The 227,184-nt window shown below is 69.8% G+C and carries 211 protein-coding genes, 3 other RNA genes and 7 pseudogenes (1 of these 221 running past the window's edge); 114 read left to right on the top strand and 107 right to left on the bottom strand.

The features are described from left to right. Nucleotides 1-52: 52 nt before the first annotated feature. Nucleotides 53-1,012, top strand: coding sequence for a hydrogen peroxide-inducible genes activator (locus B073_RS0102135; RefSeq protein ID WP_086023746.1), 960 nt, complete (start codon nucleotides 53-55; stop codon nucleotides 1,010-1,012). A 6-nt stretch (nucleotides 1,013-1,018) separates the two neighbouring features. On the opposite strand, the gene B073_RS0102130 is transcribed toward B073_RS0102135, so the two are convergent. The 8 genes from B073_RS0102130 to B073_RS0102095 all read right to left on the bottom strand — a co-directional run bounded on the left by B073_RS0102130 (nucleotide 1,019) and on the right by B073_RS0102095 (nucleotide 10,004). Continuing rightward, nucleotides 1,019-1,642 (bottom strand): Uma2 family endonuclease, encoded by a 624-nt coding sequence (locus B073_RS0102130; RefSeq protein WP_026246967.1) that lies wholly within the window; start codon nucleotides 1,640-1,642, stop codon nucleotides 1,019-1,021. Nucleotides 1,643-1,744: 102 nt separating this feature from the next. Next, nucleotides 1,745-4,165, bottom strand: a complete 2,421-nt coding sequence (locus B073_RS0102125) for an FtsX-like permease family protein (RefSeq protein WP_018536443.1) — start codon at nucleotides 4,163-4,165, stop codon at nucleotides 1,745-1,747. Continuing rightward, nucleotides 4,162-4,848 carry an ABC transporter ATP-binding protein gene (locus tag B073_RS0102120; protein ID WP_018536442.1) on the bottom strand — a complete coding sequence of 229 codons (687 nt, stop codon included), beginning with the start codon at nucleotides 4,846-4,848 and terminating at the stop codon, nucleotides 4,162-4,164. Before B073_RS0102120 ends, B073_RS0102125 begins: the two co-directional genes overlap by 4 nt. Further along, on the bottom strand, nucleotides 4,845-5,369 hold the full coding sequence (locus B073_RS0102115; RefSeq protein ID WP_018536441.1) for a PadR family transcriptional regulator: 525 nt from the start codon (nucleotides 5,367-5,369) through the stop codon (nucleotides 4,845-4,847). Before B073_RS0102115 ends, B073_RS0102120 begins: the two co-directional genes overlap by 4 nt. Before the next feature lie 152 nt (nucleotides 5,370-5,521). Further along, nucleotides 5,522-7,897 (bottom strand): FtsX-like permease family protein, encoded by a 2,376-nt coding sequence (locus B073_RS0102110; protein WP_234024969.1) that lies wholly within the window; start codon nucleotides 7,895-7,897, stop codon nucleotides 5,522-5,524. Continuing rightward, a complete protein-coding gene (locus B073_RS0102105; RefSeq protein ID WP_018536439.1) occupies nucleotides 7,894-8,580 on the bottom strand; it encodes an ABC transporter ATP-binding protein in 687 nt (228 codons plus the stop codon). Before B073_RS0102105 ends, B073_RS0102110 begins: the two co-directional genes overlap by 4 nt. Nucleotides 8,581-8,763: 183 nt before the next feature. Then, a complete protein-coding gene (locus B073_RS0102100; RefSeq protein WP_018536438.1) occupies nucleotides 8,764-9,051 on the bottom strand; it encodes a hypothetical protein in 288 nt (95 codons plus the stop codon). Next, nucleotides 9,048-10,004 carry an SPFH domain-containing protein gene (locus tag B073_RS0102095; RefSeq protein WP_018536437.1) on the bottom strand — a complete coding sequence of 319 codons (957 nt, stop codon included), beginning with the start codon at nucleotides 10,002-10,004 and terminating at the stop codon, nucleotides 9,048-9,050. Before B073_RS0102095 ends, B073_RS0102100 begins: the two co-directional genes overlap by 4 nt. Before the next feature lie 292 nt (nucleotides 10,005-10,296). Between B073_RS0102095 and B073_RS0102090 the strand changes: the two genes are divergently transcribed. Next, nucleotides 10,297-12,636, top strand: a complete 2,340-nt coding sequence (locus B073_RS0102090) for a transglycosylase domain-containing protein (RefSeq protein WP_018536436.1) — start codon at nucleotides 10,297-10,299, stop codon at nucleotides 12,634-12,636. 81 nt (nucleotides 12,637-12,717) lie between these two features. Here B073_RS0102090 and B073_RS0102085 read toward each other — a convergent pair whose 3' ends face one another. The 5 genes from B073_RS0102085 to B073_RS0102065 form a co-directional block, all read right to left on the bottom strand. Continuing rightward, entirely contained in the window at nucleotides 12,718-14,181 is a 1,464-nt protein-coding gene (locus tag B073_RS0102085) for a catalase (RefSeq protein WP_018536435.1), read from the bottom strand. A gap of 229 nt (nucleotides 14,182-14,410) precedes the next feature. Continuing rightward, nucleotides 14,411-16,906 carry a SpoIIE family protein phosphatase gene (locus B073_RS0102080; RefSeq protein WP_018536434.1) on the bottom strand — a complete coding sequence of 832 codons (2,496 nt, stop codon included), beginning with the start codon at nucleotides 16,904-16,906 and terminating at the stop codon, nucleotides 14,411-14,413. 87 nt (nucleotides 16,907-16,993) lie between these two features. After that, complete coding sequence (locus tag B073_RS0102075; protein WP_018536433.1) at nucleotides 16,994-17,677, bottom strand: class I SAM-dependent DNA methyltransferase; 684 nt, start codon at nucleotides 17,675-17,677, stop codon at nucleotides 16,994-16,996. Between the two features lie 243 nt (nucleotides 17,678-17,920). After that, nucleotides 17,921-18,655 (bottom strand): DUF402 domain-containing protein, encoded by a 735-nt coding sequence (locus B073_RS0102070; protein WP_234024968.1) that lies wholly within the window; start codon nucleotides 18,653-18,655, stop codon nucleotides 17,921-17,923. 68 nt (nucleotides 18,656-18,723) lie between these two features. Next, complete coding sequence (locus tag B073_RS0102065; protein ID WP_018536431.1) at nucleotides 18,724-20,118, bottom strand: class II fumarate hydratase; 1,395 nt, start codon at nucleotides 20,116-20,118, stop codon at nucleotides 18,724-18,726. Nucleotides 20,119-20,953: 835 nt separating this feature from the next. On the opposite strand from B073_RS0102065, the gene B073_RS0102060 reads away from it, so the two are divergent. Further along, the gene (locus tag B073_RS0102060; protein ID WP_018536430.1) at nucleotides 20,954-21,157 is read left to right on the top strand and encodes a hypothetical protein; all 204 of its coding nucleotides are present in this window, start codon (nucleotides 20,954-20,956) and stop codon (nucleotides 21,155-21,157) included. Between the two features lie 207 nt (nucleotides 21,158-21,364). Here the strand turns inward: B073_RS0102060 and B073_RS0102055 are convergent, their stop codons facing one another. Continuing rightward, nucleotides 21,365-23,041 (bottom strand): fumarate hydratase, encoded by a 1,677-nt coding sequence (locus B073_RS0102055; RefSeq protein WP_018536429.1) that lies wholly within the window; start codon nucleotides 23,039-23,041, stop codon nucleotides 21,365-21,367. A 165-nt stretch (nucleotides 23,042-23,206) separates the two neighbouring features. Between B073_RS0102055 and B073_RS0102050 the strand changes: the two genes are divergently transcribed. Both B073_RS0102050 and B073_RS0102045 read left to right on the top strand, forming a co-directional pair. Continuing rightward, entirely contained in the window at nucleotides 23,207-24,097 is an 891-nt protein-coding gene (locus B073_RS0102050; protein ID WP_420706410.1) for a DUF1707 SHOCT-like domain-containing protein, read from the top strand. Between the two features lie 206 nt (nucleotides 24,098-24,303). Beyond that, a complete protein-coding gene (locus tag B073_RS0102045) occupies nucleotides 24,304-24,666 on the top strand; it encodes a WhiB family transcriptional regulator (protein WP_026246964.1) in 363 nt (120 codons plus the stop codon). Between the two features lie 147 nt (nucleotides 24,667-24,813). Here the strand turns inward: B073_RS0102045 and glpX are convergent, their stop codons facing one another. Next, the gene (gene glpX, locus B073_RS0102040; protein ID WP_018536426.1) at nucleotides 24,814-25,845 is read right to left on the bottom strand and encodes a class II fructose-bisphosphatase; all 1,032 of its coding nucleotides are present in this window, start codon (nucleotides 25,843-25,845) and stop codon (nucleotides 24,814-24,816) included. Between the two features lie 228 nt (nucleotides 25,846-26,073). Here glpX and B073_RS0102035 point away from each other — a divergent pair, with 228 nt between their 5' ends. Then, nucleotides 26,074-26,610 carry a DUF4245 domain-containing protein gene (locus B073_RS0102035; RefSeq protein WP_026246963.1) on the top strand — a complete coding sequence of 179 codons (537 nt, stop codon included), beginning with the start codon at nucleotides 26,074-26,076 and terminating at the stop codon, nucleotides 26,608-26,610. 93 nt (nucleotides 26,611-26,703) lie between these two features. Here B073_RS0102035 and B073_RS0102030 read toward each other — a convergent pair whose 3' ends face one another. From B073_RS0102030 to B073_RS0102015, 4 genes are all read right to left on the bottom strand, one after another. Then, entirely contained in the window at nucleotides 26,704-27,297 is a 594-nt protein-coding gene (locus B073_RS0102030; RefSeq protein ID WP_018536424.1) for a malonic semialdehyde reductase, read from the bottom strand. 291 nt (nucleotides 27,298-27,588) lie between these two features. Beyond that, nucleotides 27,589-27,858 (bottom strand): exodeoxyribonuclease VII small subunit, encoded by a 270-nt coding sequence (locus B073_RS0102025; RefSeq protein ID WP_018536423.1) that lies wholly within the window; start codon nucleotides 27,856-27,858, stop codon nucleotides 27,589-27,591. A 10-nt stretch (nucleotides 27,859-27,868) separates the two neighbouring features. Beyond that, a complete protein-coding gene (gene xseA, locus B073_RS38905) occupies nucleotides 27,869-29,125 on the bottom strand; it encodes an exodeoxyribonuclease VII large subunit (RefSeq protein WP_051093883.1) in 1,257 nt (418 codons plus the stop codon). Between the two features lie 150 nt (nucleotides 29,126-29,275). Then, on the bottom strand, nucleotides 29,276-30,730 hold the full coding sequence (locus B073_RS0102015) for an APC family permease (RefSeq protein WP_018536421.1): 1,455 nt from the start codon (nucleotides 30,728-30,730) through the stop codon (nucleotides 29,276-29,278). Between the two features lie 81 nt (nucleotides 30,731-30,811). Between B073_RS0102015 and B073_RS0102010 the strand changes: the two genes are divergently transcribed. Then, the gene (locus B073_RS0102010; RefSeq protein ID WP_026246962.1) at nucleotides 30,812-31,804 is read left to right on the top strand and encodes a 4-hydroxy-3-methylbut-2-enyl diphosphate reductase; all 993 of its coding nucleotides are present in this window, start codon (nucleotides 30,812-30,814) and stop codon (nucleotides 31,802-31,804) included. A 106-nt stretch (nucleotides 31,805-31,910) separates the two neighbouring features. Continuing rightward, a pseudogene (gene ppgK / locus B073_RS0102005) lies at nucleotides 31,911-32,654 on the top strand (polyphosphate--glucose phosphotransferase); the annotation flags it as partial. Between the two features lie 40 nt (nucleotides 32,655-32,694). On the opposite strand, the gene B073_RS47485 reads toward ppgK, so the two are convergent. Next, nucleotides 32,695-33,591 carry a DUF6542 domain-containing protein gene (locus B073_RS47485; RefSeq protein ID WP_018536418.1) on the bottom strand — a complete coding sequence of 299 codons (897 nt, stop codon included), beginning with the start codon at nucleotides 33,589-33,591 and terminating at the stop codon, nucleotides 32,695-32,697. Between the two features lie 274 nt (nucleotides 33,592-33,865). Between B073_RS47485 and ychF the strand changes: the two genes are divergently transcribed. From ychF to B073_RS0101985, 3 genes are all read left to right on the top strand, one after another. Continuing rightward, on the top strand, nucleotides 33,866-34,954 hold the full coding sequence (ychF, locus tag B073_RS0101995; RefSeq protein ID WP_018536417.1) for a redox-regulated ATPase YchF: 1,089 nt from the start codon (nucleotides 33,866-33,868) through the stop codon (nucleotides 34,952-34,954). Nucleotides 34,955-35,314: 360 nt separating this feature from the next. After that, nucleotides 35,315-35,716 (top strand): hypothetical protein, encoded by a 402-nt coding sequence (locus tag B073_RS42650; RefSeq protein WP_158690080.1) that lies wholly within the window; start codon nucleotides 35,315-35,317, stop codon nucleotides 35,714-35,716. Nucleotides 35,717-35,762: 46 nt separating this feature from the next. After that, nucleotides 35,763-36,620 carry a hypothetical protein gene (locus tag B073_RS0101985; protein WP_026246961.1) on the top strand — a complete coding sequence of 286 codons (858 nt, stop codon included), beginning with the start codon at nucleotides 35,763-35,765 and terminating at the stop codon, nucleotides 36,618-36,620. On the opposite strand, the gene B073_RS0101980 is transcribed toward B073_RS0101985, so the two are convergent. From B073_RS0101980 to B073_RS0101960, 5 genes are all read right to left on the bottom strand, one after another. Then, complete coding sequence (locus B073_RS0101980) at nucleotides 36,608-37,465, bottom strand: aldo/keto reductase (RefSeq protein ID WP_018536414.1); 858 nt, start codon at nucleotides 37,463-37,465, stop codon at nucleotides 36,608-36,610. The genes B073_RS0101985 and B073_RS0101980 overlap by 13 nt on opposite strands. After that, nucleotides 37,399-38,595 (bottom strand): JmjC domain-containing protein, encoded by a 1,197-nt coding sequence (locus tag B073_RS0101975; RefSeq protein ID WP_018536413.1) that lies wholly within the window; start codon nucleotides 38,593-38,595, stop codon nucleotides 37,399-37,401. The genes B073_RS0101980 and B073_RS0101975 overlap by 67 nt, the downstream gene beginning before the upstream one ends. A gap of 85 nt (nucleotides 38,596-38,680) precedes the next feature. Beyond that, nucleotides 38,681-38,848 (bottom strand): hypothetical protein, encoded by a 168-nt coding sequence (locus B073_RS47030; protein WP_181690231.1) that lies wholly within the window; start codon nucleotides 38,846-38,848, stop codon nucleotides 38,681-38,683. A 114-nt stretch (nucleotides 38,849-38,962) separates the two neighbouring features. Continuing rightward, a complete protein-coding gene (locus tag B073_RS0101965; RefSeq protein WP_037810743.1) occupies nucleotides 38,963-39,325 on the bottom strand; it encodes a hypothetical protein in 363 nt (120 codons plus the stop codon). Further along, a complete protein-coding gene (locus tag B073_RS0101960) occupies nucleotides 39,325-39,816 on the bottom strand; it encodes an ATP-binding protein (RefSeq protein WP_199788083.1) in 492 nt (163 codons plus the stop codon). Before B073_RS0101960 ends, B073_RS0101965 begins: the two co-directional genes overlap by 1 nt. 258 nt (nucleotides 39,817-40,074) lie before the next feature. Here B073_RS0101960 and B073_RS0101955 point away from each other — a divergent pair, with 258 nt between their 5' ends. Beyond that, on the top strand, nucleotides 40,075-41,418 hold the full coding sequence (locus tag B073_RS0101955) for a hypothetical protein (protein ID WP_018536408.1): 1,344 nt from the start codon (nucleotides 40,075-40,077) through the stop codon (nucleotides 41,416-41,418). Between the two features lie 115 nt (nucleotides 41,419-41,533). Here B073_RS0101955 and B073_RS46195 read toward each other — a convergent pair whose 3' ends face one another. The 17 genes from B073_RS46195 to B073_RS0101865 form a co-directional block, all read right to left on the bottom strand. After that, nucleotides 41,534-42,385 carry a hypothetical protein gene (locus B073_RS46195; protein ID WP_026246959.1) on the bottom strand — a complete coding sequence of 284 codons (852 nt, stop codon included), beginning with the start codon at nucleotides 42,383-42,385 and terminating at the stop codon, nucleotides 41,534-41,536. Next, entirely contained in the window at nucleotides 42,385-43,710 is a 1,326-nt protein-coding gene (locus tag B073_RS42640; RefSeq protein WP_158690079.1) for a WXG100 family type VII secretion target, read from the bottom strand. The genes B073_RS46195 and B073_RS42640 overlap by 1 nt, the downstream gene beginning before the upstream one ends. Then, entirely contained in the window at nucleotides 43,707-44,069 is a 363-nt protein-coding gene (locus B073_RS0101940; RefSeq protein WP_018536405.1) for a WXG100 family type VII secretion target, read from the bottom strand. Before B073_RS0101940 ends, B073_RS42640 begins: the two co-directional genes overlap by 4 nt. A 338-nt stretch (nucleotides 44,070-44,407) precedes the next feature. Then, nucleotides 44,408-44,608, bottom strand: a complete 201-nt coding sequence (locus B073_RS0101935; protein ID WP_018536404.1) for a hypothetical protein — start codon at nucleotides 44,606-44,608, stop codon at nucleotides 44,408-44,410. A gap of 1,075 nt (nucleotides 44,609-45,683) precedes the next feature. Beyond that, a complete protein-coding gene (locus B073_RS43485; protein WP_026246957.1) occupies nucleotides 45,684-46,058 on the bottom strand; it encodes a sigma factor-like helix-turn-helix DNA-binding protein in 375 nt (124 codons plus the stop codon). Then, on the bottom strand, nucleotides 46,055-46,402 hold the full coding sequence (locus tag B073_RS0101925) for a hypothetical protein (protein ID WP_018536402.1): 348 nt from the start codon (nucleotides 46,400-46,402) through the stop codon (nucleotides 46,055-46,057). Before B073_RS0101925 ends, B073_RS43485 begins: the two co-directional genes overlap by 4 nt. Continuing rightward, a complete protein-coding gene (locus B073_RS0101920; RefSeq protein WP_018536401.1) occupies nucleotides 46,399-47,595 on the bottom strand; it encodes a hypothetical protein in 1,197 nt (398 codons plus the stop codon). Before B073_RS0101920 ends, B073_RS0101925 begins: the two co-directional genes overlap by 4 nt. Beyond that, the gene (locus B073_RS0101915; protein ID WP_018536400.1) at nucleotides 47,592-47,813 is read right to left on the bottom strand and encodes a hypothetical protein; all 222 of its coding nucleotides are present in this window, start codon (nucleotides 47,811-47,813) and stop codon (nucleotides 47,592-47,594) included. Before B073_RS0101915 ends, B073_RS0101920 begins: the two co-directional genes overlap by 4 nt. Further along, entirely contained in the window at nucleotides 47,810-48,163 is a 354-nt protein-coding gene (locus B073_RS0101910) for a hypothetical protein (RefSeq protein WP_158690078.1), read from the bottom strand. Before B073_RS0101910 ends, B073_RS0101915 begins: the two co-directional genes overlap by 4 nt. After that, nucleotides 48,160-48,774, bottom strand: a complete 615-nt coding sequence (locus B073_RS0101905; protein WP_063740837.1) for a hypothetical protein — start codon at nucleotides 48,772-48,774, stop codon at nucleotides 48,160-48,162. Before B073_RS0101905 ends, B073_RS0101910 begins: the two co-directional genes overlap by 4 nt. Continuing rightward, nucleotides 48,656-48,958 carry a CHC2 zinc finger domain-containing protein gene (locus tag B073_RS43480; protein WP_234024982.1) on the bottom strand — a complete coding sequence of 101 codons (303 nt, stop codon included), beginning with the start codon at nucleotides 48,956-48,958 and terminating at the stop codon, nucleotides 48,656-48,658. The genes B073_RS0101905 and B073_RS43480 overlap by 119 nt, the downstream gene beginning before the upstream one ends. A 104-nt stretch (nucleotides 48,959-49,062) precedes the next feature. Continuing rightward, nucleotides 49,063-49,299, bottom strand: coding sequence for a hypothetical protein (locus tag B073_RS47480; protein WP_234024967.1), 237 nt, complete (start codon nucleotides 49,297-49,299; stop codon nucleotides 49,063-49,065). Between the two features lie 161 nt (nucleotides 49,300-49,460). Next, nucleotides 49,461-50,273: an AAA family ATPase gene (locus B073_RS38875; RefSeq protein WP_267881345.1), complete on the bottom strand. Its 813-nt coding sequence runs from the start codon at nucleotides 50,271-50,273 to the stop codon at nucleotides 49,461-49,463. A 125-nt stretch (nucleotides 50,274-50,398) separates the two neighbouring features. Then, nucleotides 50,399-50,836: a hypothetical protein gene (locus B073_RS0101885; protein WP_018536395.1), complete on the bottom strand. Its 438-nt coding sequence runs from the start codon at nucleotides 50,834-50,836 to the stop codon at nucleotides 50,399-50,401. A gap of 118 nt (nucleotides 50,837-50,954) precedes the next feature. Beyond that, nucleotides 50,955-51,404 (bottom strand): hypothetical protein, encoded by a 450-nt coding sequence (locus tag B073_RS0101880; protein WP_018536394.1) that lies wholly within the window; start codon nucleotides 51,402-51,404, stop codon nucleotides 50,955-50,957. Between the two features lie 51 nt (nucleotides 51,405-51,455). Next, entirely contained in the window at nucleotides 51,456-52,325 is an 870-nt protein-coding gene (locus B073_RS0101875; RefSeq protein WP_018536393.1) for a hypothetical protein, read from the bottom strand. A 626-nt stretch (nucleotides 52,326-52,951) separates the two neighbouring features. Then, nucleotides 52,952-53,473: a hypothetical protein gene (locus B073_RS0101865; protein WP_018536391.1), complete on the bottom strand. Its 522-nt coding sequence runs from the start codon at nucleotides 53,471-53,473 to the stop codon at nucleotides 52,952-52,954. Between the two features lie 38 nt (nucleotides 53,474-53,511). Here B073_RS0101865 and B073_RS0101860 point away from each other — a divergent pair, with 38 nt between their 5' ends. Next, the gene (locus tag B073_RS0101860; protein WP_018536390.1) at nucleotides 53,512-53,889 is read left to right on the top strand and encodes a hypothetical protein; all 378 of its coding nucleotides are present in this window, start codon (nucleotides 53,512-53,514) and stop codon (nucleotides 53,887-53,889) included. Nucleotides 53,890-53,942: 53 nt separating this feature from the next. On the opposite strand, the gene B073_RS0101855 is transcribed toward B073_RS0101860, so the two are convergent. The 3 genes from B073_RS0101855 to B073_RS38865 form a co-directional block, all read right to left on the bottom strand. Continuing rightward, nucleotides 53,943-54,170 carry a DUF7439 family protein gene (locus tag B073_RS0101855; protein ID WP_018536389.1) on the bottom strand — a complete coding sequence of 76 codons (228 nt, stop codon included), beginning with the start codon at nucleotides 54,168-54,170 and terminating at the stop codon, nucleotides 53,943-53,945. Next, nucleotides 54,167-54,952 (bottom strand): CHAP domain-containing protein, encoded by a 786-nt coding sequence (locus tag B073_RS0101850; RefSeq protein ID WP_018536388.1) that lies wholly within the window; start codon nucleotides 54,950-54,952, stop codon nucleotides 54,167-54,169. Before B073_RS0101850 ends, B073_RS0101855 begins: the two co-directional genes overlap by 4 nt. A gap of 70 nt (nucleotides 54,953-55,022) precedes the next feature. Next, on the bottom strand, nucleotides 55,023-55,274 hold the full coding sequence (locus tag B073_RS38865; RefSeq protein ID WP_018536387.1) for a DUF2746 domain-containing protein: 252 nt from the start codon (nucleotides 55,272-55,274) through the stop codon (nucleotides 55,023-55,025). Between the two features lie 188 nt (nucleotides 55,275-55,462). Between B073_RS38865 and B073_RS0101840 the strand changes: the two genes are divergently transcribed. After that, nucleotides 55,463-56,872 (top strand): GDSL-type esterase/lipase family protein, encoded by a 1,410-nt coding sequence (locus tag B073_RS0101840; RefSeq protein WP_078507853.1) that lies wholly within the window; start codon nucleotides 55,463-55,465, stop codon nucleotides 56,870-56,872. Nucleotides 56,873-56,943: 71 nt separating this feature from the next. Here B073_RS0101840 and B073_RS0101835 read toward each other — a convergent pair whose 3' ends face one another. The 14 genes from B073_RS0101835 to B073_RS0101765 all read right to left on the bottom strand — a co-directional run bounded on the left by B073_RS0101835 (nucleotide 56,944) and on the right by B073_RS0101765 (nucleotide 69,924). Further along, nucleotides 56,944-58,053 (bottom strand): tail fiber domain-containing protein, encoded by a 1,110-nt coding sequence (locus tag B073_RS0101835; RefSeq protein ID WP_234024965.1) that lies wholly within the window; start codon nucleotides 58,051-58,053, stop codon nucleotides 56,944-56,946. 157 nt (nucleotides 58,054-58,210) lie between these two features. Beyond that, entirely contained in the window at nucleotides 58,211-58,906 is a 696-nt protein-coding gene (locus tag B073_RS0101830; protein ID WP_018536384.1) for a hypothetical protein, read from the bottom strand. A gap of 203 nt (nucleotides 58,907-59,109) precedes the next feature. Beyond that, the gene (locus B073_RS0101820) at nucleotides 59,110-59,322 is read right to left on the bottom strand and encodes a hypothetical protein (RefSeq protein ID WP_199788082.1); all 213 of its coding nucleotides are present in this window, start codon (nucleotides 59,320-59,322) and stop codon (nucleotides 59,110-59,112) included. A gap of 92 nt (nucleotides 59,323-59,414) precedes the next feature. Continuing rightward, nucleotides 59,415-60,620, bottom strand: a complete 1,206-nt coding sequence (locus B073_RS0101815) for a siphovirus ReqiPepy6 Gp37-like family protein (protein WP_199788081.1) — start codon at nucleotides 60,618-60,620, stop codon at nucleotides 59,415-59,417. A 7-nt stretch (nucleotides 60,621-60,627) separates the two neighbouring features. Next, nucleotides 60,628-61,422: a phage tail domain-containing protein gene (locus tag B073_RS0101810; RefSeq protein WP_018536381.1), complete on the bottom strand. Its 795-nt coding sequence runs from the start codon at nucleotides 61,420-61,422 to the stop codon at nucleotides 60,628-60,630. A 51-nt stretch (nucleotides 61,423-61,473) separates the two neighbouring features. Further along, on the bottom strand, nucleotides 61,474-65,574 hold the full coding sequence (locus tag B073_RS38860; protein ID WP_018536380.1) for a phage tail protein: 4,101 nt from the start codon (nucleotides 65,572-65,574) through the stop codon (nucleotides 61,474-61,476). 3 nt (nucleotides 65,575-65,577) lie between these two features. Then, nucleotides 65,578-65,889, bottom strand: coding sequence for a hypothetical protein (locus B073_RS0101800; RefSeq protein WP_018536379.1), 312 nt, complete (start codon nucleotides 65,887-65,889; stop codon nucleotides 65,578-65,580). Nucleotides 65,890-65,954: 65 nt separating this feature from the next. Next, entirely contained in the window at nucleotides 65,955-66,293 is a 339-nt protein-coding gene (locus tag B073_RS0101795; protein WP_018536378.1) for a phage tail assembly protein, read from the bottom strand. Between the two features lie 52 nt (nucleotides 66,294-66,345). Then, nucleotides 66,346-67,107: a hypothetical protein gene (locus B073_RS0101790; RefSeq protein ID WP_420706409.1), complete on the bottom strand. Its 762-nt coding sequence runs from the start codon at nucleotides 67,105-67,107 to the stop codon at nucleotides 66,346-66,348. 3 nt (nucleotides 67,108-67,110) lie between these two features. Continuing rightward, complete coding sequence (locus B073_RS0101785) at nucleotides 67,111-67,620, bottom strand: hypothetical protein (protein ID WP_018536376.1); 510 nt, start codon at nucleotides 67,618-67,620, stop codon at nucleotides 67,111-67,113. Next, nucleotides 67,621-68,004 carry a DUF5403 family protein gene (locus B073_RS0101780; protein ID WP_018536375.1) on the bottom strand — a complete coding sequence of 128 codons (384 nt, stop codon included), beginning with the start codon at nucleotides 68,002-68,004 and terminating at the stop codon, nucleotides 67,621-67,623. Then, complete coding sequence (locus B073_RS0101775; RefSeq protein ID WP_018536374.1) at nucleotides 68,004-68,339, bottom strand: head-tail adaptor protein; 336 nt, start codon at nucleotides 68,337-68,339, stop codon at nucleotides 68,004-68,006. Before B073_RS0101775 ends, B073_RS0101780 begins: the two co-directional genes overlap by 1 nt. Then, nucleotides 68,336-68,791, bottom strand: a complete 456-nt coding sequence (locus B073_RS0101770; RefSeq protein WP_018536373.1) for a hypothetical protein — start codon at nucleotides 68,789-68,791, stop codon at nucleotides 68,336-68,338. Before B073_RS0101770 ends, B073_RS0101775 begins: the two co-directional genes overlap by 4 nt. A gap of 71 nt (nucleotides 68,792-68,862) precedes the next feature. Then, complete coding sequence (locus tag B073_RS0101765) at nucleotides 68,863-69,924, bottom strand: hypothetical protein (protein WP_026246952.1); 1,062 nt, start codon at nucleotides 69,922-69,924, stop codon at nucleotides 68,863-68,865. Nucleotides 69,925-70,343: 419 nt separating this feature from the next. On the opposite strand from B073_RS0101765, the gene B073_RS43475 reads away from it, so the two are divergent. Then, nucleotides 70,344-70,652: a hypothetical protein gene (locus B073_RS43475; RefSeq protein ID WP_078507851.1), complete on the top strand. Its 309-nt coding sequence runs from the start codon at nucleotides 70,344-70,346 to the stop codon at nucleotides 70,650-70,652. Here B073_RS43475 and B073_RS0101755 read toward each other — a convergent pair whose 3' ends face one another. The 6 genes from B073_RS0101755 to B073_RS0101730 all read right to left on the bottom strand — a co-directional run bounded on the left by B073_RS0101755 (nucleotide 70,653) and on the right by B073_RS0101730 (nucleotide 76,363). Next, nucleotides 70,653-71,150, bottom strand: coding sequence for a hypothetical protein (locus tag B073_RS0101755; RefSeq protein WP_018536370.1), 498 nt, complete (start codon nucleotides 71,148-71,150; stop codon nucleotides 70,653-70,655). A gap of 3 nt (nucleotides 71,151-71,153) precedes the next feature. After that, a complete protein-coding gene (locus tag B073_RS0101750; protein WP_018536369.1) occupies nucleotides 71,154-72,290 on the bottom strand; it encodes a hypothetical protein in 1,137 nt (378 codons plus the stop codon). Then, nucleotides 72,287-73,714 (bottom strand): phage portal protein, encoded by a 1,428-nt coding sequence (locus B073_RS0101745; RefSeq protein ID WP_018536368.1) that lies wholly within the window; start codon nucleotides 73,712-73,714, stop codon nucleotides 72,287-72,289. Before B073_RS0101745 ends, B073_RS0101750 begins: the two co-directional genes overlap by 4 nt. Nucleotides 73,715-73,746: 32 nt before the next feature. Further along, on the bottom strand, nucleotides 73,747-75,390 hold the full coding sequence (locus B073_RS0101740; RefSeq protein WP_018536367.1) for a hypothetical protein: 1,644 nt from the start codon (nucleotides 75,388-75,390) through the stop codon (nucleotides 73,747-73,749). Between the two features lie 280 nt (nucleotides 75,391-75,670). Then, nucleotides 75,671-75,847: a hypothetical protein gene (locus B073_RS46190; protein ID WP_158690077.1), complete on the bottom strand. Its 177-nt coding sequence runs from the start codon at nucleotides 75,845-75,847 to the stop codon at nucleotides 75,671-75,673. Between the two features lie 66 nt (nucleotides 75,848-75,913). After that, entirely contained in the window at nucleotides 75,914-76,363 is a 450-nt protein-coding gene (locus B073_RS0101730; RefSeq protein ID WP_018536365.1) for a hypothetical protein, read from the bottom strand. Nucleotides 76,364-77,127: 764 nt separating this feature from the next. Between B073_RS0101730 and B073_RS0101720 the strand changes: the two genes are divergently transcribed. From B073_RS0101720 to B073_RS0101630, 20 genes are all read left to right on the top strand, one after another. Next, nucleotides 77,128-78,063: a hypothetical protein gene (locus B073_RS0101720; protein ID WP_158690076.1), complete on the top strand. Its 936-nt coding sequence runs from the start codon at nucleotides 77,128-77,130 to the stop codon at nucleotides 78,061-78,063. Nucleotides 78,064-78,093: 30 nt separating this feature from the next. Next, nucleotides 78,094-78,903, top strand: coding sequence for a hypothetical protein (locus B073_RS42635; protein WP_018536363.1), 810 nt, complete (start codon nucleotides 78,094-78,096; stop codon nucleotides 78,901-78,903). 76 nt (nucleotides 78,904-78,979) lie between these two features. Continuing rightward, on the top strand, nucleotides 78,980-79,408 hold the full coding sequence (locus tag B073_RS0101710; protein ID WP_158690075.1) for a hypothetical protein: 429 nt from the start codon (nucleotides 78,980-78,982) through the stop codon (nucleotides 79,406-79,408). A 1,187-nt stretch (nucleotides 79,409-80,595) separates the two neighbouring features. Then, entirely contained in the window at nucleotides 80,596-80,955 is a 360-nt protein-coding gene (locus tag B073_RS0101705; RefSeq protein WP_018536361.1) for a hypothetical protein, read from the top strand. Between the two features lie 142 nt (nucleotides 80,956-81,097). Next, an RNA gene (locus tag B073_RS43210) (hammerhead ribozyme type II) lies at nucleotides 81,098-81,183 on the top strand. A gap of 23 nt (nucleotides 81,184-81,206) precedes the next feature. Then, the gene (locus B073_RS0101700; protein ID WP_018536360.1) at nucleotides 81,207-81,992 is read left to right on the top strand and encodes a hypothetical protein; all 786 of its coding nucleotides are present in this window, start codon (nucleotides 81,207-81,209) and stop codon (nucleotides 81,990-81,992) included. Between the two features lie 14 nt (nucleotides 81,993-82,006). Next, nucleotides 82,007-82,072: hammerhead ribozyme type II (locus B073_RS43205), an RNA gene on the top strand. Nucleotides 82,073-82,092: 20 nt separating this feature from the next. Next, nucleotides 82,093-82,557 (top strand): hypothetical protein, encoded by a 465-nt coding sequence (locus B073_RS42630; protein WP_018536359.1) that lies wholly within the window; start codon nucleotides 82,093-82,095, stop codon nucleotides 82,555-82,557. Nucleotides 82,558-82,723: 166 nt separating this feature from the next. Further along, complete coding sequence (locus B073_RS0101690) at nucleotides 82,724-82,927, top strand: hypothetical protein (protein WP_158690074.1); 204 nt, start codon at nucleotides 82,724-82,726, stop codon at nucleotides 82,925-82,927. Further along, entirely contained in the window at nucleotides 82,924-83,343 is a 420-nt protein-coding gene (locus tag B073_RS0101685) for a hypothetical protein (protein ID WP_018536357.1), read from the top strand. Before B073_RS0101690 ends, B073_RS0101685 begins: the two co-directional genes overlap by 4 nt. Nucleotides 83,344-83,456: 113 nt before the next feature. Continuing rightward, nucleotides 83,457-83,693, top strand: coding sequence for a hypothetical protein (locus tag B073_RS0101675; protein WP_018536355.1), 237 nt, complete (start codon nucleotides 83,457-83,459; stop codon nucleotides 83,691-83,693). Nucleotides 83,694-83,751: 58 nt separating this feature from the next. Beyond that, an RNA gene (locus B073_RS43200) (hammerhead ribozyme type II) lies at nucleotides 83,752-83,819 on the top strand. Between the two features lie 21 nt (nucleotides 83,820-83,840). Continuing rightward, complete coding sequence (locus tag B073_RS0101670; RefSeq protein WP_018536354.1) at nucleotides 83,841-84,209, top strand: hypothetical protein; 369 nt, start codon at nucleotides 83,841-83,843, stop codon at nucleotides 84,207-84,209. Nucleotides 84,210-84,378: 169 nt separating this feature from the next. Next, a complete protein-coding gene (locus B073_RS45115; RefSeq protein ID WP_026246948.1) occupies nucleotides 84,379-86,640 on the top strand; it encodes a DNA cytosine methyltransferase in 2,262 nt (753 codons plus the stop codon). Between the two features lie 243 nt (nucleotides 86,641-86,883). Next, complete coding sequence (locus B073_RS38845) at nucleotides 86,884-87,276, top strand: hypothetical protein (RefSeq protein WP_051093882.1); 393 nt, start codon at nucleotides 86,884-86,886, stop codon at nucleotides 87,274-87,276. A gap of 63 nt (nucleotides 87,277-87,339) precedes the next feature. Further along, complete coding sequence (locus B073_RS0101655) at nucleotides 87,340-87,528, top strand: hypothetical protein (RefSeq protein WP_018536352.1); 189 nt, start codon at nucleotides 87,340-87,342, stop codon at nucleotides 87,526-87,528. Beyond that, nucleotides 87,525-87,953, top strand: a complete 429-nt coding sequence (locus B073_RS0101650) for a hypothetical protein (RefSeq protein ID WP_018536351.1) — start codon at nucleotides 87,525-87,527, stop codon at nucleotides 87,951-87,953. Before B073_RS0101655 ends, B073_RS0101650 begins: the two co-directional genes overlap by 4 nt. Nucleotides 87,954-87,970: 17 nt before the next feature. Beyond that, the gene (locus B073_RS0101645) at nucleotides 87,971-88,207 is read left to right on the top strand and encodes a hypothetical protein (protein ID WP_018536350.1); all 237 of its coding nucleotides are present in this window, start codon (nucleotides 87,971-87,973) and stop codon (nucleotides 88,205-88,207) included. A 280-nt stretch (nucleotides 88,208-88,487) separates the two neighbouring features. Continuing rightward, nucleotides 88,488-88,670 carry a helix-turn-helix domain-containing protein gene (locus tag B073_RS0101635; protein ID WP_026246946.1) on the top strand — a complete coding sequence of 61 codons (183 nt, stop codon included), beginning with the start codon at nucleotides 88,488-88,490 and terminating at the stop codon, nucleotides 88,668-88,670. A gap of 42 nt (nucleotides 88,671-88,712) precedes the next feature. Continuing rightward, complete coding sequence (locus B073_RS0101630) at nucleotides 88,713-89,993, top strand: tyrosine-type recombinase/integrase (RefSeq protein WP_018536347.1); 1,281 nt, start codon at nucleotides 88,713-88,715, stop codon at nucleotides 89,991-89,993. A gap of 386 nt (nucleotides 89,994-90,379) precedes the next feature. Here the strand turns inward: B073_RS0101630 and B073_RS0101625 are convergent, their stop codons facing one another. Next, nucleotides 90,380-90,598, bottom strand: a complete 219-nt coding sequence (locus B073_RS0101625; protein ID WP_018536346.1) for a hypothetical protein — start codon at nucleotides 90,596-90,598, stop codon at nucleotides 90,380-90,382. A 112-nt stretch (nucleotides 90,599-90,710) separates the two neighbouring features. On the opposite strand from B073_RS0101625, the gene B073_RS38840 reads away from it, so the two are divergent. The 3 genes and pseudogenes from B073_RS38840 (at nucleotide 90,711) to B073_RS0101610 (ending at nucleotide 94,723) form a co-directional block, all read left to right on the top strand. After that, on the top strand, nucleotides 90,711-91,721 hold the full coding sequence (locus tag B073_RS38840) for an XRE family transcriptional regulator (RefSeq protein WP_234024964.1): 1,011 nt from the start codon (nucleotides 90,711-90,713) through the stop codon (nucleotides 91,719-91,721). A 656-nt stretch (nucleotides 91,722-92,377) separates the two neighbouring features. Next, nucleotides 92,378-94,144 (top strand): group II intron reverse transcriptase/maturase, encoded by a 1,767-nt coding sequence (gene ltrA / locus B073_RS0101615; protein ID WP_018536345.1) that lies wholly within the window; start codon nucleotides 92,378-92,380, stop codon nucleotides 94,142-94,144. Between the two features lie 58 nt (nucleotides 94,145-94,202). After that, a pseudogene (locus B073_RS0101610) lies at nucleotides 94,203-94,723 on the top strand (NUDIX domain-containing protein). 89 nt (nucleotides 94,724-94,812) lie between these two features. Here B073_RS0101610 and B073_RS46185 read toward each other — a convergent pair. Continuing rightward, entirely contained in the window at nucleotides 94,813-95,046 is a 234-nt protein-coding gene (locus tag B073_RS46185) for a hypothetical protein (RefSeq protein ID WP_158690073.1), read from the bottom strand. Continuing rightward, nucleotides 95,012-95,656, bottom strand: coding sequence for a hypothetical protein (locus B073_RS38835; protein ID WP_018536343.1), 645 nt, complete (start codon nucleotides 95,654-95,656; stop codon nucleotides 95,012-95,014). The genes B073_RS46185 and B073_RS38835 overlap by 35 nt, the downstream gene beginning before the upstream one ends. 417 nt (nucleotides 95,657-96,073) lie before the next feature. Here B073_RS38835 and B073_RS38830 point away from each other — a divergent pair. The 4 genes and pseudogenes from B073_RS38830 to B073_RS47465 all read left to right on the top strand — a co-directional run. Continuing rightward, nucleotides 96,074-96,379: pseudogene (locus B073_RS38830) on the top strand (SAM-dependent methyltransferase); the annotation flags it as partial. 2,196 nt (nucleotides 96,380-98,575) lie between these two features. After that, nucleotides 98,576-98,725: a helix-turn-helix domain-containing protein gene (locus B073_RS0101585; protein WP_018536339.1), complete on the top strand. Its 150-nt coding sequence runs from the start codon at nucleotides 98,576-98,578 to the stop codon at nucleotides 98,723-98,725. Nucleotides 98,726-98,991: 266 nt separating this feature from the next. Beyond that, nucleotides 98,992-99,093: pseudogene (locus B073_RS48980) on the top strand (hypothetical protein); the annotation flags it as partial. Nucleotides 99,094-99,189: 96 nt separating this feature from the next. Next, complete coding sequence (locus B073_RS47465) at nucleotides 99,190-99,948, top strand: tyrosine-type recombinase/integrase (RefSeq protein ID WP_018536338.1); 759 nt, start codon at nucleotides 99,190-99,192, stop codon at nucleotides 99,946-99,948. A gap of 390 nt (nucleotides 99,949-100,338) precedes the next feature. Here B073_RS47465 and B073_RS0101575 read toward each other — a convergent pair whose 3' ends face one another. The 3 genes from B073_RS0101575 to B073_RS0101565 all read right to left on the bottom strand — a co-directional run bounded on the left by B073_RS0101575 (nucleotide 100,339) and on the right by B073_RS0101565 (nucleotide 105,396). Continuing rightward, nucleotides 100,339-102,501 carry an AIPR family protein gene (locus B073_RS0101575; protein WP_018536337.1) on the bottom strand — a complete coding sequence of 721 codons (2,163 nt, stop codon included), beginning with the start codon at nucleotides 102,499-102,501 and terminating at the stop codon, nucleotides 100,339-100,341. 751 nt (nucleotides 102,502-103,252) lie between these two features. After that, the gene (locus B073_RS0101570; protein ID WP_202487480.1) at nucleotides 103,253-103,999 is read right to left on the bottom strand and encodes a hypothetical protein; all 747 of its coding nucleotides are present in this window, start codon (nucleotides 103,997-103,999) and stop codon (nucleotides 103,253-103,255) included. Between the two features lie 44 nt (nucleotides 104,000-104,043). Continuing rightward, the gene (locus tag B073_RS0101565) at nucleotides 104,044-105,396 is read right to left on the bottom strand and encodes an AAA family ATPase (protein ID WP_199788080.1); all 1,353 of its coding nucleotides are present in this window, start codon (nucleotides 105,394-105,396) and stop codon (nucleotides 104,044-104,046) included. Nucleotides 105,397-105,595: 199 nt separating this feature from the next. On the opposite strand from B073_RS0101565, the gene B073_RS0101560 reads away from it, so the two are divergent. The 5 genes from B073_RS0101560 (at nucleotide 105,596) to B073_RS47460 (ending at nucleotide 113,105) form a co-directional block, all read left to right on the top strand. Beyond that, nucleotides 105,596-108,502 carry a DEAD/DEAH box helicase family protein gene (locus tag B073_RS0101560; protein WP_026246944.1) on the top strand — a complete coding sequence of 969 codons (2,907 nt, stop codon included), beginning with the start codon at nucleotides 105,596-105,598 and terminating at the stop codon, nucleotides 108,500-108,502. A 19-nt stretch (nucleotides 108,503-108,521) separates the two neighbouring features. After that, complete coding sequence (locus tag B073_RS0101555; RefSeq protein ID WP_037810646.1) at nucleotides 108,522-109,988, top strand: restriction endonuclease subunit S; 1,467 nt, start codon at nucleotides 108,522-108,524, stop codon at nucleotides 109,986-109,988. Next, a complete protein-coding gene (locus B073_RS0101550) occupies nucleotides 109,985-111,562 on the top strand; it encodes an HsdM family class I SAM-dependent methyltransferase (RefSeq protein ID WP_018536332.1) in 1,578 nt (525 codons plus the stop codon). The genes B073_RS0101555 and B073_RS0101550 overlap by 4 nt, the downstream gene beginning before the upstream one ends. Before the next feature lie 236 nt (nucleotides 111,563-111,798). Continuing rightward, nucleotides 111,799-112,731, top strand: a complete 933-nt coding sequence (locus tag B073_RS0101545) for a TRM11 family SAM-dependent methyltransferase (RefSeq protein ID WP_018536331.1) — start codon at nucleotides 111,799-111,801, stop codon at nucleotides 112,729-112,731. A gap of 170 nt (nucleotides 112,732-112,901) precedes the next feature. Continuing rightward, entirely contained in the window at nucleotides 112,902-113,105 is a 204-nt protein-coding gene (locus B073_RS47460) for a hypothetical protein (RefSeq protein WP_234024963.1), read from the top strand. A gap of 159 nt (nucleotides 113,106-113,264) precedes the next feature. Here the strand turns inward: B073_RS47460 and B073_RS0101535 are convergent, their stop codons facing one another. Continuing rightward, nucleotides 113,265-113,858 (bottom strand): lipoprotein, encoded by a 594-nt coding sequence (locus B073_RS0101535; RefSeq protein WP_234024962.1) that lies wholly within the window; start codon nucleotides 113,856-113,858, stop codon nucleotides 113,265-113,267. A gap of 240 nt (nucleotides 113,859-114,098) precedes the next feature. Here B073_RS0101535 and B073_RS46180 point away from each other — a divergent pair, with 240 nt between their 5' ends. Then, on the top strand, nucleotides 114,099-114,251 hold the full coding sequence (locus tag B073_RS46180; RefSeq protein WP_158690072.1) for a hypothetical protein: 153 nt from the start codon (nucleotides 114,099-114,101) through the stop codon (nucleotides 114,249-114,251). 231 nt (nucleotides 114,252-114,482) lie between these two features. Beyond that, nucleotides 114,483-115,969: pseudogene (locus tag B073_RS38820) on the top strand (UDP-N-acetylmuramoyl-L-alanyl-D-glutamate--2,6-diaminopimelate ligase). Nucleotides 115,970-116,470: 501 nt separating this feature from the next. On the opposite strand, the gene B073_RS0101525 reads toward B073_RS38820, so the two are convergent. Both B073_RS0101525 and B073_RS0101520 read right to left on the bottom strand, forming a co-directional pair. Beyond that, the gene (locus tag B073_RS0101525; protein ID WP_026246943.1) at nucleotides 116,471-118,009 is read right to left on the bottom strand and encodes a DEAD/DEAH box helicase; all 1,539 of its coding nucleotides are present in this window, start codon (nucleotides 118,007-118,009) and stop codon (nucleotides 116,471-116,473) included. 248 nt (nucleotides 118,010-118,257) lie between these two features. Continuing rightward, complete coding sequence (locus B073_RS0101520) at nucleotides 118,258-118,461, bottom strand: cold-shock protein (protein ID WP_018536328.1); 204 nt, start codon at nucleotides 118,459-118,461, stop codon at nucleotides 118,258-118,260. Nucleotides 118,462-119,194: 733 nt separating this feature from the next. Between B073_RS0101520 and B073_RS48975 the strand changes: the two genes are divergently transcribed. The 7 genes and pseudogenes from B073_RS48975 to B073_RS0101495 all read left to right on the top strand — a co-directional run bounded on the left by B073_RS48975 (nucleotide 119,195) and on the right by B073_RS0101495 (nucleotide 124,055). After that, nucleotides 119,195-119,392 carry an RHS repeat domain-containing protein gene (locus B073_RS48975; protein WP_051093879.1) on the top strand — a complete coding sequence of 66 codons (198 nt, stop codon included), beginning with the start codon at nucleotides 119,195-119,197 and terminating at the stop codon, nucleotides 119,390-119,392. Between the two features lie 1,365 nt (nucleotides 119,393-120,757). After that, a pseudogene (locus B073_RS49200) lies at nucleotides 120,758-121,390 on the top strand (RHS repeat-associated core domain-containing protein); the annotation flags it as partial. After that, the gene (locus tag B073_RS49195) at nucleotides 121,315-121,698 is read left to right on the top strand and encodes a hypothetical protein (protein WP_420706415.1); all 384 of its coding nucleotides are present in this window, start codon (nucleotides 121,315-121,317) and stop codon (nucleotides 121,696-121,698) included. The pseudogene B073_RS49200 and the gene B073_RS49195, both read left to right, overlap by 76 nt. Next, nucleotides 121,620-121,925, top strand: coding sequence for a hypothetical protein (locus B073_RS38810; RefSeq protein WP_018536327.1), 306 nt, complete (start codon nucleotides 121,620-121,622; stop codon nucleotides 121,923-121,925). The genes B073_RS49195 and B073_RS38810 overlap by 79 nt, the downstream gene beginning before the upstream one ends. Nucleotides 121,926-122,224: 299 nt before the next feature. Beyond that, complete coding sequence (locus tag B073_RS0101505; protein ID WP_018536326.1) at nucleotides 122,225-122,578, top strand: hypothetical protein; 354 nt, start codon at nucleotides 122,225-122,227, stop codon at nucleotides 122,576-122,578. A gap of 421 nt (nucleotides 122,579-122,999) precedes the next feature. Beyond that, nucleotides 123,000-123,125: pseudogene (locus tag B073_RS47025) on the top strand (IS3 family transposase); the annotation flags it as partial. Between the two features lie 213 nt (nucleotides 123,126-123,338). Further along, entirely contained in the window at nucleotides 123,339-124,055 is a 717-nt protein-coding gene (locus tag B073_RS0101495) for an alpha/beta fold hydrolase (RefSeq protein WP_234024961.1), read from the top strand. Nucleotides 124,056-124,311: 256 nt separating this feature from the next. Here the strand turns inward: B073_RS0101495 and B073_RS0101490 are convergent, their stop codons facing one another. Continuing rightward, nucleotides 124,312-125,319 carry a GlxA family transcriptional regulator gene (locus B073_RS0101490; RefSeq protein WP_018536323.1) on the bottom strand — a complete coding sequence of 336 codons (1,008 nt, stop codon included), beginning with the start codon at nucleotides 125,317-125,319 and terminating at the stop codon, nucleotides 124,312-124,314. Nucleotides 125,320-125,866: 547 nt separating this feature from the next. Here B073_RS0101490 and B073_RS0101485 point away from each other — a divergent pair. From B073_RS0101485 to B073_RS0101445, 9 genes are all read left to right on the top strand, one after another. Beyond that, nucleotides 125,867-127,234 (top strand): ATP-grasp domain-containing protein, encoded by a 1,368-nt coding sequence (locus tag B073_RS0101485; protein WP_026246942.1) that lies wholly within the window; start codon nucleotides 125,867-125,869, stop codon nucleotides 127,232-127,234. Next, nucleotides 127,231-128,535: a diaminopimelate decarboxylase gene (lysA, locus tag B073_RS0101480; RefSeq protein ID WP_018536321.1), complete on the top strand. Its 1,305-nt coding sequence runs from the start codon at nucleotides 127,231-127,233 to the stop codon at nucleotides 128,533-128,535. Before B073_RS0101485 ends, lysA begins: the two co-directional genes overlap by 4 nt. A gap of 92 nt (nucleotides 128,536-128,627) precedes the next feature. After that, nucleotides 128,628-128,912, top strand: a complete 285-nt coding sequence (locus B073_RS0101475; RefSeq protein WP_018536320.1) for a phosphopantetheine-binding protein — start codon at nucleotides 128,628-128,630, stop codon at nucleotides 128,910-128,912. Nucleotides 128,913-128,926: 14 nt separating this feature from the next. Beyond that, the gene (locus B073_RS0101470) at nucleotides 128,927-129,748 is read left to right on the top strand and encodes a hypothetical protein (protein ID WP_018536319.1); all 822 of its coding nucleotides are present in this window, start codon (nucleotides 128,927-128,929) and stop codon (nucleotides 129,746-129,748) included. Then, entirely contained in the window at nucleotides 129,742-130,221 is a 480-nt protein-coding gene (locus B073_RS47455; RefSeq protein ID WP_018536318.1) for a holo-ACP synthase, read from the top strand. The genes B073_RS0101470 and B073_RS47455 overlap by 7 nt, the downstream gene beginning before the upstream one ends. A 44-nt stretch (nucleotides 130,222-130,265) precedes the next feature. Next, nucleotides 130,266-130,676: a hotdog fold domain-containing protein gene (locus B073_RS47450; protein WP_063740833.1), complete on the top strand. Its 411-nt coding sequence runs from the start codon at nucleotides 130,266-130,268 to the stop codon at nucleotides 130,674-130,676. 44 nt (nucleotides 130,677-130,720) lie between these two features. After that, a complete protein-coding gene (locus B073_RS0101455; protein WP_018536316.1) occupies nucleotides 130,721-132,139 on the top strand; it encodes an MFS transporter in 1,419 nt (472 codons plus the stop codon). Next, nucleotides 132,136-133,107: a 3-oxoacyl-[acyl-carrier-protein] synthase III C-terminal domain-containing protein gene (locus B073_RS0101450; protein WP_018536315.1), complete on the top strand. Its 972-nt coding sequence runs from the start codon at nucleotides 132,136-132,138 to the stop codon at nucleotides 133,105-133,107. Before B073_RS0101455 ends, B073_RS0101450 begins: the two co-directional genes overlap by 4 nt. A gap of 578 nt (nucleotides 133,108-133,685) precedes the next feature. Beyond that, complete coding sequence (locus B073_RS0101445; protein WP_026246938.1) at nucleotides 133,686-135,776, top strand: nuclease-related domain-containing DEAD/DEAH box helicase; 2,091 nt, start codon at nucleotides 133,686-133,688, stop codon at nucleotides 135,774-135,776. A gap of 665 nt (nucleotides 135,777-136,441) precedes the next feature. On the opposite strand, the gene B073_RS38795 is transcribed toward B073_RS0101445, so the two are convergent. Then, nucleotides 136,442-137,668: an MFS transporter gene (locus tag B073_RS38795; RefSeq protein WP_267881342.1), complete on the bottom strand. Its 1,227-nt coding sequence runs from the start codon at nucleotides 137,666-137,668 to the stop codon at nucleotides 136,442-136,444. A gap of 56 nt (nucleotides 137,669-137,724) precedes the next feature. Here B073_RS38795 and B073_RS0101435 point away from each other — a divergent pair, with 56 nt between their 5' ends. Next, nucleotides 137,725-138,069, top strand: coding sequence for an ArsR/SmtB family transcription factor (locus tag B073_RS0101435; protein WP_018536311.1), 345 nt, complete (start codon nucleotides 137,725-137,727; stop codon nucleotides 138,067-138,069). 277 nt (nucleotides 138,070-138,346) lie between these two features. Here the strand turns inward: B073_RS0101435 and B073_RS0101430 are convergent, their stop codons facing one another. Continuing rightward, nucleotides 138,347-139,108 carry a PIG-L deacetylase family protein gene (locus B073_RS0101430; RefSeq protein WP_018536310.1) on the bottom strand — a complete coding sequence of 254 codons (762 nt, stop codon included), beginning with the start codon at nucleotides 139,106-139,108 and terminating at the stop codon, nucleotides 138,347-138,349. 348 nt (nucleotides 139,109-139,456) lie between these two features. Between B073_RS0101430 and B073_RS0101425 the strand changes: the two genes are divergently transcribed. From B073_RS0101425 to B073_RS0101395, 6 genes are all read left to right on the top strand, one after another. Beyond that, on the top strand, nucleotides 139,457-140,206 hold the full coding sequence (locus B073_RS0101425) for a GntR family transcriptional regulator (RefSeq protein WP_018536309.1): 750 nt from the start codon (nucleotides 139,457-139,459) through the stop codon (nucleotides 140,204-140,206). Between the two features lie 385 nt (nucleotides 140,207-140,591). Beyond that, nucleotides 140,592-142,304, top strand: coding sequence for an APC family permease (locus tag B073_RS0101415; protein WP_018536307.1), 1,713 nt, complete (start codon nucleotides 140,592-140,594; stop codon nucleotides 142,302-142,304). 253 nt (nucleotides 142,305-142,557) lie between these two features. Beyond that, nucleotides 142,558-142,737 (top strand): SPOR domain-containing protein, encoded by a 180-nt coding sequence (locus tag B073_RS0101410; RefSeq protein ID WP_018536306.1) that lies wholly within the window; start codon nucleotides 142,558-142,560, stop codon nucleotides 142,735-142,737. A gap of 63 nt (nucleotides 142,738-142,800) precedes the next feature. After that, complete coding sequence (locus B073_RS0101405) at nucleotides 142,801-143,229, top strand: (deoxy)nucleoside triphosphate pyrophosphohydrolase (protein ID WP_037810643.1); 429 nt, start codon at nucleotides 142,801-142,803, stop codon at nucleotides 143,227-143,229. A 177-nt stretch (nucleotides 143,230-143,406) separates the two neighbouring features. After that, complete coding sequence (locus B073_RS0101400) at nucleotides 143,407-143,868, top strand: ATP-binding protein (protein ID WP_018536304.1); 462 nt, start codon at nucleotides 143,407-143,409, stop codon at nucleotides 143,866-143,868. A gap of 171 nt (nucleotides 143,869-144,039) precedes the next feature. Further along, nucleotides 144,040-146,700 (top strand): SpoIIE family protein phosphatase, encoded by a 2,661-nt coding sequence (locus tag B073_RS0101395; protein WP_202487537.1) that lies wholly within the window; start codon nucleotides 144,040-144,042, stop codon nucleotides 146,698-146,700. A gap of 150 nt (nucleotides 146,701-146,850) precedes the next feature. Here the strand turns inward: B073_RS0101395 and B073_RS0101390 are convergent, their stop codons facing one another. The 5 genes from B073_RS0101390 to B073_RS0101370 all read right to left on the bottom strand — a co-directional run bounded on the left by B073_RS0101390 (nucleotide 146,851) and on the right by B073_RS0101370 (nucleotide 152,288). Continuing rightward, on the bottom strand, nucleotides 146,851-148,254 hold the full coding sequence (locus B073_RS0101390) for an amidohydrolase family protein (protein WP_026246937.1): 1,404 nt from the start codon (nucleotides 148,252-148,254) through the stop codon (nucleotides 146,851-146,853). Nucleotides 148,255-148,359: 105 nt separating this feature from the next. After that, nucleotides 148,360-149,154: a succinate dehydrogenase/fumarate reductase iron-sulfur subunit gene (locus tag B073_RS0101385; protein WP_018536301.1), complete on the bottom strand. Its 795-nt coding sequence runs from the start codon at nucleotides 149,152-149,154 to the stop codon at nucleotides 148,360-148,362. Continuing rightward, nucleotides 149,151-151,073 carry a fumarate reductase/succinate dehydrogenase flavoprotein subunit gene (locus B073_RS0101380; RefSeq protein ID WP_018536300.1) on the bottom strand — a complete coding sequence of 641 codons (1,923 nt, stop codon included), beginning with the start codon at nucleotides 151,071-151,073 and terminating at the stop codon, nucleotides 149,151-149,153. Before B073_RS0101380 ends, B073_RS0101385 begins: the two co-directional genes overlap by 4 nt. A gap of 69 nt (nucleotides 151,074-151,142) precedes the next feature. Beyond that, a complete protein-coding gene (locus B073_RS0101375) occupies nucleotides 151,143-151,970 on the bottom strand; it encodes a hypothetical protein (RefSeq protein ID WP_018536299.1) in 828 nt (275 codons plus the stop codon). A gap of 15 nt (nucleotides 151,971-151,985) precedes the next feature. Next, nucleotides 151,986-152,288, bottom strand: coding sequence for a hypothetical protein (locus B073_RS0101370; protein WP_018536298.1), 303 nt, complete (start codon nucleotides 152,286-152,288; stop codon nucleotides 151,986-151,988). A 487-nt stretch (nucleotides 152,289-152,775) separates the two neighbouring features. Between B073_RS0101370 and B073_RS0101365 the strand changes: the two genes are divergently transcribed. The 7 genes from B073_RS0101365 (at nucleotide 152,776) to B073_RS0101335 (ending at nucleotide 163,115) form a co-directional block, all read left to right on the top strand. Then, on the top strand, nucleotides 152,776-155,106 hold the full coding sequence (locus tag B073_RS0101365; RefSeq protein ID WP_018536297.1) for an ABC transporter family substrate-binding protein: 2,331 nt from the start codon (nucleotides 152,776-152,778) through the stop codon (nucleotides 155,104-155,106). A gap of 185 nt (nucleotides 155,107-155,291) precedes the next feature. Continuing rightward, a complete protein-coding gene (typA, locus tag B073_RS0101360) occupies nucleotides 155,292-157,199 on the top strand; it encodes a translational GTPase TypA (protein WP_018536296.1) in 1,908 nt (635 codons plus the stop codon). A gap of 249 nt (nucleotides 157,200-157,448) precedes the next feature. Then, nucleotides 157,449-159,071, top strand: a complete 1,623-nt coding sequence (locus B073_RS0101355) for a peptide ABC transporter substrate-binding protein (protein ID WP_018536295.1) — start codon at nucleotides 157,449-157,451, stop codon at nucleotides 159,069-159,071. A gap of 20 nt (nucleotides 159,072-159,091) precedes the next feature. Beyond that, nucleotides 159,092-160,015 carry an ABC transporter permease gene (locus B073_RS0101350; protein ID WP_018536294.1) on the top strand — a complete coding sequence of 308 codons (924 nt, stop codon included), beginning with the start codon at nucleotides 159,092-159,094 and terminating at the stop codon, nucleotides 160,013-160,015. After that, nucleotides 160,008-160,991 (top strand): ABC transporter permease, encoded by a 984-nt coding sequence (locus tag B073_RS0101345; RefSeq protein WP_018536293.1) that lies wholly within the window; start codon nucleotides 160,008-160,010, stop codon nucleotides 160,989-160,991. The genes B073_RS0101350 and B073_RS0101345 overlap by 8 nt, the downstream gene beginning before the upstream one ends. A gap of 11 nt (nucleotides 160,992-161,002) precedes the next feature. After that, entirely contained in the window at nucleotides 161,003-162,031 is a 1,029-nt protein-coding gene (locus tag B073_RS0101340; protein WP_018536292.1) for an ABC transporter ATP-binding protein, read from the top strand. Beyond that, nucleotides 162,018-163,115, top strand: a complete 1,098-nt coding sequence (locus tag B073_RS0101335) for an ABC transporter ATP-binding protein (RefSeq protein WP_018536291.1) — start codon at nucleotides 162,018-162,020, stop codon at nucleotides 163,113-163,115. The genes B073_RS0101340 and B073_RS0101335 overlap by 14 nt, the downstream gene beginning before the upstream one ends. A 78-nt stretch (nucleotides 163,116-163,193) precedes the next feature. Here B073_RS0101335 and B073_RS0101330 read toward each other — a convergent pair whose 3' ends face one another. The 6 genes from B073_RS0101330 to B073_RS0101305 form a co-directional block, all read right to left on the bottom strand. After that, entirely contained in the window at nucleotides 163,194-164,333 is a 1,140-nt protein-coding gene (locus B073_RS0101330) for an ABC transporter ATP-binding protein (RefSeq protein WP_018536290.1), read from the bottom strand. Between the two features lie 12 nt (nucleotides 164,334-164,345). Beyond that, entirely contained in the window at nucleotides 164,346-165,413 is a 1,068-nt protein-coding gene (locus B073_RS0101325; protein WP_018536289.1) for an ABC transporter ATP-binding protein, read from the bottom strand. 11 nt (nucleotides 165,414-165,424) lie between these two features. After that, the gene (locus B073_RS0101320; protein ID WP_018536288.1) at nucleotides 165,425-166,396 is read right to left on the bottom strand and encodes an ABC transporter permease; all 972 of its coding nucleotides are present in this window, start codon (nucleotides 166,394-166,396) and stop codon (nucleotides 165,425-165,427) included. A gap of 118 nt (nucleotides 166,397-166,514) precedes the next feature. Further along, the gene (locus B073_RS0101315) at nucleotides 166,515-168,314 is read right to left on the bottom strand and encodes an ABC transporter substrate-binding protein (RefSeq protein ID WP_026246936.1); all 1,800 of its coding nucleotides are present in this window, start codon (nucleotides 168,312-168,314) and stop codon (nucleotides 166,515-166,517) included. A gap of 107 nt (nucleotides 168,315-168,421) precedes the next feature. After that, nucleotides 168,422-169,456, bottom strand: coding sequence for an ABC transporter permease (locus tag B073_RS0101310; RefSeq protein WP_018536286.1), 1,035 nt, complete (start codon nucleotides 169,454-169,456; stop codon nucleotides 168,422-168,424). Nucleotides 169,457-170,299: 843 nt separating this feature from the next. Then, the gene (locus tag B073_RS0101305; protein WP_018536285.1) at nucleotides 170,300-172,465 is read right to left on the bottom strand and encodes a prolyl oligopeptidase family serine peptidase; all 2,166 of its coding nucleotides are present in this window, start codon (nucleotides 172,463-172,465) and stop codon (nucleotides 170,300-170,302) included. Between the two features lie 233 nt (nucleotides 172,466-172,698). Between B073_RS0101305 and B073_RS0101300 the strand changes: the two genes are divergently transcribed. The 9 genes from B073_RS0101300 (at nucleotide 172,699) to B073_RS0101260 (ending at nucleotide 182,492) form a co-directional block, all read left to right on the top strand. Beyond that, nucleotides 172,699-172,893: a hypothetical protein gene (locus B073_RS0101300; RefSeq protein ID WP_018536284.1), complete on the top strand. Its 195-nt coding sequence runs from the start codon at nucleotides 172,699-172,701 to the stop codon at nucleotides 172,891-172,893. Between the two features lie 135 nt (nucleotides 172,894-173,028). Beyond that, complete coding sequence (gene mshB, locus B073_RS0101295) at nucleotides 173,029-174,030, top strand: N-acetyl-1-D-myo-inositol-2-amino-2-deoxy-alpha-D-glucopyranoside deacetylase (protein WP_018536283.1); 1,002 nt, start codon at nucleotides 173,029-173,031, stop codon at nucleotides 174,028-174,030. Next, nucleotides 174,027-174,554 (top strand): DUF6113 family protein, encoded by a 528-nt coding sequence (locus B073_RS0101290; protein ID WP_018536282.1) that lies wholly within the window; start codon nucleotides 174,027-174,029, stop codon nucleotides 174,552-174,554. The genes mshB and B073_RS0101290 overlap by 4 nt, the downstream gene beginning before the upstream one ends. A gap of 242 nt (nucleotides 174,555-174,796) precedes the next feature. Next, nucleotides 174,797-177,148, top strand: coding sequence for a hypothetical protein (locus B073_RS0101285; protein ID WP_026246935.1), 2,352 nt, complete (start codon nucleotides 174,797-174,799; stop codon nucleotides 177,146-177,148). A 170-nt stretch (nucleotides 177,149-177,318) separates the two neighbouring features. Beyond that, nucleotides 177,319-178,278, top strand: coding sequence for an ABC transporter ATP-binding protein (locus B073_RS0101280; RefSeq protein ID WP_078507846.1), 960 nt, complete (start codon nucleotides 177,319-177,321; stop codon nucleotides 178,276-178,278). After that, complete coding sequence (locus B073_RS0101275; protein WP_018536279.1) at nucleotides 178,275-179,012, top strand: ABC transporter permease; 738 nt, start codon at nucleotides 178,275-178,277, stop codon at nucleotides 179,010-179,012. Before B073_RS0101280 ends, B073_RS0101275 begins: the two co-directional genes overlap by 4 nt. After that, nucleotides 179,009-180,277, top strand: coding sequence for a sensor histidine kinase (locus B073_RS0101270; protein WP_037810640.1), 1,269 nt, complete (start codon nucleotides 179,009-179,011; stop codon nucleotides 180,275-180,277). Before B073_RS0101275 ends, B073_RS0101270 begins: the two co-directional genes overlap by 4 nt. Nucleotides 180,278-180,539: 262 nt before the next feature. Next, on the top strand, nucleotides 180,540-181,145 hold the full coding sequence (locus tag B073_RS0101265; protein WP_018536277.1) for a response regulator transcription factor: 606 nt from the start codon (nucleotides 180,540-180,542) through the stop codon (nucleotides 181,143-181,145). Nucleotides 181,146-181,370: 225 nt separating this feature from the next. Then, entirely contained in the window at nucleotides 181,371-182,492 is a 1,122-nt protein-coding gene (locus tag B073_RS0101260; protein ID WP_018536276.1) for a PP2C family protein-serine/threonine phosphatase, read from the top strand. A gap of 55 nt (nucleotides 182,493-182,547) precedes the next feature. On the opposite strand, the gene B073_RS0101255 is transcribed toward B073_RS0101260, so the two are convergent. Then, nucleotides 182,548-183,477 carry a transglutaminase-like domain-containing protein gene (locus tag B073_RS0101255; protein WP_018536275.1) on the bottom strand — a complete coding sequence of 310 codons (930 nt, stop codon included), beginning with the start codon at nucleotides 183,475-183,477 and terminating at the stop codon, nucleotides 182,548-182,550. 16 nt (nucleotides 183,478-183,493) lie between these two features. Next, nucleotides 183,494-184,606, bottom strand: a complete 1,113-nt coding sequence (locus B073_RS0101250) for a GNAT family N-acetyltransferase (protein WP_026246933.1) — start codon at nucleotides 184,604-184,606, stop codon at nucleotides 183,494-183,496. A gap of 142 nt (nucleotides 184,607-184,748) precedes the next feature. Here B073_RS0101250 and fdxA point away from each other — a divergent pair, with 142 nt between their 5' ends. Continuing rightward, entirely contained in the window at nucleotides 184,749-185,075 is a 327-nt protein-coding gene (fdxA, locus tag B073_RS0101245; protein WP_016573354.1) for a ferredoxin, read from the top strand. A gap of 189 nt (nucleotides 185,076-185,264) precedes the next feature. Next, complete coding sequence (gene dapC / locus B073_RS0101240) at nucleotides 185,265-186,392, top strand: succinyldiaminopimelate transaminase (protein WP_018536273.1); 1,128 nt, start codon at nucleotides 185,265-185,267, stop codon at nucleotides 186,390-186,392. 72 nt (nucleotides 186,393-186,464) lie between these two features. On the opposite strand, the gene B073_RS0101235 is transcribed toward dapC, so the two are convergent. Together B073_RS0101235 and B073_RS0101230 are read right to left on the bottom strand one after the other, a co-directional pair. Further along, nucleotides 186,465-186,923, bottom strand: coding sequence for a hypothetical protein (locus B073_RS0101235; protein ID WP_018536272.1), 459 nt, complete (start codon nucleotides 186,921-186,923; stop codon nucleotides 186,465-186,467). A gap of 309 nt (nucleotides 186,924-187,232) precedes the next feature. Then, entirely contained in the window at nucleotides 187,233-188,168 is a 936-nt protein-coding gene (locus tag B073_RS0101230) for a hypothetical protein (protein WP_018536271.1), read from the bottom strand. 42 nt (nucleotides 188,169-188,210) lie between these two features. On the opposite strand from B073_RS0101230, the gene dapE reads away from it, so the two are divergent. Both dapE and B073_RS0101220 read left to right on the top strand, forming a co-directional pair. Then, complete coding sequence (dapE, locus tag B073_RS0101225) at nucleotides 188,211-189,311, top strand: succinyl-diaminopimelate desuccinylase (RefSeq protein ID WP_018536270.1); 1,101 nt, start codon at nucleotides 188,211-188,213, stop codon at nucleotides 189,309-189,311. A gap of 105 nt (nucleotides 189,312-189,416) precedes the next feature. Beyond that, entirely contained in the window at nucleotides 189,417-190,169 is a 753-nt protein-coding gene (locus tag B073_RS0101220; protein WP_018536269.1) for a TIGR00730 family Rossman fold protein, read from the top strand. A gap of 215 nt (nucleotides 190,170-190,384) precedes the next feature. On the opposite strand, the gene folP is transcribed toward B073_RS0101220, so the two are convergent. Continuing rightward, nucleotides 190,385-191,245: a dihydropteroate synthase gene (gene folP, locus B073_RS0101215; protein ID WP_018536268.1), complete on the bottom strand. Its 861-nt coding sequence runs from the start codon at nucleotides 191,243-191,245 to the stop codon at nucleotides 190,385-190,387. Nucleotides 191,246-191,340: 95 nt separating this feature from the next. Between folP and B073_RS0101210 the strand changes: the two genes are divergently transcribed. After that, a complete protein-coding gene (locus B073_RS0101210) occupies nucleotides 191,341-191,820 on the top strand; it encodes a DivIVA domain-containing protein (RefSeq protein WP_018536267.1) in 480 nt (159 codons plus the stop codon). Further along, nucleotides 191,817-192,422 (top strand): DNA-3-methyladenine glycosylase I, encoded by a 606-nt coding sequence (locus B073_RS0101205; RefSeq protein WP_026246930.1) that lies wholly within the window; start codon nucleotides 191,817-191,819, stop codon nucleotides 192,420-192,422. Before B073_RS0101210 ends, B073_RS0101205 begins: the two co-directional genes overlap by 4 nt. A gap of 27 nt (nucleotides 192,423-192,449) precedes the next feature. On the opposite strand, the gene B073_RS0101200 is transcribed toward B073_RS0101205, so the two are convergent. Next, complete coding sequence (locus B073_RS0101200) at nucleotides 192,450-193,250, bottom strand: enoyl-CoA hydratase/isomerase family protein (RefSeq protein WP_018536265.1); 801 nt, start codon at nucleotides 193,248-193,250, stop codon at nucleotides 192,450-192,452. A 323-nt stretch (nucleotides 193,251-193,573) separates the two neighbouring features. Here B073_RS0101200 and B073_RS43440 point away from each other — a divergent pair, with 323 nt between their 5' ends. Next, nucleotides 193,574-193,741, top strand: a complete 168-nt coding sequence (locus B073_RS43440) for a DUF3117 domain-containing protein (RefSeq protein ID WP_003985072.1) — start codon at nucleotides 193,574-193,576, stop codon at nucleotides 193,739-193,741. Between the two features lie 176 nt (nucleotides 193,742-193,917). On the opposite strand, the gene B073_RS0101190 is transcribed toward B073_RS43440, so the two are convergent. Further along, the gene (locus B073_RS0101190) at nucleotides 193,918-194,601 is read right to left on the bottom strand and encodes an O-methyltransferase (RefSeq protein WP_026246929.1); all 684 of its coding nucleotides are present in this window, start codon (nucleotides 194,599-194,601) and stop codon (nucleotides 193,918-193,920) included. A gap of 299 nt (nucleotides 194,602-194,900) precedes the next feature. Here B073_RS0101190 and sigE point away from each other — a divergent pair, with 299 nt between their 5' ends. From sigE to B073_RS0101165, 5 genes are all read left to right on the top strand, one after another. Further along, entirely contained in the window at nucleotides 194,901-195,605 is a 705-nt protein-coding gene (sigE, locus tag B073_RS0101185; protein WP_018536263.1) for an RNA polymerase sigma factor SigE, read from the top strand. Further along, nucleotides 195,602-196,546, top strand: a complete 945-nt coding sequence (locus B073_RS0101180; RefSeq protein ID WP_018536262.1) for an anti-sigma factor family protein — start codon at nucleotides 195,602-195,604, stop codon at nucleotides 196,544-196,546. The genes sigE and B073_RS0101180 overlap by 4 nt, the downstream gene beginning before the upstream one ends. 152 nt (nucleotides 196,547-196,698) lie before the next feature. Beyond that, nucleotides 196,699-198,978 carry a S1C family serine protease gene (locus B073_RS0101175; RefSeq protein WP_018536261.1) on the top strand — a complete coding sequence of 760 codons (2,280 nt, stop codon included), beginning with the start codon at nucleotides 196,699-196,701 and terminating at the stop codon, nucleotides 198,976-198,978. A gap of 117 nt (nucleotides 198,979-199,095) precedes the next feature. Further along, nucleotides 199,096-199,572: a sec-independent translocase gene (locus B073_RS0101170; RefSeq protein WP_018536260.1), complete on the top strand. Its 477-nt coding sequence runs from the start codon at nucleotides 199,096-199,098 to the stop codon at nucleotides 199,570-199,572. Nucleotides 199,573-199,689: 117 nt separating this feature from the next. Further along, nucleotides 199,690-200,337: a hypothetical protein gene (locus tag B073_RS0101165; RefSeq protein WP_026246928.1), complete on the top strand. Its 648-nt coding sequence runs from the start codon at nucleotides 199,690-199,692 to the stop codon at nucleotides 200,335-200,337. Nucleotides 200,338-200,478: 141 nt separating this feature from the next. Here B073_RS0101165 and B073_RS0101160 read toward each other — a convergent pair whose 3' ends face one another. The 3 genes from B073_RS0101160 to B073_RS0101150 form a co-directional block, all read right to left on the bottom strand. Then, entirely contained in the window at nucleotides 200,479-201,612 is a 1,134-nt protein-coding gene (locus tag B073_RS0101160; RefSeq protein WP_026246927.1) for an Mrp/NBP35 family ATP-binding protein, read from the bottom strand. Between the two features lie 75 nt (nucleotides 201,613-201,687). Next, a complete protein-coding gene (locus B073_RS0101155) occupies nucleotides 201,688-202,302 on the bottom strand; it encodes a DUF1003 domain-containing protein (RefSeq protein ID WP_018536257.1) in 615 nt (204 codons plus the stop codon). After that, the gene (locus B073_RS0101150) at nucleotides 202,292-203,599 is read right to left on the bottom strand and encodes a magnesium transporter MgtE N-terminal domain-containing protein (protein ID WP_018536256.1); all 1,308 of its coding nucleotides are present in this window, start codon (nucleotides 203,597-203,599) and stop codon (nucleotides 202,292-202,294) included. The genes B073_RS0101155 and B073_RS0101150 overlap by 11 nt, the downstream gene beginning before the upstream one ends. Before the next feature lie 216 nt (nucleotides 203,600-203,815). Between B073_RS0101150 and B073_RS0101145 the strand changes: the two genes are divergently transcribed. After that, a complete protein-coding gene (locus B073_RS0101145; protein ID WP_018536255.1) occupies nucleotides 203,816-204,619 on the top strand; it encodes a hypothetical protein in 804 nt (267 codons plus the stop codon). Nucleotides 204,620-204,648: 29 nt separating this feature from the next. On the opposite strand, the gene B073_RS0101140 is transcribed toward B073_RS0101145, so the two are convergent. Together B073_RS0101140 and B073_RS0101135 are read right to left on the bottom strand one after the other, a co-directional pair. Further along, entirely contained in the window at nucleotides 204,649-205,191 is a 543-nt protein-coding gene (locus B073_RS0101140) for a hypothetical protein (RefSeq protein ID WP_018536254.1), read from the bottom strand. A gap of 179 nt (nucleotides 205,192-205,370) precedes the next feature. Then, nucleotides 205,371-206,495 carry a magnesium and cobalt transport protein CorA gene (locus B073_RS0101135; RefSeq protein WP_018536253.1) on the bottom strand — a complete coding sequence of 375 codons (1,125 nt, stop codon included), beginning with the start codon at nucleotides 206,493-206,495 and terminating at the stop codon, nucleotides 205,371-205,373. Between the two features lie 507 nt (nucleotides 206,496-207,002). Here B073_RS0101135 and B073_RS0101130 point away from each other — a divergent pair. The 4 genes from B073_RS0101130 to B073_RS0101115 all read left to right on the top strand — a co-directional run bounded on the left by B073_RS0101130 (nucleotide 207,003) and on the right by B073_RS0101115 (nucleotide 210,505). After that, nucleotides 207,003-207,587: a suppressor of fused domain protein gene (locus tag B073_RS0101130; RefSeq protein WP_018536252.1), complete on the top strand. Its 585-nt coding sequence runs from the start codon at nucleotides 207,003-207,005 to the stop codon at nucleotides 207,585-207,587. A 451-nt stretch (nucleotides 207,588-208,038) separates the two neighbouring features. Next, entirely contained in the window at nucleotides 208,039-208,677 is a 639-nt protein-coding gene (locus tag B073_RS0101125; protein ID WP_026246926.1) for a DUF6758 family protein, read from the top strand. A gap of 181 nt (nucleotides 208,678-208,858) precedes the next feature. Further along, a complete protein-coding gene (locus tag B073_RS0101120; RefSeq protein ID WP_018536250.1) occupies nucleotides 208,859-209,713 on the top strand; it encodes a PHP domain-containing protein in 855 nt (284 codons plus the stop codon). 186 nt (nucleotides 209,714-209,899) lie between these two features. Then, nucleotides 209,900-210,505 carry a MarC family protein gene (locus B073_RS0101115; protein ID WP_018536249.1) on the top strand — a complete coding sequence of 202 codons (606 nt, stop codon included), beginning with the start codon at nucleotides 209,900-209,902 and terminating at the stop codon, nucleotides 210,503-210,505. Nucleotides 210,506-210,619: 114 nt separating this feature from the next. On the opposite strand, the gene B073_RS47020 is transcribed toward B073_RS0101115, so the two are convergent. Then, a complete protein-coding gene (locus B073_RS47020) occupies nucleotides 210,620-210,775 on the bottom strand; it encodes a hypothetical protein (protein WP_018536248.1) in 156 nt (51 codons plus the stop codon). 234 nt (nucleotides 210,776-211,009) lie between these two features. Here B073_RS47020 and B073_RS0101105 point away from each other — a divergent pair, with 234 nt between their 5' ends. Then, the gene (locus tag B073_RS0101105) at nucleotides 211,010-211,936 is read left to right on the top strand and encodes an NYN domain-containing protein (RefSeq protein ID WP_018536247.1); all 927 of its coding nucleotides are present in this window, start codon (nucleotides 211,010-211,012) and stop codon (nucleotides 211,934-211,936) included. Between the two features lie 35 nt (nucleotides 211,937-211,971). Here the strand turns inward: B073_RS0101105 and B073_RS0101100 are convergent, their stop codons facing one another. Both B073_RS0101100 and B073_RS38790 read right to left on the bottom strand, forming a co-directional pair. Then, nucleotides 211,972-212,838: an alpha/beta fold hydrolase gene (locus B073_RS0101100; protein ID WP_018536246.1), complete on the bottom strand. Its 867-nt coding sequence runs from the start codon at nucleotides 212,836-212,838 to the stop codon at nucleotides 211,972-211,974. Nucleotides 212,839-212,977: 139 nt separating this feature from the next. Next, nucleotides 212,978-215,377 (bottom strand): DEAD/DEAH box helicase, encoded by a 2,400-nt coding sequence (locus tag B073_RS38790; RefSeq protein WP_086023745.1) that lies wholly within the window; start codon nucleotides 215,375-215,377, stop codon nucleotides 212,978-212,980. A gap of 316 nt (nucleotides 215,378-215,693) precedes the next feature. Between B073_RS38790 and B073_RS0101090 the strand changes: the two genes are divergently transcribed. After that, nucleotides 215,694-216,431, top strand: coding sequence for a ferritin-like fold-containing protein (locus tag B073_RS0101090; RefSeq protein WP_018536245.1), 738 nt, complete (start codon nucleotides 215,694-215,696; stop codon nucleotides 216,429-216,431). Nucleotides 216,432-216,448: 17 nt separating this feature from the next. On the opposite strand, the gene B073_RS0101085 is transcribed toward B073_RS0101090, so the two are convergent. The 4 genes from B073_RS0101085 to B073_RS0101070 form a co-directional block, all read right to left on the bottom strand. Next, entirely contained in the window at nucleotides 216,449-216,739 is a 291-nt protein-coding gene (locus B073_RS0101085) for a hypothetical protein (protein ID WP_018536244.1), read from the bottom strand. Nucleotides 216,740-216,995: 256 nt separating this feature from the next. Further along, entirely contained in the window at nucleotides 216,996-217,223 is a 228-nt protein-coding gene (locus tag B073_RS0101080; protein WP_018536243.1) for a DUF3107 domain-containing protein, read from the bottom strand. Nucleotides 217,224-217,363: 140 nt separating this feature from the next. Next, complete coding sequence (locus tag B073_RS0101075; protein ID WP_018536242.1) at nucleotides 217,364-218,005, bottom strand: TetR/AcrR family transcriptional regulator; 642 nt, start codon at nucleotides 218,003-218,005, stop codon at nucleotides 217,364-217,366. A 148-nt stretch (nucleotides 218,006-218,153) separates the two neighbouring features. Next, a complete protein-coding gene (locus tag B073_RS0101070; RefSeq protein WP_018536241.1) occupies nucleotides 218,154-218,378 on the bottom strand; it encodes a hypothetical protein in 225 nt (74 codons plus the stop codon). Nucleotides 218,379-218,532: 154 nt separating this feature from the next. Here B073_RS0101070 and B073_RS0101065 point away from each other — a divergent pair, with 154 nt between their 5' ends. The 7 genes from B073_RS0101065 to moeZ all read left to right on the top strand — a co-directional run. Then, on the top strand, nucleotides 218,533-219,543 hold the full coding sequence (locus B073_RS0101065) for an alpha/beta fold hydrolase (protein WP_018536240.1): 1,011 nt from the start codon (nucleotides 218,533-218,535) through the stop codon (nucleotides 219,541-219,543). A gap of 7 nt (nucleotides 219,544-219,550) precedes the next feature. Next, nucleotides 219,551-220,996, top strand: coding sequence for a DUF3152 domain-containing protein (locus B073_RS0101060; RefSeq protein WP_078507845.1), 1,446 nt, complete (start codon nucleotides 219,551-219,553; stop codon nucleotides 220,994-220,996). 342 nt (nucleotides 220,997-221,338) lie between these two features. Continuing rightward, the gene (locus tag B073_RS0101055; RefSeq protein WP_018536238.1) at nucleotides 221,339-223,105 is read left to right on the top strand and encodes a DUF3492 domain-containing protein; all 1,767 of its coding nucleotides are present in this window, start codon (nucleotides 221,339-221,341) and stop codon (nucleotides 223,103-223,105) included. Between the two features lie 17 nt (nucleotides 223,106-223,122). Then, nucleotides 223,123-223,341, top strand: a complete 219-nt coding sequence (locus tag B073_RS46175; RefSeq protein WP_158690069.1) for a hypothetical protein — start codon at nucleotides 223,123-223,125, stop codon at nucleotides 223,339-223,341. Further along, nucleotides 223,338-224,588: a hypothetical protein gene (locus tag B073_RS0101050; protein WP_018536237.1), complete on the top strand. Its 1,251-nt coding sequence runs from the start codon at nucleotides 223,338-223,340 to the stop codon at nucleotides 224,586-224,588. Before B073_RS46175 ends, B073_RS0101050 begins: the two co-directional genes overlap by 4 nt. A 301-nt stretch (nucleotides 224,589-224,889) precedes the next feature. Beyond that, complete coding sequence (locus tag B073_RS0101045; protein ID WP_026246925.1) at nucleotides 224,890-225,849, top strand: NAD-dependent epimerase/dehydratase family protein; 960 nt, start codon at nucleotides 224,890-224,892, stop codon at nucleotides 225,847-225,849. A 312-nt stretch (nucleotides 225,850-226,161) separates the two neighbouring features. Continuing rightward, nucleotides 226,162-227,184 carry the 5' portion of an adenylyltransferase/sulfurtransferase MoeZ gene (moeZ, locus tag B073_RS0101040; protein WP_018536235.1) on the top strand. 156 nt of this gene lie beyond the right edge of the window, so only the first 1,023 of its 1,179 coding nucleotides appear in the window; its start codon is at nucleotides 226,162-226,164; the stop codon falls past the right edge of the window.

The raw sequence follows: 227,184 nt of genomic DNA, 5'->3' as shown, positions 1-227,184 counted from the left end.
ATTGATCAGGGAAATAGTTAGACTTGTGGATGTTGATCGGAGGTGGTTATCAGTGGCTTCTCCCATGACCCCCGGCGGGCGCCCCCGCCAGCCCAGCCTGGCCCAGCTGCGGGCCTTCGCCGCGGTCGCCGAGCATCTGCACTTCCGGGAGGCGGCGGCCGAGATCGGCATGAGCCAGCCCGCGCTCTCCGGCGCCGTCTCCGCACTGGAGGAGACCCTCGGCGTCCAGCTCCTGGAGCGTACGACCCGCAAGGTGCTGCTCTCACCGGCGGGGGAGCGGGTGGCGGCGCGCGCCCGGGCGGTCCTGGACGCGGTCGGCGCGCTGATGGAGGAGGCGGAGGCGGCCCGTGCGCCGTTCACCGGCGTGCTCCGCCTCGGTGTCATCCCGACCGTCGCCCCGTATCTGCTGCCCGCCGTGCTGCGGCTGGTCCACGACACCTACCCGGACCTCGACCTCCAGGTCCACGAGGAGCAGACCACCTCGCTGCTGGACGGCCTGGCGCACGGCCGGCTGGACCTGCTGCTGCTCGCGGTGCCGCTCGGCGTCCCGCAGGTCACCGAAATCCCGCTGTTCGACGAGGACTTCGTGCTGGTCGCGCCCAAGGAACACTGGCTCGGCGGCCGCGGTGACATCCCCCGCGAGGCGCTCAAGGAACTGGACCTGCTGCTGCTGGACGAGGGGCACTGCCTGCGCGACCAGGCCCTGGACATCTGCCGCGAGGCGGGAAGGGAGGAGAACACGCCGGTGACGACGAGTGCGGCCGGGCTGTCCACGCTGGTGCAGTTGGTGGCCGGTGGCCTGGGGGTAACTCTCCTGCCGCGTACGGCCCTTCGCGTCGAAACCGCCCGCAACGACCTGCTGACCACGGGCTACTTCGCGGACCCGGCACCGTCCCGGCGAATCGCCCTGGCCATGCGCAGCGGCTCGGCCCGGCAGCCGGAGTTCGAGGAGTTCGCGGCGGCGTTGCGGGGGGCGATGCGGGGGTTGCCGGTGCGGGTTGTGGAGGGGTGAGGAACGTCAGCGGCGCGGGGGGATGCGCCGGGAATCATCCAGGACCTGTGTGACGTCCAGGGTGACTTCGGCGCCGATCGACTCCGGGAGGGTGACCTTCTCCCCGGGCACATGGATGCGGTGCATGCCGTAGCCGTCCTCGATGGGTTCGGTGAGGACGTGGAGACGCTCGTGCTTGCGGTCGACGATCACATACACGGGCACCTTCGCCGCACCGTAGGCAGCTACCTTGGTGCACAGGTCGTTGGCGTAGTTCCCGGACGTGACCTCCAGGACCATCCGGAACACCGCTGGGTCGCAGCATTCGTACTTGACGACATGGTGACGGACATCGGCGTCCACGACAGAGAGGTCAGGGACGGCGAAGTCGGAAGGGCCGCCCAGCCACAGGCCGAGCCCTTCGAGGATCGCCGTATCGCCGCCGTCCAAGCCTGCCGCGACGAACGGGCGCCTGAGGCAGGACAGCCCGAACGCGTGGCCGGGGTCTGCGGGTGGGGTCACGGTGAGAACGCCTCCGAGAATCTCGACGCGGAAGCCCGGAAGCTGCTCCATGAGCTGGTCGGCCTGCTCAAGGAGCGTCAGCGGCTTTTGGGCAGGCGCATGCGGACGCTCGACAGCTGCTGCGGACATTGCGTGCCTCCCGTGGGCTGGTGTCGAGGCCATCATCGTAGGCAGAGGCGGCCGCTCTCGTCCCGTACGACAATGTTCATTCGTTCGGGGACACGAGGACAGTCACTCCGTGCGCAGGCCGTCCGGCCGCATCATCCGCCACAGCGGCGGCAGGCTCAGGGCGGTGACGAAGAGGATCACGCCGCCGCCGATGCCGAGCATGCCGGCGACCACCGGCCAGTCGACCATCACGTCGCTGCCGATGACGGTGAGCAGCAGGGAGCCCAGAGAGAGTCCGCAGGCCAGCGCCAGGGTCAGGCCGAGGGCGACCGGTAGCGCCGTCTGCCACAGGACGGACCAGCCGAGCGTGGCGCGGCGGGTGCCGTACGCGTCGAGGGTGGAGAGCAGCCGGCGGCGTTCGTAGAGCTGCTCGACGGTGGAGATGATCAGGCCCGCGCCGATCAGCAGCAGGGTGATCACCGCGCCGATGAAGACCGTGGTGCGGATGCCGTCGTACTGCCGGTCGTGCGGGTTGTCGAGGGAGGAGCCCTCCAGCATCGTCGGGTCGATCCTGGCCGCGGTGTTGCGGACGTGCTCGACGGCGTCGGGGGTGCCGCGGTCGAAGCGGACGAGGAGCTGCATGTCGGGCCTGGAGAGCTGGGACGCGTCGAGGACCGAGGGGGTCAGGAGCAGGTCGTAGAAGAGGGGGTGGCCGTCCTCGACGGCGGTGAGGTGGGCGGCGCGGGCAGACGGCGGGACCGTCCAGGGGCGGGGCGCCTTGCTGGGCCCGCCGTAGTTCTCCGCCGGGTTGAGGTCGAGGGTGGCGCCGGGAGTGACGCTGGTCTGGCTCGGCGCGGTGCGGTCGGCGTCGGTGACGAAGGCGTCGCCGTCCCGGCAGGACGGCAGCTCGGCGACCTTGCGCAGCTCGGCGCAGCTGCCGACGGCGATGATGGCGTGGTAGTCGTAGTTCGGATCGCGGCCCGGGGCGGGCAGCTCGCCGGCGTCGGCGGTGACCAGGCCGCGGGCGGAGGTGACCCCGGGGGTGTTGCGCAGCGCGGTCAGCGCCCGTTCGGTGTGCCGCCAGCCGTCCGTGTGGCCCCAGAAGCTGATCTGCGGCACTCGTCCGGACTCGGCGTACGCGGCGGCGTAACCGGCCTGCGAGCCGGTCATCAGCATGTGGATGGCGACGGCGCCGGCCAGCGCGACGGTGATGCCGCTGACCGCACGGGTCGCCGGGCCGCTGCTGAGCTGGAGCCGGCGGACCGCCAGTTGCCACGGGACCGGGCCGCCGCGCAGCCGGCCGACGACCCGGTCGACCAGCCAGGGCAGCAGCGCGGTGACACCGAACAGCAGCAGCGTGGCGCCGGCGGCGAGGCGGGTGGTGGCGAGCGGGTTGTCGATCGGGCCCGGCCGGATCGCCATCGGGACGAGCAGGGCCGCGCCGGCGACCGGCAGCGCGACGCGCCACCACAGCCGGCGGCGGACCGGCGGGCGGTTGCGGACGACGCCGAGCGGTTCGACGGTGACGCCGCGCTGGGCGACCAGGGTGACCAGGACGGCGGCGGTCGGCACCAGGACGGTGATCAGCAGCGCGGCGAGCGGGCCGGGGGTGACGTCCGAGGGGTAGACGTTGATGTCCCACAGGGAGATGGACGGGGCCAGCCGGCGGCCGGCGAGGAACAGCGCGCCGCCGCCCAGCAGCCCGAGCAGCGAGCCGAACAGCGCCTCGCCGGAGGCGATCCGGCGGGTGGTGCGGACGTCGGCGCCGACCAGGCGGAGGGCGGCCAGGCGGCGTTCCCGGCGTTCGTTGCCGAAGCGCACGGAGGTGCCGATGAAGACCATCACCGGCGTCATCAGCGCCACACACGTCATGATCACCAGGACCAGGCCGGGGGTGGTCAGCGGCCGTGGCTCCCAGCTCTTGCCGAAGTGGTCGATGCGGCCGGCGGTGCCCTCGGTGAGGGTGTCGCCGTGTGCGAGGTAGGTGAGTTCCCGCGGGCCCTGGAGGCCCTCGGCGCCGATCACGCCGACGATCCGATAGCTGCTCAGGCGCTCGCGCAGCAGTGCGTTGCCGGGGTCGGCCAGCAGGTCCTTCAGGGCCGGCGAGACCACCATCTCGCCGGGGCCGGGGAGGTGGTGGACGCCGGGCGGCACCGGCGGGTGCGCGCCGTCCGGGCGGACCAGCCGGCCGCGGACGGCGGTGCCGTGGAAGACGGTGTCCGTGTGGGCGTAGAGGAGGGTGCGGTCGCCGGGCGGCGGCGGGTGTGCCTGACCGAGGTTCTCGCGGGCCTTCTCCCGGCCGTGCCAGGCGTTCATGAGATGCGGCGCGGAGGCGCAGAACAGCAGCACCGCCACCCCGAGGGCGACCCCGGCGGCGGTCAGCGTGGTGCGGATCCAGCCCTCCCGCCCGCCGCCGGCCGCGAACCGCATGCCCATGACGAGGTCGCGGGCCCAGGTGGCCGGGCCGGTGCGCGGCGTCGCGGGCGGCAGCGCGGGTACCGCGGAGTCCCGCTCGCCCTGCGGCCGCGAGCGGAGCAGGGTCATATCCGGCCCGCCATGTCCTTCACCCGGCCGTCCCGGACGACGATCTCGCGGTCGGAGTAGGCGGCGACCCGGGCCTCGTGGGTGACCAGCACCACGGCCGCGTTGGTGTCCCGGGCGGCGTCGGTGAGCAGGGTCAGCACCCGTTCGCCGTTGAGGGAGTCCAGGGCGCCGGTGGGTTCGTCGGCGAAGACCACGCGGGGTGTGGTGGCCAGTGCGCGGGCGACCGCGACCCGCTGGCCCTGGCCGCCGGAGATCTCACCGGGCCGCTGTGCGCCGACGCCGTCGACCTCCAGCCGCGCGAGCCACTCGCGGGCCTGCCGCTCGGCCTCCTTGCGCTTGGTGCCGTTCAGCCGCAGCGGCAGGGCGACGTTCTCCAGGCACGTCAACTCCGGTACCAGCTGGCCGAATTGGAAGACGAAGCCGAAGTCGGTGCGGCGCAGTGCGCTGCGCTGGGCGTCGCCGAGGTCGGTGAGGGTGTGCGGGCCGTAGCGGACGGTGCCGGAGTCCGGGCGGACGATGCCGGCGAGGCAGTGCAGCAGCGTCGACTTGCCGGACCCGGAGGGACCCATGACGGCGACGACCTCGCCGGGGTGGATCGAGAAGTCCGCGCCGTCCAGGGCGGGCGTGGGCCCGTACGCCTTGCACAGCCCCTCGGCGGCGAGCAGGGATCCCTCGGGCGTCATGCGCCGACCGCTTCCGCGAGTTTGTCCAGGCGGGCGGCGGTCAGCTCCAGCCAGCGCAGATCGGCTTCCAGGTGGAACAGGGCGTGGTCGCAGATCAGCTGGTCGGCGAGGTCCCCGGTGCGCTTGCGCTCGGTCAGGCCGCGCATCAGCCGGAGGTGCTCGGTGCGCTGGGAGTCGAGCAGCTCGGCGGCGTCCCGGTCGGTCAGCAGGGCCAGTACGACCTTGGTGTAGAGGACCGACTGGAGGTACGGCTCGGGCTTCTCCGGCCGGGCCAGCCACTGGGCGACGTCGGTGATCCCGGCGTCCGTGATGGCGTACCGCTTGCGCTCCGGTCCCGCGCCGGCCTCCACGCCGTCCACCTCGACGAGGCCGTTCTTCAGCAGCCGGGACATCGTGGAGTAGACCTGCCCGTAGTGCAGCGGGCGGTCCTGCCCGAAGTGCTCGTCGAAGGCCCGCTTGAGGTCGTAGCCATGGCGGGGGCCGGACTCCAGGAGGCCCAGCAGCGTATGACCGATTGACATGCCGACCACCTTACTCGGGGGTGTAACGCTGGTGTATACGCGCGTTGTATACGGGGACCGGGGAGGGGCGGGGGCGGGGCGGTTGCCGCGGTCTTCCGCCGGCCGCCGCCCCGCACCACCGCCCGCCTGCCCGTTCACTCCGCTCACTCAGCTCATTCCGTCCGCAGCCCGTCCGGACGCATCATCCGCCACAGCGGCGGCAGGCTGAGCAGCGTCACCATCAGGACCAGGCCGCCCCCGGCGGCGGTCAGCGGCCAGATCACCGACCAGTCGAAGGAGGACTTGCCGGCCAGCTTCAGCAGCGCCAGGCCCAGCCCGGCACCGCCGGCCACCGCCAGGGCCAGCCCCAGGGCGACCGGAACGGCGGTCTGCCACAGCACCGACCAGGCCAGCGTGGCCCGCCGGGTGCCGAAGGCGACCAGGACGGACAGCAGCCGGCGGCGCTCGCGCAGCTGCTCCACCATCGTCACCAGCATGCCGGCCGCGATCAGCGCCAGGGTCGCGGTGGCGGCGACCAGCAGACCGGTCCGCAGGCTGGTGAACTGCTTGTCGCGCGCGACGTTCTGGAGCGTGAAGACCCTGGTCTGCGGGTCGATCCGGGCCGCGGTGTTCCGGACGTGCTCGACGGCGTCCGGTACCCCCGGGTCGATCTTGACCATGGCGCGGGCCACCGGCCCGTCCAGCAGCTTCAGGTCCAGGGCGCCCGGCGTGGCCATCAGGCCGAAGACCGTCCGCCCCGTGGGGTCCGTGCGGGACTCGACCGTGCGGGCCGATCGCGGGACGGTCCACAGCCGCGGAGGGCGCGGCGCAGTGCCGGACCCGTCGTCCATGGCGAAGTCCACGGTGGCGCCGGGCCGCGCCGTCTTGGCGAGGTAGCCGGTGTCGACCGAGCCGGTGCCGTCCTTGACGACGAAGACGTCGCCGTCCTTGCAGGGGCCGGTGTGTGCCAGCTCGCGCAGGCTGGCGCAGTCGCCGACGGTGACCATCGTGCTCGGGCGGAACTCCTCGCCCGCGCGGAGCGGGCCGGGCCGGGAGGCGGAGGCGTCGATGGCCGCGATGACGCCGCGGACGCCCTCGGTCGCACGGAACTCGCTGATCATCTTCCGGATCGTGCCGACGTCGTGGGACGGGAGCATCGTGCGCAGCTGCGCCCGGCTCGCGTCCTGCCCGGTGGCCTTCATGAAGTCGCCCTGGATGGCGGAGAAGAACAGCTGGAGCGCGATCGCCCCGGCGACCGCGACGGTGATACCGCTGACCGCGCGGGCGGCCGCACCTCCACTGAGCTGGAGCCGCCGCACGGCCAGCTGCCAGGGCACCGGTCCGCCCCGGAAGCGCGCCACCGCCGCGTCCACCGCCCACGGCAGCAGCAGCGTCACCCCCAGCAGGAACAGCGCCGCGCCGCCCGCCACCGGATACGGATGATCGAGCCCGGCGTCGTGCCCGACGCCCCTCCCGTAGAAGAGCATCAGCGCCGGCCCGAACACCAGGAACGGCAGCCGCCACCACAGCCGGCGCCGGCGCCCGGCGCCCTCCCGTGCGACGCCCAGCGGCTCGATGCTCACCCGGCGCAGCGCGAAGAGCGTGACCCCGACCGCGGACAGCGGTACGGCGAGCAGGACCAGTGCCGCCAGGCCCGGGACCGGCGTCATGTCGGACGGGAAGACGTTGACGTCCCAGACGGTGACGCCGCCGACGAGCTGCCGGCCCACCAGGAACAGCACGGCTCCCACGGCCAGCCCGCACACCGCCCCGAACAGGGCCTCGCCGGCCGCCGTCCGCCGGGTCATCCGCACGTCGGCGCCGATCAGCCGCAGTGCCGCCAGCCGGCGGTCCCGGCGCTCCCCGCCGAACCGCACGGCCGTGGCGATGAAGAGCGCGACCGGCATCAGCATCACCACACAGCCGACGACCAGCAGCGTCAGCAGCAGCGGGTCCAGCGGGTCGCGCTCCGTCCGGGTGCCGAACCCGGCGATCCGCCGGCCCCCGTCGTCCGCGGTCAGCGTGGCGCTGCCGGCGTAGTAGACCAGCTCGGCGGGGCCGATCAGGCCCGCCTGCCCGATCGTTCCCACGTCCGTGAAGTGCAGCCGCTCGCGCAGCAGTCGGCCCTCCGGCGAGCCGAGGAGCGCGCGCAGCGCGGGGGAGACCACCATCTCGCCCGGCCGTGGCAGCGCGGGCACCCCGGGCGGGGTGGGGGCCCGGTCGCCGTCGGGCCGCAGCAGCATGCCCCGTACGGAATCGCCGCGGAAGTCGGTGTCCGCCTCCGCCGCGACCAGCGTCGCCGCCGAGGGCGGCAGCGACTGCTCGCTCTCCATCGGAAGCCGGGCGTCGCCGCGCTGGGACCGCGCCGCCATCATGGTCGGTATCGACGCGGCCGCGAGCAGCAGCGCCACGCCCAGTCCCACGCCCAGCGCGGTCAGCAGCGTTCGGACCCAGCCCTCGCGGCCGCCGCCGACCGCGAACCGCATCCCGGTCCCGAGATCCCGGCTCCAGCCGCGCAGCCCCGTCATCGTCCTGCTCTCGACGCTCATGCCGCGCCCGCCATCTCCCGGGCGATGCCGTCCCGCACCACGACCTCCCGGTCGGCGTACGCGGCCACCCGCGCCTCGTGGGTCACCAGCACCACGGCCGCGTCGGTGTCCCGGGCGGCGTCGGTCAGCAGTCGCATCACCCGCTCGCCGTTGAGGGAGTCCAGGGCGCCGGTGGGCTCGTCGGCGAAGACCACCCGCGGCGTGGTGGCCAGTGCGCGGGCGACCGCGACCCGCTGGCCCTGGCCGCCGGAGATCTCACCGGGCCGCTTGGCCGCGACGCCGTCCACCTCCAGCCGCACCAGCCACTCGCGGGCCCGCCGCTCGGCCTCCTTGCGCTTGGTGCCGTTCAGCCGCAGCGGCAGGGCGACGTTCTCCAGGCACGTCAACTCCGGTACCAGCTGGCCGAATTGGAAGACGAAGCCGAAGTCGGAGCGGCGCAATGCGCTGCACCGCGCATCGCCGAGCGCGGTCAGGGTGTGCTCCCCGTACCGGACCGCGCCGGAGTCGGGACGGATGATCCCGGCGAGGCAGTGCAGCAGCGTCGACTTGCCGGACCCGGACGGGCCCATGACGGCGACCACCTCGCCGGGACGGACGGCGAAGTCCGCCCCGTCGAGCGCGGGCGTGGGCCCGTACGCCTTGCGCAGCGCACGGGCTTCGAGCAGAAAACCGGCCGGGGTCATGGACGGGCCTCCGGGAGTACGAACGGAACATGCCGACGACCGGCCGCGCGAACGACAGCGGCGGCCGGGGCATGCGCCGCACTCTACACGAGGTGTATACCTACCGTGTATAGGTGCGCTCCCGGCGGGCATTCATCCATATATGGACGGGCCTCGATATGGACGGGTCCCGGCGGTCTCCCGTTATCCGCCGACGCCCTCCGGCGGCTCCTCCGGGCGGGCCTTCGGCGGCCGGCCGCGGCGGGGCGGGGCGCCTACGCCGCGGGGGAGGCGGCCGGCCTCGGTGAGGGCCTTGCGCAGGAGGAACTCGATCTGGGCGTTGGTGCTGCGGAGTTCGTCGTTGGCCCAGCGGTTGAGGGCGTCGTGGAGGAGCGGGTCCAGCCGCAGCAGCACCTGCTTGCGCTGCTGCGGCCGGCGGCCGGCGGGCCGTTCACGGTCGGCGCCCGGCTCCTGAGGGGCGTCCGGACTCACTGGTAGAGCGAGCCCGTGTTCAGGACGGGCTGGGCGGCGCGGTCGCCGCACAGCACCACCATCAGATTGCTGACCATGGCGGCCTTGCGCTCCTCGTCCAGCTCGACGATGCCCTGCTCGTTGATGCGCTCCAGGGCCGACTCGACCATGCCCACCGCGCCCTCGACGATCTGCTTCCGGGCCGCGACGACCGCGCCGGCCTGCTGCCGCTGGAGCATCGCGGAGGCGATCTCCGGGGCGTAGGCGAGGTGGCTGAAGCGGGTCTCGATGATCTGCACACCGGCGGCCTGGACCCGGGCGGTCAGCTCCACGGCCAGCTTCTCGGTGATCTCCTCGGCGTTGCCGCGCAGCGAGAGGCCCTCCTCGTCGTGGGCGTCGTAGGGGTACTCGATGGCGATGTGCCGGACGGCCGCCTCGGTCTGGGTGGCGACGAACTCCAGGAAGTCGTCGACCTCGAAGAGCGCCTGGGCGGTGTCCGCCACCTTCCAGACGACGATCGCGGCCAGCTCGATCGGGTTGCCGTAGGCGTCGTTGACCTTCAGGACCGAGGTCTCGTGGTTGCGGACCCGGGTGGAGATCTTGCGGGCCGAGGTGAGCGGGTTGACCCACCGCAGGCCGTCGGTGCGGATGGTGCCGACGTACCGCCCGAAGAGCTGGATCACCCGGGCCTCGCCGGGCGCGACCATCTTCACGCCGGTCATGCAGAAGAGCGAGCCCACCAGGAGCAGGATGCCGACGAGCACCAGGGGGACCGCGGCGGCGTTGTGGCCGGCGTTGCCCAGGACGCCGCCGACGGCGATCACGGCGATACCGAGGGCGACGCCCAGGACGGTCAGCAGCAGCGCCAGTCCGCCCGGGATGCTGTGCGCGGCCCGCTCGCGGACCTGTGGCGCCGGCATTTCCGGGGTGTCCGCGGAGGCGGCGGGGGCGGCGGAGGGTGTCGGATCGGTCATGGGGTCCCCGTTTCTTCGTTTTCTTCTTCGTGTCTTCGGCGGCGCAGAGTGCGGCGCGTGATGTGTGCCGCAGTGCGTGCTCTCACTGGTCTAGCAAACTGCTATCACTTTAACCCGCTGGCCTGCTGCGGTCCAGCGGGATGCGGTCAGGTGCCCCAACGGTTGCGTGCCGTCCCCGTGCTGTATGTCACGTAGGGAAAAGCCTTGATCGATGAGTATTTGTTGTCAGATGCGGTGTTAGCTTCAACAGCTGAGTTATGCCGGGGGCGGAACGACTGGAGTTGCACGAGCGATGGGCCGAGCGAACGCGAGGCGGGCGCGGCAGGGCAGCGCCCGCCGGAGCGGAAAGAACGAGAAGAAGTCCGGCATACGCCGCCTCTTCACCTGGAAGAAGATCCTCGGGGCCGTCCTCGGCGTCTGCCTGCTGGGGATTCTCGGCTTCATCGGCCTGTACCTGTACGTCGGGGTGCCCGAGGGCAACCAGCAGGCCAAGCTCCAGAGCAACGTCTTCAAGTACGCGGACGGCTCGGTCATGGCGCGCACCGGCCAGGTCAACCGCGAGACCGTCCCGCTGAGCCGGATACCCAAGGACGTCCAGCACACCTTCGTCGCCGCCGAGAACAAGACGTTCTACAACGACTCCGGCGTGGACCTGAAGGGCACCCTCCGCGGCATCCTCAACACGCTGAGCGGCAAGGGCAAGCAGGGCGGCTCGACGATCACCCAGCAGTACGTCAAGAACTACTACCTGAGCCAGGAGCAGACGGTCTCCCGCAAGCTCCAGGAGATCGTCATCTCCCTCAAGGTGGACCAGAAGTTCTCCAAGGACGACATCCTCGCCGGCTACATCAACACCAGCTTCTACGGCCGCGGCGCCTACGGCATCCAGGCGGCCGCGCAGGCGTACTACGGCGTGGACTCCGACAAGCTCACCGTCGCGCAGGGCGCCTACCTCGCCTCGCTGCTCCAGGCGCCCAACCAGTACGACTGGGCCATCGCCTCCGACGCCGGCAAGCAGCGCGTCCAGGAGCGCTGGGCCTACACGCTGAACAACATGGTCGAGATGAAGTGGCTCTCGCCCGAGCAGCGCGCCAAGCTGAAGTTCCCGGTGCCCAAGCCGCCCAAGCCGCTGCCCGGTCTGACCGGCCAGGCCAGCTACATCATCAGCGCGGCGAAGAAGGAACTCTTCGCCCAGGGCGTCGACGAGAACGAGTTCGAAGCCGGCGGGTGGACGGTCACCCTCGGCATCGAGAAGAACCGCCAGAAGGCGCTGGAGGAATCGGTCAAGCGCAAGCTCACCGACGACCTCAAGCCCGACCGGCGCGAGGTCGACAAGGACGTCCAGCTCGGCGCCACCTCGGTGGACCCGAAGACCGGGTACGTCGTGGCGCTCTACGGCGGAGCCGGCTACCCGAACCACTACATCAACAACGCCACCCGCTCCGACTACCAGCCGGCCTCCACCTTCAAGCCGATCATCCTGGCGTCGGCCATGGAGAACCACGCGCAGACCCAGGGCGGCGCCCCGATCACCCCGAACGCGATCTACGACGGCCGCAACCGCCGTCCGGTGGTCGGCGGCACCACGCCCTTCGCGCCGCCGAACGAGGACGAGCACACCTACGGCCGGATCACCGTCCAGACGGCGACCAACAACTCGGTCAACGCGGTCTTCGCGCAGATGGGCGCCGACGTCGGCCTGGACCAGGTCAAGAAGACCGCGGTCGGCCTGGGCATGGACGGCTCCAGGATGGACGTCCAGCCGGCCATGACGCTGGGCACCATGGGCGCCAGCCCGCTCCAGATGGCCGGCGCCTACGCCACCTTCGACAACCACGGCATCAAGGTCACCCCGACCCTCGTCGTCAAGGCCGTCCACGCCAAGGACGGCAACGACAAGGAGGTCCCGCTCAAGGACCCGATCGGCGACCGGGTGCTCTCCCGCACCACCGCCGACACCATCACCTCCGTCCTGACCGGCGTGGTCAACGACGGCACCGCCTCGGACGCCGTGAAGAACACCGCCTACAAGGCGGCGGGCAAGACCGGCACCTCCGACGACAACAAGTCGGCCTGGTTCGTGGGCTACACGCCCAAGCTGGTCACCGCCGTCGGCATGTTCGGCGAGTCGCCCACCGGCGGCAAGCAGGTCACCCTCAAGGGCACCGGAGGCGGCGGCCGGGTCAACGGCGGCGGCTACCCGGCGAAGGTCTGGGCCGACTACACCGAGGCCGCGCTCGGCGACAACACCGGCGCCGACTTCGACCTGGAGACCGACATGGGCGCCGCGGTGCCGCCGCCCAGCACCCCCACGCCGACCCCGTCCGCGCCGGCCACCCCGACGCCGACCCCGACGCACTCCCCGTCGGGCACGCCGACCCCGAGCGGCACTCCGTCGGACGGCCAGTCCGGGCGCCCGACCGGCCGGCCCACGCCGCCGACCGGCGGTACCACCGGCGGCCCGCCGAACGGGGGCACCACCGGCAACGGCGGGACCACCGGTAACGGGGGTACTACGGGCAACGGCGGTACCACCGGCAACGGGGGCACCACCGGCAACGGCGGTACCACTGGGACCCCAGGCGGGACCAACGGCACCGGCGGCAACCTGCCGAACAACCTCGGCGGCTGACCCGCCCGGCCACCCGGCAGCACCACGGCCCGCGCCCCCACGGGGGTGCGGGCCGCCGCGCTTCCCGCGGGCCTGCGAGGATCAGCCGCCGTTGACCTTCTTGGCGATCCGGTCGCCCAGGTTCTTGTCGATGTTCCGCCAGTACTGGAGCGCCCGGTCCAGCACCGGCCGGCTCACCCCGTTCAGCAGGTGCCCGGCGACGTTGCCGACCAGCCGCTCGCGGGCCGCGTCGTCCAGCACCTCGCGGACCATCGTGCCCGGCTGCCCGAAGTCGTCGTCGTCCCGGCGCAGCGTGTACGCCTCGCGCACCATCGCGCCGCTGGATTCCCAGCCCGCCGGCTCCCCGTAGTGCCGGGTGTCGGCCGCCGGACCGCCGTAGGAGTTCGGCGCGTACGGCCGGCCCGTCCGCGCCGGGTCGAACCGCATCGGGCCGTCCTTGGCGTACGAACGGGCCGGCACATGCGGCCGGTTGGGCGGCAGCTGCGCGTAGTTCGGGCCGATCCGGTACCGGTGGGTGTCCGGGTACGAGAACAGCCGGCCGAGCAGCATCTTGTCCGGGGACGGGCCGATGCCCGGCACCATGTTGGACGGTTCGAACGCGGCCTGCTCGATGTGGATGAAGTAGTCCTCCGGGTTCCGGTTGAGCGTCATCCGGCCGACCTCGATCAGCGGGTAGTCGCCGTGCGGCCACACCTTGGTCAGGTCGAACGGGTTGAAGCGGTAGTCCGGGGCGTCGTCGAACGGCATGACCTGCACATAGAGCGTCCAGGACGGGGCGTTGCCGCTCTCGATGGCGTCGTAGAGGTCCCGGCGGTGGTAGTCGGCGTCCTCGCCGGCCAGCCGGTCGGCGTCGGCCTGGGTGAGGAAGTCGATGCCCTGGTCGGTCTTGAAGTGGTACTTGATCCAGAACTTCTCGCCGCCCGCGTTGACCCACATGTAGGTGTGCGAGCCGTAGCCGTTCATGTGCCGGTAGGTCTTGGGGATGCCGCGGTCGCCCATCAGCCAGGTGACCTGGTGGGCCGACTCCGGCGAGAGCGTCCAGAAGTCCCACTGCATGTCGTTGTCGCGCAGCCCGTTGTCGGGACGGCGCTTCTGGGAGCGGATGAAGTCCTGGAACTTGATCGTGTCCCGTACGAAGAAGACCGGCGTGTTGTTGCCCACCAGGTCGTAATTGCCCTGCTCGGTATAGAACTTGAGGGCGAAGCCCCGCGGGTCGCGCCAGGTGTCCGGGGAGCCCTGCTCACCGGCGACGGTCGAGAAGCGGGCCAGCATCTCGGTCTCCTTGCCGGGCTGGAAGAGGTCCGCCTTGGTGAACTGGCTGACGTCGTTGGTGACCCTGAAGGAGCCGTACGCGCCGCTGCCCTTGGCGTGCACCACCCGCTCGGGGACCCGTTCCCGGTTGAACTGGGCCATCTTCTCGATCAGGTAGTGGTCCTGGAGCAGGATCGGGCCGTCCGGGCTCACGGTCAGCGAGTGCTCGTCGCTCTCCACCGGGATGCCGGTGTTGGTCGTCGTGTGCGGGACGTTCTGGGCGGTGCTGGACATCGGAGGAATGCCTTCCGTGCGATGACTGGCGGTGGGCCGGCAAGGGGGCCGTCCGTCCCGTCCGCGGGCCGCCGGTCCCTTGTGTCCCTTTCGTCCCACCCAACCAGCCAACGCCGATGGCGGCATGTCGGCACGGGCTCCCGGGCGATCGGACGAGTCCGGCCCGCACACACGACGGGACCCCGCCCGATCCCGGACGGGGTCCCTCGTGCGTGCGGGCGCTCCGGCCTCAGAGGCGCGCCCCCGGCGGCATCGACAGCTCGAACCAGACGACCTTGCCCATGCTCAGCCGGGTCGCGCCCCAGCGCCGGGCCATCCGGTTGACGAGATACAGCCCGCGGCCGCCCTCGTCCGACGGCCGGGCCTGCCGCAGCCGCGGCAGCTGCGGCACGTCGTCGCCGACCTCGCAGCGCAGCACGTCTGTCCGCAGCAGCCGCAGCGTCACCGGCCGCTCGGCGTACCGCACCGCGTTGGTCACCACCTCGCTCACCAGCAGCTCCAGCTGGTCGGACAGCTCCTCCAGGCCCCAGCGGGCCAGCGCCCGCCGGGCCAGCCGGCGCGCCTGCCCGGCCGTCTGCGCCTTCGGATCGAGGTACCAGTACGCGACGTCACTCGGCGCGATGCCGTCGAACCGGGCGGCCAGCAGCGCGATGTCGTCATCGCGGTCGCCCGGCCCCAGCATGTCCAGCACCTCGTCGCACAGCGGCTCCAGCGGCGGCGGATTGGGGCCGGTCAGCCGGGCCGTCTCGGTCAGCCGCTCGCGCAGCTGCTCGATGCCGGTCCACACGTCCCGTATCCGCGACTCCACCAGACCGTCGGTGTACAGCACCAGCGTCGCGCCCGCCGGGGCGTCCAGCTCCACCGCCTCGAAGTCCACCCCGCCCACGCCGATCGGCGCGCCCGGCGGCACCCGCAGCACCTCCGCGCGCCCGCCGCGGTGCAGCATCACCGGCGGCGGATGCCCGGCGTTGGCGACGATGATCCGGTGCGCCACCGGGTCGTAGACCGCGTACAGGCAGGTCGCCATCCGGTCCGAGCCCAGTCGCTGGGCCTGCTCGTCGAGGTGGTGCAGCACCTCCTGCGGCGGCAGGTCAAGACCCGCCAGGGTCTGTGCGGTGGTCCGCAGCTGCCCCATGATCGCGGCCGAGGTCATCGAGTGCCCCATCACATCGCCGACGACCAGCGCCACCCGGCTGCCCGGCAGCGGGATCGCGTCGTACCAGTCGCCGCCCACCCGGGCGGTCTCCGCGGCCGGCAGATAGCGGCTGGCCAGCCGCACACCGGTGGGCTGCGGCAGCGAGTCCGGCAGCATGGTGCGCTGCAGCGCGTCGGCGATGTACGCCTCGCGGCCGTAGAGCACCGCCTTGTCCACGCCCAGCGCGGTGTGCGTCGCCAGCTGGGCCGCCACCAGCAGATCGTCCGGTTCGAACGCCGGCCGGTCCGGGCGGCGCAGGAACACCGCCGCACCGATCACCCGGCGGCGCCCGCGCAGCGGCGCCAGGATCACCCGGTGCCCGCCCGGCAGCCGGGTGTCCGGCCCCAGCAGCTCCGGCAGTGCGGTCCGGGCCGCCTGCGCCTCGCCGAACAGCGGCCGCACCCCGCGCAGCACCTCCGCCAGCGGCCCGCCCGGGCGCACCTCGGACAGCTCCGCGGCGCTGCCGCCCATCGCCGGCCCGAGATCCGGCTGCGCCGGCAGCACCGGCAGCCGCAGCCCGTTGGTGTCCGGCTCCTCCGGTATCCGGTCGGTACGGCGCAGCCGCAGCACCACCGGGCCGGTCGGCCGCTCGTCGCCCACCGGCAGCGGGTCGCGCAGGTACACCAGGATCGCGTCGGCGAAGGTCGGCACCGTCGCCCGGCACAGCCCCAGCACGATCTCGTCCAGGTCTATGCCGCGGGCGATCCGCCGGGTCGCCGCCCCGATGAACCGCAGCCGGTCGCCGCCGGCCTGCCGGGCCGCGGCCACCTCGCTGCTCTCACCGGGATGCGCCGACCGCGCGGGCGGCACCGAGGGCGGCTGCGACGGCCCCGACGGGGGCGGCAGCTCCGCGTCGGCCGGCCCGCCGCCCCGTACGCCCGGCGGCGGCCCCGGCGGCCGTCCGCCCGCGCCCGGCTGACCGCCGTGCGCCCGGGGCGCCGTATCGCCCTCCCGGGGCCGTCCGACGCCCGCACCGCCGGGTCGCGGCTGCGCATGCCCCGGCTCCTCGTCCGGCTCCGGCGCACCGGTGCGGTCCACCGCGCCCTGCGCCACCGGCCGGCGCGCGCGGACCGCAGCGCGCTCCGCGCCCGGCTCCCCGTCCGGCCCTCCCTCCGCGGCCATGGCCACCTCCCCGTACGTGTCGTACGAGCCCCCGTACGACCCGGCGTATCCGCCGTAGGAACTGTCGCGGGACGCGCGGGCGGCGCCGTACGCCCGCGCGCCGTCGCCGGCCGGGCCGTGATCGGCGGCCGGCTCGGCGTCCCCCTGCCCGGCCGGCGGTCCCGCGGAGGCCGCGGCGGCCCGCTCGCCGGCCGCGTCACCGAGGCCGGCGCCGTCACCGCCGCGCACCGCGAACCCCGTCCCCGGCGCCGGGTCGTGGCCGGTGCCGGCGGGCTGCTGGAGGGCGCTGCGCGGATCGGGGACGCCGCCCGGCGGCGCCGTCCCGGCCGTCCCCGCAACAGGGGAGGCCGAGGACGCGGCGGTCGGGGCCGACTGCCGCGTTTCGTGGGAGGTGGAGTGCTCCGTCACGCGTGGGATTCCATCCGTCCGGGGCTGGCGCCGGCGCGCCGCGTTCGGTGCGCGCCGCCCGAGCGGACGCGCCTGACGCGGTGCGTCTCAAGCGCGTCGCAGGTGCAGAAAGAGCTGGATTTCGGGCGGTACGTCCGTACTCGCCGGGGCATACGCATACGAGTCCTCCCCGACGACGTCGAAACCCACGTCGCGTACGACCCGGCGCAGGTCGTCCCGCAGATATCCGGATACCCGGATCATGCTGCCGAGGAACGGAATGGGGTAGTCGTCGATATCGGCCTCGACCATTGCCAGGGCCAGCAGTCCGCCGGGCCGCAGGAGGTCGTGCAGCATGGCCAGGGCACAGGGGATTTCCGCGCGGGGCATCATCAACAGGGAGAAATAGGCGGCGATTCCGTCGAAGGAACCCCGCCCGCCCAGCCGGCCGGCGCGCAGATCGGCGATGTCCAGCCGGTGGAATTCGGCGCCCGGGACGTTCTCCCGGGCGAGTGCGACCATCCCGGGGGAGAGGTCGATTCCCACGACCCGGTGGCCCGCGTCGCAGAGTTGACGGGCGGTCGGCAGGCCGGTGCCGCACCCGGCGTCGAGGATCCGCGATCCGGCCGGCAGTTCCCCGGCCAGCCACCCACCCGAGGCGATCTGGCCTTCTTTGTGCGGAAAGGCCGTCTCGTACTGGTCACCGATCGCGTCGAAGGCATCGGACTGTCCGGCCCGGTCGAGTGCTAACCGGTTCAGGCCCTCGTACGCGTCGTAGCTTGTCGCGCTCACGACCTCGCCCCTCCTGCGACCGCGGTCAAGTTCGTTTTCCCGTTCTGGAGTTGCGCCTGTGCAGTCTTGCGGAGGACGATCCTACGTTTGAAGGCCCAGGGCGCAGCAAGGGGGCTGGGCACCGCTTCTCGTCCGGCGGGAACGCCCGGGGAACCCGGCGGGAAACAGTTCCGCCCGTAGGCGCACCTTTCCACCGTTCGCCCCCTTCACTCGCTTCGCGTTGGTCTTTTCGCCTTTGCTTCCTCACGGCAGCAAACGGTCCGGCAGGCGCTCCCAGTCCTCCGGAAGCGACGGAACACCCCAGGCCGGGTCGGGCCGCCAGTCCTCCCAGCCGTCGGAGAACGGCCCGCTCCACGCCTCGATCTGTGCGACCGCGGCGCGTCCGGCGGCCTTGACCTCGGCCGCCTGCGCGTCCGTCATCAGCCCGTCCCGCCGTGCCTGTGCGAACTCGTCCTCGTCCCGCCACTCCCAGTGCCGGTCCGGATAGACACAGATGTCGAGGAAATGGTCGAGCGAGTCGATTCCGCCCGACCAGCGGCGGCGCGGCACCTCAAGATTGACGTACCAATTGTTGAAGTGCCAGCCGCTCTCCCAGAAAAGCCAGACCGACCAGGGATCTCCCGGCCGGGCCAGCTTCAGCACACCGTTGCCGAACCACTGGTCGCGCCTGGTCCGCCGGGGTTTGGTGTAACGGGTGGCGAGCGGCTCGCGGTGCACAGGGGTGCCGTCGGCGAGCACCGGCTTGATGCACGGCGTCCCCGGCGCCATCCACACCGCGCGCAGCTCCTCGGTGTCCTGGACAACGGTCACCGGACGACAGATGTGGAACCGGCGGGGGTCGGTGTTGTCGCGATAGCGCCACAGGACGTGGTCCCCGGGCGCCCAACGCCCCGACTCCGCCGCCCGTCCCGCCCCGGCCGCCGGCGCGGGCACACCGGCCGTCTCGCCTTCCGTCGTCTCCACCATGTCCGCTGTCATGAGCAGATCTTAGGGGCGCCGTGTTAAGCGCGTGGTGACGTGCGCCGCACCGCTGGTTACCGAGATGGTTACGGGCGGGTCATCCGCAACACGTCCAGCGCCTCGTCGAGCTGCTTCTCCGTCAGCAGCCCGCGCGCGACATAACCGCCCTCGACGACCACCTCGCGGATGGTCTTCCGTTCGGCCAGCGAGCGCTTGGCGACCTTCGCGGCCTCCTCGTAACCGAGGTACTTGTTCAGCGGAGTCACCACCGAAGGCGACGATTCGGCGTACTCCCGGGCCCGCCCCACATGCGCGGTGATCCCGTCCACCGTCCGATCGGCCAGCAGCCGCGACACATTGGCGAGCAGCCGCACCGATTCCAGCACATTCCGCGCAATGACCGGCAGCATCACATTCAGTTCGAAATTGCCGGCCGCCCCGGCCGTCGCCACCGTCGCGTCATTTCCGGTGACCTGCGCCGCGACCATCAGCACCGCCTCCGGAATCACCGGATTGACCTTCCCAGGCATGATCGACGACCCCGGCTGCAGATCCGGCAGACTGATCTCGGAAAGCCCCGTACGCGGCCCCGACGCCATCCACCGCAGATCATTCGCGATCTTCGTCAGCCCGACGGCGATGGTCCGCAACTGCCCGCTGGTCTCGACGATCCCGTCCCGCGCGCCCTGCGCCTCGAAGTGGTCGCGCGCCTCGGTCAGCGGCAGCCCCGTCGCCCGCGCGACCTCGGCGATCACCGCCGCGGAGAAGCCCGGCGGCGTATTGATCCCCGTCCCCACCGCCGTTCCCCCCAACGGCAGTTCGGCCAGTCGCGGCAACGAGGCCCGCAACCGCTCGACGCCGTACCGCACCTGCGCCGCGTACCCCCCGAACTCCTGCCCCAGCGTCACCGGCGTGGCATCCATCAGATGCGTCCGCCCCGACTTCACCACCTCGGCGAACTCCGCCGCCTTCCGCTCCAGCGCCTCCGCCAGATGCTCCAGCGCCGGAATCAGATCGTTGAGCACCGCCGACGTCGCCGCGATATGGATCGACGACGGGAACACGTCGTTCGACGACTGGCTCGCATTGACATGATCATTGGGGTGCACCTCCCGCCCCAGCCGCTCACTGGCCAGGGTCGCGATCACCTCGTTGGTGTTCATGTTCGACGACGTCCCCGACCCCGTCTGGAACACGTCGACCGGGAAGTCCTCGTCCCACCGCCCCTCGGCCACCTCGGCCGCCGCCTCCGCGATGGCCTCCGCGACGTCCTTGCCCAGTACGCCCAACTCGGCGTTGACCTTGGCGGCCGCCCCCTTGATCCGGGCCAGCGCCTCGATGTGCGCCCGCTCCAGCCGCTGCCCGGAGATCGGGAAGTTCTCCACCGCCCGCTGCGTCTGGGCCCGCCACTTGGCATGCGCGGGAACCCGCACCTCGCCCATCGAGTCGTGCTCGATCCTGAATGCGCTGTTTTCGCTCATGTCGATATCAGTGCCCGGGAGCGGCGATCTGTTCCCGGGCCTGGGCGCATGTCACCTGGGTGCGATCCACCGATCGGGATCACGCCTCGCCTTCGACTTCCCCCGCCCCGCGAACGGGGCGGAACCGGGGTTCGAGCCCGGCTTTCTGCCGGACGTCCTTGCCCGGGGCCTCCACGGTTCCTCGGGCTGACACCCCGGTAGATACCAACCGGGGTGCCGGTGTGAGGCTGGGCGTCGGGCACCTCGGTCTGGCCCCGGAAGACGACGTGCCGGCCGTGGGCGTCCTTCACGACGCGGGCGTCGGCGACCTCGTTCATCTTGTCGGCCCCCTTGCCCACGGGCGGGTCCCGGGTCCTGGGTCCCGCGGAACAGCACGTGTCCTGTCTTCGCTGCCCACATGCGGCCCATCGCCGGTTGAGCCCGACCCGTGGAGGTCGCGGCCCTGCGAGATGTCGATCGCCATGTGCCATGTGAGAGCGGCGAACCACGGGAGTTCCTTGCGGGCCTGCCGTACCGCCTCATCGGCCAAGCCCCACTGCGCGGGAGCGAGGTAAAGCCGGGCCTTGTGGCCGCAATGCTGCTTCAACTTGCCTCCCCCACTTCCCCGTTGGCCCAAGGACTGCCGGCGCAGCCCCGCTTGAGAGTGGGGCACTGGCCAAGTCCATCGGCAGGTTCAGTTCTCACTCTCTTTCCGAGGTTACGCCGTAGAGCAACGGTGGAAACACGGAACGTAACAGTCCGCTGAAGGTTAAGGCGATCCCACGACGAAACCCGGCAGTTGCCCTCGCCCCTAACGGGAAAGCACCAACACCCCCCACCGAACAGGAGCGTCACCATGGCCACGAGCGCCGGCCACACCTCACCGGGCCCGCGGTCCCGGCAATCGCTGATGACCCTGCGCGTCTACACCACGACCCGCGACGGCGGCGTCGTCCAGGAACGCGCCCAGATCCACGTTGTCGCCGGCGACCGCTTCGACCTCTACGGCCTCTCCCAGGCATGGCCACCGTGCGCCTGCCCCCGGCACCAGGGGTGTTAGGGCCGAGACGGCGGGGGCGTGCGGTCGGGCCGAAGGCGCTGTCAGACCGGGGATGACCTCGACGGACGAGCCGCCCGTCGCAAAATGAACGGCCGTCATTCGCGAACTGCGAATGACGGCCGTTGAACCGTACCGTCCGGGACGTTATGTCAGGACGTTGTGCCGGTAGGTGACGCCGAGCCGTTATGGCATCAGGGCGTCAGATCGTCATGCCCCCGGTCGTACCGGGATGTTCGTGAACGTAGGCGTCGTCGGGGCCGGGTCCTGGAAGAAGTCGTTGCCCTTGTCGTCGACGACGATGAAGGCGGGGAAGTCCTCGACCTCGATCTTCCAGACGGCCTCCATGCCCAGTTCCTCGTATTCGAGGACCTCGACCTTCTTGATGCAGTCCTGCGCCAGGCGGGCGGCCGGGCCGCCGATGGAGCCCAGGTAGAAGCCGCCGTGCGCGGCACAGGCGTCGGTGACCTGCTGGGAACGGTTGCCCTTGGCGAGCATGATCTTGGAGCCGCCGGCGGCCTGGAACTGCTCGACGTAGGCGTCCATCCGGCCCGCGGTGGTGGGGCCGAAGGAGCCGGAGGCGTAGCCCTCGGGGGTCTTGGCCGGGCCGGCGTAGTAGACCGGGTGGTCCTTGAGGTACTGCGGCATCTCCTCACCCGCGTCCAGCCGCTCCTTGATCTTGGCGTGCGCGATGTCGCGGGCGACGACCAGGGTTCCGGTGAGGGAGAGCCGGGTCTTGACGGGGTGCTTGGTCAGCTCGGCCAGCACGTCCGCCATCGGCCGGTTGAGATCGATCCTGACGGCGTCCAGGTCCGGGCCCGCGCCCTCGGTCAGCTCCTCGTCCGTCGTCTCCGGCAGGAAGCGGGCCGGGTCGGTCTCCAGCTGCTCCAGGAAGACACCCTCGGCGGTGATCTTGGCGACGGCCTGGCGGTCCGCCGAGCAGGAGACGGCGATGGCGACGGGGCAGGAGGCGCCGTGCCGGGGGAGGCGGACGACGCGGACGTCGTGGCAGAAGTACTTGCCGCCGAACTGGGCGCCGATACCGATCTTCTGGGTCAGCTCGAAGACCTTCTCTTCCAGCTCCTTGTCGCGGAAGCCGTGGCCGGTCGGCGAGCCCTCGGTCGGGAGCTCGTCCAGGTAGTGCGCGGAGGCGTACTTGGCGGTCTTCAGCGCGTACTCGGCCGAGGTGCCGCCGACGACGATCGCCAGGTGGTACGGCGGGCAGGCGGCCGTGCCGAGCGAACGGATCTTCTGCTCCAGGAACTTCATCATGGACGCCTCGTTGAGGACGGCCTTGGTCTCCTGGAAGAGGAAGGACTTGTTGGCCGAGCCGCCGCCCTTGGCCATGAAGAGGAACTTGTAGGCGCCGCCGTCGGTCGCGTACAGCTCGATCTGGGCCGGGAGGTTGGAGCCGGTGTTCTTCTCCTCCCACATGGTCAGCGGCGCCATCTGCGAGTAGCGCAGGTTGAGCTGGGTGTAGGCGTCGTAGATGCCGCGGGAGAGGGCCGCCTCGTCGCCGCCCTCGGTCAGCACGTTCTGGCCGCGCTTGCCCATGACGATCGCGGTGCCGGTGTCCTGGCACATCGGGAGCACGCCGGCGGCGGCGATGTTGGCGTTCTTGAGCAGGTCCAGAGCGACGAAGCGGTCGTTGGCGCTGGCCTCGGGGTCGTCCAGGATCTTGCGCAGCTGGGCGAGGTGGGCCGGGCGCAGGTAGTGCGCAATGTCGTGCATCGCCTCGGCGGCGAGCTTGCGCAGCGCCTCCGGCTCGACCTTGAGGAACGTCCGGCCGTCCGCCTCGAAGGTGCTGACACCCTCCGAAGTCACCAGGCGGTAGGGGGTGTTGTCCTCGCCCGCGGGCAGCAGGTCGGTATAGGCGAATTCCGGCATGGGGGATATGTCCTTACTCGGAGGGGTGGTGGCTGGCTTCTACGGCAGCGCCCGACCAGCGTAGAACCCCCGGCCCGGGGCTCCGCTGTGAGGTAAGGCTCAGTCGGCCCGGACCTGCCCCCGAACCTCTAGTTGCGATCTATCGCGTTTCGGTACGCTGGGGTGGTGGACGCTTCAGGAAACGGGGGACGACCGGGCCCCGAGACCCCGCCCGGGCCGCTTGCGGAGCAGCACGACCAGCAGGTGGTGAAACTGACCAAGGGCGAGGCGGCGTCGCCGGCCAAGCCGGTGGCGGAGGCCGACATGCGGGCCTCGGACGCCGACCGCGACCGGATCGCGGAGATCCTGCGGGAGGCCCTCGCGGAGGGCCGGCTGGACGCCGAGGAGCACGCCGAGCGGATCGACGCGGTCTACCGCGCCAAGACCGTCGGCGAGCTGGAGCCCGTCGTCCGCGACCTGCCCGCCGTCGGCCGCCGTCCGGAGCCGGACGCGGAGTCCTACGCCTACGGTCCGGGCGGCCCGGTGTCCGACCAGAACCTCGTCGCGATCTTCAGCGCGGCCAACCGCAAGGGCCGTTGGCGGGTCCCGCCGCGGATCAACGCGGTCGCGATCTTCGGCAGCGTGGAGATCGACCTCACCGAGGCGGTCTTCCCGCAGCAGCGGGTCCAGATCAACGTCACCTCCGTCTTCGGCAGCGTCGAGGTCCGGGTCCCGGAGAACATCACCCTGCGCAGCAGCGGCTCCGGCATCCTCGGCTCCTTCGAGGTGGAGACGCACGACGCCGAGGACGGCAACGCCCCCGAGGTCGAGGTGAACGGCTTTGCGCTGCTGGGCAGTGTGGAGGCCAAGCCCAAGCGCGGCGCCTGGATCCGTGATCTGCGGGACCGGCTGCGCGGCGAGCGGCGCGAGCGGTTCGACGAGCTGCGGGCCGAGCGGCACGAGCGGATGGACAAGCTCCGGGCCGAACGGCACGAGCGGATGGGTCAGTTGAGGGCGGAGCGGCACGAACGGTGGGAGGAGCGCCGGGAGCGGCGCGACCGCCGCCGGCTCGGCTAGGGCGCCGGAGGGGGCATCGGCGGGTCGCCGAGGGGCTGTCGGTACGCGCCGGCGGTCCTCGATCGACACGGTGTGCATAAGCCCGCGTACAGCGGGTAGGGCTGGTGCATCGTCTCTCGTACGGCTGCGGGGTGCGAAAAGAGGCCGTGCGCAGCGAGACGGGCAAGGGTGATTTCTCTCGCCGAAGCCGTCGTCAGGAGTAGACCGTGCTGCTACCGCATCAGCCCCTGCAGGATGCCGCTGTCGTTCCGTCCCAGCGAGGGCACGCTCGCGACGAGGCCGGTCCCTGGCATGCGGAGGCGGTGTGCCGCCGGGACGAGGCCGGGTTGTTCTTCGCCCCCTCCAAGGAGCCCACCGCCGCACGGCTGGCCAGGGAGGAGGCCGCGAAACGGGTGTGTGCCCGCTGCCCGGTGATGGTGGAGTGCCGGGAGCACGCCCTCCTCCAGCCGGAGCCCTACGGCGTCTGGGGCGGGCTGACCGCCGCCGAGCGCCGCGTGGTGCTGACCCGCCGGCGGCGCCGGGAGAGCGAACTGCAGCGCGCCGCCGCCCCGATGCCCGCGGCCGGCTGACCGCACCGCGGGCCCGTCCGGGCCGCCGCCCCCTTGGCCGGGGGCACCCTCCCAGCCGCAGCTGGGGGAGCATCTCGCCCCCGCCGGAAGTCGCTTCCGACGGGGGCGAGTTGCCTACCTACCCGGACGACTCCGCCCGCGGCCGGGTCAGCTGGGGCGTTCGAAGTCGATCGAGCTGTAGGCACGCAGCTTGGAGAGGCGGTGCTCGGAGTCGATCTGGCGGATGGTGCCGGACTTGGAGCGCATGACCAGGGACTGGGTGTAGGCGGTCTCCGCGCGGTAGCGGACGCCGCGCAGCAGTTCGCCGTCGGTGATGCCGGTGGCGACGAAGAAGACGTTGTCGCCGCTGACCAGGTCCTCGATCTGCAGGACCTTGTCCAGGTCGTGGCCGGCGTCGAGGGCGCGCTGCCGCTCCTCGTCGTCCTTGGGCCACAGCTTCCCCTGGAAGGTGCCGCCCATGCACTTGAGCGCACAGGCCGCGATGATGCCCTCGGGCGTCCCGCCGATGCCCAGCAGCAGGTCGACGCCGGTGCCCTCGCGGGCGGCCATGATCGCGCCGGCCACATCACCGTCGGAGATGAACTTGATCCGCGCGCCGGCCTCCCGGACCTCCTTGACCAGGCCGTCGTGGCGCGGCCGGTCCAGGATGACGACGGTGACGTCCTCGACCGCGGACCTCTTCGCCTTGGCGATCCGCTTGATGTTCACCGCGATCGGCGCGGTGATGTCGACGAAGTCCGCCGCCTCCGGGCCGGTGGCGAGCTTGTCCATGTAGAAGACCGCGGAGGGGTCGAACATCGAGCCGCGCTCGGCGACCGCCATCACGGACACCGCGTTGGCCATGCCCTTGGCGGTCAGGGTGGTGCCGTCCACCGGGTCCACGGCCACGTCGCACTCCGGGCCGGTGCCGTCGCCGACGCGCTCGCCGTTGTAGAGCATCGGGGCGTTGTCCTTCTCGCCCTCCCCGATCACTACGACGCCGTTCATCGACACGGTGTGGATCAGGGCGCGCATGGCCTTGACCGCCGCGCCGTCCGCGCCGTTCTTGTCGCCGCGGCCGACCCAGCGGCCCGATGCCATGGCGCCGGCCTCGGTCACCCGGACCAGCTCCAGGGCGAGGTTGCGGTCCGGAGCCTCCGGGCTGACCTCGAGCGGGGACGGCAGATGATGCTCGGTCATCGAGCGCACCTTTCTGTACGGCGACGGCCGGATTGATGAGGGTGCTCATGACTTTATCGGTAGGTCGCGAAAATGAGCAGGGGGGCCTTCGCATGAGCAAGCGCATGGCCGGGTATCGCCCGCGCCGGACGGGCTCCGCCCGCGGAACCGTTTATGCAGGTGGGTGACGTCCCAGGGGGGCGTGTCCGGTCGGCGGCGGGCATGGGGGACGATAGGGAGGTGGCTGGTATGCGAGGCAGGCAAAGAGTGACGGACATGGTTCTGTCGCTGGCGGTGATCGGGGTCCTGGTCGGGGCGATCTACTTCTTCATCCCGCACGACGACAGCGCGACCGCGGAGAAGAACGCGGTCCAGACCGTCGACACCCGCGTCGAGATCATCACCGCCCGCCGTGCCGCCCCGTACCCGGTCGCCGCGCCCGAGGGCCTGCCCAAGACCTGGCGGGCCACCTCCGTCTCGTACAAGGCCAGCAGCGACGGCAAGGGCGGTGCCTGGCACCTGGGGATGCTCGACCCGGAGCAGCAGTACGCGGCGGTCGAGCAGAGCGACGCGCCCGCCAAGCAGTTCATCCAGGACGTCACGCTCGGCGCGGCCAAGGTCGAGGGCCGGCAGGCCGTCGGCGGCAAGAAGTGGGACCGCTACCAGGGCGACACCTACCAGGCGCTGGTCCACCAGGAGCCCGGGGTGACCACGGTCGTCACCGGGACCGCGCCGTACGGGCGGCTGGCGGAGCTGGCCGGGGCGCTGGTGGCGAAGAAGGGCTGAGGCAGGGCCGAACGCACACGACGAGGCCGCCGCACCGGGATCGGGTGCGGCGGCCTCGTCGTCGTGCGGGGGCCGCGCGGGCCGGGTGGCGGCTCAGACGGTGGTCGCGGCCTCGTCGAAGCCCAGGCGCGGGGAGCGCGGGAAGAAGGCGTCCGGGCCCGGCTTGCCGACGTTGATGACCAGGAAGGACTTCTGCTTGCCGGCGCCGAAGAACTCCTTGTCGATGGCGGTGAAGTCGAAGCCGGTCATAGGGCCGGCGGCCAGGCCGGCAGCGCGGATGCCGAGGATGAAGTAGCCGGCCTGGAGGGTGGCGTTCTGGGTGCCGGCGGCCTCGCGGGCGGACAGTTCGGAGAAGAAGTCGTCCTTGACGTTGGGCAGGGCCGGGAAGAGCTTCGGCAGGTTCTCGTGGAAGTCCAGGTCGACGGAGAGGATCACGGTCAGCGGCGCGGCCAGGGTCTTCGGGCCGTTGGCGCCCATGGCGTGCGCGACCAGGCGCTTGCGGGCGTCCTCGGAGCGGACCAGGGTGATCCGCAGCGGCTGCTGGTTGAAGGCGGTCGGGGCGTACTTCACCAGGTCGTAGATGGCCTGGACCTGCTCGTCCGTCACCGGCTCGTCCGTGAACGTGTTGGCGGTCTGGGCCTCGCGGAAGAGGAGGTCCTGGGCGGCGGCGTCAAGGGCGAGAGTCATGGGGGCACCTCGGGGCTTCGGGTGGTTACGGATCGTCGGAGACTGCGCAGTCCGCGGGGACGCATGCGCGGTCCACGGGGAGGGAAGTGCGGTCCGCTGGGACGGGCCGCACTGTCCACGCAGACGGGCTGCGCTGTCTACCGGACAACTGTAACCCCGATAGATTAAAGTTCAACTAACGCGTGATGCGGTGTGAGCGGTTTCACGGAACGGCAGCGACCTTCCGGAAGTCGGAAGCCGGAAGGCCGCGGGGAGGGCGGGGGAGTGGGTGGCGCCCCGCCGGCGCCGTCGCTACTCCGCGGCCCGCTCCGTCTCCTCCGCCGGGCCCTCGGCCAGCGCCGCGTCCAGCCGCGCCCGGGCGCCGTCCAGCCAGCGGCGGCAGACCTTCGCCAGCTCCTCGCCGCGCTCCCACAGGGCCAGCGACTCCTCCAGCGTCGTACCGCCCGTCTCCAGGCGGCGGACGACCTCGATCAGCTCGTCCCGCGCCTGCTCGTAGCCGAGGGTGGACTCCACCGGGGGCACCCCGGCCGCCACGTCCACCACGTCATCCGTCTTCGCCATGTCTCCCACCCTATGAGTCCGCCCTGCTCGGAACCGTCTCCGCGGAACCGGCGGCCGGGACCGCGGCCACCCGCACCCGGAACTCGCCGTCGGCCACCCTGGCCCGCAACTCCTCGTCCACCGCCACTTCGGACGGCGCGCGCACCGCCGCCCCGTCCGGCTTCTGGAGCACCGCATAGCCGCGCTGGAGCGTCGCCTTCGGGGAGAGCGCCACCACCCGCGCCAGCGTGTGCACCAGCTCCGAATCGGCGCGGTCCAGCAGATGCCCCAGCGTCCGCCGGCCGCGCTCCAGCAGGGCGGTGATCTGCTCCTCGCGCTCCTCGACCATCCGCTGCGGGTGCTGTATCGACGGGCGGTGCAGCGCCGCCGACAGGCCGCGCTCCTCGCGGTCCAGGAAGCCGCCGAGCGCGCGCCGGGCGCGCTCCCGCAGCTGGTGCACCCGGGCCAGCTCCTCGCCGACGTCCGGCACCACCTTCTTCGCGGCGTCCGTCGGCGTCGAGGCGCGCAGATCGGCCACCAGGTCCAGCAGCGGGCTGTCCGGCTCGTGTCCGATCGCGGAGACCACCGGTGTGCGCACCTCGGACACCGTCCGGACCAGCTGTTCGTCGGAGAACGGCAGCAGATCCTCCACGCTGCCGCCGCCGCGCGCCACGATGATCACGTCCACCTCGGGCAGCGCGTCCAGCTCCTGGACCGCCGCGATCACCTGGGGCACCGCGTGCACCCCCTGCACCGGCACATTGCGCACCTCGAAGCGGACCGCCGGCCAGCGGTGCCGGGCGTTCTCCAGCACATCGCGCTCGGCGGCGCTGGCCCGGCCGCAGACCAGCCCGATCAGCTGCGGCAGGAACGGCAGCGGCCGCTTGCGCTCCGCCGCGAACAGCCCCTCCGCCGTCAGCGTCCGCTTCAACTGCTCCAGCCTGGCGAGGAGTTCGCCCACGCCCACCGGCCGGATCTCGGCGGCCCGCAGCGAGAGCTGGCCGCGCGGGGCGTACCACTCCGGCTTGGCGTGCACCACCACCCGGGCGCCCTCGCTCACCACCTCGGCGACCCGGTCGAAGACCTGGCGGTAGCACGTCACGCTCACCGAGATGTCGTGCGACGGGTCGCGCAGCGTCAGGAACACCACACCCGCGCCCGGCCGCCGGGAGAGCTGGGTGATCTGCCCCTCGACCCACACCGCGCCGAGCCGGTCGATCCACCCGCCGATGAGTCGCGACACCTCGCCGACCGGGATCGGCGCTTCCGGAGACGTGGAGACAGCCATGCCAGTGAGAGTAGCGGGAGGCACTGACAGTGGGGGTTGCGCTGCGTGGGAGGTGGCCGTGGCAGTGGGCGGCGTCTTGTGGCCTGTCCCCGCCGCAGCTGCCGGGTGCGGCACCGTCGCGCGGGGCCCTGCCCCCGGGACCCCCGGTCCTCAATCGCCGGACGGGCTGGAACGTTCGGACGGGCTGGAACGTTCGGACGGGCTGGAACGTTCGGACGGGCTGGAATGCCCTGACGAGCCGGCCTTCCGCATCGTCAGCACTCCCAGCACCACCAGTCCCACCAGCAGCCAGGCCCCGCCCACCACTTGCGCGGTCGGCGACGCCTCGACGACCACCGCGCTCACCACCGCCAGCCCGGCCAGCGGCACCCCCACATGCCGCAGCAGGCTCGGCGCCGCGGCCTGCCGGCGGATCCGGAACCACCCGATCACCGAGGCGTGCAGCAGCGCGAACGCGGTCAGTGCGCCGACGTTCACGATCGACGACAGCCGGTCCAGACCGTCGTCCCGGGTCGCCGCCCAGACCGCCGCCACCAGCGTCACCAGCGCCGCCCCCAGCAGCGCCCGGCGCGGCACCCCGCTGCCCGCGTCCACCTTCGCCAGCGCGCGCGGCAGCCGCCGGTCCCGGGCCATCGCGAACAGCAGCCGCCCGGCCGCGGCCTGCCCGGCCAGCGCCGCGAACGCCGCCCCGATCGCCTTGCTCACCGCCACCAGGTCGTGCAGCCAGCCGCCCACCGCGGCGTCCACCGTCGTATAGAAGGCGGCTCCCTGCTCGCCCGGTTTCGCGGCCAGCTCGGCGGCGCTCATCGGGGCCAGCAGCGCGGCCAGATACGTCTGTACGGCGAACAGCGCCCCGGCCACCACCAGGCACGTCACCACCGCCCGCGCCACCCGCCGCGCACCTCCGGAAGCCTCCTCCGCGAACGAGGCGATCGCGTCGAAGCCCAGGTACGACAGCACCGCCACCGACACCGCCGCCAGCACCGCCTCGGGCGAGAAGCCGCCCTCCCCGGTCAGCGGCGCCGCCCAGCCGCGCTGCGGTCCGTGCACGGCCAGCGCCCACACCGCCGCCACCACGAAGACCACCAGTGCCGCGAGCTCCAGCGCCAGCACCGCGAACCCGACCACCGCCGCGGTCCGCACCCCCCGGAGGTTCAGCAGCGTGGTGACCACCACCGCGGCCGCCGTCCACACCCACTGGTGCACCTGCGGCACCAGCGCGTGCAGCGCGATACCGGAGAAGAGGTACGCCACCGCCGGGATCAGCAGGTAGTCCAGCATCGCCATCCACCCGGCGACGAACCCCGCCCCCTCGCCCAGACCGGCCCGCGCGTACGCGTACACCGACCCGGCCCGCGGGACGACCCGCACCATCTGCGCGTAGGAGTACGCCGTGAACGCCATCGCCACCGTGGCGACCACGTAGACGACCGTGATCGCGCCGTGCGACGTGGCCTGGAGGGTGCCGAAGATGCCCACCGGCGCCATCGGCGCGATGAACAGCAGCCCGTAGACGACCAGATCCCGGAACGACAGCGTCCGGCGCAGTTCCCCGGCGCCGCCGCCCACCTCGTCACCCACGGCCGCGCCGACTGTTCCCGGCATCCCGCCTCCTCACGTGCTCCCACCAGTCTGGGCCACCGCCGCGATCACTCCGCGCCGGGGCACGGCCGTACGATGGGACCCATGTCTGCTACTCCCCGTCCGCAGCCCAGCCGCAAGGTCCTCCTCGCCGCCCCGCGCGGCTACTGCGCGGGGGTGGACCGCGCGGTGATCGCCGTCGAGAAAGCCCTGGAACAGTACGGCGCCCCGGTCTACGTGCGCCACGAGATCGTCCACAACAAGTACGTGGTGAAGACCCTGGAGAAGAAGGGCGCGATCTTCGTCGAGGAGACGGCGGAGGTGCCCGAGGGCAACATCGTCATCTTCTCCGCGCACGGCGTCGCCCCCGTCGTCCACGACGAGGCCGAGCGCGGCAAGCTCGCCACCATCGACGCGACCTGCCCCCTGGTCACCAAGGTCCACAAGGAAGCCGTCCGCTTCGCCAAGGAGGACTACGACATCCTCCTGATCGGCCACGAGGGCCACGAGGAGGTCATCGGCACGAGCGGCGAGGCCCCCGAGCACATCCAGCTCGTCGACGGCCCCAAGGACGTCGCCAACGTCGAGGTGCGCGACCCGGACAAGGTCGTCTGGCTCTCCCAGACCACGCTCTCCGTGGACGAGACGATGGAGACCGTCGACGCCCTCCAGGGCCGCTTCCCCAACCTCCTCTCGCCGCCCAGCGACGACATCTGCTACGCCACCCAGAACCGCCAGCAGGCCGTCAAGCAGATGGGCGCCCAGGCCGACCTCGTCATCGTCGTCGGCTCCCGGAACTCCTCGAACTCCAAGCGCCTGGTGGAGGTCGCGCTCGGCGCCGGCGCCAGCGCCTCGTACCTGGTCGACTACGCCGAGGAGATCGACGAGAGCTGGCTGGAGGGCGTGGCCACGGTCGGTGTCACCTCCGGCGCCTCCGTCCCGGAGATCCTGGTCGACGGCGTCCTGGAGTGGCTGGCCGCCCGCGGCTTCGAGGACGTCGAGACGGTCACCGCCGCCGAGGAGTCCATCGCCTTCTCGCTCCCCAAGGAGCTCCGCCGCGACCTGCGCGCCGAGGCCCGGTCCGCCGTCGAGGACTGACCCCCGCGCCGGGACCGACCGGCGCCCGCCCGCCGTCCCCGCCCCACCGCCCGCCGTCTCTCGCATACCGGGAGCGGCGGGCGGGGTTCGTGCCTAGCCTTTTCCCATGAGGGTCTTCGGTGTGGACATCGGCGGATCGGGCATCAAGGGCGGCCCGGTCGATCTGGAGCGCGGCGAGCTGTCCGACGAGCGCTACAAGGTACTGACCCCGCATCCGGCCACCCCCGAGGCGGTCGCCGACCGCGTCAAGGAGGTCGTGGACCACTTCGGGTGGACCGGCCCGGTCGGTGCGACCTTCCCCGGCGTGGTCACCGGCGGGATCACCCGCACGGCGGCCAACGTCGACAAGCGCTGGATCGGCACGGACGCCGCCGCCCTGCTCACCGGCCGGCTCGGCGGCCGCCCGGTCACCCTGCTCAACGACGCGGACGCCGCCGGTCTGGCCGAGATGCGGTTCGGCGCCGGCCGCGGCCGCGCCGGCACGGTCGTCGTCCTCACCTTCGGCACCGGCATCGGCAGCGCCGTCTTCACCGACGGCCGGCTCGTCCCCAACACCGAGCTGGGCCACCTGGAGCTGCACGGCCACGACGCCGAGAAGCGCGCCTCCACCAAGGCCAAGGAGGACGAGGACCTCAACTGGCAGCAGTGGGCGAACCGCGTCCGCAAGTACCTCGCCCACGTCGAGATGCTGCTCTCGCCCGGACTGTTCGTGGTCGGCGGCGGGGTGAGCCGCAAGGCGGAGAAGTTCCTGCCGCTGATCGAGGGCATCCGGGCCGAGATCGTCCCGGCGCGGCTGCAGAACGACGCGGGGATCGTGGGCGCCGCGATGGCCGCCTACGCCTCCGGGGCGGGCACCCCCGGTTCCGCCGGAGCCGTGGAGGCCGGGCCCCCTACAGGCGCGCCACCCGCCGCGGACGGCCCCCGCCCCGGGAGTGCTCCGGGCCCCGCCGCGCGGACCCGCCCGGTCGAGGGGCCCCCGCCCGCGGACCGGGCCCCGGACGCCGTTGTCGACTCACCGGTCGGCTGGCCCGACGCCCGGCGATGAGCAGTGCCTTGCGGACCACCACCAGCAGCCCGCAGAGCAGCGTGCCCCCGTAGAGCCAGCCGGCGTTCAGCGCGAGGACGGTGAAGACGCCGACCAGCAGTCCGGGGAAACCCGTCGGACCGTGCTGCACCGGCAGCGTGCCGACGGCGAACGCGATCGGCAGCGCGACCGGCGCGGCGACCAGGTCGAGCGGCCGCACCCACGCCCCGGCCGCCACGCCGACCAGCAGGAAGAACGCCCCGTACGCGCCCTGCGCCCCGTCCAGCAGCCAGCGGTCCAGGAACCCGAAGGCCAGCAGCGCGGCGGTGGCCAGCAGCCCGCAGCCGAGGCCGGTGAGCTTGGCGGCCGGCATCCGGCGGAGCAGCCCGGCCACCGGGGCGGGCGCCGGGGGGCGCCGCGGGCCGGCGCGGTAGACGGCCGCGACCTCCTCGCCGTCGGCCGGCGGCCCGGCGGCCGGGCGCGGCATCCACTCGCCCGCGGCCATGGCCGGCGGCGCGGCCGCCTGGTACGCCGGTGCCCCGTACTCCGCCGGCCCGGGGGCGTAGCCGCGGGCCGTGACTTCGGTGCCGGAGGGCACGGAGGCATAGCCGGACGCCCGCATCGCGGACAGGAAGGCGTCGTCGGGGTCGGCGGCCATGGCCTCCGCGGGGCGCGGGAGCCGGGTGTCCGTGTCGGGGCCGCCGCTCCGCGGCCGGCCGTGCGGGGACGTGCGCGCTTGGGGTTGCTCGACGTGTTGCTCCACGCGGCCACGGTAGGCCGCTAAGTGGGATTAATTGGTCATGGGACACGCGCATTCACCAACCTCGGGGGCACTGTTAGGCGGCCCGGCGCACGTCAGGGGAGCGCGCGGGGCGCCGGGCGCCCTCCCTCCGGGGCGGCGTCCGGCCCGCCCGGCCCGGCGGGGCCCGCCCAGTAGACTGGTGGATCGGCCCTCCCCGGTCAGCTCCGGCCCCACTCGGCCGGACCGGGAAGCGGCCCGCCCTTTCGCCCACCACCAGCTCCGGGAAGTCGCCACCGTGTCGCTCACGATCGGAATCGTCGGTCTGCCCAATGTCGGCAAGTCGACCCTGTTCAACGCCCTGACCAAGAACGACGTGCTGGCGGCCAACTACCCGTTCGCCACCATCGAGCCGAACGTCGGCGTGGTCGGCGTCCCCGACCCCCGCCTCGCCAAGCTCGCCGAGATCTTCGGCTCCGCGCGGGTGCTGCCCGCCACCGTCGACTTCGTCGACATCGCGGGCATCGTCCGGGGCGCCTCGGAGGGCGAGGGCCTGGGCAACAAGTTCCTCGCCAACATCCGCGAGTCCGACGCGATCTGCCAGGTCATCCGCGCCTTCAAGGACGAGAACGTCGTCCACGTCGACGGCGAGGTCTCGCCCAAGAACGACATCGAGACCATCAACACCGAGCTGATCCTCGCCGACCTCCAGACCGTCGAGAAGGTCCTGCCGCGCCTGCAGAAGGAGTCGCGGATCAAGAAGGACGTGGCGCCCAAGGTCAAGGCCGTCGAGGAGGCCAAGGCCATCCTGGAGGAGGGCCGCACCCTCTTCGCCGCCGGCTACGTCCAGGGCACCGAGAAGACCGAGCTGCTGCACGACCTCCACCTCCTCACCACCAAGCCCTTCCTCTACGTCTTCAACGTCGACGAGGAAGAGCTCACCGACGAGGACTTCAAGAACGAGCAGCGCGCCCTGGTAGCCCCCGCCGAGGCGATCTTCCTCAACGCCAAGCTGGAGGCCGACCTGGCCGAGCTGGACGACGAGGAGGCCCTGGAGCTCCTCCAGTCCGTCGGCCAGGAGGAGCCGGGCCTGGCCACCCTCGCCCACGTCGGCTTCCGCACCCTGGGCCTGCAGACCTACCTGACCGCCGGTCCCAAGGAGACCCGCGCCTGGACGATCAAGCAGGGCGCCACCGCCCCCGAGGCTGCCGGTGTCATCCACACCGACTTCCAGAAGGGCTTCATCAAGGCCGAGGTCATCTCCTTCGCCGACCTCGTCGAATCCGGCTCCGTCGCCGACTCCCGCGCCGCCGGCAAGGCCCGCATGGAAGGCAAGGACTACGTCATGCAGGACGGGGATGTGGTGGAGTTTCGGTTCAACGTGTAGCGGGTGACATACCACCACTTCGCTGATCTGGCAAACATGCAGGTCAGAAGGGGTCCGACTCTTCGGGGTCGGGCCCCTTTTCCGTGCCCGTGCTGACTTGGTGCTGACCTGGAAGCACCTGTCATCACCCCTGGGAACCCCTTCCGTGCTGACTTGGTGCTGGATGGTTAGACCCTTACTCGGTGCGGGTCTGGGGGCGTGTCCGGCACAATGCCCACCATGGGAGCAGGGGGCTTAGCACTTATTTCAGGAGTCGCAGCCGTGATTGGCGCGGCTCTCGGGGCAGCGGGGGCGGTCGTGGCTGCACGTCACACCGGGAAGGCGCAGACGCACTCGCAGCACACTCACTGGAGACGGCAGGTGCGCAGGGATGCGTACGCCAAGCTGTTGCAGGCCATCTCCGAATTCACTGAACGCGGTCGTGAAGTTCAGGTGCTGCTCAAGCAAGGAATGGCCCCCGCACCTCAGGCCCTCGGCGAGTTCCGAGCCCTGCTCAAGGAACTGGAGGAGGCAGTGGCTGCGGTAGAGCTGGAGGGGCCCAAGAAGGTCGCAACGGCCGCCTTCAATGTGATGGCGCACCTGGCTATGTGGCATGCCTGCCTTGTCACCGACATTGTCTATCGCGTGGACCTGTCGATACCTCGCCAGGGGCGGTCGGTGGAGGAGGCCGAAGCTGCCGCCATTGAAGCAGTGGTTGAGTTCAAGACCCTCGCCCGCGGCGCCCTCGATGATCCGAGTGGGGCGCTCGACATCACTCAGTGACGGAGACCTGGTCATCTGTCGCGTGCCACACTGCTACGGTCGCCATATGACCCTCTCGGCATCTACAACCCGTGCCGTCGACCTGCGGGTTGAACCGGTCTCTGACCTCCTTGATCGCGTGGAGCGGGCGCTAGAGGCGCGTTTCGACCGGGACTCTGTGGTGCGTAAGCGCCGTTCCGTCGGAGCACGGACTGACCGCGATACCTGGGTGCGCATCGAGAGACGAGGGCTCGACAAAATCGGCGTCCAAGGGTGGAACGGAACCGAGTGCGCCGCGCGTCTGGACGGCGTCGCCCAGCCGGCGTGGCAGGGCTGCGTGGTCTGGCGGGACGTAGACGAGCCTGTGATGTGGCGGGCTGACGAGACCGAACTCTTGCCCGGAGCGCCCATCGGAACCGCCGTTCTCAGCGAAGACCCGGGGCTGCCAGATGAGTGGTGGCAGGCGTTCAACTCTTCGATGGACGCACTTGCGGCTCACGAGACGCAGCGCGTTGCTACGCCGGACACAGATACCGTCACGCAGGCCCTCGTCACGGAGTCCATCCGCAGTGTCTTCTCCAGCGACTTCGACACGACCGTTGAGCGCTGGGTGCCAGCCCACGCGGATCTGAACTGGGCCAACATGACCGCGCCGACGTTCAGCCTCTTCGACTGGGAGGACTGGGGAAACGCACCGCAGGGGCTCGATGCCGCCTCACTGTGGGGAAGTTCCCTTGCCGTCCCAGCTCTGGCCGATCGGGTGCTGCGAGAACGGCGATCGGATTTCGAGAGCCGGGACGGCAAGCTGATGACGCTGTTCGCGTGCTCCAAGATCCTTGGGCCGTATGCGCACCCGGAGGACCCTCGGCTGGAGCCCGCCCGCCGTATGGCGGATCAGGTTATCGCGGAACTTCAGGCCGGCTGACTGCGCAACCGGTCTCGCAGAAGGGACCGGTACTCGCGGATCGTCCGCCCGTCGACCTCGCCGTCCAGGGCGCCGGTCAACTCGCCCAAGTGGGTGGGGTCATCGGTGCCCACAGCGATGGCGCTGACTCGCGGGAGGTGGAAGGCGACGCGGAAGGCCGCCTGTACGTGGGAAAAGCGGTTACCGCCCTGGATGAAGACTCGGGGATCGGTCTTCGCCCACACGGGAGCCCGGGTGCTGCCTCCAAAGGGACTCATGCCCCACACCTGGCCGTCCCCTAAGTTCCATGCCTTGGTGAGGGTTTCCGCGGCGTCGAGCGTTCTGATCCCGACCAGCAGCCCGGCGCGGACCATGAGGACGGACGGCCTTGGCGTTCCCGTGTCGATCAGGTTCGGCAGCGGTGAAGGGTCCCAGGATGCGACGCCCCAGCCGCCGCATAGCCCTTGCGCCGCGGCGTCATCGAGGGCAGCGCACGCCTGGGCCAGCAGGTCTCGGCTCTGTGGTGCGGTCTCCTGGAGCGAGTGTTCGGGATTGTGCAGGAACACGAGGTCCGGCTCCCGCCCGAGGTCCCGAACCGCCTGCTCCACGGCCGCGCGCAGCCGCGCGGGGCTCAAGGAGTGTTCCGTCCTGTCCGGACCTGGAAAGTAACCCACCTTGGTGGAGAGCGTGAACCTCGGTAGGAGATCGCCTGCTGCCTGTGCCAGGGCCTGATGCGAGCGGAATCCGAGGTAGTTGGTGCTGGTGTCGAGTGCGGTGACGCCGAGGTCGAGCGCGCCGGTCAGGAGACGGCGTTCGTGACGAGACCGGTGTAGCCCGAGGACAACTCGGGGGTGAGTGGCGCGCATATCTCCTCCTTCACCAAGATCTCGGCCACCTCCGCCACTTCGGCCCCGACCATGGCCGCCGCCTGGGCCAGCGGTACCGGCCTGCCGCTGAGTAGCAGGCGCAGTGCGGGCAGTGCCTTGGCCGCGAGGGTGATCTTCTTTCCAGAGGCCACGATGTCGACGGTCTCGCCGTTCTCGCGGATCTTGGGAGCGAAGTGGGTAGTGCACGCCACGGCGTCGAGAGGCGCCAGGATGTCGAGGTACGGCACGTGTCGGGGCAGCGTCGTCTCCTGCTCGTACGAGGCCAGGAAGCCGGCCGGAGGGCGCTCGCCGATCAGACGGACGGCGGCCTCGGTCAGAGCTTCGCTTCCAGCGCCGTGCCAGCGGTCCAGGTCGTGCCGGAATGCCTCGTGCTCGCGGCACCAGTCGGCCAGCCAGGCGAGCCAGCTGGCACCCGTGCGCTTGGTAATCCCGAACGTCACGTGAAGGCTCTTGCCCGAACCGCTACCCATCCGGGTCGCCTGGTGCCAGTGGCCTCGGGGGATGTGCATGACGTCACCGGTCTTCATGGTGCCGGACCAGATGATCTCGTCGCTCGGGGTCTCGTTGGGGTCGGAGTCCCGGTACATGGGGACGTTGCGGGAGGTGCCTCGTACCTCCCAATCCTTTTCGCCGGCAAGCTGGATGATCAGGACATCGTGATCGTCCCAGTGCAGAGGGAAGCCCTCGGCGTCGTTCGTCGTCAGGTAGGCGTTGACCTGCACCCGTTCGTGGGACCACCACTGCAAGGCGCGACACGTGACCTCCATCGTCGGGTCGAAGACGTTGACCTGATCGAGGATGAGCGTCGCGCCCTCTCGCAGCAGCCGCCCCAAGCTGCGCATGTTGACCATGGGGATGCTTTGGCCCCGAGGGCTGACGGTGTCGGTGTAGTAGATGGCCGGGTGGACTTCCTTGCCCTCCTGGAAGCACCGGAACTGAGGGCGGTTCAGGCTCCGGCGCATTGCGATGTCGAGCAGACGGTTCGGGGTCAGGATGCGGGAGGCGAGCGCGGGATCGTCCATGCTCCCCCGCACGAAGCCCTTACCCAGCCCTTCCGGTCCGTCCCATCCGAGCGTCGTTTCGATGGCGCTGATCAACTGGTGTTCCATCGCTGCCTCCTCGTAGGTCCGATCTGGTGGTGCGGACACAGCGGGGGCCCGACCGGCGAACCGCTCGGACCCCCGCCGGTCGGCACTACTCGGTGTCGCTCAGGTTGCCGTCACCGCCGGGCCACGGTGCGTCGCCGGAACTTCCGGCGTTGTCGGACCGGAGGCTGTCGTACCGGTCGTGGACGGCGGTCAGCTCTTCCACCGCCACGAGAAGGCCACTCTGGGCCGGAGGCGGAGTCGTGCTCTGTGTCACCTCGTGCTCCTTCCTCTTCGGTTCTCCCGCCAGGGACCTGGCGGGAAGCAAGGCCGCCCCCACGGCCGTGGGAGATGTGGAATGACGTGGGGGCGGGGTCAGTGGGGGCCGCGGCTAGGACGCGGCTCTGCGGTGGCGGCCGGCCTTGGGAAATCGCGCGGCGCGGTTGGCAGGAAGGGCGCTCGCGTCCTTGCGCATGTTGGCGTCCAGGACTCGTTGGTCGAGCTGGTAGAGGCACGCGCGGCAGGCGTAGAGGGCAGCGTGCATGCCGCTGGACCGGACAGGGCCGATCCACGTCACCTCGATGTCATCGCGCCCGCACCAGAGCCAGCATTCGCCCTGTGGCTGCCACTGGTGGCGATCCCACAAGGAGGAGGTGGCCGGCTCGCCCGTCGCCGGATCGACGTCGCGGCGCGTCGGCCGGAAGACGACATCGGGGTCCGGCAGAGGAGACGCGCGCAGTGTGTGGCGTCCCATCACGCGACCGCCAGCATCAGGTAACCGGGTGTGCCCTTTGTGCCAGGTGCGGGTTTAGCCGCGAGGAACTGGCGCAGAGCTGCGGCACGGATCGCTGGCGCGGGCTTCGGAAGCGCGATCTCGGCCCACACTCGCTTTCCGTATCTCGTGGGCTCCCAGCCGCACCGCGCCGCGAAGCAGCCAACCAATGTGAGGCCGCGCCCACTTTCGTCATCTTCTTCAGCGCAACACTCCTGCGGTCCCTGGTGGTTGCTGTCGAACACCTCGATCAGCAAGCTGCCGGGCCGATGACGAAGGGCCACTGAGATCGGCCCCCGCCCATGGACGACAGCATTGGTAAGGAGCTCGGAGGCGATCAGGCGGATCGCATCAGCCGTTTCATCATCGAGTGAGACGCCCCAGGCCCGAAGCTGCTCAACGACCATGCGTCGAGCTGGAGATACCTCTTCCTTCGTGCCCTCGATGGTGAAACGAGTGACGAGCGCAGGCATAACGGACGCCTCCGAAGAGCTGGAAAGCGGCGTCATCTCCGACGGGGGACACCTGGAGATGACGCCGCCGATCTGGGTAGACCATCCCGAACGGGACGGTCTGCTCTTGCCGTGGACCGGCTGATGCTCAGTCAACGCCTTGTGGGTGCGGTCCGGGAACGTTTCTGGGGGGTTTCTCTTGGCAAGGAAGGGTCCCCCGGCGCGTGTACGCGCAGTAGCCTCGCAGCTACGCCGTGAGGGGATGATGGGAGTGACGACGTGCCTGTTGAGCCGTTAGCAATCCACCCACTGACCTTTGTTCGCCAGTTGCAGGGATGGGGGAAAGCCGAGCTCGCGCGCCTCATGCAAGCGCGCGGCGAGGCGCTCGGCATCCTGCTGGCAACCAACCGCACCACCGTATGGAAATGGGAGCAGGGCCAGGAGCCGGATGCGGACGCTCAGCGCGTATTGGCTGACCTGCTGAATGTCCCGTATGAACGGGCTCTGACCCAGAGGTGGCCGCGCTGGCTACCCGTGTGGGAAGTAACCGGGCTTACCGCTCCTTGGACAGAGGCCGGTACCGTTGAGGCATTGGCTGATCTGGTTGGGAGTGGCCGCATGGATCGTCGGGGATTTCTCACCATCACTGGCGCCGCGCTGACGGGCCTGGCAGCAAGCTGGGCTGAGGCGCCATCCGCATTCGCCTCCGCGCTCGACGGAGACCGTGTCACGGACAAGATGGTCTCGACGCTTGAGCAACGCATCGGCACGCTGCGTACGCTTGATGACCAGCTCGGAGGTGCCCGGCTCTTGGAGCAGGCGCGCAGCGACCTTGCTCTGATCTCAGGTCTCCTCAAAACCGGCCGGTACACGGAGCAGACCGGCAGCCGCTTGTACGCGCTGGCGGCGCGGGTCTCGCACCTGACGGGCTGGATGGCGTACGACGCTGGTCTGCGGTCCGCCGGACAGCAGTATTACGTGGGAGCTCTTCGGAGTGCCCGTACCGCCGGAGACGACGCCTTCGGAGCCTTCGTCCTCGCAGAGATGGGAGTCCACGTCTCCGAGGCCGGGCGGACCGCGGAGCGCGTCGAACTCATCTCGACCGCCATCGACAATGCTCCTCGAACGCTGTCGCCCTACACACAGTCGTTCCTCCACCTGCACCAGGCTGAGGCACTTTCCCGCGACGGTGACCACCGGAAGGCCGGCACCGCACTGAACCGTGCCCTTTCCCTCTGGGACCGACACACGGAAGACGCATCCCCCGACTGGCTCGACTGGTACGGCGAGGCGCAGCTGAAGTCGACCGAAGGCAAGGTCATGCTGCGCTCCGGCCAGGTGGAGCGCGCTACGAGCTCCCTGGAGACCTCCGTCAAGAAGGCCGCGCCGCGTGACAAGGCCGTCAGGTCCAGCCGCCTGGCCGAAGCCCGGCTCGCTGGGAACGACCTGGACGGGGCACTCGATGCCGCGAACTATGGGGCCGAACTGCTTGAGGACAAGGTCAGTTCCGTGCGGGCCGTGGACCGACTGAAGGAGTTCTCTGAGCGGCTCGGTCCGCACCGGTCGGTTCCGGCGGTACGTGAGTTCCGTGAGCGGCTGAGCGCCCTGCCGACCGCCGCCTGAGATCGACGAAGAACGATCACCCCCAGGTGTGGTGCCCTCCATACCGTTCCCCCGCCTCATCACGATGCGCCAATGAGGCGGGGAACCAGATCACGGAATGCGGCCGGTGCAACGGCTACTTGCTGGGGGTGTCCCACGGGGGGTTTTGCGGACGCCGGTACCAGTACCATGCGCGGTCAACAATCGGCACGTCCGCAGCCTTTGCAAGATTCTCCCCACCATCTTCGACGGTGAGTCCGCGATACGCCTGGTCAATCTGCTCAAGGGCCTCTGTAGCAGAGTGCCGTTCGTCCGCAGGCAACCTTCCGATCACATCGGCCGTCTGATCGCGCAGCTCAAGGTCTTCCACATACATGGAGGCCGGGTACCACGCCGATGGAGGCCAGCCTGTTGCCATGCGGACCGTGAGCCGCTCCCAGTTCACGAGCAGGCTGCGCACTTCCCGCCGACCTTCCGAGATCCCCTCGGGCAGGTGCGAATCAGTGACCTTGCTAGGCAGCTGAAGTTCTTTGATGATCTCGCGGAACTTGGTGACGGTAGCGCGAGGAAACTCTGGGATGGCGTCCTCTACAGCGTCAATTGTCAGCCTCTCCGACTCACTTTCAGGCTCGGTCACACGTGCATGTGTAAGCCCACCCTGCGGTGTGGCAATCCGCCAGACGTTGGGGATGGCCACAGTCCCGGGAAAGAGGACAGGCACGCCAAGCGCCTGTGCCACCTTCAGTGCAAGAGCCTCCTCTGACGGGGGCGACTGCACTGCGTCCGTCGCATAGATGCTCACCGACCAGTTCAGGTCACCGCGAACTGCTGAGTATTCGCAGGTTACTTCGGCGTCCCAGTTTCGAGAATCGAAGTCGGATTCCTCCGACACATCAACATCGGCGAGAGAGACGCCGAACACCTCAGCAAGGATCGGTGCAAGCCGTGCCGGGAATTCCTGCCCAGGGGCGATCAGGTTATATGTCATCAGTGGTAGGTCCTGTAGAGTTCCAGAGCCTTTTCTACGGCTTGCGGGTTGTTTTTGAACTTCGGTGCATTGCTGAACAACTTCTCAAGCTTACTGACGTCGCCATCCACGCGTGTGATCTGCTTCAGTGCATCGTATTCGATGCGATCGAGATTGACGATGCCGGGGCCAGAGCCAGGGAAGACGGTTCCACTGTCCTCGACGCCGTAAGTCCGGCCGTTAATCTCGTACCTCTGAGAGACGTGATCCCATTTTGCGTTTCCCGCGGCGATCTCGGCGATGTCGTTGTTCACGACGTGCCTGTACTCCGGCAGGATGAGGCTGTTTTCTGCCTTGACCTCCCCGTTCTTCACGCCTCCCATAGTGTGCCTGGGGTGAGGTGCGCGAAGCGTCTTGCCCTTCGCCGGGCCAGCGATGGTGTCCGAAGCTGGCCACGTGGCACGGCTTCCCCCACCGCCCTGAGCGCTTCGCATCAGCGGCTGGCCGGTTGGGCCGACAGGCCCTTCGCCGGCCATCGCCAGGCGTGGGCCGCCAAGGTTGGGCAACTGCATTTGGAGGTTGGGCAGTGAGATGTTGAGGTTGCCCAAGCTGTCCAACTTCATGTTGCCGAGGACGTTCTTGACGCCGCCGGCCTCGGCTACGGCCTGGGCGCCGCGGGCGGCTCCGCCGAAGGCGCCTCCCAGGAGCATGCCGGACACCCCGGCGTCCTTGATTTCGGCGGCGTTGATGCCATGCTGATCCCCGAGCAGGTTCCGGCCGCCTTGGGCGACGACCACGTCCACCGTGATGGCACTGATGCCGCCGATGGCGGCGGTGGCCAGGACGGTGCCGGCGATCTCGGTGATGGTGGCAGAGACGGCGACGCCTGCCGTGCTGGCCGCTGCGACGATCGCTTCGGTGGCACCCGCGGCGGCGACCTCGCTTATGCCGCCGGTGAAGATGGCCAACGCCGTACCAGCGACCAGGACCGCGCCGGCGATCTCCATCTCGTGGTGGATCTTCTTCTTCGCTTCGGCTATCTGGTCGGCGAACTTATCCAGGGCCTTGGCCATGTCCTCCGCGGCGGAAGCAAGGTCGTCCAGGTACCCCTTGCCCCCGCCGTGGTACTTCTTCCAGAACGCACCGAACGCCTCAATCGACTTGCCCTTGTTGTTGTCGATGACGTCCTGTGCAGACTTGTGTGTCGCCGAGGTGATGTCCTTGACGTCATCAGCAAATGTCCGCCAGGCACGAGCGGCTTCCCGGAGTTCGTCCTCATCACCCTTCGGCCACCACATGCCGGTGAGGTCCTGGACAATTTCCTTGGCCTTGTCTGCGGCACTCAATGCGCACCGCCACCTTGCGATTTGAAGCCCGAGGCGTTGGAGCGATCCGCTTCCTCGTGATTGTCAGCCATGTCCTTCATGGACTTGCCAATGCTTTCCAGGCCCTTCACCAACGCATGGGCAGCACGCTCGATTTGGGTGCGATGCGGGCTGTAGACGCCTTCAAACTTCTTCCCCTGCTCGTCGTCCCCCCAAGGTTCCCCGAGCCCATCGAGTGAGTGCTTCAGCTTCTCGGCCGCCTTCGCCAAAGCGGCTGACTCCCTACCGAACTTCGGCGCTTCGTCCTTCAGTTGGTGTGTGTCGATATCGAAGCCAGAAGCGGCCACGGTTCCCCCCAAACGCTCTACCTTCAGGTTCACTACGAACCTACCGTGTACCACTGACAGTGCACTTGATCGCCTCAGCCGATCAACCGGTTTGTCTACTTCACCCAGCTTGGGTGCGTTGTAGCCTGGCTAGATGTAGCCGATCATGGCTCAAATTCGCGTGATGTACGCGCTGTCGAACGTCTGGAAGGCCCGGCGTCAGCTGCGGCGTGTTCGCGCAACGTTACCTTTTACAATCTCGCCATAGCACAGCAGATCGTCACCATCTATACGGACAACTTCACGGGTGAGAAAGGCTCGGAGGCTGCCACGCGCACGGCTGTGGACTGCCGCTCGCCAGCCGGCCCGTGCTTCACATCGTGCTCGGCGGCTCACCCGAGGGCGTGGAGACTCGTCAGCACCAGAAGGAAGAGCGTCAACGCGGCCCCGGCCGCAGCTGAACCGCCCCTGATGCAGGTCGGCGTGCGGGCACCTTCCCACCGGGCAAGTAAGCCGGCCATCATGCCGATGATGACCGCTGCCAGCACCGCCGCCAGGACCAAGAGCAGCCTGACGTAGAGAGCCAGTCCCACTTCAACCTCCGTTGCGCAACCATGAGATGACGCCCTCAAGCGTCCACAGAGGGCAGCGGGCGGACTAGGATCCTGGACTACCTCAGAACTTCTCAGGACAACGCAGGACTACGGGGTGCGATGTGGGGAGACGACCCAAGCCGTTGGATCCGGAGAACCCTCTGCACGCCTTCGCCAGAGAGCTGAAGGAGCTGCGCCACGAGGCTGGCGCAGCAGGGGGCCCGAAGCCCACCTGCATGGCGGTTGGTATCAGCCGGAGTACCTACTACGCATGGCTAAGCGGTAGGCAGCTTCCCGAGCAGGATTTGCTGGAGCGCGTCGTGAGGCACTGGGGCGGAGATCCGCGGTACTGGACGAGGCGTCGCAGCCGAGTGGCGGAGAGCTTGGTTGTAGAGCTGCCTGAAAACGCGAGCGACGCTTCTATCGAAGCTATCTCTGAGGTGTTGACTCCGCTGTGGAGCGTGCACGTAGAAGACGGATATGAGGCTGAGCTAAACGCTCACCTGATCGAGCAATCCAAAGCGCTAACTAGGTTCTTTTACAACCTTAAGGGTATGTATATCGCAGCAGGGCGACCCCGTCGAGAGGCGGTATCACTTAGGACGTACCTGAGCCCTAATGCTGTAGCTGATGTGTTCATGGGGCACGCCTATAAGTCACCCGAGGAAACCTATCGCGATCGCTGCGAACTGATTTCTGGACTTACTTGTTTTCTCCCTGCGAGCCCTGACCGGCACCTTTCTCAATTAGTCATGGAAACGCGGGCCCTGGCCAAAGAGATCGAGGAGCGCGCTCGTGTCACCGCAGGACTTCAGAGTCGGCGCGAATCTCTAAGGGAGGGCGCATAGAGGTCAAGTTGTACGGCTATGACGGGGGCCTTCTATGCGTCTGCATCAAAATGGTTGACGCTAGGCGGTATCGACTGGGGCTATTTCCTCGGCGTTCTCGTATTGGTGAAGGTCCATTGAAAAGCAACAGCTAAGGCCCCTCAACTGCTGAGGGGCCTTAGTCTGCTCGAAAGCTGCGAACTTATCGCTGGTGTGTGTTATCCGAGTGCCGTCGGTTCTTGCGCTACTTATTCAAGCTCTTCGTAACTGTCAACGTATTCATGGCCATTGAGGTGTGCCGCGAGCTTTCCGACGCCTCGTTCGACTCGATACCGGACAGCTCGGTCAGTTACGCCCTGTACGGCTGCGGCTTCGTCGTCCGGTAGGTCCACGCCATACCGCAGTACGAGGGCCTGACGCTCGCCGAGCGAGAGTGGGGCCGTTTTCCAACCCAGCCGTATGTCGGCGAGGTGGGCGAACAGTGTGCCTGCGGCCTTCGGGTCGGTGGTTGCCTTGGGCATGTCGGCGTCCGGGGACTGCGGGTTACGGATGCCGTACGCGGCTTCCACGTCCCACACGGCCGGGAGAAGGTGCTCGACGAGGCGTCGGTCGTACGCGGTCACAGGCACGTCCGCTCTGCCGAGTGCCGCGCGGCCTCATAGGAGGTGTGGCCGGCACGGTGCTTGGCCTCGGTCAACCAGCGGTCCCGAAGACGCTGAGAGAGCCAGCGATGCAGCAGTCCGGCCCCGGCCTCGTCGAGGAGCTGGCGCACATACGCGGCCCGTTCGGCGGCGATTATGACCGTCTCCTGGTAGGCGTCTTCGTACTCCAGCGTGAGGCCGTAATCGCGGCCGAAGGCCCGTGCGACAGCCTGAGCGACGCTCTCGACCTGAGGGTCAGCGAGGATACTCCAGTCCGCTTCGTTGGTTGCCTGGGCTGCTTCGTAGTCCAGAAGCTGAAGGCTCATCGGACCACCTCCTTGACCGGCACCTGGCCGTCCTTCGTTACGGCGACCACCAGGCCGGGAGCGCCTGTCGTGCCCTTCGCGTGCCGCCACCACGTCGACTCGCTCTCCATGGCCGGCGGCTGGATGAACGTCCTCGGGCCGTCGGTGTCCACGAACTCGTGGTGCAGGTGGCCGGCAAGGAGGAGGTCGGCCTGGTGCATGGCACTGGCCTTGTTGAACGCCTGGCCCTTCCACCACTCGAAGTGCTTGCCCGGACGCCACTGATGGCCGTGGGCATGCGCCACGACGGTGCCCGAGCAGTCGACGACGACCGTCAGCTCGTCCGTGTCCGGCACGAAGCACTCGACATGCGCGAAGCGCTCCGGGTTCAGCTCCAGGGCATCACGCACGGAGATCAGGGCCTCGGTGTCGTGGCTGTCGTCGTACCGCGTCACGCCCTTGCCGTTGATCCGTACGGCCTCACCATGGTTGCCGGGGACGGCCGCCATGGTCAGACGTTCGGCGAGCGGAGCCAGCGTGAGGGCACCGTGCAGCATGACCCGGCGGGTAAGCCGGATCTGCTCGGTGAGGGTCAGGGGTGTACGCCACACGTTCGCCCCACCCTGGGACTGGAACCCTTCGAGATGATCACCGAGCCACGCGATGTGTACGTGGCCGATGTCGAACCGCTCGCGGTACAGCGCGAGGCGGTCGGCAGCGCCGTTGAGGCAGTCGATCGTGCGCTTCAGGGTGCCGGCCGGGCCGTCCCCGTCGATCTTGCCGAACTGCATGTCGCCGAGGGCGATCACGAAGGTGTGGTCCCCGGTGACTCGGGTGTCCGTCGGTCGGCTCGGCTGGTGGGCGTCGATGGCAGCCAGCAGCTCACTGATGTCGGGACGGCCGTACGGAACGGTGCCGTGGGCGCGGGCGAAGGTGAACCGGGTGGAGACGCCGAGGTCGCCGCTGGGCATCGTCCACTCCGAGCTCCGGAAGCCCTTGACCTCCCACTCGCTCTCGTTGAGGCCGTGGGCGCGGAGGACGTCGGCCGCGGTGCCCTTGCTGTCCATCTCGGCCGGCCCGCGCACGGTGACCTCGGCCGCGTCGCCGGTTACTTCGATCTGGCGCGTGAAGTCGCGCTCGGGGTCGGTCTGGCGGCTCGGTATCGCTGGTCCTACGGGCTTCGACAGAAGCTCGTCGAGCAGGGAATCGGTCAAGGGCTGACGCTCTCTTCCTGGCGCAGGCGGCGCCGGTACGTACGGATGGTCGAGGCGGACACGTGGTGTCCGTAGCGGGCGAGAACCCAGACGAGTTGTTCGGCAGCCGTGCCCTGGAGGAGGTGGCGCTCGAAGACCTCACGTTCGTCCGGGTCGAGGGCTGCCCAGATGCCGACGAGGCGGGGGCCGGGATTGCCCGGCAGGTCGCGTGTCGTCATCGAGCCTCCCGGTCGAGCTGCTCGATCGCTGCGACTGCGTAGGCCGCGACGTTCTCCAGGTGGAACTTCGCGGTCTCCGGGTCGTCGGTGCTGGCGAGGGCGTAGTAGAGCTGCTCCAGGAGCTCGGCGTCCCAGCCGGGCATTCCCGCCTTGTCACGGGATACCTTGATGAAGGCCCAGCGGTCGGCTTCCTCCGCGAAGTACCGTTGCGCTTTCACGGGGTTGAGGCCGCCCCCAATCGGCATCTGTTTGTCAGCCACAGTCCGGTGGGTGGACTTCACGTTCGTGAGGATCGTGGTCACGGGGGCGGCCTTGCGTGCTGGCCGCTTCGTCGTCTTAGCCTCGGTCAAGCCGCGGCCTCCTTGGCGTCGTAGAGGGCCTGTGCGCCACCGGCCAAGTAGGTTTCGGTCACGTCGCCAGTTCGGAGACGGACCGGTTTGGCCGAGCGGAGAGAGCGACAGACTGTTGTCGTGAGCTTGCTTCCGGCCTCGTCCGGGTCGCTCCAGACCCAGACGCGCGAGAAGCCCGCGAGCATCCGGCGGTGCCGGGCGAACCACATCTCGACGCCAGGGACGGCGACCGAGTGCCAGCCGATCTTCCGGTGGATCATGCGGTCGAACTCGCCCTCGGTGAGGTGGATCTCGTCGCCGGCCGCGTGGATCGAGTCGACCCCGTACATGCGGGGCGGGTCTCCGGCGATGGTGTTGTACTTGCCGTGGCCGTGCTCGCGGTGGTTGTGGTTCTGGAGGCACCGGAACCGGATCGTCAGCGGCTGCCCCTGGTGCCCGAGGTAGGGGATGCAGAGCATCCCCCGGTAGCGCTCGTGGCCGGGGAGGGGATCGTCAACGACGCCAAGCCGGAACGTAGCCGCCTCTTCGGGACCGATCCCGCGAGCGCGCAGGTACCGCGCGGCGTCCGCCGTAAGCGCTGCCTGATACGCGCTCGTCGCCTCCTCCAACATCTCGCGTTGCGAGGGCGAGAGAGGCCGCAAGGGTTCGCGCTCCGACAAAGTCCGTTTCCTCTTTCTCCATGATCAGCGTGAACGAGTCCCCTCCTCGGCCGCAGGAGTGGCACTTCCACAAGCCGCGGTCGGTGTTGTAGGAGAAGGACGGGGTGTTGTCCTCGTGCAGCGGGCAGTGCGTCATCCCCATGGCCCGCTGCGAGTTGGTGTCGACGCCGTAGTGTCCGAGCACGGCCTCAAGGGCGGGTTTCTCGTGTTCCTGGTGGTCGTCGTTCATGCGACGGAGCCTCACTGCTTGGCCTCCAGCCCGAAGTACGCCTCGACCGTGGTCAGGACGTACGCGCGGCGCCAACTCGCACCCCTGCGGCGCACGATGACCACCGAGTCGACGTCGGAAGGGTCAAGCCCCCGGTGCCGCGCGAAGTTGCCCCGCTCCTTTTCTGCTTCGGCGACAAAGGTCCCTGGTTCGAACCGCGCGTTCTTCGCCTCGACGACCAGGAAGCGGCCGTCGCCCAGGCGAACCATGAGGTCCCCCTCGTCGTCCTTGCCGGTTAGGCGGAGGCGTTCAACATCGAGGCCAGCACCTCGCAGTTCGTTGCGGAGCTCGGTCTCCCAGTCGGCCCCTCGCCTCTTGTTCCTGCGGTTCCTGGCCGCAATGTCTGTCAAGTTCTCGCAATCCTCTCTGGTCAAGCGGCCTTGTTCAGGGCATCAAGGGGTGACCACTGGGGCGTCGTGGTCTGGGTGTGCGGGGCGAGATGCTCCAGCTTCGAGAACCGGGTGACCTCGGGATGGCATCGCAGACTTGCGTACCGACGAGCGGTGGGGTCGCACGGCCCCATGCGCTGCTTGATGACCGAGACCTTGTACTCCAGGCTGTTCGGGTCCAGCGCCACCGAAAGGCTCAGTTCGGGCTTCTCGGAGAGGCCGCCCTTCACCTGGTCACGGCTCGGCGGTGCCCACGGGTCGCTCTTGGCTTCCCAGCTCTTGTCGCTGGCGTGGTGCAGCAGGATGACGGTCGCGCCGGTCGCGCGTGCCAGCTCGGTCGCGCTGCTCATCACGGCCATCTGCTCGGTGTAGTCCGACTCGGCACCCTCGAAGTCCATCAGGTTGTCGAAGACCACGACGGCAGGGAAGTCGTCCCACAGCTCGACCCACGCTTCGAGCTCCTCGTCTACGGCCTGCCAGGTGATGGGGCTGCCGAAGGAGAACGTGATGCGGGAACCGCTGACCGCGTTGAGGTACGCCTCCCTGTAGCGGCCGCCGGCCGCCATGCCCGCTTCGACCATCTCGGTCGTGTCGCCGGTCGCCATCGATGCGAGCCGCGACGAGGCGGTGAAGGCCGACATGTCGGCAGAGAAGTACAGGGTTGGAAGGTTCATCTGAGCCACCCAGAACAGGGCGAGGCCCGACTTCTGTGTGCCGCTCCTGCCCGCAATCATGACGACCTCGCCGTGACGCGGGCGGCAGCCGATGTTGTAGAGGGCCTCGAACGCCTCGATGTGGGGCAGCTCGCGGCCCGACTCGGCATGAAGGGCGAGGGACCGGCCGGGAGTAAGGATGCATGCTCCAATCGCAGAGGGGGAGGGGGCGGCGCGGAGGCCGCCCCCAGCTACCGGCTGACAGCTCAGTCGAAGGACGGGGCGTCCGCGACGGCCGACTGAATGGCCGCGTCGCGCTGCTCGGCGTAGGCGATAACCTGCTTCCGGATGCCCATGTCTGTGACCTGCTTCCACACCCAGGCCGGGTGCGCGCCCGGCTTCGAGGGCGGGACCTGGGTGACGGTGACGAGCACTGCGCCGCCGACGACGGTCTCCAGGTCGCGGGCGAGGACCGTCTGTTCGATCCGCTGTCCCTTGGAGACCTCCGGGGCCTGCTTGGCGAGGGCCTCATGCGTCCTGAAGACCGTCACGTCGGCGAGCACACTGTCCTTCGGCCCGTTGGGGGTGGGCCGCTGCCGGTCGAACTGCTTGACCTCCAGGAGGATCGCAACCGCGTCGGCGTTGTCCTTCGGCTTGAACCAGCCGCCGTTGGCGGTCGGGATGTCCATGAGGTTCAGGGGCACTACTGATCTCCACTCTGTCGGTGAACGGTGTATGGGGTGCGGCGGGCCGGAACTTGAGCCTTGAGGGAGCCAGCCGCTATGGCGACGGCGACCGCGGCGCCGAGGATTCGGCGGGGCATCAGGAGCCCGCCAGGGAACGGCCGCGGGCCTTCCAGGCGTCCATGACGGCCTGGTCCCCGAAGGCAGACTGGTTCTCTGCCCAGAGCCTCTTCAGCTCGTCGGTGGTGCGGCACGCGCTGACCTGTTCCAGGAGGGCCTTCGAGCCGGACTGCGCCTTCGCAGGCTCCTCCGTGGCGGTCCATGGGTCGCCGGCCTGCGGAGCGGGCTGCGACGGAACGATGCGCGCGTCCAGCCCGCGAACGACATGGGTCGCGCTCTGGGCCGCCTGGGTGGCCTCGACGACCAGCTCGCTCGGCGCCAGCCCAGTCAAAGTCTCGCAATTGAATCCAAAGAACGAGGCGATGTCCTCGAAGACGGCCTCCGGAGTGCCGCGAAAGGTGACCCACGAGTCTTCGTGGCCCTTGCCGTACTTGATGGTCACAGTGGTGGACCGGCCGTCATCGGCCACTCAAAACCCCTCTCTCGCGGTGCGGGCCGTGCGCCCGCTTGCTAGTCAAGATTACGCAATCAGGTCCGAAAAGGCAACGTCAGGAGAGAACTTCCGCAGAGCACCCTTGGCTCCCCGCATGGCCCGAACCTCCCCTGCGAGCCGGGCCGCAGCCCAGCCAAGCCGGAGGTCGGCCCAGTACAAGGTGCATGTGGCCTCGCCCGCGGGCAGGTGGATCACGACGCCCCAGTCCTGATTCACGGGTGGCAGTGAGGTGTACGCGGTCGCAGCTTGCTCGGCGGGCACGCTGCTCTTCTTCCAGCGGGCGAAAGCCTTCGTGTCACCCTGGTCGACCGGGAACTTGGTGTGGTCGTAGAGCTCGCCGTGGGCGTACACCGCGAGCTGGGACGCCATCTTCAGGCCCCCGTACTCCACTGAGCCGGTCTTGAGGTCGCCGATGAAGAAGCCCTCGATGTGGTCGCCGTCCGGGCCAGGGCCGGCATAGCGAAGCAAACGGTCGAAGGTGCCACCGACGCCGAGTTCGTCGACCACAACGAACTGCTCCACGGCCACCACGTCGAACGTGATGGTGGCGACCTTGTACGCCGCCATGTCGGCCAGATCTGCGGGGCTCGTGCCGGGTGGCAGTTCCTCGCCCTGGTCAACGCGCTCCGATAGCGCGTGAAGGTGCGTACCTTTCTCCCTCTTGGCATGCGCCCCGGCGAGCTCGACGGCCCGCTCCGCCAGGGCGTTGAGGGTAGCCTTCCCCCGTCGCGACGTAGGGTCAAGATCTCGCGATTGGTCCACAAGAGAAGGCCAAGAAGCGGCGCCGACGAGCACCATGCGCTTGCCCCACGCGGCCAGGGCCGACTTGTCTTCGATCGCGTCAATGAAGGTCGTGGTTCGAGTCAAGGTGCGCGGCTTGCCGCCGTGCTTGGGCACGACAAGGGGGCGCCCCCGTCCGTCGCGAGGGACGTCGGGGGCGTGGGTCGGTAGATCTATGAGGCGTATGGGCACTCTTTGCGGTCTCCGTCAGATCTTGACTGCGGGCATCAGGTGGAGGCGGACCGAACCGTCCTCCAGGAGCTCGGGGTCGCGCTCATCCTCGTCAAGCAGTGTCAACCCCTGACTCCTCGCAAGGGCCAGCACGCGACGCATTTCGTTAGCCCGATATCCGGGGCCGGCCGTGATGTGAAAGTCGAAGGACTCATGGTCGACGTGCAACGCAACAGATGGCGTGCAATCCCGCTCCGCACTCCCGACCGATTTCCCCTCAACTTCGAAGACCACCCCGCGGCCGTGCGTCATGCACTGCCCTCCTCTTTCATGCGCGCAAGGCGGTCCTCACCTTGAACGCGTGCGCCGAACGTATGTTCCGATTTTACCTTTTATTACCCCATGGTCAACTTCGGGCGCGTCGAGCGGAGTGAGGTAGTTCGGGATCTGAAGGAAGGGTGACGCGTCAGCTCCGGAGGTACAGCAAACCCCAGGGGCTGTCATCCCTGGGGTGGCGGTTCTGTGGACATCTGCGCAGCTCGGGAGGTGTGGCCTCTGTGCTGGGTCGAGTGTCAGAGCTTGCGTGTAGCCTGCTTGGGCTGGCGAATGATGTCGGTATCGCCATCTTCACGCGGGACGTAGAAAAAGCCCTCTTCGGTGTCAGCGTCGTAGTACACCACTGCGTTCTCTTCCTCAAGGAATTTCTTCCAAGAAGCGTGACGCTTGGCGTCAACCTCGCGCAGGTCAAATCCCTCGCGCACGCGCGCCTCAATGCGTAGCATCGCCAATGGGTACGCGAACCAGTGCTCTTCTTTTACCGTCCAAGGAATGAGATCGGTGTTCCTTGCGGTACGCCTTTTGAGGCCCCTGCGTGAGCGGAAGGAAGCCCAAAGGGAAGGGCTGGTCTCTATGTTGTACTTCTTCTTGTACTCGTCAACGATCCAGGAGTAGGGTCTGCCCTCTTCGATCCAACAGATTGCTTCCTGCTCGTCCTGGATCTTGCTCTTGGCGGGCATGTTGTCCCTTCGGCGTCTGGCAACCTCCCGGCGCAGGATGCGGTGCCACTGCGCCTGAATACGCTCATAGACTGACACGCGAGACTTTGACTCGTCAAGAAAATCGATTGGGTGCGATGGCTGTGCTGGTTAACGTGCGAGTTTGCGATGTTTGCAAGAGGGTCGGTGTCGAGACTCGTCGCTACACCGTCACCGAGGGCGGGCGTGCAGCCGAAACTGACCGGTGCGCCGATCACGGTAAGGTCCTGGAGCAGGTCCTCGAAGCGGAGTATCCGCAGGTAGATGGCGGTGAATCCGTCACGCGGGACGCCACGCCCGGTGAGTCGCCGGAGAGCCGGAAGACGACCGAACCCTCGCGGAAGTCCGCTGCGAAGAAGCCTGTCGCGCCCGCGACGAGGGCTGTCGCGAAGAAGACAGCAGCCAAGAAGGCGCAATCGGCACGGCGGCCCAAGATCATGACCATCGACGAGATCGAACAGGCCAAGCGCAAGTAGCGCAAAGGAAGAAGGCCCCGCCGACCGTGGCTCGGGTCGGCGGGCCCTCAGGGTCAGTCGACCTGATCGTCCGGCTCGTCCTCGGTGGGCGCGACGACGCCGAGCGCGGTCAGGATCTGTACGATCACTGCCACTTCGGGGCTGTCGGCATAGACGATGGACACGATGCTGACCACGACTCCCAGCACGGCGAAGACCGCTCCGACGCGCGAGCGGTAGCGGACAGGCAGCAGGTTGACGAGGTTGATCGGCTTGAATCCCGGGATTTTCGTCTTGCTCATCGGCGACCTGCCTGCTTCTGGAGCCCTATGAACCCGGCATTGCCGATCGCCGGGTCGTAGGTGGTGCCCCTGCTCATGTACTGCGGATTCTTGAGGTGGAAGCGGTTCACGGCCGCCTGGGTGTTGGCCCCGTAGTAGTCCGTGACCGCGCCCCTGATCGGGCCGTAGCCCGCCGCGATCAGAAGGCGCTGAAGCTCCCGCACCTGGGGATGGCGGACTCCCGGCTTCACCCCGGACGCCAGTGACACGATCGCCGTACTCGGCTTTGCCGCGGTCGGCTTCTTGTCCTTCCAGGCCGGGGCCGCTGAGTCGACGCCCTCCGCGAAGGCCGGGTAGCCGTAGCCGTACACGTACGAGCTGCGGCGCTGGCGTTTCTTCAGGTACACGCCGTCGCCCTCGGCCGAACCGTCCCCGTTGGTGTTGCCTTCGACCGTGTAGACGAAGTCGCCGTCGAAGGCGTACACGAGCCCGGTGTGCGATCCGCCGCCCGGACCGAAAAAGACCTGGGCGCCTACGGCCGGGTACTCCGAGAAGCGGTTGCGCGCCTTGAACCAGGCGACGCCAGTCGCGCACGATGCGGTGCGCGGGTAGAGGCCGGCGAGTCCAGCCTTCATCGCGCACCAGGAGATGAATGTCGCGCACCATGCCTGGTTCTGGCTCCACTCCAGGCCGGGGACGGCCGGACTGTACTTCTGCCAGTTGTTCCAGTGGCCGTTCGAGCGGCCTTCGTGGTAGCCCACTTCAGCCTTTGCTGTGTTGATGATCTTCTGGGCATCGCCCATGTGCTGTGTGCTCCTTTGGGCATGGCGAAGGCCCCCTCTCCGGTGCGGAGAAGGGGCCCTGCTGGGTTGGTCAGTTGTCGTCGGCCAGGTGGTTGTCGAGGCGTTCGGCGACGGCGAGGCGCTCAACTCGTTCGTGCGCGATCTCGCGGCGTAGGAAGGTCAGTTCCTCGGTGTGCTGCTCCTGGCCGTCGAGGACGCGGCCGAGACTTTCGATGACGCGGTCCACGTCGTCGCGGGGGTTCGTCGAATGAGTGTTGGCGACTTGGTAGCGGGCTTTCTTGACGTGGTTGCGCCCTTTGGTGATGGAGGACGACCAGAACACCGACGAAAGCGATCGTCACATCGACGAATTGGGCACATCGATGACGTAATTTTGTCGAGAGTGCGTAGGTGAGGGAAACCAAGGGGCGCACGTGCAGCCGGCGCGCTCCGCATCTACCCCCCTTCACATCAGGAGATATGCGTTTCGTTTGATTGTTCGCAAGCCAAGTTCCATCCCGTGGAGTGCGCATGTCGGCACTACTCAACGGGCCTGTGCGGCAGGCATGGGTACCTTCACTGCTCTCAGAGAGGTTTGCCATGGGCTTGCGTTTCAACAAAGTCGGTATGAGTGCGCGGAGTTGGTGCGTGCTGCTTATCGGCTCGGCTGTCTCCTCCGCCCTTATCGCTTCTCCGGTTCAGGCGGCTGGCAGTAGTGCGCACGTTGAGGACACCGGTAAGGCATTGGCGGTTTCCCTAGGGGACTCGTACATTGCGGGGGAAGGGGCCCGATGGTTCGGTAACTCCCTTGATGAAGACGGTGGTAGCGGCGTGACGAATAGGGAGAACAAGCTCTCCATTCCCGGCTGGATGGAGAAGGACCCTGACCTCTTCAGCGGGAAGTCTCGGGATGACATTTTCCCGGGCGGCACCTTCACCTCGAAGGAGCCAGGTAAGACCCACACACCGGGGTGTCACAGGTCGGACGCGGCAGAGATCCAGGTGGCCGACATCGGCCACGCGGGGCAGACGCGGAACCTCGCGTGTTCCGGTGCTACCACCGACGACATCCTCACCAAGAAGCACAAGGGTGAGGAGCCGCAGATCCAGCAGCTCGATTCGCTGCTGGAGTCGGCTGATGTGGACACGGTGGTGGTGTCGGTCGGAGGTAATGACCTGAAGCTCGCTGGTCTGGTGAAGACGTGCGCCAAGAGGTACTTCTTCTATCCGCTGGCTGGCGGCAACTGCGAATCATCGAATCCCTTGGCGAAGCCTGACGCCAAGGCGTATTCAGACGTTACGGCGAAGGTTGAAAAGGTCCTCGTCAAGGTGAAGGAAACCTTCGAGAGGAAGAAAAAGCCCACGCCGCGGATTATCCTTCAGGGGTATCCGCGTCCGATCGCGAAGAAGGAGGATATTCGCCCGACTTCGGGTACTCCTCCCTATGTCCGTTACAAGAAACTGGGGTACCCCTTCGACGACGACTCTGTGGATCTGCTCCAGCAGGTAAACCAAAACCTGAATGAAGCCCTCAGTAAGGCTGCTGCTAACGCATCAGTCAACTATCTCGATCCGACAGAGGCGTTCCAGGGGCACGAGTTGGGTCACAAGAACGCTAATCTCCAGGTGGATACTCGAAAGGGGACGCGACGACGCGCCGAGGGCGTGTACGGCGCCGATCAGTTGGAGTGGATGCGCTGGGTTGATAACCTCAACCCCCTCAAGACTCACCTGGGTACCACGAATGCTCAGAAGAATCAGGAGTCTCTCCACCCCAACTACCTCGGCACCCAGTCCGAGGCTGCCTGCCTGTCGAGCTTCTTCAAGCAGATGACGGCGTCAGACGCCCGCTACGTAGGCAAGTGCCAGATCGCAAATACCGCCGACACCCGGCGGGCTCGCCCTGACCAGACCACGGCCATCGTGACGGAAGCGCACTGACTTCTCCGGTAGGTTCGGCAAGACCGATCCGGGCCGTGGCGGCCCGGATCGGTCGAGCCCAAGATGCTCGCTCAATCGTCACGCGGAGTGCCCTTCATCCGGGCCTCCAGTTCTTTGATGCGCTGTTCTTGGTCCTGTACGACGGACAGGAGCGCGACGCCAAGGAGGTCGTACCGGAGACCGTCGACCTCGCCGTCCAGGTAGTTCACGACCCACGGGAGGGTTTTCTCGACCTCTTCCGCGATCAGGCCGACCTCGTTCTTCTGGCCGGGCTGACCGTCCTCCGGTTTCCGGTCGTAGACAACCGGACGCAGGGCGAGCACGTCATCGGGGACGATCTCGTAGTCCCGGACGTTCTCCTTGAAGCGGATCGAGGAGGTGTTCCGGCAGAAGCCGCCGTCACCACGAACCCACACGGCGTAGTACGTGCCGGAGCCCGAGACGCCACGACTGTGTGGCTGTTTCGAGCCGTTGGCCCATGCGATCGTGTCCCCGGCTTGCAGGTACGACGAGTGAGAGTGGCCCGACGGCGGAAACGTGCCCGGCTTGCCGGTGATCGACGCCCAGGAGTGGGAGTGCGACGAGGGCGGGTAAGAGCCGGGCTTGCCGGTGACGCTGTTCCAGTCGTGCGCGTGGCCGGCGGGAGGGAACGTGCCCGGCTTTTCGGCTATCTCGTCCCACGCGTGGGAGTGCGGGGCCGGGGCGAACGTCGCTGGCCGTCCTGAGATGTTCGACCACGTGACTGTGGGTGCCAAGTCAGTCCAGTTGGTGCCGTCCCAGTATTCCCACGCCTTCGCGGTGCGGTTGAAGCCGAGCTGGCTCACGCGTGGCGTGGTGGGCCGGGTGTTCGTGGTCCACGTCCCGATGCGTGATCCGCAGTATCGCCGTCCGTCGATCACGGCGTTCGCCGAGATGTTCGTGCTGCCGGGGGAGACGCGTACCAGGCCGAGGGACAGTTCGAAGATGTCGGTGTCGGTCTGGGTTGCTCCGATCGCGTCGCCGCCGGGCACGCCCTTGAGAACGGCGAGGTCGATGCGGTTTGCGGCCGGATCAAGGCGTAGGACGATGCGGTCCCGCCGCTCGGCGCTGTCGGCCGCAGCGATGTTCAGGCTCTCCGCCGCAGTGGAGAAGAACGCGTGGCCGCGGATGATGGCGAAGCCAGGCTGGACGAAGACCTTCATACCGGAGCCGTCCGCGGTGACCTTCAGATCGGGGCCGTCCGCCGAGCCGACGACACCGCTGTCCTGGAGCTCGCGGAAGAGACGGCTGTACTGGGATTCCGTGGTGGCCTGGCTGTCGAACGGGTAGGAGCTTTTTGCCAAAGGAGGGTCCTTGTCGTCACGCGAGGGCGGCCCAGAAGCGATTCGGGCCGCCCCCGAAGGCGTTGAAGTTGAGCGTGCTCGGGAAGCTGGGCACCGATGAGATGACGCCGTAGCGGTGCACGCCATTGAGGCCGAACTTGCCTGGCGGGCTGGGCGCGGCAGAGTCGGCGACGAGCATGGCGGGGCCATCGATGGGGCTCGCGGTGTACTTGAACCACCAGGCCACGTAGTAGATGCCGGGCGTCAAGGAGATGCTTGCGGTGAGCGGTGCGGCGACCGTCTCGCCACCCACGTTGTGCACGCCGGGGACCTTCGTGGTGCCGGTCATGTCGCCAACCTGGGCCAGCCGCGCGCCGGCGGCGTTGAAGATCCCGGCATTTGAGCCCGGGAGGAGACCTCCGGCGTAGCCGAAGAAGTGCCAGACGATCTTGGAGACGATGGTCGTCGCATGGATCGGTACTGCTGTGATGCGCAGAGAGCCGGAAGAGGGGTACTTGAGGTCCGAGGCGCCGATCGCTGGGTCGAAGGACCACGCCTTCAGGCCGAGGTCGGAAGGGAGAAATACGTCCGGGAGCTGGGCGAGGGGGATCTTCCCGGCCGCGTCCAGCGAAGCGACGCCGTTGGGGGCGCCTTGGTACGACGAGGGGATGGCGAATACGTCGGAGGCGTTCAGCGTGATGTCGGGGCCGCTCTTGCCGTTGACCGTGTTCACCGAACCTGGATCACCCTTGGGCCCTTGAGGGCCGTTGGCTCCCGCGTCGCCTTTCGGTCCCTGCGGCCCGGTGGCACCTGCGTCACCCTTCGGTCCCTGCGGCCCTGCCGGGCCTGTGTCGCCCTTCGGTCCCTGCGGGCCAGTTGGCCCGGTGGGGCCGACGATTCCGGAGTCTCTCGGGTCGGGCCAGACGCTGAGTGCCATCAGCTCACCTCCGCGCCACTGATATGCAGGTGTGCAAGGGCTCCTGAGCCGCGCACGTTGATGAGTTCGCCTGCATTGAGGACTTGGCGAACATCGAGGGTGAGAACGCCGGACGGTGGGATGCCCACGCCGGGAAGCAGGACGACGTCGCCGAAGTGCACACTGACGTTGGCGGCGGTCCCCCCTGGGTTGCTGGCGACGATGCTGGTCACAACGGCCAGGCCGGACGCGGGTGCTGTGTAGACGTCCGTCCAGTTCGAGGGGACGGTGCCCCGGTAGAACGCCTTGGGTGTGCTGGGCAGGACTACCACGCTCCCATCAGGGTCATGACGTGACTGGTCGGGTCAGCGCCGCCTTCCGCGGTGCGTTCCAGCGCCGAGATCCGCCGCTCGCTCGTCTGAGTGCGCTGAGCGGAGGCGGCGAGCGGATCGAAGCCGGTGGGGTCGCCCAGCAGGGCCCCAGCTGTGAAGCCCTGGTTGTCGGCCTTGATCACCATCCCGGTTACAGGGGCGGTCAGTTCCTGGCCGCCTGCGATGACAGTCACGCGGTCGCCGAGTCCCCAGTCCTTTCCGAACTCGGCGGCGTCGTCCGCCGCTGGTACAGCCTGTACGGCGGTGCCGGTGAAGCCCTCGTCTGCCAGCACTTCGTTGCCGGCCTGCTTGAGCTCGTCGGGGTTGTTGGTGTTGCGCTGGTCAACGAACCGCTCGATACGGCGGCCCCAGACACCCTCGGCGTCGACCGAAGTCGCGGTGTCGACGGGCACGAAGGTCCGGTCTTCCTGCTCGCCTTGGCCGGCCACGATCACGCGGGTAACCCCGGGCGTGGATACGGTGACACGCTGCCCGGCGAGGTTGCCGGCGAGTACGTCGAGCCGGACCTCCTTGGTGCGGTCCGCGACCTGGTACGTCTCGAACACGAGCTGGTCTTCGCGCTGGACGATGCGAAATCCGAGGTCGGCCACGACCGCGATGGCGTTCAGCAGTTCCCCGAGGGTGGGGAACCGAGCGCTCTTGGAGAGAGTCGGCCCGCGGCCCTGGTCGACTCCCGTTACCAGTTTGGCCCGGCGCCGGGCGGGTGGTGCGAGCGGGCCGCAGTTGGCTGCGACGTACGCGTGCATGAGGGTTTCGGCCGGGCCGGTGCGCTCGTCGTGCCCGACGCGCTGTGTTGTCACATCGGGGTTCGACGGCTCGGGCCAGGCGAGCATGTCGGAGAGGATCACCGAGTCCGAGACGCCTTCGAAGACGATGGAGCCGTGCAGATCTTCGGGAGTTGCCGCGTATTCCGACGACGTGACCGGCCCGGACATCAGCACGTCGCCGGGACCGGTGATGATCAGTCCCGCCCCCGGGAGACGGAGAGTGTCAGCAAGGGGGTGCTCGGTGGGAAGCGTGGCCTTCCAGGTACCGACGTTGTTGAAGGTGTCGGTCAGCTCCAATGCCAGCTCCTCGGGCCGGATCAGGCCCAACCTGGTGAGCTCCCGATCCCGTACTTCGACGGTGAGGTCTTCCAACTTCAGTTCAGATCACCATCCATCGGCGTGGACGCCACCGGCACACGATCTTTGAGGCCGCGGTGGTGTCGAGGAGACTGACGTACGCGGTCGAGATACCGGGTGGCACGGTCCAGAAGCGGGGCGCGGGCGCGAGCAGGGAGTACCGGTTCGCGCCCGTGCCGTCTTTGACTGTTCCGGTGCGGGTGTCCAGGACGAGCTTCTCCGTGGCGCCGAGTGTCCCGGTCCAGCGGAGTGACTCGCCCGTGGGCGACTTCACTGTCAGGTCATGGCCGGGCCCGTAGACCTCCCATACCGGGTAGGCGTCCGCGTCGCCCACGTTGTCGAGCTGGATTTCCCCGATTGCCTGGGACGCCGCCAAAGGCAGGGCCGTCAGCGAGGACAGGAACGGGTTGGCCTCGGCGTCACCGCCGACGACCTGAGTGGCGACGGTGCTTGCGGTGAAGTAGGGGTCGGGTGCACGGAAGGACAGCACCGTTTGCAGGTCGTTGCCCGAGCTGAGTTCGATGTCGCCGCCGCCGGTCCGGTAGACGGAGGTGGACCATCGCACACCTTCGTCGTCGAGCAGGACGAGCGTGCACTCGCCCGCCACTGCCCGCGCGAGCCGGGATATCAGCGTCCGCAGGTGTTCACGGTCCCGGCCCACGATGTCGAGCGGGACATCGAGATCTCGGGAGAGGACCCGCTGTCCTCGGAAACGGCTGCCGTCCCCGGCGCTTTCGAGCCACTGAGCGGAGACGGAGGGCAGGCCGAGCCCGGTCATCCCTGCCGTGGCCTGGAAGCCGGAACCCTGGCGTGCCACCCCGTTCAGGTCGAGCGTGTCTCGTTCGGTTTCAAGGAGAAGTGCGGTTACTTACCATCCCACCATTCGTGCGCGGCGGGCTGCGGCGAACAGCTCCTCTTCGGAGCTGAGTGACGAAGTGCCCGGAGCCGCGTAGTAGTTGAGGATTTTCGTTGCGCCCCCGCCTGAGTTGGCGCCGAGGCCGGCGGCCACCGCGGCAGAGGTGGACCGGGCGGCGCTGGCGTAGTCCGCGGAGCTCGGTCGGGCTGTGATGGCGTCAACGGCCTTGGCTACGCGATCGGACTCGCCTTCGATGCCCTTGGCGAACCCCTGGCCGACGAATCCGCCCAGCTTGGCGAAGACCTTGCTGGGGGAGTGGATGCCGAGGCTCTTCTTGATCGTCGACACCATGGCGTCGGCGATCTTGAGCATCTGCTTCTCGATGGACTTCTGGTTCGCCTCTAGGCCCTTGACGAGACCCTCGGCCATGGCGATGCCGTTGGCGTACATCGCATCCGAGGCCGTCTTCCCGGCCTGGCCCGCGTACTTGGCGAGTTCGACTTGCAGACGGTTGATCTCGGCGATGCCCTCCTTGCCGGCCGCCGCGATCGACTCGGCTGCGGCGAGCCCGGCCTCTGGCCCGGCGCTGGCTATCTGGTCGATGGCCGTCTGGCCCAGGCCCTTGGCCTTGAGGTCGGCCAGCGCCTTCGCGAACCGCTTGGTCTGCTCGACGGCCGTTTGCAGACCCGAGACGATGCCCGCGAACGAGGAGTTCTCAAAGCGGGTCACGTTGCCCGTGTCGATGATCCTGTCCGTGACGCGGGTCGCGTAGTCGGCGGCCTCCTGGCGGAGTCGGTCCAACTTGTCGCGGGCGGCTTCGAGTTGTTTGGCTCCGCCATCCCACTGGGCCGCCAGCTTCAGAAGCTGGGTTCGATCCTTGTTGATCCGGTCCTTCAGGCCCAGGCTGGCGTTCGCTGGGATCTTCGCAGTGAGGTCGGTAAGCGCCGCCTTGACGCTGTCGAACTCAGACTCCAAGCCCTTGACCAGGCCCTTGATGATCAGCCGGCCGGCGTCGTAGAGGAGCACGGCGTCCTTCGGCGCCGGCCCCTTCCAGTCGGTCAGCTTCGACGTCAGCTCGCCGAGCTTGTTCTTGACCGCGCCGAACATCGACTTGATGCCGTCGATGAGGCCGCGGATCAGTGCCTTACCGGCGCCGACGAGCGTCGAACCGAGGTTGCTCAGCGCGTCCTTGGCCTTGCCAGGCAGCTGTCGGACGAATCCGATCGTCTCGGTGATGCCGGTGGAAATGGCGCGGCCGAGCGCGGACATTGCCCTGCCGGCCACGTCCTTGATCGCCGACCATCCGGCCGAGAACAGGTTGCCGAGACGGGACATCATCGAGCGGCCCAGGTTCGCGAGGAACGAGCCGAAAGAGCCGAAGCCCGACTTGATCGCAGTCCATGCGGCCTCGCCGAATCCCTTGACGGCCTGCCAGCCCGACTTGAACGCCGCGCCGATGGCCTTCAGGCCCTTGCCGGCCGCGCCGAGGATGCCGACGCTCAGGAACGTCTTGAAGGCGCCGAGGATCGTGTCCCAGATGCCCTTGACGAAGCTCCAGATGCCGGACCAGAACTGCGACCAGCCCTCCTTGAGGGTGTCGAAGTTGCCGGTGAACAGCCCCTCGATCAGCCCCCAGGCGATCTTGAGGACGCCGACGATGGTGTCCCAGACGCCCTTCACGATCTCGACGAGGCCCTCAAAGACGAGCGCGACGCCGTTGACCGCATCGACCAGGGACTTGGCGAGCAGCTCGACGATGAACTGGATGACCGGAACGAGCACCGGCATCAGCACGTTGACGACCTTCAGCAGGGCGTCAAACACCGGCTGGAGCGCTTCGAGCAGCCGCTGAATCGCATCAGCCAGCGGCGGAAGCACCGACTGGATAACCTCGCTCAGCATCGGCAGGAGCGGCTTGATCACCGCCGTGACGATCTGAAGCGCGACCTCGATGATCGGCTGGAGCGCGGTCAGTACCTGCTGGAGTGCCTCAGAGAGCACCGGCAGGATCGGCGCGAACGCGTCGGCCAGCGCGGAGATCAAGGGCGCGACCGCTGTGAAGATCTGCGCGAAGAGCTGCGCGATGACCGGCAGGATCGGAGCCAGCGCGCTCACCAGCTGCGCGACTACCGGGGCGACGGCCTGAAGGATTTGGCCGAACGCCGTGGCGATGGTCGGCAGGACGCCGCTGAGCGTCTGGAACGCGGAGCCGAGTGCCTGCCCCACGACCGGAACGAGCTGCGCCAGGATCGGCGCGACCGCCTGAAGTGCCTGGGTCAGCGCACCGCCGAGAAGCTGGATGATCGGGATGATCGACGGAGCCAGCGCCGTGAAGGCGTTGGCGAGTGGCACCAGCGCGGCAGCGATGAGCGGGCCGAGCATGGCGGCGAATGCGCCGATGACCTGCATCAGCGCGCCCAGGGCCTGGCCGAGCGGGGCCATCGCCGGGGCGAGGGCGGAGACGGCCGCCTGGAGGCCGGTGAACATGGCCTTGACGCCCTCAGTCACCGCGGGCTGTGCCAGCGCGCTGGCGATGGCCTCCACCGCCGTGCCGATGATCGTGCCGACCTGCGGAAGAATCGTTTCTGCGAGCTGGCCGAACTCGCTGAACAGGTTCTTTACCGCGGGGCCCGAGATGGTGGCGATCCGGTTCATCGCCTCGTGGGCGGCCACGAAGACGCCGGTCAGCCCCTCCTGGAACCCAGGACTGTCCACAGTGGTGTGGATACGTTCCAGGGTGTCGGCCATCATGCCGAGCGAGGAGCCACCAGCCGCCTCAGCAGCCCGCGAGATGCCCGCGAAGATCCCGCCGAGGTTGGACAGCACCCGGCCGAGATCCTTCAGGTTCTCGATGCCCTCGTCGATCCAGCCCTTGAGCCGGCCGTCGGCCTCCGCACCGCTGAGGAAGTCCGAGAAGCGGTTCGAGATGTCGACGAACCACTGGGCGAGCTGCGGGAGATACGAGGTCCCGACCTTGCCCAGGACCGCGATGATGTTCGCGAAGGCCCCGGTGCCCGTCGTCGCGATGGTGATCGACGCCGAGAGGTCGGTGAACATCTGGTTCAGGGCCGGATCGAGTGCGCCCTGAAGGGACTTGGCGAGACCGCCGAAGAAGCCGCCGAGCTGGGTGGCCGTCTTGGCGACACCGGCCGTGAACTCCGGGAGGAGCTCGTCGACCATCTCCCTGACGGGAGCCGCGGCCTTCGCCCAGAAGTTCTCGGAGATGGTGTCCTGAAGCCCCGAGAGCTGGGTCTTGACCTCGGGCAGAACCTTGTTGAAGTCGCGGAAGGCCGCGATGGTGGTGCCGAGTCCGACCGCCATGCCGCCGAGCAGGCCAGGCAGGAGCAGGCTCGCCGCGCCGATCTTCGCGAGGGAGGCGGACAGCGCGGCGAGGTTCGAGGCTGCCGAGAGCCCCCAACCGGCCAGGCCCGCGATGGCCAGGGCCAGCGAGCCGATAACGGGGACGTTCTTGTCCAGGTTCTTCAGCGTGTTGCTGAGCCGCTCGAACATCCGGTTGAGCACTCTGGCCCCGCTGAGCGCGGCGAGCGCGGTGGCGACCTTGGTGACAGCGGTGTTGTCCAGCTTCGGGACGATCGGCACGGTGCGCGGGCGGGTCAGCACCTGAAGCCTGGCCGAGATCCGGGCCCCGGTCCCGTTGGCGAGATCGGGCTCCACCTTGATCTTGAGCGGACTCAGATCGTCCGCCCAGTCCTTGAGCTTGTGCTTGACCCTCTGTGCGGACTCCTGGTCGAGCTCCAGCGCGACCTTGCCGGCCGCCTTCAGGTCGTCGACCTTGAAGTCGATCTTCTGGGAGTCGGCGCGATGCTGGAGCTCGCGGGCCGCGTTCCGCACGGCGGTGGCCATGCCGTCGGTGCTGATCGTGGTGTAGAAGCGGATCTTGCGAGCGTCGAGTCGCCGGTTCCGCTTGTTGATCTTCCGGATTTCCTCGACGAGCTCTCGCGAGAGGCCGGACATGTCGAGCTTCGTGGAGACCCGGATCTTGTCGAGCTGCTGCTCGATGCGATCGAGTTCGCGTTCCGCTCGTTTGCGGAAGTCGTTCGTGTCGGGGAGAACCTTGACGGCTACCCGGCCGATGATCTGCCCCGCTGCCAAGGGCTACCTCCGCTGAAATTGCTTGTAGATCTCGGCGACCGACATCGGCCGCTTCCGCGCCTTCGCCTTGGCCTTGGTCTGAGCCTTCGGCCGGGGGAACTCGGGTATCTTCGGAGCCTTGCCCTTGCCCCACTGGCCGGTGGCCCGCGTGTTGGCGTTCAACGCGTCGTAGATGTCGGCGCACAGGTGCCGGTCCTGGCCCCAGCCGAAGAACTCCCTGCCGCCGGACGCGAGAGCGACGGTCAGGGAGGTGTCGGGCAACCTCTGCACGAGCAGGAGGACGAGCGCGGGCGAGGGCCCGCGGCCTGCGATCACATCGGCGAGATCAACGCCGTAGTAGTAGCACAGGTCCGCGTACAGGCCCTCGCCGTAGTCGTCGATCAGACGGCAGAGGCCGAGGCTTCCCCCGCCTGCGTGCCCTTGCCGTACCGGTCGAAGATCTCAGCGAGAACCGCCAGGTCGCCGTTCACGGCGTCGAGCAGCTTCTCGGCGGCCTTCGGATGCTCGGCGACCAGCCGGATCGCCTCCGACAGAAGCTCCTCCTGATCGGCGCCGTCGGTACCGAGGTGGTCCTGAAGTGCGGACAGCTTGGTGCGGGCGTCCTTGGCCAGGCGCAGCGGGTTGAGCAGGCGGACGGTGTCGCCGCCGATCTCGATGTCGGTGCTGCCGTACTTGGCCTCGGCCGCGTTGCGGATGTCGTCGAGAGAGAAAGAAGCCATGGGGGAGCGGACCTCCGGGAGTTCAAGGGTGGGGTGACTGAAGGGGAAGGAGTCAGGAGTCCGAGCCGGGGGCCTTGCCGGCCGCCCATGCGGCGCCGTTCCAGTAGGCGTCGGAGCTGTCGCCGAGCACGACGTGCTGACCCTTGCTCCAGGTACGCGATGGGGTTGCGATCACGGCGCCGAGGTCGGCGAGGTTCGCGGGCGCCACGGCGCCGACCGGAGTGAAACTGCCGGGAGTACCGGCTGCTGCGCCAGTCGCAACGGTTCCGCCGAGCGGTGTGACCGCGTAGGTCCAGGTGTTGTTGCCGAGGACCATCGGCTTCACGCCGAGTGGGAGGCCGGCCAGCGACTCGGTGTCCGAGATGGACATGTCGTCGTTGCGGTAGATCTCCGATTTGGGTGCGTAGAACGCGAAGTGGTTCTCGCCGTCAATGAAGATGGCCAGGAACGCCGCCTGCGTCGGCACCGGGTCAGCTGGTACACCGACCGAACCATCCGGCAGCGTTGGCGCGTTGGCGCCGAAGTAGAGCTTCAGGGCAGCGGTGTCGAACTGCTGGAGGGTGAAGGTCATCGTCTCCGTACGCGCCGAATACTTGGTGCGCAGGGACTTGTTCTGAAGGCTTCCGATGGTGGTCGCCTCACCGCCTTCGGAGGTGATTCCGAAGACGTCCTCAAGGCTGGTGTGGCCTACGTTCTGCCACGGAGAGGTGGGGACCAGAAGGTCGTCAGGCATGGCGGTACCGACCGGAGCGGTCAGGTAGTTGCCAGAGCCGACAACCAGGGTTGCGTTGTCGTTCAGCGCCAAAGGGCGCACTCCTTACTGGGAAATCTGGGGGAGGGGAAAGGGGCGCGACCGCGGCTTCCGGATCTGGATGTCGTAGATCGACTCGTAGCGCCAGACGCCCGTGGGGAGATCCGCGTACTGGACCGGCCCTGTGGCGGTGGCCCAATCGGAGGCCCGCCGGGGGGCGGAGTTCATGTCGACTCGGGTGATGTGGCCCCGGCCTGGCACGACTCGATGCTTGAGCCAGGCGTCGCGGAGGACGACGCGGACCGCCTCGGAGAGGATCGCGGCATCCTCGTCACCGTTCGGATCTTCGGCGAAGCAGTGGATGACGACCCGGGCGGAGTCCGTGAAGCGGGTGTCAGCCGCCCACTCGCCGAATGATGGATCGCGTCGGACCAGCACCAGAGGGAAGCTCTCGTGGTGGTCGACGAGCGACTTCACGCGGATACCCGGAAGGCTTTTGCGAAGGATCGCGAGCAAAAGGTCTTCGACGGGGGAGAGCTCAGCGAGGGCCTTGATGCGGTCAGGTATGCCAGCCACTTAGTCGAGCTTCACCTTGCCCTTCCGCTTCTTGGGAAGGTTGGAGGCCGTGGCAAGGACGTAGAGGCCATCCATCTCCGGCACGACAGCAAGGAACTTGTTGCCGTGCTTGTCCTCGCGCACCACCACCGTGGACTGGCGGCCGTACTCGATGGACATCGCCGCTTTCTGGCCTCGGTCATCGGAGAGGATGACGTACTTGTCGGTCTTCCCCTCCTCGACGAGGATTTCGGCATGGCCCTCGGCACGGTGCTGTTTGAGGATCTCCTCGGCACGCACCGCAATCTCGAAGGTACGAGCCTCCAACTCCGCCTTAACGCGGTCGTTGAGCGCGATCAGCTTGGTCAGCTTCCGGCCGCCGACGCTTCTGTAGACCGTCGCCATCAGGGCCGCTCCCGAATGTCAATGGACCAGTGCCGGGTCCGGCGGTCTCCGTGGTGGTAGGCCGGCGGGGACACCACGTCCCACTGGCGGCCCGCGTACTCGACGCGCGACCACAGCGAGACGTCCTCAAGGTGAGGATCGACGATCATGCGAGTGACGTTGATCTGCTGCTGGCCGGGGACCTCGGCTTTGGAGGAGCGTTGCGGAATGAAGGCCGCCCGGACCTTGATGGGCCCTTCGGGGTCGGCCACGACGACGGTGTTTCCCCGATTGTCGACGACTTCGACCGTTCGCCACACGCGCGCCTTCTGGCCGCGCCGTCGTTGGATGCTCACCAGGGACTCCCCTCGTCCGCGAACAAGGGGAACGGGTCGCCGCCGTAGTCGACAGGGACAGTGGCTCGGCCGGGCCGGAGCTTCGTTCCCCACGCTGTGATGGGGGCAGAGGTCAGGCCGAGTCGGCGACCGGCAAGCTCCTCCAGGAGCCGGATCTCCTCGCGAGTGAAGTAGACGCTGCCGGCGTCTCGGCCGTGCGCGTCCGACCAGGCGAGCGTCTCGTCCCCGGCCCGGCTCTGTGTGTAGCCGTTCGGATTGCGCATGTAGCGCGCCGCGGACTTCAGCACGAGCGTCTTCACGAGCCGGGGCGCGGTGTCCTCCGGCCAGTCCTGCCCGTACGTGGCCGCCAGGTCTGAGGCGTCCTGCAGAGCGCCTCCCGCGATCCGAACCTCATCCTCGTCCAGCTCCCAGTCAAGGCGGCCCTTCAGCTCGTCGAGCGTCGCGTACGCCATGCGTCAACCTCCTTTCAGGCACGCGGAGAGGGGGCCGGCGCCCGTGTGCGCCGGCCCCAACCAGGCGAGGTTCAGCCGTTGGCGGGGTCGTCCACCGGCTTCGGACGGATCGGAGTCCAGACCTTGGAGTCGGAGACACCTGTGATCTTGGCGAGCTCGGATGCGGCCTCGGGGTAGACGCTCTTGCCGTCGAGCGTGAGCTTGATGCCGCGCACGAAGTGCTCCTGGGAGCTGATGATCTCCTTCTCGGCGGCCTCGTCCCAGCCAACGAGAATGTCCGTGACGCTCCGGAAGCCGTTGTAGACGTTCACGACCGAGCGGTCCTGGAGATACATCGAGTCGTAGTCGCGAATCCACCGGAGCGCGATTCCCTCGAAGCTGGTCGTCGCGCCGTACGGAACCGACTGCGGAACGGACGGGGCGCCGGACAGGAAGATGAAGCCGCTGCTGGCGAACGCGTAGGCCGCGTCGGCGGGAATCGTCTGGTCGACCACGATCCGGAAACCGAATCGCTCTCCAAGGCTTGCGGTGCGAAGCGCGGATTCCGCTTCGGAGTCACCGACGTTCTGCGCGAGGTTGAGCTTGTCGTCGTTGAGGAGGGCTGACTCGAAGTCGCTGCCGACGAGGAGGTATCGACCCTCCTTGGGCGCGTGGAAGGCGTTCAGGACACGCCGGGCCTCAATGAGGGCGGAGCGCAGGTTCTGACCCGCGCCACCGATGGTGACGTTGTACTTCTGGCCGGTGAGGGTCTTCACGGCCCGGCGCTGAAGGCCGCGCGAGACCGCCTTGACCTGCGGCCGGAGCAGCTTCGACCACTGATCGATGTCGAAGTCGTTCTGTTCATCCGTCAGCTTGACCGCGCTGTACGAGTTACCGCCGAACGATACGGCGATCTTGCGCTCGCTGTACTCGTCAAACTGAATCGGCTGGCTACGGTCGTTGCGCCATGCGTAGTCGTGGAAGGGCAGGATGCCTTCCACCTTCATGCTGATGGTGTCGTTGTCGGCACCCTTGAACTGGTCGATGCCGTGCTTCTGAAAAAGAGACGGGACGAGAAGCTCCTGTTCGAGCATCCCGACGGCGGCATTCACGAGCTTCTGTGGCTTAACTACCTGATGCTGAGCGGTGGGCAAAAGGGCTACCTCCGGGCGTGCGTCGGCCCGCGGAGCTGGGTCCGGGGCAACTTGTTCGGGTTTGGGATGGAAAGAAACCAGTTGGCAATTGAAGGATTGGGCTGTCAGCCAGGAGGCACTGCGTTACGCTGCGCGAGTGGACGTTAATGACCTCTGGTTCGTGATAGCGCTAGGGGGCGCTACGAGCTTTGTAACCAGCTTGGTGTCTGTTCTGGTGACCCGGGTATTGCCTTTGTTGAAGGAAGACCGCGCCCAGGAGTTCGTTCGCCGTTACGTCGAACTGCGTCAGGCGCTTGGCAGGAAAGATGGCTGAGGGAAGTCCGACGGTGCGCCGCTCAGTCTCAAATCGAGGACGGCCCCGAACAACGTCGGCGGGCTCAATCAACGCCGGGCTGGGGGGAGTTGGCGGCGGAGCCGGAGTGGTATACATCGCTCAATCCATTGGCCTGGATACACCCACGGGGCGATTGTTGGTTTATGCCGCACCGGTGATCTCTGTGGTCTCTGGTGGGATTCTCCTTGCCCTGAAAGCCCAGGTAGATTGGTATGTCGAACAATGGCAGATTCGGCGTGCCCGCAAGACATTGGAGAAATCTCTCCGATACCCTCACACCTCCGAAGCTCACAAGGAAGAGATCCGAAAGCTTCTTGAGGAGTTGGATGCCACAGTGGCCAGCGTTGAGGTAAGCCGCATCAAGAATTTTGGAGCTGCGACGACACGAAAATGATCAGAAGCGTCGGAATCGTCGCGCCAACTTGCGCGGATCCATCTCGCCGTCGTCATCGTCGGACGGGCTCAGTCCGCCGCCGAGGGACTCTGGGGTCTTGGGCGCGAGAAGGACCGCGAGGGCTCGTGCGTCGGCCTCCAGCTCCTCGACCGTCGAGCCACGCAGGCGCGCGGCCAATTCATCGGGCAGGTTATGCTTCCGCGCCACGCTGCTGGCCGTCAGTGAGTGCTCCAGCTCGGCGTTCTTTGCCTGCAACTCATTGAGCGCGGCTTCGAACTCCTCCGGCGACTTGGCTTCGGAGAGCTTTGCTTCGGCGTCGCGGAGGCGAGTGCGGTAGGAGGCAGCCTCGCCGCGCACCTTGGTCAGCTCCTTGCGAGCCCACTCGGGGAGGTCGCCTTCCGATGCGCCGGCCTGCGGCTCCGAGGAGCGTGATTCGTCCTGGGGCTGCTCGTTCTCGTTGGTCTGCTCATCGGTCGGGGCAGAGGTCTGTTCGGACACGGGTCACGCCTCCTGGGCTGTGGTCGTGGATCGCCGCGCCTCCTGGGCTACGGCCTTGTGTGCTTCGCGCTGCTTCTGGCGGATGAAGCGCCGCCAGGCGCTCACCGCGGCTTTGCCGTTGAGTCCTCGGGTGACCTTGGGCCACAGGGCCTCGTACTCGCGGGACAGGGCGAACAGCTCGGATGAGCCGTACTGCTGCCAGGAGAAGACCGGCATCGCGTAGCAGTGGCAGTTGTCGTGATAGCGGTCGCCGTCCGCGAAGGTGGCGGACTCGCGGCTCTTGTAGACCGGGCCTCGGCTGATCAGCATCGCGCACCAGCCGCACGGCGTCCCCGTGCGCGACAGCCGAACGTACCCGAGTGAGCGGCGATCACGCCGCATGTGGTTCCACGTCGTTGACCGGCCACCGTTCATCGCAACTCGGCTGGCGGCTGCCGCCTGTTGGGCACCCGCCTGGCGGTGAGCCTCGGCGCGCTGGCGATCGGCGTCCTTCGCGGCCTGCTCGTCGTCGACCTGGGACAGCCGCCGGTCGAGGTTCTGTGGGCCGAGCGCATCCAGGACCGTGCGGAGTTCCTCCTCCGCCTCCCGCTCGATGCGCTCCTCTTCCTCGCGGAGTCCGTCGAGCTCCTCGACGAGCACCCTCTCCCAGTCGTCGTCTCTGTCGTCAAGCTCCGGACCGTCGTCGACCTTGGGCGCCGCCGGGGCGTCCTGATCGGAGGGGCTGGACTCGTCATCACGGGCGGACGGGGCTTCCCCGGACTCGCCGGTCGCGGCCCCGCCCGCCTGATCGTTGCCGGGTGAATAGGTGCCGGCCAGCGCGGCGAACTCCCGCCGGAGGTCGCCGAGCGTGACGTGCGTCGGCTCCGGGTGGTACGGGTCGGCGACGGTGCGGCCCGTCTGAAGAGCACGAGCGAGGCGGTAGTACGCCCGTGCCAGATCGCGGGACATGCGCCGCCTCGACATCACCAGCGTGATCGCCTTCCGCAGCCACCCCGACGCCGTTGCCGCGCGCTGCGAGGCCGGGACCTCGTTCCACAGGGACAGTGCCTCGGCCGTCGTCTTCGCGCCGATCTGGCTCAGCGCCGCGTGGAAGGCCGCTGATGCCCGATCGGTCTCCGCTTGCCGTGCCACACCGGTCATGCCGCAGCCCCCGCAGACGCGGCCGGGACGTCAGGCGTGGCGCGGGTCAGCGCGGCGGCCAACTGCCCTACAGAGTCGTCCTCTTCGGCCTTCTGCTCCCAGTCCTCAAGCTCTGTCTGCGTAACGCCGGGAACCCGTCGCCACAGGCCACGGGCCGGGATGCCGAGCTGCTCGCGGAGCTTGCCGAGTGCATCGGCGGCTTGAGCCAGGGAACGCGACTCCATGTCGCGCCAGATGACCTCGCCCTTGAAGTCCGCGGCGGAGTGGCCGGACAGTTCGGCGGCCAGGCGGAACACTCTCTCCCAGCTCTCCCCGAAGGCCGTACGGAACTCCGCGATCTTGCGTGACAGGGCGGTCTCCGCAGCGAGCAGGGCCTCGGCCGACAGATTCGCAATCTGGCCGAGTAGGTGGTGCGGCGGGGTCTGGCTGACTGCGGCCAGGTGCCTGATGGACATGTCCACGCTGTCGATGAACCCGCCGAGCGGGGTCTCGTCGAGGCTGCCGAACTTCACGTCCGGGTCCTCGGCGAAGAGGAACCTGCGTGCGTTGTGGTTGATCGGCAGGGGAATGGGGTTGCCCTGCTCGTCGAGGACCGGCTCACCCGTTTCGGGATCGCGCTGTATGGGCGGTGCCATCCCCGTGGCTGTCCGCACCTTCACCGAGGCGTACGTCTGCGCCACGAGCAGGTCGAAGATGGTCTGATTGATTCGGTTTTGCAGGGCGATCATCGGTTCGATCACGCCGAGCGTGCGTCCCTCAAGGTCGACGAGGGACGCGAACCGGGTCACCGGACATTCTGACGAGCCGTGCCTCCGCAGCCGGATGACCGTGGTGCTCTTCTCGTCGTCCAGACTGCGGAACGTCACGGCGTACTCATGCGCGGCATCCCACATACGCGCCTTGCCCCGCGTATCGCCCGACGGCCAGGCCGTGACCGTCAGCGCTGCGTGTGGAGTGTCGTCGTTCGCCGGGTCTTCGTACAGCGCAGCCGTCCGCTGCGCGGACAGCCCCTTCGTGCGAACCAACCCGTCTTTGTCGTCCCGCTCGGTGGCGGTGAAGGCGTGGCCGTACGCCAGAGCCCCGCGATAGACGGCGGCCTGGCGAGCGTCGAGACGCGACCGCTGCCAGTGCTCCCATTCCGGCGAGGTCGTCTCGACCTCGGCCGGCAGCCCTTCGGCGGTGCTGCCCGGACGGAACCCATCGACGTACAGGGCCTGGGCCGGCGTGCCGACGAGCAGGGGCATCCAGTTCGAGACCGCGCGCCGCGCGAGGAGCCGGTACTCGTCGTCCGCCTGCGGCGGCATGTACGGGTCGTCATGGCGGCCGTGGAGGTAGTCGTCGATCCTCTTCAGGCGGTCGCCGTCCCGGTTCAGGATGGCGAGGAGCTGCCGCGCGAGTGCGGCAGGCGACACGGAGGCAGCCAAGTAACACCACCTTGCTGAGATCTCGCAATCGGTCAAAGGAAAAAGCCCCGGCCGGTCCGCTTGCGGACCTTCCGGCCGCGGGCGCGGAGATCGAACAGGGCCTCGTGCGCGAGCATCAGGGCCGCGTACGCGTCGACCTTCTTGGGGGAGTCGCGGCTTTCCTTGCCGAAGCTCACCCCGTAGTTGTTCGTCCGGCGCCGGGCGTTGAGCACATGCCGGCGCAGCTTGAGGTCGCCGTCGTGTACCAGCTTCCGGTCGAAGATCGTGCGCATGAGGCGCTCGTTCGCCAGGGTCGACGCCTTGAGGCTGGTCCTCATGTCCCAGCCGATCGCGTCCTTGCCGGGCGCCTTCACGGCCAGGCCCTCGCCGTACGCCTCCGACCACTCGGAGATGTACGACTCCCACAGCGCGACGTCGGCGTAGAAGCCCTGCACCTCGAACATGCGGAAGGCGTCGTGCACAGCCGAGTCGACCTGGGCGCGGGGCACCTCCCAGTCCTTGCCGGCCGGGCCGTCCGGCTTCTCCCACAACCCCAGCACGAAGGCGCACATGTCACTGACGCGCAGTGCCATCAGGCAGGTGCTGTCGTCGCGGAGACCGCCGTCGAACCCGAGTGTGATCTCGTCACCGGGCTGGAGCTGCTTGTCGTCGTCGCGCAAGACATCCCACTGGGCCGGCCCGAACAGGGCGTCCTCGGAGGCCACGATCTGGTTCAGCCACATACGCCGGGAGCGGCTGGGCGCGATCGTCGTGTCGAGGATCGACTGAAGGATCGTCTCGATCCTCAACCAAGTTGCGTCACCACGGATCTTCGGCAGGACGATGCGGATTGCCTCTGGTGTCAGGGGAGTTGCCGGGTGCGCCTCGATCGAGTCGTACATGAAGCCGACGTCCGTGGCCCGGCCCTCGCGGATCTTCTCGAAGGCTTCGCGCATGCGCTCGGCCACGGAGTCTTCGCCTGGCAGGTACGCGTTCGTGATCGCCAGATAGCGCGAGTCCTTCTTCGTCGCGTTACCGTCGATCGTCTCGTACATGCGGTCACCGTTGTTGCCGGTCACCCAGTGGTGCGTCTCGTTGAGCACCGTGAACGTGACACGACCACCTTCCAACGCGCGGAAGGAGCTGGTGACCGCCTCAAGTCGTTGCCGGCCGCCATTCGCACGGATCAGCTCGGCGCCCGCCTTGATCCCGTACGTCTCGATCATCTTGTCCGAGAGCAGGGACGGCATCAGAGTCATGGTGTTGCGGGTCTGGTCGCGGGAGACGGCCGCGATCTGTACCCACGCCTGGGGGTGAGGGACGCCCACCGGCTGACCGTCCGATCCCCAGTGTGAGAAGCGGCTCGGGCCGACGAATTCAACGAGCGAGACCACGGCCAAGAGTGGGTCCTTGCCCCAGCCCTTGAGCCTCTGCAACACACCCTTGCGGTAGATGAAGCGGCCGTTCTCGTCGACCGCGTACCACCACAAGACGAAGCGGAGTTGCTCGCGCGTGAAACGCCAAGGTCCGCCGTCCTCGGCGTTGAGGAACTCGGCGGCCCAGCCGGCGATCTGCCAGCCGAGTGTGCGCGCTGGGAGCTTCCACGCGCCATCCTGTTCCCGCAGCCACGTAGGTCCCAGGAAGGTCGGTTCGAGAGCGTCAAGTTCCTCGGGGGTCAGTTCGGCGATGAACCTCACCCCCGAGTCATCAGATCAACTCGTGCAGATGTCAGTGGTGTTGGCTACTATGGATGCGGTTGACGAGACCTTTGGAAGGCATGGTGCATCCGTGAAGATGGCTCACCTCTACGGCGCTGCGGCCGAGTCTCAATAGGCGCGCCTGGCCGGCGCTCTCCTATTGCGACGCCCGCTGGGCGGCGACGCCGTAACTGGCATCGAGCGGTGGGGTAACCCCTGCCCTGGTCCAGGTGACGGCGCTCTAACCGAGTAGGGAGGGCCTTCCTTGTCTGCAACCACCTCAACCTGCGACCACCGCGTCTACCACGTTGTCGTTGTCGCCCTGATTTCCGTGATCGTCGGGCTTGTCACTGGGATCGGCCTCGCCGCTCTCGGACAGGCCCCGTTCACCGCCGTGGCTTCCGGGGCGGGTGCTCTCGCCTTCACCTTTTGCGCTGGTATGAGTGCCGTCACGCATGTAAGCAAGACCCAGTAGCACGGGCCGCACCGGGGGCGGCCTGTTGAGGCCGCCCCGGTCAGCCGCTCAAGAGAGCCCGAGATCCTGCCTGTAGTCGGCGATGGCGAGGACAGCCGCGGACTGTTCCTCAGGCTCGGGCTCGTGCAGTTCGATCCGAACGCGGCGCCTGTCTCCCTCGGCGACGAGGAGTCGCTCGAACGCTGAGTAGATCGTCTGAAGCATCTGACCGCTTCGCTTGCCGCTCTTCTTGTAAAAGCTCAGGTCTTCGCACAGCGAGTAGGCAAAAGCCCAATCGCTGTTTTGGTAGAAGTCGGCTTGCCCGCTGGTCTTCAGGGAAGACCACAGGCGGCGAGCGATCGGATGCCACTCGCGGTCTGCATTCGGGATCTTGACTTCTCGTAGCGTGCCCTTGGTGACGGGCTGGACATCGCTGCCCTTGCGCTCTCGGGGGCGGGCGAGATCCGCCTCCCGGTTTGGTACGGGGCCGGGGATCTCGCCCACCTCCTTCCAGGTCATGGGCCCCCGAGGGAGGGGAGAACCTCGGGGGCCGGCGCGGCTCGACAGGCTTGAAGCCCGGAGCTCTGCGCGCTTACAGCAGGCCGGGATGTGTCTCGGTCCTGCGGAATCTGCGGTTCTGGCGTCGTCGTACGGCAGCCTTGGCCGCTGCTCCCTCTCGGGAGGACTTGACCCGGTGATGCCACCCGCAGAGCGATGTCAGGTTGGCTTCTCGATGGTCGTCACCGGGTCGAATGTGGTCCACGTCGGTGGCATGCTCGGCACACCGCACGCCGTATTGGTCTCTGGCTGTGCACTGATGGCCGTCGCGATAGAGGACGCGGCGTCGGATCTGAGCCCAATTCGCGGGCAGGCGTTCCCTTCGACTCGAAGTAGACCAAGCCAATTGCCCTCCCTATTACTTGACTTCCCTCAAGGAAGAGAGCAGCGGCGAAGGTCTTCTCCGAGGGGCCCCGAAGGGGCCAACAGAGAAAGTCGCAGCGGCGAAGAGGATTCGATCTGTGGGCCCCGGAGGGGCCCCAATGGGCAAGGAAATCAAATTCACTCAAGCCTCTACCTATATATACGGAGCGAGGGCCCAGTTCCGGAAACGAGCAGCGAGTGACGCCCGCCACACCTCATGGCAAGATCTTGGCTCACGAGTCGTCATGCTGGACAGTGAGTCAAAGCATCGCGTAGGTTGCGCAGCGTCGAAAGAAAACGGCCCCGGGTCGCAGGTGCGGGAACACCTCGCCGGGGCCGACACCGAGAGGGGTTGTCTCTCGATGCGAGTGCATCGTAACCGGCACGCGAACGCCTTCGTGGTGGTGCCGAACCGAGCCGCCAGGCACAAGAAGCTGTCCCTGGTCGCCCGCGGGCTCCTGGTCCTGCTCCTGTCGCTCCCCGACCAGACCAAGGTCACCGTGGAGAGCGTCACCAGCGACGTCGAGGAAGGCCGGCAGGCTGTAGCCAAGGCGTTCCGTCAACTCGAAGCCGCTGGCTACCTTCGCCGCGACCGCTACCAGGACCCGGACACCGGCCGCTGGCAGACGGAGACCCACGTCACCGATCTTCCGACTGACCACATCCCGACCGTCGGTGAACCGGGCATCCGGACCGTCGGCGCCTCTCCCAAGAGAGAGAAGAACCAGGAGAAGAACCTCCTCCCCAACCCCTCCGCCGCTGGCCGCGAAGGCAGCGAGCAGGCCGAGGCCCGTCAGGAGGAGGACGAATCCAACTCCAACCACGACCCGGCTGACGCCGAAACCGGCCGCGCCGCCCAGATGCTCGCCAAGCTCTGTGAGGCCGACCGGCGCCTGAAGCTCAGCACGGCCGAGGTGCTCCGCCTGGCCCCGCTCGCCGTTGCCTGGCTCGCCGAGGGTCACAGCACCCTGAAGATCGCCAACGCATTGACCACCCGACTTCCTGAGCAGGTCGACAGCGCCGCCGCGCTCATCTCCTACCGGCTGAAGAACCAGATGCCCGCCCGGCCGCAGCCGAAGCCGAAGCCCGCCCCGGACACCCGCGCCCGCTGCGAGGTCTGCCGCGCACCCTTCCCGCTCGGCCGCCGAGGCACCGTGTGCGGCGCCTGCCGTGACGAGCTCGACCGCGCCGCCGCCTTCCTCGGCGCTGGCACCGACATGCCTGCACCCCAGGTCGACGAGGCCGCCGACACCAACACGCGGGGCCGCGCCCTTGTCCGCGCAGCCCTGGCCGCCTGACCGCCACCGGTAGACCTGAAAGGCAAGTCCATGTCCTCGATGCACATGCCCTGGTACGCCCGCTCCGTCTTCACTGGTGGTCGTCCGCTCGTCCTCGTCGCTGCCCTCGTCATGTCCGTGCCCGGAGAGATCCGCATGGCTCAACTGGCAGGCTGGCAAGGCTGGATTACCTGGCTCATGCCGGTGTCCATCTCGGCTTACGCCGCATGCGCCGCCGTCATCTCCGAAGTGCGCCGTCGCGCCCAGGCCCCAGGCCGCATTACTGCCACCATCGGCGCCGGAGCCGCTCTCGGGCTGGCACTGTCAGCTCAGGTTGTGGCACACCTGATTGACGGGGGCTACATGGCAACTTCGGCCATCCTCGTCGCCGTCGTCTCCGCCGTACCGCCCCTCGTCGTGGCACACATGCTCCACATGGCGGCAACCCCGCCGGCCGCGGTGACAGCCGAGCAGCGCATCGCCGAGCTGGAGGAGACCCTCCTCCTTATGACAGCTGACCTCGCCGAGTCACTCGACCTCGAAGGCCGCGTCCTCGTCTCCAAGGCCCACGGTGTCAAGAACACCCTCAACGAGTTGGCAGAGGAGGCCGAGGGGTTGGCAGCCGAAGCGGATGAGCTGGCAGAGGGGCTCATCGGTGAAGTGGCAGCCGCAGGGGTGGCAAAGCCCAAGCCCCGCCGTAATGGCAATGCCAAGCAGGCTGTCCCCCTGGCAGTCGTGAAGGAGACCGTCGCCGCCATGCTGTCCGAAGGGGCGAAGGTCAACGGCAAGACCCTGGCAGGACGGCTCGGCTGCTCCGAGCGCACCGGGTACCGCTATCTCGGCGCAGTGAAGCCCGCCTGATCGACTGGCTGATAGTCAACGCCTTGACCGGTAAAATCCTTGACTGGTCAAGGCGTTGACTGTCACAGTGGTCTGCATGACGGATGAACCCGTGATCTTCGAGTACGCGATCCTTGTCCCCGACCCGCAGCTCTTGGGCGGAAGGGAAATTGCGAACGGCATCGCCGCCGACTGGACTGGAACGGCCCACGACCTTGGCCGCGACGTCCTACAGCGTTGGCGGGCGGAGCACCCCGAAGTCCACGATGTGGCAGTGGAGGTGAATGGCAGTAACGGCGTCTACGTCGCAGTTGACGACCCGACGCCGGCCAAGCCCTCGGTGCACGCCCTCGAAGTGGCCATCGAGGCGAAGCTAGTCGCCGACCGCATCGCCGAACGAGCCGGTGAGGAACTGGCGGAAGCGATGCGCAACACCAATCGGGACGGTCTGTCGAAGAACAACGTCGCGGACAAGGTCGGCCGAGTGATGTCTCGTCCGACGGCGCTGAAGGCGCTCAGGAGGTGACGTCGTCCCAGGGTGCGGCGGCCCTTGCTGGCGCACTGACAGTCTGACGATTGGCGCGTTCCTTGACATGTGTGCGGGTCCGTTTGCCCAGGTGGCAGGCGGGCCCGCGCCCTTGACCGACCCTGGAACCGTGGCAGTTTTCGAGCGGCTAAGACGTGGCGGTGCGGCGATTTCCGTACCGGGGGTCATACCCCCACCCCGCACGGTCCGGCCGAGGACTCCGCTACCCTCGCGCGCCACACACCGACGCACACCCCCCGCACCCCCCAAGGCAGACAACCGACCCGTGATTGCGAGACTTGCGCTCGTTCGCCGTCGTGTGTCAAGCTCTGACCCGTCGCCAACACCGACCGGCCGCAAGGCGGGCAGGCAAGGCGGCAAGCGGACGGGCCAACGGGCAAGGCGCACAGCGCAGAACCCAGGCCGGACCGCTTCGAGTTCCAGTGAAAGCGAGAACTTGACTCACACGGAAGCCGCCGACTACGGTGGGGACCACGCCGAACCGGGCAACCGAGAACGGGCCGCACGATACGGCGCCGCCAACTGCCAGGCATGGCGGTCAAGTTGCAGCGAATGCGAGAACTTGGCAGGCCGGGGTAGATCCACTAGGGTCGGAACCACCGCAAGGCCGACAGGCCGGACGGAAATGACCATCACGTCAGCATCCGGGCATCGGGTGCCCCACCCCCGAGGGAGCGGGGGGCCGCTCTGCAAAGCGAGCTGTTGCAGGAGTACGGCAAGGTCAGCGCGAGAAGCGAAGACCGTAGTGCCCGAGCGCTCCGAGTGCGTCGAACTCGGGCCTGGCTGGGTGACTGGCCAGGGGCGGCCGGACCGAGGCCACCCCGAGAGGGGTTGGTACAGAAAGGCACCGCCCGATCCTTGAGAACTCCACAGTGAACGCGAATATTCGCAGCCATCGTGCCGTCTGAAATGCCCATGTGGGGCGGGCGGTCGGCGTCCTGGAATGCCCATTGGGGCGGGATGTCTGGCTGTGCTGATCGAAGAGAAGCGACGGCGCGACTGCGCCCGACACATTGCCGAACGTGAATGCACCCGCCGGGCTCCGGTCCGGTGGGGTGCTGCGACTCAAGCGAGAAGGTGTGGCGCTTGAGTGGCAGCACTCCATCAAGAGGTGGGGTGTGCGTCGGGGTCGGCCGAGGGTCGACCCCTATCTGAAATGGGGATACATGTCCGCCACCACGTTCAAGGCTCAGGGTGTCAGCCTCGCGAAGAAGGCCGACGTTCTGACGAACCCGGACCTCTGGGAGCAGAACGCCAACCTCTCGAACCGGCTCTTCGAGGTGGCTCGTGAGCTGGATGCGCTGAAGCGTCAGGTCGCTGAGGCCGAGAAGGGCGAGATCGAGCTGATCCGCATGGTGTTCGCCATGGCTGACCAGCGTGAGCTTGCCGCCCTCGTGGCGACCGCTCGTCAGGTCGTCATCGACGATCTGAAGTGCGAACTGGCGCAGATGACCGCGTACCGAAACCACTACAAGGCTCAGGCCGAGGAGTGGCGGCGCAAGTACGAGGCGCTGCGCGTTTCTTAATGCTCGATTGCGAGAACTTAGCAAAGTGGCAGTCGCTCTCATCGGAAGTGTGAGCGGCTGCCCGCCGAGTTCAGCCGCTGGTGCCCGATGTGCTCGGGCCAGAAGTCCAGGGCCTTTGCGGGCGTCTGGCAACTGGCCAGCTAGGCGAAACGCCTCGTCCCCGCACGCCAGCGGTGGGCGAGGTGTCCGGCCGGGGTGGTGCCCGGCTGCTGATGAAGCCAGCCAGCTTCCGATCCGAACTGCGAGGACACATGAAGCGCCGTACCTTCCGAATCACCCTGGATGAGGTGTTCGGCGGAGACACGCTCGAAGCCCCGAGCTTCTTTGAGCTGTGCGGTGAGGTCGCCCGGCATGAACACGGGAACTGCACCGACAACACGTGCGAGATCCCGAGCCTGATCGAGCACGGCCACTACTTCGCCGCTGTGCATCATCTCGCCGGAGCCTCTGAGTTCCCGGCCGTGGATGCCCTGTACGCGAAGTACAGCAAGTCACTGACGATCCGGCGATGTGACAAGGACTCCCGCGAATGGTGGGAGTTCGTCGAACCGTTCAGCGTGAAGTGCCACGACTGCGGGGCGATCGTGTACGGCAACCCCGTGGACGAGACCTTCCCGGACGACACCTGCGCTAGCTGCTGGAAGCGGGTCGGAGTCGAATCATTCATCGAGACGTTCCGTGACTCGGTAATCGAGTCTCTGCTGTGGGCCACGCTCGTGTGGGACGCGGATGGGGCCGACGTGGGCAACGCCGAGGACTACTTCGACGAGGGTGACATCCCGTCCCAGAAGTACGACGAGATCGACCAGACGTGCCGAGCTTTCGTGGCGCAGAACTGGGAGATCCTCGGCCACTACCAGCACGAGGCGCACAACCTTGGTCACGAGTACCTCGTCATGGCCGCGCACCTGGACTCCGGCTTCTTCCGGTACGTGTCCGCCGAGCACGGCGAGGCCCTCCGCGAGAAGGCCAAGGCCGACTCCCTGCCTGAGCTGCACGCCTACGAAGGCGACGACGGTGAGTTCTACCTCGACTGACGGCACCTATGCGTAGGCGAAACACCCCTCCGGGGTGTCCGGTCGGAGTGGTGTCCGGCTGCTGACGATGCCAGCCCGCATTCATCCCAAGGACTACACAATGAAGCTGCCCTTCATCACTGCTGCACTGGCCCGCCGTCGGGCTCGGGCTGAGCTGCAACTTGCCGTTCGGAACGCCTATTTCGCCGTTCTTGACGAGAACGGCCGCCTGAACGCAGAGCTCGACGAACTCCGCCGACGAGCCGCGGACGTTGCCGAGAAGGGCTTCGCCGTCCTGCACCGCCGCTCCGCGATCGAGGACGCCGTCCACACCTTCGTCGATGTTTTCGACGATGGGATGTTGGCCTCCATGGTCGGTACGGCCTTTACCTGCGCCGAGGTCGACGCGATCGCGGGCGTGCTCCTCGCAGCCGGTCGAGAAGAGGCCGGGGTGACCTGGCTGGAGTGCCACGCCGAAGGCGACGAGTACGGCGACGCCCACAACCAGGGCGACGAACTCGACGAGGACGACCCCCAGCCCACCGCCGTCGACATCCGCGAGTACGCCCACGACCTCGCGGCCTGACCAGAAGACCACCGCGGCCCATGCCGGCCGCAGCCGGGGCAGTGGTGTGCCTCGGTACCTCCTGGGCCGCCCTGTCTGCTGGCGGGGCGGCCCGCTGACGACACCTCCCCGAGCCTGAAAGACCGACATGGACAGCACCAAGGACTCAATCCGAACCGTTCTGAAGATGTGCCGCGAAGTCGCCGTGTGGCGCGAGGACTTCGACCCCGGCACCGCCGAGTGGTACACCCTGGTGGCCCTTGCCCAGGAAACGCACAGGCTCCTGATCAGCCTGCCCGCCGAACTGCTTCCCGAAGAGGAGCAGCCGAGCCCGGCCATGGCCGAGATCCTCGACGCCCTCCAGGAATTCGCCGAGGAGGACGCCAAGTGACCTGGCGATACGACGTGTACGTGTGCCCCGACGCGAATGCCCCGAGCCACGGTCTCTACTGCCACGACCGCATGGAGAAGGTCGAGGGGACCTTCCTCGACTACGGGTACCGCGACGCCTTTCGGCTCGCTCACGACCGAGCCGAGGAAAGCGGGCACGCGGCCGTCTGGACGACGTCCCCGCACACCGGGAACACCGTCCTTTCGTACCAGCACATCCGCGGTGGCGGCCCCTGTGAGACCTGCCCGGCGAAGGTGCGCGGGCGCGGGCCTTGGACGACTCACGTCCTCGGAGATCAGTTCATGTGCGCTGACTGCGCCACCCAGGCCCGGCGCCGCGTCGCAGCAGATCACCTCTGGTCCGAGGACGAATGCCCCTGGTACTGGCCGGTCCTCGACCGCGCGCTGAAGGACTAGTTCATGACCGACCGCAACACCGAACCGTGCTGCGAGTGCGGGCTCGTGCCCGAGCTCCTCGACGAAGACCTGACCTGCACTCCCTGCCGTGCACGCATCCGACTGGAGAAGAAGTGACGACCGTAACCGAGCCCGACACCGTCACCCTGACCATCCGTTTCGAGGTCACCGAGACCACGGTCACCGACGTGGAGTCCACCGTCACGGTCCCCGCCGACATCGCCGATGACGACGAGGCCCTTCAGGACTGGCTCGACGAGAACGTGGACCAGTGGATTGACGACCTCGACACCGACGACGCCCACGACATCACACACGACGTGACCGACGTGTACGGCACCGACGCCTGATCTCACGCAAACCAAGGCGCCCGCCCCCTGCCATCGGAAGTGGCGAGGGACGGGCGCCCGGCGAAACCCGCTGGTGAGGCGGGTCGCGAAGCGGTGGTGCGCTTCGCCTGATGATGCCAGCCGACATCGCCTTCAAGGATACGCACGATGCGCTCTCGCTCTACCCACGGCGCCGTAGCCTTCAACGCTTCGGACGCTCAGTTCTTCGCCAACGACACCTTCCACGTGGTCGTCACCTGGGGTGATGGTCGAGCCGCCGTCCACATTCGGCAGGCGCAACCGACCATTCACTTCTCGCACGAGATGAAGTGGGCCCACAACCCCGAAGACGTCGACCCGAACCGCCTTCTTGACGAGGTGCTCCGGCACGCCCAGCTCGCGGGCCGGGCGGAAGCCACCGATCATCTCGCCGTCCAGGCGATCAGGAACCAGCACGAACCACTCAACTGGGTCGCGCCTGTCGCCATGCCGGCTGGGGACCGGGCCCGGTACGGCCTGATGGGAGCTGCCGCATGAACGGCCGTAGCCATTTGGGCTGCCCTCGATGCCGAATATCCCTGTCGGTCTGCCTCACCGTTCGTGAGTGGGCCGTTTGCGACCTGTGCGGTTATGGGGGCCTCTGGGGCGAGTTCATGTTCTGTGACTGCCCTGGCTATGACTGCCTGTCCGACGGCGAGGGCGAGTGATGCTCGCCTCGCCCATCCGCCTCGACACGGCCGGGGCGCTTGGCACCCCGAAAGAACTCGACCTGGACAACCTGTCGCCGGAGGAGCTGGAGGAGATTGCGGCGCCCTGGCCGGTGCGCTGGCTCTTCCCTCCCGAGCCGGATGATCCCGACCGTGTGGTCAACCTCTTTGCTGGACCGGGCGGTTGGGACGCTGGTGTACGCGACGTGCTCCAACACGATCTCGACATTGTGGGCGTCGAACTCCACAAGGACGCCTCGGCCACCGCCCGAACCGCCGGATTCAGCCGGATCACCGCGGACGTTCGATCCCTTGACCCGAAGCATCCAGCGCTGCGCTGGGTTCGCGGGCTGATCGTCTCCGCTCCCTGCCAGTGCTGGACGCCGGCCGGGAAGCGTGCCGGGTTGGACCCCGCGAACCAGGAGCTGTTGCTCGACGTATTCACGATGGCCTTCGAAGCGACCTTCGGGCACTGGCACGACAGCGGCGAATGTGGACCTTGCGAGGTGGCCGACATCTGCCTGATCTGTAGCGACCCCGACTGGGACGGGTACGCAGGATTCACCGGCCCCCTGCTCACCCTCGACGAGGTACGCGCTCCAATCGCCGGAATGACGGACGAGCGGATCGGGCTGCTCGCCGAGGTGCTGATCTGGTCGCTCACCCTCACCGCCCAATGGGACAACCTCCGCTGGCTCGCCATGGAGCAGAGCTCGGCTCTTCCTGAGCTGATCCTTGACGGGATACGTGAAGAGCTGTGGTCGGCGGACTGGTGCAGCGCCGAGTACCGCGTCCTGGACGCCGTGGACTATGGGCTCGCGTCCCGGCGGAAGAGGGTCTTCCTTATGGCCGCCCGTCACTCCTACGTCGACATGGCCGCCCTCACGCCCAAGGCACCCTTGCCGATCACCACGGCGGCCGAGGCCCTCGGCTGGCCCGCTGGCATCCGCGTCAATACCCGAGGCGTCCGCAAGACGGCGGGCGGCAACTGCTGGAGCGCGGACAAGCCCGCGACCGGCATCACCAGCAAGATCCGCGGTTGGTACTGGGAGCACGACAAGGACAGGAAGTTCTCGCTCGACGAGGCCGCGCTCCTGGTGGGCTTCCAGGCCGGCTACCCCTGGACCGGCTCCCGCTCCTCCTGCACGCAGCAGATCGGCGATGTCGTCGCCCCGCCCATGGGCTGCGTCGTCCTCGGCTCGCTCCTCAAGGAGCCGTGGGAGCACAAGCTCCGCACCCACCTCAGCAAGATCTACGGCCGCCCGGCCGACCATTCATCACCGAAGGAGAGCCACATGGACAGCACAGCCACGACCGAGGTGGACACCGAGTACGGGAAGGTCACCGTCCGCCGCGTCGCGAGGGATGACGTCCCGGAGGAAAAGCGGGCTTGGACCGCTTCCTACGAGGTCACCGGGCCACGCATGAAGGGCCTGGTGCACGTACAGCCCCAGTTCAACAGGGGCGAGGACTTCGAGCTGCTGCCCAGTCAGGTCGAGGTGGTCATGAGCACGAACCGGTACAGCAAGTCGCACGCCGAGTTCACGGTGAACGGTGTGGAACTGGACGACACGCATCTGTTCCACATTAACGGACCCGAGGACGCGAAGCGGTTCTCCTTCTTCAGGAAGACCGACAACTTCCGCCGCTCTGAGCTGTCCGACGCAGGGGAGGCCCGGACCCGTGCCGGCCTCCGGGCCGTCTTGGAGGCGCATTACGCCGACGCCCTGTTCGTGCACGATCAGGCGGTCTCGTTCGCGAGAGCCCGCAGTCAGAGCCGCCACTGCGAGACTCTCCGCGCCTTGGAAGGCAAGATTGCGGAGGCCGAGGAGCTGGAGCAGGTGATCGAGGGCCTGCGACATCGCCTTGGCGTGCTCGGTGACCTGGAGGAACTCGCCGCGGCTCAGCGTCCGACCGCATCCGTGGTGGACGCACCCGAGGAATCCTGCGCGAACGTCGTGGAGCTCAGGCCAGCCTCGGAGAGCGGGGAAGTGGTGATCGAGGGGCTTCGGGCCGGAGACCGTGTTCGGGCCACAGGCAACAACACCCTCGGCCGTACCGTCACCCGAGAAGGCGTGCTCTTGGTCGACCCGAAGATGGCCACCGTTCAGGACTGGGGTAAGCGCGTCAAGAAGTGGCGCCTCTACATCGACGAGCCGGGAGCCGACCCGACCCGCTCCAACTCGGTAACCCTCGGGCCGGACGCGACAGTCGAACGCCTCGGCGCCGAGCGGCAAATCAGCCTGATTGCGGCAGCGTGAGGTGCGCCCACATAGCTGTGCGCGAGCAGATACGTAAGCGCCGCTGAAAGCTGAAAACCAGAAGGGAACCAACACGATGAAGACGTCACTGATCGGCTTTGCGGGTGCCGCCCGCTCCGGCAAGGACACCGCGGCCTCGTTCCTTGTTGAGCGCGGCTGGCAGCGCAAGGCGTTCGCTGACCCCGTGAGGAACATGCTGTACGCGCTGAACCCTGACCTCCGCGCTCCCGGGGGTTCCTCGGCGTGGCCGATCTTGCCGAGCGCGTGGACACCTACGGCTGGGAGAAGGTGAAGCGAGTACACCCCGAAGTGCGCCTCTACCTTCAGCGGCTGGGCACCGAGGCCGGCCGCCAGGTGCTCGGCGAGGACGTGTGGGTGAATGCCTTGTTCCGCGACTACGAGACGTGGACCAACCCCACTGTCATCAGCGACGTACGGTTCCCCAACGAGGCCGGCGCCATCCGGAAGCGTGGGGGACTGGTGGTCGAGATTCGACGGCCCAGTCAGGCGCTGATCGAGAACTCCAACCACGTCAGCGAAAACGCCCTCGCAGGCTGGGACTTCGACGTGACGATCCTGAACACCGGCACTGTGGAGGGGTTCCGGGCGAGCGTCGAGGCCATCACCTCTATCTGATTGCGATACTTGCGCATGCTGGACTGATTGCGTAATCTTGACTGCGGAAGGGAGGGAAGCCTCGTGAGTACCACCATCAACAGCCCGGCCGAACTTGACGAGTTGCCGGACGGCTCCGAGTTCGAGGACGCCGAGGGCGACAGCGGCCTGAAGGCGAGCGGGTTCGTCTATCTCGTCCCAGGGTTCGCACAGCCTGTGCGGTCGGACTTCTTCGCCTATCCCGTCTCGGTGAAGGGGATCGGCGCCGCGTGAGGATCATCCCCCGCAGGGAGGAGATCGACGCGGTGAAGGCACTCCTGGAAGATCCCGGCTTTGACAGTGCCGACCAGATGGCCAAGGCGCTGATCAAGGAGGTCGGGGAGATCCTCCAGATGCGCGACTGGTTCGCTCTCGTCCACACCTGGCACGACGGAAGCCGCGGGCTCAACTTCGCGCCCTTCGGCAACGAAGCAGAGGCCCGCGCCTTCGCCTCGAAGATGGCGTTCGGCGGGGCCGGCCGCCTCGTGAAGCTCCACTCGCCCGGCCTGATGCTCGCCAACCACGACGGCAGGAAGGGCTGGAAGGGCTTCTGCCAGCACCCCGAGTGCGGCCACGCCCCTTTCACCCACTCCGCCGCAACCGCGGCACGGGGCGCCTGCCAGATACCGACCTGCCCATGCAGCAAGTTCCGCAAGTAGACCAAGGAGAGTCAGGCATGACCATCAAGGCCGTCGACTTCCGCACATGCGAGTGCGGCGCCAAACGCGCCTTCGAGGACGAGCGCATTGCCGAGAAGGCCCTCGGCAGGGCGCAGGCGAAGCGCCACCGCGCGGGGGACCGGCGAGGATCTCGACGCGGTCTGTACTGCGAGAACCGCTACTACGAGTGCGAGTTCGGCATGTACCACCTGACCTCGCAGTCCCGCAGCGAGTGCCACGGGGTCGCCGCTTGAAGCACAGCGAGAAGGCTCTCTCGAATGGCTGGGGCTGGGTGCTCGGAGTCTCCGGCCAGAAGTGCCGGGTGTATTCCCGGCCCGGCCGCGCCCCAACGGCAGACCCGAGGGAGCTGCTCGCCCAGGTGGCCGAGCTCCTTGGCGTCTCCGACCCGACACTTGCGCCGGCCTGCATCCGCAGGCTCAAGGCGGACCAGAGAAGGGCGCTGAAGTCGGCCGCCCTTGCATGGGAGACCGTGCACTCCCTCGCCGACACCCAGCGAGACGAGAGGCCCGCCCGTTGAGTCAGGGCGGCAGTAACCGGCTCCTGACGCCGGAAGAGGTGGCCGCCTGGCTCAAGGTCAGCGAGATCACCGTCAAGAACAAGTACCGGACGTGGGGGTTGAAGGCCCAGAAGGTCGGCCGCCTCCTGCGCTTCCGCGAGCGCGACATCGTCGCCTATCTCGAAGATCACTACGGGTAAACGGCGCAACGTTGCCTTGCCCCAGCAACAGAAGGGGGCCATATGGCAACCGTCTTCCAGAAGTGCAAAGAGGACGAGCAGGACCGCTTCTACCCCTGCGAAAAGGCGCGCTGCGGTCACAAGTGGACCGTTCGTTACCGAGAGCCGGGCGGGCGGACCGCGAGACAGAGAGAGAAGAGCTTCGCTAAGAAGACCGGCCCTGACGGCGCCGACGCGTTCGCTATCAAGGTCGAGCACGACAAGGGCATGGGCATCTACCTCGACCCACAGCGGGGAGCGATCACCCTGCGGGCGTGGGCGAAGGACTGGCTCGAACGGCAGATCCTCGCGGAGGGAACCTTCCGGAACTACGACGGCTTCATCAGGAACCACCTCGTTCCCCACCTTGGGCGCAAGACCCTGGCTGGACTGGCGAAGCCCGACTTCGAGCGGTTCATCGCCGCCCTGCACCACAAGGGCGAGGGCATGGCTGCCTCAACGATCAACGACCGCATGAATATCGTGACGGCGATGCTAGACGCCGCGATCATAGAGAAGCGAATATCGGAGAATCCAGCCAAGGGCGTCAAGCTGCCTCGGACGAGCACGATGGCCGTGGACGAAGACGAGATTCCAACCCTGGAAGAAGTCGATCTCCTTGCCCATCACATCTCGCCGCAGTACCGCCTGACGATCTACTTGATGTCGGGTGCCGGCCTTCGTCCCAGCGAGGCCCTGGCCTTCGCTTGCGAGTGCCGACGGACCGAGTTCATCAGGATTCGCTGGCAGGTCAGCGCCAAGGCAAACGCTGGCGACAGCCGGACCACTTTTGTGCCATTGAAGCACCGTGCCGAAGGCGAGTATCGGGATATTCCGATCGCCCCTTTCTTGGAAGAGGAGATTGACGCTCACGAGGAAAAGTGGGTGCCGATCCCCGTTGCCTTCAAAACAAAGTCCGGGAAAGATCGGCAGCTCGAAGTCTTCTTCGCGCCGCGTGACCGGGGCAAGGGCACCATGCCGACTGCCAATACCTTCGGCTACCACTTCAAGAAGGCGTGCATCGCCGCCGGCATCGTGGACGAGAACGGTAAGCCGAAGTACACCCCCCACTCGCTGAGGCACTTCTTCGCCTCGACGGCCCTGGCGAACGGCATCCCGATCCACGAGGTCTCGCGCTGGCTCGGCCACAAGTCGATCAAGATCACGGTGGACACGTACGGGCACCTCGTTCCGGGGGCCTGGCACCGGTGCCGCGAGGTCATGCAGAACGCCATGCGGCCCGTACCGTTGGACGTGGCGGGCACCGCTACCGAGGACACTGGGGACTACGGGACTGCTGCGTGAGTGTGCTGACCTGCGAAGACCGTGCTGATACTGTGCTGACTTGGCCCGTCAGAACTAGCGTTTCCGCAGGTCAGAGCGTTGTGGTGGAAGTTCCGCTTCAACGTGTGACGGGCGCCATAGCGATGATGTAGCGATCTGGCAAATGTGCAGGTCAGGCGGGGTCGACCCTTTTCGGGGTCGGCCCCGTTGTCGTACCCGGTGCTGGATAGACTGACGTCTCGTCACCTGTCGTCATCCCTGGTTATCCGAACCGCCGCTGGATCGGAGCTGGATGTGGCTGATGGTCTGCCGACTGGATCAGGCCGTGCTCGGCTGCGGATCCGTCGCGGACGGGGCTGCGGTGGGGCGCGTTGGTGCCGTTGGCCATGGGCGGCCGATGCGGCCGCTCAAGGCTGGGTCCACTCACCGCGGCGGGCGACCACCGCATACGACACGAGGTCGTCCCGCTCAATGCGCAGCTGCTCCCTGTCGGCAGCGCCGTACCGCGGGCGCAGCAGCCACACCGGTCGGTGGTTCTTCGCGCCCGCGATATCCGTGCATACCCACTGTTTGCCGCTCGCGACCGCGACGACGAGATCGCCGATCTTAGGATGCGTGTCGTTCACAGAGCATCCGCCTTGTTGAGCGTGGGCTCGGTGAGTGCAGCGTCGATCTCTTCGTCGGCTGCCCGGCGCAGCGCGCCGGGCTCGGCTGCTGCGTGCCTGCATCGAGCGGGACATGGGTGCCGTGTTCCGCATGCTCAACAGTCGCGGTGTCAGCACGCGGCGGATCGCCGCATCCGCCGACATCACGCAAGGGCGGCTGTACGACTACATGAACGGCAAGAGCCGGGTAGAGAAGCTCAGCCTGTTCGAGCAGATCGCGGACGCCTTCCGCATCCCTGGCCACCTGCTTGGACTGGCACGCCGGTCGTGGGAACCCGCGCCCGCGGACCCAGACCACCAGCGGGCCGACCGACCGTCACCAGACGGTGACGACCTGGCGGCGATGGCCACGACTCCGGCCACGACGACCGCCCCAACCGCCACTTCGCCCGCGCGCTTCCCTTGGCCCGCGCCTCCCGGTGACCTCCTGCTGGCCGCGAACGTCGCCGCGAGCAGCAGCCATCTGGCCCTCCACGCCGGGGCCGCCGCCTGGGCCCGGACCGGGCTTGACCTCGCCACACGGGGACCGCGCGTTCCCGCGCTGACGGCGCGACTGAACACGATGCAGGCGCGCGCCCTGGCCGTCGCCGCGCAACGCATCCCAGCCGCCTACGCCCTCGACGCCGCCCGGCGTGACCTCGACGGGGCGGCAGATACCGACCACCCGTGGCTGAGCCCGTTCGACGCCGCCGCGCTGGCGAGCGAATCGGCGCTGATCCTTCGCGACTTGGACCAGCTCGACGACGCTCTGACGCATGCCGAACAGGCCGTCGCACTACGGGAGTCGGGCCGGGAGCGGTCGCTGGCGTTGAGCCGGATCGCACTGGTGGACATCCACGTCCGCCGGTGCGACGTGGATACAGCGGTGAGCGTCGGCCATGACCTGCTCAGCACAAGCCCCCCCCTGGGTTCCGTCCGAGTCGTGCAGCAGCTCGACGAGCTTCGCCGGCTGCTGGAGCCGCACAGGGCATACGGGCCGGTGCGGGAGTACCTGGTCCGGTTCGACGATGCGCGCAGGGCCAGAATGCTGCTCCTGGCCGACCTCGTCCCGCCATCACCGGGAGGCACCCCCGGTGCGACGTGAAGTCACATCGCACGCAGAGTCCGCAGGAGAGGAGACGTGTCATGCGGACCTGACCAGTGACCAACGGTCAGTCCCCAGCCTCCGGTGCGCCGGGAGTAATCCCGGGGTGCTGAGCGGAGGTGGTCAAGCCCAAGGGCTCGCGGGCCATTCGCAGGCTACAGGCGAAGGGGAAGTCCGGAAGGGTGAGTGAAAACGAACTCTCGTCGACTCGTCGTCAGACTTACACCGCGCAATGGCCAGTATTCGGCGGTGGAATCCTCTAGGGCTGGGAAGCCCAGCGCGGCAGGCCCCCATCGGGGAGGGGCCTGTGGGTCACCGCGGAGGACGGCGGAAAGAGAGCACCCCACCCGGACGCAACTGCACGATGTGGAACACGGAAACCCCGTACGGGTCCGGCCTCGTCAGCCGGTAAGCCGAAGGTAACGGAGGCAGAACCCCCGTGCGGGAACAGGATGGTCCAAGAAGCGAACGCCACCAGGGCGAAAGCCCAGGGGAAATGGCCGCCGACCAGGAGTCTCCACCTGGCGGCCTATAACCCGGTGGACACCAGCCTGTGGCTGGAGCCGAAAGGCGGCTGACGTGGACCAGGTAGGCCATGAAGAGACGACGGACAGGCACTTGTACCGAGGCGCAAGTTGGACTGAAGGGAGGCCGCGTTGACCGAACTGGTCATCGCCGAAACCCGGATGAACGGACCCGAGGGCGACGCCGAGTTCTGGCACAGCATCGACTGGAGCCAGGAGGAGGCGTCTGTAAAGCGGCTGCGACAGAGGATTTTCAGGGCTGCCCGCGAGGGTGACTTGAAGCAGGTGCGTAACCTGCAAAAGCTGATGCGGCGTTCCAAGGCCAACACGTTGACGAGTGTCAGGCGGGTCTGCCAGGTCAGCACCGGCAAGAAGACGGCGGGAATCGACGGGCAGAAAGCTCTGACTCCGGCGAAACGGGGGAAGATGGCGCGGCAGATACTTGCCGACCCCATGTCCAACCCCAAGCCCGTACGTCGTGTGTACATCCCGAAGGCGAACGGCAAGAGGCGCCCTCTGGGCATCCCGGTGATCCGGGACCGGGTCGACCAGGCCAGGTTCAAGAACGCTCTGGAACCGGAATGGGAAGCCCGGTTCGAGGCCAGGAGCTACGGCTTCAGGCCAGGACGGGGAGCCTGGGACGCCATAGAGATGATCTTCAATGTCGCCGGGCGGAAGACCGCCAAGCGACTATGGGTCCTCGACGCCGACCTGTCGGCCGCCTTCGACCACATCAGTCATCAACACCTCATGGACTCCGTCGGCCTGTTCCCGGGACGACGGCAGGTCCGGGGATGGCTGAGAGCTGGGGTCATGGAGGACGGGCGGTTCGTCTCGACGCCTGAAGGCACCCCGCAAGGTGGCGTCATCAGCCCGTTGCTGATGAACATCGCCCTCCATGGGATGGGAGAGGTCATCGGAGCGAACCGTCCGCGGAACGCCAAGACGACCCCGCCGGCTCTGGTTCGGTACGCGGACGACTTCGTGGTGTTCTGCACCACGGAGAACGAGGCGATCAAGGCCAAGCATGACCTTGCCGAATGGCTCGAACCCCGGGGCCTCTCCTTCAACGAGGAGAAGACCAGGGTGGTGCACCTCTCCAACGGGGTGGACTTCCTCGGGTTCAACGTCGGCAGGTTCCGCGAGAAGCTGATCATCAAGCCGAGCCGGGATGCCCTGCAGAGCGCCCGAAAGAGGATCAGTGTCACGGCCAGGGAGAACAGCGGCTCGCCCACTGAAAGCCTGGTCAGGGCACTGTCACCATTCGTACGTGGCTGGTCCACGTACTACCGGACTGTCTGCTCGAAGGAGACCTTCAACCTACTGGACGCCCACACCTTCGAGGTCCTGAAACGCTGGGCCATGCGACGGCATCGCCGCAAACCCTGGGGATGGATCAAACGGAGGTACTGGGGCACGTTCCAGCCAGGCCGGTCCAGCAAGTGGGTGTTCGGTACTCCCGAGCACTACTTGCAGCAAGCCTCCTGGACGCCGATCCAGCGACATACCCTGGTCAAGGACGATGCCTCGCCCGATGACCCGGAGCTGGAAGAGTACTGGGGGAACCGTCGACGCAAGCGGGTGCAGGCGGTGGGAGAGCCCAAGAAGATCCTCTCCCTCGCCTACCGTCAGCGGGGGCTGTGCCCCAGGTGCGGACTGGATCTGATCGACGGAGCCGGGTTCGACCCGGACGACGTTCAGGACTGGGTCAAGTGGTTCACGGGGAGCCTCCGGGCGATCCACGTGCACCACCTGACCTACCGCAGCAAGGGCGGCAGCGACCACCCGAGCAACCTGGAACTGATCCACACGACCTGTCATCGCCAAGTTCACGCTGACGACCGGAAGCCTGACACCCAGCGGCAGCCACAGGCCAGCTTGAGCCGGATGCGGGGATGACTCGCACGTCCGGTTCTGAGGGGGCCGGGACGCAGCAATGCGTCCCGGCTACCCGACTATGAGGCCCATCGCACCCAATCCCGCTGACGTAGAAGCCTGGAACGCTACCTGGCCGAGGGCAACGCCAAACAAGCCCGCAAACGCGTCGCCGCCGACGTGCTGCTACGCGATCCGGCCGGACGCATGCTCTTGGTGAACCCCACCTACAAGCCCGGCCGGGACCTCCCTGGAGGCATGGCCGAGGCAAACGAACCGCCCGAAGACGCAGTAGGTCGCGAACTCGCCGAAGAACTGGGGCTCACGATCGTGCTCCACGGACTGCTGGTGGTGGACTGGGTCGCCCCGCACGGGCCTTGGGACGATCAAATAGCCTTCATCTTCGACGGCGGAACCCTGACCCAGGACCAAGCCGACGGGCTGCACCCCACCGACCATGAGCTGTCCGAGGCCGCCTTCTTCACAGCCGAGGAAGCCGACAGCCGACTCGGCGACCGCATCCGGCGCCGTTTCGAGTTCTCGCTACTGGCACTCGTCACGGGAAGGCCACAGTACCTCCGGGACGGCACACCCGCCATATGACTGTCCTCTCCAGATGTTCCTGACGAACGGCGCAGTGAGAAGCGCCTCCGGCCCAGCCAATACCGGAGCGGAGGCGCGCCATCACCAACTCAGCTGGCGCTCATTCCACGGTCAGGCCATTCGCTTGCCTGCTCGTACATGGCGTTGATCTTTCGTGACGCCTTGAGAAACAAGTAGTCGATATTGCCGTCGTCTGACTGTGACCTACGTGCACTCTTGTCCATCGTCAGGTGCCGGGTCATCTCGGAAGGGTCTTCGCCGAACGAGTAGACAATGGCGTTGAGATCCTCATTGATCTTCTTGAAATAGACCAGCGCGGCCACTGCTACCACTCACCGTCTCTTCGGCACATGCGGTGACCGCCTTCTGCAGGCCGGTGAAGTCGGTCTCCAGCGGGCTGAGGCGCTGCAGGCTGGACAGCCTGATCGTCTTCTGGCTCGGGCACCGTTCGTCCAGGACTCGGGTGGCGAGGACGTAGAAGGTCCACTGGTCGAGGTCCAGGGGATCGAGGGTCTGCTTGTCCTGGTGGTGCAGTAGGCAGAACACGTACACGTCCGAGCGGCGCAGTACGTCCGTCGACGTCTTGCCGGTCTGGGCATCCCAGCCGGAGGCCGGTGCGATGGAGAAAGATATCTCCGACAGCTGGGACTGTGCCCATGACTGCAGGTATGCCGCCGACTTCACCTCGACGCGGCATTCCTCGGGCGTACGGATGTCGACGGTGTCCCATTCGGCGCGGGTGCCGGTGGCGGCGCCAAGGGCCGTGGCCACGAGGTACTCGGCTAGGACACCGCGCATGGTGTTGTTGGCCAGGTCAGAGCAGGCCCAGCTCCAGAACTCGCCGAGCCTGCCCACCGTTTCACCGCGGGTCCGTATCGGCTCGGTGCCGCTGCGGCGCCCGATGGGTAGCGGGCCAAGACCGGGAGTGCTCATAGTCTCTCCTGACGAGGGTCTGGGGCGAGTGATGCTCATCCTGACAGCAGCCACTGACAACAGAGTTGGACTCTGAGCGGAGCATGGGCTGCGACCGCCGTACCAGCGTGGGCAGGGATCGCTGCTACCCGGAGCTTGCACAACGGGGCGGCGTCGGGACTGCTAAACGAGCTGGCGACCGAGCTGCGCCGCAAGCAGCGGAACCCCTACGTCCGAGACGTTCTCCCCAGCCTTGAGGAGCGCATCTCACAAGATGGTCGTTGTGGTCGGCGGAGGCGCATCCGGGCTCACCACTGGAGTCGTGCTCTTGGAGGCCGGGTTCCGGTGCGACTGGTGGCCGAGGCGCTTCGGTGACGTCGTGGTGTCGACGGTCACGCAATTCCCCAGTTAGGGCGTCACTGTCCCCAGACAGGCGTTCGGGCTCTCACCGCCTTCCGCCAGCATCTGGCCCCCGGGGGAACCCTGGTGGTCGTCGGCCTTTCCCGGGCGCAGACCGCCGGGGACTACCTGCTCGGCGCGGCCGCCAGCCCGTTGAACGCCGTCATCGGCTGGCTCAAGAACAAAGGCCGCAGGGCTCCCCGGCCGGTCTCGATGACCGCCCTGACCCGACCAGCGGACATGAGCTTCTCCGACATCGTCCGTAAGGCCCACGACACCCTGCCCGGCGCACGGCTGCGCCGTCGACTGTTCTGGCGCTACACGCTCGTATGGCATCGCCGTTGAGCGGACCCCAAGATCACCCCGCCCGCTGGACAGAGCTGGGGCGGGTGTCTCACCAATCCAGCCCTCGCAGCTCAACATGCCCGTCGTTGACTAACGTCGTTGAGAAGAGACAGGCCCGATTGGTGGAGTAGCACTTGGTTTCCCATGCTCGGGTCCAACACCCGGGTTGACTTCCAGTCGTCATAGCGCGGCATGGGGTAAAGGCGCAGGTCAGCGCCGCTGCGAGCCACCTGGTCGCGGCCTGAAATGCCGTTTGTCGTTTACCCCGTCGTTTCGGGGGTCGTTTCCCCCCTCCTTTCCGTGTACGTCCTTGGATGCGACGCCCCACCGCCGCCCGTAGCCGCAGGTCATGCGTGCAGCGAGCCACCCGTGGGCGAGGGCGACTGTATTTCTGTGCAGCAAAGCATCCCGATCTACCTGTAACGGCCCCGGGCGCCTGGCGGCTCGCGAGCATGCCGGCACCGGCCTCCGTGCCCAAACTCAATGAGTTTCGCTTCCTGTTGTAGCTGGTGAATTGAACGTTGCTGAATCACCTGGACGCGTGGCGATGCTCAGGCGTAGCCGGAGGTGACGTCGCGCCACGGGATGATGCATCGCGGTCTGAGCCGTATGAACAAGGAGCCGGGCGCATCCCGCATGGTGTGTGGGGTGCGCCCGGCTTGGTTGCGGCGGGTGGTTGCGGTGTGGCGTCCGTCTGGGAGGGCTGGGCGAGCCGGAAGGCGCGCGGCTGGCCTGTTTGGTGTGGGCGGTGGGCGGGGGAGCGGGGTTCGTTCGGTCCGGGTGGGCGGTCGGTGTGGAGGTTTCGGGTTGGCGGTGGATGTGGTTGGGGCGGTTGAATCCAGTGCAGATTGTTCCGGAGTCGTCAGAGGCTTGTGGGGGCGGTGGTAGGCGGTCCGGGCGGTCTGGTCGGGGGCGGCAGGGGGTCGTAGGGCGGTGTCTGCGGCCCGTATCCCGGGTGGTGGGGTTTCGGGGCTGGGGTGCGGGCTGCGGGGCGCGTCGTCGGCCATGTCGGGCGTGGTGGGGCCGGGTTGTGCGTGCGGGGCGATGGGGCTGAACGCGGGTTTCGGGTTGGGCGGGTTGTGCTCTGCGGTGGGGTTGCAGCGGGCGGAGTGGGAGGGGGCCGGACCGCCCCCGCCCGCCCGGCCGCCCCTCCGCCCCTCCGGCCGCCCCCACCGCCCCTCGCCCGCCCGGGCCGGGTTGGTTCAGTTGAGGAGGACGATGATGGCGCGGTCGAGGGCGGAAGTGGTCTCGGCGGGGGAGTCGGATCAGCCGATCCGCTAGTCGTTGGCCGCAGCCTTTCCCAGGCGTTCACGAGGTCCACCAGAGCGGCTGGGAGGAGCGCGAGCGACAGGAACCCGGGCCTTCGTGAGCCTGATCAAAGCGGCCTGGTCTCCGTGCCGCAATGCGGCTGCCGTTACGCCACTTGGTATCGAACAAAGAAAATTCTGCACTGCCTCACATCGGCGAGTGGAGAGGCGGCTCGGCAGTGGCTCGCTGGTGGCTCGGCACTGGCTCGTGTGTGTCTGAACTGGGGAAACGCGCCCACATGCCAGCTTCGCGCCGGCCGGTGGCCGCGTTCTCCCGCCTCGTCGTGTTTCGAACATCCACGATTGGGATGACAATTTCGCTCGTCAGTTTCTCCATTACTTCACGTCAGCACCAGACGGATTCGATCCCGCTTCCCGGGCGCCATCTGCCGATGCCCGCCACTCCGCCCTGCCCCTCGCCGGTCACGCGACCTCGTACTTCCACCCCTCACCGACGACCATCTGACCCCCTGCCTCCGACACGTCGCACCCTGCCCCCTCCGTCCTCGGCCCCGGGCTCGTTCGTCGAACGAGTCCGGACCATGTGGTTGCCCCGATCACCTGCCCGCCCCTCTGCCCAAGCTATTCACCAGCCGACCGAGCCACGCACAGACACCGACCCCGATCTCCGCGACCACGACTGCCGGCGCGGCACCCGTGGGGCGGGCCGAGTGGTGACCGCCCCACTCCTGCGCAATTTCACCCTGCAAGATCGCGGGCTTGACGCCATGGCCGAGATGGAGTGTCCATCGTCCATGCCCGGTGCGGCAGCCGGGCCGCCACCGCGCCATGCACCGCTGCCCGGAGACCCGAAGACGAAAGGAGATCGCCATGGATCCGGACGGGGCGGTGCGCGCATGACGCGAGGTGGAACAACCGGCTGCTGACCGTGGAAGAGGTCGCGGCGTGGCTGCGGGTCAGTGAGGTCACCGTCAGGAACAAGTACCGCACCTGGGGGATCGAACCCCAGAAGGTCGGGCGTCTCCTGCGGTTCCGCGAGCGCGACATAGCCAACTACCTGGAGGAGCCCTACGGGTGAGACCGAGTGCCCGAAGCGAGCGAGCAAGGAGTCAGGCGCGGTGGCCACCGTCTACCAGAGGTGCAAGAGCGACAAACGCAACGTCAACTATCCGTGTACAAAGCCCGGTGCGGACATCCGTGGACGGTCAGCTACCGCGAACCGGGCGGCGCTGAACGGCAGCCGAGCTTCGAGAAGAAGTCCCAAGCTGACGCTTTCGCCGACAGGCTGCAGCGCGACAAGTACGAGAGGGCCTCTACCTCGACCCCAAACGCGGTGAGGTCAGCCTGAGCGCCTACGCCGCGGAGTGGCTGGAGCGCCAGGTCATCAGCGACTCCACCTACCGCAACTACGAGAGCTTCCTGCGGATCCATCTACTCCCTCGCCTGGGTGGCAAGACGATCGCGGGGGTGGAGCAAAAGGACGTCGAGACTTTCGTCGCTGCGCTGGGGAAGGACCTCGCCTCGAGTACGGTGTGCGATCGCATGAAGTTGGTCACCAGCCTCTTCCAGACCGCGATCAAGGAGAAGAGACGGGCGGATGACCCCACTGAGGGCATCAAACTGCCCCGTAGCGCGACGCATGCGGTTGACGAGGACGAGATCCCCACTCTGGACGAGGTCGATCTCATCGCCAAGCAGATCTCACCCCAGTACCGCCTGACCGTGTACCTGCAGGCCGGGGCCGGCCTGCGCATCAGTGAGACCCTGGCGTTCACCACCGACTGTGTCCGCTCCGACTTCCTGCGCGTGCGCCGGCAGGTCAGCGCGAAGGCGCACCGCGACGGCTGCAAGACACGCTTCATCCCGCTCAAGCACCGAGCCGAGGGGGAGTACCGGGACGTTCCCCTGCCCGCCTTCCTCGCCGGGGAGATCGACGCGCACCTGTGGGAGTGGGGAACGGTGACGACGGCGGGGATGGAGGTGCTGTTCGCGCCGCGCGACCGGGGCAAGGGCATCATGCCCACGGCGAACACTTACGCCTACCACTTCAGAAAGGCACTCAAGGCCGCGGGCCTCGTCAAGCCGGACGGGAGCCCGAAGTACACCCCGCACGGTCTGCGCCACTTCTTCGCCTCCACCGCCCTCGCCCACGGCATCCCCCTCCACGAGGTCTCCCGCTGGCTGGGCCACAAATCGATCAAGACCACCGTCGACGTCTACGGCCATCTCATCCCCGCCCCCTGGGACCGCTGCCGAACCGTGATGCAGACCGCACTGCGCCCCGGATTGCCCACGGCCTGATCGGGCAGGGCTGGCGCAACTGTGTGGCTGATACCGGTATGGAACACGGGCTCGATGCAACGCCGCCCGACCGGAGCCGCAAACAAGGGCTGGCCGTGCCACACCCCCTGTGACCTGCGGAGATTCGCTTGTCGTGACGATTTCAGGTTCTGATCCTCGGCGGCGCGATACAGATGAGAAGGGGCGTGAACGGCGGTCTTCCGGGGCTCGGGTCACGATCGAAGCGACGTACGACGCGGGATCAAGATCGCTCACAACCCCTTTCGGGGACCCTAGGACGCCTCTCGGTCGCAGGCTCCCAGAGGTGACGAACGCTGCCCGGCAGGCGAGGCTCTCTGCCGGGCAGCATCGTCCTAGACAACAGTTCACTGTTGCCTGTTGCAGTCGCGGCTACTCGCCACTTTCCCCTTCGAGGCCTCCGAGAAGGCGTTCAGCGAGTTCGGCGAGAGTTTCTCCGTCTTGGGTGACCCAGCGGGCAGTACCTTGGTTGGAGACAGGGCGTCCTTCCCAGTCGGCGAGTTCCCACATGCGCGAGACCAAGCCGCTGGGGGAATAGCGCTGTCGGTCGTACTCCCAGATGAGTGCCTTGCCAGTGTTACCGGTCCATGTGGCACGGGATCGGGTCGGGTCCGCCGAGAGCCATGCCTCCAACGCCTCCTGCTCGGCCGGGACATAGAGGCTGAGACGGAGCGGCGCTCCCTCCGAGAGCGCCCGCTGGTTGACGATCACATGGACTGAGTTGGGGCGGCGCGGCTTACGCGGCCGTTCATCCTTGCGGAGATACTGGGACACATCTCGTGTCTCGCCGCCTGCGGACAGTACAAGCAGAATGTCTGTCACGAGCGCGGCGCACTCAGCGTCGTCGATACACACCCGCTTGAGGTCGGAGCGGGTTCCATGCCGAGCATCCAGAACGCCCAGCAGCACGGGCACCGTGCGTGCCAGCAGTTCCGGGATACGCCTGCTCGCTCTGGTGAACCAGGCGGCATCGGCTTCTGAGGGGTCGGGCTCGCCGATGCCGGCGTCCTCTTCCAACAACTGCCGGAACACGAGGTGCGTGAGGAGGTAGCTGCCGTCGTCGATGACCGCTGCGCCGCGCTTTTCGTACTTGTCGCGCACCGGACGGAGGGCCCTGCGGGTCTCGCGGAGGACGCGGACCGCATTCCAGGTCTCGAAGACGCCGGGGACGGTACGAAACAGCGGGTCGTAAATGCCGCCGCCACCACGTTCCCACAACACGTCGGTAGAGTCTGCCGCGACCAGCCGAGCGGTGAACCGGCTTCCGGAATGTGCGCAGGCCAGCGCGGTCGCCGCCTCGACGACGGAACAGCCCTCGTCTCCTTGTGGCTCCAGGTCGCCCCGACGGACGCTGTACACGAGGTCGAGTTCTGCTCGGAACTCCTCGATGAGGACGGCCTGGATGGGATCGAGGGCGATGCGGTCCCGGTCCTCAATGTGATTCTGCCGGTTGGTGGCCTGGGTGGTGCGCTTGGCGAAGTCGGTATCGCCCCCGGTAACGATGATGCGGACTCCGACCTCGGCCAACTCCGCGTCTTCGTCCTCCTTGGCCGCGTCGATGACAGCGCGCACGGTCTGGGCGCCGTTTACGACGCTCGCGCCGTGAGTGGTCAGTCGGAGCGGGAGACGTTCCGGCTGCTTCTTGGACCCCTTCTCGACCTCCACGGAGTCACACAGGATGGTGATGCCGTTGTTGAAGTACCAGAAGTTGGAGGGCTCTTCGGTGAGGGTCTCCACCAACTCGCTGTTGATGGGCGTCACTCCGAGCGGGTTGCGTATGTTGTGGTCGAAGAGTCGGTTGCCGTACGCGGCCCACTCCACGATCTGCTCGGCCTGTACCACGCCTTGGTACGCCTGCTGGTCCGACGGGGAGCAGGCAAACCACGGGGACAGAGTCACCTCGAGAGTGATCGGCTCGGGCCTCTGGTCGTCCCGGGCTCTCGCGTAGATCTCCGGGGAGTGGATCACACGGTGGAAGACGTGGGTCCCGTCGTGGTTGAAGTCCTTCTCCCCGTTCGCGATGGCCTGGCATACTCCTGGGGAGAGTTCTTTCGTCCCCATGAGGATGATCACCTGGGTCACCTTGGTGAGGTCCGAGCCCAAGAGCTCTTTGGCCTGGTCGGCCAGTACTCGGCCTCGCGGATTGAACTGCCGTGATTCCCCAGCATCTATCAGGGTGAGCCCGGAGAAGAGCTTCAGAACTGCGGTCTCGTCGGCTTTGGCTGATCCTGACTCGCTCCACTTAGCCTGGACGAGGTAGATGTGGGCGTTGTCCTGGTCGACGGCTATCGCGTCGATGCCCTGGTCACCTCCGCCGTCGATGACGCACGCTGCTGACTGGGCAGGCGTCCAGTCGGTCACCATACGCACGGCGTGTGCGGCGAGGGCACGGGAACGCCGAGCGATGACGAGGTCCTCCGGCCTGCGGTTGCCGAAGTCGCTCATGTCGATGAGGTCGCCGTACGCTGAGTCTAGGAAGTTGGCGACTTGCCGGACCTGTGTGGGAACGTCGGGGCGGCGCGGAGGGGTGCTCATGGTTCTCCGGGGCAGGGTGTCGACGGTGTGGGGCGGTGCAGCGTGGTAGCTGAACTACTGGCTGGGACAAGTGAGTCCACGACGGCCACTGCTGCTCGCGCTGTTCCGTTTGACGACGATAGCGGCAGCAACATCGTGCGGGGAGCCGAAGTCCTGGCGGTCTTCGACGACGTCCGGCCCAGAGTTCCAGGTTGATGCTGCGATGGGCGAACAGTTTGGCCACGGGCTACGGCTTGAAGCGAACCGAGGGGTTCGACTTGTACGGTCGGGTCCTGGGCGGAGCGCGATCCAGATGGAGATGGGCGCGAGGCGCGGTTCTCCAGAACCACGGTCGCCGTCGAGGGCGCGTACCGTTGTTCGTAGCTACCCGCAGGTGAATGTCCTCGGCGGGATACGCAACATAGGAACCGGGAACCCTGCTAGGTGGAGGGGGCTCGCCGGGTCTGCCGTGATGCGGCCGATCTTGTTGTTTGGAGCTGGGAACGCCCATGTTCGGGACTGCGCCCCACAGAGTGGCGGTACCGGCGAGGCGGTGCCCCGGACGGACCGCATCGGACTGTGTGACCGGGGCGCCGTGGGCGGTATTGGCCAATCCTACGCGGTCCGTCGGGGTACCCTCGCGCCACCGCGCCTGCCTCAGCCCGCCAGCACCGTCAGAAGGGCATGCGAGCGACAAATCCCCTCGAGAACCCGGATCAGAGGCCACAGTTGACAGGGCATCGCAAGAACTGAGCCTCGCGTAAGGCATCGGTTAGTTCTCCTCGCTCGGCGCCAGTTCCAGGGGGAACTCGATGAGCGTTGCCGCACGCAGTTCCTCGTCCCTCAGCAGGGTGAGGATCTCGGGTGGCTCGTCGCTCATGACCACGGGTGCTCCTGGCAGCACAGCCTGGCGCAACATCGCCTGCCACACGTCGGCGAACGGCTGCCCCTCCAGTACCGCCAGAGCATGGCGCATGGATGTCTCGTCTGCCTGCTGCCGGCCCCGATCCCAGTCCCGCAGCACGGTACGAATGTTCCTGCGCGCCAGCTCCCGGCCCGCCGCCAGCCGCCGCTCGGGCAGATTCAAGCCCAGCACCTCGATGGTCGACCGTCCTTTGCGCGTCAGGCCGCGGTACTCGTAGTCCCTGAAGTCCAGCCAGAGATGTGTGAACGGGTTATCCCGAGTCGGATCGATCAGCAGAGGCTCACCGCTTTCCTCGTCGCACTGCCACCAGTCCCGTTTGTATGTGCTGTTGCAGGGGCCGCATACCAGCAGGTGGTTGGGCCAGACGAAGGTCTTGAGCGCGTCGTGTTCCCGTGGTTCAAAGTGCTCGATATCGGTCGCGGTGTAGCCACCGCAGTACATGCAACAGCCGAGGACTCCCGGAGCCATCCGGAGGAGCACCGCACGCAATGCCGGTTTGACGTCACTCGCGTTGTCCCACAGGTTGTCGGCGTACTTCTTGCGCAAACCTCCCGCTACGTCCCTGAGACTGATCCGTCCGGTCAGCAGGGCCATGCGTGTCTCGACTGCCCCGGGCAAGCTGAGGCGCTGAATCGGAATCACCCGTCGCGCTCCCGGGAGAACCGGTACCGCTCCATCACCTCGTCGACCCGGGCCGCTGGAGAGCTGGAGAGCTGCTCGCGGAGGTGCAGGTATTCCTCGGTCTGCCCGGCATCGGCCCGGCCGAGGAGGACCTCGTACTCCAGCTCGGCCAGTCTGCCGCGCAGGTCACACGCCTTGTCCGAATATGGCGAGTCCAGTCCGAACAGAGCGGAGAGCGCTGCGTCGTCCCCCGTCCCGTACACGATCCGCCCATACAGGTCCTCGCCTACCACCTGCGGCGGCTCCTGCTCCCCGATTCCCGGCAGCCGGATCAGCCCACCCGGGTCCGCGGCCTGGCAGATGTACGGGCTGTGGGTGGTGACGATGAACTGGATCGCCGGGAAGTGGGTGGTGAGCCACCGCCCAATGCGTTGCTGCCAGGACATGTGGAGATGGGCGTCGATCTCGTCGACGAGCACCACACCCGGGTGCGGCAGCACTACTGTGCCGCTGTCCCGTTCCTTGAACGCGAGGACCCCGTATGCCGCGTGCATCTGTCGGACGATGTCCAGGACCAGTGCGACCACGGTCCGCTGCCCGTCGCTCATCCGCCGGAGCTCGATCTGGGCGCCCTCCGGGCCGGTGTCTCCCCGCCGCCGCAGCCACATTCCTTCGGAGTCCACGTCCTCGATGCGGTAGCTGTCCAGCAGTCCGTCGTTGAGCAGCCGGAGTACCCCGGCCTTGAGCTCGCCGATCCCGGGGCGTTCCTCCAGGGAGCGGAGATGGAGCGAAAGCAGCCAATCGAAGGCTTCGGTGAGAGCCGACTGCTCTTCGAAAAGCGTGCGTAGCGAAGCGTCCCGATCGAGCTGCTGCGGTGCGCGCTCGTAGAGACCTGTGCCAGTGAGACGCCGGAAGGGACCGTACGCGGCGCAGAACCAACCGGGCGGTGGGACCGAGGACCACAGGGCTGCGGTCAGCGGCCGGGGAGCCGAGAAGACCACCTCGGTGGGCGGCTCGAAGTTCGCCATGTCCCCGCCGAACAACCCGGTGTCCTGCTCGGGACGCCAGTCGAGGTGAGCCACCAGCGGCCCGCCTCCGTCGGGCGCCATCGTGTCGAAGGCCGGATCGGCAAGGACAGTGGCCTCCACCATCCCGGTGGGTGCTTCGTGCGACAGGTACTCCTCAAGATCCGGCTCCAGCCGGTGCGCCCGACGCCCACCGGTCAGCGCGAGCGCGAGAGCACGCAGCAGGGTGCTCTTCCCCGCCCCGTTCCGTCCGGCGATCACCGTCCAGCCGGCGTACCCGCCGCCGGGCCGGGCGAAGTCGAGGTCGCAGGCGCGTGGTCCGTGGAATCCACGTACCCCGTTCATCCTGAGCCCCGCCACGTACACCGGCCTGTCCTTCCCTCAGCGTCACTGTGTGTATGCCAACTGTGATGTCGCCCACTGTACGGACCACCTGTGACAGCGGCGTTCCCGGGGCTTGATCCTCGCGTATGCTCCCGGGCCGCGTATACCGACTGCTGTAATCGGTGTACGGACAACGGACCGGGCCGAACAGGGGAGGGCCATGAGCAGCGTCGAGCCGGAGTGGGCCAGGACAGTGGAGGCGGCACTGACCGTCTCGGGCTGGCAGGTGTACGGGCCCGGCGAGCGCGAGCTTGGTGTCGCCCATGAGGCGGTGCGCTCCCCAGTTTCCTCTGCCCTGGTGCTGTTCACCCTGTACGTGCACCGCCGGCCGTGCGGGATCGTTGCCGCCGGACCTCCGCAGAGCGACCAGCAGGACTTGTTCGACACCGCGGCTGAACAGGCCGCCCGGATCGCGATCCGGCATGGTGACCCGGCCTGGCGAGGTGCCCTGCCCTTGCCCTTTCACTACGCAGTGCACGGCTCGCGCTGGTTCTTCCGTAATCTGCTCGATGCCGAGCTCTTCGACGGAACCGTGCCCGCTGACGCCCCCGAGGGCGGTGCCCGCAGCCGTCCGATCTTCGCGCCGCATCGGCCCGACACGGTGGCACGTTGGCTCCGGGATGCCGAGCGGTACCCCGGGGCCCCCACACTGCGCGCCCGCATGCGTGCGCTGCCCGACAGACCGCTCGTGCTGCGACGCAGGCGGGGCCTGCCCGGTCTGCGGCCTGCCCAGTACCGTGCTGTCCAGGGGCTGGAGCGGTCCTTCGCGCAGGGGGACCAGAGGGCGCTGATCCAGATGGCTACCGGTGCGGGCAAGACCTACGCGGCGGTGGAGTCCACGTACCGGATGCTGCAGCATGCCGGTGCCCGCCGGGTGCTCTTCCTGGTCGACCGCCACAACCTCGGTGGGCAGGCCCGCGACGAGTACCGCGGCTACACCCCGTTCGGCTCGAGGAAGACGCTCCACGAGCAGCTGCCACTGCGCCACTTCACCAAGGGCGACGTGGCGGAGTCCGACCGGATCGTGATCTCCACGATCCAACGCCTGTGGTGCAAAATTTCCGGCGTCACGATGCCCGACCCCGAGGACGAGGAGTTCGAGACCCGGCGGGCGGCGAAGCTTGCGGGCGAGCTCGCCCGGGTGGGCTACCGCGAGGAATTGCCGCCCGATTTCTTCGACGTGATCATCGTCGATGAGTGCCACCGCTCGATCTACGGCCGCTGGCGGCCGGTCCTGGAGTACTTCGACGCGCACATCGTGGGCCTGACCGCAACACCGGTCCAGGAGACCTTCGGATTCTTCCGCAATCTTGTCGCCCAGTACACTCAGCAGGAAGCGGTCGCGGACGGCGTCAACGTCGACTATGACGTCTACAAGATCACCACTAGGATCACCCTGGATGGTGCGACCATCCCCAAAACCCTCGAAACCAGGCACCCCGACGGTACGTTGGAACGCCTCAACTCCGTCATCAACAAAATCCACAAGGACACGCGGGCCGAGCACTGGCACACCATGGCCGAGGATGACCCCTACGCACCCGCTGAGATCAACCATCGGGTACGGTCCGCCGACCAGATCCGCACCATCGTCAATACCTTCCGGGACAAGCTCTTCACCGAGATTTTCCCGCCGGTAGCAGACCGTGACACCGGTGAGATCCGCCCCCGCGAGATCGTCCCGAAGACCTTGATCTTCGCTCAGAACGAGCTGCATGCTGATGCCATCGTCACGGCCGTGCAGGAGGCATTCGGGGCCGGTGACAAGTTCTGCCGGAAGATCACCAGCAAGGCCGCCCGCCCGAAGAAGGCCCTGAACGACTTCCGCACCAAGCGCAACCCGCGCATCGCGGTCACCGTCGACATGATCGCCACAGGCACGGACGTGCCCGCGCTGGAGTGCCTGGTCTTCATGCGGGATATCCAGAGCTGGTCCTACTTCGAGCAGATGAAGGGCCGAGGCGCCCGCAGCATCGAGGACTGCAAGCTGCGTGCGGTGACCCGGGATGCCGTCCACAAGGACCGCTTCGTGATCGTCGACGCGGTGGGCATCACCGAACATCCCAAGACGGACTCCCGCCCGCTGGTCCGCGACGATGAGGCGCCCGTACCGAGCCTGGAGCGCCTACTGCAGGCATGCGGAGAGCGGCGTGCCCTGCACCGGGACGACGCGGCGACCCTTGCTGGGCGGCTCAGTCGGCTCGGGCAGCGGCTCGACGAGGCCGCCCTGGCGTCGATCGAAGAGCTGCTCGGCGAGGAGATGTCGTACGAGGGGCTGGTCGGTGGTCTTGTCCGGGCCGCGGACACCAACCGTCGGGAAGAGGCGCGTGCACGGGGCGACGCGGTCCCCGACGAGATCGACGACCTTGCCGCGGCGGCACGGCCGCTGGTGGAAAACGAGGCCCTGCGCGCCGCGCTGCTCGAAGCCGCCCGCGACCGCTGGCTGCATGTCGACCACATCAATCAGGATTCGCTGGTCGAGGCGCGCGGTCTGCAGGATGAGGAAGAAGCGCGCCAGGTCGTCACAGACTGGCGCGCTTACATAGCCGAGCATGAGAACGAGATTTTGCCGCTTCGTATCTCCTTCCAGGAGCGGCGGCCTCCAGGCGAGGTACTTGCGGCCCTGCGGGATCTGGTGGCGAGTGTCCGAGCGACGCGTCCCGAATGGACCGAGGCCCGGATCTGGAAGGCGTACGTCGATCTGGGGGTCGCCCGGGGCGGTCGGCGGCGAGGTGCAGGGCTTGTCGAGCTTCTTTCCGTGATGCGATTCGAGCTAGGGCTGGATGGCGACGAGTTTCGGCCGTATCGCAGTACTGTGGAGGACCGTCTGGAAGCGTGGCTGGCCCGCCAGGAGACGGCAGGCGTCACTTTCGACGAACAGCAGCTGATGTGGCTGCGGATGGTCGTGGACGTGGTCGCGGCGAACGCGACGGTGAGTGTGTCGTCGTTGAACGAGGGGCCGCGGCTGCACGCAGGCGGGTTCGGGGCCTTCGTGGATGCCTTCGAGGACAGTCGGTGGACGCCGGGTGAGCTCGTGGACGAACTGGACAGAGAATTGGGTGCGTGAGTTAGTGAGCGGGAGAGCGGTGGCGGCGGCTGAGGAGCGGCTGCCGGAAGGGTGGGCGTGGGCGACGCTGGGGGACGTGGCTGAGGTACGGCTCGGACGTCAGCGCTCCCCTAAGCACGCCCAGGGCGACCAGATGCGTCCGTACATCCGTGCCGCGAACGTGGACTGGGCGGGTCTACGCCTCGACGACGTGAAGAAGATGAACTTCACGGATGACGAAGCCGATGTGTACCGGCTCCACCCTGGTGACATCGTGCTCAACGAGGCGTCGGGTAGCGCGAGCGAGGTAGGCAAGCCCGCGCTGTGGAGCGGCGAGATCGAGGACTGCTGCTTCCAGAACACGCTGCTCCGGGTTCGGCTCGGTGGTGGTGAGCCGCGCTACTTTCTGCGATACCTCTGGCACGTGGCAGCCGACGGCGGCTTTGGCAACGCCACCCGTGGCGTAGGCATCCACCACCTGGGGGCAGCCAAACTGCAGCGCTGGCCAGTGCCGGTGCCTCCGTTTGCCGAGCAGCAGCGTATCGTCGCCGCGCTCGACACTCGGATGGCCCGGCTCGACGCTGTGGAACGATCCCTCGCCCAAGCCCGCAAGGACCTGTCCGCCCTGCGCAAGGCCGTCCTCCTAGACGCCGTCCCGGACCAAACCCAGTGGCCCTCCACCTGGCAGGCAACCACCACTGGCCAGGCAGGCGCTGTCGAGCTCGGCCGAGCCCGTCACCCTGACTGGCACGACGGCCCGAAGTTGCGCCCATATCTCCGCGTCGCCAACGTCTTCGAGGACCGTGTCGACACCACCGATGTGAAGTCCATGGATTTCTCCGGCGTCTTCGGCAAGTACCGCCTGGAGCCGGGCGACATCCTGCTCAACGAGGGGCAGAGCCCGCACCTCGTGGGCCGCCCCGCGATGTACCGGGGTATCCCGGAAGGCGTCGCCTTCACCAACAGCCTGCTCAGGTTCCGGGCACGCCCGGATGTCCTGCCCGGCTGGGCACTCCTCGTCTTCCGCCGTCATCTGCACGCCGGCCGGTTCATGCGCGAAGTCCGCATCACGACGAATCTCGCCCATCTCAGTGGAGCCCGTCTCAAGAACGTCGAGTTCCCCGTTCCTCCTCTCGACGAGCAGCGGAAGCTGATCCACAAGACCAAACATCGGCTCGCCACCCTCGACCACATCGAGCGGAATCTGGACCGTGCCGCCTCCGACAACGCCATCCTCCGCCGCGGCCTCCTCGCCCACGCCTTCGCCGGCCGTCTCGTCCCGCAGGACCCTGCGAACGACGAGCCCGCCGAGGATCTCCTCAAGCGGATCAGGGTCGAGCGCGAAGCCGCCGAAGCCGAGCGCAAGGCCGTCCGCCGTGCGGCCCGCGCAAAGAAGAATGTGAAGAGTAAGCAGTCGGCAGCCAACTCGCCACCTCCCCCGCCCCACCGGGAAACCACCTTCCCGTCCGGTGAACAGACCGCCCTCCCCTTGGAGTTCAGCTCGTGAATCCGGAAGCCCGCCGGCTCGTCGATCGCCTGTGGACCTACTGCAATGTTCTGCGCGACGACGGCGTGTCCAGCCTGGAGTACCTGGAGCAGCTCAGCTTCTTGGTCTTCCTCAAGATGGCCCACGAGGTCGAGGAGCTGAACGCGTACATCAGCGATCCCTCCGAGCATCAGCACATCCTCCCCACCACCCCTGAGTGGCAGCGCCGCGGTTGGCGCGAGCTCGTTGACGTGGATGGCGAGCCGCTGGAGAAGGCGTACACCGCACTCCTCACCGACCTCGGCCACCGCGCTCCTGAGGGTGAGGAAACGACCCTCAGCCTGATTTTCAACCGGGCCCGCAACCGGATTGAGAACGCTGCCAACCTCCGTCGTCTCGTCTCCGACCTGATCAACAAGGAGAAGTGGTACGGCTCCCGCACTGACATCAAGGGCGCCGCTTACGAAGCCCTGATCGCTCGCAGCGCGGAGGACACCAAGGCCGGCGCGGGCCAGTACTTCACCCCTCGTGTGCTGATCGAGTCGATCGTCCGCTGCATGCGGCCCACTCCGTACGACACAATCACCGACCCGGCCTGCGGCACCGGTGGCTTCCTCCTTGCCGCCTACGCGTACATCCTGAGCGAGTACGCCAAGGACGACATCCCCGACGACGTCTACGAGCGTCTCCGCACTGGCGGCATCTGGGGCACCGAGATCGTGCCCTCAACCGCCCGCCTCGCCGCGATGAACATGCTGCTGCACAATCTCGGCGACCCTACGGGCAAGCCCTTGATCAAGGTCGGGGACGCGCTTGCCAAGCCGCCTTCAGATCTCGCCAGCGTCGTCCTCGCGAACCCTCCCTTCGGCCGCAAGTCGTCCCTCGCGATCACGGGCGTGGGCAAGAAGGATAGCGGCGACCGGGAGGACATCGCCTACCATCGCCCTGACTTCTGGTTGGGTGAACAGACCACCACCAACAAGCAGTTCAACTTCTTGCAGCACATCGGCACCCTGCTCACCGACCGTGGCCGGGCTGCCGTAATCCTCCCGGACAACGTCCTCTTCGAGGGCGGCAAGGACAGCGCAGGCGCCCAGATTCGCCGCGAGCTCCTGACCAACTATCGTCTGCACACTATGCTGCGGCTTCCTGCGGGGATCTTCTACGCGGGCGGTGTGAAGGCGAATGTCCTCTTCTTTGACGCGGTTCCCGACCACCGCGAAGAGTCCGATTCGCCGCGCACCGACCGGCTCTGGATCTACGACCTGCGTACCGGGAACCGCTTCACGCTCAAGCAGAATCCGCTCCGGCCGGAGCACTTGGCCGACTTCGAGAAGCGGGCGTTCTCGCCCGAGGACCCGGACCACTCGCACCGCGAGGAATCCGAGCGCTTCCGCGTGTATGAGACGGGTCCTCTCCTCTCCGACCCGGCCGTGAACCTGGACATTGGACTGATCGATCCGGCCACCTCAGATTCCGTCTCGATCCCCGAGCTCACCGCCTCGGTTGCCAGCGACCTCCGCGCGGCCCTGTCCGAGATCGAGGCATTCGCAGAGGAACTCGGCGTCGACCTCACCATGGCACCGGAGGACTGATACGAATCGGCGCACTTCCAGGTCGTCACCGTGAAGACCGGCACCTACGCGCTTGTCATCGTGGCGACCCGGCTGCGCAAGGAGGCGCTAACTCCGGCAAGGGCGCTGCGTCGTTGCTGCGCGAGAAGCTGGCCACGGTGCGATCCAGGGGCGGGTGCCGCAAACAAGGGCTGGTCGTGCCGCACCCTCTTTGACCTGCGGAGATTCGCTCGTCGTGACCATGCGAGGAGTTCCCCGTGCCCCATTACGACTCGGTGTGGAACACCGCCCCCACCTCCGCCCCCGCCCAACGCAAAGGCCGCTACGTCCCCAGCTCGGCGGCCCACCCCGCCAAGATGCACCCCGGCATCGCCGCCCCCCCCGCCATCACCACCTACACCAACCCCGGTGACCTGGTCCTCGACCCCATGTGCGGCATCGGCACCACCCTCGTCGAAGCCCTCCACATCGGCCGCAACGCCCTCGGCATCGAATACGAACCCCAGTGGGCCACCCTCGCCTCCGTCAACGCCCGCACAGCCGCACAAACAAGTGGCACAGGCACCGGCATCGTCTGCTGCGGTGATGCCCGACGCCCCACCGACCTCGCCCCCGCCGATGCCCGCGGCGCAGTAGATCTCGTAGTCACCTCACCCCCATACGGGGCCAGCGTCCACGGACAGGTCCGCTCAAGCAGGGAGTCCGGCGAACCCGGCGTTGCCAAGAAGGACTTCCGCTACAGCCACGACCGCGCCAACCTCGCCCACGTCCCGACCGCCCACCTCCTGGAGGCGTTCACCGAGATCCTCGCCCAGTGCCGCACGATGCTCCGCCCCGGCGGCACGGTCGTCGTCACGACCCGCCCCTGGCGCGAGCACGGCGAACTCATCGACCTGCCCTCCGCCATTCTCGCCGCCGGCAAGACGGCCGGCCTCACCCTGTCCGAACGCTGCGTCGCCCTCCTCGCCGGTATCCGCAACGGACGTCTCGTCACCCGCCCGTCGTTCTTCCAGATGAAGAACGTGCGCGACGCCCGCCGGCAAGGCATCCCCCTTTCAGTGGTGCAGCACGAGGACGTACTTGTCTTCACCCGCTCCCGGACCGCGCCGAGCTGCAAAAACATGGCCTTGACGACGTGCCCGAGTCGGAGCGTCCACGGCCTCCCCCTGCGGGAGAAGCCTCGCCTGTAGTCCGTCCGCTACGCCGTCACCTGGGCGAGGACCACCGGGCGGAGTTCGACGAGGCGTTCCCCGACGAGGTCCCATCGGCCGCCCGCCGTGGAGAGGGCCGAGCCACCTGATGGTCCTGCACGTCGACGTGCCCTGCTCCTGGACGTCCAGGAGAGGCCGCTCCCGAAGGCGTGTCAGCTGCCGACTACTCGGCTCTCGTGGCCGCCGTCGCCCGCCGCAAGACCCGCATCCCCCGCGCCAGCGCCGCCGACCTCGACGCCGCCTGGCGCGCCTCGGCGCTGCTGGACTTTCTGGTGCGGCTGCAACTTCTGCCGTACCGCAACGCGTTGGTCGACCTGCCAGGTCGCCGTCGCATACATGCACGCCTCCGCTGAAGGCGTCGACCCACCTGGCTGCGTAGGTCACAGCCAAGAACGTTTGTAGGTGCGTTCTGACAACGACCGCGGGTCAGACGTCGATCGCGTGTCCACCAGCAGGGAAATCGGAAGTGCACCCCGAAGGACACGGCCATGTCCGTGGACAAGCTGCAGATGTCAGGAGGCAAGCGTTATGGAGGACTTCACCTGGTCGTAGACCTTGTGGGTGCGCTCGTCGGCACCGGGGTTGTCACCGCCCACCCCCAGCACGATCGTGGCGTCAGGCGTCACCACCGCGAACATCCGTCTCCGGAAGGTCGAGACGTTGGGGTCCGGAGGCTGGACCGTGTAGTCCATCTCCGCGGCAGGGTGCCCCGCGATCGTCAACCGGTTCTTGTACTCGTCGTGGTAGTACTCGCCGTAGTTGCCCATGCCCTGGCCGTCGTAGTCGAGCAGCGCCTTAAGAGGATCGGCGCCCTTCTTGCCCGTGTCGTAGACGCGGACCCAGAGGTCCACCGTCGCTTTCCCGGTCCCCAGCACGACGTCGCAGGGGGCGTACCGGGACCGCTCTTCGTCGTCTGTGTCCCTTTCCGACCGCTTGTTCTTCCACGGCGTCGGGATCTTGAACGTGACCGGCAGCTCGCACGCCGAACGGGCGCCGCCTACCGACGCGACGTGGTCGCCCTCGCCCCGCGCACAGTACAGGGCCGCCCCGGCCAGCAGCGCGGTACCCAGCACCCCCGCGCTCCGTCGTCGTATGCGGCTCGACACCCGGGTCCCCCTCCCTCTGGTTCCGCCGAACGGTAGCCGACTTCCCGCAAAACGACTCAACTGACGCGGTAGAGGCCAGGCGACTGGGGACCGCCGCCGGCGGCCCGGGGTCGGTGACTTCGGTCAGCCGCAGGTGCGCGTCGTGGGTGTATGTGTAGCGGGCTCCGTCAGGAGTGACGCGGGCGGCCAGGCGCGCCGGATGCGGATTTCGAGCCGCTCGACCGGACGTACACTCTGCCCATGGGGCGTACACGTGCGGTGCGGGAGTGCCTGCAGCAGGCCCCCTGTGCGCTGCGCCCAACCGTTGCGGGTTCGGCGGCCGTCGGCCCGGCGACCGCAGCCGACGCCGAGGCGCCGGAGATCGGTCGCGGCGCGTTGCACGGCCACGGCTAGCGATTCTCAGCTGCCCTTACTCGGGGGCCATGCCCCCAGCTCACCGCACTTCGACGAACACCGCAGGACTTCGCCCGCCAGGCTGAGCTTTCGGCTTCCGGCTCTCCTCGGACGTGTCCCGCGCCATCTGCTTCACGGCATCACCGCAGCTTCCGGCGCGCCGCCGGCGCTGCCGCTTGGCTACGGCCGAACAACCGGTCCGAGCCATCTTCGAAGGGATCAGGGATCATTGTGAAGCTGAGCGAGCTGCTTGCCGGCCACGACCACCACGTTCTCCATGGGGACCCGGAGACTACGTGGATCACGGCGGGAACGACCTTCGACGCCAGCCGGGTGACGCCGGGTTCGCTGTTCATCGCGGTGCCCCACCACCGTGAAGGCGGTCCCGGCTCCGTCGGGCCGGCCCTCGCACGCGGCGCGGCGGCGGTACTCGTCGACGGCAGGGAACCGGATCTTCCGGCGTCGGTGTGGGCGTCGGCGCCGGGGTGAGTGCCGTGCGGGTGCCGGATACCCGGACGGCGGCCGCGGTCGTCGCCTCCCGCTATTTCGGCGAGCCGGGGCGGCAGATGGACATGGTGGCGATCACCGGCACCAACGGGAAGACGTCGGTGTCGTACATGGTCGAGTCGGTGCTGCGGCTCTCCGAGGGCGCGAAGGTGGGGGTCATCGGGACGGCCGGCAGCCGGATCGGCGACGAGCTGATCCCGATGCCGCCCTCGGTGCTGACCACGCCGGAGTCGCCGGACCTGCAGTACCTGCTGGGGTGCATGCGCGACCGCGGGGCCGGCAGCGTGGTGCTGGAGGCCACGTCGATGGCCCTGCTGACGCATCGGGTGGACCGCTCGTTCATCGACGTCGGGGTCTTCACCAACCTGACGCAGGATCACCTGGACGAGCACGGAACGATGGCGGACTACCGGGACGCCAAGATGCGCCTCTTCCAGGGCCAGTGTCGGCGCGCGGTGGTCAACGCCGACGACCCTGTGGGTGCCGGGATCCAGAGGTTGATGCCCGGCGCGGTGACCACGTATGCCCTTGACGCCGAGGCGGACTACCGGGCCACCGACCTCACCGTGGACGCCTGCGGCACGCGCTTCACCCTGCACCACGACGGCCGCAGGTATCCGGCGGCGATCCCTGTCCCGGGGCGGTTCTCGGTGGCCAACGCGCTGGCAGCCGTGGCGGCCTGCCACATTCTGGGGCACGACGTGGGCGGGCTGATCGCCGCGCTCGACCGGATGCCTCCTGTCCCGGGCCGGTTCGAACGCTTTCAGACCCCGCGCGGCACATCAGTGATCGTGGACTACGCCCACTCACCGGACTCCCTGGAGAAGGTCCTGAACACCATCCGCGGCTTCGCCCGCGGCCAGGTCATCACCGTCTTCGGCTGCGGCGGGGACCGCGACACCACCAAGCGAGCCGACATGGGGAGGATCGCTGGAACCCACTCCGACCTGTGCGTCCTCACCTCCGACAACCCCCGCAACGAAGACCCGCAGGCGATCCTGGACCAGATCGCCCCAGGCATCGCGGCGACCGGCACACCATTCGAACGGTTCGCCGACCGCCGTCGGGCGATCGGCTTCGCCCTGTCCGTGGCGGGCCCGGACGATATCGTCCTGGTCGCCGGCAAAGGCAGCGAGTCGCACCAGATCGTCGGTGAAAAACTGCTGCCCTTCAGCGACATGGCAACAGTGCGGGAACTCGCCGGGGCATAGCGGCCCTTCCCGCCTCAGGCGTGACAGCCCCGCACCGCGGCACGGCCGGGCCGTCCTGGACCTGTTCTCGCGCCGCCTGCTCGGCTACGCGATGGGCGCACACCACGACGCCGCCCTGGTCAGCGCGTCGCTCACGATGGCGGCGGCTACCTGGGGCGGGACCGTGGGCGGTGCGATGGCGGGACTCCACCCCCCGCCGCCGCGGAGTTGTTCAACTCGACGATCAAGGTCGAGTACGTCCACCGGCCCCGCTTCACGCCTCGCGCCGGTGCACGGCTGAAGCTCGCCACCTGGATCGCGGACTTCTCCCCTACGCGTCGCAGGCAGCGCGGCCGGCGGTCTGCCGTCAGTGGAGTTCGAACGGGCCATCAACCAGAAGCGTGCCGAGGCCAGTTCGCAGGCCCAGGCCGGTAGCGGACGCCTTCACGCAACCAGGGATTGACAGAATCCATCTCCCCCGGAATGGCGGCGGCAGAACCTGAGAACCCCGGGGGAGCGAGGTCATGAGGAACGACGGACCCGTGCGGCCTTACGGGCCTCGGCCAGCTGGCGGGCCTCGGCGGCGCGGCGGGACTCACCGCCTGAGCGGCCGGGCCGGCCCGGGGTGGTGCCCCGGCCACGGAACGGGGCGCCGCCGCGCTGGGGGCGCTGCGCAGCCGGCGTGCCGACGCCGACGGGGACACCGGAGGGGGCCTGGGCGCCGGTGATGCGGCTCAGTTCGGCCTCGCCGGAGCGGACCTGGGTGGTATGCGGGGTGATGCGTGCGTCCGCCATGAGGCGCGCCATGTCACGGCGCTGGTTGGGCAGGACCAGGGTGACGACGCGGCCGGACTCGCCGGCGCGGGCGGTGCGACCGCCGCGGTGCAGGTAGTCCTTGTGGTCGCTGGGCGGGTCGACGTTGACCACCAGATCGAGATTGTCGACGTGGATGCCGCGGGCCGCGACGTTGGTGGCCACCAGCGCCGTCACCTCGCCGGTCTTGAACCGGGCCAGGGTGCGGGTGCGCTGGGGCTGCGACTTGCCGCCGTGCAGCGCCGCGGCGCGTACACCGCTGTTCAGCAGGTGCTTGGTGAGCTGGTCGACGGCGTGCTTGGTGTCCAGGAACATGATCACCCGGCCGTCTCGGGCCGCGATCTCGGTCGTGGCGGCGTACTTGTCGGCGCCTTGTATGTGCAGCACGTGGTGCTCCATCGTGGCGACCGCGCCCGCCGACGGGTCGACCGAGTGGACCACGGGGTCGTGGAGATAGCGACGGACAAGGAGATCGACGTTGCGGTCCAGGGTGGCCGAGAACAGCATCCGCTGGCCCTCCACGTGCACCTGGTCGAGCAGTTCGGTCACCTGGGGCATGAACCCCATGTCGGCCATCTGGTCGGCCTCGTCCAGGACGGTGATGGTGACCCGGTCCAGGCGGCAGTCCTTGCGCTCGACCAGGTCCTTCAGGCGGCCCGGGGTCGCGACGACCACCTCGGCACCGGCGCGCAGTGCACTGGCCTGCCGGCCGATCGACATGCCGCCGACCACCGTGGCCAGCCGCAGCTTCAGGGACCGGGCGTACGGCGTGAGCGCGTCCGTGACCTGCTGGGCCAGCTCGCGAGTCGGGACGAGGATCAGGGCCAGCGGTTGCCGGGGCTCGGCTCGCTGTCCGGCGGTGCGCGCCAGCAGCGCCAGGCCGAAGGCGAGCGTCTTGCCCGATCCGGTGCGTCCGCGGCCCAGGACGTCCCGGCCTGCGAGGGAGTTCGGCAGCGTGGCCGCCTGGATCGGGAACGGCTCGCTCACGCCGAGGCCGGTGAGCGTCTTCAGCAGCTCGACGGGCATGTCGAGTTCGCCAAAGCCGGCAGCCGCGGGCAGGGCCGGGGTGATGGTGACGGGCAGCGCGAACTCCCCCTGCGGCGCGGAGCCGCGGCGCCCGTATCCGCCGGAACGACTGCCAGGGCGCCCCTGACCCTGCGGGCGGAATCGGGCACCCCGGTCGGAACCGGCGGAGCCACCCTTACGGGGGTTGGAGTAGCGGTCATTCGTGCGAGCTGAGCGGTTCATGGAGAACCTTCCTCGATATGGCACGTATCGAGGAATTCTCGGCGGAGATAAGCCGAATGAATTGCAAGAACGAGCCGGATAAAATCCTGGAACGACGCCAGCCGCATCATGCGGGACAGCAGTACACCGCCTGGCATCAGGCAAGCAGGCCCCACACCGTCCTGGCGCGTCGGACAAAAAGTCCTGGAAACAGCAACGAGCTGGGGCCCGCACCAGTGCGGGCCCCAGCTACCTGCTACGCGTCAGCGTCAGGCAGGAACAATGTTCTCCGCCTGCGGGCCCTTCTGGCCCTGCGTGACGTCGAAGTTCACCTTCTGGCCTTCCTGAAGCTCACGGAAGCCCTGGGTGGCAATGTTCGAGTAGTGGGCGAAGACGTCGGGGCCGCCACCCTCCTGCTCGATGAAACCGAAACCCTTTTCCGCGTTGAACCACTTCACGGTACCGGTAGCCATGTCAAATCTCCTTCGGGGCAGTGCCTGGGGGGCCCGCACTGCGCGAACCCCGGCGTCGCCGCGATGATTGCCCCGTCCGGAAAACAGCACCGGAAATATAAAAGCGCCCGACGGCATAAAGCCATCTAAGGCGCTATGGGAACCACAACTGCAACTGGGATCAACAGTAGCACGGCGTGAGCGAAAGCGGGAGGGGGTGGAGTGACTGTGCAGAGGGGGGACCCAGCGGCACATCAGCGGGTGGCGCTGGACCGGTTCGCGAACAGCCCGGACGCCGAGGGACTCGTAGTGAGTGGTGTTCCCGGCCTGATCCGTGTAGCTCGTGCAGTTGCCCTCGCCGTCATACGTCCAGTTCTCCCCGGACGCGTCCGGGTGGAGTGGATACGTGCCGTCAGCCGGCAGTCTGCCGTCCATGCCAGCCGCGTGGTGGCGCCCAGGGGGTCGGTGAGGGCGATGACGCGCCCGAAGGAGTCGCGTTGACAGCTTGTCCGAGCGCTGGCCGGACCAACGGTGCTGAGCACCCGGCCCGCTTCGTCGGAGGAAAGGTGAGTGACGTGTCCCAGCGCGTCGGTGACCGAGGTGAGGTGGCCACGGCTGTCGTAGGTGTACCGCGTGGTGGCGCCGGTGGGATCCACGACGGCGGTGCGGTTGCCGCGTGAGTCGCACTCCTGCCGCCACACCGCGCCGTCCGGCGCTGTGACCTCCACGGGTAGGTGCAGGTCGGAGTAGGCAAGTGGTTGGCGCTGCCGAGGGCGGCTCGGACCAGCTCATCCGCTCCTACGGGCATGACGAAAACGGCAACCTCACCACCGTCACCAACTCCACCGGAGCGGTTACCCGGTTCGAGTACGACACCGAACACCGCATGACCGCCTGGGGGGACTCCAACGACTCCCGCTACGAGTACACCTACGACCACCGCCCTCGGTAACATCACGCACTACCGGTGGACCCGGAAGGGAACCTCGCAACCCGCATCAATCCGGACGGTACTCGGGAGTCCTGGACCTACGACGGGGAGGGCAACCGCACTGCACACATCGACGCCCTGGGCCAGGTCACCACCTTCGAATACGGCCATTTCGACCAGCTCACAGCGCGCACCGACGCTGACGGTGCACGCCATGAGTTCCTCCACGACACCGAACTCCAGCTGACGAAGGTCACCAACCCCCACGGGTTGACCTGGCACTACGAGTACGACGCGGCTGGGCGCCTGATATCTGAAACGGACTTTGACGGCCGCTCCCAGAACTATGCGCACGATGCGGCTGGGCGCCTGACCGCTCGCACCACTGCGCTGGGCCATTCCATCCGATTCCAGTACGACGCCCTCGGCCGGGTCCTGGTCAAGGATGTCGACGGCGCCCTCACCACGTTCACCTACGACGCCGCTGGGCGCCCCCTCCAGGTAACCGCTTCAGGCAACGAACTCACCTGGATACGCGATGAGTTCGGGCAGGTCGTTGCCGAGGTGTCGAATGGCCGCAGCACTGCCTTCACCTACGACGTCCTGGGCCGTCGAACATCCCGCACCACTCCCTCCGGCGCGGTGAGCCGATGGACCTACGATGCCGCGGGCCGACGAACTGGACTCGATGCCTCCGGTCATGCTCTGGCCTTCGCGCACAACGCGGTCGGCCAGGAACTCACCCGAAGCGTCGGCGATGTCACCTTCACCCACACCTACGACGTCCTCGGCCGTCTCACCGACCAGCACGTCACCTCGGCTGCCGAAACCATCCAGCGCCGGGCCTACACCTACCGCACGGACGGCAACCTCACCGGCATCGACGATCACCTCAACGGTGCCCGTCGCTTCGCCCTGGATGCCGTGGGCCGGATCACCACCGTCTCCGCCCACAACTGGACCGAGACCTATGCCTACGACACCGCCGGAAACCAGACCCACGCCACCTGGCCCGACCGCCACCCGGCGCCCGAAGCCCGGGGCGAGCGCGCCTACACCGGCACCCGCATCAACCGCGCCGGAGCAGTCCGCTACGAATACGACGCCGCCGGCCGCACCACCCTCCGACAGAAGACCCGCCTCTCCCGCAAACCCGACACCTGGCTCTACGCCTGGGACCCCGAAGACCGCCTCATCGCCTGCACCACCCCCGACGGCACCACCTGGCGCTACACCTATGACCCCCTCGGCCGCCGCACCGCCAAACAACGCCTGACCGACGACGGTGAGCACGTTGCCGAGCAGGTGGTCTTCACCTGGGATGGCGCCACTCTCTGCGAAGAGACCACGATCGTCCACGGATGCGCGACGCAGACCACCCTCACTTGGGACCACCAGGGTCTGCGCCCCCTCGCGCAAACGGAACGCATCTTGGCGGCTGATGCCTCGCAAGGGGAGATCGACTCCCGCTTCTTCGCGATTGTCACCGACCTCGTCGGCACGCCCACGGAACTCCTTTCCGAAAGCGGCGACATAGCCTGGCGCACCCGCAGCACCCTCTGGGGCACCACTGCTTGGTCCCGCGAAGCCACCGCCTACACGCCCCTCCGTTTCCCCGGCCAGTACTTCGACGCGGAAAGCGGGCTCCACTACAACTTCCACCGCTACTACGATCCCGGGACGGGACGCTATCTGAGCCCGGACCCCCTGGGTTTGAGCCCCGCGCCGAACCCGCTCGCCTACGTTGACAACCCACATCACTGGACCGACCCGCTCGGTCTGGCCCCCTACCGCGATCTCTACCACGGGACTACGAAGTCCGGCGCCGAAGCGATCATCAAGAACGGCGTCGGTCCGACCCACAGCAAACGGAACATGGACTTCGGAAAGGGGGCTTCTACACGACGGAGAGCCGCACCCAGGCGGAGGAGTGGGCTCAGAACATCGCGGGACGCACTCCTGGCGCCGAGCCCGCGGTTCTGCACTTCCGGGTCTCTCAGGGGGACCTGGACAAGCTGAACAACAAGACATTCGACGGGTCGAGCAAGGAACTCGACGACTTCCTACGCAATTCCCGGACGGGTGGTCCGATGCACAACTACGACACGGTGGAAGGCCCCATGCTCCGGAACCTGAAAGGGTTCCTCAAGGAGGGGAAGCCGGCCAGGCTCACTGGTCACCAGATCGCCATCTACACCTCCGGAGGCGGCAGCAATCTTCAACAGCGGACTACGAGGGATCCTCTGACATGGCCGGACCCAGATACCTTGTGCACACCGTTCCCGAGACTGAGGAGTATCTCGACGACATCGCCAATGACATGGTGACCAGGTTCCGCATCCCGCTGGCCGAGGCGGTCGCACGTATCAATCGCCACTGGGAGGGGAAGACCTTCGACTCCGAGGACGACCTCATCTTCCACGAGATGCCAGAGTTCTGGGCGGACCTCCTCTACTACGGCGCAGAGGTCCCCTATTGGGATCCCGACGCCGATCGGTCGAAGTGGAACCCCATTCCCGCCCCTCCGGCCGATTCGTCTGCCTGGACGCTCTGAGCGCATCCGTGTCCACAAGGTCACAGGGCAATACACCGAGCCCTCGATGCTGCGCCCTCGGCGCACTGTCCTGGCCCTCGAACTTCGTCACTCGCTTGGGAGTTGACTGGTGTTGTAGGCGCCTTCGCCGTGACTCTGCTGCCGAGGCGGCCTGGCAGGCCGGAACCCGACCCTTCGGGTGTGCAGAGGGTGTAGCTGGACCGCACCCATTCCTTGTGCTCACTGGCCCTGCCAGGAGGCGTTCTGATCTCCTGACACTTGGCCCAGTAGTGGGCCAAGTAGAAGATCTAGGGGGAGAATTGAAGCCAGTCAGCGCAATCGCCGCATCGCTCGCCTTAGCCGCCGTTCCGATGGTGGGCGCCACCACCGCGCACGCGGACCAGGCCGCGCCGCAGAAGGTGACCACCAAGGGCGTCGGCGCACAGAACGTTCTGTCCTGCACCACCGATACCCCGGACGGGCGTGAGGGGTGGGCTCGGTGCAGTAACAACACCGCGCAGGTCGTGGCCTTCCGGGCCGTGGTGGTGTGCGGGATGGCGCCGGATGTTTATGGGGACTGGGTGACTCTCAACCCTGGCCAGTCCGGCGCATCGGGCAGGAGGTGCGGGATCGCCTCCACAGGCGTGGGCAGTGTCTCGTGGGAAGAGGGCTGACCAGCCCGGGCTGATGTGAGCGCGTGGGGGCCGGCCTTTGGTCGGGCCCCACTGCTGCTTGGGGTTTTCCGCAGGGTGGCGAACAATCCTCCCTGTGAGCCCGTTTTCTGCTCTTTGGACTGGATGCGCTGCAGCGTGAAAACCCAGGTGCCCGGACCATGGCCACAGCCTCCTCCTCTGCCGGGACGCAGCAGCCAGTTACCCACTGTCACCTGCATCCGGCAGCCGCCCGGCTGCGGCAGCCTTGCCCGCCGCGTGGGAGCGCTGCTGGCAAGCCCTGGAGCAAGCGCTGGGCCCGGTTCCGGTCGACGCGCCCGTGGCGGCGCGGGTGACCGCCGGACCGTCCCGGCTGCTGGATCCCCGCTGGATCCGGTCGGCGGAATCCGGGTTTGCGCAGGTCACTGCGGAGTCGTCGATGTTCCGCTTCGCGATCGTGACCTGGATCGAACGCCCCTATCATCGGCGTCGCCGCCAGGCACGCCTGGCCCGATTGACCCCCATCGAGTACGAGACCACCATGGCCCCACCCGCAGTCCTGGTCGCATAAACCCCGCTGTCACCCGATCATGCAGCAGTCCCTATGCGTGCAGCACAGCATCCCGATCCGATCTACCTGTAACGGCCCCGGCACAGGACGGCAGGTGCGTACCGTGGCGTGGGCCTGCCCGTTGCTGCTGATCGAAGGAGTCTTGTGCATACCCCCTCCGCCGCGCGGTCTGTTGTTCTCCACCACCTTGAGTACGGTCAGGGGGAGGGAGTGGTGCTGGTCCACGGGGTGGCCGGCTCCATCGCGACCAGCTGGGGGAGTCTGCCGGAGCATCTGGCCGAGCACCATCGCGTCATCGCCATCGACAACCCCGGTTCCGGCCGTAGTCCGCTCCCCGGTGGTCCCCTCCACCTGGACCAGCTCGCCGACGGCATCGCTCTGACAGCAGAGCGCGCCGGTCTCGAGCGCTATACCGTCGTCGGCTACTCGATGGGCAGTGCCATCGCCGTACGGCACGCCACCCGTCACCCCGCCCGCACGGCCGCACTCGTACTGGTCGCCGGCTTCGCCCGGCCGGACCGTCGGCTGCACCTGGCGCTGCGCATCTGGCGGGAGCTGCTGGAAGCGGATCCTCGACTGCTCGGCCGTTACCTCATGCAGCTCTCCTGCGGCCCTGCCGCCCTTGCTCAGCTGGACAGTGCGGACATCGACCGCATCGCGGAGGAGACGGCCACCGGGCTGCCGCCGGGCACACGACAGCACATTGACCTCGCTCTGGGGCTCGATGTCCGCGCTGACCTTCCGCGCATCGATGTGCCCACGCTCGTCGTTGCCGCGTCCGAGGACATCCTCGTCGCCCCCAGCCACTCCGACGAGCTCGCTCACGGCATCAGGGGGAGCCGGCTGGTCCACGTACAGGCCGGCCACGACGCTCCTGCGGAGCAGCCCGCGGCCATCTCCGCCCATATACGCGCCCTTGTCCGGCAATGACCGGATGCCCTGCCCTCGCCGATACGGGACTTGCGAGATGCGGTTCGTCATCTTCTCCAGGCCGTGGGCAGGGAGGGCTGGACGGTCTCGGGGAGCGGTTACGGTGTCCCCCGCCAGGGGCGGGGCACAGCGTGCCAGGCTGCGCCCCGGCTCCGTACAGATCCGAAGTGAGCGCGAGCAGGGACGACACGTCGGCGAGCGCATCGTACGCGCGGAGTGCCGGCCTGCGGCAGGTCGGTCGTTGACTGGTCGGCCGTCAGTTGGCGGGACGCGCCCTGAAGTCGCCCGGATCGTGGCGGAAGGTCCGCCGGTAGGTGCCGGGGGATACCCCTACGGCGGCGCGCAGGCGCTGGCGCAGAGTGGTACCGGAGCCGAAGCCGGCATCGATGGCCACCTGGTCGATGGGGAGGTCGGTGGTTTCCAGCAGGTGGCGGGCGCGGGTGATGCGCTGCTGGAGGATCCACTGGGCCGGGCTCATGCCGGTTTCGTCGCGGAAGCGTCGGGTGAAGGTGCGTACGCTCATGCGTGCGTGCCGGGCGAGGTCCGGTAGCGCGAGGGGCTCGGCGAGGTGGTCCAGGATCCATTGCCGGGTCGGCCCGGTGGTGCTGCCGGTGGTCTCGGGTACGGGGGTTTCGACGAACTGGGCTTGGTTGCCCTCTCGCCAGGGTGGCACCACGCAGCTTCTGCTGGCGCGGTTGGCCACTTCGCTGCCGTGGTCGCGGCGAACGATGTGCAGGCACAGATCGAGTCCGGCGGCGCCGCCGGCGGAGGTCAGGATGGTGCCGTCATCGACGTAGAGGACGTCAGGGAGCAGTTCGACGTCGGGAAAGAGTGAACGGAAGTGCTGGGTGTAGGCCCAGTGGGTGGTGGCCGGGCGGTTGTCGAGGAGACCTGCCGCGGCGAGTACGAAGGATCCTGTGCAGATGGTGACCAGGCGGGTGTCGTCTGCGATAGCGGTCAGGGTGTGGGCCAGGGCCGGTTGGAGGGATCCGTCGTGGATGGCCGGTGAGCCGTTGGGGGTGGGGATGACGACGGTGTCGGCCCAGGTCAGGGAGTCCATGCCGTGCGTGGGGTGGATCCGGTAACCGGCGTTGGTGCTGACCGCTGCGCCGTCCAGTGTGCAGGTGATGACCTCGTACAGGCACTGGCCGGTGCTGTCCTTGGCGGCGGCTAAGACTCGTTCCGCTATGCCCAGGTCGAAGGGGGTTACCCCCTCGAGGGCGAGGACGGCGACGCGGTGGGGTTGGAGAGGCTCTGCTGACATGGCCCAGACCCTTCATTTTTTGGCCCGGCGTTGCTCGCGGGCGTACTGGGAAATGCGGCAGTGTTCTTTGTGAGGCGAACACCGCAGCACATCGATACACAAAGTGGCAGTCGGACAGGTTTTTCATCGAGAGTTCATCGGGTCTTCTTCGGAATGGAGTGAAGCGATCCCGCTCAATGGCGCCCGTGGTGGTCGCCGGGGTGGCGCTCTCGCTTTCCGTGAGGGCCTTGAGGGGGAGGGCTCGACGTTCTTTCGTTCAACGCTGGACGGAGCGTGTGTCCGTTATGCGAAGAGGTGAACGCGCGAACCGCTTCGCGTAGAGCATTGCGCGGCACTCAAGGCTGCGTCGCCAAGCTGCCGCGATCGCGTCAAGTCGTTCACTCCTCGCCTCTTCCCGTCCGATATTCCAGGCGTGGTCATGGCGATGGCGCCTGAATGATCAACGATCCTAGCAATGCAGTGGGTGTCTGAACAGTCTGTTCGAATTCTCCGGCTGATTAATTGGCACCGTGTGCGCAGTTTCGATACAAGGGAGAATGATCACTACATGTCCAGTTATCTCCGAATGATGAAAAAGGCGGTCACCGGTGACCCGGATACCGTGTTCGTCTTTCTCTGCAATTTCGAGGTGGAGCGGGACTGGGCGGAGAATTACATTGGTTTGCCTGGGCCTCAGGTGTCCGGCACGGATGAGACCGTGCAGCGCATGGAGGAGCTTGGCGCACTTCTCGGAGCGGAGAGTGATTTTCTGCTGGTTCAGAATCCGCTCGATTCTTCATTCCGCGATTACGCCGCAGCCCTCGGATTGACGCCGCCGACCGAGCTGGTGCCTGAAAAACGCCCCGAAGGTGCAGGGACGGCCGCCGCGGTTCTCTCCTCGCCGCAACTCCTCGCCCGGTTGCGGGAATTGGGGGAGGGCGGGGCGTACCTCATTCCGATGGGCACCTCGCCGGAGGTGCAGAAAATAGCCGAAGAAACCGGGCTGCGCCTGGCGGGCGCCGGGGCGGATATCGCCGAAAAGGTCAACAGCAAGATCTACAGTCGCCGGGTCACCGAGGAACTGGGGCTGCGCAGCATCGCAGGCCGGTGCTGCGAGAACATCGGGGAACTGGCTGATGCCTTGGACTGGGGGCTCGCTGATTCACCTGCCGTCATCGTCAAGGAGGCATACGGCGTCTCCGGGCGCGGCCTCATCGTCATCGACAGCCCCAAGAAGGCGGATCGGCTGCTGCGGATGGTGCGGCGCCGCGCCGCACAGTCGGGCTCGGACCGCATCGACGTCGTCGTCGAACGCTTCCTGGCCAAGAAGGCCGATCTGAACTACCAGTTCGTCATCGGCCGCGACGGCTCGGTGCACTTCGACTTCGTGAAGCAGGCCCTCACGGAGAACGGTGTGCACAAGGGGCACCTGATGCCCGCTGGACTGACCCCGCAGCACAGCGCGGAGATCGAGCAGGCCGCTCACACCATCGGCGCCCGCCTGTTCGCCGACGGGTTTTTCGGCGTCGTCGGCGTGGACGCCATCCTGGGCGCCGACGACCTCATCTACCCCGTACTGGAGATCAACGCTCGTCTGAATATGTCCAGTTACCAGGGCAGCGTCATCGAACTTCTCGCACCCAGCGGCAGCGCCGTGCTGGCCAAGCACTACCCGCTCCGGCTGGACCGGCCCCTGGCGTTCGAGGACATCCGCACCGCGCTCGGTCCATATGACGGCCTTGACGAGGACGCCACCGGTCTCGTCATCAACTGCTTCGGCACCGTCAACGCCCAGGCTCATGTCTCTCCGGCCGGTTTCGACGGCCGTCTCTACACCCTGCTGTTCGCCCCCGACAAGGAGCGACTGCTGCAGCTCGACACGGCAGCCACCGAACGGCTGGCCTGCCTCAGCACCAAGGAAGGCGCCTCACGATGACCGAGACACACACCTCACACGCCAACGCAGCCTCGGGCCAGGAACGCCACTTTCAGGGCGTGCCGGTCTCCGAGATCGCTGAGACCTTCGGCACCCCGACCTACGTCTACGACAGCAGCACTCTGCGCGACAGCTACCAGCACTTGCGGGACCTCCTCCCGTCCTCGGTCGACATCTTCTACTCGCTGAAGGCCAACCCGAACATCAGCATCTGCGGCTACCTGCACTCGCTGGGCGCCGGGGCAGAGCTGTCCTCCCGCGCCGAGCTGGAGACCGCCCTGCGAGCCGGTGTCGCGCCGCGCGACATCATCTTTCTCGGTCCTGGCAAGACCACCGAGGACCTCCAGGCTTGCCTGGATGCCGGCATCCACGCCGTCGTCTGCGAATCCCTTGAGGAGCTGCACCTGCTGGATCGGCTCGCGGTCGAGCAGCAGCTGACCGGTGTGCGAGCCATGCTGCGGGTCAACCCCGACTTCCACACCAAGGGTTCGGGCCTGGCGATGGGCGGTAAGCCCCGGCAGTTCGGCATTGACGCCGACATCCTGCGCTCCGCCGCCCCCGAGATCGCCCGGCTCCGCGCCGTAAGGGTCAGCGGCCTGCATGCCTACATGGGAACCCGCTTCCTCGACCACAGCGACGTCGTGCACAACACCGAGCAGATCCTCACAACTGCGGAACGACTCAGCGAGGGCCTCGGCATCACCTTGGAGACGCTCGACTTCGGTGGCGGCCTGGGCATCGCGTACTTCGACAACGAGAAGGACCTGGACCTCGAGGCGCTGACGGCCGGACTGGGTGAGGTCCTCACTCCCTTCACCGCGCGCCACCCGCGGTGCCGCCTGATCATGGAGCTCGGCCGCTACCTCACCGCCCCGGCCGGCACCTACGTCACCCGCGCGCTGTATGTGAAGGAATCCCTCGGCGAGGAGTTCGTCGTGGCCGACGGCGGCACCAACCACCACATGGCTGCTGTCGGTATCGGAAGCTTCGTCAAGCGGAACTTCCCGATCACCTCGCTCACGCACTACAAGGCCCCGGCCACCCGGCGATACACCCTGGCCGGCCCGCTGTGCACCCCCAACGACGTCATCGGCAAGCGCGTCGCCCTGCCACCGGTCCAGGCCGGCGACCTCATCGGCGTCGAGCGCTCCGGAGCGTACGGCCCCAGCGCCTCACCGGTGAACTTCCTCAGCCACGGTCACCCGGCCGAGGTCCTGGTGCACAACGGCGCCGCCCGCCTCATCCGCCGCCGCGCCACCCTCGAGGACCTGCTCGAACCGCAGTACCTGATCAACCTCTGAAAGCGCCCCGTGCCAGGTCGCCGCACCACGCGACCGACATCCCCGCTTCCCACTCCGGACGACACCGTCCGTCTCATGAAGGAGCAGCCATCATGCAGCGCACCGATGCCATCACGGCCATCGAGACCGCTCTCACCGAGGTCCTGGACCGCGAGGTGACCGGTACCCAGCAGAGCACTCGCCTTTTCGAGGACCTGCACCTGGACTCCACCTCTGTTCTGGAACTGCTGATGTCCCTGGAGGACTCGGCCGGAATCGAGGTCGACCCGGAGGAGATCGACGCCGACGACTTCCAGACCATCGGTACGCTCACCGACTTCGTACTCGCCGCGACCGGTGCCCCGGCCGGTGACCCGGTCGCGGCCGCTGCCCACTGAAGCGGGAGACCGCCATGGCAACCCTGACCGCCACCCGGCACGTACTGGCCCCGGCCCGACGCCCTGCCCCCGACATCCCCGGCCTGGCCGACTACCACACCGACCTGGTCCGGCCCTATGGCGTGAGCTTCGACGAGGAACGGTGGGCAGCCGGGCCCCAGATCGGATTCCCCGACCTGGCGGACGAACTCCTCGACACGGACGAGGACGACACCGCCCCGGCCCCCGACCTGATCGTTGTGGCCTACGCCCTTCCCGACCTCCACCCCTTCATCACCACAGCCTCCTACCTGAACCACCGCTTCGGCGACCGGGCCAAGAGCTTTGCCGTCTCCGAACAAGGACTGCTCGCCCCCTTCACGGCCCTGCAGATCGTCTCGGCCTATCAGCGCAGAGGTCGCTGCCGGCACGCCGTCATCGCGGTGCTGGAGCAGACCACGCTGCCCACGTACGACCCGCTCGTGCACGACACCGGACTGATCGACACCGGTGTGCTCCTGAGCCTCGCCGCCGACGGCGACGGTGACCCGCACGTCCTGCGCGCCGGCACCGAAGGCCAGACCCTCGGCGCACTGCACACGCTGCTGGACGACCCCGAGCACGGAGCCACTCTGCTCGTCACCAGTGAACGGACCCAGCCCCCCACGACCACCAGGGCGGACATCCACCGCACACGCTCCGACACCTACTGCACCGGAGTATGGCTCGAACTGAGCCAGCGGCTGCCGCAGTGGCGTCAGCAGTACGAAACGCTCGTCCTGCACGACGCCGACCCACGCTCAGGGGCTCGCGCCTCGGCCGTCATCGATCTCACAGGGCGGCGCACCTCATGGTGACCGCACCGGCCGCCCGGCCGACCCCCGCTGAGGCCCACCACGCGGCTTCCGCGGGGGCGGCCGGCGGCCCGGCTGCCGCCATGCCCAGCGTCGGCATCGACCTGCTGTACCTCGACGAACTGGACGGACTGCTGCGGCGACCCTGGTTCCTCAGCTACACCTACGCCGAGGCCGAATTGAGGATGGCCGACACCCTGGGCGATGAACGCAGACGCGAGTTCCTCGCCGGCCGCTTTGCCGCCAAGGAAGCCGTCCTGAAGGTCCTCGACTGCGGCTTGTTCGGCGAGGTCCTGCCCCGCCACATCGAGGTGCACCGCGCCGCCTCCGGTCGCCCCGACCTGCGGCTTACCGGCAGCGCCCGCCGCCGCAGCACCGCCCTGGGCTTGGCCGGCATCACCCTCACCCTCACCCACAAAAGAGACGTGGCCGTGGCTCTCGCACTCGGCCACCCGAAAAGGAGCCTCACATCGTGACCGCCTCCAGCACCGCCCCGGACACTGCCCCCGCCACCGGGACACTGCCGCCGGACTGCCTGAGCGTCACCCTGCGGGTGCGCATCAGCGCAGGCGACGTGCACTACGGCGGAGATCTCGTGCCCGGGGCCCGCATCCTGGAACTGTTCGGCGACGCCGCCACCGAGCTGACCATCCGCACCGACGGCGACGAGGGACTGCTGACGGGCTACACCGACGTCGCCTTCACCGCCCCTGTGCACGCCGGCGACTTCCTGGAAGTATCCGGCACCCTCCAGCGCCACACACGCCTGCGCCGCACCATCGCATTCGAAGCCCGCAAGGTGATCGCCGCCCGGTACCAGGACGGTGCCAGCAGCGCGGCCGTCCTGAAAGAGCCCCAAGTGGTCTGCCGGGCCACCGGCACCAGCGTCGTCCCCATGGCCAAGGCACAGGCTGCACGCCGCGTCGGGTGACGACGGCCCGGCCACGCCCAGAACCGACCGACCAGGAAACGCTGATGAGCGAGCTTGATAGCGCCACGCAACCCCCCACCGTCGACGCTCCCCGAGAGCACGCCCAGGCCGACGCCAACCGCACTGCCGGCCTCAACAAGATCTCCCGCCTGCCCTGGGTCTGGATCGTGACCGTCGTGTCCTTCCTGGCCCTGACCGGCTCTTCAGGATTCCGCGCGGTCCCCGGCGTGATGATGGATCCGCTGCACATGGAATTCGGCTGGAGCCATGCCTCCATCGCCACCGCGGCGTCGGTCAACATGGTCCTCTACGGAGCGGTCTCCCCCTTTGCCGCCTCCTGGATGGAGAAGTACGGCATCCGGCCCGTGGTCACCACTGCCCTTCTCCTGATCGCCGCCGGCAGCGCGCTGCCCACCTTCATGACTGCCCCCTGGCAGCTCACGCTGTACTGGGGTGTCCTGGTGGGAGTCGGCAGTGGTGCTATCGCCCTCGCCTTCGTCGGTACGGTCACCAACCGATGGTTCACTCGCCGCCGCGGCCTGATAACGGGCATTCTGACCGCCGGAAGCACCGCAGGACAGCTACTCTTCCTGCCCCTTCTGGCCTGGCTGGTGGACAACACCAGTTGGCGCATCGCCTCCTTCACCGTGGCGGGCGCCGCCCTGGCGGTCGTTCCACTGATCATGTTCTTCATCCGAGAACATCCCAAGGACGTGGGCCAGCGCCCCTTCGGCGAGGACCCCGTGACCTCGACGAAGGACGACACCATCGAGGTACCGGAAGCGCGTCAGGCCACCTCGGAACCTGAGTACAACCCCCTGGGCGTCACCGGTGCGTTCCGCGTGCTGTTGGCGGCCGGCCGCACCCGGCCCTTCTGGATGCTTTTCTCGGGCTTCGCGATCTGCGGCGCGACCACCACCGGACTGGTACAGACTCACTTCATCCCGGCCGCCGGCGACCACATGATGCCGCAGACCACGGCGGCAAGCCTGTTGGCCATGGCCGGCCTCTTCGACCTGGTGGGCACCGTCGCCTCCGGCTGGCTCACCGACCGCTTCAACGCCCGCGTCCTGCTCTTCGCCTACTACGGCCTGCGCGGTGTGTCTCTGCTCGTGCTGCCCTCCCTGTTCGCCAAGACCGCCACCCCCAGCATGCTGCTCTTCGCGATCTTCTACGGCCTCGACTGGGTGGCCACCGTCCCGCCCACCATGGCGCTCTGCCAGGAGCGTTACGGCTCCGCCTCTGCCGTTGTCTTCGGCTGGCTGTGGACCGCGCACCAGGTAGGTGCGGGCGCCGCGGCAATCCTGGCCGGCACAGTCCGCGACCAGCTGGGCGATTACGCCATGGCCTGGTACGGCGCAGGAGCGCTGTGCGTCCTGGCCGCCTTCCTGGCCCTCGCCATCGGCCGCAACACCACACCCACGCCCCGTGCCGCCCCGTCGCGCCCCAAGGAAGCCGTATGAACCGCATCGCCACCATCGAAGCCGTCGAGTCCTTCCTGCCCGACCGCTCCCACACCATCGAGGAACTGGCCGGCTCCCTGGGCCTCAAGCGTGCCCAGGTCCGCCTGCTGCAAAAGGTGCACGGCCTGCACCGCATTCGCCAGGACCCCGACGCCGGCCTCCTCGACCTGGTCCTGCCTGCGGCCCGGCGCGTGTTGCAGCGCGTCTCCGATCCCACCGACATCCGATACGTGCTCTACGTGCACTCCACACAGGAAGTCACGCCTTCACACCTCGACGCTGCTGCCTTGATACGCGACGCTCTCGACCTCCAGCACGCGGCTTCCTTCGCAGTTACTCAGCAAAACTGCGCCACCGCCCTGGCCGCGATCGAACTGGCAGGCACTTTGCTGGAAGACGAAGGCGACCCCTACGCTCGCGTGCTGATCATCACAGGCGACAAGGCGTTCACCCCCGGCAACCAGCTGCTCTACAACACCGGAGCCCTCATGGGAGAAGCCGGCGCCGCCCTGCTGGTCGCCTCCCCGGACGCAGCCGGCGACCGCGTCCTGTCCTACGCCACCAAGACCATGGGCCAGTACTCCGGGGGAGTCCTGCTGTCGCCCGAGGAATCCAAACAGTACGGTCGCGACAGTGCCCGCGCCCTGGCCGACGTGATGCGGGAAGCAGTCCAGCGGGCAAAGCTGACCTGGGAGGACATCCACTGGGTCATCCCCCACAACGCGCCCCTGACCGAAACCGTCACGCTCCTGGGCATCGACCCGAAGCACGTCTACCTGGAAAAGCTGGCCGAATACAGCCACTGCTTCGCCTCTGACGTGTTCATCAACTACACGGAACTGCGCGCCTCCCACCGGCTTCAGCCAGGTCGCCATTACGTCTATGTCGCCTCCGGACTGGGAGCCACCTACTCCTCCATGGTCTTCCAGCACCAGGCTCCCGCCCCGGCCCCCCTCACCGCGGTCTGATACCTCCATCGGCCGCCCAGGACCCACGAGATTCGCTTCCTGTTTGTAGCCGGCGAACCGAACGGTGCTGAAGCACTTGGGGGCGTGGCGGTGACCAGGCGTAGACGGAGGCGACGTCGTGCCACCGGAAGACGAATCGCGTTCTGAGCCGGAGCAACAAGGAGCCGGGCGCATCCCGCATGGTGTGCGGGGCGCGCCCGGCCTGGTTGCGGCGGGTGGCTACGGTGTGGTGTCCGTCTGGGAGCTGGGCGAGCCGGAAGGTGCGCGGCCGGCGGTGTCCTGCTCGGCGACTCCGTCCATGCGGCCCCGGTGCGTCCAGCACGTCGCCCGGTGGGCGCGATCCGCCTCGCGGCATCGGCGCCGACGTTGTCGCACTCGCTTTCCTCAACAGCGCACAGTTGCTTGCCTTGATCACTCCGTCGAGGCGGAGAGCGCATCTCCGAGCATGCCGCCCCAGAGAGCCTGTGGCGTGCCCGGTGAGTGTGCGGCAGGCATTTGTGGGGCTGGTATGCGCTCTGTCGCTCCCGCCGCTGACCGTCCTACGATCGTCACTTCGCGTACGAGGGCGGGGGCTGGACATGGCGGCAGGGGGATCGGCGTCGCGACGGGCGCAGGAGGCGCGGCGACAGGAGCGGCTGCTGCGAGAGCAGTGGCAGGCGGCCCGCCGGCAGGCCCGCCAATGGGAAGCGGCAAGTGAGGGCGAGCGACGCGTTGCCGCCCAGCTGCTCGTGCTGACCGCGCGCGGATGGCGACTGCTCGTGGACCGGCGCTGGCCGCGAACGCGCACATCGAACGCGGACATGGTGCTGGTGGGACCCGGCGGTGTCTTCGTCGTCGACGTAAAGAACTGGCACTCTGCCCCAGAGGCCGCGGACGGAAAACTGTGCGCCGGAGGCGAGCCGCGGGACGACCAGGCAGCCAGGCTGCTCGCTGTCACGAAGGCTGTCGAGGGCGCGGTGGCATCCCTTGGTATGTCCCCAGTGGCAGTCCAGCCCCTGATGGTGTTCGCAGGACAGCGCATCGATGCCGGCCTTGGCCGGATACGACTCCTGGGGGAGCAGGAAACCGGTCCCGCGCTGCTGTCACAGCGGCTCAGGCTACGGCCGGAGTCGGTCCGCGCCATCGCCGATCATCTGGAGCGGGTCTTCCCGGACTACGAAGGGGCGGCGGTCACCCAGCAGGCGCTGCCGGCGTCAGAGCGGCCGCAACACGACGCCCCTGATGGACTGTTCGACCTGCAAGGGCTGCGCGACGCCGTCTTGGAGGAGGGGATGCGGGCGCCGATCGAGCAGTGGATGACCTTCCTGCACCCCGACCAGGTCGCGCTGGTGCGCCGCAACTGGTCGGGTCCGGCGCGTGTCAGCGGCCCGGCGGGTACCGGCAAGACGGTGGTTGCCCTGCATCGTGCCGCTTACCTGGCCAGGCGCACGACCGGTCGCATCCTGTACGTCACCTTCGCCAACAACCTGCCCCGCGTGCAGAGTACGTTTCTCACGACCATGGCTCCGGCCGTCGCTGACCGGGTGAACTTTCGCAGCCTGCACTCCTGGGCACAGGAGTTCTTGCAGGAGCGCGGCGTCCCGGTGAGGCTGCACGGTGACAAGGCGGAGACCGCCTTCAGCCTCGCCTGGAAGCATGTCGGGCGCGAGAGCCGGCTGGTCGAGATCGATCCGGCCCCGACCTACTGGCGTGAGGAGATCGACTACGTCATCAAGGGGCGTGGCCTCACCACGTTCGAGGAGTACGCAACCGTCCCCAGGCGGAGGAGGAAGGCGAGCCTGCGCCGAGCCCATCGGCAATCCGTGTGGGAGCTGTACGAGGCATACGAATCGCTGCGCGGCGAGCGCGGTGTGCACGACTTCAACGACGTCCTCTCGCTCGCCCTCACCGAAGCAGCACGCCACCGTGACCGGCCTTTGTACGAGGCCGTCATCGTGGATGAGGTTCAGGACCTCACCCTTGTCGGAGTACGCCTGCTGCACGCGCTCGTTGGCGACGTGCCCAACGGCCTGCTGCTCGTCGGCGACGGCCAGCAGGCCGTATACCCAGGTGGCTTCCGACTCTCCGACGCGGGCATCGACATCCGCGGCGATCGCGGGCAGGTGTTGCGCACCAACTACCGCAACAGCAAGCAGATCCTGGACACCGCTCTCACCGTCGTGGCCGACGACGCGTTCGAGGACCTTGACGGCCTGACCACGCCAGGCCGTCGTGACGTCGACCTCACTTACCACGATGGGCACGTGGTCCGGGTCACCAGGCCCACGGTGGACGCTCACGACCAGGAACTCCTGGACGCCTTGCGGGCCCTGCCCGATGGTGCGCGCGCCGACACCGCGCTCCTGTGCCCCTCTATGCGGGCCATCGGGCACTACCAGCGCCTGCTCACCCAGGCGGCCATCCCCGTGTGCCTGTTGGAGCACTACGACGGCCACCCCGTCGACGCGGTCAAGCTAGGCACCTACCGCAGGGCCAAGGGCCTGGAGTTCAAGAACGTCTTCCTGCCTCAGCACGACACGACGCTCCCACGCGAGACGCCGGCTGACATCGCCGACGGCACAAAGACGCCAGAGACGGCTCAGGAACGCGAGCAACTGCTGCGCAGCCAGCTCTTCGTGGCCATGACCCGGGCTCGCGACCTGCTCTGGCTCGGCAGCATCGGCAGGTAGCGGCCAGGGCGCCAGCGCAGCACTCACCCAGTCCCCCTTTCTGTTGGAGTACGAGCCGCAGCAGAGGGCGACTTCGAAGGAGCGCTGGGCCTGCTCGGCATCAAGTCGCGCCTGGCCCGCACCAAGTGATTGCGTCCAACAGGGCGGGCGCCTTCATCGCCTGAGCGACGGAGTAGTCGCAGGTGTTGACGCGAACGGAGTGATCCCGGTGTTGTCGCGGCGCGGCCCATCTCCACAACACGTCAAAAGACCTCTGAGTCGGAGGACCGTTCTGGCTGGTAGCCCTGTCGCCGCAGAAACGGCAATCGCAGACGCCAAGGTCCATCGACCCCGCACCGCTGCTCCGCGTAGCGGGTCACCTCTTCTGCACCCGCCGTACGTAGCCATACCGGCGCCTACCGCGATGTGCCATTGCCCGCCTTCCTGGAGCGGGAGATCGAGGCGCATCTGCGGCGTTGGGGCGTCACCCCGGTGGGTGGCCGGGACGTGCTCTTTGCCCGGCGCGGAGCGGCGGTGGGCACCATGCCGACGGCGACCACCTACGGCCCCGGCTTCCGGCGGGCGGTGCGGGCGGCCGGCCTCCTCGGTCGGGACCGGGCTCCCCGGTACACCCCGCACACCCTGCGTCGCTTTGTCTCCGCTTGGTTTCCGTGTGGCGATTGACTTCAACTGAGTCGTTGTCCGGCGTTGAGCTCGGCTTGTTCGGTCTTGGCGGGCGTCTCCTCGGCCCTGCGCTCAGGCGCGGTGAGCAGCGCGAAGCCCGCCACCAGGGCGGCGAGAACGGCGGAGGCCGGCGCCAGCCAGAGCACGCCGGCGACGGAGAGCACCGCGCCGCCGATGCCGGCGCCGAGCGCGGTGCCGACGTAGTTCATCGACCCGTTGAGACTCAGTGCGACGGTGGCCACGTCGCCACCGGCGACGAACACCCGGCTCTGCTGGGGGATGAACAGCGCGGATCCCATCAGACCGAGGATGAACAGGGCCACCAGGGTGGGCATGAACCAGTGTTGGACCACGGCCAGCAGGGCCGATCCGAGGGTGACGATGCCCAGTCCGGTGGTGAGCACGGTCAGCGAGGAGAACCGGTCCGCGAACTTACCGACCAGCCGGTTGCCCAGGAAGAAGCCCGCACCGTAGATCAGCAGCGCCTCCAGGATCGCGTTGCTGCTGCCCGAGGTGCTCACTCCGACGATGGCCGCGGAGTAGGAGGAGATCAGGAACGTCGGCGCGAGCACCAGGGCGCTCACCGCGAGCAGGATGAGGATGCGCGGGTTCACCAGCACCGCGAGCCTCTCCCGCATCGTCGTCGCGGGCAGGGTCATCGATGGCATCGCGATGCCCGCGGCCACCGCAGCCAGGGCGGCCAGCGCGACGATCGTCCAAAGGGTGCCGCGCCAGCCCCACATCTGGCCGATCAGCAGCCCGAAGGGTACGCCGAGCACCGCAGCCAGGCTCGGTCCGGCACCGATCACCGCGAAGGCCCGGGCCCGCTGCTCGGGCGGGGCCAACACCCCGGCCACCGCGAAGGCGTTGGCCTGGAACGCCGCTGCGCCTAGCGCCGCGACGATCCGGCCCACCAGCACGAGCCCGTAGGTCGGTCCCGCGGCCTGAAGCACCATCCCGACGAGGAAGACGATCATGCCCGCACCGATGACGACGCGCCGATCCATCCGACCCGTCAGGGTCGCGATGACGGGCGAGCCGATCGCGTAGGCGACGGCGAAGGCGGTGGTGAGCTGACCTGCGGTGGACGTACTCACCGCCAGGTCCTTGGAGATGTCGGGGAGCAGTCCCGGCAACACGAATCCATCGACACCGAGCACGAAGGTGCCGATGGCCAGGATGACTAACCGCCAGGTCGACGCTGAATTCGATGAGTTTAAAATCGTCACATCGGCGACGCTAGCCTATGCTTCGATGACGGTCAAACAATGGAGGGGGGTCACGGATGCCACGCACACTGCCCGAGCCGTCCGTCGACTCGTTCGATCTCACGGTCATCCTGAGCGCGCTCGCCGATCCGGGCAGGCGCACGCTGATGCGGGCGCTCTACGAGTCCGTCGACCCGATCGACTGCGCGATCCTGGTGGCGCGGGTGGACCTGGGCCTGAGCAACCCGACCATCTCCCACCACTACCGGGTCCTGCGCGAGGCGGGCCTGACCAGGACGGTCGCCGACGGTCGCAAGCGGGTGGTCCGCGTCCGCCGCGAGGACATGGAGCGCCGCTTTCCCGGCCTCCTGCAGGCGATCCTCGGGGCCGACGAACGATCCGAACCGCCCTCCGTCGGGTGAGCGCCCCACTCAAGCTCAAGCAATAGGCGCCCGTTGCCCGCAGGCCACCCCTCACCCCTGCCACCGTGCCGTCTGGGGCGAACGCACCGAACGCACCGCGACCCCGGCGCCGGGACGAACTCAGTGCAACGCCTGACGCCCGTCGTCGCGGCGACCTGGTGATCTGGCGAACGTGCGGGCCACAAGGGGAAGTTGCCGTGGCCGCAGCGACGAGTGGCGTTCTGGAATGCCGCTTACCGGGCCGCTGGCCGGGCTCCGCCCGTCCTCTGAGCCCGCCTCAGTGCGCGAACACCTCGAACAGGACCGCCGGGCGGCCGTGGTGGCGGGCGGCGGCGGTGGTGAAGGCGCGGTCGAGGAAGTCGTGGGCGTAGGTGTGCGGGTCCTGGTCGGGGGTGGTGAGGGCCTTGATGTAGGTGGTGTGGGCGGCCAGGGAGTCGACGGCGCGGGGGATGCCGGGGCCCACTTCGGCGGCGTGGGTGGGGCGGGGGGAGCCGGCGACGGCGGTCCAGCGGACGCCGGGCCAGGGGTCGAGGCCCTCGGTGTCGGCGAGTTCGGGGAAGATCCAGCGGTTGCCGGCGTCGGCCGCGGCGTCCAGGACGGCGCGGCCCACCACCCGGTGGTCGGGGGTGTTCCAGTGGGTGCCGAACCAGGTGTCGCGGTGGTTGAGGGTGATCAGCAGCTCGGGGCGGTGCCGGCGGACCGCGGCGGCCAGGTCGCGGCGGAGCGCCATGGAGGGCTCGATCACGCCGTCCCGGTGGCCGTCGAGGAACTCCACGGTGCGGACGCCGACGTGCGCCGCGGCGGCGCGCTGTTCGGCCTCGCGGACCGCAGCGCACTCCGGGGGCGCCAGGCCGTCGATACCGGCCTCGCCGCGGGTGACCAGGAGATAGCGGACGTCCCGGCCGGCGTCGGCCCATTCGGCGATGGCGGCCGCGGCGCCGTATTCGAGGTCGTCGGGGTGGGCCACGACGGCCAGCGCCCGCCGCCAGTCGTCGGGCATCGGGCGGAGAGAGCTGACGGCGGCGTTCTCGATCGGCATCACGGCCCCTATCTGCTCGGTGGCGATCTACGTGGCGCTCTCGGCGGCGATCTCGTTGGCGATGGTGACACGGCCGGCCGCGACCCCACAGGGACGGACACGGACGGATACGGACGGATACGGACGGACAGCGGGCGCGGTGCGACGACGGCCGGGATGACGACGGCCGGCGCGACGGGGTGGAAGGGGGGAAGGGGGTGGAACGGGTGTTTTGGGGGTGTGGTGGGGTGCGGAAGCGGCCGAACTGAGCTGCGGCGATCGCCATCCGTAAATGTCTGGCTCAAGCTTGCGGTCGGCGACGCGGGGTTGTCACGCTGTCGCTGACTGTCAAGCTGTTGGGAGGGGCATGTGCCTTTCGGTGAGCAGCCCGCGTACCTCCGCGTCGCCGGTGACCTGCGCCAGAAGATCGTCGACGGGGTGCTGGCCCCGCACACCCGGCTCCCCTCCCAGGCGCGTATCCGCGAGGAGTACGGCGTCTCCGACACCGTCGCACTGGAGGCACGCAAGGTCCTGATGGCCGAGGGCCTGGTGGAGGGCCGGTCCGGGTCGGGGACGTATGTGCGGGAGCAGCCGGTGCCGCGCCGGATCGCCCGCGGCGGCTACCACAGCCGGGGCTGCACACCGTTCCGCCAGGAGCAGACGGACGAGCGGGTGCGCGGCACCTGGGAGTCCAACAGTGAGCAGGAGGCGGCCGGTTCGGCGGTGGCGGCCCGGCTGCGGATCCCGGTGGGCGCCAGGGTGATGCGGACGCGCTATGTGTTCCGCGCGGAGGGGGAGCCGTCGATGCTCTCCACCTCCTGGGAGCCGCTGGAGATCACCGGGCGGACGCCGGTGATGCTGCCGGAGGAGGGCCCGCTGGCCGGGCGCGGGGTGGTCGAGCGGATGGCCGCGATCGACGTGGTGGTGGACAACGTCGTCGAGGAGGTCGGGGCGCGCCCGGGGCTGGCGGAGGAGGCGATGGCGCTGGGCGGGGTGCCGGGCCATGCGGTGCTGGTCGTCTCGCGTACGTACTTCGCGGGCGGTCGGCCGGTCGAGACGGCGGATGTGATCGCGCTCGCGGCGCGGCATCGGGTGGCGTACCACCTGCCGGTGAAGTAGCGGCGGGGGCGGCGCGAGGGCCGCCGTACGGGGTGTTGTGCCGGGTTTCGCTGAGTATCGGGGGCGACCTTGTATTCAGGGGCGGCCTTGAGCGCCCCGCGGCCCCCCCGCGGACTCTCTGCGGACTCCCCGTGGTCGTCAAGTCGACGTCGTGTGTGGGGATCCTGCGCAAATCGAAGGGTCTACCGACCGCGATTTCCGGCCGACTTGAGTGTCCGGTTTGTTTGGGTTTGATGGCGAATGCCGTCCGGATATCGGTGTTGGAAACCTCACAGAGGCTCAACTCGGCGGGATTTTTTGTCCGGTGCGGGAACCGGATCTTCGGATTCGCTCATACGATGGCGAAGTTTGTGCACGGCACGGGGGAAGACCAGGAGACCAGCACGTGACCACGACGAAGACAACGAGTGCGGAGCAGGGCTCGCACTCGTCGAATTACCGTCGGTCCCTCGGGACCATCGCCCTGACCGCCACTGGTCTCGGGTCCATCATCGGTTCCGGCTGGCTGTTCGGGGCCGAGCGCGCCGCCGCCATCGCCGGTCCGGCCGCGATCCTCGCCTGGGTCATCGGCGCGGTCGTCGCCCTGACGATCGCGCTGACCTACACCGAGCTCGGCTCGATGTTCCCCAAGGCGGGCGGCATGGTCCGCTACGGCCAGTACTCGCACGGTTCCCTCGCGGGCTACCTGGCGGCCTGGGCCAACTGGATCGCCATCGTGTCCGTGATCCCGGGCGAGGCGACCGCCTCGGTGCAGTACATGAGCTCGTGGGAGTTCGGCTGGGCCAAGGCGATGTACGACGGGACGGAGCTGACCGGCTCCGGCGTCGCGGTGGCCAGCGTGCTGCTGATCTTCTACTTCTTCATGAACTGGTTCGCGGTGTCGCTGTTCGCCAAGACGAACACCGCGATCACGGTCTTCAAGGTCGTCGTGCCGATCCTCACCGCGGGCGCCCTGATCCTGTCGCACTTCGACACCGGCAACATCGACCGCGCCGGCGGCTTCGCCCCCAACGGCTGGAGCGCGGTCTTCAGCTGTGTGGCGCTCTCCGGCATCGTCTGGGCCTACAACGGCTTCCAGTCGCCGCTGAACCTCGCCGGTGAGGCGCGCAACCCGGGCCGCTCGCTGCCCAAGGCCGTCGCCTTCTCGATCATCATCGCGCTGGTCATCTACCTCGCGCTGCAGGTCGCCTTCCTCTTCGCGGTGCCCGCCGCCGACCTGAGCAAGGGCTGGGGCGGGCTGTCCTACCACTCCCCGCTCGCCGAGCTGGGCCTCGCCTGGGGCCTGAACTGGCTGGCGCTGCTGCTGTACGCGGACGCGTTCGTCTCGCCGTCCGGTACCGGCATGATCTACGCCGCGACCACCTCGCGCATGATCCAGGGCGTCCAGGAGAACGGTCACCTGCCGGGCGTCTTCGGCAAGGTGGACCCCAAGACCGGTATCCCGCGCCCGGCGCTGGTGCTGAACCTCGTCGTCGCGTTCATGTTCCTCGCGGTCTTCCGGGGCTGGGGCTCGCTCGCCGAGATCGTCTCGGTCGCGACCGTCATCTCGTACATCACCGGGCCGGTCGCGGTGATGGGCCTGCGGCGGCTGGCGCCGCAGATGAAGCGGCCGGTGCAGCTGCGTGCCATGCCGGTCATCGCGCCGGTCGCGATGATCTTCGGTTCGCTGGTCCTGTACTGGGGCAAGTGGCCGCTCACCGGCAAGGTCATCTTCATCATGGCCATCGGGCTGCCGGTCTGGGCCTGGTACGAGATCGTCCGGCCGTGGAAGCAGGGCCGCAGCCCGCTGCGCGAGCTGATGCCGCACCTGAAGGCGGGCGCCTGGATGGTGATCTACCTCGTGGTGATGGCGGCCGTCTCCTACCTGGGCGGCAAGGAGTTCGGCGGCCAGGGCTACCTCCCGCCGGGCGTCGACCTGGCGGTGGTCGCGGTGATCGCGCTCGCCTTCTACTACTGGGGCGTGCGCAGCGCCTGGCGCAACCCGTCGCTGGTCCAGGTCGAGGCGGAGCTGGCCGCGGCCGAGAAGGCTGAGAAGGCCGGCGAGGCCGGCGAGGCCGACGGTGGGACGAGCGGCGAAAAGGCCCCGACGACCGCCTGAGGCGCCCGTACACCGTGGGCTTCCCCCGGCCCACCCCGCACCACCGCCCGAGTGCTCGGGCGCCCCGGCCGCTCGCGGGCCGCACCTGGTGATCCAGGGCCCGCGGGTGGCCGGTTCGGTCTCTCTTTGTGTAATTCCATAACCGGTGCGTGAAGGTCGGGCGTAGGCTCGGGCATATGCGGATTGCGATTTCGGCATCAGCAGAGGAGGGGCGCGCCGCCGCGGCGCGCTGCGCGGCGGACGGAGGGGCGCAATGACCGAGGACGAGACCGTGCTGCCCTGGCTCGTCATCCGCCAGGACGAAGGCGGCAACCGCTATCGCGTCGGCCGCTATGCCACCCGAGCGGAGGCGGAGCGGGTCGCCGACCGCCTCGACACCCGTGGCAATCAACGGCTTTACGTGGTCGAGCGGGTCGGGCAGGGAGCCGCCTGAGGAGCGGCGCGAGGGGAGACGGGCGGGGAGCGGAAGACCGGCGGGGGACGTAGGCTGCCGCGCATGACGACGGTGCGCGTAGTGGTGGGCGGTGCGGTGTGCGAGCGGGGGCGGCTGCTGGCCGCCCGGCGGAGCGCGCCACCCGCGTTGGCCGGCCGGTGGGAGCTGCCCGGCGGCAAGGTGGAGGACGGTGAGACGCCGGAGCAGGCGCTCGTCCGCGAGCTGCACGAGGAGCTGGGCGTGGACGCCGCCCCCGTGGAGCGGATCCCGGGCGAGTGGGTGCTGCGGCCCGGCTACGTCCTCCAGGTGTGGACCGCCCGGCTGGTCTCCGGCCGTCCGGAGCCGCTCCAGGACCATGACGAGCTGCGCTGGCTGCGGCCCGGTGAGGAGCGCGAGGTCGACTGGCTGGACCAGGACCGTCCGGCGGTCGCCGAGGTGATGCGCCGGCTGGGGTCCCGGCCCGCGGTGGGGATCCCGGGCGCGCGGTTGTAGCCGCATCGAGCCCCCGCCGCATCGTGGCCTCGCCCTGCCCCATGCTTTAACGGGAAATATGCGCCATTTGTGCCACTGTGTGCAATTGAGGGCGGTACTCGCCGTTCAATATCGGGTATGTCCTGATTGGCCCCCTCGGTGTGGGCCAGGTACGGCGGGGAACCCTCGGCCTGGGAAGTGATCGGCGTGAGCGACAGCGCAGCGGCAGAGGTCCCGGATCCCGGCGCCACCGATGTCCGCAGGCGCGGCAGGGCCTCCGGCGCACCGAGCGCCGAGTGGAGCTTCCCCGCCGACCCCGGTGCGGTCCGCACCGCCCGCACCATGGTCCGTCAGGTGCTCGACGACTGGGGGCTGAACGGCGCCGCCGATGTCGCGGTCCTGTTGGTCAGCGAGCTGGTCACCAACTCCCTGCGGTACACCAGCGGGCCGATCGGCGTGCGCATGGTGCTGCTCGGCGCCGGGGCGCTGCTCATCGAGGTCTCCGATCCGCTGCCCGACCCGCCGCGGACCCGTGCCGCCGCCCCCGACGACGAGGGGGGACGCGGACTCCAGCTGGTCGCGCACAGTTCGCGGCGCTGGGGCACCCGGCAGGGAAAGAGCGGCAAGACAGTGTGGTTCGAGCTGTCGGTGGCTGGTTAGGAGTCAGGAGGAGTCCTGATCGTTGCCATTTCATCGACATTTCGTAGAGGGCCTGCGATCGAGACTGTGCTGTGATCGTGAAGACCGTGTTCCGGATAGCCGAGGTGCTGGAATACTCGGCAGGTCCGGTCCGGGCACGATGAGCTGGAGGGGACGGGGCTCGTGAGCGAGATGTCATCCGGCGGGGTGGTACCCGCGCAGAACGGCGGTCGGGGCGGTGCGGACGGCCGGGTGGACCCTGGCGAACGCCGCCGTGCCCGCGAGCCGCAGGGTGCGCCCGTATGGCAGAGCAGCCGGCCCGGATCGATCTACGACTACATCAAGGCCGCCTCGTTCTCCCTCGGTCCCGACGGGCGCATCGACCAGTGGAGCGAGCGGGCCGCGCAGATGCTCGGCATCCCCGCCCGCCACGCCCTCGGCAAGGACCCCGTCGAGGCGTTCGTGCCCGGCGAGTTCCGCGCGACCGGGCGCCGCAAGGTGTCCGAGATCCTCGACGGCCGGGAGTGGACCGGCCTGGTGCCCTACCGCAGGGAGGAGGGCCGGGCGCCCGAGGGTCTCGCCGAGATCTATGTGATGCCGGCCGAGAACGAGAACGGCGAACGCGGCGCGGTCTGCCTGGTCGTCGACGTCCGGGCGCTCCGCGGCATCGAGACCGACCTCGCCGCCGCGCAGGCCGTTTTCGGTCAATCCCCCATGGGCTTTACCCTGTTCGGCACCGACCTGCGGCTGCTGCGGGTCAACGAGCGGTTCGCCACCGTCTTCGGCGGCCCGGCGAGCAGGTACCGCGGCGGCACCCCGCACGACTTCCTGCCGCGCCCCGAGGCCGAGCGGATGACCGCCGCGCTGCGCCGGGTCCTGGAGACCGGCGAACCGGTCAGCGAGCTGCAGCTGGTGGGCCAGGTGCCCGGCGAGGACGACCGCCGCCGCTGGTCGGTCTCGCTCTACCGGCTGCACGGCGCCAGCGGCCGCCCCATCGGCGTCGCCGCGCTCGCCTCCGACGTCACCGGCCGCCGCCGTGCCGAACGCGAGGCCGCCAACGCCCGCCGCAACCTCGCGCTGCTCAACGAGGCCGGCGCCCGGATAGGCAACTCCCTCGACCTGGAGACCACCGCCCGCACCCTGCTCGACGTCGCGGTACCGCAGTTCTGCGACCTGGCGTCGGTCGACCTCTACCAGGGGCTGCTGGCCGGCGACGAGGAGCAGCCCGGGATGAGCGACGGCAGCGCGGAGCTGCGCCGGGTGGCCTTCGCCAGCGCGGTCTCCGACGTCCCGCTTCCCGGCGGGGCGCCCGAGGAGACGCCGGTCGCGGTCGGCGCCGTCCACCGCTATCCGTTCAACTCCCCGTGCGCGGCCGCCCTGCGCACCGCCCAGGCACAGATCATCCCCGGCCGGGAGAGCGACGACGGGCCGGAGCTGGGCGCGGTGGTGCACTCCACCCTCGCGGTGCCGATGGTCGCCCGGGACACCGTCGTCGGCCTGGTGCAGTTCTCCCGTACGAAGGGCAGCGAGCCGTTCGGCGAGCGGGACACCGCGCTGGCCGTCGAACTGGCGGCCAGGGCCGCGGTCTGCATCGACAACGCCCGCCTCTACCGCCGCGAGCACGAGCGCGCCCTGATACTGCAGCGCAGCCTGCTGCCGCCCGGCGACCCGGAGGCGGCCGGGCTGGACATCGCCTGCCGCTATCTGCCCGGCACCACCGCCACCGAGGTCGGCGGCGACTGGTTCGACGTCATCGAACTCCCCGGCCACCGCACCGCGTTGGTGGTCGGCGACGTGATGGGCCGCGGCCTGCGTGCCGCCGTCGCCATGGGCGAACTCCGTACCGCGGTCCGCACGTTGGCGCTGCTGGACCTGGAGCCGGCGGAGGTGCTGGGGGCGCTGGACGAGATCGCGCAGGGTCTGGGCGGCAGCGGCGACCGGGGGGCCATGGCGCGGACCGCACGCAGCCGCTCCGGGGCGGCGTTGGGCGGGCCCGCCCAGGACCGCTCGGCCCGCACCGCCGACCTCTCCGAGGTCTACCTCGCCACCTGCGTCTACGCCGTCTACGACCCGATCACCCGCCGCTGCACCTTCGCCAACGCCGGACATCTGCCGCCGGTGCTGGTCGAGGAGGGCGAGGAGGCGCTGCTGCTGGACGTGCCGCCGGGGATGCCGCTGGGCGTCGGCGGGGAGCCGTTCGAGGAGATCGAGGTCGAGGTGCCGGACGGCGCGCTGCTCGCGCTGTACACCGACGGGCTGGTCGAGTCCCGGCACCATCCACTGGACGAAGGGCTACAAGCCTTCCGACGCGCGCTCTCGGACTCCGGCCGGCCGCTGGAGGACGTCTGCGACCACGTCCTGTCCGCCCTGGACACCTCGCACGGCGAGGACGACATCGCGCTGCTGATGGCCCGGGTGCACGGGCTGCCCAAGGACGCGGTGGGCGACTGGAGCCTGGCGCCGGAGCCGCGGTCGGTGTCCCGGGCCCGGGAGCTGGCCCGCGACCAGCTCACCGACTGGGGGCTGCAGGCCCTGGTCGACACCACCGAGCTGCTGGTCAGCGAGCTGGTGACGAACGCCCTGCGGCACGGGCAGGGCGAGATCCGGCTGCGGCTGCTGCTGGACCGGACGCTGGTCTGCGAGGTCTGGGACGCCGATCTGGCCCAGCCGCGGCGCCGGCGGGCCCGGGACACGGACGAGGGCGGCCGCGGTCTGCAACTCGTCGGCCTGCTGAGCGAGCGCTGGGGCAGCCGGCGCACCCCGCGCGGCAAGACCGTCTGGTTCGAACTCGCCCTGCCGGACGGCGACACGACGCCGGTGGACCCGGCGGAGGCGCTGCTGAGCCTGTTCTGAGGGGCGTGCACGGCGGTGGCCGTGCGCGGTGGTCGTGCACGGTGGCCGTCCACAGGGGCGGCGGCGCGGGCGGTGCACCGCCTACCCTGGGTGAAAGGGGGGCCATCGGCCCCGTAGGGGGACCCCGTACGGGCCGCCGGCCGTGTCGTGTCACGCCTCCCGGATGTGCCGGGCAGCCAACTCCGCCTCGTGTACGACGCGTTCGGTGTCGACGTGGACGAGCGCGCTGTGCGCCTTGCGCAGATGGCCGTCGACGAAGACGTCACTCACGTTCGGCGGCTGGCCGTTGAGGACGATCTGGCTGGTCCAGTCGAAGCGTGGCGCGAAGTTGAGCGTGCCGGGGTCGAGGACGACGACGTCGGCGCGCTTGCCGGGCGTCAGCGAGCCGACCCGGTCCGCCATTCCGATGGCCTCCGCGCCGCCCAGGGTCGCCATCCGCAGCACCGCCGGGATGGTCGGGTGGATCCCGGCGTCCTCGTGCAGGGCCCGCTGGAGGCCGACCGCCGCCTTCATGACGTTGAACATGTCCGAGGTGTCGTCGGTCCCGCCGTCGTGCCCGAGCCCGGCCCGGACACCGTGCCGGTGGAACGCCGGCAGCGGGCAGATGCCGGACGCCAGCCGCATGTTGCTCAGCGGGCAGTGCGCGATCCGCACGTCGTGCTCGCCGGTCAGCGCGATCTCCCCGTCGGTGAGGTGGATGGCGTGGTTCATCAGCAGATCCGGGCCGAACGCGCCGATCTCGCGCAGCGAGCGGATCGGGTCGTCCTTGCGGTCGCGCCTGCTCTCCAGCACGTGCGAGTTGAACATCACGCCCAGGTCGCGGGCGACCTCGTGCAGCGCGCGCAGGTCCTTGCGCCGGCTCATCCCGGCCTGCGCCGCGACCTGGGCGGAGGCCAGCGGCAGCGGGTCCAGGAAGTCCTTCTTGACCCTGGGAACGAGGTGGGCGTCGGCGGCGCTCTGCGTGGCCGCGTAGACGAAGCGCAGTCCGGCGTCGTCCAGCGCCCGGATGTAGTGCTCGCTGGTGGCGTAGGGGAGGGGGTGGACCCAGTCGACGACGGTGGTGACGCCCGCCTGGAGGGCGTCGAGCGCGGCGAGGTGGACGAAGCGGTACATGTCCCGGGGGCCGATCCTGGGCAGCACGGCGCGTTCACAGCCGCCCAGCCAGCCGTAGAGGTCCTCGTCCGCACAGCCGCCGCGGATGCTGGACTGCCACAGGTGGTTGTGCAGGTCGACGAAGCCCGGCAGCACGATCCGGCCGCGGGTGTCCAGGACGCGGGCGCCGTCCGGGGCGGCGAGGCCGCGGCCGACGGCGGCGACGGTGCCGTCCCGCAGCAGCACGTCCACGCCGTCCGCCAGCTGCCCGAGCGGGCCGTGGCCCACCCGGGGGTCCATGGTCAGGACCAGGTCCGCGCCGCGCAGCAGGGTGGTGCGGCGCTCGTCCGGGGCCTCGGCGGGGCGGTCCCGGCCGCGTTCGGGGAAGCCGGCCGCGGCGGCCAGCGGAACGGTGCCCAGGCCGGCCAGCACACGCCGCCGGCTCAGTTTCGGAAGATTCATTCCGCTCTTATACCGCGGCTGTTCGAAGGCGTCGCGAGAAGGTTTCCGGCCATGTGAGGGCACGTCAACGTGCTTGCCAGCGCGGACACTTGGCCATCGGGCCGATCATTCCGACCGTCGCCGGATCTTGTTGCCGAGCCACACCAACGGGTCGTACTTGCGGTCCGCGGCACGCTCCTTGAGCGGGATCAGCGCATTGTCGGTGATCTTGATGTTCTCCGGGCAGACCTCCGTGCAGCACTTGGTGATGTTGCAGTAGCCGAGCCCGTGGTCGTCCTGTGCGGTGCGCCTGCGGTCCAGCCCGGCGGCCGGCGCGGCGTCCAGCGGGTGCATGTCCAGCTCGGCGATCCGCATCAGGAACCGCGGACCGGCGAAGACCCGCTTGTTCTCCTCGTGGTCCCGGACCACATGGCAGGTGTTCTGGCACAGGAAGCACTCGATGCACTTGCGGAACTCCTGCGACCGGTTCACGTCCTCCTGCTGCATCCGGTACTCGCCAGGACCCAGGTCCGCGGGCGGGACGAACGCCGGGACCTCCCGCGCCTTGGTGTAGTTGAAGGAGACGTCGGTGACCAGGTCGCGCAGGACCGGGAAGGTCCGCATGGGGGTGATCGTGACGGTCTCGGCGCGGTCGAAGACCGACATCCGGGTCATGCACAACAGCCGCGGCCGCCCGTTGATCTCCGCGCTGCACGAACCGCACTTGCCCGCCTTGCAGTTCCAGCGGACGGCCAGGTCCGGGGCCTGGGTGGCCTGGAGGCGGTGGACGATGTCGAGCACCACCTCGCCCTCGTTCACCTCCACCCGGAAGTCCTCCAGCGCGCCGCCGTCCGCGTCGCCCCGCCACACCCGGAAGTGCGCCTGGTAGGCGCCGGACCGCTGCTCCGTCTGCTCGCTCACCGGCTCAGCTCCTCGTCCGTCAGATACTTCACCAGCTCGTCCTTGTCGAAGAGTTCGAGGAGATCGCGGCGGATCGGCGGGGTCTCGCGGCGCGCGAGCCGGATCTGCCCCAGCACCGGATCCGCCTCGCCCGGCTCCGCCCGGTAGTCGGCCAGCTCGCAGACCAGGTTGACGTTGCGCCAGTGCCGGTCCATCTCCGGATGGTCGTCCCGGGTGTGCCCGCCCCGGCTCTCGGTGCGCTCCAGGGCCGCCCGTGCCACGCACTCGCTGACCAGCAGCATGTTCCGCAGGTCGAGGGAGAGGTGCCAGCCCGGGTTGTACTGCCGGTGGCCCTCCACGCCGGCCCGCCGCGCCCGCGCCCGCAGCTTCACCAGCCGCTCCAGCGCCTCGGACATCTCGTCCGCCCGACGGATGATGCCCACCAGGTCGTTCATCGACTGCTGGAGCTCCTGGTGCAGGGCGTACGGGTTCTCCGCCCGGCCACCGCCGTCCTCGGCGCTGAACGGGCGCAGCGCCTCCGCCTCGGCGGCGTCGATCTCGCGCTCGTCCGGGGCCGGCCGGGCGCGCAGCCCGCCGACGTACTCGGCCGCGTAGAGCCCCGCGCGGCGGCCGAAGACCAGCAGGTCGGAGAGGGAGTTGCCGCCCAGCCGGTTGGAGCCGTGCATCCCGCCGGCCACCTCGCCGGCGGCGAACAGCCCCGGCACCCCGGTCGCGGCCGCGGTGTCCGGGTCCACCTCCACCCCGCCCATCACGTAGTGGCAGGTCGGCCCGACCTCCATCGGCTCGGCGGTGATGTCCACGTCCGCCAGCTCCTTGAACTGGTGGTGCATGGACGGCAGTCGGCGTTTGATCACCTCGGCCGGCATCCGGGTCGACACGTCCAGGAACACCCCGCCGTGCGGCGAGCCGCGGCCCGCCTTCACCTCGGCGTTGATGGCCCGCGCCACCTCGTCGCGGGGCAGCAGCTCGGGCGGCCGCCGGTTGTGGTCGGGGTCGTCGTACCAGCGGTCGCCCTCGGCCTCGGACTCGGCGTACTTCTCCTTGAAGACGTCCGGGACGTAGTCGAACATGAAGCGCTTGCCGTCGCTGTTGCGCAGCACCCCGCCGTCGCCGCGCACCGACTCGGTGACGAGGATGCCCTTGACCGACGGCGGCCAGACCATCCCGGTCGGATGGAACTGGACGAACTCCATGTTGATCAGCGGCGCACCGGCCAGCAGCGCCAGCGCATGGCCGTCGCCGGTGTACTCCCAGGAGTTCGAGGTGACCTTGAAGGACTTGCCGATGCCGCCGGTGGCCAGCACCACGGCCGGCGCCTCCAGCACGAAGAAGCGGCCCGACTCCCGGTCGTAGCAGAAGACGCCGGCGACCTTGCCGTCCTCCTTCAGGACACGGGTGACGGTGCACTCCTGGAAGACCTTCAGCCCCTCCTCGTACGAGCCGGAGACCCGCTGGTCCTCCTGCTGGAGGGAGACGATCTTCTGCTGGAGGGTGCGGATCAGCTCCAGGCCGGTGCGGTCGCCGACGTGCGCCAGCCGCGGGTACTCGTGGCCGCCGAAGTTGCGCTGGGAGATCCGGCCGTCCGGTGTGCGGTCGAAGAGGGCACCCCAGGTCTCCAGCTCCCAGACCCGGTCCGGGGCCTCGCGGGCGTGCAGTTCGGCCATCCGCCAGTGGTTGAGGAACTTCCCGCCGCGCATGGTGTCCCGGAAGTGGACCTGCCAGTTGTCGTGCTCGTTGGCGTTGCCCATGCTGGCCGCGATGCCGCCCTCGGCCATCACCGTATGGGCCTTGCCGAACAGGGACTTGCAGATCACCGCCGTCCGCATGCCCGCCTCGCGGGCCTCGATGGCGGCGCGCAGCCCGGCGCCGCCCGCGCCCACCACGACCACGTCCCAGGTCTGCCGGTCCACATGCGCCATCAGGGGCACACCTTCCCTCGGTTCTCGTCGGGTTCCGCGGATTCCCCCGGACTTCCCGGATGTCGTTCGTCAGAAGAAGCGCGGATCCTCGAACGCGCCGCTGGCCAGCAGGAACACATAGAAGTCCGCCACCGCCACGCTGATCAGCGAGGACCAGGCGAGCAGCATGTGGCGCTCATTGAGCCGGCCGACCCAGCCCCACAGCCGGTACCGCACCGGGTGCTTGGAGAAGTGCCGCAGCCGGCCGCCGACGATGTGCCGGCAGGAGTGGCAGGAGAGGGTGTACGCCCAGATCAGCACGATGTTGGCGAGGAACACCAGCGAGCCCAGGCCCATGTGGCCCCAGCGGTAGTGGTCGTCGCGGAAGGTCAGCGCGGTGTCGTAGGTGAGGACGCCGGCGACCAGTACCGCGAAGTAGAAGAAGTAGCGGTGGATGTTCTGCAGGATCAGCGGGAAGCGGGTCTCGCCGGTGTACTTGGCGTGCGGCTCGGCGACCGCGCAGGCCGGCGGGGAGGCCCAGAAGCCGCGGTAGTACGCCTTGCGGTAGTAGTAGCAGGTCAGCCGGAAGCCCAGCGGGAAGATCAGGATCAGCAGGGCGGGGGACAGGCCCCACCAGCTCCCGAAGAGCGCCCAGTTGGGGCCGTCGTGCATGGTGTGGCAGTTCTCCGCCAGGCACGGCGAGTAGAACGGCGAGACATAGGGGGCGTGGTAGTAGTCGGCGTTCGCGAACGCCCGCCAGGTCGAGTACACGACGAACGCGAGCAGCCCGGCGGCGGTGCCGGCCGGCGCCAGCCACCAGCGGTCGGTGCGCAGGTGGCGGGCCTGGATGGCGGCGCGCGAGGCGTCGTGCACGCCGGTCGCGTCCTTCTGCGGGGCTGGTTCGATGCCAGTGGCCAACGTCGGTCTCCGTCCTCAGGGCGCGTGCCGGTCCTTGGCGCCCAGGCCCTCGTCCTCGGCGTCCGTCCACAGCGCGGAGTTGTAGGGGGTGTCCGGGATCGGCACCATCTCGTCCTCGGCCTTGCCCGGCCGGCCCGGTGGCGCGCCGCCGGCCAGGGACGCTCTGAGCAGCGCCAGGCTCTCCCGCAGATGGTCCGTGTCGCTGCGGACCCGGCGGACGTCCAGGCCGCCGCCGATCCGCGCCTCCAGCTTCCCGACCGCCTGGACCAGGCCGTCCAGGCTGCGTTCCACCGCCGTCAAGTCGTCCTGTACGGACATCACATGCCCTCACTTCGCGAGTGTGGCGGGCGATCTCATGCGCCCGAGAGTGTCGCGCGTCACAGTAGGGCTTGGGAAGGGGGCAGGCGCGAGTACGACTCGAACCGGTGCGTTGTGGGCCCGCCATATCTGGGCTCGGCCGTCAACCTCACGCCGCGCACCCACCGGACGCCGCGCGGCACACCCCTCGGGTGAACGACGGGAGCGCGACGGCAGGGCGACCGCACGGCCCCTCCGCGGCGCCGAACTCCGGTGCGGAACGGGCCGGTCCGGAGGGCGTGCGGCGCGGCCCGTACGCCTCCGCATCCGTCAGCCGGACGAGCCGATTGGGCCGGGCGGGTGGCCTTGGCCGGGCCGCCGACGTGTCGGGCGGGCCCCGTCCGGGCGGTCGCCTTCAGTGGGAGCCCATAGATGTGATGAGCCGCAAAGTCGGCCGAACGTGTCGCGGCGGCCCGGCGCGGCGCGGGCGAGCCCGGAGGGAACAGTCATGACCGACCACGTCAGCCCAGACGGCCCGGTGGCCCGCAGGCGCCGCGGTGTCGCGCTCGTCGCGGTGGGGGCGCTGCTCCCGCTTCCCGTGCTGGCCGGCTGCAGCCAGGGCGACAGCGCACCCTCCGTCGCGCAGACCCAGGACATCGCGCCGGCCCCGCGCGGATCGGTCAGGGACGGCGGCACGGTGCGCTGGGCGGTCGACGCGCTGCCCAGCACCTTCAACGCCTTCCAGAGCGACGCCGACGCGACCACCACCCGGGTCACCGGCGCCGTCCTGCCCAGCCTGTTCACCCTCGACGCGAATGGCCGGCCGCAGCGCAACGCCGACTACCTCGCCGCCGCGGACATCAGCGCCCGCGAGCCCCGGCAGGTCGTCACCTACCGCCTCAACCCCAAGGCGCGGTGGAGCGACGGACGGCCGATCACCGCCGCGGACTTCGTCGCCCAGTGGCAGGCGCTGCGCGGCAAGGACAACGCCTACTGGACCGCCCGCAACGCCGGCTACGACCGGATCGCCACGGTCGCGGCGGGCGCCGCACCGCACGAGGTCAAGGTCACCTTCGCCCGCCCGTACGCGGACTGGCAGGCCCTCTTCACCCCGCTCTACCCCAAGAGCGTGATGGGCGACGCCAACGCCTTCAACGACGCGGTGCGGCGCAAACTCCCGGTCGGCGCGGGCCCGTTCCTCGTCGGGAAGCGGGACGCCGGCCACGGCACCGTCACCCTCGTCCGCAATCCCCGCTGGTGGGGCGACCGGGCCAAGCTCGACAAGCTGGTGCTGACCGCGCTGCCCCGGGACAAGCGGGCCAAGGCGCTGGCCGCCGGGACGGTCGACGTGGCCGCGGTCGACCAGGCCGCCGCCCGGCAGGTGGCGCAGGCCGCCGCGCCGGCCACCGCGGGCGGCGCGGACGCCAAGGGCGCCGCCGCCCGGTCGTCCGCCCTGCGCGGCTACGTCCTCCGCAAGGCCCTCGAACCCGCCTACACCCAGCTCGCCCTCAACGGCAGCGCCGGCCCGCTCGCCGACCGGCGGGTGCGCCGCGCGGTGGCCCGCGCCATCGACCGCCAGGCGCTCGCCGGCAGCGTCCTCAAACCGCTGGACCTGCCCGCCCGGCCGCTCGGCAACCACCTGCTGATGGCCGGTCAGCACGGTTACGAGGATCACAGCGACGCGCTCGGGGACACCGACGCGGGGGCGGCCAAGCAGCTGCTCTCGGACGCCGGCTGGAAGCCGGCCCCGGGGGCGGCCGACCGGTCGGCGGGCGAGGAGCGGGCCGGCGCCGGGCGCGCGGTCCCCCCGGACCGGGCCGACGACGGGGCCACGGACGACTCCACGGCGGACGAACCCGGCGGCGACACCGCCGCGGACCAGTCCGGCGACGGCCGCAACCCGCAGCGGCCCGGCGATCACGACGGCGCCCGCCCGGCCGCCGCCGAGGCCCCGCTGTCCTCCGCCGGCGCGGTCGGCTCCGAAGTCCAGCAGGCCGCCCTGCTGCGGCAGAGCGCGGCGTTCTACAAGGCCGAGGCCGCCACGGAGAAGGCGGCCGCCGCCGGGAACACCGGCTCCCCGGCGTACCGCAAGTACCGGCGGTACAAGAAGCGGGCCGCGCAGGCACTGGGCGCCGCCGAGATGATCGAGACCGGGCAGGCCCCGCACCTGCCGGGCGCCGCCGCCGGCCACGCCGCCGCCCTGCGCAACGGCCTCGGCGCCTTCCAGGCCCGGCAGGCCGGCACCGGACACTCCCCGGCCGCCGCGGCCGGCCGCGCACCCCACCGGGCACCCGACGGCGCCGCGGTGCTGCGCAAGGACGGCCGGCCGCTGACGCTGCGCTTCGTCCTCCCCGACGGGCCCGGTTCCGAGCAGCTGCGCACCGTCGGCCGGCGGATCGCCGGGATGCTCAACAAGATCGGGGTGCGCACCGCCGTCCAGCGGGTACCGGACGCGAGCTACTTCCGGGACCATATCGCCGCCGGCGACTTCGACCTGGCGCTGTACTCGTGGCCCGGCACCGCCTACCCGGCGACCGACGCCCGGCCGATCTTCGCCAAGCCGCAGCCGGCCCCGGACGGCTCGCTGACCGTCGAGCAGAACTACGCCCGGGTCGGTACCGACCACATCGACCAGCTCTTCGACCAGGCCGCCTCGGAACTCGACCCGGACGCCGCGCGGACCCTCGTCGAGCAGGCCGACGCCCGGATCTGGGCCGCCGCCGGATCGATTCCGCTGTACCAGCGGCCGGAGCTGGTGGCCACCCGGAAGTCGCTCGCCAACATCGGCGCGTTCGGCTTCGCCACCCCCCGCTTCCAGGACATCGGTTACTCGAAGTAGGGGTCCCGCCAAGGCCGAAGTTCGAGAGAAAACCGCAGGTCAGAGTGGGTGCGTACGGGCTGGGGCGGCCGTTGCCGCCACGGCCCCGTACCATGGGGTGAGGCCGTGGCGTCGTGAAGCCCGGCAGGGCGCGCGTGCCGGACCGTACGCGATGCCATCCACGATTCCGGGAGAAGCGCCGCACTATGGCCACGCGCCACGACATCCGCAACGTCGCCATCGTCGCCCACGTCGACCACGGCAAGACGACCATCGTCGACGCCATGCTCAAGCAGGCGGGCGCCTTCGCCGCCCACGCCGCCGAGTCCCTCGACGACCGCATGATGGACTCGAACGATCTGGAGCGTGAGAAGGGCATCACGATCCTCGCCAAGAACACGGCGGTGAAGTATCACCCCAAGGACGGCGGGGAGCCCATCACCATCAACATCATCGACACCCCCGGCCACGCCGACTTCGGTGGCGAGGTCGAGCGCGGTCTGTCGATGGTGGACGCCGTCGTGCTGCTGGTCGACGCCTCCGAGGGCCCGCTGCCGCAGACCCGCTTCGTGCTCCGCAAGGCCCTCCAGGCCCGGATGCCGGTCATCCTGTGCATCAACAAGACCGACCGCCCGGACTCCCGGATCGACGAGGTCGTCAACGAGACCTACGACCTGTTCCTCGACCTGGACGCCGACGAGGACCAGATCGAGTTCCCGATCGTCTACGCCTGCGGCCGTGACGGCATCGCCTCGCTGACCAAGCCGGAGGACGGCACCGTCCCCGCGGACAGCACCAACCTGGAGCCGTTCTTCTCCACCATCCTGGAGCACGTCCCGGCCCCGACGTACGAGGAGGACGCGCCGCTCCAGGCGCACGTCACCAACCTCGACGCCGACAACTTCCTCGGCCGTATCGCGCTGCTCCGCGTCGAGCAGGGCGAGCTGCGCAAGGGCCAGACCGTCGCGTGGATCAAGCGCGACGGCAGCATCTCCAACGTCCGCATCACCGAGCTGATGATGACCGAGGCGCTCACCCGCAAGCCCGCCGAGAAGGCCGGCCCGGGCGACATCTGCGCGGTCGCCGGTATCCCCGACATCATGATCGGCGAGACGCTGGCCGACCCGGAGAACCCGGTCGCGCTGCCGCTGATCACGGTCGACGAGCCGGCGATCTCCATGACCATCGGTACCAACACCTCGCCGCTGGTCGGCAAGGGCGGCACGGGCAAGGGTGCGGCCGCCAAGGCCGCCGTCAAGGACCGCAAGGTCACCGCCCGCCAGGTCAAGGACCGCCTGGACCGCGAGCTGATCGGTAACGTCTCGCTGCGCGTCCTGGAGACCGAGCGCCCCGACGCCTGGGAGGTGCAGGGCCGCGGTGAGCTGGCGCTGGCCATCCTCGTCGAGCAGATGCGCCGGGAGGGCTTCGAGATGACGATCGGCAAGCCGCAGGTCGTCACCAAGGAGGTCGACGGCAAGACCTACGAGCCCGTCGAGCGGATGACCATCGACGTGCCCGAGGAGCACATGGGCGCCGTCACCCAGCTCATGGGCGTCCGCAAGGGCCGGATGGACAACATGTCCAACCACGGCTCCGGCTGGGTCCGCATGGAGTTCGTCGTCCCCTCCCGCGGTCTGATCGGCTTCCGCACGGAGTTCCTGACCAACACCCGCGGCACCGGTATCGCGCACTCCATCCACGAGGGCCACGAGCCGTGGTTCGGCACCCTGACGACCCGTAACAACGGCTCGCTGGTCGCCGACCGCGCGGGCGCGGTCACCGCCTTCGCGATGACCAACCTCCAGGAGCGCGGTGTGCTGTTCACCGACCCCGGCACCGAGGTGTACGAGGGCATGATCGTCGGCGAGAACTCGCGCTCCGACGACATGGACGTGAACATCACCAAGGAGAAGAAGCTCACCAACATGCGCTCCTCCTCGGCCGACTCCTTCGAGGCGATCGTGCCGCCGCGCAAGCTCTCCCTGGAGCAGTCGCTGGAATTCTGCCGCGACGACGAGTGCGTCGAGGTCACCCCGGAGGCCGTGCGCATCCGCAAGGTCGTCCTGGACCAGAAGGAGCGCGGCCGCACCGCGTCCCGCGCCAAGCACGGCTGACCCGGCCGCCACGGCTCTTCCCGGCGCCCCGTCGGACCCCACGGTCCGGCGGGGCGCCGCCGTATGCCCGTACGGTCCGGCGGGGCGCGGCCGGTGACGGGGCGTCGGTCATCCGAGGGGTTTCCCGGAGGGTCGGAGCAGTGGCTGCCGGTGCCGGGGTGCACCAGGCCCCACGGTGGGCTGTGATGTGGGCTACGGGTGGTCCCTGTGGCTACGTGTGACCCGGAGTCCGGACCGTGAGGAGGCGCCATGCGCGGAGCCGTGCGCGCGAAGTGGGCCGTCTGCGCGGGCGGCCTGGCCCTCGCCGCCACCGCCTGCGGGGGCGGCACCGCCGGACCGGGCGGCTCCGCCGTGGTCAGCGCCTCCTGGGGGGACCCGCAGAACCCGCTGGAGCCGGCCAACACCAACGAGGTGCAGGGCGGCAAGGTCCTGGAGATGCTGCTGCGCGGCCTCAAGCGCTACGACCCCAGGACCGGCGCCGCCGAGAACGTCCTCGCCGAGCGGATCGCGTCCACGGACGCCCGGCACTACACCGTGACGCTCAAGCCCGGCTGGGCCTTCAGCAACGGCGAGAAGGTCACCGCCAAGTCCTTCGTGGACGCCTGGAATTACGGCGCGCTGCTGGACAACAAGCAGAAGAACGCGTCCTTCTTCCAGTACATCGACGGCTTCGGCAAAGTGCACCCGGACCGGGGCCGGCCGACCGCGAAAACCCTCTCCGGACTCCGGGTGAAGGACGACCGGACCTTCACTGTGACCCTGAACCAGAAATTCTCCAGCTGGCCGGACACCCTGGGCTATGCGGCCTTCATGCCGCTTCCGCAGGCGTTCTTCCGCGACCACGACGACTGGCTGCGCAAGCCGATCGGCAACGGCCCCTATCTGGTGGATTCGTACACCAAGGGCAGTGTGCTGAAGATGCGGAAGTGGAAGAAGTACCCGGGGCCCGACCCGGCGCAGAACGGCGGGATCGATCTGCGGGTCTACACCGACAGCGACACCGCCTACACCGACCTCCAGGCCGGAAATCTCGACCTGGTCGACGACATTCCGGCCTCCCAGCTCAAGAACGTCCACGCCGATCTGGGCGACCGGTATCTGAACCAGCCGGCCGGCATCATCCAGACCCTCGCCTTTCCGATGTACGACCCGCGCTGGGGAAGGCCGGCGGCGGCGAAGGTGCGGCGCGGCCTGTCGATGGCGATCGACCGGCGGCAGATCACCAAGGAGATCTTCCAGAACACCCGCACCCCGGCCACCGACTGGACGTCCCCCGTACTCGGCGCCAAGGGCGGCTACAAGGCGGGCCTGTGCGGCGACGCCTGCGTCTTCGACCCGGCCAGGGCCCGGCAACTCATCACGGCGGGCGGCGGAATTCCCGGCGGCCGGATGACGATCACGTACAACGCCGACACCGGCTCGCACAAGGACTGGGTCGACGCCGTCTGCAACAGCATCAACAAGACGCTGGGGAACGACCGGGCGTGCGTGGGCAATCCCGTCGGCACCTTCGCGGACTTCCGCAACCAGATCGGCGCCCGGCGGATGACCGGGCCGTTTCGGGCCGGCTGGCAGATGGACTACCCGCTCATCCAGAACTTCCTCCAGCCGATGTACTACACCAACGCCTCCTCCAACGACGGGAATTTCAGCAACCCCGACTTCGACAAACTCGTCAACGAGGCCAACGCCGCCCCCGACACCCGCCGGGCGGTGGCGAAATTCCAGGACGCGGAGGGCGTTCTCGCCCGCGAGATGCCCTCCATTCCGCTGTGGTACCAGAACGGCAGCGGCGGTTATTCGGACCGGATCAGCAAGGTGCGGCTCAATCCGTTCAGCGTTCCGGTCTACAACGCGATCACGGTCGGCTGACCGCGAAGGCAGGCGCGCTCATGGGACGTTATGTGATCCGGCGGCTGCTGCAGATGGTCCCGGTCTTCGTCGGCAGCACCTTTCTGATCTTCCTCATGGTCTACGCGCTGGGCGACCCGGTCGCCGCGATGTTCGGCGACCGGGCGCCGGACCCCGCCACCGCGGCGCAGATCCGCCACGACCTCTACCTCGACCAGCCGCTGTGGAAGCAGTACCCGCACTATATGGGCCAGATCTTCCAGGGGAACTTCGGCATCGCCTTCAACGGGCGGCCGGTCACCGAGCTGATGGCCGGCGCCTTCTCGGTCACCCTCCGGCTCACCCTGGTCGCCGTCGTCATCGAGATGCTGGTGGGCATCGCACTGGGCGTCTTCAGCGGGCTGCGGCGCGGCCGCGGCATCGACACCACCGTGCTCGTCCTCACCCTCGTCGTGGTGTCCGTACCGACCTTCGTCAGCGGCTATCTGCTCCAGTTCGTCTTCGGCGTGAAGTGGGAGTGGGCCGCGCCGACCGTCGCCCTGGAGGCACCCCTGGGCCAACTCCTGCTCCCCGGACTGGTGTTGGCGCTGGTCTCGCTCGCCTACGTCACCCGGCTGACCCGCACCTCGATCGCGGAGAACGCCCGCGCCGACTACGTCCGCACCGCCATCGCCAAGGGCCTGCCCCGGCACCGCGTCATCACCCGCCACCTGCTGCGGAACTCCCTGATCCCGGTCGTCACCTTCATCGGCACCGATATCGGCGCGCTGATGGGCGGCGCCATCGTCACCGAGCGCATCTTCAACATCCACGGCGTCGGCTACCAGCTCTACCAGGGCATCCTGCGCCAGAACTCGCCCACCGTGGTCGGCTTCGTGACGATCCTGGTGCTGGTCTTCCTGATCGCCAACCTGCTCGTCGACCTGCTCTACGCCGTCCTCGACCCGAGGATCCGCTATGCCTGAGCCCCACGTCCCCAAGGAGGCCATCGGCCACGGCGACGGCGGCACCGCCGCGCTCGCCATCGGCGAGGCCGAGTCCCTCGAACGCGCCCCCGCCGCCACACCCCCGCCGCCGGGCGGCGAACCCACCGGCAAACCCCGCAGCCTGTGGAGCGACGCCTGGCACGACCTGCGCCGCAACCCGGTCTTCGTGGTCTCCGCGCTGGTCATCGTCTTCCTGGTGGTCATCGCCCTCTGGCCGCAGCTGATCGCCACCGGCAACCCCTACCGCGCCGACCTCGCCAGGGCCCAGGAGGGCGCCCGGCCCGGCCACCCCTTCGGCTACGACACCCAGGGCCGGGACGTCTACACCCGGGTCGTCTACGGCGCCCGCGCCTCCATCACCGTCGGCACCTGCGCCACCGCCGGCGCCGCCCTCCTCGGCAGCCTGCTCGGCGGCCTGGCCGGCTTCTTCGGCGCCTGGTGGGACACCCTGCTCTCCCGGCTCGCCGACATCTTCTTCGGCATCCCGGTGCTGCTCGGCGGGCTGGTCTTCCTGTCCGTGGTCACCAGCACCACCGTCTGGCCGGTGGTCGGCTTCATCGTGCTGCTCGGCTGGCCGCAGATCGCCCGGATCGCCCGCGGCTCGGTCGTCACCGCCAAGCACAACGACTACGTCCAGGCCGCCCGGGCCCTGGGTGCCGGCAACGGGCGGATGCTGCTGCGGCACATCGCGCCCAACGCCGTCGCCCCCGTCATCGTCGTCGCCACCATCGCACTGGGCACCTACATCGCCCTGGAGGCCACCCTGTCCTACCTCGGCGCGGGCCTGAAACCGCCCACCGTCTCCTGGGGCATCGACATCTCCGCCGCCTCCACCCACATCCGCAACGCCCCCCACATGCTGCTGTGGCCCGCGGGCGCGCTGAGCGTCACGGTGCTGGCGTTCATCATGCTCGGCGACGCGGTGCGCGACGCCCTCGACCCCAAACTGCGCTGAGGAGACGGCAGATGACCAACGGCGGCGCGCCCCCGGCGGAGCCCCTGCTCGACGTCCAGGACCTCCGGGTGGAGTTCCGCACCCGGGACGGGGTGGCCAAGGCCGTCAACGGCGTCAGCTACACCGTGGCGGCCGGCGAGACCCTGGCGGTGCTCGGCGAGTCCGGCTCCGGCAAGTCCGTCACCGCGCAGGCCGTGATGGGCATCCTCGACTCCCCGCCGGGCTTCGTCACCGGCGGCCGGATCCTCTTCCAGGGGCGCGATCTGCTCACCCTGGGCAAGGAGGAGCGCCGGAGAATCCGCGGCGCGAAGATGGCGATGATCTTCCAGGACGCGCTCTCCGCGCTGAACCCGGTGCTCAGCGTCGGCGCCCAGCTCGGCGAGATGTTCCGGGTGCACACCGGCGCCTCCCGCAAGGAGGCCCGGGGCAGGGCCGTCGAGTTGATGGAGCGGGTCGGAATCCCGGCGGCCCGGGAGCGGGTGGGGGACTACCCGCACCAGTTCTCCGGCGGCATGCGCCAGCGCATCATGATCGCCATGGCGCTCGCCCTGGAGCCCGCCCTGATCATCGCGGACGAGCCCACCACCGCCCTCGACGTCACCGTCCAGGCCCAGGTCATGGACCTGCTCGCGGAGTTGCGCCGGGAGTACCGGATGGGCCTGATCCTGATCACCCACGACCTCGGCGTGGTCGCCGACGTCGCCGACACCATCGCCGTGATGTACGCGGGCCGGGTCGTCGAGACCGCCCCCGTCCACCAGCTCTACAAGGCGCCCGCCCACCCGTACACCCGCGGTCTGCTGGAGTCCGTCCCCCGCCTCGGGCACAAGGGCCGCGAACTGCACGCGATCAAGGGCCTGCCGCCGAACCTCACCGCCATCCCGCCCGGCTGCGCCTTCCACCCCCGCTGCCCGCTGGCCCGCGACATCTGCCACACCGACCGCCCGCCGCTCTACGACGTCGGACCGGGCCGGGCCAGCGCCTGCCACTTCTGGCGCGAGACGCTCGAAGGGAAGGAGGCTTCCCATGGCGCCCGTTGAACCCCGCGAACTGCGTGGCCCCCGTGATCCGAGTGATTCCCGTGATCCGAGTGATTCCCGCGAACCCCTCCTCGAAGTCCGCGACCTGGTCAAGCACTTCTCGCTCACCCGGGGCGTGCTGATCAAGAAGCAGGTGGGCGCCGTCAAGGCCGTCGACGGGGTCTCCTTCCGGCTCCGGCAGGGCGAGACCCTCGGCATCGTGGGGGAGTCCGGCTGCGGCAAGTCCACCGTCGCCCGGATGCTGGTCGGACTGGAACGCCCGACGTCCGGTCAGATCCGCTACCGCGGCGAGGACATCACCCGCCTCTCCGGCCGCGCCATGAAGGCCGTCCGCCGCAACATCCAGATGGTGTTCCAGGACCCGTACACCTCCCTCAACCCCCGGATGACGGTCGGCGACATCATCGGCGAGCCGTACGAGATCCACCCCGAGGTGGCTCCCAAGGGCGACCGCCGGCGCAGAGTCCGGGAACTCCTCGAAGTCGTCGGCCTCAACCCCGAGTTCGTCCACCGCTATCCGCACCAGTTCTCCGGCGGCCAGCGGCAGCGCATCGGCATCGCCCGCGGCCTGGCCCTCCGCCCGGAGATCATCGTCGCGGACGAACCGGTCTCCGCCCTCGACGTCTCCGTCCAGGCCCAGGTCGTCAACCTCCTGGCCCGCCTCCAGGACGACTTCGGCCTCTCCTACGTCTTCATCGCGCACGACCTGTCCGTCGTCCGCCACCTCTCCGACCGGGTCGCGGTGATGTACCTCGGCAAGATCGCCGAGACCGGCACCGGCGAGGAGATCTACGACCACCCCACCCACCCGTACACCCAGGCGCTGCTCTCCGCCGTCCCGGTACCCGACCCCGAGGCCCGCGTCCACCGGGAGCGCATCCTGCTGAGCGGCGACGTCCCCTCCCCGGCCGACCCGCCGTCCGGCTGCCACTTCCGCACCCGCTGCTGGAAGGCCCAGGAGCTGTGCGCCCGCGTCGAACCACCCCTGGCCGTCCCGACCACCCTCCAGCACGCCCAGGGCCCGGAACGCCACGCCTCCGCCTGCCACTTCGCAGAGGAACGACGGGTGGTGCCGAGCGAGTAGCGGACGGACCGGGACGCGCCGGAGCCCGCCTCCCCACAGAGGGAAGCGGGCTCCGCTGCCGTCCTACGGGAGCGGCGGTCAGCTCTCCGCTGCGCCGTCCTCGTCGCCGGCAGCCTCCTCGATCGCCGCCAGCGCCGGGTCGAGCACGATGTCCTCGCCGCGGGCCGCGGTCGTCGGCTCCTCGGGGAAGTGGCAGGCGGTCAGGTGGCCCCCCGCGTTCCCGGAGAGCTGGACCAGCGGCGGCTCCTCCGTCGCGCACTTGTCCTGCGCCTTCCAGCAGCGGGTGCGGAACCGGCAGCCGGACGGCGGGTTGACGGGGGAGGGGACGTCGCCGGCGAGCCGGATCCGCTGCCGCTCCTCCTCGCCCTCCTCCAGCAGCTTCGGCTCGGGCACGGCCGACAGCAGGGCGTGGGTGTACGGGTGGCGCGGCCGGTGGTAGATCTCGTCGCGGGTGCCCACCTCGACGATCTTGCCGAGGTACATCACCGCGACCCGCTCGCTGAAGTGCCGGACGATCGCCAGGTCGTGGGCGATGAAGACGAACGCGATGCCCAGTTCGCGCTGGAGGTCCTGGAGCAGGTTGACCACCTGCGCCTGGATGGAGACGTCCAGCGCGGAGACCGGCTCGTCCGCGACGATCAGCTTCGGGTTCAGGGCGAGCGCGCGGGCCACGCCGATGCGCTGCCGCTGGCCGCCGGAGAACTCGTGCGGGAAGCGGTTGTAGTGCTCGGGGTTGAGGCCGACGGTCTCCAGCAGCTCCCGGATCTTCTTCTCCCGGCCGCCGGGCGGGTTGATCCCGTTGATCTCCATCGGGCCGCCGATGATCGTGCCGACCGTCTGCCGCGGGTTCAGCGAGGCGTACGGGTCCTGGAAGATCATCTGGATCTCGGAGCGGATCGGCGCCAGCTGCTTGCGGTTGGCGTGCGTGATGTCCTGACCCGCGTAGGTGACCTTGCCGGCGGTGGGCTCCATCAGCCGGGTCAGCAGCCGCCCGGTGGTCGACTTGCCGCAGCCGGACTCGCCGACCAGACCGAAGCTCTCGCCGGCGTGGACCGTCAGGTCCACCCCGTCGACCGCCTGGACGGCCCCGACCTTCCGCTTGAACGGGAAGCCGCCGTAGATCGGGAAGTGCTTGGTCAGCCCCTCGGCGGTGAGCAGGGCCTCGCCCCGGGGCGACGCGGCGGCGTCGGGCGCGGGGAGGGTGTCGTTCTTGGCCATGGTGGTAGCTCCCTAGCCCAGCCGGGGCTTGATCTGCTCGGTGAAGAAGGTCTGCTTCTGCTCGGCGCTCAGGTGGCAGGCGGCGGCCCGGCCCAGCGCCAGCGACGGGCGCTCGCCGGTGCAGCGGTCGCCGTCGACCTCCGCGGTGAACGCGCACCGCGGGTTGAAGGCGCAGCCCGACGGCGGGTTGAGCAGGCTCGGCGGGGAGCCCGGGATCGGGTGCAGCTCCTCCTCGACGTCCGAGGAGAGCCGCGGCATGGAGCTGAGCAGGCCCCAGGTGTACGGGTGCCGGGGCTCGGTGAGGATCTCCCGGACCGAACCGCGCTCCACCGCCCGGCCGGCGTACATCACCAGCAGGTCGTCGGCGGTGTTGGCGACCACGCCCAGGTCGTGGGTGATCAGGATGATCGCGGAGCCGAACTCCTGCTGGAGGTCCTTGAGGAGGTCCAGGATCTGCGCCTGGACGGTGACGTCCAGGGCGGTGGTCGGCTCGTCGGCGATCAGCAGCTGCGGGTTGCAGACCAGCGCCATGGCGATCATGGCGCGCTGCCGCATACCGCCGGAGAACTGGTGCGGGTAGTCGTCCACCCGCAGGTTGGGCTGCGGGATGCCGACCTTGGTCAGCATCTCGATCGCCCGCTGCCGGCCCTCACGCTTGCTCGCGCCGGTGTGCTTCATGAACGGCTCGGCGATCTGCCGGCCGACGGTGTAGTACGGCGACAGGGCGGTCAGCGCGTCCTGGAAGATCATCGCCATCTTGTTGCCCCGGAGCTTCTCCAGGGTCTTCTCCCGGGCGCCGGTCAGCTCCTGGCCGTCCAGGTGGATCTCACCGGTGATCTCCGTGGACTTGGGGTTGTGCAGCCCCAGCACGGCGAGGTTGGTGACGGACTTGCCGGAGCCCGACTCGCCGACGATGCCCAGCGTCTTGCCGCGCTCCAGGTCGAAGGAGAGGCCGTCGACCGCCTTGACGATGCCGTCCTCGGTGGAGAAGCGGACATGCAGGTCGCGGACGGAGAGGAAGGTGTCGCTGCCGGATCCGTTCGGGACCGGCGTCTCCTCGGTCTTGGTGGGTGTGGTCACGTCTAGCTCTCCTAGGACAGGCGCACGCGCGGGTCGATGAACGCGTAGGCCGCATCCACAACGATGTTGAAGACCAGGATCAGGGCGGCGCTGAAGAGGAGCACGCCCATGACCATGGGCAGGTCGAGCGTCTTGACGGAGTCGATCGCCAGCCGCCCGATACCTGCCAGCGAGAACGCATATTCGGTGATCATTGCGCCACCGAACAGCGAGCTCAGATCGATGCCGAGGATGGTGACGATCGGGATCAGCGAACCGCGCCAGGCGTACCGCAGGAAGACGTAACGCGCCTGCATCCCCTTCGCCTTGGCCGTGCGGACGTGCTCTTCCTGGAGCTGCTCGATCATCGTCGAGCGCGCCATACGGGTGTACTGCGCGGTGAAGATCGTCGACATGACCAGCCACGGGATCAGCAGGCCCATGAACCAGCCGGCCGGATCGCTGGTCAGGTTCACGTACTTGGGCGCGGCCATGATCCCGCTGTAGACGAAGATGCCCAGCACGATCGGCCCGAGGATGTAGATCTGCACCGAGCTGAGGATCATCGACGCGCCGGTGACGGTCTTGTCCAGCAGCGTGCCGCGCTTCCAGGCGGCCAGCAGGCCGGTGCCGAGGCCGATCACCAGGAAGGCGACGGCGCCGCCGACGGCCAGCGACGCCGTGGTGGGCAGCCGGTCGATCATCGTCGACCAGACGTCCTGCTTGGTGGCGAAGGAGTAGCCGAAGCAGGGGGCGCTGCAGTGGCCGAGGCTGAAGTCGCGGCCGGCGAAGATGCCGACGAGGAAGTGCCAGTACTGGACCGGCACGGGCTGGTCGAGGCCCAGGTTCTGGTGGATCAGGGCGATGTTGTCAGCGGTGCAGTTCTTGCCGCAGGCAAGCGTCGCGGGGTCACCCACCGAGAAGAAGATGAAGAACGTGAAGGCGCTCAGCAGGACGAGGGTGACGACCGCGCCGAACGTCCGGCGAAGTAGGAAGGGAAGCATGGCAATTCGCTGCTCTCAGGACGGCGGCTGCAGTGGGGTGAGGGGGCGGGAAGGCCCCGGAGACGCGCGCTCCGCCGTGCGCGCGCTCCGGTGTGCCTCCGTGCGGTGATCGCTTCGCTTACTTCTTGACGAACAAGGTGTTCACGTCGAGGTAGCCGGCCTCGACGTTGTAGCGGATGCCACCGATCTTCGAGCCGTACAGCTGCAGCACCTTGGTGTAGTAGATCGGGCTGGCCGGGTCGACCTTCTCCACGATGTAGTGGTGCAGCTTCTGCCACTCCTCGGTCTGCTTCTTCGCGTCCGTCATCTGCTGGATCTTGTCGATCTCGTCGCTGATGCGCTTGTCACGGACGTGCGAGTAGTTGGACGCGCCGTCCGCGATGGTGCGTCCGTCGTACGACGGCGGGATCACCGTGGAGGCATCCGCCCAGTCCTGGCCCCAGCCGGTCATGTAGATGTCGTAGCCGTTGTCGACCTTGCTCATCTGCTGGTACCAGGAGGCCGCGTCGACCTCCTTCTTCTGCACGTTGAAGCCGGCCTTGCCCAGTGCGTCGGCGATGGCGACGGCTTCCTGCTGCCGGATCTCCGTGTTGGCGTAGGCGTAGACGAGCTTCATGCCCTCCTTGCCGGCTTCCTTCAGGAGCTGCTTGGCCTTCTCCGGGTCGCCGTTGGGCTTCTTCAACTTGCCGTAGGGGTCGTAGCCCTTCTCGTAGCCGGCGACGGTCGGGGAGAACAGACCGCCGGCGTTCTCACCGCCGTAGCTGCCGCCGTTGATCCGCACGATCTGGGCGTTCGGCATGGCGTAGGTGATGGCGTCACGGATCCGCTTGTCCTTGATGCGGTCCATGTTCATGTTCATCTGCCAGACGTAGACCGCGTAGCCCTGCACCAGTCGCTTGCTGGCGCTGGCGTCGGTCAGTACCTGCCTGGTCAGCGTGGGCTCGACGAGGTTGGAGAAGCCGATCGCGGTCTTGTCCACGCCCTGGTCGGCCATCAGCCGCTTGGTGTAGTCGGAGTACTGGTGGTTGAAGCTGATGCTGAAGCCGTCCGGGTACTGCTGGCGCACCGCGTCGGTCTTCGGGTTCCACTTGGGGTTCCGCACCAGCTCCATGGACTTGCCGGCCTTGAACGACGCGATCTTGTACGGGCCGGCGCAGACCGGGGCGACGTCGTACTTGTCCTTGGTGTCCTTGTCGCTGTCCGGAACGGCGCTGTAGCCCGCCTGGGCCAGGGCGTAGGGCAGCTGGGTCTGCGGGTTCTTGAAGTGGAAGATGATGGTCTTGTCGTCCGGGGTGTCCAGGACGGACTTGGGCAGGTGGTCGCCCTTGTACGGACCGTCCGGCAGCGCCTTGCGGTAGGCCGAGCCCGCACCCGACAGCCACTGCTGGACGTAGGTCGGGCCCTCGGTGATGAACGGGGCGTAGGTGCGCTCGATGGTGTGCCGGATGTCCTTCGAGGTGATCGGCTGACCGTCCTCGAACGTGATGCCGTCCTTGAGCGTGTACTTCCAGGTCTTGCCGCCGTCGGACATCTGACCGGGGTCCGTGGCGAGGTCACCGACGAGCGTCTGGTTGCCCTTGTCGTCCTGCTTGTACGTGGTCAGACCGCGGAAGATCAGCTTGGCCAGCTGGCGCATGTCGCTGACGTACATCTGGGCGGGATCCAGGTGGTTGAAGCTGTCCCGCTGGTAGACGGTGATGGTGCCGCCGGGCTGGGCGCCCGCGACGGGGGCGGCGGGGCCGGTGGACTGGGCGGCGGTGCCCAGCGGCACCACCTTCGACTGGGCCGCCGCGTCCTGGTCCGTCTGCGACTTGTCCTTGCCCGTGCCGCCGCCGCTGCTGCATCCGGTGAGCGCGAGTGAACCGGCCGCCAGGGCCACGATCACCGCGCGTGCTCTACGCGTGGAGAGTGTCTTCATGAGGATCCAAGCACCTGCCTGTCAGTCGTTGTCCAGATGTGCTGTCGGACGCATCCGGTACGGTTCCGGAGCCGTGGGGGTGACAGCAGGCCCCCTCAAATGGACGATCAACGCCCGGACTTGGGGTCGAAGGCGTCCCGTACCGAGTCCCCGAGCAGGTTGAAGCACAGCACGAAGATCACCATCGCGGCGCCGGGGAAGAGCAGGAAGGTCGGGTCGTTCTCGTACACCATGCCGGCCGTGTGGAACAGCCGCCCCCAGTCCGGGGTCGGCTCCATGATGCCGACGCCCAGGTAGGACAGGCCGGCCTCCGCCGTCACGAACAGCGGGAGCATGTAGGTGCTTTGCACGAGGATCGGGGTCACCACGTTCGGCAGCAGTTCCTTGGTGATGATCCGCCAGGGGGAGGCGCCGGTGATCTTCGCCGCCTCGACGAACTCCCGCTCGCGCAGCGACAGCACCTGTCCGCGCAGCAGCCGGGCCAGCCCCATCCAGCCGAGTGCCCACTGCACGAGGATCAGCGCGATGGCGCGGACGTAGGTCGGGGTCTCGTCGCCCGGCGGCACGAAGACCGCCACCACCACGGGCATGAAGGCCACGAACGTCAGCTGGCTGGGGAAGGCGAGCAGGAAGTCGATCACCCGGCCGAGCCAGTAGTCGGTGCGGCCGCCCAGGTAGCCGGCGGTGACGCCGAGGACGGTGCCGGTGACGACCACGAGGACGGTGACCGCCAGCGAGATTCCGAGCGAGGTCCGCATCCCGTAAAGCAGCTGGGTGAACAGATCGCGGCCCAGGGACGGTTCGATGCCGAACCAGAAATCGCCGGAGATGCCGCCGTTGGCCCCCATCGGATAGCCGAACTCGTCCAGAAGACTGGGGTTATCGCTGCCGTACAGCGTGTACGGATCTTTCCCGTAGATCGAGGCGATCACCGGGGCCAGGGCCGCGATGACGAAGAAGGCGAGCACGACGATCCCGCAGATCACGCCGCTGCGGTCGCGCTTGAAGCGCGCCCACATCAACTGTCCGGGGGAACGGCCGACCAGCTCACCGTCCTTGCCCTTCTTTTCCTTCTTCAGACCCTTGGCCGCAAGTCCCGGGGTTTCGGACTTGCCTGTGGCGGTCTGGGATGGACTGGTCATCGCGAAGTGCCCCCGCGCCGAGTTCTCTTGGAACGTGAAGCGGCACCGGTCGCACCGCTGGATGAGCGCGACTTTCGCAAGTGATTTACGGCCGAGTCAAGGGTATGCGGTGTGGTTGTGCACAGGTCGTCCGCTTCTTGAGCGAAGATTGCGCAGATCGTCGCCCTGGCGTGCTTGACACGCGATTGTCATGTACGGCAAGTGGGGTAAATCGGTACCAAACGCCTTAACGTGAAGGCAACTTGCCTGTCGCATCACCGATATACGGACGCTTCATGCTGAACAACGTACGGCCGTGCGGGTGCCGTAGGCCGGCCGGGGGCGCCAGCGGTCCCCCCGGCCGGCCACCGATTTGTGCGTGTTTCGTGCCCCGCTCCCTCTGTGCCTGTTGTCCGATCGGCGAGATTGGAGTAGACCTGCGGTAGCGCCTTCACGAATGCGGGGGTGCTGTGGACGTCGTGGGTCACCGACGCGGACGGGGCGGGCCGTGTCCACGGTGCGGTCGAGTCGTCTCACCGGCGGTGCGCGCCGCACCGCCGCATCCGCCTGCCTGCTGCTCGCCGCCTCCGGCGCGGCCTGGCTCGTCCGGGACGCGGTCGCCCTCCCGCGGCCGGCCGACGTACTGGCGGGGCCGCTCGGCTCGCGCCCGGGGCGGCGGCCCGCCGCGCGGCCTCCGTCTGCGATCCGCTGCTTGTCGCGGCCCTGCCCGGCCTGCCGGACGTCACCGCCGGCGCCCGGCCGCCCGAGGCGTACGGGGGCGCGCCGGACGCGGCGCGCCCTCGCTATGCCCCGCCCCCGCCCTCTGCGCCCCCACCGGGCTGGTGAGCACCGGCCGGCCGGTGCTCAGCCGATCCCCAACGACCTCTTGAGGAACTCCACCTGGAGCAGCAGCAGATTCTCGGCCACCTGCTCCTGGGACGCCATGTGCGTCACCCCCGTCAGCGGCAGCACCTCGTGCGGCCGGCCCGCGGCCAGCAGCGCCGAGGAGAGCCGCAGGGAGTGCGCCACGACCACGTTGTCGTCGGCCAGGCCGTGCACGATCAGCATCGGGCGGTGCGGCTCCACGGCCCCCGACAACCCCTCGTCCGTCACCAGGGAGTTCAGGGCGTAGGCCGCCGGCTCCTCCTCGGGGTGGCCGAGATAGCGCTCCTGGTAGTGCGTGTCGTACAGCCGCAGATCGGTGACCGGCGCGCCCACCACCGCGGCGTGGAAGACGTCCGGCCGGCGCAGCGCGGCCAGCCCCGCCAGATAGCCGCCGAACGACCAGCCACGGATCGCCACCCGCTCCAGATCCAGGGGGAAGGAGCCGGCCAGCGCCTCCAGGGCGTGCACCTGGTCCTCCAGGGCCACCGGCCCGATCCGCCGGGAGACCGCCTTCTCCCACGCGGGGGAGCGGCCCGGGGTGCCCCGGCCGTCCGCCACGATCACCGCGAAGCCCTGGTCGGCGAACCACTGGGACGTCAGGTGGGCGTTGTGCGCGGCGACCACCCGCTGGCCGTGCGGGCCGCCGTAGGGGTCGAGCAGCACCGGCAGCGGGCCGTCGCCCTCCTGATGACCGGTCGGCAGCAGCACCGCGCACGGGATGCGGCGCTCCCCGGCGAGCACCAGCCGCGGCCGGGCGGTGAGACTCGGCGTCTCGGCATGCGAGCCGACGACGGTCAGCACCTTCTCGCCGCCGTCCGGATCCAGCCGCACCACCTCCGAGCGGGTGCCCGGCCGCTCCAGCGACGCCTGGGTCAGCACCATCAGCTCCCCGCCGCGCACCGCCGAGGACACCGTCGGATACGGCCGCTCGCCGACCCGCTCCCATCCGCCCTGGTCGCCGCTGCCGCGGAACCACGCCCGGTAGACGCCGATGTCGTGCATGTCCGCGCCGCTCGCCGAGAACAGGACGTCGTCCGTGCCGATGTCCAGGACCGCCCGGACGTGCAGTGGCTCTCCCGTCAGCGGCCGGTCGCCGACGAAGAGCTTGCGGGCGCCGCCCTCGTCGGCGATCCGCACCAGCCGCCCGTCCGGCGTCCAGGCCGGAGCCCCCGGGAACGGCTCGACCCACACCTCGTCCTCGTCCTCGTGCACCGCGGTGGTCGCGCCGGTGTCGGTGTCGACCGTCAGATAGCGCTGGGCGCGCTGGTCCCGGGTCTGGACGAGGAGGAGCGGCGGCCCGGACGCCGACCAGTGGACGCGGGCGAGATAGGGGTAGCGCGCGGTGTCCCACCGGACGTCCGTACGGGAGCCGTCCAGGCCGAACAGCGCCAGCGTGACCTCGGCGTTGGCGGTGCCGGCCGCCGGATACCGCACCTCGGCGGGCTCGCGGTCCGGATGCGCGGGGTCGGCGATCCACCAGCGGGCCACCGGCGTCTCGTCGACCCGCGCGGCCAGCACCCGGTCGCTCTCCGGGGACCACCAGAAGCCCCGGTGGCGGCCCATCTCCTCGGCCGCGATGAACTCCGCCAGCCCCCAGGTGACCTCGGGCCCGTCGGGCTCCGCCAGCGCCCGGTTCCCGTCCGCATCGCCGGCCCCGGCACCGGTGCCGTCCGCCGCGACGACCCGCAGCGCGCCGTTCGCCACATATGCCACCCGGCGGCCGTCGGGGGAGGGGCGCGGGTCCACCACCGGGCCCGCCGCGCGGAGTTCACGGGTGGTCCCGGCCCGCAGCTCGGAGACGAAGAGCCGCCCCGAGAGCGCGAAGGCGGCCAACTCCACGGCGGCGTCGACCGCGTAGCCGACGATGCCGGCCGAGCCCTCGCGGCTGCGCTCGCGGCGCGCCCGCTCCTCGGCCGGGAGCTCCTCGTCCGCGCCGGCCAACAGGGCGCTCGGGTCCGCGGCGGTGAACTCCCGCCCGTCGGCCGGATCGAGGACCCACAGCCGCTGGCTGCGGTCGGTGCCGCCGGCGGAGCGGAGGAAGACGACACGGGTGCCGTCGGGGGAGAGGGAGAAGTCACGCGGGGCGCCGAGCGTGAAGCGCTGGGTGCGCGCGGAGTGCCGGGGGAAGGGCAGCTGTCCGGTCATGGCGCCGAGCCTACGGCCGATGGGCCCGGTCGGCGCGGGTCTGTGGAAAACGTCGTGCGCCCCCGCCGTGCTCCGGTGCACCGACTTATGCGCACGGACGGAAAGTTATGATCCCTTGCGCGCCGTGGGTACGGGGTAAAGAGCCCTTGGCATACCCGGGTACGTGGCGTCGGGCCATCGGCTCCCGTACCGTCAACTCTGTCCGGACCGTGTGTACTTGGAGGTGAGCCGCCGTGGCACTCTCGATTTCGGCGGTGGTGCTGCTGGCGATCATCGTCTTCTTGCTGATCAAGAAGTCCGGGCTGAAGGCGGTGCATGCGTTCGTCTGCATGCTGCTGGGCTTCTATCTGGCCAGCTCGTCCGTCGCTCCGACGATCAAGAGTCTGACCACCAACGTCGCGGGCATGCTCGGCGGCATCAAGTTCTGACCGCGAAGTTCTGATCGCGTCCCGGCGTCCTGCCGGGACCGCCTCGGCCCTCCGGTCCCGTCTTCCCGCGGGCCCCGCGGCCGGCCGCCCCGATCGGCTGCGGAGGCCGCGACGCGCGGCTCGTAGGCTGTCCGCATGACCTCCCAGCCGTCGCCCGCCGCCGCCCCGAGCGGAGCTGCCGCGCAGCGCAGTGACACCGCCGCTCCCGCCCGCCGCCTCCTCCTGGTGCACGCACACCCGGACGACGAGTCGATCAACAACGGCGTCACGATGGCCAAGTACGCGGCCGAGGGCGCGCTGGTCACGCTGGTGACCTGCACCCGCGGCGAGGAAGGCGAGGTCATCCCGGTCGAGCTGGCCCACCTGGCGCCGGACCGCGACGATGCCCTGGGACCCCACCGGGTCCGCGAGCTGGCCGCGGCGATGGCCGCTCTCAGGGTCAGTGACCACCGCTTCCTCGGCGGCCCGGGCCGCTACCGCGACTCCGGGATGATGGGCGCGCCCCAGAACGACCGTCCGGGCTGCTTCTGGCAGGCCCCTGTGGACGAGGCGGCGGCCCACCTGGTGGCCGTCGTCCGCGAGGTGCGCCCCCAGGTACTGGTCACCTATGACCCGAACGGCGGATACGGCCACCCCGACCACATCCAGGCCCATCGCGTGGCGATGCGGGCCGCGGAGCTGGCCGCGCGGGCGGACTTCCGGCCGGATCTCGGCAGCGCGTATGCGATCGAAAAGATTTACTGGAACTGCACCCCGCGCTCGGCGGTCGAGGCGGGTCTGGCCGCGGTGCGCACGGCCGGGCACGGCTTCGCCGGGGCCGCGGCGGTGGACGACGTCCCGGGCGTGGTCCCGGACGCCGAGGTCACCGCGTCGCTCGCGGGCGCGGGCGCGTATGCGGACGCGAAGGCCGCGGCGATGCGCGCCCATGTGACGCAGATCGTGGTGGACGGGGCGTTCTTCGCGCTCTCCAACGACCTGGGGCAGCCGCTGTTCACCACCGAGCACTACCGGCTGGTCCACGGGACGTCCGGCGCGGCCGCCGGGGAACGCGAGGACGATCTCTTCGCGGGCATCGGCGAGTCGGCCGGTTTGGTGGGTATGGAGGAGAGTGCCCGAATTGAGGAGGCGGCGGAATGACCACGTCCAAGGGTGGCGGGGCCGCGGACAAGGGCGGCCGTGACGGCGACGCGGACGAGAAGCGGCGGACGCGGGCGTCCGGCGGCGGCCCGCCCGCGGCGCGCGGCGGCACCCCCGCGGCGCCGCCGGGCCGGCCCGCACCGGGCGCGCCGCTGACGCCGGGCCGGGTGGGCCTCTATGCCCTGCTGCTGGTCGCGGGCGTCCTGGTCGCGTTCGCCGGAACGCTTCTCCAAGCGGCCTGGTTCCCGGGCGGGTTGCTGCTCGCCCTGGCCGGCCTCGCCGGCCTCTTCTACGGCGGCGCCCGCGCCACCGGTACGGGGGGCGGCGTGCTGGTGCCCGGTGCCGCCTGGTTGGTGACGGTGTTCCTGCTGCTCAGCGACGTCCGGCCGGAGGGCGACTTCCTGTTCGGCCCGGGGCTCGGCTCGTACGCCTTCCTGTTGGGCGGCATCGTGATCGCTGTGATCTGCGCCACCGGGAGCCAGCTGCGTGCTACGGGCGTCTCCCACGGCCGAGTTGGCGGATGACGTGGTTCATACCAGGACGGATGCGGCGCGGTTCCGGGCGGCCGGCCGCGCTGCGGGGACGCCGGCCGGTGCGGCGGTGTTCCCGCGCACCTCGGGTGCCGTCCGGCGGCGGCCAGTATGGTGGTGCGCGCCGCCGCGCCGCCCTGGGGGCGGTCCCCCGGCCAGCGCTGGGGTCTCCCCCACCCGGCCCGAGGCCGGAGATCATCTCTGACGAGCGGCGGAGCCAACCGGGAGAACCTGCTTTGAGTCGTGAATCTGACAGTTCGTCCTCCGGCCCCCGGGGCCGTGGCGGAGCCGTGTACCCGTCGGGGACACCGCCCTACGGCTCGCCCAGGGGAGAGGCCGGCGAGACGCCGGTGCCCGGAGCCGCGGACCGGCCGGAGGAGCCCAAAACCGAGACCACGCTGACGACGCGGATCAAGATCAACATTCCGGGGTCCCGCCCCATCCCGCCGGTCGTCGTGCGCAAGCCCGTCGGTGAGGAGTCCGGCATGAACGCATCGGCTGCATCCGGCGGTTCCGCCGGTTCGCCCGGTTCCCGGGGAACGTCCGGTCCGTCCTTCGGCGGCGAGCGGGCCGCCGAGCGGACGGCGGAGACACCGCGGCCGGAGGCGGCGGCGGACGAGGCGCCCGCCGCCCCGAAGGAGAAGACGACCAGCGACTGGTTCTCGCCGCGCAAGGCCCAGGGCCAGCCCGGCGGCGGTCAGGCGCCGGCCGCCGGTGCTCCCTCGACGCCGGCCGCGCCCGGGGCGGCGGACGGCAAGTCCGCGCAGCGCCCGGACCTCCCGTACTTCTCGGACGCCCCGGCGGCCTCCGGGCCGGCCCCGCGGAGCGGCGGCGCGCCCTTCGACGGCCCCCGCGGGCGCGGCGGTTCGCCCTACGAGCGCGATCCGCTCGGCGGCGATCCCCTGGGCGCGGGCCCGCTCGGCGGCGATCCCCTGGGCGCCCCCTTGGCCGGCGATCCGCTGGCCGGCGACCGGCCGGCCGGCGAGCGGTCCGGGAGCGACGCCCTCGGTGGCGACCCGCTCGGCGGCGACCCTCTCCGGAGCGACCCCCTTGGGAGCGGTCCTCTCGGGAGCGACCCGCTCTCCGGTGCCTCCCCGTTCGACAGCGCCCCCCGGGGGGAGGCGTCCCCGTTCGACGGCGCCCCGCGCGGCGGTTCGCCGTTCGACGGCCCGGCGCAGCCCGCCCGCGACCGCAACCCGTTCGAGTCCCCCGCCGGCGGTTCCCCCAGCGGTCCGACGACGGGCCCGGCGCGCGGCGACTCGGCGCTCGACCTCCCGCCCGGATTCAGCGACCCCAGCGCCGGCAAGAGCGCCGCGGGCCGGCTGAGCGACGACACCGCCGAACTCACCCCGCAGCCCCCGGCGCCGCCCGCCGGCCCCGGAGTCAGCGGCGGCATCACGGGCGGCCTGGCCGGCGCCCGGAAGGACAAGGGCGCCGGCCCCGGCCCCAAGGGCGGCCCGAAGAGCGGCGGCCCCGGAGGCCGGGTCTCCGGCGACACCCTCGTCAGCGGCATTCCCAAGGTGCCCGGGAAGGACGGCCCGGCGGCCGCCGGCCCGTTCGCCGGGGTGTCCGGCGGCGACGAGGACAGCGCCGCCCCCAAGCCGCGCCCCAAGATCCCCGAGCCGATCAACCCGCCCAAGAAGGGCCGCAACAAGCTGGTGCTCGTCGGCGTCGCCGTCGTCGTCCTGGCCGGTGTCGCCTACGGCGCCGGACTGCTGCTCGACCACTCCGACGTCCCCAACAACACCACCGCCCTCGGTGTGGAGATCGGCGGCAGCTCCAAGGACGACGCGGTCAAGAAGCTGGAGACCGCCCTCAAGGACCGCCGCACCGCACCGCTCAAGATCACTGTCGACGGCAAGTCCGAGACCCTGCTGCCGTCCCGGGCGGGCCTGGACATCGACCTCCAGGCGACGGTCCGCAACGCCGCCGGCCGGGACTACAACCCGGTCTCCGTCATCGGCTCGCTCTTCGGCGTCAAGCGCACCGCCCAGCCGGCGGTGATCACCGACAAGGAGAAGCTGGCGGTCGCGCTGCAGAACCTCGCCGGCCCCGCGGCCGCCGAGGCGGACGGCGGGATCACGTTCGAGAACGGCAAGGCCGTGCCGCACTACGGCGTGCCCCACAAGGCGATCGACGCCGCGGCCTCCGAGAGCAAGATCACCGACGCCTACCTCAACCGCGTCAGCACCGGCAGCGACGCCCCCGTGGTGCTCGCCGCCACCACCCAGCAGCCCAAGGTCGACAAGGCCGCGGTCGACAAGGCGCTCAAGCAGTTCGCCGAGCCGGCGATGTCCGGGCTGATCACGGTCCGCACGGGCCCCCAGCACACGGTCTCGTTCAGCCCGCAGAAGTCCATTCCGAAGTTCCTGTCCTTCAAGATCGTCGGCGGCGATCTGGTGCCGTACTACGACCGGTCCGCCCTCAAGGAGCTCTACGGCAACACCTTCGACGGCGTCATGGTGACCAAGGGCGACGGCAGCAAGCACCCGGTCAGCGTCGAGGAGGTGGCCGGCGCCGTGGGCAAGGCGCTGCAGGGCAAAACCCCCGCCGAACGCGTCCAGACCATCGCGACCAACGGCAGCTGACGCCCACCCCACCCACCCCGACCGCCACAGACGCGGAAAGCACAGGTCAGAGGCCCTCTCGGGAAATCCTCCGGGATTCCCCCAGGGGGCCTCACCCATGACACCTGTCATACGGAACTGCAGCCCGGCGACACTGCCGGACGGTCCGGCGATCCGCGAAGCTGAATGCCATGACGACGACAGCTACCACCCCAGCCACCACCGCGCAGGACGCGGGACGGGCCCCGGTGGTCAGCTTCCAGGGGGTCGGAAAGAGTTACGGCGCGGTGCGCGCGGTGGCCGATCTGCACCTGGAGCTGCACCCCGGCGAGACCGTCGCCCTCCTCGGCCCGAACGGCGCCGGCAAGTCCTCCACCCTCGACCTCCTCCTCGGCCTGCGCACCCCCGACACCGGCACGGTGTCCCTCTTCGGCACCACCCCGCAGCGCGCCATAGAGCAGGGCAGGGTCGGCGCGATGCTCCAGAGCGGCGGCCTGATGGACGGTGTCAAGGTCCGGGAGCTGGTCCGGCTCGCCCGCGATCTGCATCCGCACGGCTATCCGGTCGACCAGATCCTCGCCGGCGCCGGGATCACCGAGATCGCCGACCGCATGGTCGGCAAGCTCTCCGGCGGCCAGGCGCAGCGGGTCCGGTTCGCCCTCGCCACCGCCGGCGCCAACGACCTCATCGTGCTGGACGAGCCGACCACCGGCATGGACGTCTCCTCCCGGCAGACCTTCTGGGGCGCCATGCGCCGCCAGGCCGACGAGGGCCGCACGGTCCTCTTCGCCACGCATTACCTCGAAGAGGCCGACGCGATAGCCGACCGCGTCATCGTGCTGCACCGCGGCCGGGTGCTGGCCGACGGCACCTCCGCCGAGATCAAGGCCCGCGCCGGCGCCCGCCGGATCAGCTTCGATCTGGCCGGGCCCGCCGACCGCGCCGCCCTGGAGGCGCTGCCGCACCTCACCACCCTGTCGGTGTCGAACGCCGGCTCCGGGAGCACCGTCCGCATCCAGTCCCGGGCCGCCGACGCGACCGTGCACGCCCTCTACGGCCTCGGCCTCTACCCGCGCAACCTCGAAGTCTCCGGCCTCGGCCTGGAGCAGGCGTTCATCGCCCTCACCACCGCCGAGGAGGCGGCCCGATGACCACTCTGATCAAGCTCGAGATCCTCCGCTCGCTGCGCAACAAGAAGTTCATGTTCTTCTCGGTGATCTACCCGCCGGCGCTCTACCTGATCATCGCCGGCGGCGCGGACCGCAAGCCGATCCCCGGCACCGGTCTCGACATGGGCCTGTACTACATGGTCTCGATGGCGGCGTTCGGCGCCATGACCGCCGTCCTGCTGGGCAACAGCGAGCGCATAGCCAAGGAGCGCGAGCAGGGCTGGGTGCGCCAGCTGCGGCTCACCGCCCTGCCCGGCCGCGGCTATGTCGCCGCCAAGATAGCCGCCGCGGCGACGGTCAGCCTGCCCTCGATCCTGCTGGTCATGATCGCCGCCGCGGCCGTCAAGGGCGTCCGCCTCGAAGCCTGGCAGTGGCTCGCCATCGCCGTCGGCACCTGGCTCGGCAGCTTCGTCTTCGCCGCCCTGGGCGTCGCCATCGGCTATCTGGCCAGCGGCGACGCGGTCCGCCCGGTCTCCATGCTCTGCTTCTTCGGGCTGGCCTTCCTCGGCGGCCTGTGGATGCCCATGACGCTGCTGCCGCAGTGGGTGCAGAACATCTCCGAGTGGCTCCCGACGCACGCGTACGCGGCGCTGGGCACCGCGGTCGAGGCCGGCGGCGCGCCCCACGTCAAGGACATGGCGATCCTCCTCGGCTACCTCGTCCTCTTCGTGGGTGGTGCAGCCTGGCTCTATCGCAAGGACACTCGAAAGGCATGAGACCGGTGGAGACGAAGAGCGCATTCGACGACCGCAACCTGGTGCTGATCGGTCAGCGGCCGCGCAGCCGTCGCCAGGCCCTGCGCAAGTCGATGTGGATCGCCGTCTGGCTGCTCTACCTCGCCGGCCCGGTGGGGGAGCTCAGCAGCCACGGCGTCGGCACCGCGCAGCGGGTCTGGGGCTTCACCGGCCTCGCGCTCTTCCTCCTCTCCTATGTCGTCCTGATCTTCCGCCATGTGTGGCGCAAGCCGCCCAACGCACCGCAGCGGTACGCCCCGCTGGCGGCGATGGTGGTGCTGTCCGTCGCCCTTACGTGGACCCTGGGCTTCTCCTGGCTGGTGCTGTTCATCTTCACCAGCGTGGCCTCCGCGGTGGTGCTGCCCTGGCGGCGCTCCCGCTGGGCCATCCCGCTGGTCACCGCGCTGGTGATAGCCGTCGGCGCCCGCTATCCGGAGATACGCAACTACTACCTCTTCGCCTACGCCCTGCCCGCCCTCGGCAGCGGCTTCGTCATGATCGGCGTCCAGAGCCTCATCCGCACCACCCAGGAGCTGCGCACCGCCCGGGAGGAGGTCGCCCGCCTCGCCGCCAACGAGGAGCGGCTGCGCCTCGCCCGCGATCTGCACGACCTCCTGGGCCACTCGCTCTCCCTGATAACCCTCAAGAGCGAGCTGGCCGGCCGGATGCTGCCCGGCCGCCCCGAGGACGCCGCCCAGCAGGTCGCCGACATCGAGCAGGTCAGCCGCCAGGCCCTGGTCGACGTCCGGGAGGCGGTCACCGGCTACCGCCGTCCCCGCCTGGCCGTGGAGCTGGCCGGCGCACGCGCCGCGCTGCGCACCGCCGGTATCGCGCTCACCGTCGACCCGGCCCTGGAGGACGAGCCACGCGGACTGACCGCCGACACCGAGGGCGCGCTGGCCTGGGCGCTGCGCGAGGCGATCACCAACGTCGTCCGGCACAGCGGCGCCCGCCGCTGTGAACTGCTGCTCACCGAGGAATGGGAGGCCGACGACCGCCACTACCTCTGCCTCACGGTGAACGACGACGGCAACGGCCCGCTCCGCACCCAGCGCGACGGCAACGGCCTCAACGGCCTCCGTGAGCGGCTGGCCCTCACCGACGGCCACCTGGAGACCGGCCCGGCCCCCGGCTCCCGCGGCTTCGCCCTGCGCGCCTACGTCCCCCGGCACACCCCAGCCCCCACCCCCGATACCCCGACCCCCATACCGGACACCTCCCCGGAACCAGCAAACGGCCAGCTCTAGGCCGGCCCCAGAGCCCACCGGACGGCGCGCGGGACTCGCTGGCGGTGCCGCAGCAAGATCTGCCTCGTGGCGCGCCGGTCCGCCAAGTGGTGCACGGCGCCCGCCCAGCGGTGTGCAAGGCCCGTCCAGCGGTGCGTGAGTTCCACCCCGCGGCACGCGCCACCGCCCCGCAGTGCACCAGCCCCACTCCCGTGCCCCGTGCGCCCGCCGTCGCACCCAGGCGCCGGCCGCCCGCCCTCCATCAGGCCGTAAGCTGGCCCGCATGATCCGACTGCTGCTGGCAGAGGACCAGTCGATGGTCCGGGAGGCGCTGGCGGCGCTGTTGTCCCTGGAGGACGATCTGGAGGTCGTCGCCCAGGCGGCGCGCGGCGACGAGGTCGTCACCCAGGCGCGGGCCCACCAGGTCGACGTCGCGCTGCTGGACATCGAGATGCCGGGGATGAGCGGTCTGGACGCCGCGGCCCGGCTGCGCGACGAACTGCCCGGCGTGAAGATCGTCATCCTCACCACCTTCGGCCGCCCCGGCTATCTGCGCCGGGCCATGGAAGCGGGCGCCGACGCGTTCCTGGTCAAGGACGCCCCGGCGGCCCGGCTCGCGGACGCGGTGCGCCGGGTCCTGCGCGGCGAGCGGGTCATCGACCCGGCGCTGGCGGCCGCCGCGCTGGCCGACGGCGCCAATCCCCTGACCGAGCGCGAACACGAGGTCCTGCTGGCCGCCGCCGACGGCTCCACCAACGCCGAGATCGGCGCCGCCCTCGGCCTGTCCGCGGGCACGGTCCGCAACTACCTCTCGCTCGCCATCCAGAAGACCGGCGCCCGCAACCGCGCCGAGGCGGTCCGCACCGCCCGCGACAAGGGCTGGCTCTAGACCCGCCCGATGGGTCACGGCCGGGCCTGCCCGAGAGGTCATGGCCGGGTCCACCACGAAAGCCCCCGCCCCCCTCACCAGCCACCGGACATCCCGCCGCCCCCAGCTACCCAGGCGCCGCCCCCTCCCCGCCCCACACGCCTCCACCAGGACCTTCGCCCGCCCCCGTCGGTGGACCTTCGCCCCTGTGCGCGCCTGTGGAACGTCCCGCAGGCTGGAAGTGTCATGCCAGCCCCGCACCGCGCCGAGGGCGGTCTGCTCGTCCCGGTGCTGCTGATCCTCGCCGTCCTGGTCGTCGCGACGCTGGACGCCACGACCGGCCCCGAGCTGCACATCTCCGCCTTCATGGGGATCGCCCCGCTGGTGGCGGCGCTGCGCTGCTCCTACCGCCGCACGCTGCTGGTCGCCGTCGTCTACGTCGCGTGTCTCACCTACGTCGATCTGCTGACGGTGCCCGACTGGGCCCCGGCGAGCCGGGTCGTCGGCGTCTTCGGCGCGTTCCTGGTGGGCGTTTTCGCCCTGGTGCTGTGCCGCACCCGGCTCCAACGCGAGGCGCTGCACGCCCGCACCAGCCTGGTGGCCGACACCGTGCAGCGGGCGATGCTGCGCGAACTGCCGCTGCGCGCCGGGACGCTGGAGGCGTACGGCTTCTACGTGTCCGCCCAGGAGGGCGCCCGGGTCGGCGGTGACATCTACGAGGCCGTCGACACCCCGCACGGGCTGCGGCTGCTGATCGGCGACGTCCAGGGAAAGGGCATGCCGGCGATCGGCGCGGGCCTGGAGGTGCTGGCGTCCTTCCGCGAGGCCGCGCAGTACCAGGACTCGCTGGAGGGCGTGGCCGGCCGCATGGAGCAGGCGCTGACCCGCTACAACGCCCGCTCCGCCGAGGAGGGCACCGACGAGCGCTTCGTCACCGCGCTGCTGCTGGAGGTCCGCGCCCCCGGCCGGGCCCGGATCCTGTCCTGCGGCCACATCCCGTACTACCTGGTGCGCGACGGCCTCGTCCACGAGCGCTCGGACGGCGAGGGCGGGCTCCCGCTGGGGCTGGGCGGGCTCGGCCGCGAACCGCGCCGCAGCGTCCTCGTCCGCCCCGAGCCCGGAGACTGGGCGGTGCTGTGCACCGACGGCGTCACCGAGGCCCGCGGCGGCGACGGCCGTTTCTACCCCCTGGCCGAGCGGATCGCGGCCTGGGTCGAGCTGGAGCCCGCCGACCTGGCCCGCACCCTCCGTGCCGACCTGGAGCACTTCACCGGCGGCGAGCTGAAGGACGACGCCACGCTGCTGGTCGTCCGCCGCACCCCGGCGGAGGCCGCGGCCGCGGCACCCGCCCGTCCCGCGGCGGCTTGAACCACACCGGTCCGTTCCACGGCGGCCTGAACCACCACGCGCCGCGCCCCCGCCCTCAGTTCAGCCGGGCCCGGGCGGCCCCGGCCTCCCTGCGCAGCGCGGTCGCGGCGGCCGGCTGGACCGGCTCCAGCACCCGCGCGTACTCCTCCAGCTCCGCCGCCCCGGTCAGGAACTCGCCTCGCTGGACGAGGAGTTGGGCCCGCTCATGGCGCAGCCGCGCCGGATGGCTCGGCAGCAGCAGCGACAGGTCCAGCGCCCACAGATGGACCGCGCTGTGCTCCGGGCGGGCCTGGGCCCAGCCGCGGATGTTGTTCAGGATCCGCTGGACGATCTCCAGCGGGCCGGCCGGGACCAGCATCCCGGGGGCCAGCGCCTCACCCGTCGCGCCCGCGACGAGCATCGCCGCGTCCTGGTTGGTGAGCAGCCGCCCGCCCGCGAACGGATCGACCAGCACATGCCCACCCGTCTCCCGACCACCCCTCGACGAGGTGCCGTGGGCCCTTGCGACATCCGGCCCGGCCGGGTCCCCGAAACCGACGACGAAGTGGCCCGGCAGCGCCACCCCGTACACCGGCGCCCCGGCCCGCCGGGCGACCTCCATCCAGACCACCGACAGCAGGATCGGCAGCCCGTGCCGCCGCCGCAGCACCTCGTGCAGCAGCGACGACTCCAGCCGGCGGTAGTCGCCGGGCGACCCGGCGAAGCCCTCCCGGGTGCCCAGCAGCTCCGCGAGGTTGCGTGCCCAGGCGCCGGGGCCGCCGGCAGGGGCGTACGGGAGCAGTCCGGCCAGCCGGTCCAGCTCGATCTGCGCCGCGTCGATCCCGGCCTCGTCCAGTGCCGGATCGGCTTCGGCGCAGATCAGCAGGCACAGCCGCGCGAGATCGGGCCGCTCCTCCCGGGCCGCGGCCGCGAACTCCCGCCGCCGAGCCTCCTGCGCCGCGTCCCGCTCGGGCCCCGGTTCCCCGCGCTCCGCTCGCTCACCCATACCGGACCGATACCCCTCAGGCCCCCGCCGGGCCGCGTCGGTAGTGATAGCCGTGGTGCTCGACGAACCCCAGCCCGTCGTACAGCGCGAGGGCGTCGGCGTTGTCCGCCTCGACCTGGAGGTACGCCGCCGAGGCGCCCTCCTCCAGGGCCCGCTCGGCGAGTGCCGCCATCACCAGTGTCGCCAGCCCCTCGCGCCGCCGCCCGGCGGCGGTCTCCACCGCGGCGAAGCCCGCCCAGCGCCCGTCGACGACCAGCCGCCCGATCGCCGCGGTGCTCCCGTCCGGCGCCGGCACCCGCGCGAACCACACCGACGGCCCGCCGGTCAGCACCGCCGACGCCTGTGCCGTGGGCGTGCCGGTCCGGTTGTACAGGCCCAGCCAGCCGGCGTCCGGCCGCCGGGAGAGGCGCACGGCCGACGTGTCCGCGTCGGTGTCCGCGAGCGGCGCCAGGGCCGCGATCCGCACGGAGGTGTGTGCCTCGTCGGTCCAGCCGCGGGCGGCCAGCTCCGCGGACAGCCGCTCGTCGGTGTCCGGCCGCCCGGTGGCGACGGTGAGCAGAGGGGGCAGCCCCCGCTCCGTGTACCACCGGGTGACCCGGGCCAGCGCCTCGTCCAACGGCAGCCCGGGATCGCCGACCGCCAGCACCGAGTTGGCGCGGCGGGTGAAGCCCGCCCGTCTCCCGGCCACCGCCCCTCCCGGGCGCGCTTCGCGCGGCACCTCCTGATCCCGTCTCCCGACCACCACCCCTCCCCGGCGCGCTTCGTCCGGCAACTCCTGGACGGACGCCCGCAACGTCCACTCCCCGAGAGGCTCCGTCTCGATGGCCGGCCACCCGCGGGCCGCGACCCGCTGGAGCTCGCGGACGGTGGCCGCCGGGACCTTCCGGCGGGCCGGCGCCGCCGGCACGACCTTGGCCGCCACCAGCGCAGACTCCTCGATCCGCACCGCCTCGCCGTCCCGCCGTGTGATGCTCAGCACACCGCTGTTCCATGATGTGAGAACGCCGACCGTGTCCGTGAAAGCCGGCCCCCCGGCCGGGGCCCCGGTGAGACGCCGGACGGATACCCTTTTGCCCACATCGGCAGGGGTGATCCTGACTTCCGCGTGCCCTCCGGAGAGGAATTCCATCGCTCTCTGACCGCCCCTCTTGTTCGTCTCGTGCCCGGGAACGGAGATACTAGGTGGCGGGCATCGACGACGCCGCGCTCCCGCGCGCCCAGCGGCGGTACCGCAGATCGGACCGCCGGCCCTACTGAGGAGGAACGACAGCGTGACCTACGTCATCGCGCAGCCTTGTGTCGACGTCAAGGACAAGGCATGCATCGAGGAGTGCCCCGTCGACTGCATCTACGAGGGCTCCCGGTCCTTGTACATCCACCCGGACGAATGCGTCGACTGTGGTGCCTGCGAGCCGGTCTGCCCGGTTGAGGCGATCTTCTACGAGGACGACACCCCGGAGGAGTGGAAGGACTACTACAAGGCGAACGTGGAGTTCTTCGACGAGCTCGGTTCCCCGGGTGGTGCCAGCAAGCTCGGCCTGATCGAGCGCGACCACCCGTTCATCGCCGCGCTGCCGCCGCAGAACCAGGACCACTGACACCGCCCGGAGGACGGACGGGAGCCGGCCCGCTCCGCCCTGCCTCCGAGGCCGCCGGGGACCGCCCCGGCATGAGCTGGGGAAGGTCGCACGGCGCCGCCCGGTCCCGTACGGCCCACCCGCCGTACGGGACCGCGGCGTTTTCGCGCCGACGTCCTCCGCGCCACTCCGTACGAGAAAGAGAGCACCGTGGGCGCAGTCTCCTCCCGCCACCCGTCCGGCGCGTCCCTGCGCGAGCGCCTGCCCGCCTTCCCCTGGGACCGTCTGGAGCCGTACAAGGCGACCGCCGCCGCCCACGCGGACGGCATCGTCGACCTCTCCGTCGGCACCCCGGTCGACCCGGTCCCCGCGCTGGTCCAGCGGGCCCTGACCGACGCGGCGGACAGCCCGGGCTACCCCACGGTGTGGGGCACCGCGGCCCTGCGGGACGCCCTCACCGGCTGGGCCGCCGACCGCCTCGGCGCCCCCGGCCTGGAGCACACCAACGTGCTGCCGGTAGTCGGCTCCAAGGAACTGGTCGCCTGGCTGCCGACCCAGCTGGGCCTCGGCGCCGGCGACAAGGTGGCCTACCCGCGCCTGGCCTACCCCACCTACGAGGTGGGCGCCCGTCTGGCCGGCGCCGAGCCGGTCGTCTACGACGAGCCGACCGAGCTGGACCCGGCCGGCCTGAAGCTGCTCTGGCTCAACTCCCCGTCCAACCCCACCGGCCGGGTGCTCACCGTCGACGAGCTGCGCCGCACCGTCGCCTGGGCCCGCGAGCACGGCGTCCTGGTCGTCAGCGACGAGTGCTACCTCGAACTGGGCTGGGAGGCCGACCCGGTCTCCGTCCTGCACCCGGACGTCTGCGGCGGCTCCTACGAGGGCATCGTCGCCGTCCACTCGCTGTCCAAGCGCTCCAACCTCGCCGGCTACCGCTCCGCGTTCCTGCTGGGCGACGCCGTGGTCCTCGGCGACCTGCTCCAGATCCGCAAGCACGGCGGCATGATGATCGCCGCGCCCGTCCAGGCCGCCACCGTCGCGGCGCTGGGCGACACCGCGCACGTCGCCGAGCAGCGCGAGCGCTACGCCCGCCGGCGCACCGCACTGCGCACCGCCTTCGAGGCCGCGGGCTTCCGCATCGAGCACAGCGAGGCGTCGCTCTACCTCTGGGCGACCCGCGACGAGCCCTGCTGGGACACCGTCGGCGACCTCGCCAAGCGCGGCATCCTGGTCGCCCCCGGCGACTTCTACGGCGCCGCGGGCGAGCGGTTCGTCCGGATCGCCTTCACCGCCACCGACGAGCGGGTGGCGGCCGCGGTGCGCCGCCTGGCCGACTGAGCCGCCGAGCCGCGGACAACGCGCGGGGGCCCGGGGAGAGCAGTTCCCCGGGCCCCCGCGGCGTGCGGTGGATCAGCGGCCGAGCGGCATCCCGCCGATCAGGCCGTGCAGCGGGGTGTGCGCCTCCTGGGGCGCGCCGACCAGCCGCTTGACGGCATCGGTGGCCACCGAGTTGGTGGAGATGCCCTTCTGCGCCACCGGGCGGGCCACGTTCTCCGCCCTGCGGGCGGTCTCCCGGGTGAGGGGCGCGGCCTCCTCGACGACCGGAGCGAGCGTCCGCACCAGCGCCGGCGCCAGGCCCTCCGAGGCCTCGGAACCGGTCCGGTTGACCAGCCCGACGCCGTTCCGAGCGGTGCTGTCCACGGTCTTGCTGGTGTTCGCGGAGTCCAGGGTGGTCACGCCGCCCAGCTCGTTGCCCGTGGGCGGCAGGGACACGGCGCTGGCGGTTCCGGCCGCCGCGACCACGGGAGCGGTGCCCGCCGCGACCAGCAGGGCGGCTCGGGCGATCCGACGCGTAACGGGGAGGGACATGGTGCTCCTTTTACGGAGAAGAACTCGTACTTCTGACAGATGTGCCATGTCCGCCGGGCGGACGGACGCCCTGAATACCGCGTCAGGTGCCCGAAGGTTTCGGTGGAATGCGGTAAAGAATTGGCAACGCGTCACATAATCTGCCCGGGATAAATACGAGCAATATGCATGCGCGCCGCGGCCGTGCGGAAAGGTCACAGCCCGTTAAACGCGCGGGAATTGGCCGAGGATACGGCCGCAACCAGGTGAAAAGCCCGAACGGGAAAGGGGATTGCTGCGCGCAGGCCCCAAGTGGACCGGGCCGACGCGCTACTTGGCGGTGACGATCGTCACCGAGGGCGCGGTGTCCCCGGACGCCGCCGGGCCCTGCCAGCCCTTGTCCGAGTCGGCCGCCGTCCACGTCCGCCCCGCGTAGGAGATCCGGTCGAGGTGCAGATCGGCGGCGTGCGCCAGCGCCCAGTTGGCCAGCTGCCAGCCGCGCTCCGCCGCCTCGCCGGGGACCGTCGCGCCGTAGCCGTCCGACGGCACCGGCACCGTCAGGCTGCGCCCGGGCCGCGCCCCGCGCCCCCCGGCCGCTGCCGTGCGCGGCAGCACGGACGTCCCGAACTCCCGCACCAGCTTCTCCCGCACCTTCCCCGCGCCGTCCGGCCCGGCGCCGTCCACGGGGTGGCTCACCGTGCAGCTCAGTACGTCCCCGTTCCGCCCGGTCAGCGCCCCGGTGAGCAGTGCCGCATTCGCCTCGTGCTTGGCGTACGCCTGCGGATAGCCGCTGCGCTGCACCTTCTGCGCGGCGACCGTCAACGGCAGCCGGGAATAGCCGGGGACTTTCACCAGGTGGCGGTAGAACTCCCCGGACGAATAGACCGGGTCCATGATCTGCTGCACGGTGCCCCAGTCCTGCGACGGCCGCTGCTGGAACAGCCCCACCGAATCCCGGTCGCCGAAATTGATGTTGCGCAGCCCGGATTCCTGCATGGCGGTCGCCAGCGCGATCGTCACCGCCCGCTCCGGCAGCCCGCGCGAGGCCGCCACCGCCGAGATCGTCGCCGCGTTCGCGGCCTGCTCGGGCGTGAGTTCGTACGGATCCCCGCCGCCCTGGACGCGCACCGTGCAGCGCGGCGCCCCGGGTCCGCTGGTGACGTACTGCACCAGGAGATACGCGGCCACCCCGAGAAGGACGGCGAGCGCCGCGGTGATGCGCCACAGACGGGCGCGGCGGGCGGGGGAAAGGGGCTGGGCGGACACGCAGCACAACGTACCCGAGGGCCGGCGGATAGGGTCGGCCTCATGGAGCGCTCCACTCACCCCGGCCTTGACCTGTCGCTGGACGCCGCCGCGCTGACCGCTCAGCTCGTCGACTTCCCGTCCGAGAGCGGCAACGAGAAAGACCTCGCCGACGCCGTCGAGGACGCCCTGCGCGCCCTGCCGCACCTGACCGTCGACCGGTACGGCAACAACGTCGTCGCCCGTACGCAGCTGGGCCGCGCCGAGCGGGTGGTGCTCGCCGGCCACCTCGACACCGTGCCGATCGCCGACAACGTGCCCTCGCGGCTCGACGCGGACGGCGTCCTGTGGGGCTGCGGCACCTGCGACATGAAGTCCGGGGTCGCCGTCCAGCTCCGGATGGCCGCCACCGTCCCCGCGCCCAACCGGGACCTGACCTTCGTCTTCTACGACAACGAAGAGGTCGCCGCGCACCTCAACGGCCTCGGGCACCTCGCCGACGCCCACCCCGACTGGCTCGCGGGCGACTTCGCCGTCCTCCTGGAGCCCTCCGACGGCGAGGTGGAGGGCGGCTGCCAGGGCACCCTCCGGGTCCTGCTGCGCACCCGCGGCGAGCGCGCCCACTCCGCGCGCAGCTGGATGGGCGCCAACGCCCTCCACGCCGCCGCCCCCCTCCTGGCGAAGCTCGCCGCCTACGAGCCGCGCCGCCCGGTCATCGACGGCCTGGAATACCGCGAGGGCCTCAACGCCGTCCGTATCGAGGGCGGGGTCGCGGGCAACGTCATCCCCGACGCGTGCACCGTCACCGTCAACTTCCGCTACGCGCCCGACCGCACCGCCGAGGAGGCGCTGGCGCACGTCCGGGAGGTCTTCGCGGACTGCCCCGTGGACGAGTTCGTCGTCGACGACCACTCCCCGGGGGCGCTGCCCGGGCTGTCCCACCCGGCGGCGCGGGCGTTCATGGCGGCGGTCGGCGGCAGCGCGAAGCCCAAGTTCGGCTGGACCGACGTCTCCCGCTTCAGTGCCCTCGGCGTCCCGGCCGTCAACTACGGACCCGGTGACGCGCTGCTCGCGCACAAGAAGGACGAGCGGGTAGCGGTCGAGCGCATCCTGCACTGCGAGGAGCGACTGCGCGCCTGGCTGACCGCCGGTCCGGCCACCTGACCGTCCCGTCGCGGCCCTCTGGCCCAACCGGCGAATTCCCTTCCGCTTCACCGCGGCCGATCTAGGCTGAAGTGGCAAACGATCTGTCAGCGGAGGGAGCACGTCATGGCCAATCCCGAGGGAGCGTACAGCCCGGAGGAACAGCGGCTGGGCCCCGTTCTGCGCCGGCACGACCAGGTGCAGACCGGTACGACGACGGACCAGCGGCTGCTGGACTCCGAGGGCCCCTCCGAGTGGGTGCACACCGATCCCTGGCGCGTGATGCGGATCCAGTCGGAGTTCGTCGAGGGCTTCGGCGCGCTGGCCGAGCTGGGCCCGGCCGTCAGTGTCTTCGGCTCGGCCCGTACACCGCGCGGCACGGCGGAGTACGACGCCGGTGTGCGGATCGGCGCGGCGCTGGTCAAGGCCGGCTTCTCGGTGATCACCGGCGGCGGCCCCGGGGCCATGGAGGCCGCCAACAAGGGCGCCTTCGAGGCCGGCGGCACCTCCGTGGGGCTCGGCATCGAGCTGCCCTTCGAGCAGGGCATGAACGCGTACGTGAACCTCGGGGTGGACTTCCGCTACTTCTTCGTCCGGAAGACGTGTTTTGTGAAGTACGCCCGCGGGTTCGTCGTCCTCCCCGGCGGACTCGGCACCCTCGACGAGCTCTTCGAGGCGCTGACCCTCGTCCAGACCCGCAAGGTCACCCGCTTCCCGATCGTGCTGTTCGGCTCCGACTACTGGAGCGGGCTGGTCTCCTGGCTCCGCGAGGCGGTGGTCGCCCAGGGCAAGGCGTCCCCGCACGACCTGGAGCTGTTCCACCTCAGCGACGACGTGGACGAAGCCATCGCGCTGGTGACGAAGGAGGTCGGGATCTGAGGCCGGGATCCAGGGTCGGCCCGCCGCCGGAAACTATTTCCCCGCCCTGATACCGCCCCCGCCCGGAATACCGCCCCCCACCCGGAATACCGCTCCCGCCCGGCCGGTTGAGGCCCCGTAGGGGGCGCGCGCGACCCCTACGGGATCCGTTCGCCCGCCCCCTGGGGCCCCGCCCCCGCCCCCGGCTCTCGGGAAAGCGGCTCTCGGGGAAACCCCTACGCCAGCCCGCGCCGGGCCACCGCCGGCGGCCGGTGGCCGGCGATCGAGGCCACCATGTCCACCACCTGCCGGGTCTCGGCGACTTCGTGGACGCGGTAGACCTGGGCGCCGAGCCAGGCGGAGACCGCGGTCGTCGCCAGGGTGCCCAGCACCCGCTCCTTGACCGGCTTGTCCAACGTCTCGCCGACGAAGTCCTTGTTGGACAGCGAGACCAGCACCGGCCACCCGGTCTCCGCCATCTCGCCCAGCCGCCGGGTCGCCTCCAGGCTGTGCCGGGTGTTCTTCCCGAAGTCGTGCCCCGGGTCGATCAGGATCCCGTCCCGCCGGACACCCAACGCGACGGCCCGCTCGGCCAGTCCGAGGGTGACCCGCAGGATGTCGGCCATCACGTCGTCGTACACCACCCGGTGCGGCCGGGTACGCGGCTCGGCGCCGCCCGCGTGCGTGCACACCAGGCCCACGCCGTACCGCGCGGCGACCTCGGCGAGCCGCGGATCGACCCCGCCCCAGGCGTCGTTGAGCAGATCCGCGCCGGCCTCGCACACCGCCTCGGCGACCTCGTGCCGCCAGGTGTCGACGCTGATCACCACGTCGGGATGGCGGCGGCGCACCTCGGCGACGAAACCGACCGTGCGGCGGGCCTCCTCCTCGGCGCCCACCTCCTCGCCCGGGCCGGCCTTGACGCCGCCGATGTCGATGATCGCGGCGCCCTCGGCGATCGCCTGTTCCACCCGGTGCAGCGCGGGCTCGTCGCGGAAGGTCGCGCCCTGGTCGTAGAACGAGTCCGGAGTCCTGTTGACGATCGCCATGATCACCGGCTCATGCGCCCCGAACTCGCGTTTTCCCAGCCGCAGCATTCCCTTGACTCCCTCTCCGTGGTTCGGGAGCGACCCTAACTGTCGGACCCGCATGGCACGATCGGAGCAGGCACCTGAAGTCCGGGGAGTTGGTCGTGTTCTGGTTCATGCTGATCGCGCTGGTCGTGGTGGTGGCCGCGGTCACGCTGGTCGTCGTCGGCGGGGGAGACGCCGGCGGGGAGGGCGGCGGGCTGCGCGACGCCGAGCCCGCGGGGCTCCACGACCCGCTGCCCCAGGACCGCCCGCTGGCCCGGGCCGACGTCGAGTCCGTCCGGCTGCCGGTGGCCGTCCGCGGCTACCGCATGGACGACGTCGACGACGTCCTGGACCGCCTCGGCGCCGAGCTCGCCGAGCGGGACGCCCGGATCGCCGAGCTGGAGGCCGCGCTGGCCGGTGCCAACGCCGCGGCGATCGGCGGGCCGGGCCTCATCGAGGACGCCCCGCCGGCCCCGCCCGCCACCGGACCGGCCGGGGAGCCGGACGCACCGGGTGGCGCCGCGGGGACCAGCGGCCCGGAAGCCCCCGAGCGGGGAGACACCCGCGCGCCGCGCGGAGAAGGCGAGGAGCAGGCATGAGTGGAGTGGTGACGGCGCCCGACGGCGTCCCGCGCTGCCCGTGGGGCATGGAGTCGGAGCAGATGGCGGACTACCGCTCCTACCACGACACCGAGTGGGGCCGGCCGGTCCACGGCGACGACGCGCTCTTCGAGCGGATGAGCCTGGAGGCGTTCCAGTCGGGGCTGTCCTGGATCACCATCCTGCGGCGCCGCGAGGGCTTCCGCACCGCGTTCGCCGGCTTTCGCATCGCCGAGGTGGCGCGGTTCACCGACGAGGACGCCGAGCGGCTGCTCGTCGACCCGGCCATCATCCGCAACCGCGCCAAGATCAGCGCGACGCTCGCCAACGCCCGGACAGCCGCCGAGCTGTCCCCCGGCGAGTTCGACGCGCTGATCTGGTCCTACGCCCCGGCGCGGACCGGCCGCCCGGCGCCGCGCACCACCGGCGACCTCCAGCCAGTGACGCCGGAGTCCACCGCCCTCGCCAAGGACCTCAAGAAGCGCGGCTTCCGGTTCGTCGGCCCCACCACCGCCTACGCCATGATGCAGGCGTGCGGCCTGGTCAACGACCATCTCGCGGGCTGCCATGTGCGGGCGGAGGTGGAGGCGGCGGCCGCCTGACCGCCGCCCGGCCACCGCGCGCCGGGATCACCGCCCCAGGAAGACCGGCTTCTCCTTCTTGACGAACGCCTCCACGGCGCGGTGGTGGTCCTCCGAGGCCCCGGCCCGGACCTGCAGTTCGTCCTCCTTCGCCAGGGTCTCGACGAGCGAGTGCCCGGCGCCGTGGGCCAGCGACTCCTTGATCGCGGCGTAGGCGGCGGTCGGCCCCTCGGCCAGCCGGCGGGCCACCGCCGACGCCTGTGCGGCCAACTCGTCGGCCGGTACGACCTTGTTGGCGATGCCCAGTTCCAGGGCCTCCTGGGCGCCGACCGAGCGCGGGAAGAGCAGCAGGTCGGCGGCCCGGCCGTGGCCGATCAGCCGCGGCAGCGTCCAGGACATCCCGGAGTCCGCGGTCAGCGCCACCCCCGCGAACGAGGTGTTGAAGGAGGCGGTGTCAGCGACGACGCGGTAATCGGCGGCCAGCGCGAAGCCCGCCCCGGCGCCCGCGGCGACCCCGTTGACCCCGGCCACCACCGGCTTGGGCATCCCGGCCAGCGCCGTGACGATGGGGTTGTAGTGCTCCCGGACGGTGTTCATGGTGCGGCCCGCGCCGGTCTCGCGGTCCTCGGCCAGCAGCCCGATGTGCTCCTTGAGGTCCTGCCCGACGCAGAAGGCGCGCCCGGTGGCGGTCAGCAGCACCGCCCGCACGGCCGGGTCGGCGGCCGCCTCCCGCAGGACGTCCCGGAGGGCGACCTTCGCCTCCGTGTTCAGCGCGTTCATCGCGTCGGGGCGGTTGAGGGTGACCGTCGCCAGTCCGTCGGTCACGTCGTAGAGCACGGTGTCGGCCATAGTGGAGTCCCCTCCGTCGCGGCTCTGGACTGCCCGGCAGAGGCAGCCCGCGCCCAGGATGCCGGAGATCATCCGCAGTGGGCATGTGACGTACGTCAAAGAATGTGGCCGTGCCGGGTGGCGGAGAGTGGCGCAGTATCGCAGCCCGCTCCCCGAATTGGGTGGGTTTGCGGGAGCGCGTTGCCAAAGGGATGCCCCCTGATGTTGGTCATCGGGTCGTTCGATGCGGGATAATGGCCTGGAAGCAATGTGTTCGACGCCGGTGACACGCGCCTATCCAGGCCGTCGGCTGAGATGAGCTGGTTTCAGGAAGGGGAACGAGCATGGCGGCCATGAAGCCGCGGACGGGCGACGGCCCGCTCGAGGTGACCAAGGAGGGGCGGGGCATCGTCATGCGCGTTCCGCTCGAAGGCGGCGGTCGGCTCGTCGTCGAGCTGACCCCCGACGAGGCCAAGGCCCTGGGTGAGGCCCTGGAGAAGGTCACCGTCTGACGAGGGCGGAGAAACCGCTGCGGTCCTCGGGGTCCCCGCCCCGGTACCTTCAGCCGGACACCCCGGCCCCGGCACGCGGCACGCCGATCAACGGCGCGCCGCGTGCCGGGGCCGTTTCGCGTACTCGTGCACGGGGGCTCCGGCAGGGGCGGGCCGTGCGCCCGGGCCGGACGGGCTCAGGCGCGCTTGACCGCGCAGAGCAGCCCGTCGCCGACCGGCAGCAGGGCCGGCGCCAGCGCGCTGCTCTCCCGTACGGCCCGCAGCAGCTCGCGGACCCGCAGCACCTCCGCCGGCTGCTCCGCGGAGTCCACCGTCCGCCCGTCGGTGAAGACGCCCTGGAAGCAGACGAGGCCGCCGGGGCGCAGCAGACGCAACGATTCAGCGAGGTACTCCAGGCACTCCAGGAGGTCGCCGTCGCAGAAGACGAGGTCGTAGCCGCCGTCCGCCAGGCGCGGCAGGACGTCCAGCGCCCGGCCGGGGATGAAGCGGGCGCGGTTGCCGGCGAAGCCCGCGGCGCGGAACGCCTGCTTGGCGAAGACCTGCCGCTCCGGTTCGAGGTCCACGGTGGTCAGCACGCCGTCCGGGCGCATGCCGTGCAGGAGGTAGATGCCCGACACCCCCGTGCCGGTGCCGATCTCGGCGACGGCCTTGGCGTCGGCGGTGGCGGCCAGCATCCGCAGGGCCGCGCCGGTGCCGGCGCTCACGGCGCGGACGCCGAGCTCCCGGGCGCGGTCGCGGCACCAGAGCAGGGCGGAGTGGGCGGCGTCGTCGATGGTCCCGGCGCCGTACGCCTCGGCGAATGCCAAGCTCGTCTGCCGGTTGCCGGTAATGGCCCTCTCCTGTCCCCGTAGTTGACGCAACCGTGACTGTATCCGCTGCGCGCGGGAACCCGCAGATGGGACCGGGCGTTAGGAGAGGGCAGGGGGAGAGACGGGGGGACGCACCGGTGGATACCGCGCAAGAGGCCGCGAGAGCGCCACGGCAGCACGAGAAGTCGAACCAAATGCTGGTCAAAACTGCTTATCCGGAGCTAACGGGCGAGGTGGATATGGTAGGGGCTCTACTGGACACCACCAGAGCCACCAGGGGAGGTGCGGCTACGGCGGGTGACCGAAGGGTGCGCAGGCGCTTGCGACGGTCGTTCACCGGGCCGAAATCCGTGACCAACACAGCTGACCGATTCCGCCCTCACGGCCCCAAGGCCAGGGGAGGGGCCCCCATCGCCGACGCGCCCACCGCGACCTTCGCCGCCGACGCGGACGCGCAGGCGTGGTCTCCTCCCACCTGGGAGGAGATCGTCAGCCTGCACAGCGCGCGGGTCTACCGCCTCGCCTACCGCCTCACCGGCAATCAGCACGACGCCGAGGACCTCACGCAGGAGGTGTTCGTCCGCGTCTTCCGCTCGCTGTCGACGTACACCCCCGGCACCTTCGAGGGCTGGCTGCACCGCATCACCACCAACCTCTTCCTGGACATGGTCCGCCGCCGCCAGCGCATCCGCTTCGACGCGCTCGGTGACGACGCCGCCGAGAAGCTCCCCAGCCGGGAGCCCGCACCGCAGCAGCAGTTCGACGACACCCACTTCGACGCGGACGTGCAGCACGCGCTGGACACCCTCGCGCCCGAATTCCGTGCCGCCGTGGTGCTCTGCGACATCGAGGGCCTGTCGTACGAGGAGATCGCCGCGACCCTCGGCGTCAAGCTCGGTACGGTCCGCAGCCGGATCCACCGGGGCCGGTCCCACCTGCGCAAGGCGCTCAAGCACCGCTCGCCGGAGGCGCGGGCCGAGGAGCGCCAGGAGCAGCGGCGGCAGGAGCGGCGGACCCTGGCCGTGGTGCCCGGTAGGGAGGTCGGAATCGCGTGAGCGGAAGTGGCGGTCCGTCCCCCGCCGAGCAGCATCTCGGCGACCGCCTGGCGGCCCTGGTCGACGGTGAACTGGGCCACGACGCACGCGAGCGGGTGCTGGCGCACCTCGCCACGTGCGGGAAGTGCAAGGCGGAGGCCGATGAACAGCGTCGGTTGAAGAACGTGTTCGCGCAGGCACTGCCCCCCGGGCCCTCCGAGGGGCTGCTGGCGCGTCTGCAGCAGCTGCCCGGCGGCGAGTCCGGCGGCCCCGGCAGCCGGCTGGGCAACGGCACCTTCGGCCGCGGCGAGTTCGCCCGCGGCGACGGTGCGTTCGGCTATGTCCCCGCGGAGCGGCACCTCGGCGGCGCCCTGGCCGTCTCCGCGCCGTCCCGGGCGCGCGGCTTCCGGGTGCAGGAGCCGGAGCGCGGCATACCGCAGCGGCGCCGGCTGGCGTTCGCGGCGGCCGGTGCGGTCTCGCTGGCGGCGTTCGCGCTCGGCGGCGCCCTCCCGCTGGACGCGGCCGTCGACGTCCCCGGCCCCCGCGCCGAGGGCAGCGGCACCGCCGTCACCCCGCTCGGCGCCGGTCCCGCGGCGGGCCCCCGCACGCTCTCCGGTGACGACGGTTTCCTGACGACGCGTGAGCCCCGCCCCGAGTCCTGGCTCGCCGTCAGCAACCCGACCGGTGCGCCCGCGCCCAGCCCGATGTCCCTGTTCGCGCCCGGCGCGAGCCGCCCGTCGGACGCGGTACCGGCCTTCAGCCCGGCGCCCGGCCGCTTCGGCCTCTCGCCGCTGATCGCCGCCACCGGCCCGGAGGCCGCGTTCCGCTTCGCCCCGCTGTCCGCCACGAGCGGCAACGCCCCGGTCCGCCGCACCCCGCCACCGCTGCCGCCGCCGGAGTCGACGCGGCCGCTGCTCGGCTCGTCGGCCCCCACCGGCCCGGCCGCCTCCGGTCCGCACTGACCGGCCCTGCGCACCCCCGGCCCGGAACTGGTTGAATCCCTTCTCGGGCGGCGCGCCCCTGCCCAGGGGCGCGTGCCGCACGGGCCTGTCGCCGGACAGGCCCCAGGTGGCGGTGGCCCGCGCAGGGCCGCGGGCGAATTGTTGGGGAGAACATGGACGACGCGAAGGCCGCCGGGCCCAAGCTGAAGTGGTGGAGCCGTCCGGAGCAGGCTCCGGCGCCCGGGCAGCCCGCTCGGGCGGCGGCCTCGGCCCCGGAGCCCGCCGCCCCCGGGGCGGAGACGTCGGGCGACTGGGTCGTCCGCCCGCCGCAGCCGGCGCCCGACGCGGCGTCGGAGCCCGCGGCCGGCGCGGCCCGGCTGGCCGCGGAGACCCGGGATCCCCGTGTCGCCCGGGAGGCCGGCCACGTCGACGACGCCCGGCGTACGCGGGACGTCGGGGATGCGGGGAGTGCCGGGAACGCCGAAGACGGTGGGCACGGCGCGCGCAGCGAGCACACCGACGACAGCGGACGCGACGATGACGCGCGAGCGGACGGCGCCACCCAAGTGGGCTGCGCTGACCGCGAGTTGGCCGACGCCTCGGCCGAGATATCCGAGGCTTCTGCGCCCCCCGTCGCTGACACCCCGCCAGCTCCCCACGCCACCCCGGCGCCCGCCCCACAGGCCACCGACACCCACCCCACCGAGACCGCCCCCACCGAGGCCGCACCGTCCGCGTCCGCCTCCACCGGCACCGTCCCCGCCGACGCCACCCCGACCCTCGCCAAGCGCTCCGCCGCCGCGACCATGACGCTGGGGCAAGTGCCGGCGCCCGGCGCCCCCGCCGCGGCCGACACCGCGCCCCCTGCCGCACCGGCCGACGCCGTGCCGCCCGCCCCGCCCGGCGGCGCGACGCCCCGGCAGCAGCCGCTGCACCCCGAGGACCCGTACGGCACGCCCCCGTACGGCGGTCCCGGGCCGTGGGCCCCGGCTCCCCCGGTGCAGGCGCCGTTCTCCCCGCTCTCGAATCCTCCCCCACTCTCCACTCCGTTCGAGCGGGGGGACCTCCATGCACCGGCGAGCCCCCCTGCGCCGGACCGGCCGACGGGCGGCTTCGTCCCGCACCCCGGCGACGGCGGCCCCCGCCCCGCGCCCCCGGCGGCTCCCGGTGCGGGCGCCGTCCCCCCGGCTCTCGAAGCGGCGCGCGCCGCCGAGGGCCCCGTCACGCGCGCCGCCTTCGCCCCGCCGCCCCCCACCGTGCCCGGCGCATGGCAGCAGTACGACCCCTGGAGCGCACCCCGGCCCGCCGGCCCGGCCGCCGCGCGCCCGCCCCGGCGGCGCGGCCGGCGCCTGGCCCTGGTGGCCGGTGCCCTCGCGTTCGCGCTGCTCGCGGGCGGTGCCGGCGGGGTGGCCGGCGCATACATCGAGCGGTACGGCGGCATCGACGACATCAAGCTGCCGCAGGCCGTCGGCGACGGGGGCAGCCGCAGCCCGCAGAGCGTCGCCGGGATCGCCCGGGCGGCGCTGCCCGGCGTGGTGACCCTGCACGTCCGCGGCAACGCCGAGCAGGGCACCGGCACCGGCTTCGTGCTCGACCGGCAGGGGCACATCCTCACCAACAACCACGTCGTCGAACCGGCCGGCACCGGCGGCGAGATATCGGTGACGTTCAGCGGCGGGCAGAGCGCGCGGGCCAAGGTCGTCGGGAAGGACGGCGGCTACGACCTCGCGGTGGTGCAGGTCGAGGGCGTCAGCGGGCTGCACCCGCTCACCCTCGGCGATTCGGACGCGGCGCAGGTCGGCGACCCGGTGGTGGCGATCGGCGCGCCCTACGACCTCGCCAACACCGTCACGTCCGGGATCATCAGCGCCAAGCAGCGGCCGATCACCGCGGGCGGCAAGAAGGCCGACGGCGGTGATGTCTCGTATGTCGACGCGCTGCAGACCGACGCACCCATCAACCCGGGCAATTCGGGCGGTCCGTTGGTGGACGCCAAGGCCCGGGTGATCGGGATCAACAGCGCGATCCGGGCGGCCGACAGTGGCACCGGCGGGCTCGACGGCGGCGGCCAGGGCGGCTCGATCGGGCTGGGCTTCGCCATACCGATCAACCAGGCGAAGCGGGTGGCCGAGGAGCTGATCAACACCGGCCGGGCCACCCACCCGGTCATCGGCGTCACGCTGGAGATGGAGTACGACGGCGACGGCGCCAAGGTCGGCGGGGACGCCAAGGCCGGTGCGCCGCCGGTCACGCCCGGCGGCCCGGGGGCCAGGGCGGGCATCCGGCCGGGCGATGTGATCACCCAGGTGGACGGAGCGCCGGTGCACAGCGGCGAGGAGCTGATCATCAAGGTCCGCAGCCACCGGCCGGGTGACACACTCACGCTGACGGTCCAGCGGGGCGGCGCGGAGCGGTCCGTCCGGTTGACACTGGGTTCCTCGGCCGGGAGCTGATCGTTTGTACGGTGTTGGTACGGGCGACTCCCGCCCGGCGCCCGGGGCCAGGTACCGTGAGAGGCGGCCTTGGCCCAAAGGCCCCCGAAGGCCGCGGATACCCCAAGGAGCTGCACGGTGTTCTTCGACATAGGACCCCTGGAACTGGTTGCTCTCGTGGTCCTCGCGGTCCTCATCTTCGGGCCGGACAAGCTGCCCAAGGTCATCCAGGACGTGACGGGGTTCATCCGCAAGGTCCGGGCGTTCTCCGACAGCGCCAAGGAGGACATCCGCAACGAGCTCGGTCCGGAGTTCAAGGACTTCGAGTTCGAGGACCTCAAGCCGCGGAACTTCGTCCGCAAGCACGTCCTGGAGAAGGACGAGTACGGCCTGCGGGAGCTCGCCGAGATCCGCGAGGGCTTCGATCTGAAGAAGGAGATGGCCGAGGTCACCGAGGCGGTACGGGAGACCGCATCCCGCCCCGCGTCCGCCGGCGGCCCCCTGAGCCTCTCCAAGGAAACCCCCGCCGCGTCGGCCGGCCGGCCGGACCTGCTCACCAAGAGCACCGACCCGTCCCGGCGCGAGCCGCCGCCGTTCGACGCCGACGCGACCTGAGTATTTCGTATGCCCGGCTGTGTTGACCTCACTGGCTATGCTCCCGGTGTCCGGGGTGAGGTCGCCTGAGGGGGGCGGGCCGCCCACGACGCAGGGCAACGAGGAGGCTCCGCGCAGATGGAGACGACGAGTCGGACAGTCACCCGTGAGGTGTCCGCCGATACCGGCCGGAAGGTCGACGGCTATCTGCTGGCCGCATTCCCGTGGTACGGCCTCGACGAGGCGTTCACCGGACCACGCTGGCTGATGCAGGTCGGCTCGGCCGCGGACGGCACCGTCGAGCACGGCGCGACCGGCCACGGCGTCGAGCCCACGATAAAGGTGGAGAGCCCGGAGGACGAGCGTTTCGCGGTGGTGGTGACGGTCGCCAGCCGGCCCGTGCGGCGCAGCGCGGACGGCACCGGCGTCCTGGAGGCCACCTCGATCTCGACGGCGGCCTGGCTCGCCGGCTCCGGTCTCCTCTCCCACACCTGGCCGACCCAGATGGACCGGACGCTGCGCCAGGACTGGCTGGACCAGCAGACCACGATCGCCTGGGAGCTGGCCGACGACCTCGGCGAGGAGACCTGGAGCGAGCTGATGCTCCCGGTGGACGGGGTGCCGACGCCGTTCTGCTACCGGGAGTCCGAGTACGGCTGGGTGCTCGCGGGATCGCCGGGCCAGGAGGGACCGGAGGCGGTGCACCTGGGTGCCTACGGGCGGGGGATGAGCGCGTACGGCCTGGGCTTCTCGGTGATCAAGGACCTGAGCGTCTACGGGGGTTGAGCGCCCGACGCGAGATGGGGGGCGCGTGCGCGATTTCGTGCGCCCTGTAGTGCGGCGCGCACGACGCACGCGAAAGGGCGGACCCCAGCGGATCCGCCCTTCCCGATGCCGAACGGGGCCGGCTGCCGGCCCGCGGGCGACTCAGAACTTGTTGCGCGGGGTGATCCCCAGCGACATGCCCGAGAGGCCACGCTGACGGCCGCCCAGCTTGCCCGCGATGGCGCGGATCGCGGCACCGGCGGGGGACTCCGGGTCGGTCAGCACCACCGGCTTGCCCTCGTCGCCGCCCTCGCGCAGCCGGACGTCGATCGGGATGGCGCCGAGCACCGGGACCTGGGTGCCGGTGGTCCGCGTCAGGCCCTCGGCGACCCGCTCGCCGCCGCCGGTGCCGAAGACGTCGACCATCTCGTCGCAGTGCGGGCAGGGCAGCCCGGACATGTTCTCGACCACGCCGACGATCTTCTGGTGGGTCTGCACGGCGATCGAACCGGCCCGCTCGGCGACCTCGGCGGCGGCCTGCTGCGGGGTGGTGACCACCAGGATCTCGGCGTTCGGCACCAACTGGGCCACCGAGATGGCGATGTCGCCGGTGCCCGGGGGCAGGTCCAGCAGCAGGACGTCGAGGTCGCCCCAGTAGACGTCGGCGAGGAACTGCTGCAGGGCGCGGTGCAGCATCGGGCCGCGCCAGACCACCGGGGCGTTGCCCGGCGTGAACATGCCGATCGAGATGACCTTCACGCCGTTCGCCGACGGGGGCATGATCATGTTCTCGACCTGGGTGGGCCGGCCGTCCGCGCCGAGCATCCGCGGCACCGAGTGGCCGTAGATGTCGGCGTCCACCACGCCGACCTTGAGGCCGTCGGCGGCCATCGCGGCGGCGAGGTTGACCGTCACCGAGGACTTGCCGACGCCGCCCTTGCCGGAGGCCACGGCGTAGACCCGGGTCAGCGAGCCGGGCTTGGCGAACGGCACCTCGCGCTCGGCGGTGCCGCCGCGCAGCGACGCCGCCAGCTCGCGGCGCTGCTCGTCGCTCATCACGTCCAGCTCGACCGAGGCGCCGGTCACCCCGGGCACCCGCTCCACGGCCTCGCGGACGTTGCTGATGATCGTCTCGCGCATCGGGCAGCCGGAGACCGTGAGGTAGACCACGACCGCCACCGAGCCGTCCGCGGCGATCTCCACCGATTTGACCATCCCCAGTTCGGTGATGGGGCGGTGGATCTCGGGGTCGTTGACCGTCGCGAGCGCTTCGCGGATCGCGTCCTCGCTCGGCACGGAGCCGTCGGGGTGGGGCGTGTCTGTTGCCATGTCCCGATGGTACGGCGCATGAGGCGGCCTCCGGAAAGGTCCTCAGCGGTCGCGTTCGTCACGCTCCGGGCGCTCGCCGTCGGGCGTCCGCTGCTCCAGTTCCCGCAGCAGATCTTCGAGTTCGGAGCGCATCCAGTCGCGGGTGGCGACCTCGCCCAGCCCCATCCGCAACGCCGCGATCTCCCGGGTCAGATACTCGGTGTCGGCGATGGAGCGCTCGTTCTGCTTGCGGTCCTGCTCGTGGGTGATCCGGTCGCGGTCGTCCTGGCGGTTCTGCGCCAGCAGGATCAGCGGAGCCGCGTACGACGCCTGCAGCGACAGCGCCAGGGTCAGGAAGATGAAGGGGTAGTTGTCGAACCGCAGATTGCCGGGGACGGCGACGTTCCAGCCGATCCACAGGATGATGGTGACCGTCATCCAGACGATGAAGCGGCCGGTCCCCAGGAAGCGGGCGATCTTCTCCGACAGCCGCCCGAACGCCTCCGGGTCGTACTCCGGGAAGAACGTCCGGCGCGGCACCCTCGGCTGGTCCAGCCGCACCCGCACCCGCGGCCGCGACTCCGGCCCCCGGTGCCGCTCGCCGGCGCCGCCCCGGCGCACCGCCGAGGCGCCGTGCAGGCGCCGCTCCCTGGCGTTCTCCCGGTCCTCAGCGCCCATCGGCGGTCTTCCCGTCCGGCCCGCCGGTTCCGGTGGCGTCGTCGGTGCGGCCGTGCAGCCCGGCCTCCCGCCAGTCGTCCGGCAGCAGGTGGTCGAGCACGTCGTCCACGGTGACCGCGCCCAGTAGCGCCCCGCTCTCGTCCACCACCGGCGCCGCGACCATGTTGTACGCGGCCAGGTAGCCGGTCACCTCGGGCAGCGGGGTGTCCGGCCGCAGGGCCGGCAGGTCGGTGTCCACGATGAAGCTGACGAGGGTGAACGGCGGGTCCCGCAGCAGCCGTTGGAAGTGCACCAGGCCCAGGTACTTGCCGGTCGGCGTCTCGTCCGGCGGCCGGCAGACGTACACCTGGGCGGCGAGCGCGGGGGAGAGGTCGGGGTCGCGCACGCGGGCCAGCGCGTCCGCGACGGTGGCGTCCGGGCGCAGCACGATCGGCTCGGTGGTCATCAGGCCGCCCGCAGTGCGCTCCTCGTAGGACATCAGCCGGCGGACGTCCGCCGCCTCCTCGGGGCGCATCAGGGTCAGCAGCCGCTCCTTCTCCTCCTCCGGCAGCTCGGAGAGCAGGTCGGCGGCGTCGTCCGGGTCCATCGCCTCCAGGACGTCGGCGGCCCGCTCGTCCTTCAGCTTGCCGATGATCTCGACCTGGTCGTCCTCCGGCAGCTCCTCCATGACGTCGGCCAGCCGGTCGTCGTCGAGCGCGGCGGCGACCTCGGCGCGGCGCTTGGGGGAGAGGTGGTGCAGCACACCGGCCAGATCCGCCGGACGCAGCTGCTCGAAGGTGGCGAGCAGGTTCTCCGCGCCCTGCCCGTGCTCCTCCAGGGAGAAGCCGGTCACCGCCGACCACTCCACGGTCAGCGTCTCTCCCTTGCGGCGCAGCGGCCCGCCCTTCCCCCGCCGGACGAAGACCTTGTCGATCTCCCAGTCGCGGCGGGCCGGCAGCTGGGTGATGCCGACGTCGAGCACGGTGACCTCCTCGCCCGTCTCGACCAGCCGCACCCGCCGGTCCAGCAGCTCGCCGAAGACCAGCGTCTCCGACGCCCGCTGCTCGAAGCGGCGCATGTTGACCACGCCGGTGGTGACGATCTGGCCGGACTCCACGCCGGTCACCCGGGTCATCGGGACGAAGATCCGGCGCCGGCTGATCACCTCGACGACCAGCCCCAGCAGGCGCGGCGGGCGGTCGCCGACCCGGAGCAGCACGACCAGGTCGCGCAGCCGCCCGACCTGGTCGCCGTTGGGGTCGAACACGGCGATGCCGGAGAGGTGGGAGACGAAGATCCGGGGAGTGACCACCGCCATGGAGAGCGCCGCCCTTCTCCCTTTCCGTCCTGATTGCTCAACTATTGACCGGGAAACACCGTATTGATTCGGGTTCAGGCTAACCCGTCGGGGTGGGCCGCGGCCCGGCGGAAGCGGCCGTATGGTGGCCGCCCGGCATCCGCTCTCCGGCCCCCGGCACCCCGGGTACGCTGCCGTGAGCTGTCGAGATCACCCGCATCAGGAGGCAGAGCCGACGTGAGCGCCATCCCCCCGGACACCACCCGCCGTCCCCCGGCCGGAACCCGCCGTACGGGGCGGACGGGGCTGGTGGCGGCGGTGTGCGCGGCTCTGGCCGCGACCGTGGCGGGCTGCGCGGAGGACCCGGACGCCGGCACCAACGGCGTCGGCAAACTGCCCGCCCAGCAGATCGCGGCCAAGGCGCGAGCCGCCGCCTCGGGGGCCGACACCGTCCGGCTCGCCGGGAAGCTCGTCAGCCAGGGCGGCACCTACGCGCTCGACATGCGGCTGGCCAAGGACGGCGCCCGGGGCCAGCTGACCACCAAGGCCGCCTCGTTCCAGCTGCTGCGGATCGGCGGCGCGCTCTATCTGAAGGCGGACGCGGCCTTCTGGGCCGGGGAGAAGGGCGTCGCCGGCTCCGGCAGCGCCGCCAAACTCGGCGGCAAGTACGTCAAGGTGCCCGCCGCCGACCCCGTCTACCAGCGCTTCAGCGGCTTCACCGACAAGGACACCCTGCTCGCCGGACTGCTCGGCCTGCACGGCGAGCTGACGACCGGCGACCACGGGACGGTCGGCGGGGTCCGCACCGTCCAGGTCACCGCCGGCTCCGGCTCCGGCGGCACCCTCGACGTCTCCCTGGAGGGCACCCCGTATCCGCTGCGGCTGCAGCGCGGGGGCGGCACGGGGGAGGTGACGCTCGCCGACTGGGGCAAGAGCGTGGACCTCAAGGCCCCCGACCAGGGGCAGGTCGTCGACTACGGCAAGAAGATCGCGCGCGGTGGCGGTGGCCGCGGCAATGGGAGCGGCAGCAGCAGCGGCTGACCGGCGCGGGCCGGGCCGCGCCGGGCGCGTCAGCCCTTGCGGCCGCGGCGCAGCAGCTTGGGCAGTGCGGCCGGCACCGGCCGGCGGGTGAGCGCCGGCGAGGGCAGTGGCGGCGCGGCGTGCGAACCGTCCGGCATCCGGCCGGGGCGCTGCTCCGCCCCGCCGGCCGGCGTCAGCCGCAGCACCCGGCACTCCCGGGCCCAGCGCTCGGTGAGGGTGTCCGCGTCCGGGGCGTTGAGCCGCTTGCCCTTCAGCTCCTCGACGGCGGCCTGCCACTCCTCGCCGCCGGGCGGGAGTTCGCGGACCTCGGCCGGCCAGGCGACGAGCCGGCCGCCCTTGTCCTTGCTGCGCACGGTGACCGTCGCGTTGCCGCCGTCGACGAGGCCCAGCGCGGCCAGCGGCTGCTCGCCCGCGCCCCCGCCGACCAGGCAGGCCGCCCCGTCGTGCCAGACGTGCCACAGCGCCCGGGCCGGGCCGGCCGTGCCCCGCACCCAGATCAGGCCGGACTTCTTCGTGGCCTCTTCGATGAGCGCCCGATCCAGCAGGCCCTGCGACACGGTCTCCTCCGTCATGGACCTCAGCCTAATCGGCCCGGCCAGGGCCGCCCGGCGCGCCCGCACGGTGAGACACCCGCCACCGGGGCGCGCCCCTGGAGCCGGTCCCTGCAGACGCCCCTACAGCCAACCGTTCCTCTTGCTGTGTCCTCCGGGGGCAACCCCCGGACCCCGGCCGAAGAGACCGCCGGCCGCCCCTAAAGCCAGCCGTTCCTCTTGAAGCCGCGGTGGATTCCGAGGCAGATGGTGACCGTGACCAGCATCATCGCCGGGTAGCCGTACTTCCAGTGCAGCTCCGGCATGTACGTGAAGTTCATGCCGTAGATGCCGGCGATCATCGTCGGGACGGCGAAGATCGCAGCCCAGGCGGTGATCTTGCGCATGTCCTCGTTCTGCGCGACGGCGGCCTGCGCGAGGTTGGCCTGGAGGATGGAGTTCAGCAGGTCGTCGAAGGACAGCACCTGCTCGTTGACCCGCGCCAGGTGGTCGGCGACGTCCCGGAAGTACTTCTGGATGTCGCTGTCCACCAGCCGCATCGGGCGCTCGCTCAGCAGCTGCATCGGCCGCAGCAGCGGGGAGACCGCGCGCTTGAACTCCAGTACCTCGCGCTTGAGTTGGTAGATCCGCCCGGCGTCGCCGCCCTTCGCGGTCTCCTTGGCGCCGGTGCCCTTGCCGTTGGTGCCCGAGCTGAAGACGTCGATCTCCACCTCGTCGATGTCGTCCTGGACCGCGCCGGCCACCGCCATGTAGCCGTCGACGACCTGGTCGGCGATGGCGTGCAGCACCGCGGACGGGCCCTTGGCCAGCCGCTCCTGGTCCTCCTGGAGGCGGTGCCGCAGGGCGCGCAACGAGCCCTGGCCGCCGTGCCGGACGGTCACGATGAAGTTCGGGCCCGTGAAGCACATCACCTCGCCGGTCTCGACCACCTCGCTGGTCGAGGTCAGTTCGGCGTGCTCCACGTAGTGCACGGTCTTGAAGACGGTGAACAGGGTGTCGTCGTACCGCTCCAGCTTGGGACGCTGATGGGCGTGGACGGCGTCCTCCACGGCCAGCGGATGCAGCCCGAACTCCTGGGCGATACCGGCGAATTCGGCCTCGTTGGGCTCGTGCAGTCCGATCCAGACGAAACCGCCCTCGTCCCGGACACCGGCGATCGCCTCGGCCGGGGAGAGGTGCGCGGGCACCCGCCGGCCGTCGCGGTAGACGCCGCAGTCCACGACGGCGCTGTTGGCGCAGGCCGGGCCGGCGTCGGTGCGGTAGGGAGAGTCGTCGCGACGCCGGGCGGGACGGACGGCGGCACGCAGATCGCGGATCATCGACATGGCAGGCTCCTTCGGGCCGGCCGTCAGTGGCACGCGGGCGCAACGCGGCCCGGAACGAGGACGTACGAGACGAGAGAAGGCAGTACGTCCGCAAAGCGGGCGGCGCTCGGTGCGGGGGCTACTGACGGCAGTTCGCTGACATCACGGAAAGAAGAGTCGAAGGCGCTCTTCCGTCATCTGCGTCCGGAGCAGGAGAACTTCACGAGTTTCGCCGCGGTGCGGCTGGGTACGGAAGCTCTCGGATTCAGAAGGTTCGCGGGGCGAACGGGATGACGGGAGAACTATCGGTACTGCACGGTCGACTCGGATCCACCGCAGCCCCACCTCCTCCGGCCGGTCCCCGTTGGGGGACGTTCGTCATTCCCTGACCAGACGGCAAGGCTATCAGCCACCGGAAGCGCCAGGGCTCCCCTTTGCACGTTCGATACGAACCGCACGCCGGGGCGCCGCCCGCCCGTGCTCCGGGGCGCGGCGGCGGGGCCCGGAAGCGACACCTATGCTCGGCCCATGTCTGACGTTCTTGAGCTGGTCGAGGCCCGGTTGCGCACGGCGCTGGGCGAGCCGGACGCACGAGCCGCCGTCACCTTCCTCGGCACCGACCGCATCGAGGTGCTGCGCTTCGTCGACGGTGAGGTGCTCCGCTACGCCACCCTCGGGATGTCGGCCCAGCCCATGGCCGACCCCACCGCGGTGGTCGCCGACCCGCTCCGCGGCCCGCGGGCCGAACTGCTGCTCTCCGTACGGGCCGGCCGCGCGGAGACCGACAAGGTGCTCCGCCCGCTCGCCGTCCTCGCCGCGTCCCCGCAGGTCGAGGGCGTGATCGTGGCCCCCGGGGCGTCGCTGGACGTGGGCGAACCGCTGTGGCCGGGGGCGCCGTTCACCTCGGTCCTGGTGGGCGCGTCCGGCGGCCTCGTCGAGGATCTGGAGCTGGACGAGCCTGCGGACCCGGTGCGGTTCCTGCCGCTGCTGCCGATGACGCCGAACGAGGCCGCCTGGAAGCGGGTGCACGGTGCCGAGGCGCTCCAGGCGCGCTGGCTGGAGCGGGGCACCGATCTGCGCGATCCGGTGCGCGCGGGCGTGGCACTGGACTGACCGGACGGCGGCGGCACGGCCCGTAAGCCCCGCTCGGCGAAAGAGCGGACGGAGCGTCAGTCTGCTTCCTCGCAGATCCCTTACGGACCTTTTGCAGACCCCTTGCAAATCCCCTGCACTGCTGGGGAGTTGGTGAAGGCCGAGATTCCGCCCTCGGCTGCGTGCCGGGGCTCCGGCTCCGCGGCGCAGTTGCGGCCGGCGCCGGCCACCGGGGGAACCGGCATCGCGACGGCCGTGATCAGGAGTGCGGCGTGAAGAGTGGCCGGAATCGTTGACGTTCGCACGTAAAAAGTCAGAGGTCCTGATGGGTGCGGGTTTCAACTAGTTTTTCGGGGATGACCGGCGCGGTGCCGGGAATCAGCCAAGTGTGCGGCCAGGTACGTGATTAGGGGCACACCGGTCGAGTGATCGTCCTTGACGGGACGGCGGCCACGGAGGACCGTTGGTCCTTATGAGGGGCGAACCCAGTTGCCCAAAGTGCGGAGGCCGGGTGCGGGCGCCCGGTCTCTTTTCCGATACCTGGCAGTGCGCCGCTCACGGCACCGTGCACCCGCTCCAGCCGGTCGTCCCGCCGAGCGTCGAGGCGCTGGGCGTCGTCGTCCACCGCGCGCAGGTGCCGGTCTGGATGCCCTGGCCGCTGCCGGTCGGCTGGCTGTTCACCGGTGTGGCCTGCGCCGGTGACGACCGCAGCGGCGGCCGGGCGACCGCCGTCGCCTGCTCCGGCCCCGGCCCCCTCGGCGGCCCCGGTGAGCTGCTGCTGATCGCCGAGGAACTGGGCGTCGGGCTCGGCGCCCGCTACGCCGGTATCGACGGCCCGGACCCGGGCTCGCACCTCTGCGTCGACAGGCCGCCCAACGCCAAGGTGTTGGCCGCCGGCCGCCCGACCCCGATGTGGCAGGTACATGGCGCCCCCGCCGACCGTGCGGTCTTCGCCGGTGAGGCCCGCGGGCTGTGGCTGTGGGCGATCGCCTGGCCCGAGCAGTCCGGGCTGCTGATGTACGACGAGCTGGTGCTGACCGACCTGCGGGAGGCCGGGGCCGAGGTGGATCTGCTGCCCTGCGGGGCGCTCTCGCCGAGGATCCTGAGCTGAGGCGGGCGGCGCGGCCGCGGTTGCCGGGCCGGGGGTCGGCGGGCGGGCGCATGTTCGGGCGCCCGGTATCCTTCCTGTAGTCCGTGGAAGTGCCCTGTAGTCCTTACGGTGCCCCGCGGTGCGGTGCCGCCCCGCCGGGGCCGCCGCCGTGTCCGTCCCGCAGCAGTCTGGAGCCCGTGCCGTGCGTATCGATCTGCACACCCACTCCACGGCTTCCGACGGCACGGACACCCCCGCCGAGCTGGTCCGTAACGCCGCGGCCGCCGGGCTGGACGTCGTCGCGCTGACCGACCACGACACCGTCGCCGGCCACGCCGAGGCGCGGGCCGCGCTGCCCGCGGGGCTGACGCTGGTCACCGGCGCCGAGCTGTCCTGCCGGCTCGACGGTGTCAGCCTGCACCTGCTCGCCTACCTCTTCGACCCCGACGAGCCGGAACTCGCCCGCGAGCGGGAGCTGGTCCGGGACGACCGGGTGCCGCGCGCCCGCGCGATGGTCGGCAAGCTGCGCGAGCTGGGTGTCCCGATCACCTGGGAGCAGGTGGCGCGGATCGCCGGCGACGGCGCCGTGGGACGGCCGCACCTCGCCACCGCCATGGTCGAGCTGGGCGTGATCGGCTCGGTCTCCGACGCCTTCACCGCCGAGTGGCTGGCCAACGACGGCCGGGCCTACGTGGAGAAGCACGAGCTCGACCCGTTCGACGCGATCCGGCTGGTGAAGGCGGCCGGCGGGGTCGCGGTCTTCGCCCACCCGCTCGCCGTCAAGCGCGGCACCTGCGTCCCGGAGAGCGCGATCGCCGAGCTGGCCGCGGCCGGCCTGGACGGCATCGAGGTCGACCACATGGACCACGACGCCGTGACCCGCGCCCGGCTGCGCAGTCTCGCCGCCGACCTCGGGCTGCTGACCACCGGCTCCAGCGACTACCACGGCAGCCGCAAGACCTGTCTCCTCGGTGACTGCACCACCGACCCCGAGATCTACGGGGAGATCACCCGCCGGGCCACCGGCGCCTTCCCCGTCCCCGGCGCGGGCGGCTGAGCCCGCGGCACCGGCCGCCCGCCGTACCGCGCACTCCGGTGAGCGGGGCGCGCCCCGGCACGGCCCTCTCGCCCCTGCTTCTCCCTTCTTCCCTTCTCCTCCCACGGGCCGGCCGTCGGCCGTGCCGCGTCCGGTCCCGTGCGTCTTTCCCCCTCCGTTCGTCCGTACCACCGCAAGGCCAGCACCGTGTTCGACGTCGCCGTCTTCAGTACCCTCTTTGTCACGCTTTTTGTGATCATGGACCCCCCGGGCATCACCCCGATCTTCCTCGCCCTGACCTCCGGCCGAACGGCCAAGGTGCAGCGCCGCATGGCGTGGCAGGCGGCCACCGTCGCGTTCTGCGTGATCGCGGTCTTCGGCCTCTTCGGCAAGCAGATCCTCGGGCGGCTGCACATCTCCACGCCCGCGCTGATGATCGCCGGCGGGCTGCTGCTCCTGCTGGTGGCGCTGGACCTGCTGACCGGCAAGTCCGAGGAGCCCACCCAGACCAAGGACGTGAACGTGGCACTGGTGCCGCTCGGCATGCCGCTGCTGGCCGGGCCCGGCGCCATCGTCTCGGTGATCCTCGCCGTGCAGCACGCGCGCGACGCCGCGTCCCAGATCGCGGTCTGGGCGGCGATCGCGGCGATCCACGTGGTGCTCTATCTGGTGATGCGGTTCTCGCTGGTGATCATCCGCGTGATCAAGGACGGCGGGGTGGTGCTGGTGACCCGGCTGGCCGGGATGATGCTCTCCGCGCTCGCCGTGCAGCAGATCATCAACGGTGTGACGCAGGTGATCCAGGGGACCTGAGCGGCTCCCGGCACGACAACGCCCCCGTACGGTCGGTCTGTACGGGGGCGTTCGCGCGTCGTGCTACGTCGTCTTCGTCACGTCGTCGTCCGGGCGCGGTCGGTGGTGTCGCTATCAGCTGACGGCAGCGGCGTCCGCCGGGCGGATGTAGATCCGCTGCCCTATGGCGGCGGCCTGCTGCACGATCTGGTTGACGGAGGCGGCGTCCACGACGGTGCTGTCCACGGCGGTGCCGTCGGCATCGTCCAGGCGCATGATCTCGAAGCGCATAAAGGCTTCTCCCTTCGTCTGATCCTCCTGTGGAGAACTTCTTTGACAGGTTCCGCCCGGCTTCGTTGCCGGACGTTCCTTAGGGGACAACGAGCCTACAGCTGAAATGATTCCCTACGCTAAAGAAAATTTTGCATGGCCTAAGCAATGCCGGTGCGAGACCGGTGCGAGACCGGTGAGAGAAGCCCTTCTGCTTGTGCCCGCCGTGCGCCCGCCGGGACAATGGACCCCGCAATGAACGACCTCCCGCCCCCGGGCACCACCGACCTCACGGCGCTCGCCGCCGGCATCGAGCGCACCAACGAGTTGCTCACCCGGGTCCTGGCGGAGGTGGCCACCACCCCCTCGACCCATGCCGTCTTCGCCGACGCCGGATACGTGTACGCCGCCGCCGGGCGGCTGGTCGCCGGTACGGAGGACCGCAGGGCGTTCGAGCTGGACGCCGAGGCCCTCATCGAGGCGTTCATCGACAAGGCGCGGACGATCTTCCCGGACAGCCGGCTGCTGCGGGTCTACTGGTACGACGGCGCCCGCCGCCGGATCCACACCCAGGAGCAGCAGCGGATCGCCGAACTCCCCGACGTCAAGGTCCGGCTCGGCAACCTCAACGCCCACAACCAGCAGAAGGGCGTCGACTCGCTGATCCGCACCGACCTGGAGTCGCTGGCCCGGCACCGGGCGATCACCGACGCCGTCCTGATCGGCGGCGACGAGGACCTGGTCTCCGCGGTGGAGGCGGCCCAGGGCTACGGCGCCCGGGTCCACCTGTGGGGCATCGAGGCCCCCGCCGGCCGCAACCAGGCCGAACCGCTGATGTGGGAGGTGGACAGCGCGCGCACCTTCGACCTGGACTTCTGCAAGCCGTACGTGACCCGGCGGACGGCCGGCGAGGGGGCCGAGCCCGGCGCCGGCGAGGGGCCGGTGCCGACCCGCGAGGAGGTCCGGTTCGTGGGGGCGCGGGTCGCCGCCCAGTGGCTGTCGGAGCGCGGCCCGGCCTGGGTGGCCGAGCTGCTGCCCGGCCACCCGTATCTGCCCGGCAGCGTCGACCAGGAGCTGCTCACCGCCGCGGAGGCGCTGCTGCGGCACTCGCTGCGCGGCCACTCCGATCTGCGGCGGGTGCTGCGCGACGGGTTCTGGGACCACGTCCAGGGGCGCTTCTGACCGACGGCTCGCCGCGGAGCTCCGCCGGAAGTGCCTCAGCCGACGTCGCTCCAGAAACCGGCCAGTGCCTCGGCGGTCTTGTGCGGGCGCTCGGCGTTGGGGGAGTGCTCGGCGCCTTCGATGACCGTGCGCCGGGCCGACAGCCGGTGGGCCATCGCGTCCATCAGCGGCAGCGGCCAGGCGTAGTCGACCGATCCGGAGACGACGTGGACCGGCAGGCCGGTACGTGCCAGCTCGGCGACCCGGTCGGGCTCCGCCAGCATCTGCCCGCCGGTGGCGATCAGCTGCTCGGGGACGGTGTTCAGCCAGCGCCGCCGCAGGAACCCGGCGATCTCCGGGGGCAACGTGTCGTCCGCCGCCTCCGGGGGATCCAGTGCCCGCATCGCCTCCCACACCCGCGCCATGCTCATCGTGCCGAGCGCGTCGATCAGCATCCGCACCCGGGTCTGCTGCGGCGGGTCGAGGGCGGCCGGCCCGGAACTGAGCGCGGTCAGCGAACGGAACGGCGCCGGATCGCGCAGCACCGCGGCCCGGGCGATCAGGCCGCCGAGGGAGTGCCCCAGCAGATGCAGCGGGCCGCCGCCGGGTTCCGCCAGGGCCCGCGCCTGGGCCAGTACGTCGCGCGCCAACTCCTGCTGTGCGTAAGCCTGTTGGTCGCGCGGCCCGGGGGTCTCGTGCTGTCCGCGGCCGTCCACCGCGACCGCCCGGAACCCGGCCGCGGCGAGCGGTGCCAGCAGGGCGATGAAGTCCTCCTTGCTGCCGGTGAAGCCGGGGACGAGGAGGGCGGTGCCGATCGGGGCGCCGTCGGGCCGGGCGTCGTGCACGGCGAACGCGCCGCGCTCGGTGTCGAGCCGGTACGCACGGGCGCACGGCGGGAGGGTGAGGGTGGGCGGCCTGCTCATGGGGCGAGGCTATCGGGACCGTCGGGGGCGCGCGTCCGGGGCGCCGGGGCGTGCGGGGCCCGGAACGCCGGCGACCCGGCGCCCGCACGAGGCGGGGCCGGGTCGTCAACTGCCGTCGGGGCCGGACCGGATGGCCGGTTCAGCTCTCGGTCGGCGCCTCCGCCTTCTTGGCGACGGTGCGCTTGCGGGTGCGCTTGGGCTTCTCCGCGGCGGCCTCCGCGCCGTCCGCCGCCTCGGCGGGGGCGGCCTCGGCGGCCTTGGCGGCGGCCGTCTTCCGCGTCCGCTTCGGCTTGGCGGGGGCCTCGGCCGCCCCGTCGGCGGCCTCGGCCTCAGTGGCCTTGGCGACCTTGGCGGCCGTGGTCTTGGCGGCCGTGGTCTTGGCCGCCGCCGTCTTACGGGTCCGCTTGGGCTTCGCCGGGGCGGCGTCCGTGCCCTCGGCGGTCGCCACCGCGGCCTCCGCCGCGGGCTCGGCCGGGGTGTCGGCCGCGGGCTTGGCGGCGGCCACCTTACGGGTCCGGGTGCGCTTCGGCTTGGCCGGCGCCTCGGCGTCCGCGACGGCGGTGCTCGCCGCTGCGACGTCGGCGACCTCGGCGGCCTCGGTGGCGGGCGCCGCGGTCTTGGCAGCGGTCCGCTTGCGGGTGCGCTTGGGCTTGGCCGGGGCCTCGGTGCCCTCGGCCGTCGCCACGGCGGCCTCCGCCGCGGGCGCCGCCTCGGTCACGTCCGCCGCCACGCCCTCCACGGCGTCCACCGCGGCCTTGGCGGCACTACGGGTGCGGCGCCGGCGGGGCTTGGCCAGGGCCTCGGTGGCCTCGGCGTCCGGGCCGGCCGCAGGGGCCGGCACCGTGGCGGCCTCGGCGACCGCCTCGGCCGCGGCCTCGCGGGCCTCGGCCACCACGGCCTCGGTGGCGGTCGCCGCCACCGCGCCGCGGGTGCGGCGCCGGCGCCGGGGCGTCCGCGGCGCAACGGCGGCGTCGGTCCCCTCGGCCGCGTCCACCGCCGCCTCCGGCGCGCCCGCGCCGGCCTGCTCGTCCACCGGGGCCCCGCCGCGCGTCCGGCGCCGCTGGCGCGGCGTCCGGGTCCGCCGGGGCTCCTCCCGGGACTCCTGCTCGGGCCCGCCCGACCGCCGGCCGCGCCCGCGGCCACCGGTCTCGCCCAGGTCCTCGACCTCTTCGGCGGCCAGCCCCGCGCGGGTCCGCTCGGCGCGCGGCAGCACGCCCTTGGTGCCCTCGGGGATGTGGAGCTGTTCGTAGAAGTGCGGCGAGGTGGAGTAGGTCTCCTCCGGCTCGTCGAACGGCAGGTCCAGCGCCTTGTTGATCAGCTTCCAGCGCGGGATGTCGTCCCAGTCGACGAGGGTGACCGCGGTGCCCTTGGCGCCCGCCCGGCCGGTGCGGCCGATGCGGTGCAGATAGGTCTTCTCGTCCTCGGGCGACTGGTAGTTGACGACGTGGGTGACACCCTCGACGTCGATACCGCGGGCGGCGACGTCGGTGCAGACCAGGACGTCGACCTTGCCGTTGCGGAAGGCGCGCAGCGCCTGCTCGCGGGCGCCCTGGCCGAGGTCGCCGTGGACCGCGCCGGCCGCGAAGCCGCGCCGGGTGAGCTGGTCGGAGATGTCGGCGGCGGTCCGCTTGGTCCGGCAGAACACCATCGCCAGCGCGCGGCCCTCCGCCTGGAGGATGCGGGACACCATCTCCGGCTTGTCCATGGAGTGCGCGCGGTAGACGTGCTGGGTGATGTTGGCGACCGTCGCGCCCTCGTCGTCCGGGGCGGTGGCCCGGATGTGCGTCGGCTGCGACATGTAGCGGCGGGCCAGCGAGATGACCTGGCCGGGCATGGTCGCCGAGAACAGCATGGTCTGGCGCTTGGCCGGCAGCAGCTGGATGATCTTCTCGACGTCGGGCAGGAAGCCCAGGTCGAGCATCTCGTCGGCCTCGTCCAGGACGAGGGTGCGCACCTGGGACAGGCTGAGCTTCTTCTGGCCCGCGAGGTCGAGCAGCCGGCCGGGCGTGCCGACGACCACGTCGACGCCCTTCTTCAGCGCCTCGACCTGCGGCTCGTAGGCCCGGCCGCCGTAGATCGCCAGGACCCGGACGTTGCGCACCTTGCCGGCGGTCAGCAGGTCGTTGGTGACCTGCTGGCACAGCTCGCGGGTGGGCACGACCACGAGGGCCTGCGGTGCCTCGGTCAGCTGCTCGGGCGTGGCCCGGCCGGCCTCGACGTCGGCGGGGACGGTGACCCGCTCCAGCAGCGGCAGGCCGAAGCCGAGCGTCTTGCCGGTGCCGGTCTTGGCCTGGCCGATGACGTCGTTGCCGGAGAGGGCGACGGGGAGCGTCAGCTCCTGGATGGGAAAGGGGTGGACGATACCGACGGCTTCCAGGGCCTCGGCGGTCTCGGGGAAGATCCCGAGTTCGCGGAACGTCGTAGACAGAGTCTTGCCTCTTCTGTGAGACGCGGCGGGAGGCGGCGGAGGGGGTCGTACCGCACCGTCGTACGGGTTCGTACGGCGCCGGCCCGTCGGGGCCGGTCGGCGCGGGACCACTGCCGTCGCTCAGGCACTCCTGCCGCGAGCGGTGTGCCTCCTGCTGTGCGCACGTCGCGTACGCGCCGCGGGGAGGGCGGTCGGTTGGAGCCGATCGGGCCACCGACCGGGCATCCGCTTTCGTGGAACGACCCACCGATACTCGGCGGGTCCTTTAGCACTGTACCCCGGATGTCGCCCGCGAATCCGAAGGCGTGTATGACTGAGGAATTCATCACGGCGCGCCGCACCGCTCCCGGCGATCACACCGACGGGTGACTGGGCCGTGGCTGACCAGGGCCTTCCGCGGCCCCTCGGGCGGGCTATTGTGCCGGTCATGGAGACGCCTGACAACGCCGCTGCCGACGCCCAGGAACACACCGGAATCGCCGCCCAGGACTGGGACCGGGCATCCGCCGACCCGCAGTACCGGGCCGCCGTGATCGATCTGCTCGGCGCCCTCGCGTACGGCGAGCTGTCCGCCTTCGAGCGGCTGGCGGAGGACGCCAAGCTCGCCCCCACCATGGACGACAAGGCAGAACTGGCCAAAATGGCCTCGGCCGAATTCCACCACTTCGAGCGGCTGCGGGACCGGCTCGCCGAGATCGAGGCGGAGCCCAACGAGGCGATGGAGCCGTTCGCCGCGGCGCTGGACGAATTCCACCGCCAGACCGCGCCGTCGGACTGGCTGGAGGGCCTGGTCAAGGCGTACGTCGGCGACTCGATCGCCAGTGACTTCTACCGCGAGGTCGCGGCCCGGCTGGACTCCGACACCCGCGACCTGGTGCTCGCGGTGCTGGACGACACCGGCCACGCCACCTTCGCGGTGGAGAAGGTCCGGGCGGCCATCGAGGCCGAGCCGCGGGTCGGCGGACGGCTGGCGCTGTGGGCCCGCCGGCTGATGGGCGAGGCGCTCTCGCAGGCCCAGCGGGTGGTCGCGGACCGCGACGCGCTCTCCACGATGCTGGTCGGCGGGGTGGCCGACGGCTTCGACCTGGCCGAGGTCGGCCGGATGTTCTCCCGGATCACCGAGGCGCACACCAAGCGGATGGCGGCGCTGGGCCTGGCGGCCTGACGCCGGACCGTGCGCCGTCAGGCCGTCCGGTGGCCCTTCAAAGGGGCGGCCGGGCGGCGGACGCGGCGGCGCGGCGGGCGGGCCAGCACCGACAGCAGCGCGGAGCCCACGGCGAACGCGGCGACCGTCACCTGCACCGGATGACCGGGACCCAGGATCGAGCGGGTCAGCAGCGCGCCGAGCAGCGCCGCGACCGGGCCCGTGGCCAGCGTGAGGGTGTGGGAGGGGAATCGCTCGGGCAGCCAGCGCCGCGCGGACAGGGCGATGGCGAATCCGACGATCACGGCGCCGAGCGCTTCCCAGATCATGCTGTTCCCTCCCGCTGACGAGGCCGATCAAACAAACAAATCGGTCGTAGGCGGTCGTACCCAAGGGCCCCCGGCAGCAACCCTCCGGCGGGGCCCGCTTGTCCGGTCAGCGTGCGCCCTCGTCCGGCCGCGGGGCAAGGGAATGCGGTCTCCGGGCGGCAGCGACGCAACAGGGCGGCGGCCCGGGGGAAGAATCCCCGGGCCGCCGCCCTGTTGCGATCTCAGTGCCGGCGCCGGTGCGCCGGCGGGCCGCCGCTCAGGGCGCGCCGAAGCCGACCCGGCGGATGCTCGGCTCGCCGATCTCCACGTAGGCCAGCCGGTCCGCCGCGACGAGGACCTTGCGGCCGTGCTCGTCCTCGAGGCTCAGCAGCTCCGCCTTGCCGGTCAGCGCCTCGCTCACCGCGCGCTCGACCTCCTCGGCGGACTGCCCGCTCTCCAGAACGATCTCGCGGGGCGTGTGCTGCACGCCGATCTTGACCTCCACGGCTTCTGTCCCTCCGATGATCCGGGTGCCCCCAGCGTCGGCTGGGGGAGGGTGCGCGGCCAGGCGCGCGGTACTCCGCACACATTAGCCCGGTGCGGGGACGGACAGGACGTCACGGACCACGCCAGCAGCGAACACGCTCAGTGTGTGTCGCTGCCGTGCAGCGGGAATCCCGCGATGCCCTTCCAGGCGAGCGAGGTCAGCAGCTGCACCGCGGTGTCCCGCGGCACCTCGCTCTCCGAGGACAGCCAGTAGCGCGCCACCACCTGGGAGACCCCGCCCAGGCCCACGGCCAGCAGCATCGACTCGTCCCGCGACAGCCCGGTGTCCTCGGCGATCACCGCGCTGATCGCCTCGGCGCACTCCAGCGACACCTTGTCCACCCGCTCGCGGACGGCCGGCTCGTTGGTCAGGTCCGACTCGAAGACCAGCCGGAAGGCGCCGCCCGGGTCCTCCACGTAGGCGAAGTAGGCGTCCATGGTGGCCGCGACCCGCTGCTTGTTGTCGGTGGTCGACTCCAGCGCCGTGCGTACTGACTGCAGCAGCGCCTCGCAGTGCTGGTCGAGGAGGGCGAGGTAGAGCTCCAGCTTGCCGGGGAAGTGCTGGTAGAGCACCGGCTTGCTGACGCCCGCCCGCTCGGCGATGTCGTCCATCGCGGCCGCGTGGTAGCCCTGGGCGACGAAGACCTCCTGGGCCGCGCCCAGAAGCTGGTTGCGCCGGGCTCGGCGTGGCAGGCGAGTGCCCCGCGGGCGCGCCGCCTCGGTCTGCTCGATGGCGCTCACGCTGCCTCCCAGTGATCGTTCCGTTCGCGCGCCGTACAAGATGGTGCGCCGCAGCCGTCATCGTACTTTTGGGTAACGGGGCTGTGTGCGGTCGGCGGCGAGAAATTCCGCCCCGCACCTCTCGCCGAAGCCGACATAACGTCCCAGGTCATCGGTATTCGTCTTCGTTGAGCTCGACGACCCGGGCCTGTTCGGCGCGGTCCGCCTCGTTCGCCGAGTAGTCGCCGCCGGTCACCTTCTCGTCGCGCTGCGGCGCGAGATCGGTGTGCTGCTCGGCGGCGTCCGCCTCCGGTGCCTCCACGTCGAACGGATCGGCGGCCGGGGCCTCGGTCGCGTCCTCGAAAGTGTCCGGGTCTGTCGGGTCGACGCGCATGATGGCTCCCTGTTCCGGTGCTCGGCGGGCCGAAGCCGCGCCGTAGGGCGGGCCGCCCTAGCTACGAGCCTAGGAGAGCGGTTGCGGCAGCGCGATGCGGTGTGTGACCGCGAACACACAATCGGGGGCGTGATCGTCTCGTAACATCGACAGCATGTCTTCGACCGAGCCGCCGGACACCGCGACCGCCGCCGCTCTCCCGGTGCCGCCGGCCGGGCCCGGCGCCCCGGGCCCCGCGGACGAGGTGGTCGACTGGGTGTCGCTGGGCTCGCCGCCGCGGCTGACGATGGCGGTCCGCAGCCCGGCCGCGCAGTCGGCGGGCGCCCCGGGGAAGGACCGCGAACCGGCGCTCTGCGTCCACGGCCTGGGCGGCTCGTCCCGCAACTGGTCGGCGCTGATGCCGCTGCTCGCCGACCGGCTGGCCGCCGAGGCGATCGACCTCCCCGGCTTCGGCGAGTCGCCGCCGCCCGACGACGGCAACTATTCCGTCTCCGCACAGGCCCGCGCGGTCATCCGCCACCTCGACGCGGCCGGCCGCGGCCCCGTCCACCTCCTCGGCAACTCCATGGGCGGCGCGACCGCGACCCGGGTCGCGGCGCTCCGCCCCGACCTGGTCCGCACCCTCACCCTGATCTCGCCCGCGCTGCCCGAACTCCGCCCGCAGCGGACGGCGGTGCCCACCGCGCTGCTCGCGGTCCCCGGCGTGGCCCGGCTGTTCGGCCGGCTCACCCGCGACTGGACGCCCGAGCAGCGCACCCGCGAGGTGCTGGCGCTCTGCTACGGCGACCCGGCCCGGATCACCCCCGAAGGCTTCGAGTCCGCCGTCGAGGAGTACGCCCGGCGGCTCGAACTCCCGTATTTCTGGGAGGTGATGGAGCGTTCGGCGCGCGGTGTGGTGGACGCCTACACCCTCGGCGGCCAGCACGGCCTGTGGCGTCAGGCCGAACGCGTCCTGGCACCCACGCTTCTCGTCTACGGTGGACGCGACCGCCTGGTCTCCGTCCGGATGGCACGGCGGGCGGCCGCGGCGTTCCGCGGCTCACGGCTGCTGACACTTCCGGAGGCGGGACACGTGGCGATGATGGAGTACCCCGAGGCGGTGGCCCGGGCCGTCCGCGACCTGGTCGACTCCGTCGCGGCCCGGCCGGCCGGAGCCGGGAGCTGACGGCCCCGTGGGACGACACAGCCGCCGGGGCGAACGGCAGCGCCCGGCCCCCGAAACGGCCGGGACCACCGACAGCGCACCGCACCCTCCGGGGACGGGGCGCCGCCGCCGGGTGACCGGACCGCCGGAGGGCGGCGGAGCGGTCCGCGGCGGCCATCCCGAGCAGCGCGAGCCGGGCGGCGCCTGGGGCGCGGTCCCGCCGCCGGACGGGCCCGCGGCGCCCGCACCGAGAATCCCCCGGCCGCGGGCCGCCGAGCCCGGTGGACCGGCTTCCGGCACGCCGCCCTTCGGCACCCCGCCCTTCGGTACCCCGCTGGGGGCTCCGGTGGCCGGCACCCCCGCGTTCGACGTGCCGGTGGTCTCGCCGGCGGACGACCCGGGGCCGCGCCGGGAGTATCTGGAGGCGTTCGACGGAAGCGGGAGCGGGAACGGCCCCGGCGCCGGGGCGGACCGAGCGGCCGCGCGGGGCACGGGGAGGAGAACCGCTTCCCCGGCCGGAGCATCCCCTGACGGCGGTGCCGCAGGTTCCCCCGACGAGGTCTCCGGCGGGGCCTTCGCGACCCAGGCCGTCCAGCCCGCGGGCGGTGCCGACGGGCGCGCGGCCGACGCCGAGGAGCCGGCCGGCCCCGGGGCGCGGGGCGCCCGCAAGGGGCACCGGGCGCGGACCCTCACCGGCGCCGCGGCCGCGGCGGTGACCACCGCGCTCGCCGTCGTCATCGCCGGTCAGGTCGCCGACCAGCACCGGGACGGCGCCGGCCCGCAGGCCCGCAGCGGCGACGACCGGACCGACGGCGGCACCGACCAGGCATCGCGCTCGCAGACGCGGGCCGGCCAGGACGCCAAGCCCGCCGACTACGCCACGCAGATGGCCGAAGTCTTCCCGCTGGACCCACAGTTGACCGCCAGCGGCCGCTTCCGGCCCGTCGGCGGCGACGCCCAGGCGCCCGGCCACGGCACGGTGCTGCGCTATCGGGTGGACGTCGAGGAGGGACTGCCGCTGGACGGCGCGCTGTTCGCCGAGGCGGTGCACAAGACCCTCAACGACGACCGGAGTTGGGCGCACGGCGGGCGGCGGACCTTCCAGCGGGTGGGCTCCGGCACCGCGGACTTCGTGATCTCGCTGGCCAGCCCCGGCACCACCGCCAAGTGGTGCGCCAAGTCCGGTCTGGACACCACCGAGGACAACGTCTCCTGCGACTCGGCGGCCACCCAGCGGGTGATGATCAACGCCTACCGGTGGGCGCAGGGCGCCCGCACCTACGGCCCGGACAAGATGCTGGCCTACCGCCAGATGCTGATCAACCACGAGGTCGGGCACCGGCTCGGCCACAACCACGAGGTCTGCTCGCGGCCGGGCGCGCTGGCGCCGGTGATGATGCAGCAGACCAAGTTCCTCACCACGGACGGGGTCACCTGCCGGCCCAACTCCTGGCCGTATCCGACCGGGCACTGAGCCCGGAAGCGGCGGGGCGCCCGGCGTAGGCGCCCCGCTGTGCGGGGGCTTCGGTTGCCGTGCGCGGCGGGCATTGGCCGTCCTCGCGGTGCCGGAGCCGCAGGTCGTGGCGGGTGAGCGGCCCCTGAGGGCGGCGGCCGGCCGGCTGGACCACCCCCACCCAACGGCCCCATAGCGCGTCGAAACGCCCCGAGGGGTGGAAAGTCACGCGTGTTCACCCCTTCCGGTGGTGCGATGGACAACCGTCCATCGCGCGACCTGCCCCTTTGCGTAGCTTCTTCCTGCAGGTGGCGGGGGTCGTGCCGCGCCAGGACGCCGATATGGGAGGACGGGGGTGCCGTCGTGCGCATTGGACTGCTCACCGAGGGTGGCTATCCCTACGCGTCCGGTGAGGCGCACGGCTGGTGCGACCGGCTCGTTCGCGGACTCGCCGGCCATGACTTCGCGCTCCACGCGCTGACCACCGACCCCCGCCAGGACGCCCGCGGCCCCGTGGCGCTGCCGGTCAACGCCCGGCTGGCGGGCCGGGCGGCACTGTGGGGCGAGGCCCCGGCGGCGCACCGGCGGGCCGGCGGCCGACGTGCCCGGCGCCGCTTCGCCGAGCACTTCGGCGAGCTGGTAGCGGCCTGCACGGCGCTGCCGGCGGGGGAGCGGACGAGCGCCGCCGAGGCCGCCGCGGACGGACAGGCGGACCGTTTCGCCAGCGGTCTCTACGGGCTCGCCGACCTCGCCCGCGACGGTGCCCCGCTGCCCGCCCTGCTCCGCTCCGAGGACGCCGTCCGCGCCCTGGAGGCGGTCTGCCACGGCCCCGGCGCACCGTCCGCGGTCCGCGGCGCACAGGTCGCGGACCTGCTGGCGGCCGCCGCGGAGCTGGAACCGGCGCTGCGTCCGCTCTCCCTGGACTGGTACGGCGACTCCGGGCTCGCCGGGGTCGACCTCTGCCACGCCGCCGCGGCCGGCCCCGCCGCCCTCCCGGGACTGCTGGCCAAACGCTTCTTCGGTACCCCGCTGCTGGTCACCGAGCACGATGTGCGGCTGCGCGAGCACTACCTCGCCCACCCCGCCGTGTCGCGCCCCGTGCCCGTCCGCGCCCTGCTCGCCGCCTTCCACCGTGCGCTCGCCGCCGAGACCTACGCCCGGGCCGCGCTGATCACCGCCGGCGGCGCCCGGGCCCGCCGCTGGCAGGAGCGCTGCGGTGCGGACCCGGCCCGGCTGCGCACGGTCCATCCGGGCATGGACGCGGGCCCGTTCGCGTCCGTCCCGGATGCCGCGCCGGACGACTCCGCGACCCTGGTGTGGACCGGCGCCATCGCCCCGGACAAGGACCTCGTCGGGCTGCTGCACGCCTTCGCCGCGCTGCGCAAGGACGTCCCGGCCGCCACCCTCCGGATCGTCGGCGGCCTCGGCGACGACCCGGAGGGCGCCGCCTACCGCGCCCAGTGCCGGGCGCTGGCCGCCCAGCTCTTCCCCGACGAGGCCGCCGACGCCCGTACCGCCGGGGAGAACCCGGTCAGCTTCGAGGAGATCGGCGGCCCCGCCGCGCCCACCACGGCGGACGTCCTGGCCTCCGCGGCGGTGGTGGTGCTCTCCAGCGCGGTCGAGGGGTTCCCGCGCTCCCTGGTGGAGGCGATGTTCTGCGGCCGCGCCACGGTCTCCACCGACACCGGTGCGGTCTGCGAGGTGATCGGCGGCACCGGCCTGGTGGTGCCGCCGCGCAACCCCCGCGCGCTGGCCGACGCCTGCCGGGCGCTGCTCACCGACCCGGAGCGGCGCGCCCGGCTGGGCGCCGCGGCCCGCGCCCGGGCCCTCGAACTCTTCACCGTCGAGCAGAACATCGCGGCATTTCGTGGCATCTACCTGGAGCTGATCGCGCAGACCCCGGACGCCCCGGCGGGGCGCGGCGGCGTGACGGCCGGGGGCGGGGTCCCGCGGCCCTTCGCCCGGCCCGCCGAGCGCCGGGTGTCCGGCGGACCGGTTCCGGCCGGCACCACCCGCACCCCCAGCTGGGCCCGCGGCGAACGCGCCGATCGGGCGGACGGGCCGGCCGGAGGCGGCCGGCGCACTCGATACGGGGCGGCCGGCGAACCGGCCGCCGGGCAGATGCGGTGAGGGTGAGGGAGACGACAGTGGTGACTGCCGTGCTGGACGTGCTCTGCGCGATGGGCGTGGTGGGCGCGGCCCTGGTGACGGGGATGGCGGATGTGGCACACGAGGGGGCCGGGGCCTGGACGGGCGGCCGTCGGCGCATCCGGCGGGTGACCCGTACCGGCCGCCCGCTGCCCTTCCGCCGCCGTCCCACCGACGGCGGCTGTCCCCGGGGCCGGGGGAGAGGAGACCGCGCATGACCGCACCCGAGAGCGGCACCGCGGCCCCGCCCGTCCGGCCGGTCCGCCGGCACGGCCCGGCCGACCCCGTCAAGATCCTGATGCACCGTCACCGATCCCTGTGCGAAGAGGCGGTGGACCCGTTGGAGATCGCCGCCGGCCTGGAGGCGCACGGTGTCACCGACCGCGCCGCCGCCCGCTTCCGGCACCGCGACGTCTTCTCCCTGGCGGAGGAGCTCTACGCCCGCGTCCCGCGCGCCGACGGGCCGGAGTGCCGGACGCCGGAGGAGCCGGCGGACGCCGCGGAGGCGGACCCGGAACCACCGGACCCCGCGCCCGCCCCCCGCTCCCGGACCGCCCGCGGCGCGGTGCAGCTGCTCCCCGGCGCCATCGGCCTGTCCACCGTCGCCGCCCATGTCTCGGTCCTGGCGCCGACTCCGCGGCTGCTCGCGGCAGTTGACGCAGCTGGGTTGCTGCTGACCGTCCTCGCGCTGCGGCTGGCCCTGCGGCACGGGCCGCTGCGGCTGCGCCGCGGCCCCGGTTCCCGTACGGCGGCGACGGCGGCCTTCTGGACGGTGGCGTACGCGGTCCTCGGCGACTGGCTGCTGGCCCAACTCCGCTCCGGCGGGCCCGATGTGCCCGGCCCGCTTCCGCGGGCGGCGGTCGCCACCGCCGTGGCGCTGGCCTGCGCACTCGCCCCGGCCGCCGGCTGCGCCCACTGGTTCGCGCGGCGCGCCCGGCACCGGGTGGCCGCCAGCCGCGCACTGGCCGAACTCGCCTCCCGAGTAAGGCCGTTGCTCGTCGCCGCGACGCTGCTCTTCCTGGGCGCCGCGGCGGCGCTGGCCGCCGGCGCCCACGTCCTGCTCGGCCGCACGGGGAGCCCCGGCGGCCGGTGGGCGGTCCCGGCGGCGGCCGCGCTGGCGGTGCTGCTCTTCCTCGCCCGGCTGCTCGCGGTCCACGGCTTCCCGGCGGCCGCCGCGGCCGGGCTGGGGAGCGCCGCGGCCCTGGAGGCGGTGGCCCTGGCGCTCGTCCTGACCGCCCGGCTCCCCGGGTGGGCACGGCTCGGTGCCCCGGTGGAGGCGCTGGTCGGCGCCGCCGGACCGGCCGCGGTCCCCGCCGTCGCGTGCACGGCCGCCGCACTGGGCCTCCTCGTCCACGGGCTGCGGGCGCTCACGGGGGCCTGCGCGAACCTGCCGGTGCCACCGAGGCGGGAGGGGCGCACCGGCGATGACGCAACTCATCGGCACGCTCCCCTCGATCCCGCATGAGGAGCCGGCACATGACCTCTCCCCCGGCCGAGGCGGGGGGATTCTTCCCGCACGGGTTGATCTTTCTGCTTCACGGCCGGTCGCCGACCCGCATCAACGGCAAGGGACGGTGTGCCGTCCATCGGTCTCGCACCAGCTCCACAGACCTGACTTTCCGCCGGCCCGGCGGTAGGCCCGGCCAACTTCGTTTTCGCCGACCGGGCAGCAGCGATCGTCCCCCGCGTGAACGCGGGGGTATACACGGAGGAACCACGATGAACATCCACCCGCTCACACGGCACGCGCGCAGGGGGGCCGCACGATGAGGGTGCTGCTCATCGGCGCCAACGGGTACCTCGGCCGCTATGTCGCCGACCGCCTGCTCGCCGACCCCGCCGTCCAGCTCACCGCCCTCGGCCGGGGAGACGACGCCGACGTCCGCTTCGACCTGGCCACCGGCAGCCCCGGGGCGCTCACCCGCTTCCTGGACGCGGTGCACCCCGGTGTGGTCGTCAACTGCGCGGGCACCACCCGCGGCGGTGCACGGGAGCTGACCCGGCACAACACCGTCGCGGTCGCCACCATCTGCGAGTCGCTGCGCCGCAGCGGCTGCGGCGCCCGTCTGGTGCACCTCGGATGCGCCTCCGAGTACGGGCCCTCGCAGCCCGGTTCGTCCACCGCCGAGGACGCGGTGCCGCGCCCCGGGGGCCCGTACGGCGTCAGCAAGCTGGCCGCCACCGAGCTGGTGCTCGGCTCCGGGCTGGACGCCGTGGTGCTGCGGGTCTTCTCGCCGGTCGGGCCGGGCACCCCGGCCGGGTCGCCGCTGGGGCGGCTCGCCGAGGCGATGCGGCGCGCGATGCAGTCCGGGGACAACGAGCTCAAGCTCGGCGGCCTGGGCGTGCAGCGGGACTTCGTCGACGTCCGGGACGTGGCCCGGGCGGTGCACGCCGCCTCGCTGTCCGCCGCCCAGGGCGTGGTCAACATCGGGACCGGGCGCGCGGTGCGGCTGCGGGAGGCCGCCGCGGTGCTCGCCCGGGTCGCCGGGTTCGGCGGTTCGCTGCACGAACTCGACTCCCCGCCCGCCCGGTTGGTGATCCCGGCCCCCGCCTCCGAGGGGCACCCGGGGGGCGCGCCGCCCACCGCCTACCCGTATCCCGACGGCTGCGGCACCTGGCAGCAGGCCGACGTCCGCACCGCCCGCGACCGGCTCGGCTGGCGCCCGCGGATCGTCCTGGAGGAGTCCCTCGCCGACATCTGGATGGAGGCCGCGTGTCGTATCTGAGGACGCCGCTTCCGACCCTGTGCCCGGCTCTGGGCCCGACTCTGCGCCTGCCCCTCCCGGCCGTCGCCCGCTTCCGTGAGACGGCTGTCCGTTTACTGGGACACCCGGATCCGGCGCCACGGCCCGCCACCCGGCGGCCCGCCGGCGCCCGGGAGCCGCTGCCCGGCTGCTGGGACGATTCCGTCTCGCACATCGGACCAGGTGTCTCGGAATGAAGAAGGGCGTGGCAGTGTTACGGAGAGAACCCTCTCCGCCGCTCCCGGTCCCGGCCGGGGCGGGGGAAGCCCATCGAGACCGATCAACGGAGTCCCCGTGTCGCTGCCACCCCTGGTCGAGCCCGCTCCGGAGCTCACCGTCGACGAGGTCCGCAGGTACTCCCGCCACCTGATCATCCCCGACGTCGGGATGGACGGGCAGAAGCGGCTGAAGAACGCCAAGGTGCTGTGTGTCGGCGCCGGCGGCCTGGGTTCGCCCGCGCTGATGTACCTGGCCGCGGCCGGCGTCGGCACCCTGGGCATCGTGGAGTTCGACGAGGTCGACGAGTCGAACCTGCAGCGCCAGATCATCCACAGCCAGGCGGACATCGGCCGCTCCAAGGCTGCCTCCGCCAAGGACACGGTGCTGGGCATCAACCCGTACGTCACGGTCAACCTCCACGAAGAGCGCCTGGACTCCAGCAATGTCATGGAGCTCTTCGCCCAGTACGACCTGATCGTCGACGGCACCGACAACTTCGCCACCCGCTACCTCGTCAACGACGCCTGCGTGCTGCTGAACAAGCCGTACGTCTGGGGTTCCATCTACCGCTTCGACGGCCAGGCGTCGGTGTTCTGGAGCGAGCACGGCCCCTGCTACCGCTGCCTGTACCCGGAGCCCCCGCCGCCGGGCATGGTGCCGTCCTGCGCCGAGGGCGGCGTCCTCGGTGTGCTGTGCGCCTCCATCGGCTCCATCCAGGTCAACGAGGCCATCAAGCTGCTCGCCGGCATCGGTGACCCGCTGGTCGGCCGCCTGATGATCTATGACGCCCTGGAGATGACGTACCGTCAGGTCAAGGTCCGCAAGGACCCCGACTGCGCGGTCTGCGGCAAGAACCCCACCGTCACCGAGCTCATCGACTACGAGGCGTTCTGCGGCGTCGTCTCCGAGGAGGCCCAGGAGGCGGCGGCCGGTTCGACGATCACTCCCCGGCAGCTCAAGGAGTGGATCGACGCCGACGAGAAGATCGACATCATCGACGTCCGCGAGCCCAACGAGTTCGAGATCGTCTCGATCCCCGGCGCCCGCCTGATCCCCAAGAACGAGTTCCTGATGGGCACCGCCCTCCAGGACCTCCCG

The sequence above is a fragment of the Streptomyces sp. MspMP-M5 genome (assembly GCF_000373585.1).
Classification (GTDB): domain Bacteria; phylum Actinomycetota; class Actinomycetes; order Streptomycetales; family Streptomycetaceae; genus Streptomyces.
The sequence above is the reverse complement of the archived record's forward strand: the minus strand, read 5'-3'. Positions and strand labels throughout refer to the sequence as shown.

What these genes read in the sequence shown, in the direction of transcription:
- B073_RS0102130 (WP_026246967.1), bottom strand. Translation starts at nt 1,642, where the DNA reads ATGTCCGCAGCAGCTGTCGAGCGTCCGCATGCGCCTGCCCAAAAGCCG.
- B073_RS0102125 (WP_018536443.1), bottom strand. Translation starts at nt 4,165, where the DNA reads ATGACCCTGCTCCGCTCGCGGCCGCAGGGCGAGCGGGACTCCGCGGTA.
- B073_RS0102120 (WP_018536442.1), bottom strand. Translation starts at nt 4,848, where the DNA reads ATGACGCCCGAGGGATCCCTGCTCGCCGCCGAGGGGCTGTGCAAGGCG.
- B073_RS0102115 (WP_018536441.1), bottom strand. Translation starts at nt 5,369, where the DNA reads ATGTCAATCGGTCATACGCTGCTGGGCCTCCTGGAGTCCGGCCCCCGC.
- B073_RS0102110 (WP_234024969.1), bottom strand. Translation starts at nt 7,897, where the DNA reads ATGAGCGTCGAGAGCAGGACGATGACGGGGCTGCGCGGCTGGAGCCGG.
- B073_RS0102105 (WP_018536439.1), bottom strand. Translation starts at nt 8,580, where the DNA reads ATGACCCCGGCCGGTTTTCTGCTCGAAGCCCGTGCGCTGCGCAAGGCG.
- B073_RS0102095 (WP_018536437.1), bottom strand. Translation starts at nt 10,004, where the DNA reads ATGACCGATCCGACACCCTCCGCCGCCCCCGCCGCCTCCGCGGACACC.
- B073_RS0102090 (WP_018536436.1), top strand. Translation starts at nt 10,297, where the DNA reads ATGGGCCGAGCGAACGCGAGGCGGGCGCGGCAGGGCAGCGCCCGCCGG.
- B073_RS0102085 (WP_018536435.1), bottom strand. Translation starts at nt 14,181, where the DNA reads ATGTCCAGCACCGCCCAGAACGTCCCGCACACGACGACCAACACCGGC.
- B073_RS0102070 (WP_234024968.1), bottom strand. Translation starts at nt 18,655, where the DNA reads ATGACAGCGGACATGGTGGAGACGACGGAAGGCGAGACGGCCGGTGTG.
- B073_RS0102065 (WP_018536431.1), bottom strand. Translation starts at nt 20,118, where the DNA reads ATGAGCGAAAACAGCGCATTCAGGATCGAGCACGACTCGATGGGCGAG.
- B073_RS0102060 (WP_018536430.1), top strand. Translation starts at nt 20,954, where the DNA reads ATGGCCACGAGCGCCGGCCACACCTCACCGGGCCCGCGGTCCCGGCAA.
- B073_RS0102055 (WP_018536429.1), bottom strand. Translation starts at nt 23,041, where the DNA reads ATGCCGGAATTCGCCTATACCGACCTGCTGCCCGCGGGCGAGGACAAC.
- glpX (WP_018536426.1), bottom strand. Translation starts at nt 25,845, where the DNA reads ATGACCGAGCATCATCTGCCGTCCCCGCTCGAGGTCAGCCCGGAGGCT.
- B073_RS0102035 (WP_026246963.1), top strand. Translation starts at nt 26,074, where the DNA reads ATGCGAGGCAGGCAAAGAGTGACGGACATGGTTCTGTCGCTGGCGGTG.
- B073_RS0102030 (WP_018536424.1), bottom strand. Translation starts at nt 27,297, where the DNA reads ATGACTCTCGCCCTTGACGCCGCCGCCCAGGACCTCCTCTTCCGCGAG.
- B073_RS0102025 (WP_018536423.1), bottom strand. Translation starts at nt 27,858, where the DNA reads ATGGCGAAGACGGATGACGTGGTGGACGTGGCGGCCGGGGTGCCCCCG.
- xseA (WP_051093883.1), bottom strand. Translation starts at nt 29,125, where the DNA reads ATGGCTGTCTCCACGTCTCCGGAAGCGCCGATCCCGGTCGGCGAGGTG.
- B073_RS0102015 (WP_018536421.1), bottom strand. Translation starts at nt 30,730, where the DNA reads ATGCCGGGAACAGTCGGCGCGGCCGTGGGTGACGAGGTGGGCGGCGGC.
- B073_RS0102010 (WP_026246962.1), top strand. Translation starts at nt 30,812, where the DNA reads ATGTCTGCTACTCCCCGTCCGCAGCCCAGCCGCAAGGTCCTCCTCGCC.
- B073_RS0101985 (WP_026246961.1), top strand. Translation starts at nt 35,763, where the DNA reads ATGACCCTCTCGGCATCTACAACCCGTGCCGTCGACCTGCGGGTTGAA.
- B073_RS0101980 (WP_018536414.1), bottom strand. Translation starts at nt 37,465, where the DNA reads ATGCGCGCCACTCACCCCCGAGTTGTCCTCGGGCTACACCGGTCTCGT.
- B073_RS0101975 (WP_018536413.1), bottom strand. Translation starts at nt 38,595, where the DNA reads ATGGAACACCAGTTGATCAGCGCCATCGAAACGACGCTCGGATGGGAC.
- B073_RS0101965 (WP_037810743.1), bottom strand. Translation starts at nt 39,325, where the DNA reads ATGGGACGCCACACACTGCGCGCGTCTCCTCTGCCGGACCCCGATGTC.
- B073_RS0101960 (WP_199788083.1), bottom strand. Translation starts at nt 39,816, where the DNA reads ATGCCTGCGCTCGTCACTCGTTTCACCATCGAGGGCACGAAGGAAGAG.
- B073_RS46195 (WP_026246959.1), bottom strand. Translation starts at nt 42,385, where the DNA reads ATGACATATAACCTGATCGCCCCTGGGCAGGAATTCCCGGCACGGCTT.
- B073_RS0101925 (WP_018536402.1), bottom strand. Translation starts at nt 46,402, where the DNA reads ATGAGCCTTCAGCTTCTGGACTACGAAGCAGCCCAGGCAACCAACGAA.
- B073_RS0101915 (WP_018536400.1), bottom strand. Translation starts at nt 47,813, where the DNA reads ATGACGACACGCGACCTGCCGGGCAATCCCGGCCCCCGCCTCGTCGGC.
- B073_RS0101905 (WP_063740837.1), bottom strand. Translation starts at nt 48,774, where the DNA reads ATGTTGGAGGAGGCGACGAGCGCGTATCAGGCAGCGCTTACGGCGGAC.
- B073_RS43480 (WP_234024982.1), bottom strand. Translation starts at nt 48,958, where the DNA reads ATGACGCACTGCCCGCTGCACGAGGACAACACCCCGTCCTTCTCCTAC.
- B073_RS47480 (WP_234024967.1), bottom strand. Translation starts at nt 49,299, where the DNA reads ATGGTTCGCCTGGGCGACGGCCGCTTCCTGGTCGTCGAGGCGAAGAAC.
- B073_RS0101860 (WP_018536390.1), top strand. Translation starts at nt 53,512, where the DNA reads ATGGCTGTGCTGGTTAACGTGCGAGTTTGCGATGTTTGCAAGAGGGTC.
- B073_RS0101855 (WP_018536389.1), bottom strand. Translation starts at nt 54,170, where the DNA reads ATGAGCAAGACGAAAATCCCGGGATTCAAGCCGATCAACCTCGTCAAC.
- B073_RS0101850 (WP_018536388.1), bottom strand. Translation starts at nt 54,952, where the DNA reads ATGGGCGATGCCCAGAAGATCATCAACACAGCAAAGGCTGAAGTGGGC.
- B073_RS0101840 (WP_078507853.1), top strand. Translation starts at nt 55,463, where the DNA reads ATGTCGGCACTACTCAACGGGCCTGTGCGGCAGGCATGGGTACCTTCA.
- B073_RS0101835 (WP_234024965.1), bottom strand. Translation starts at nt 58,053, where the DNA reads ATGAAGGTCTTCGTCCAGCCTGGCTTCGCCATCATCCGCGGCCACGCG.
- B073_RS0101795 (WP_018536378.1), bottom strand. Translation starts at nt 66,293, where the DNA reads ATGGCTTCTTTCTCTCTCGACGACATCCGCAACGCGGCCGAGGCCAAG.
- B073_RS0101780 (WP_018536375.1), bottom strand. Translation starts at nt 68,004, where the DNA reads ATGGCGACGGTCTACAGAAGCGTCGGCGGCCGGAAGCTGACCAAGCTG.
- B073_RS0101770 (WP_018536373.1), bottom strand. Translation starts at nt 68,791, where the DNA reads ATGGCGTACGCGACGCTCGACGAGCTGAAGGGCCGCCTTGACTGGGAG.
- B073_RS0101750 (WP_018536369.1), bottom strand. Translation starts at nt 72,290, where the DNA reads ATGACCGGTGTGGCACGGCAAGCGGAGACCGATCGGGCATCAGCGGCC.
- B073_RS46190 (WP_158690077.1), bottom strand. Translation starts at nt 75,847, where the DNA reads ATGCGTGACGGCACTCATACCAGCGCAAAAGGTGAAGGCGAGAGCACC.
- B073_RS0101730 (WP_018536365.1), bottom strand. Translation starts at nt 76,363, where the DNA reads ATGACCTGGAAGGAGGTGGGCGAGATCCCCGGCCCCGTACCAAACCGG.
- B073_RS0101720 (WP_158690076.1), top strand. Translation starts at nt 77,128, where the DNA reads ATGCGAGTGCATCGTAACCGGCACGCGAACGCCTTCGTGGTGGTGCCG.
- B073_RS42635 (WP_018536363.1), top strand. Translation starts at nt 78,094, where the DNA reads ATGTCCTCGATGCACATGCCCTGGTACGCCCGCTCCGTCTTCACTGGT.
- B073_RS0101710 (WP_158690075.1), top strand. Translation starts at nt 78,980, where the DNA reads ATGACGGATGAACCCGTGATCTTCGAGTACGCGATCCTTGTCCCCGAC.
- B073_RS0101705 (WP_018536361.1), top strand. Translation starts at nt 80,596, where the DNA reads ATGTCCGCCACCACGTTCAAGGCTCAGGGTGTCAGCCTCGCGAAGAAG.
- B073_RS0101700 (WP_018536360.1), top strand. Translation starts at nt 81,207, where the DNA reads ATGAAGCGCCGTACCTTCCGAATCACCCTGGATGAGGTGTTCGGCGGA.
- B073_RS42630 (WP_018536359.1), top strand. Translation starts at nt 82,093, where the DNA reads ATGAAGCTGCCCTTCATCACTGCTGCACTGGCCCGCCGTCGGGCTCGG.
- B073_RS0101690 (WP_158690074.1), top strand. Translation starts at nt 82,724, where the DNA reads ATGTGCCGCGAAGTCGCCGTGTGGCGCGAGGACTTCGACCCCGGCACC.
- B073_RS0101670 (WP_018536354.1), top strand. Translation starts at nt 83,841, where the DNA reads ATGCGCTCTCGCTCTACCCACGGCGCCGTAGCCTTCAACGCTTCGGAC.
- B073_RS45115 (WP_026246948.1), top strand. Translation starts at nt 84,379, where the DNA reads ATGCTCGCCTCGCCCATCCGCCTCGACACGGCCGGGGCGCTTGGCACC.
- B073_RS0101645 (WP_018536350.1), top strand. Translation starts at nt 87,971, where the DNA reads ATGACCATCAAGGCCGTCGACTTCCGCACATGCGAGTGCGGCGCCAAA.
- B073_RS0101630 (WP_018536347.1), top strand. Translation starts at nt 88,713, where the DNA reads ATGGCAACCGTCTTCCAGAAGTGCAAAGAGGACGAGCAGGACCGCTTC.
- B073_RS38840 (WP_234024964.1), top strand. Translation starts at nt 90,711, where the DNA reads ATGGGTGCCGTGTTCCGCATGCTCAACAGTCGCGGTGTCAGCACGCGG.
- B073_RS38835 (WP_018536343.1), bottom strand. Translation starts at nt 95,656, where the DNA reads ATGAGCACTCCCGGTCTTGGCCCGCTACCCATCGGGCGCCGCAGCGGC.
- B073_RS47465 (WP_018536338.1), top strand. Translation starts at nt 99,190, where the DNA reads ATGAAGTTGGTCACCAGCCTCTTCCAGACCGCGATCAAGGAGAAGAGA.
- B073_RS0101575 (WP_018536337.1), bottom strand. Translation starts at nt 102,501, where the DNA reads ATGAGCACCCCTCCGCGCCGCCCCGACGTTCCCACACAGGTCCGGCAA.
- B073_RS0101570 (WP_202487480.1), bottom strand. Translation starts at nt 103,999, where the DNA reads ATGGCCCTGCTGACCGGACGGATCAGTCTCAGGGACGTAGCGGGAGGT.
- B073_RS0101565 (WP_199788080.1), bottom strand. Translation starts at nt 105,396, where the DNA reads ATGAACGGGGTACGTGGATTCCACGGACCACGCGCCTGCGACCTCGAC.
- B073_RS0101560 (WP_026246944.1), top strand. Translation starts at nt 105,596, where the DNA reads ATGAGCAGCGTCGAGCCGGAGTGGGCCAGGACAGTGGAGGCGGCACTG.
- B073_RS46180 (WP_158690072.1), top strand. Translation starts at nt 114,099, where the DNA reads ATGGGGCGTACACGTGCGGTGCGGGAGTGCCTGCAGCAGGCCCCCTGT.
- B073_RS0101525 (WP_026246943.1), bottom strand. Translation starts at nt 118,009, where the DNA reads ATGAACCGCTCAGCTCGCACGAATGACCGCTACTCCAACCCCCGTAAG.
- B073_RS0101520 (WP_018536328.1), bottom strand. Translation starts at nt 118,461, where the DNA reads ATGGCTACCGGTACCGTGAAGTGGTTCAACGCGGAAAAGGGTTTCGGT.
- B073_RS38810 (WP_018536327.1), top strand. Translation starts at nt 121,620, where the DNA reads ATGGCCGGACCCAGATACCTTGTGCACACCGTTCCCGAGACTGAGGAG.
- B073_RS0101490 (WP_018536323.1), bottom strand. Translation starts at nt 125,319, where the DNA reads ATGTCAGCAGAGCCTCTCCAACCCCACCGCGTCGCCGTCCTCGCCCTC.
- B073_RS0101485 (WP_026246942.1), top strand. Translation starts at nt 125,867, where the DNA reads ATGTCCAGTTATCTCCGAATGATGAAAAAGGCGGTCACCGGTGACCCG.
- lysA (WP_018536321.1), top strand. Translation starts at nt 127,231, where the DNA reads ATGACCGAGACACACACCTCACACGCCAACGCAGCCTCGGGCCAGGAA.
- B073_RS0101475 (WP_018536320.1), top strand. Translation starts at nt 128,628, where the DNA reads ATGCAGCGCACCGATGCCATCACGGCCATCGAGACCGCTCTCACCGAG.
- B073_RS0101470 (WP_018536319.1), top strand. Translation starts at nt 128,927, where the DNA reads ATGGCAACCCTGACCGCCACCCGGCACGTACTGGCCCCGGCCCGACGC.
- B073_RS47455 (WP_018536318.1), top strand. Translation starts at nt 129,742, where the DNA reads ATGGTGACCGCACCGGCCGCCCGGCCGACCCCCGCTGAGGCCCACCAC.
- B073_RS0101455 (WP_018536316.1), top strand. Translation starts at nt 130,721, where the DNA reads ATGAGCGAGCTTGATAGCGCCACGCAACCCCCCACCGTCGACGCTCCC.
- B073_RS0101450 (WP_018536315.1), top strand. Translation starts at nt 132,136, where the DNA reads ATGAACCGCATCGCCACCATCGAAGCCGTCGAGTCCTTCCTGCCCGAC.
- B073_RS0101445 (WP_026246938.1), top strand. Translation starts at nt 133,686, where the DNA reads ATGGCGGCAGGGGGATCGGCGTCGCGACGGGCGCAGGAGGCGCGGCGA.
- B073_RS0101435 (WP_018536311.1), top strand. Translation starts at nt 137,725, where the DNA reads ATGCCACGCACACTGCCCGAGCCGTCCGTCGACTCGTTCGATCTCACG.
- B073_RS0101430 (WP_018536310.1), bottom strand. Translation starts at nt 139,108, where the DNA reads ATGCCGATCGAGAACGCCGCCGTCAGCTCTCTCCGCCCGATGCCCGAC.
- B073_RS0101410 (WP_018536306.1), top strand. Translation starts at nt 142,558, where the DNA reads ATGACCGAGGACGAGACCGTGCTGCCCTGGCTCGTCATCCGCCAGGAC.
- B073_RS0101405 (WP_037810643.1), top strand. Translation starts at nt 142,801, where the DNA reads ATGACGACGGTGCGCGTAGTGGTGGGCGGTGCGGTGTGCGAGCGGGGG.
- B073_RS0101395 (WP_202487537.1), top strand. Translation starts at nt 144,040, where the DNA reads ATGTCATCCGGCGGGGTGGTACCCGCGCAGAACGGCGGTCGGGGCGGT.
- B073_RS0101390 (WP_026246937.1), bottom strand. Translation starts at nt 148,254, where the DNA reads ATGAATCTTCCGAAACTGAGCCGGCGGCGTGTGCTGGCCGGCCTGGGC.
- B073_RS0101380 (WP_018536300.1), bottom strand. Translation starts at nt 151,073, where the DNA reads ATGGCGCATGTGGACCGGCAGACCTGGGACGTGGTCGTGGTGGGCGCG.
- B073_RS0101370 (WP_018536298.1), bottom strand. Translation starts at nt 152,288, where the DNA reads ATGTCCGTACAGGACGACTTGACGGCGGTGGAACGCAGCCTGGACGGC.
- B073_RS0101365 (WP_018536297.1), top strand. Translation starts at nt 152,776, where the DNA reads ATGACCGACCACGTCAGCCCAGACGGCCCGGTGGCCCGCAGGCGCCGC.
- typA (WP_018536296.1), top strand. Translation starts at nt 155,292, where the DNA reads ATGGCCACGCGCCACGACATCCGCAACGTCGCCATCGTCGCCCACGTC.
- B073_RS0101355 (WP_018536295.1), top strand. Translation starts at nt 157,449, where the DNA reads ATGCGCGGAGCCGTGCGCGCGAAGTGGGCCGTCTGCGCGGGCGGCCTG.
- B073_RS0101350 (WP_018536294.1), top strand. Translation starts at nt 159,092, where the DNA reads ATGGGACGTTATGTGATCCGGCGGCTGCTGCAGATGGTCCCGGTCTTC.
- B073_RS0101345 (WP_018536293.1), top strand. Translation starts at nt 160,008, where the DNA reads ATGCCTGAGCCCCACGTCCCCAAGGAGGCCATCGGCCACGGCGACGGC.
- B073_RS0101340 (WP_018536292.1), top strand. Translation starts at nt 161,003, where the DNA reads ATGACCAACGGCGGCGCGCCCCCGGCGGAGCCCCTGCTCGACGTCCAG.
- B073_RS0101335 (WP_018536291.1), top strand. Translation starts at nt 162,018, where the DNA reads ATGGCGCCCGTTGAACCCCGCGAACTGCGTGGCCCCCGTGATCCGAGT.
- B073_RS0101330 (WP_018536290.1), bottom strand. Translation starts at nt 164,333, where the DNA reads ATGGCCAAGAACGACACCCTCCCCGCGCCCGACGCCGCCGCGTCGCCC.
- B073_RS0101320 (WP_018536288.1), bottom strand. Translation starts at nt 166,396, where the DNA reads ATGCTTCCCTTCCTACTTCGCCGGACGTTCGGCGCGGTCGTCACCCTC.
- B073_RS0101315 (WP_026246936.1), bottom strand. Translation starts at nt 168,314, where the DNA reads ATGAAGACACTCTCCACGCGTAGAGCACGCGCGGTGATCGTGGCCCTG.
- B073_RS0101310 (WP_018536286.1), bottom strand. Translation starts at nt 169,456, where the DNA reads ATGACCAGTCCATCCCAGACCGCCACAGGCAAGTCCGAAACCCCGGGA.
- B073_RS0101305 (WP_018536285.1), bottom strand. Translation starts at nt 172,465, where the DNA reads ATGACCGGACAGCTGCCCTTCCCCCGGCACTCCGCGCGCACCCAGCGC.
- mshB (WP_018536283.1), top strand. Translation starts at nt 173,029, where the DNA reads ATGACCTCCCAGCCGTCGCCCGCCGCCGCCCCGAGCGGAGCTGCCGCG.
- B073_RS0101290 (WP_018536282.1), top strand. Translation starts at nt 174,027, where the DNA reads ATGACCACGTCCAAGGGTGGCGGGGCCGCGGACAAGGGCGGCCGTGAC.
- B073_RS0101280 (WP_078507846.1), top strand. Translation starts at nt 177,319, where the DNA reads ATGACGACGACAGCTACCACCCCAGCCACCACCGCGCAGGACGCGGGA.
- B073_RS0101275 (WP_018536279.1), top strand. Translation starts at nt 178,275, where the DNA reads ATGACCACTCTGATCAAGCTCGAGATCCTCCGCTCGCTGCGCAACAAG.
- B073_RS0101270 (WP_037810640.1), top strand. Translation starts at nt 179,009, where the DNA reads ATGAGACCGGTGGAGACGAAGAGCGCATTCGACGACCGCAACCTGGTG.
- B073_RS0101265 (WP_018536277.1), top strand. Translation starts at nt 180,540, where the DNA reads ATGATCCGACTGCTGCTGGCAGAGGACCAGTCGATGGTCCGGGAGGCG.
- B073_RS0101260 (WP_018536276.1), top strand. Translation starts at nt 181,371, where the DNA reads ATGCCAGCCCCGCACCGCGCCGAGGGCGGTCTGCTCGTCCCGGTGCTG.
- B073_RS0101255 (WP_018536275.1), bottom strand. Translation starts at nt 183,477, where the DNA reads ATGGGTGAGCGAGCGGAGCGCGGGGAACCGGGGCCCGAGCGGGACGCG.
- B073_RS0101250 (WP_026246933.1), bottom strand. Translation starts at nt 184,606, where the DNA reads ATGGAATTCCTCTCCGGAGGGCACGCGGAAGTCAGGATCACCCCTGCC.
- B073_RS0101235 (WP_018536272.1), bottom strand. Translation starts at nt 186,923, where the DNA reads ATGTCCCTCCCCGTTACGCGTCGGATCGCCCGAGCCGCCCTGCTGGTC.
- dapE (WP_018536270.1), top strand. Translation starts at nt 188,211, where the DNA reads ATGGAGCGCTCCACTCACCCCGGCCTTGACCTGTCGCTGGACGCCGCC.
- B073_RS0101220 (WP_018536269.1), top strand. Translation starts at nt 189,417, where the DNA reads ATGGCCAATCCCGAGGGAGCGTACAGCCCGGAGGAACAGCGGCTGGGC.
- folP (WP_018536268.1), bottom strand. Translation starts at nt 191,245, where the DNA reads ATGCTGCGGCTGGGAAAACGCGAGTTCGGGGCGCATGAGCCGGTGATC.
- B073_RS0101205 (WP_026246930.1), top strand. Translation starts at nt 191,817, where the DNA reads ATGAGTGGAGTGGTGACGGCGCCCGACGGCGTCCCGCGCTGCCCGTGG.
- B073_RS0101200 (WP_018536265.1), bottom strand. Translation starts at nt 193,250, where the DNA reads ATGGCCGACACCGTGCTCTACGACGTGACCGACGGACTGGCGACGGTC.
- B073_RS43440 (WP_003985072.1), top strand. Translation starts at nt 193,574, where the DNA reads ATGGCGGCCATGAAGCCGCGGACGGGCGACGGCCCGCTCGAGGTGACC.
- B073_RS0101175 (WP_018536261.1), top strand. Translation starts at nt 196,699, where the DNA reads ATGGACGACGCGAAGGCCGCCGGGCCCAAGCTGAAGTGGTGGAGCCGT.
- B073_RS0101165 (WP_026246928.1), top strand. Translation starts at nt 199,690, where the DNA reads ATGGAGACGACGAGTCGGACAGTCACCCGTGAGGTGTCCGCCGATACC.
- B073_RS0101155 (WP_018536257.1), bottom strand. Translation starts at nt 202,302, where the DNA reads ATGGGCGCTGAGGACCGGGAGAACGCCAGGGAGCGGCGCCTGCACGGC.
- B073_RS0101150 (WP_018536256.1), bottom strand. Translation starts at nt 203,599, where the DNA reads ATGGCGGTGGTCACTCCCCGGATCTTCGTCTCCCACCTCTCCGGCATC.
- B073_RS0101140 (WP_018536254.1), bottom strand. Translation starts at nt 205,191, where the DNA reads ATGACGGAGGAGACCGTGTCGCAGGGCCTGCTGGATCGGGCGCTCATC.
- B073_RS0101135 (WP_018536253.1), bottom strand. Translation starts at nt 206,495, where the DNA reads ATGTCGATGATCCGCGATCTGCGTGCCGCCGTCCGTCCCGCCCGGCGT.
- B073_RS0101130 (WP_018536252.1), top strand. Translation starts at nt 207,003, where the DNA reads ATGTCTGACGTTCTTGAGCTGGTCGAGGCCCGGTTGCGCACGGCGCTG.
- B073_RS0101125 (WP_026246926.1), top strand. Translation starts at nt 208,039, where the DNA reads ATGAGGGGCGAACCCAGTTGCCCAAAGTGCGGAGGCCGGGTGCGGGCG.
- B073_RS47020 (WP_018536248.1), bottom strand. Translation starts at nt 210,775, where the DNA reads ATGCGCTTCGAGATCATGCGCCTGGACGATGCCGACGGCACCGCCGTG.
- B073_RS0101105 (WP_018536247.1), top strand. Translation starts at nt 211,010, where the DNA reads ATGAACGACCTCCCGCCCCCGGGCACCACCGACCTCACGGCGCTCGCC.
- B073_RS0101100 (WP_018536246.1), bottom strand. Translation starts at nt 212,838, where the DNA reads ATGAGCAGGCCGCCCACCCTCACCCTCCCGCCGTGCGCCCGTGCGTAC.
- B073_RS0101090 (WP_018536245.1), top strand. Translation starts at nt 215,694, where the DNA reads ATGGAGACGCCTGACAACGCCGCTGCCGACGCCCAGGAACACACCGGA.
- B073_RS0101085 (WP_018536244.1), bottom strand. Translation starts at nt 216,739, where the DNA reads ATGATCTGGGAAGCGCTCGGCGCCGTGATCGTCGGATTCGCCATCGCC.
- B073_RS0101070 (WP_018536241.1), bottom strand. Translation starts at nt 218,378, where the DNA reads ATGCGCGTCGACCCGACAGACCCGGACACTTTCGAGGACGCGACCGAG.
- B073_RS0101065 (WP_018536240.1), top strand. Translation starts at nt 218,533, where the DNA reads ATGTCTTCGACCGAGCCGCCGGACACCGCGACCGCCGCCGCTCTCCCG.
- B073_RS0101050 (WP_018536237.1), top strand. Translation starts at nt 223,338, where the DNA reads ATGACCGCACCCGAGAGCGGCACCGCGGCCCCGCCCGTCCGGCCGGTC.
- B073_RS0101045 (WP_026246925.1), top strand. Translation starts at nt 224,890, where the DNA reads ATGAGGGTGCTGCTCATCGGCGCCAACGGGTACCTCGGCCGCTATGTC.